219 protein-coding genes, 5 tRNA genes and 2 pseudogenes (2 of these 226 only partly in view) are annotated in these 225,148 nt (G+C 73.3%); 152 read left to right on the top strand and 74 right to left on the bottom strand.

Annotated features, from left to right (window positions below):
* From BLT72_RS18405 to BLT72_RS18375, 7 genes are all read left to right on the top strand, one after another.
* Window positions 1-988, top strand: the 3' portion of a protein-coding gene (locus BLT72_RS18405) for an ABC transporter permease (RefSeq protein ID WP_091414680.1). Its footprint begins 155 nt before the window's first position; only the last 988 of its 1,143 coding nucleotides appear in the window; its start codon lies beyond the left edge, outside the window; it ends in the stop codon at window positions 986-988.
* A gap of 127 nt (window positions 989-1,115) precedes the next feature.
* A complete protein-coding gene (locus BLT72_RS18400) occupies window positions 1,116-2,120 on the top strand; it encodes a D-ribose ABC transporter substrate-binding protein (protein WP_091414678.1) in 1,005 nt (334 codons plus the stop codon).
* Between the two features lie 134 nt (window positions 2,121-2,254).
* A complete protein-coding gene (locus tag BLT72_RS18395) occupies window positions 2,255-3,058 on the top strand; it encodes a DeoR/GlpR family DNA-binding transcription regulator (RefSeq protein WP_091414675.1) in 804 nt (267 codons plus the stop codon).
* Window positions 3,059-3,086: 28 nt separating this feature from the next.
* Window positions 3,087-4,814, top strand: a complete 1,728-nt coding sequence (locus BLT72_RS18390; protein ID WP_091414673.1) for a dihydroxyacetone kinase family protein — start codon at window positions 3,087-3,089, stop codon at window positions 4,812-4,814.
* Between the two features lie 32 nt (window positions 4,815-4,846).
* A complete protein-coding gene (locus tag BLT72_RS18385; protein WP_091414670.1) occupies window positions 4,847-5,320 on the top strand; it encodes a ribose-5-phosphate isomerase in 474 nt (157 codons plus the stop codon).
* Between the two features lie 276 nt (window positions 5,321-5,596).
* The gene (locus BLT72_RS18380) at window positions 5,597-5,842 is read left to right on the top strand and encodes a hypothetical protein (protein ID WP_091414669.1); all 246 of its coding nucleotides are present in this window, start codon (window positions 5,597-5,599) and stop codon (window positions 5,840-5,842) included.
* 3 nt (window positions 5,843-5,845) lie between these two features.
* Window positions 5,846-6,352 (top strand): hypothetical protein, encoded by a 507-nt coding sequence (locus tag BLT72_RS18375; protein ID WP_091414667.1) that lies wholly within the window; start codon window positions 5,846-5,848, stop codon window positions 6,350-6,352.
* A 33-nt stretch (window positions 6,353-6,385) separates the two neighbouring features.
* On the opposite strand, the gene BLT72_RS18370 is transcribed toward BLT72_RS18375, so the two are convergent.
* The 5 genes from BLT72_RS18370 to rhaI form a co-directional block, all read right to left on the bottom strand.
* The gene (locus BLT72_RS18370) at window positions 6,386-6,685 is read right to left on the bottom strand and encodes a putative quinol monooxygenase (RefSeq protein WP_091414664.1); all 300 of its coding nucleotides are present in this window, start codon (window positions 6,683-6,685) and stop codon (window positions 6,386-6,388) included.
* 95 nt (window positions 6,686-6,780) lie between these two features.
* Window positions 6,781-7,839, bottom strand: a complete 1,059-nt coding sequence (locus BLT72_RS18365; protein WP_231930142.1) for a LacI family DNA-binding transcriptional regulator — start codon at window positions 7,837-7,839, stop codon at window positions 6,781-6,783.
* Window positions 7,840-7,843: 4 nt separating this feature from the next.
* On the bottom strand, window positions 7,844-9,421 hold the full coding sequence (locus BLT72_RS18360; RefSeq protein WP_091414662.1) for a rhamnulokinase: 1,578 nt from the start codon (window positions 9,419-9,421) through the stop codon (window positions 7,844-7,846).
* A complete protein-coding gene (locus tag BLT72_RS18355; protein WP_091414660.1) occupies window positions 9,418-11,451 on the bottom strand; it encodes a bifunctional aldolase/short-chain dehydrogenase in 2,034 nt (677 codons plus the stop codon). Before BLT72_RS18355 ends, BLT72_RS18360 begins: the two co-directional genes overlap by 4 nt.
* A gap of 199 nt (window positions 11,452-11,650) precedes the next feature.
* Window positions 11,651-12,814 carry an L-rhamnose isomerase gene (gene rhaI / locus BLT72_RS18350; RefSeq protein ID WP_231930139.1) on the bottom strand — a complete coding sequence of 388 codons (1,164 nt, stop codon included), beginning with the start codon at window positions 12,812-12,814 and terminating at the stop codon, window positions 11,651-11,653.
* Between the two features lie 176 nt (window positions 12,815-12,990).
* Between rhaI and BLT72_RS18345 the strand changes: the two genes are divergently transcribed.
* From BLT72_RS18345 to BLT72_RS18315, 7 genes are all read left to right on the top strand, one after another.
* Complete coding sequence (locus BLT72_RS18345; RefSeq protein WP_091414657.1) at window positions 12,991-15,267, top strand: alpha-L-rhamnosidase; 2,277 nt, start codon at window positions 12,991-12,993, stop codon at window positions 15,265-15,267.
* Between the two features lie 411 nt (window positions 15,268-15,678).
* A complete protein-coding gene (locus BLT72_RS18340; protein ID WP_091414656.1) occupies window positions 15,679-17,022 on the top strand; it encodes an ABC transporter substrate-binding protein in 1,344 nt (447 codons plus the stop codon).
* A 93-nt stretch (window positions 17,023-17,115) separates the two neighbouring features.
* Window positions 17,116-18,051 (top strand): carbohydrate ABC transporter permease, encoded by a 936-nt coding sequence (locus BLT72_RS18335; protein WP_091414654.1) that lies wholly within the window; start codon window positions 17,116-17,118, stop codon window positions 18,049-18,051.
* Complete coding sequence (locus BLT72_RS18330; protein ID WP_091414653.1) at window positions 18,051-18,878, top strand: carbohydrate ABC transporter permease; 828 nt, start codon at window positions 18,051-18,053, stop codon at window positions 18,876-18,878. Before BLT72_RS18335 ends, BLT72_RS18330 begins: the two co-directional genes overlap by 1 nt.
* A gap of 83 nt (window positions 18,879-18,961) precedes the next feature.
* On the top strand, window positions 18,962-19,759 hold the full coding sequence (locus BLT72_RS18325; protein ID WP_091414651.1) for a (Fe-S)-binding protein: 798 nt from the start codon (window positions 18,962-18,964) through the stop codon (window positions 19,757-19,759).
* Window positions 19,760-19,776: 17 nt separating this feature from the next.
* Window positions 19,777-21,258 carry a LutB/LldF family L-lactate oxidation iron-sulfur protein gene (locus BLT72_RS18320; RefSeq protein ID WP_091417841.1) on the top strand — a complete coding sequence of 494 codons (1,482 nt, stop codon included), beginning with the start codon at window positions 19,777-19,779 and terminating at the stop codon, window positions 21,256-21,258.
* Window positions 21,255-21,908, top strand: a complete 654-nt coding sequence (locus tag BLT72_RS18315) for a LutC/YkgG family protein (protein WP_091414649.1) — start codon at window positions 21,255-21,257, stop codon at window positions 21,906-21,908. Before BLT72_RS18320 ends, BLT72_RS18315 begins: the two co-directional genes overlap by 4 nt.
* 231 nt (window positions 21,909-22,139) lie before the next feature.
* Here BLT72_RS18315 and BLT72_RS18310 read toward each other — a convergent pair whose 3' ends face one another.
* The 3 genes from BLT72_RS18310 to BLT72_RS18300 form a co-directional block, all read right to left on the bottom strand.
* Window positions 22,140-24,164: a PhoX family protein gene (locus tag BLT72_RS18310; protein ID WP_091414648.1), complete on the bottom strand. Its 2,025-nt coding sequence runs from the start codon at window positions 24,162-24,164 to the stop codon at window positions 22,140-22,142.
* Window positions 24,165-24,311: 147 nt separating this feature from the next.
* Window positions 24,312-25,250 carry a homocysteine S-methyltransferase family protein gene (locus BLT72_RS18305; RefSeq protein WP_197677086.1) on the bottom strand — a complete coding sequence of 313 codons (939 nt, stop codon included), beginning with the start codon at window positions 25,248-25,250 and terminating at the stop codon, window positions 24,312-24,314.
* 53 nt (window positions 25,251-25,303) lie between these two features.
* Window positions 25,304-26,356: an aldo/keto reductase gene (locus BLT72_RS18300; RefSeq protein ID WP_091414646.1), complete on the bottom strand. Its 1,053-nt coding sequence runs from the start codon at window positions 26,354-26,356 to the stop codon at window positions 25,304-25,306.
* A gap of 102 nt (window positions 26,357-26,458) precedes the next feature.
* On the opposite strand from BLT72_RS18300, the gene BLT72_RS18295 reads away from it, so the two are divergent.
* Window positions 26,459-27,157 (top strand): YoaK family protein, encoded by a 699-nt coding sequence (locus BLT72_RS18295; protein ID WP_091414644.1) that lies wholly within the window; start codon window positions 26,459-26,461, stop codon window positions 27,155-27,157.
* 64 nt (window positions 27,158-27,221) lie between these two features.
* On the opposite strand, the gene BLT72_RS18290 is transcribed toward BLT72_RS18295, so the two are convergent.
* A complete protein-coding gene (locus tag BLT72_RS18290) occupies window positions 27,222-27,938 on the bottom strand; it encodes a hypothetical protein (protein ID WP_091414642.1) in 717 nt (238 codons plus the stop codon).
* A gap of 208 nt (window positions 27,939-28,146) precedes the next feature.
* On the opposite strand from BLT72_RS18290, the gene BLT72_RS18285 reads away from it, so the two are divergent.
* Genes BLT72_RS18285 through BLT72_RS18270 form a run of 4 tightly spaced genes read left to right on the top strand, consistent with a single transcriptional unit; the run spans window position 28,147 to window position 31,668 of the window.
* On the top strand, window positions 28,147-29,124 hold the full coding sequence (locus tag BLT72_RS18285) for a Bug family tripartite tricarboxylate transporter substrate binding protein (protein WP_091414640.1): 978 nt from the start codon (window positions 28,147-28,149) through the stop codon (window positions 29,122-29,124).
* Window positions 29,121-29,675: a tripartite tricarboxylate transporter TctB family protein gene (locus tag BLT72_RS18280; protein WP_091414638.1), complete on the top strand. Its 555-nt coding sequence runs from the start codon at window positions 29,121-29,123 to the stop codon at window positions 29,673-29,675. Before BLT72_RS18285 ends, BLT72_RS18280 begins: the two co-directional genes overlap by 4 nt.
* A gap of 52 nt (window positions 29,676-29,727) precedes the next feature.
* On the top strand, window positions 29,728-31,224 hold the full coding sequence (locus BLT72_RS18275) for a tripartite tricarboxylate transporter permease (RefSeq protein ID WP_091414637.1): 1,497 nt from the start codon (window positions 29,728-29,730) through the stop codon (window positions 31,222-31,224).
* Window positions 31,225-31,275: 51 nt separating this feature from the next.
* The gene (locus BLT72_RS18270) at window positions 31,276-31,668 is read left to right on the top strand and encodes a universal stress protein (RefSeq protein ID WP_091414636.1); all 393 of its coding nucleotides are present in this window, start codon (window positions 31,276-31,278) and stop codon (window positions 31,666-31,668) included.
* A gap of 12 nt (window positions 31,669-31,680) precedes the next feature.
* Here BLT72_RS18270 and BLT72_RS18265 read toward each other — a convergent pair whose 3' ends face one another.
* On the bottom strand, window positions 31,681-32,205 hold the full coding sequence (locus tag BLT72_RS18265; protein WP_091414634.1) for an SRPBCC family protein: 525 nt from the start codon (window positions 32,203-32,205) through the stop codon (window positions 31,681-31,683).
* A 106-nt stretch (window positions 32,206-32,311) separates the two neighbouring features.
* Here BLT72_RS18265 and BLT72_RS22355 point away from each other — a divergent pair.
* Window positions 32,312-32,383, top strand: a tRNA-Gly gene (locus BLT72_RS22355).
* Here the strand turns inward: BLT72_RS22355 and BLT72_RS23605 are convergent.
* The 3 genes and pseudogenes from BLT72_RS23605 to BLT72_RS18250 form a co-directional block, all read right to left on the bottom strand.
* Window positions 32,361-32,534: pseudogene (locus tag BLT72_RS23605) on the bottom strand (ArsR/SmtB family transcription factor); the annotation flags it as partial. The gene BLT72_RS22355 and the pseudogene BLT72_RS23605 sit on opposite strands and share 23 nt — an antisense overlap.
* Window positions 32,535-32,621: 87 nt before the next feature.
* Window positions 32,622-34,226 (bottom strand): phospholipase D family protein, encoded by a 1,605-nt coding sequence (locus tag BLT72_RS18255; protein WP_091414632.1) that lies wholly within the window; start codon window positions 34,224-34,226, stop codon window positions 32,622-32,624.
* A 7-nt stretch (window positions 34,227-34,233) separates the two neighbouring features.
* On the bottom strand, window positions 34,234-35,004 hold the full coding sequence (locus tag BLT72_RS18250) for an SDR family oxidoreductase (RefSeq protein WP_197677085.1): 771 nt from the start codon (window positions 35,002-35,004) through the stop codon (window positions 34,234-34,236).
* 122 nt (window positions 35,005-35,126) lie between these two features.
* On the opposite strand from BLT72_RS18250, the gene BLT72_RS18245 reads away from it, so the two are divergent.
* The 5 genes from BLT72_RS18245 to BLT72_RS18225 are packed head-to-tail and all read left to right on the top strand — an operon-like array spanning window position 35,127 to window position 38,261.
* The gene (locus tag BLT72_RS18245; RefSeq protein ID WP_091414630.1) at window positions 35,127-35,930 is read left to right on the top strand and encodes an SDR family NAD(P)-dependent oxidoreductase; all 804 of its coding nucleotides are present in this window, start codon (window positions 35,127-35,129) and stop codon (window positions 35,928-35,930) included.
* Between the two features lie 25 nt (window positions 35,931-35,955).
* Entirely contained in the window at window positions 35,956-36,504 is a 549-nt protein-coding gene (locus BLT72_RS18240) for a CNNM domain-containing protein (RefSeq protein WP_197677084.1), read from the top strand.
* Window positions 36,505-36,552: 48 nt separating this feature from the next.
* Window positions 36,553-37,065 carry an RNA polymerase sigma factor gene (locus tag BLT72_RS18235; protein WP_091414628.1) on the top strand — a complete coding sequence of 171 codons (513 nt, stop codon included), beginning with the start codon at window positions 36,553-36,555 and terminating at the stop codon, window positions 37,063-37,065.
* Entirely contained in the window at window positions 37,062-37,727 is a 666-nt protein-coding gene (locus BLT72_RS18230; protein WP_091414626.1) for a methylated-DNA--[protein]-cysteine S-methyltransferase, read from the top strand. The genes BLT72_RS18235 and BLT72_RS18230 overlap by 4 nt, the downstream gene beginning before the upstream one ends.
* Window positions 37,728-37,745: 18 nt before the next feature.
* The gene (locus BLT72_RS18225; protein ID WP_091414624.1) at window positions 37,746-38,261 is read left to right on the top strand and encodes a universal stress protein; all 516 of its coding nucleotides are present in this window, start codon (window positions 37,746-37,748) and stop codon (window positions 38,259-38,261) included.
* A gap of 18 nt (window positions 38,262-38,279) precedes the next feature.
* Here the strand turns inward: BLT72_RS18225 and BLT72_RS18220 are convergent, their stop codons facing one another.
* Complete coding sequence (locus BLT72_RS18220; RefSeq protein ID WP_091414622.1) at window positions 38,280-39,683, bottom strand: protealysin inhibitor emfourin; 1,404 nt, start codon at window positions 39,681-39,683, stop codon at window positions 38,280-38,282.
* A gap of 494 nt (window positions 39,684-40,177) precedes the next feature.
* Between BLT72_RS18220 and BLT72_RS22345 the strand changes: the two genes are divergently transcribed.
* On the top strand, window positions 40,178-40,333 hold the full coding sequence (locus BLT72_RS22345) for a hypothetical protein (protein ID WP_157720560.1): 156 nt from the start codon (window positions 40,178-40,180) through the stop codon (window positions 40,331-40,333).
* 247 nt (window positions 40,334-40,580) lie between these two features.
* Here BLT72_RS22345 and BLT72_RS18210 read toward each other — a convergent pair whose 3' ends face one another.
* Window positions 40,581-41,585, bottom strand: coding sequence for a hypothetical protein (locus tag BLT72_RS18210; RefSeq protein WP_091414619.1), 1,005 nt, complete (start codon window positions 41,583-41,585; stop codon window positions 40,581-40,583).
* Window positions 41,586-41,720: 135 nt separating this feature from the next.
* Between BLT72_RS18210 and gndA the strand changes: the two genes are divergently transcribed.
* The 4 genes from gndA to BLT72_RS18190 all read left to right on the top strand — a co-directional run bounded on the left by gndA (window position 41,721) and on the right by BLT72_RS18190 (window position 46,114).
* Window positions 41,721-43,220: an NADP-dependent phosphogluconate dehydrogenase gene (gene gndA / locus BLT72_RS18205; RefSeq protein WP_091414617.1), complete on the top strand. Its 1,500-nt coding sequence runs from the start codon at window positions 41,721-41,723 to the stop codon at window positions 43,218-43,220.
* Window positions 43,221-43,222: 2 nt separating this feature from the next.
* Window positions 43,223-44,428, top strand: a complete 1,206-nt coding sequence (locus tag BLT72_RS18200) for a CDP-glycerol glycerophosphotransferase family protein (RefSeq protein ID WP_157720559.1) — start codon at window positions 43,223-43,225, stop codon at window positions 44,426-44,428.
* An 83-nt stretch (window positions 44,429-44,511) separates the two neighbouring features.
* The gene (locus tag BLT72_RS18195) at window positions 44,512-44,862 is read left to right on the top strand and encodes a YciI family protein (protein WP_091417821.1); all 351 of its coding nucleotides are present in this window, start codon (window positions 44,512-44,514) and stop codon (window positions 44,860-44,862) included.
* Window position 44,863: 1 nt separating this feature from the next.
* Window positions 44,864-46,114, top strand: a complete 1,251-nt coding sequence (locus BLT72_RS18190) for an RNA polymerase sigma factor (protein WP_091414615.1) — start codon at window positions 44,864-44,866, stop codon at window positions 46,112-46,114.
* A 45-nt stretch (window positions 46,115-46,159) separates the two neighbouring features.
* Here BLT72_RS18190 and BLT72_RS18185 read toward each other — a convergent pair whose 3' ends face one another.
* Window positions 46,160-46,417: a PLD nuclease N-terminal domain-containing protein gene (locus tag BLT72_RS18185; protein ID WP_091414613.1), complete on the bottom strand. Its 258-nt coding sequence runs from the start codon at window positions 46,415-46,417 to the stop codon at window positions 46,160-46,162.
* A 134-nt stretch (window positions 46,418-46,551) separates the two neighbouring features.
* Between BLT72_RS18185 and BLT72_RS18180 the strand changes: the two genes are divergently transcribed.
* Window positions 46,552-47,355, top strand: coding sequence for a CDP-alcohol phosphatidyltransferase family protein (locus BLT72_RS18180; RefSeq protein WP_091414611.1), 804 nt, complete (start codon window positions 46,552-46,554; stop codon window positions 47,353-47,355).
* A 41-nt stretch (window positions 47,356-47,396) separates the two neighbouring features.
* Window positions 47,397-48,248 carry a glycosyltransferase family 2 protein gene (locus tag BLT72_RS18175; protein WP_231930135.1) on the top strand — a complete coding sequence of 284 codons (852 nt, stop codon included), beginning with the start codon at window positions 47,397-47,399 and terminating at the stop codon, window positions 48,246-48,248.
* A 51-nt stretch (window positions 48,249-48,299) separates the two neighbouring features.
* On the opposite strand, the gene BLT72_RS18170 is transcribed toward BLT72_RS18175, so the two are convergent.
* Window positions 48,300-48,611: a DUF1905 domain-containing protein gene (locus BLT72_RS18170; RefSeq protein ID WP_091414608.1), complete on the bottom strand. Its 312-nt coding sequence runs from the start codon at window positions 48,609-48,611 to the stop codon at window positions 48,300-48,302.
* A gap of 40 nt (window positions 48,612-48,651) precedes the next feature.
* On the opposite strand from BLT72_RS18170, the gene cds1 reads away from it, so the two are divergent.
* Complete coding sequence (gene cds1, locus BLT72_RS18165; protein ID WP_091417818.1) at window positions 48,652-49,764, top strand: L-cysteine desulfhydrase Cds1; 1,113 nt, start codon at window positions 48,652-48,654, stop codon at window positions 49,762-49,764.
* Window positions 49,765-49,822: 58 nt separating this feature from the next.
* Here the strand turns inward: cds1 and BLT72_RS18160 are convergent, their stop codons facing one another.
* Together BLT72_RS18160 and BLT72_RS18155 are read right to left on the bottom strand one after the other, a co-directional pair.
* Window positions 49,823-50,731 (bottom strand): 1,4-dihydroxy-2-naphthoate polyprenyltransferase, encoded by a 909-nt coding sequence (locus BLT72_RS18160; RefSeq protein WP_091414606.1) that lies wholly within the window; start codon window positions 50,729-50,731, stop codon window positions 49,823-49,825.
* Window positions 50,728-51,915, bottom strand: a complete 1,188-nt coding sequence (locus tag BLT72_RS18155; protein WP_231930133.1) for an AMP-binding protein — start codon at window positions 51,913-51,915, stop codon at window positions 50,728-50,730. The genes BLT72_RS18160 and BLT72_RS18155 overlap by 4 nt, the downstream gene beginning before the upstream one ends.
* Window positions 51,916-51,965: 50 nt before the next feature.
* Between BLT72_RS18155 and BLT72_RS18150 the strand changes: the two genes are divergently transcribed.
* Window positions 51,966-52,940 (top strand): o-succinylbenzoate synthase, encoded by a 975-nt coding sequence (locus tag BLT72_RS18150; protein ID WP_091414604.1) that lies wholly within the window; start codon window positions 51,966-51,968, stop codon window positions 52,938-52,940.
* A complete protein-coding gene (menD, locus tag BLT72_RS18145; RefSeq protein ID WP_091414601.1) occupies window positions 52,933-54,621 on the top strand; it encodes a 2-succinyl-5-enolpyruvyl-6-hydroxy-3-cyclohexene-1-carboxylic-acid synthase in 1,689 nt (562 codons plus the stop codon). The genes BLT72_RS18150 and menD overlap by 8 nt, the downstream gene beginning before the upstream one ends.
* On the opposite strand, the gene BLT72_RS18140 is transcribed toward menD, so the two are convergent.
* The 4 genes from BLT72_RS18140 to sigK form a co-directional block, all read right to left on the bottom strand.
* A complete protein-coding gene (locus BLT72_RS18140) occupies window positions 54,596-56,383 on the bottom strand; it encodes a TM0106 family RecB-like putative nuclease (RefSeq protein WP_091414599.1) in 1,788 nt (595 codons plus the stop codon). The two genes, menD and BLT72_RS18140, sit on opposite strands and share 26 nt — an antisense overlap.
* Complete coding sequence (locus BLT72_RS18135) at window positions 56,380-57,075, bottom strand: demethylmenaquinone methyltransferase (protein ID WP_091417813.1); 696 nt, start codon at window positions 57,073-57,075, stop codon at window positions 56,380-56,382. The genes BLT72_RS18140 and BLT72_RS18135 overlap by 4 nt, the downstream gene beginning before the upstream one ends.
* A gap of 125 nt (window positions 57,076-57,200) precedes the next feature.
* Complete coding sequence (locus BLT72_RS18130; RefSeq protein ID WP_091417810.1) at window positions 57,201-57,992, bottom strand: anti-sigma factor; 792 nt, start codon at window positions 57,990-57,992, stop codon at window positions 57,201-57,203.
* On the bottom strand, window positions 57,989-58,633 hold the full coding sequence (gene sigK / locus BLT72_RS18125; RefSeq protein ID WP_091414597.1) for an ECF RNA polymerase sigma factor SigK: 645 nt from the start codon (window positions 58,631-58,633) through the stop codon (window positions 57,989-57,991). The genes BLT72_RS18130 and sigK overlap by 4 nt, the downstream gene beginning before the upstream one ends.
* A 300-nt stretch (window positions 58,634-58,933) precedes the next feature.
* Here sigK and BLT72_RS18120 point away from each other — a divergent pair, with 300 nt between their 5' ends.
* The 3 genes from BLT72_RS18120 to BLT72_RS18110 all read left to right on the top strand — a co-directional run bounded on the left by BLT72_RS18120 (window position 58,934) and on the right by BLT72_RS18110 (window position 63,458).
* Window positions 58,934-59,578, top strand: coding sequence for an ABC transporter ATP-binding protein (locus BLT72_RS18120; RefSeq protein ID WP_091414595.1), 645 nt, complete (start codon window positions 58,934-58,936; stop codon window positions 59,576-59,578).
* Window positions 59,575-61,224 (top strand): DUF6297 family protein, encoded by a 1,650-nt coding sequence (locus BLT72_RS18115; RefSeq protein ID WP_091414593.1) that lies wholly within the window; start codon window positions 59,575-59,577, stop codon window positions 61,222-61,224. The genes BLT72_RS18120 and BLT72_RS18115 overlap by 4 nt, the downstream gene beginning before the upstream one ends.
* A gap of 284 nt (window positions 61,225-61,508) precedes the next feature.
* A complete protein-coding gene (locus BLT72_RS18110; protein WP_091414592.1) occupies window positions 61,509-63,458 on the top strand; it encodes a glycosyltransferase in 1,950 nt (649 codons plus the stop codon).
* Here BLT72_RS18110 and BLT72_RS18105 read toward each other — a convergent pair.
* Window positions 63,445-65,037: a molybdopterin-dependent oxidoreductase gene (locus tag BLT72_RS18105; protein WP_231930132.1), complete on the bottom strand. Its 1,593-nt coding sequence runs from the start codon at window positions 65,035-65,037 to the stop codon at window positions 63,445-63,447. The two genes, BLT72_RS18110 and BLT72_RS18105, sit on opposite strands and share 14 nt — an antisense overlap.
* 105 nt (window positions 65,038-65,142) lie before the next feature.
* On the opposite strand from BLT72_RS18105, the gene BLT72_RS18100 reads away from it, so the two are divergent.
* A complete protein-coding gene (locus BLT72_RS18100; protein WP_342587377.1) occupies window positions 65,143-66,447 on the top strand; it encodes an isochorismate synthase in 1,305 nt (434 codons plus the stop codon).
* On the top strand, window positions 66,444-67,049 hold the full coding sequence (gene mobA / locus BLT72_RS18095; protein ID WP_157720558.1) for a molybdenum cofactor guanylyltransferase: 606 nt from the start codon (window positions 66,444-66,446) through the stop codon (window positions 67,047-67,049). The genes BLT72_RS18100 and mobA overlap by 4 nt, the downstream gene beginning before the upstream one ends.
* Here the strand turns inward: mobA and BLT72_RS18090 are convergent.
* Entirely contained in the window at window positions 67,042-68,274 is a 1,233-nt protein-coding gene (locus tag BLT72_RS18090) for a geranylgeranyl reductase family protein (protein ID WP_091414588.1), read from the bottom strand. The two genes, mobA and BLT72_RS18090, sit on opposite strands and share 8 nt — an antisense overlap.
* Before the next feature lie 249 nt (window positions 68,275-68,523).
* Here BLT72_RS18090 and BLT72_RS18085 point away from each other — a divergent pair, with 249 nt between their 5' ends.
* The 15 genes from BLT72_RS18085 to BLT72_RS18015 all read left to right on the top strand — a co-directional run bounded on the left by BLT72_RS18085 (window position 68,524) and on the right by BLT72_RS18015 (window position 86,164).
* Window positions 68,524-68,883, top strand: a complete 360-nt coding sequence (locus BLT72_RS18085) for an NADH-quinone oxidoreductase subunit A (protein WP_091414586.1) — start codon at window positions 68,524-68,526, stop codon at window positions 68,881-68,883.
* A gap of 66 nt (window positions 68,884-68,949) precedes the next feature.
* Window positions 68,950-69,504: a NuoB/complex I 20 kDa subunit family protein gene (locus BLT72_RS22825; RefSeq protein ID WP_091414584.1), complete on the top strand. Its 555-nt coding sequence runs from the start codon at window positions 68,950-68,952 to the stop codon at window positions 69,502-69,504.
* A 131-nt stretch (window positions 69,505-69,635) separates the two neighbouring features.
* A complete protein-coding gene (locus BLT72_RS22820) occupies window positions 69,636-70,370 on the top strand; it encodes an NADH-quinone oxidoreductase subunit C (protein ID WP_091417801.1) in 735 nt (244 codons plus the stop codon).
* Between the two features lie 8 nt (window positions 70,371-70,378).
* Entirely contained in the window at window positions 70,379-71,761 is a 1,383-nt protein-coding gene (locus tag BLT72_RS18070) for an NADH-quinone oxidoreductase subunit D (protein WP_091417798.1), read from the top strand.
* A gap of 397 nt (window positions 71,762-72,158) precedes the next feature.
* On the top strand, window positions 72,159-72,983 hold the full coding sequence (gene nuoE / locus BLT72_RS18065; protein ID WP_091414581.1) for an NADH-quinone oxidoreductase subunit NuoE: 825 nt from the start codon (window positions 72,159-72,161) through the stop codon (window positions 72,981-72,983).
* Window positions 72,980-74,329, top strand: a complete 1,350-nt coding sequence (nuoF, locus tag BLT72_RS18060; protein ID WP_091414579.1) for an NADH-quinone oxidoreductase subunit NuoF — start codon at window positions 72,980-72,982, stop codon at window positions 74,327-74,329. Before nuoE ends, nuoF begins: the two co-directional genes overlap by 4 nt.
* Window positions 74,326-76,833 carry an NADH-quinone oxidoreductase subunit G gene (locus tag BLT72_RS18055; RefSeq protein WP_091414577.1) on the top strand — a complete coding sequence of 836 codons (2,508 nt, stop codon included), beginning with the start codon at window positions 74,326-74,328 and terminating at the stop codon, window positions 76,831-76,833. Before nuoF ends, BLT72_RS18055 begins: the two co-directional genes overlap by 4 nt.
* Complete coding sequence (gene nuoH / locus BLT72_RS18050) at window positions 76,830-78,185, top strand: NADH-quinone oxidoreductase subunit NuoH (protein ID WP_091414575.1); 1,356 nt, start codon at window positions 76,830-76,832, stop codon at window positions 78,183-78,185. Before BLT72_RS18055 ends, nuoH begins: the two co-directional genes overlap by 4 nt.
* Window positions 78,185-78,823, top strand: a complete 639-nt coding sequence (nuoI, locus tag BLT72_RS18045; RefSeq protein WP_091414573.1) for an NADH-quinone oxidoreductase subunit NuoI — start codon at window positions 78,185-78,187, stop codon at window positions 78,821-78,823. The genes nuoH and nuoI overlap by 1 nt, the downstream gene beginning before the upstream one ends.
* A 26-nt stretch (window positions 78,824-78,849) precedes the next feature.
* Window positions 78,850-79,695 carry an NADH-quinone oxidoreductase subunit J gene (locus tag BLT72_RS18040; protein ID WP_425349251.1) on the top strand — a complete coding sequence of 282 codons (846 nt, stop codon included), beginning with the start codon at window positions 78,850-78,852 and terminating at the stop codon, window positions 79,693-79,695.
* Window positions 79,692-79,991: an NADH-quinone oxidoreductase subunit NuoK gene (gene nuoK, locus BLT72_RS18035; RefSeq protein ID WP_091414569.1), complete on the top strand. Its 300-nt coding sequence runs from the start codon at window positions 79,692-79,694 to the stop codon at window positions 79,989-79,991. Before BLT72_RS18040 ends, nuoK begins: the two co-directional genes overlap by 4 nt.
* A gap of 9 nt (window positions 79,992-80,000) precedes the next feature.
* On the top strand, window positions 80,001-81,926 hold the full coding sequence (gene nuoL, locus BLT72_RS18030; RefSeq protein WP_091414567.1) for an NADH-quinone oxidoreductase subunit L: 1,926 nt from the start codon (window positions 80,001-80,003) through the stop codon (window positions 81,924-81,926).
* A gap of 13 nt (window positions 81,927-81,939) precedes the next feature.
* Complete coding sequence (locus BLT72_RS18025; RefSeq protein WP_091417796.1) at window positions 81,940-83,499, top strand: NADH-quinone oxidoreductase subunit M; 1,560 nt, start codon at window positions 81,940-81,942, stop codon at window positions 83,497-83,499.
* Window positions 83,499-85,097: an NADH-quinone oxidoreductase subunit NuoN gene (nuoN, locus tag BLT72_RS18020; protein ID WP_091414565.1), complete on the top strand. Its 1,599-nt coding sequence runs from the start codon at window positions 83,499-83,501 to the stop codon at window positions 85,095-85,097. Before BLT72_RS18025 ends, nuoN begins: the two co-directional genes overlap by 1 nt.
* Window positions 85,098-85,183: 86 nt before the next feature.
* On the top strand, window positions 85,184-86,164 hold the full coding sequence (locus BLT72_RS18015; protein ID WP_231930131.1) for a polyprenyl synthetase family protein: 981 nt from the start codon (window positions 85,184-85,186) through the stop codon (window positions 86,162-86,164).
* Between the two features lie 118 nt (window positions 86,165-86,282).
* Here the strand turns inward: BLT72_RS18015 and BLT72_RS18010 are convergent, their stop codons facing one another.
* Complete coding sequence (locus tag BLT72_RS18010) at window positions 86,283-88,247, bottom strand: M13 family metallopeptidase (RefSeq protein ID WP_231930130.1); 1,965 nt, start codon at window positions 88,245-88,247, stop codon at window positions 86,283-86,285.
* Between the two features lie 118 nt (window positions 88,248-88,365).
* On the opposite strand from BLT72_RS18010, the gene BLT72_RS18005 reads away from it, so the two are divergent.
* From BLT72_RS18005 to BLT72_RS22340, 4 genes are read left to right on the top strand one after another with little or no spacing between them, the layout of a single operon-like run.
* A complete protein-coding gene (locus BLT72_RS18005; protein WP_091414561.1) occupies window positions 88,366-89,595 on the top strand; it encodes an FAD-dependent oxidoreductase in 1,230 nt (409 codons plus the stop codon).
* 48 nt (window positions 89,596-89,643) lie between these two features.
* On the top strand, window positions 89,644-90,204 hold the full coding sequence (locus BLT72_RS18000; protein ID WP_197677082.1) for a TetR/AcrR family transcriptional regulator: 561 nt from the start codon (window positions 89,644-89,646) through the stop codon (window positions 90,202-90,204).
* A 27-nt stretch (window positions 90,205-90,231) separates the two neighbouring features.
* Window positions 90,232-90,633, top strand: a complete 402-nt coding sequence (locus BLT72_RS17995) for a hypothetical protein (RefSeq protein WP_091414557.1) — start codon at window positions 90,232-90,234, stop codon at window positions 90,631-90,633.
* Complete coding sequence (locus BLT72_RS22340) at window positions 90,633-90,803, top strand: hypothetical protein (RefSeq protein ID WP_157720557.1); 171 nt, start codon at window positions 90,633-90,635, stop codon at window positions 90,801-90,803. The genes BLT72_RS17995 and BLT72_RS22340 overlap by 1 nt, the downstream gene beginning before the upstream one ends.
* Window positions 90,804-90,843: 40 nt before the next feature.
* On the opposite strand, the gene rarD is transcribed toward BLT72_RS22340, so the two are convergent.
* Window positions 90,844-91,758 carry an EamA family transporter RarD gene (gene rarD / locus BLT72_RS17990; RefSeq protein WP_091414555.1) on the bottom strand — a complete coding sequence of 305 codons (915 nt, stop codon included), beginning with the start codon at window positions 91,756-91,758 and terminating at the stop codon, window positions 90,844-90,846.
* Between the two features lie 83 nt (window positions 91,759-91,841).
* Between rarD and BLT72_RS17985 the strand changes: the two genes are divergently transcribed.
* From BLT72_RS17985 to BLT72_RS17970, 4 genes are all read left to right on the top strand, one after another.
* Window positions 91,842-93,326, top strand: a complete 1,485-nt coding sequence (locus tag BLT72_RS17985) for a purine-cytosine permease family protein (RefSeq protein ID WP_091414553.1) — start codon at window positions 91,842-91,844, stop codon at window positions 93,324-93,326.
* Entirely contained in the window at window positions 93,323-93,868 is a 546-nt protein-coding gene (locus BLT72_RS17980) for a cysteine hydrolase family protein (protein ID WP_091414551.1), read from the top strand. The genes BLT72_RS17985 and BLT72_RS17980 overlap by 4 nt, the downstream gene beginning before the upstream one ends.
* Complete coding sequence (locus BLT72_RS17975; RefSeq protein WP_231930129.1) at window positions 93,865-94,662, top strand: SDR family NAD(P)-dependent oxidoreductase; 798 nt, start codon at window positions 93,865-93,867, stop codon at window positions 94,660-94,662. Before BLT72_RS17980 ends, BLT72_RS17975 begins: the two co-directional genes overlap by 4 nt.
* Window positions 94,663-94,925: 263 nt before the next feature.
* Window positions 94,926-95,906, top strand: coding sequence for an Ldh family oxidoreductase (locus tag BLT72_RS17970; RefSeq protein WP_091414550.1), 981 nt, complete (start codon window positions 94,926-94,928; stop codon window positions 95,904-95,906).
* A gap of 45 nt (window positions 95,907-95,951) precedes the next feature.
* Here the strand turns inward: BLT72_RS17970 and BLT72_RS17965 are convergent, their stop codons facing one another.
* The 3 genes from BLT72_RS17965 to argE are packed head-to-tail and all read right to left on the bottom strand — an operon-like array spanning window position 95,952 to window position 98,745.
* Window positions 95,952-96,230 carry a hypothetical protein gene (locus BLT72_RS17965; RefSeq protein WP_091414548.1) on the bottom strand — a complete coding sequence of 93 codons (279 nt, stop codon included), beginning with the start codon at window positions 96,228-96,230 and terminating at the stop codon, window positions 95,952-95,954.
* A gap of 34 nt (window positions 96,231-96,264) precedes the next feature.
* Window positions 96,265-97,554 (bottom strand): MFS transporter, encoded by a 1,290-nt coding sequence (locus BLT72_RS17960; protein ID WP_091414546.1) that lies wholly within the window; start codon window positions 97,552-97,554, stop codon window positions 96,265-96,267.
* Window positions 97,555-97,563: 9 nt separating this feature from the next.
* On the bottom strand, window positions 97,564-98,745 hold the full coding sequence (gene argE / locus BLT72_RS17955; protein WP_091414543.1) for an acetylornithine deacetylase: 1,182 nt from the start codon (window positions 98,743-98,745) through the stop codon (window positions 97,564-97,566).
* Window positions 98,746-98,850: 105 nt separating this feature from the next.
* Here argE and BLT72_RS17950 point away from each other — a divergent pair, with 105 nt between their 5' ends.
* A complete protein-coding gene (locus BLT72_RS17950; RefSeq protein WP_091414541.1) occupies window positions 98,851-100,488 on the top strand; it encodes an ABC-F family ATP-binding cassette domain-containing protein in 1,638 nt (545 codons plus the stop codon).
* Between the two features lie 47 nt (window positions 100,489-100,535).
* Here the strand turns inward: BLT72_RS17950 and BLT72_RS17945 are convergent, their stop codons facing one another.
* The 3 genes from BLT72_RS17945 to BLT72_RS17935 all read right to left on the bottom strand — a co-directional run bounded on the left by BLT72_RS17945 (window position 100,536) and on the right by BLT72_RS17935 (window position 105,508).
* A complete protein-coding gene (locus BLT72_RS17945) occupies window positions 100,536-102,245 on the bottom strand; it encodes a GGDEF domain-containing protein (RefSeq protein WP_091414539.1) in 1,710 nt (569 codons plus the stop codon).
* 180 nt (window positions 102,246-102,425) lie between these two features.
* A complete protein-coding gene (locus BLT72_RS17940) occupies window positions 102,426-103,553 on the bottom strand; it encodes a 2-oxoacid:ferredoxin oxidoreductase subunit beta (RefSeq protein ID WP_172826111.1) in 1,128 nt (375 codons plus the stop codon).
* Complete coding sequence (locus tag BLT72_RS17935; RefSeq protein ID WP_172826109.1) at window positions 103,550-105,508, bottom strand: 2-oxoacid:acceptor oxidoreductase subunit alpha; 1,959 nt, start codon at window positions 105,506-105,508, stop codon at window positions 103,550-103,552. Before BLT72_RS17935 ends, BLT72_RS17940 begins: the two co-directional genes overlap by 4 nt.
* 243 nt (window positions 105,509-105,751) lie before the next feature.
* On the opposite strand from BLT72_RS17935, the gene BLT72_RS23175 reads away from it, so the two are divergent.
* The 3 genes from BLT72_RS23175 to BLT72_RS17920 are packed head-to-tail and all read left to right on the top strand — an operon-like array spanning window position 105,752 to window position 107,075.
* Window positions 105,752-106,153 carry an NADH-quinone oxidoreductase subunit B family protein gene (locus BLT72_RS23175; protein WP_091414537.1) on the top strand — a complete coding sequence of 134 codons (402 nt, stop codon included), beginning with the start codon at window positions 105,752-105,754 and terminating at the stop codon, window positions 106,151-106,153.
* On the top strand, window positions 106,150-106,740 hold the full coding sequence (locus tag BLT72_RS17925; protein ID WP_157720556.1) for an NADH-quinone oxidoreductase subunit C: 591 nt from the start codon (window positions 106,150-106,152) through the stop codon (window positions 106,738-106,740). Before BLT72_RS23175 ends, BLT72_RS17925 begins: the two co-directional genes overlap by 4 nt.
* Window positions 106,737-107,075 carry a 4Fe-4S binding protein gene (locus tag BLT72_RS17920; RefSeq protein ID WP_342587375.1) on the top strand — a complete coding sequence of 113 codons (339 nt, stop codon included), beginning with the start codon at window positions 106,737-106,739 and terminating at the stop codon, window positions 107,073-107,075. Before BLT72_RS17925 ends, BLT72_RS17920 begins: the two co-directional genes overlap by 4 nt.
* A 60-nt stretch (window positions 107,076-107,135) precedes the next feature.
* Here the strand turns inward: BLT72_RS17920 and BLT72_RS17915 are convergent, their stop codons facing one another.
* The 5 genes from BLT72_RS17915 to BLT72_RS17895 all read right to left on the bottom strand — a co-directional run bounded on the left by BLT72_RS17915 (window position 107,136) and on the right by BLT72_RS17895 (window position 112,088).
* A complete protein-coding gene (locus BLT72_RS17915) occupies window positions 107,136-108,704 on the bottom strand; it encodes a beta-N-acetylhexosaminidase (protein ID WP_091414533.1) in 1,569 nt (522 codons plus the stop codon).
* A 10-nt stretch (window positions 108,705-108,714) separates the two neighbouring features.
* Complete coding sequence (locus BLT72_RS17910) at window positions 108,715-109,143, bottom strand: VOC family protein (RefSeq protein WP_091414532.1); 429 nt, start codon at window positions 109,141-109,143, stop codon at window positions 108,715-108,717.
* The gene (locus BLT72_RS17905; RefSeq protein WP_091414530.1) at window positions 109,140-110,384 is read right to left on the bottom strand and encodes a cytochrome P450; all 1,245 of its coding nucleotides are present in this window, start codon (window positions 110,382-110,384) and stop codon (window positions 109,140-109,142) included. The genes BLT72_RS17910 and BLT72_RS17905 overlap by 4 nt, the downstream gene beginning before the upstream one ends.
* A gap of 12 nt (window positions 110,385-110,396) precedes the next feature.
* Window positions 110,397-111,482, bottom strand: coding sequence for an alpha-hydroxy acid oxidase (locus tag BLT72_RS17900; RefSeq protein WP_197677081.1), 1,086 nt, complete (start codon window positions 111,480-111,482; stop codon window positions 110,397-110,399).
* Between the two features lie 114 nt (window positions 111,483-111,596).
* A complete protein-coding gene (locus BLT72_RS17895) occupies window positions 111,597-112,088 on the bottom strand; it encodes a YajQ family cyclic di-GMP-binding protein (protein WP_231930128.1) in 492 nt (163 codons plus the stop codon).
* Window positions 112,089-112,272: 184 nt separating this feature from the next.
* Here BLT72_RS17895 and BLT72_RS17890 point away from each other — a divergent pair.
* The 9 genes from BLT72_RS17890 to treZ all read left to right on the top strand — a co-directional run bounded on the left by BLT72_RS17890 (window position 112,273) and on the right by treZ (window position 117,402).
* Window positions 112,273-112,354, top strand: a tRNA-Tyr gene (locus BLT72_RS17890).
* A gap of 76 nt (window positions 112,355-112,430) precedes the next feature.
* Window positions 112,431-112,503 (top strand) — tRNA-Thr (locus BLT72_RS17885).
* A gap of 100 nt (window positions 112,504-112,603) precedes the next feature.
* Window positions 112,604-112,679 (top strand) — tRNA-Met (locus BLT72_RS17880).
* A 102-nt stretch (window positions 112,680-112,781) separates the two neighbouring features.
* Complete coding sequence (rpmG, locus tag BLT72_RS17875; RefSeq protein ID WP_091414526.1) at window positions 112,782-112,949, top strand: 50S ribosomal protein L33; 168 nt, start codon at window positions 112,782-112,784, stop codon at window positions 112,947-112,949.
* Window positions 112,950-113,038: 89 nt separating this feature from the next.
* Complete coding sequence (locus tag BLT72_RS17870; RefSeq protein WP_157720555.1) at window positions 113,039-113,722, top strand: sirohydrochlorin chelatase; 684 nt, start codon at window positions 113,039-113,041, stop codon at window positions 113,720-113,722.
* Window positions 113,723-113,731: 9 nt separating this feature from the next.
* Window positions 113,732-114,157, top strand: a complete 426-nt coding sequence (locus tag BLT72_RS17865; protein ID WP_091414522.1) for an FAS1-like dehydratase domain-containing protein — start codon at window positions 113,732-113,734, stop codon at window positions 114,155-114,157.
* Window positions 114,154-114,576 (top strand): MaoC family dehydratase, encoded by a 423-nt coding sequence (locus tag BLT72_RS17860; RefSeq protein ID WP_091414520.1) that lies wholly within the window; start codon window positions 114,154-114,156, stop codon window positions 114,574-114,576. Before BLT72_RS17865 ends, BLT72_RS17860 begins: the two co-directional genes overlap by 4 nt.
* Window positions 114,569-115,618: a UDP-N-acetylmuramate dehydrogenase gene (locus tag BLT72_RS17855; RefSeq protein ID WP_091414518.1), complete on the top strand. Its 1,050-nt coding sequence runs from the start codon at window positions 114,569-114,571 to the stop codon at window positions 115,616-115,618. Before BLT72_RS17860 ends, BLT72_RS17855 begins: the two co-directional genes overlap by 8 nt.
* Entirely contained in the window at window positions 115,615-117,402 is a 1,788-nt protein-coding gene (gene treZ / locus BLT72_RS17850; RefSeq protein ID WP_091414516.1) for a malto-oligosyltrehalose trehalohydrolase, read from the top strand. The genes BLT72_RS17855 and treZ overlap by 4 nt, the downstream gene beginning before the upstream one ends.
* An 88-nt stretch (window positions 117,403-117,490) precedes the next feature.
* On the opposite strand, the gene BLT72_RS17845 is transcribed toward treZ, so the two are convergent.
* Both BLT72_RS17845 and BLT72_RS17840 read right to left on the bottom strand, forming a co-directional pair.
* Window positions 117,491-118,981: a long-chain-fatty-acid--CoA ligase gene (locus BLT72_RS17845; protein WP_091414514.1), complete on the bottom strand. Its 1,491-nt coding sequence runs from the start codon at window positions 118,979-118,981 to the stop codon at window positions 117,491-117,493.
* A 47-nt stretch (window positions 118,982-119,028) separates the two neighbouring features.
* On the bottom strand, window positions 119,029-120,051 hold the full coding sequence (locus BLT72_RS17840) for a LacI family DNA-binding transcriptional regulator (protein ID WP_091414511.1): 1,023 nt from the start codon (window positions 120,049-120,051) through the stop codon (window positions 119,029-119,031).
* Window positions 120,052-120,186: 135 nt separating this feature from the next.
* Here BLT72_RS17840 and xylA point away from each other — a divergent pair, with 135 nt between their 5' ends.
* Together xylA and BLT72_RS17830 are read left to right on the top strand one after the other, a co-directional pair.
* Window positions 120,187-121,377 carry a xylose isomerase gene (gene xylA, locus BLT72_RS17835; protein ID WP_091414509.1) on the top strand — a complete coding sequence of 397 codons (1,191 nt, stop codon included), beginning with the start codon at window positions 120,187-120,189 and terminating at the stop codon, window positions 121,375-121,377.
* A gap of 115 nt (window positions 121,378-121,492) precedes the next feature.
* Window positions 121,493-122,776 carry an aspartate aminotransferase type Ic gene (locus BLT72_RS17830; RefSeq protein WP_091414506.1) on the top strand — a complete coding sequence of 428 codons (1,284 nt, stop codon included), beginning with the start codon at window positions 121,493-121,495 and terminating at the stop codon, window positions 122,774-122,776.
* Here the strand turns inward: BLT72_RS17830 and BLT72_RS17825 are convergent.
* The gene (locus tag BLT72_RS17825; RefSeq protein WP_157720554.1) at window positions 122,773-123,402 is read right to left on the bottom strand and encodes a LysE family transporter; all 630 of its coding nucleotides are present in this window, start codon (window positions 123,400-123,402) and stop codon (window positions 122,773-122,775) included. The two genes, BLT72_RS17830 and BLT72_RS17825, sit on opposite strands and share 4 nt — an antisense overlap.
* Window positions 123,403-123,644: 242 nt before the next feature.
* Between BLT72_RS17825 and BLT72_RS17820 the strand changes: the two genes are divergently transcribed.
* The 6 genes from BLT72_RS17820 to BLT72_RS17795 all read left to right on the top strand — a co-directional run bounded on the left by BLT72_RS17820 (window position 123,645) and on the right by BLT72_RS17795 (window position 128,376).
* A tRNA-Trp gene (locus BLT72_RS17820) sits at window positions 123,645-123,717 on the top strand.
* 76 nt (window positions 123,718-123,793) lie between these two features.
* Window positions 123,794-124,381 carry a preprotein translocase subunit SecE gene (secE, locus tag BLT72_RS17815; RefSeq protein WP_091414503.1) on the top strand — a complete coding sequence of 196 codons (588 nt, stop codon included), beginning with the start codon at window positions 123,794-123,796 and terminating at the stop codon, window positions 124,379-124,381.
* Window positions 124,381-125,343 carry a transcription termination/antitermination protein NusG gene (nusG, locus tag BLT72_RS17810; RefSeq protein WP_172826107.1) on the top strand — a complete coding sequence of 321 codons (963 nt, stop codon included), beginning with the start codon at window positions 124,381-124,383 and terminating at the stop codon, window positions 125,341-125,343. Before secE ends, nusG begins: the two co-directional genes overlap by 1 nt.
* Before the next feature lie 109 nt (window positions 125,344-125,452).
* A complete protein-coding gene (gene rplK, locus BLT72_RS17805; RefSeq protein ID WP_091414500.1) occupies window positions 125,453-125,884 on the top strand; it encodes a 50S ribosomal protein L11 in 432 nt (143 codons plus the stop codon).
* 260 nt (window positions 125,885-126,144) lie between these two features.
* Window positions 126,145-126,846: a 50S ribosomal protein L1 gene (gene rplA / locus BLT72_RS17800; protein WP_091414498.1), complete on the top strand. Its 702-nt coding sequence runs from the start codon at window positions 126,145-126,147 to the stop codon at window positions 126,844-126,846.
* Window positions 126,847-126,942: 96 nt separating this feature from the next.
* The gene (locus BLT72_RS17795) at window positions 126,943-128,376 is read left to right on the top strand and encodes an MFS transporter (RefSeq protein ID WP_091417775.1); all 1,434 of its coding nucleotides are present in this window, start codon (window positions 126,943-126,945) and stop codon (window positions 128,374-128,376) included.
* 9 nt (window positions 128,377-128,385) lie between these two features.
* On the opposite strand, the gene BLT72_RS17790 is transcribed toward BLT72_RS17795, so the two are convergent.
* Entirely contained in the window at window positions 128,386-129,063 is a 678-nt protein-coding gene (locus BLT72_RS17790; RefSeq protein WP_280949229.1) for a response regulator transcription factor, read from the bottom strand.
* A complete protein-coding gene (locus tag BLT72_RS17785) occupies window positions 129,060-130,295 on the bottom strand; it encodes a sensor histidine kinase (protein WP_091414497.1) in 1,236 nt (411 codons plus the stop codon). Before BLT72_RS17785 ends, BLT72_RS17790 begins: the two co-directional genes overlap by 4 nt.
* A gap of 129 nt (window positions 130,296-130,424) precedes the next feature.
* Between BLT72_RS17785 and BLT72_RS17780 the strand changes: the two genes are divergently transcribed.
* Window positions 130,425-131,324, top strand: a complete 900-nt coding sequence (locus BLT72_RS17780) for an ABC transporter ATP-binding protein (protein ID WP_091414495.1) — start codon at window positions 130,425-130,427, stop codon at window positions 131,322-131,324.
* Window positions 131,321-132,127: a hypothetical protein gene (locus BLT72_RS17775; protein ID WP_091414493.1), complete on the top strand. Its 807-nt coding sequence runs from the start codon at window positions 131,321-131,323 to the stop codon at window positions 132,125-132,127. Before BLT72_RS17780 ends, BLT72_RS17775 begins: the two co-directional genes overlap by 4 nt.
* 9 nt (window positions 132,128-132,136) lie before the next feature.
* Here the strand turns inward: BLT72_RS17775 and BLT72_RS17770 are convergent, their stop codons facing one another.
* Window positions 132,137-132,625, bottom strand: coding sequence for a GNAT family N-acetyltransferase (locus tag BLT72_RS17770; RefSeq protein WP_091414491.1), 489 nt, complete (start codon window positions 132,623-132,625; stop codon window positions 132,137-132,139).
* A 90-nt stretch (window positions 132,626-132,715) separates the two neighbouring features.
* On the opposite strand from BLT72_RS17770, the gene BLT72_RS17765 reads away from it, so the two are divergent.
* Window positions 132,716-134,182, top strand: a complete 1,467-nt coding sequence (locus BLT72_RS17765; protein WP_091414489.1) for a carboxylesterase/lipase family protein — start codon at window positions 132,716-132,718, stop codon at window positions 134,180-134,182.
* A 90-nt stretch (window positions 134,183-134,272) separates the two neighbouring features.
* On the opposite strand, the gene BLT72_RS22815 is transcribed toward BLT72_RS17765, so the two are convergent.
* Window positions 134,273-135,223, bottom strand: a complete 951-nt coding sequence (locus BLT72_RS22815) for a C40 family peptidase (RefSeq protein WP_091414487.1) — start codon at window positions 135,221-135,223, stop codon at window positions 134,273-134,275.
* 508 nt (window positions 135,224-135,731) lie between these two features.
* On the opposite strand from BLT72_RS22815, the gene rplJ reads away from it, so the two are divergent.
* Together rplJ and rplL are read left to right on the top strand one after the other, a co-directional pair.
* Window positions 135,732-136,433 (top strand): 50S ribosomal protein L10, encoded by a 702-nt coding sequence (gene rplJ / locus BLT72_RS17755; RefSeq protein ID WP_091414485.1) that lies wholly within the window; start codon window positions 135,732-135,734, stop codon window positions 136,431-136,433.
* A 15-nt stretch (window positions 136,434-136,448) separates the two neighbouring features.
* Window positions 136,449-136,838 (top strand): 50S ribosomal protein L7/L12, encoded by a 390-nt coding sequence (rplL, locus tag BLT72_RS17750; protein ID WP_091414483.1) that lies wholly within the window; start codon window positions 136,449-136,451, stop codon window positions 136,836-136,838.
* A 157-nt stretch (window positions 136,839-136,995) separates the two neighbouring features.
* On the opposite strand, the gene BLT72_RS17745 is transcribed toward rplL, so the two are convergent.
* Genes BLT72_RS17745 through BLT72_RS17735 form a run of 3 tightly spaced genes read right to left on the bottom strand, consistent with a single transcriptional unit; the run spans window position 136,996 to window position 139,955 of the window.
* A complete protein-coding gene (locus BLT72_RS17745) occupies window positions 136,996-137,751 on the bottom strand; it encodes an SDR family NAD(P)-dependent oxidoreductase (protein ID WP_091414482.1) in 756 nt (251 codons plus the stop codon).
* Window positions 137,748-138,614 (bottom strand): fumarylacetoacetate hydrolase family protein, encoded by an 867-nt coding sequence (locus tag BLT72_RS17740; protein ID WP_091414480.1) that lies wholly within the window; start codon window positions 138,612-138,614, stop codon window positions 137,748-137,750. Before BLT72_RS17740 ends, BLT72_RS17745 begins: the two co-directional genes overlap by 4 nt.
* A gap of 30 nt (window positions 138,615-138,644) precedes the next feature.
* A complete protein-coding gene (locus BLT72_RS17735; RefSeq protein WP_172826105.1) occupies window positions 138,645-139,955 on the bottom strand; it encodes an L-fuconate dehydratase in 1,311 nt (436 codons plus the stop codon).
* Between the two features lie 90 nt (window positions 139,956-140,045).
* On the opposite strand from BLT72_RS17735, the gene BLT72_RS17730 reads away from it, so the two are divergent.
* The 3 genes from BLT72_RS17730 to BLT72_RS17720 are packed head-to-tail and all read left to right on the top strand — an operon-like array spanning window position 140,046 to window position 142,735.
* Window positions 140,046-141,056, top strand: coding sequence for a LacI family DNA-binding transcriptional regulator (locus BLT72_RS17730; protein ID WP_091414478.1), 1,011 nt, complete (start codon window positions 140,046-140,048; stop codon window positions 141,054-141,056).
* Between the two features lie 42 nt (window positions 141,057-141,098).
* Window positions 141,099-141,971 (top strand): amidohydrolase family protein, encoded by an 873-nt coding sequence (locus tag BLT72_RS17725; protein ID WP_091414476.1) that lies wholly within the window; start codon window positions 141,099-141,101, stop codon window positions 141,969-141,971.
* Complete coding sequence (locus BLT72_RS17720; protein ID WP_091417764.1) at window positions 141,968-142,735, top strand: SDR family oxidoreductase; 768 nt, start codon at window positions 141,968-141,970, stop codon at window positions 142,733-142,735. The genes BLT72_RS17725 and BLT72_RS17720 overlap by 4 nt, the downstream gene beginning before the upstream one ends.
* Before the next feature lie 35 nt (window positions 142,736-142,770).
* Here BLT72_RS17720 and BLT72_RS17715 read toward each other — a convergent pair whose 3' ends face one another.
* Window positions 142,771-143,100: an L-rhamnose mutarotase gene (locus tag BLT72_RS17715; RefSeq protein ID WP_091414474.1), complete on the bottom strand. Its 330-nt coding sequence runs from the start codon at window positions 143,098-143,100 to the stop codon at window positions 142,771-142,773.
* A 431-nt stretch (window positions 143,101-143,531) separates the two neighbouring features.
* Between BLT72_RS17715 and rpoB the strand changes: the two genes are divergently transcribed.
* The 3 genes from rpoB to BLT72_RS17700 all read left to right on the top strand — a co-directional run bounded on the left by rpoB (window position 143,532) and on the right by BLT72_RS17700 (window position 152,176).
* Window positions 143,532-147,008 (top strand): DNA-directed RNA polymerase subunit beta, encoded by a 3,477-nt coding sequence (gene rpoB, locus BLT72_RS17710; RefSeq protein WP_157720553.1) that lies wholly within the window; start codon window positions 143,532-143,534, stop codon window positions 147,006-147,008.
* A 105-nt stretch (window positions 147,009-147,113) separates the two neighbouring features.
* A complete protein-coding gene (locus BLT72_RS17705; RefSeq protein ID WP_091414470.1) occupies window positions 147,114-150,968 on the top strand; it encodes a DNA-directed RNA polymerase subunit beta' in 3,855 nt (1,284 codons plus the stop codon).
* A 287-nt stretch (window positions 150,969-151,255) separates the two neighbouring features.
* A complete protein-coding gene (locus BLT72_RS17700) occupies window positions 151,256-152,176 on the top strand; it encodes a hypothetical protein (protein ID WP_091414469.1) in 921 nt (306 codons plus the stop codon).
* Between the two features lie 379 nt (window positions 152,177-152,555).
* Here the strand turns inward: BLT72_RS17700 and BLT72_RS17695 are convergent, their stop codons facing one another.
* The 3 genes from BLT72_RS17695 to BLT72_RS17685 all read right to left on the bottom strand — a co-directional run bounded on the left by BLT72_RS17695 (window position 152,556) and on the right by BLT72_RS17685 (window position 154,908).
* Window positions 152,556-153,356 carry an ABC transporter permease gene (locus BLT72_RS17695; RefSeq protein WP_091414467.1) on the bottom strand — a complete coding sequence of 267 codons (801 nt, stop codon included), beginning with the start codon at window positions 153,354-153,356 and terminating at the stop codon, window positions 152,556-152,558.
* Window positions 153,353-154,303 carry an ATP-binding cassette domain-containing protein gene (locus BLT72_RS17690; protein WP_091414466.1) on the bottom strand — a complete coding sequence of 317 codons (951 nt, stop codon included), beginning with the start codon at window positions 154,301-154,303 and terminating at the stop codon, window positions 153,353-153,355. Before BLT72_RS17690 ends, BLT72_RS17695 begins: the two co-directional genes overlap by 4 nt.
* Before the next feature lie 68 nt (window positions 154,304-154,371).
* On the bottom strand, window positions 154,372-154,908 hold the full coding sequence (locus BLT72_RS17685; protein WP_231930127.1) for an AAA family ATPase: 537 nt from the start codon (window positions 154,906-154,908) through the stop codon (window positions 154,372-154,374).
* 99 nt (window positions 154,909-155,007) lie between these two features.
* On the opposite strand from BLT72_RS17685, the gene BLT72_RS17680 reads away from it, so the two are divergent.
* The 11 genes from BLT72_RS17680 to BLT72_RS17630 all read left to right on the top strand — a co-directional run bounded on the left by BLT72_RS17680 (window position 155,008) and on the right by BLT72_RS17630 (window position 164,826).
* Window positions 155,008-155,406, top strand: a complete 399-nt coding sequence (locus BLT72_RS17680) for a TOBE domain-containing protein (RefSeq protein WP_091414465.1) — start codon at window positions 155,008-155,010, stop codon at window positions 155,404-155,406.
* Window positions 155,403-156,179 (top strand): molybdate ABC transporter substrate-binding protein, encoded by a 777-nt coding sequence (modA, locus tag BLT72_RS22810; protein ID WP_091414464.1) that lies wholly within the window; start codon window positions 155,403-155,405, stop codon window positions 156,177-156,179. The genes BLT72_RS17680 and modA overlap by 4 nt, the downstream gene beginning before the upstream one ends.
* Window positions 156,176-156,994: an ABC transporter permease gene (locus tag BLT72_RS17670; protein WP_091414463.1), complete on the top strand. Its 819-nt coding sequence runs from the start codon at window positions 156,176-156,178 to the stop codon at window positions 156,992-156,994. Before modA ends, BLT72_RS17670 begins: the two co-directional genes overlap by 4 nt.
* A complete protein-coding gene (locus tag BLT72_RS17665; protein ID WP_231930126.1) occupies window positions 156,991-158,088 on the top strand; it encodes an ABC transporter ATP-binding protein in 1,098 nt (365 codons plus the stop codon). Before BLT72_RS17670 ends, BLT72_RS17665 begins: the two co-directional genes overlap by 4 nt.
* 9 nt (window positions 158,089-158,097) lie before the next feature.
* The gene (locus BLT72_RS17660; protein WP_091414461.1) at window positions 158,098-158,520 is read left to right on the top strand and encodes a hypothetical protein; all 423 of its coding nucleotides are present in this window, start codon (window positions 158,098-158,100) and stop codon (window positions 158,518-158,520) included.
* A gap of 64 nt (window positions 158,521-158,584) precedes the next feature.
* On the top strand, window positions 158,585-159,253 hold the full coding sequence (locus tag BLT72_RS17655; RefSeq protein ID WP_091414460.1) for an MOSC domain-containing protein: 669 nt from the start codon (window positions 158,585-158,587) through the stop codon (window positions 159,251-159,253).
* A gap of 310 nt (window positions 159,254-159,563) precedes the next feature.
* Window positions 159,564-159,935, top strand: coding sequence for a 30S ribosomal protein S12 (rpsL, locus tag BLT72_RS17650; RefSeq protein ID WP_091414459.1), 372 nt, complete (start codon window positions 159,564-159,566; stop codon window positions 159,933-159,935).
* Window positions 159,935-160,405, top strand: a complete 471-nt coding sequence (gene rpsG, locus BLT72_RS17645) for a 30S ribosomal protein S7 (RefSeq protein WP_091414458.1) — start codon at window positions 159,935-159,937, stop codon at window positions 160,403-160,405. The genes rpsL and rpsG overlap by 1 nt, the downstream gene beginning before the upstream one ends.
* A 102-nt stretch (window positions 160,406-160,507) precedes the next feature.
* The gene (gene fusA / locus BLT72_RS17640) at window positions 160,508-162,610 is read left to right on the top strand and encodes an elongation factor G (RefSeq protein WP_091414457.1); all 2,103 of its coding nucleotides are present in this window, start codon (window positions 160,508-160,510) and stop codon (window positions 162,608-162,610) included.
* Between the two features lie 196 nt (window positions 162,611-162,806).
* Window positions 162,807-164,000, top strand: coding sequence for an elongation factor Tu (gene tuf / locus BLT72_RS17635; RefSeq protein WP_091414456.1), 1,194 nt, complete (start codon window positions 162,807-162,809; stop codon window positions 163,998-164,000).
* Window positions 164,001-164,115: 115 nt separating this feature from the next.
* Window positions 164,116-164,826, top strand: a complete 711-nt coding sequence (locus tag BLT72_RS17630; protein ID WP_091414455.1) for a GNAT family N-acetyltransferase — start codon at window positions 164,116-164,118, stop codon at window positions 164,824-164,826.
* A 63-nt stretch (window positions 164,827-164,889) separates the two neighbouring features.
* On the opposite strand, the gene treY is transcribed toward BLT72_RS17630, so the two are convergent.
* Together treY and BLT72_RS17620 are read right to left on the bottom strand one after the other, a co-directional pair.
* Entirely contained in the window at window positions 164,890-167,151 is a 2,262-nt protein-coding gene (gene treY, locus BLT72_RS17625; RefSeq protein WP_231930125.1) for a malto-oligosyltrehalose synthase, read from the bottom strand.
* 42 nt (window positions 167,152-167,193) lie between these two features.
* On the bottom strand, window positions 167,194-168,570 hold the full coding sequence (locus tag BLT72_RS17620; RefSeq protein WP_091417751.1) for a gamma-glutamyltransferase: 1,377 nt from the start codon (window positions 168,568-168,570) through the stop codon (window positions 167,194-167,196).
* 516 nt (window positions 168,571-169,086) lie between these two features.
* Here BLT72_RS17620 and rpsJ point away from each other — a divergent pair.
* The 26 genes and pseudogenes from rpsJ (at window position 169,087) to BLT72_RS17490 (ending at window position 185,348) form a co-directional block, all read left to right on the top strand.
* Window positions 169,087-169,395: a 30S ribosomal protein S10 gene (gene rpsJ / locus BLT72_RS17615; RefSeq protein ID WP_091414454.1), complete on the top strand. Its 309-nt coding sequence runs from the start codon at window positions 169,087-169,089 to the stop codon at window positions 169,393-169,395.
* Window positions 169,396-169,408: 13 nt separating this feature from the next.
* Entirely contained in the window at window positions 169,409-170,083 is a 675-nt protein-coding gene (rplC, locus tag BLT72_RS17610; protein ID WP_091414453.1) for a 50S ribosomal protein L3, read from the top strand.
* Window positions 170,080-170,775 (top strand): annotated as a pseudogene (rplD, locus tag BLT72_RS17605) (50S ribosomal protein L4); the annotation flags it as partial. The gene rplC and the pseudogene rplD, both read left to right, overlap by 4 nt.
* A gap of 143 nt (window positions 170,776-170,918) precedes the next feature.
* Window positions 170,919-171,227 (top strand): 50S ribosomal protein L23, encoded by a 309-nt coding sequence (gene rplW, locus BLT72_RS17600; protein ID WP_172826103.1) that lies wholly within the window; start codon window positions 170,919-170,921, stop codon window positions 171,225-171,227.
* Between the two features lie 19 nt (window positions 171,228-171,246).
* Window positions 171,247-172,083 (top strand): 50S ribosomal protein L2, encoded by an 837-nt coding sequence (gene rplB, locus BLT72_RS17595; RefSeq protein WP_091414451.1) that lies wholly within the window; start codon window positions 171,247-171,249, stop codon window positions 172,081-172,083.
* A gap of 20 nt (window positions 172,084-172,103) precedes the next feature.
* Window positions 172,104-172,385: a 30S ribosomal protein S19 gene (gene rpsS, locus BLT72_RS17590; protein WP_091414450.1), complete on the top strand. Its 282-nt coding sequence runs from the start codon at window positions 172,104-172,106 to the stop codon at window positions 172,383-172,385.
* Window positions 172,386-172,417: 32 nt separating this feature from the next.
* Complete coding sequence (gene rplV / locus BLT72_RS17585; RefSeq protein WP_091414449.1) at window positions 172,418-172,807, top strand: 50S ribosomal protein L22; 390 nt, start codon at window positions 172,418-172,420, stop codon at window positions 172,805-172,807.
* A 2-nt stretch (window positions 172,808-172,809) separates the two neighbouring features.
* Complete coding sequence (gene rpsC / locus BLT72_RS17580; protein ID WP_091414448.1) at window positions 172,810-173,643, top strand: 30S ribosomal protein S3; 834 nt, start codon at window positions 172,810-172,812, stop codon at window positions 173,641-173,643.
* A gap of 2 nt (window positions 173,644-173,645) precedes the next feature.
* The gene (rplP, locus tag BLT72_RS17575) at window positions 173,646-174,065 is read left to right on the top strand and encodes a 50S ribosomal protein L16 (protein WP_091414447.1); all 420 of its coding nucleotides are present in this window, start codon (window positions 173,646-173,648) and stop codon (window positions 174,063-174,065) included.
* Window positions 174,065-174,352 carry a 50S ribosomal protein L29 gene (rpmC, locus tag BLT72_RS17570; protein WP_091414446.1) on the top strand — a complete coding sequence of 96 codons (288 nt, stop codon included), beginning with the start codon at window positions 174,065-174,067 and terminating at the stop codon, window positions 174,350-174,352. Before rplP ends, rpmC begins: the two co-directional genes overlap by 1 nt.
* A 1-nt stretch (window position 174,353) precedes the next feature.
* Entirely contained in the window at window positions 174,354-174,644 is a 291-nt protein-coding gene (rpsQ, locus tag BLT72_RS17565) for a 30S ribosomal protein S17 (protein WP_091414445.1), read from the top strand.
* A 124-nt stretch (window positions 174,645-174,768) separates the two neighbouring features.
* Window positions 174,769-175,137: a 50S ribosomal protein L14 gene (gene rplN, locus BLT72_RS17560; RefSeq protein WP_091414444.1), complete on the top strand. Its 369-nt coding sequence runs from the start codon at window positions 174,769-174,771 to the stop codon at window positions 175,135-175,137.
* Window positions 175,138-175,139: 2 nt separating this feature from the next.
* Window positions 175,140-175,556, top strand: coding sequence for a 50S ribosomal protein L24 (gene rplX / locus BLT72_RS17555; RefSeq protein WP_091414443.1), 417 nt, complete (start codon window positions 175,140-175,142; stop codon window positions 175,554-175,556).
* A complete protein-coding gene (gene rplE / locus BLT72_RS17550) occupies window positions 175,556-176,137 on the top strand; it encodes a 50S ribosomal protein L5 (protein ID WP_091414442.1) in 582 nt (193 codons plus the stop codon). The genes rplX and rplE overlap by 1 nt, the downstream gene beginning before the upstream one ends.
* A gap of 15 nt (window positions 176,138-176,152) precedes the next feature.
* Window positions 176,153-176,338, top strand: a complete 186-nt coding sequence (locus BLT72_RS17545) for a type Z 30S ribosomal protein S14 (RefSeq protein ID WP_091414441.1) — start codon at window positions 176,153-176,155, stop codon at window positions 176,336-176,338.
* A 93-nt stretch (window positions 176,339-176,431) separates the two neighbouring features.
* Window positions 176,432-176,839: a 30S ribosomal protein S8 gene (gene rpsH, locus BLT72_RS17540; protein WP_091414440.1), complete on the top strand. Its 408-nt coding sequence runs from the start codon at window positions 176,432-176,434 to the stop codon at window positions 176,837-176,839.
* 26 nt (window positions 176,840-176,865) lie between these two features.
* Window positions 176,866-177,408 (top strand): 50S ribosomal protein L6, encoded by a 543-nt coding sequence (gene rplF, locus BLT72_RS17535; RefSeq protein ID WP_091414439.1) that lies wholly within the window; start codon window positions 176,866-176,868, stop codon window positions 177,406-177,408.
* Window positions 177,408-177,791 carry a 50S ribosomal protein L18 gene (rplR, locus tag BLT72_RS17530; protein ID WP_091417745.1) on the top strand — a complete coding sequence of 128 codons (384 nt, stop codon included), beginning with the start codon at window positions 177,408-177,410 and terminating at the stop codon, window positions 177,789-177,791. The genes rplF and rplR overlap by 1 nt, the downstream gene beginning before the upstream one ends.
* 18 nt (window positions 177,792-177,809) lie before the next feature.
* The gene (rpsE, locus tag BLT72_RS17525; RefSeq protein WP_091414438.1) at window positions 177,810-178,412 is read left to right on the top strand and encodes a 30S ribosomal protein S5; all 603 of its coding nucleotides are present in this window, start codon (window positions 177,810-177,812) and stop codon (window positions 178,410-178,412) included.
* Window positions 178,409-178,591: a 50S ribosomal protein L30 gene (gene rpmD / locus BLT72_RS17520; protein WP_091414437.1), complete on the top strand. Its 183-nt coding sequence runs from the start codon at window positions 178,409-178,411 to the stop codon at window positions 178,589-178,591. Before rpsE ends, rpmD begins: the two co-directional genes overlap by 4 nt.
* 1 nt (window position 178,592) lies before the next feature.
* Entirely contained in the window at window positions 178,593-179,033 is a 441-nt protein-coding gene (gene rplO / locus BLT72_RS17515; protein ID WP_091414436.1) for a 50S ribosomal protein L15, read from the top strand.
* A gap of 176 nt (window positions 179,034-179,209) precedes the next feature.
* Entirely contained in the window at window positions 179,210-180,214 is a 1,005-nt protein-coding gene (locus tag BLT72_RS17510) for an SMP-30/gluconolactonase/LRE family protein (RefSeq protein WP_091414435.1), read from the top strand.
* Window positions 180,215-180,449: 235 nt separating this feature from the next.
* Window positions 180,450-181,757 carry a preprotein translocase subunit SecY gene (gene secY / locus BLT72_RS17505; protein ID WP_091414434.1) on the top strand — a complete coding sequence of 436 codons (1,308 nt, stop codon included), beginning with the start codon at window positions 180,450-180,452 and terminating at the stop codon, window positions 181,755-181,757.
* Window positions 181,757-182,356, top strand: a complete 600-nt coding sequence (locus tag BLT72_RS17500; RefSeq protein WP_091414433.1) for an adenylate kinase — start codon at window positions 181,757-181,759, stop codon at window positions 182,354-182,356. The genes secY and BLT72_RS17500 overlap by 1 nt, the downstream gene beginning before the upstream one ends.
* Before the next feature lie 7 nt (window positions 182,357-182,363).
* Window positions 182,364-183,227 (top strand): type I methionyl aminopeptidase, encoded by an 864-nt coding sequence (map, locus tag BLT72_RS17495; protein WP_091414432.1) that lies wholly within the window; start codon window positions 182,364-182,366, stop codon window positions 183,225-183,227.
* 36 nt (window positions 183,228-183,263) lie between these two features.
* A complete protein-coding gene (locus BLT72_RS17490; RefSeq protein WP_091414431.1) occupies window positions 183,264-185,348 on the top strand; it encodes a prolyl oligopeptidase family serine peptidase in 2,085 nt (694 codons plus the stop codon).
* 98 nt (window positions 185,349-185,446) lie between these two features.
* On the opposite strand, the gene mgrA is transcribed toward BLT72_RS17490, so the two are convergent.
* Both mgrA and BLT72_RS17480 read right to left on the bottom strand, forming a co-directional pair.
* Window positions 185,447-186,481 carry an L-glyceraldehyde 3-phosphate reductase gene (gene mgrA / locus BLT72_RS17485; protein WP_091414430.1) on the bottom strand — a complete coding sequence of 345 codons (1,035 nt, stop codon included), beginning with the start codon at window positions 186,479-186,481 and terminating at the stop codon, window positions 185,447-185,449.
* Between the two features lie 55 nt (window positions 186,482-186,536).
* The gene (locus BLT72_RS17480) at window positions 186,537-186,932 is read right to left on the bottom strand and encodes a VOC family protein (protein ID WP_091414429.1); all 396 of its coding nucleotides are present in this window, start codon (window positions 186,930-186,932) and stop codon (window positions 186,537-186,539) included.
* 91 nt (window positions 186,933-187,023) lie between these two features.
* Here BLT72_RS17480 and BLT72_RS17475 point away from each other — a divergent pair, with 91 nt between their 5' ends.
* The 10 genes from BLT72_RS17475 to rplQ all read left to right on the top strand — a co-directional run bounded on the left by BLT72_RS17475 (window position 187,024) and on the right by rplQ (window position 193,888).
* Window positions 187,024-188,055: a sigma-70 family RNA polymerase sigma factor gene (locus BLT72_RS17475; RefSeq protein WP_231930123.1), complete on the top strand. Its 1,032-nt coding sequence runs from the start codon at window positions 187,024-187,026 to the stop codon at window positions 188,053-188,055.
* A 9-nt stretch (window positions 188,056-188,064) separates the two neighbouring features.
* Window positions 188,065-188,433, top strand: coding sequence for a DUF1707 SHOCT-like domain-containing protein (locus tag BLT72_RS17470; protein WP_091414428.1), 369 nt, complete (start codon window positions 188,065-188,067; stop codon window positions 188,431-188,433).
* Window positions 188,434-188,565: 132 nt separating this feature from the next.
* On the top strand, window positions 188,566-189,456 hold the full coding sequence (locus BLT72_RS17465; RefSeq protein ID WP_425349215.1) for a GTP-binding protein LepA: 891 nt from the start codon (window positions 188,566-188,568) through the stop codon (window positions 189,454-189,456).
* A gap of 159 nt (window positions 189,457-189,615) precedes the next feature.
* Entirely contained in the window at window positions 189,616-189,837 is a 222-nt protein-coding gene (infA, locus tag BLT72_RS17460; protein WP_091414427.1) for a translation initiation factor IF-1, read from the top strand.
* Between the two features lie 273 nt (window positions 189,838-190,110).
* On the top strand, window positions 190,111-190,224 hold the full coding sequence (rpmJ, locus tag BLT72_RS17455; protein WP_020490683.1) for a 50S ribosomal protein L36: 114 nt from the start codon (window positions 190,111-190,113) through the stop codon (window positions 190,222-190,224).
* 261 nt (window positions 190,225-190,485) lie between these two features.
* Entirely contained in the window at window positions 190,486-190,860 is a 375-nt protein-coding gene (gene rpsM / locus BLT72_RS17450; protein WP_091414426.1) for a 30S ribosomal protein S13, read from the top strand.
* 47 nt (window positions 190,861-190,907) lie between these two features.
* The gene (rpsK, locus tag BLT72_RS17445; RefSeq protein WP_091414425.1) at window positions 190,908-191,312 is read left to right on the top strand and encodes a 30S ribosomal protein S11; all 405 of its coding nucleotides are present in this window, start codon (window positions 190,908-190,910) and stop codon (window positions 191,310-191,312) included.
* Between the two features lie 28 nt (window positions 191,313-191,340).
* On the top strand, window positions 191,341-191,946 hold the full coding sequence (rpsD, locus tag BLT72_RS17440; protein ID WP_091414424.1) for a 30S ribosomal protein S4: 606 nt from the start codon (window positions 191,341-191,343) through the stop codon (window positions 191,944-191,946).
* Window positions 191,947-192,110: 164 nt separating this feature from the next.
* The gene (locus tag BLT72_RS17435; protein ID WP_091414423.1) at window positions 192,111-193,133 is read left to right on the top strand and encodes a DNA-directed RNA polymerase subunit alpha; all 1,023 of its coding nucleotides are present in this window, start codon (window positions 192,111-192,113) and stop codon (window positions 193,131-193,133) included.
* Between the two features lie 107 nt (window positions 193,134-193,240).
* On the top strand, window positions 193,241-193,888 hold the full coding sequence (gene rplQ / locus BLT72_RS17430; RefSeq protein ID WP_091414422.1) for a 50S ribosomal protein L17: 648 nt from the start codon (window positions 193,241-193,243) through the stop codon (window positions 193,886-193,888).
* Between the two features lie 73 nt (window positions 193,889-193,961).
* On the opposite strand, the gene BLT72_RS17425 is transcribed toward rplQ, so the two are convergent.
* Window positions 193,962-194,927, bottom strand: a complete 966-nt coding sequence (locus BLT72_RS17425) for a glycosyltransferase (protein WP_091414421.1) — start codon at window positions 194,925-194,927, stop codon at window positions 193,962-193,964.
* Between the two features lie 128 nt (window positions 194,928-195,055).
* Here BLT72_RS17425 and BLT72_RS17420 point away from each other — a divergent pair, with 128 nt between their 5' ends.
* Together BLT72_RS17420 and BLT72_RS17415 are read left to right on the top strand one after the other, a co-directional pair.
* Window positions 195,056-195,796, top strand: a complete 741-nt coding sequence (locus BLT72_RS17420) for an SDR family NAD(P)-dependent oxidoreductase (protein ID WP_157720552.1) — start codon at window positions 195,056-195,058, stop codon at window positions 195,794-195,796.
* A 117-nt stretch (window positions 195,797-195,913) separates the two neighbouring features.
* A complete protein-coding gene (locus BLT72_RS17415) occupies window positions 195,914-197,200 on the top strand; it encodes a glycosyltransferase 87 family protein (protein WP_091414420.1) in 1,287 nt (428 codons plus the stop codon).
* Between the two features lie 82 nt (window positions 197,201-197,282).
* Here BLT72_RS17415 and BLT72_RS17410 read toward each other — a convergent pair whose 3' ends face one another.
* From BLT72_RS17410 to BLT72_RS17390, 5 genes are read right to left on the bottom strand one after another with little or no spacing between them, the layout of a single operon-like run.
* Window positions 197,283-198,125, bottom strand: a complete 843-nt coding sequence (locus tag BLT72_RS17410; protein WP_091414419.1) for an ABC transporter ATP-binding protein — start codon at window positions 198,123-198,125, stop codon at window positions 197,283-197,285.
* On the bottom strand, window positions 198,122-199,288 hold the full coding sequence (locus tag BLT72_RS17405) for an ABC transporter ATP-binding protein (protein WP_091414418.1): 1,167 nt from the start codon (window positions 199,286-199,288) through the stop codon (window positions 198,122-198,124). Before BLT72_RS17405 ends, BLT72_RS17410 begins: the two co-directional genes overlap by 4 nt.
* On the bottom strand, window positions 199,285-200,247 hold the full coding sequence (locus BLT72_RS17400) for an ABC transporter permease (protein WP_091414417.1): 963 nt from the start codon (window positions 200,245-200,247) through the stop codon (window positions 199,285-199,287). Before BLT72_RS17400 ends, BLT72_RS17405 begins: the two co-directional genes overlap by 4 nt.
* Complete coding sequence (locus tag BLT72_RS17395) at window positions 200,247-201,257, bottom strand: ABC transporter permease (protein ID WP_091414416.1); 1,011 nt, start codon at window positions 201,255-201,257, stop codon at window positions 200,247-200,249. Before BLT72_RS17395 ends, BLT72_RS17400 begins: the two co-directional genes overlap by 1 nt.
* 33 nt (window positions 201,258-201,290) lie before the next feature.
* The gene (locus tag BLT72_RS17390; RefSeq protein WP_091414415.1) at window positions 201,291-203,117 is read right to left on the bottom strand and encodes an ABC transporter substrate-binding protein; all 1,827 of its coding nucleotides are present in this window, start codon (window positions 203,115-203,117) and stop codon (window positions 201,291-201,293) included.
* A gap of 561 nt (window positions 203,118-203,678) precedes the next feature.
* Here BLT72_RS17390 and BLT72_RS17385 point away from each other — a divergent pair.
* Window positions 203,679-205,217: an ATP-dependent DNA ligase gene (locus tag BLT72_RS17385; RefSeq protein ID WP_091414414.1), complete on the top strand. Its 1,539-nt coding sequence runs from the start codon at window positions 203,679-203,681 to the stop codon at window positions 205,215-205,217.
* A gap of 5 nt (window positions 205,218-205,222) precedes the next feature.
* Here BLT72_RS17385 and BLT72_RS17380 read toward each other — a convergent pair whose 3' ends face one another.
* A complete protein-coding gene (locus BLT72_RS17380) occupies window positions 205,223-206,593 on the bottom strand; it encodes an NAD(P)/FAD-dependent oxidoreductase (RefSeq protein WP_157720551.1) in 1,371 nt (456 codons plus the stop codon).
* A gap of 67 nt (window positions 206,594-206,660) precedes the next feature.
* Here BLT72_RS17380 and BLT72_RS17375 point away from each other — a divergent pair, with 67 nt between their 5' ends.
* Window positions 206,661-207,398, top strand: coding sequence for a type 1 glutamine amidotransferase family protein (locus BLT72_RS17375; RefSeq protein ID WP_157720550.1), 738 nt, complete (start codon window positions 206,661-206,663; stop codon window positions 207,396-207,398).
* Between the two features lie 81 nt (window positions 207,399-207,479).
* Here BLT72_RS17375 and BLT72_RS17370 read toward each other — a convergent pair whose 3' ends face one another.
* The gene (locus BLT72_RS17370; RefSeq protein ID WP_091414411.1) at window positions 207,480-208,106 is read right to left on the bottom strand and encodes a superoxide dismutase; all 627 of its coding nucleotides are present in this window, start codon (window positions 208,104-208,106) and stop codon (window positions 207,480-207,482) included.
* Window positions 208,107-208,268: 162 nt separating this feature from the next.
* Window positions 208,269-211,277, bottom strand: coding sequence for a glycosyl hydrolase (locus BLT72_RS17365; protein ID WP_197677078.1), 3,009 nt, complete (start codon window positions 211,275-211,277; stop codon window positions 208,269-208,271).
* Between the two features lie 182 nt (window positions 211,278-211,459).
* On the opposite strand from BLT72_RS17365, the gene BLT72_RS17360 reads away from it, so the two are divergent.
* The gene (locus BLT72_RS17360; RefSeq protein ID WP_091414410.1) at window positions 211,460-212,230 is read left to right on the top strand and encodes an ABC transporter ATP-binding protein; all 771 of its coding nucleotides are present in this window, start codon (window positions 211,460-211,462) and stop codon (window positions 212,228-212,230) included.
* Entirely contained in the window at window positions 212,200-213,786 is a 1,587-nt protein-coding gene (locus BLT72_RS17355; protein ID WP_091414409.1) for a hypothetical protein, read from the top strand. Before BLT72_RS17360 ends, BLT72_RS17355 begins: the two co-directional genes overlap by 31 nt.
* Here the strand turns inward: BLT72_RS17355 and BLT72_RS17350 are convergent.
* The 9 genes from BLT72_RS17350 to BLT72_RS17310 all read right to left on the bottom strand — a co-directional run bounded on the left by BLT72_RS17350 (window position 213,783) and on the right by BLT72_RS17310 (window position 222,055).
* The gene (locus BLT72_RS17350; RefSeq protein WP_091414408.1) at window positions 213,783-214,811 is read right to left on the bottom strand and encodes a DMT family transporter; all 1,029 of its coding nucleotides are present in this window, start codon (window positions 214,809-214,811) and stop codon (window positions 213,783-213,785) included. The two genes, BLT72_RS17355 and BLT72_RS17350, sit on opposite strands and share 4 nt — an antisense overlap.
* A 177-nt stretch (window positions 214,812-214,988) precedes the next feature.
* Window positions 214,989-215,597 (bottom strand): class I SAM-dependent methyltransferase, encoded by a 609-nt coding sequence (locus BLT72_RS17345; protein ID WP_091414407.1) that lies wholly within the window; start codon window positions 215,595-215,597, stop codon window positions 214,989-214,991.
* Entirely contained in the window at window positions 215,594-216,448 is an 855-nt protein-coding gene (truA, locus tag BLT72_RS17340) for a tRNA pseudouridine(38-40) synthase TruA (RefSeq protein ID WP_091414406.1), read from the bottom strand. Before truA ends, BLT72_RS17345 begins: the two co-directional genes overlap by 4 nt.
* Window positions 216,445-217,281, bottom strand: coding sequence for a tRNA (guanosine(46)-N7)-methyltransferase TrmB (gene trmB / locus BLT72_RS17335; RefSeq protein WP_091414405.1), 837 nt, complete (start codon window positions 217,279-217,281; stop codon window positions 216,445-216,447). Before trmB ends, truA begins: the two co-directional genes overlap by 4 nt.
* On the bottom strand, window positions 217,278-217,475 hold the full coding sequence (locus BLT72_RS17330; protein ID WP_091414404.1) for a hypothetical protein: 198 nt from the start codon (window positions 217,473-217,475) through the stop codon (window positions 217,278-217,280). Before BLT72_RS17330 ends, trmB begins: the two co-directional genes overlap by 4 nt.
* Before the next feature lie 10 nt (window positions 217,476-217,485).
* Window positions 217,486-219,018, bottom strand: a complete 1,533-nt coding sequence (locus tag BLT72_RS17325) for a M28 family peptidase (RefSeq protein ID WP_197677077.1) — start codon at window positions 219,016-219,018, stop codon at window positions 217,486-217,488.
* 107 nt (window positions 219,019-219,125) lie between these two features.
* The gene (locus BLT72_RS17320) at window positions 219,126-219,995 is read right to left on the bottom strand and encodes an ABC transporter permease (RefSeq protein ID WP_091414403.1); all 870 of its coding nucleotides are present in this window, start codon (window positions 219,993-219,995) and stop codon (window positions 219,126-219,128) included.
* Window positions 219,982-220,944, bottom strand: a complete 963-nt coding sequence (locus BLT72_RS17315; protein ID WP_231930121.1) for an ABC transporter ATP-binding protein — start codon at window positions 220,942-220,944, stop codon at window positions 219,982-219,984. The genes BLT72_RS17320 and BLT72_RS17315 overlap by 14 nt, the downstream gene beginning before the upstream one ends.
* A gap of 10 nt (window positions 220,945-220,954) precedes the next feature.
* Window positions 220,955-222,055 carry a LolA family protein gene (locus BLT72_RS17310; protein WP_091414401.1) on the bottom strand — a complete coding sequence of 367 codons (1,101 nt, stop codon included), beginning with the start codon at window positions 222,053-222,055 and terminating at the stop codon, window positions 220,955-220,957.
* A gap of 99 nt (window positions 222,056-222,154) precedes the next feature.
* Here BLT72_RS17310 and BLT72_RS17305 point away from each other — a divergent pair, with 99 nt between their 5' ends.
* From BLT72_RS17305 to BLT72_RS17290, 4 genes are all read left to right on the top strand, one after another.
* Window positions 222,155-222,811, top strand: a complete 657-nt coding sequence (locus BLT72_RS17305) for a response regulator transcription factor (protein ID WP_091414400.1) — start codon at window positions 222,155-222,157, stop codon at window positions 222,809-222,811.
* Complete coding sequence (locus tag BLT72_RS17300; RefSeq protein WP_091414399.1) at window positions 222,808-224,193, top strand: sensor histidine kinase; 1,386 nt, start codon at window positions 222,808-222,810, stop codon at window positions 224,191-224,193. The genes BLT72_RS17305 and BLT72_RS17300 overlap by 4 nt, the downstream gene beginning before the upstream one ends.
* Window positions 224,194-224,358: 165 nt before the next feature.
* Complete coding sequence (locus tag BLT72_RS17295) at window positions 224,359-224,886, top strand: peptidase (RefSeq protein ID WP_091414398.1); 528 nt, start codon at window positions 224,359-224,361, stop codon at window positions 224,884-224,886.
* Window positions 224,887-224,971: 85 nt separating this feature from the next.
* Window positions 224,972-225,148, top strand: the beginning of a protein-coding gene (locus tag BLT72_RS17290) for an ABC-F family ATP-binding cassette domain-containing protein (protein ID WP_091414397.1). It continues 1,524 nt past the right edge of the window; 177 of the gene's 1,701 nt are visible here — the first part of the coding sequence; its start codon is at window positions 224,972-224,974; the stop codon falls past the right edge of the window.

The following is a 225,148-nucleotide window of genomic DNA, read 5'->3' as shown; positions in this document are numbered from 1 at the left end:
CGACAACTACCTGACCACGGGCAACCTGACCACGATCACCAAGCAGGTCGCGTTCAACGCCATCGTCGCGCTGGGCATGCTGATGGTGATCCTCAACGGCGGCATCGACCTGTCGGTCGGCTCCACCGTGGGGCTCACCGCCGCCGTGGCCGGCAACCTGTTCCGGGGGCTCGACCTCCCGCTGACCCAGGCGATCATGTTCCCGCAGGTGTGGGTGATCGTCGTCCTCTCGGTCGCGGTCGGCATGCTCGTGGGCTGGGTGAACGGGTTGCTGATCGCCAAGCTCAACCTGGCCCCGTTCATCGTGACCCTCGGCATGCTCTACGTGGCCCGCGGCCTCACCCAGGTGCTGCTCAACGGCCAGAACATCACCAACGAGCTCAGCGGCCAGCCCTACCTGGGCAACACCGGATTCTTCGAGGTGTTCGCCAGCCGGCCGCTGGGCCTGCCGATCTCGGCCTGGGTGATGATCATCCTGGCCGTCGTCTTCTCGCTGCTGCTGACCCGCACCCCGTTCGGCCGCTGGCTCTACGCCACCGGCAGCAACGAGCGCGCCGCCCAGCTCTCCGGGGTGCCGGTCAAGCGGGTGCAGACGCGGATCTACGTCATCTCCGGCTTCTGCGCCGGCGTGGTGGGGATCCTGCAGATGGCCAACATCAGCTCCTCCACCGCCGACCTCGGCCAGTTCTACGAGCTGAACGCGATCGCCGCGGTGGTCATCGGCGGCGCGGCCCTCTCCGGCGGCCGCGGCACAGTGCGCGGCACGATCATCGGGGCCTTCGTCATCGGCTTCCTGGCCAACGGCCTGGTCATCGTCGGCGTCTCGCCCTTCTGGCAGCAGGTCATCACCGGCGCCGTGATCATCCTGGCGGTGGCCGTCGACCAGATCCAGCAGATCATCCAGCGACGACGGAGCGCCCGCCGCGCCGTCGTCAACGCCAAGGCGGCCAACCGGGGCAGCACGCCCCCAGCGGCCAGTCCCGCCTGAGCCGGTCACCGGCCCAGCACCCGTCCGACCCGCCGGCGCACGCCGTCCGCACCACCCGTCCGGGGAGATCCCCGGCCGGTCCCAGGGCCCGTCCACACCGCCGTGCCCCACCCTGAAAGGAACACCCATGCGACCTCGCCTGGTCCTCCGCACCGCGCTCGCCAGCGCGGTCCTGCTCAGCCTCGCCGCCTGCGGGGGCGGTGGCGGTGACGCCGCCGAGCCCGCCGCCTCCGGCGCCTCCTCCTCCGCGGCCGGTGCCGCCGGCGGCACCATCGCGATCATCACCGTCGACCCCTCGAACCCGTACTGGAAGGCCGAGACCGACACGGCCGTGGCCGAGGCCGAGAAGCTGGGCTACCAGACCACCACCAACGCGCACGAGAACGACCCGGAGACCCAGAACAGCCTGATCGAGACCGCGATCAACGACAAGGTCAAGGGCGTCGTCCTCGACCCGGCCGGGGCCGACGAGAGCGTCGCGGCCGTGCAGAAGCTCGTCGACGCGCAGATCCCGGTCGTGCTCGTCAACGCCGAGATCAGCAAGACCGGCCTGGCCAAGGCGCAGATCGTCTCCAACAACGCCCAGGGTGCCGTCGCCGGCGCCGAGGCGTGGGCCGAGGCGATGGACTACAAGGGCACCTACGTCGAGCTGCTCGGCAAGCCGAGCGACAACAACGCCCAGGTCCGCTCCGACGGCTACAAGTCGGTCATCTCCCAGTCCCCCGACCTCAAGAAGGTCGGCGAGGAGATCGCCAACTGGGACCGCCAGGAGGGCCAGGAGAAGATGGAGTCGCTGCTGTCCAAGAACCCGGACATCGACGGCGTCATCGCGGGCAACGACGAGATGGCCCTCGGCGCGATCAACGCGCTCAAGGAGGCCAAGAAGCTCGACCAGGTGAAGGTGCTCGGCTTCGACGGCAACCAGGACGCCGCCGACGCGGTGGCCAAGGGCGAGATGGTGGCCACGGTCCTGCAGCCCATCGTCGAGGGCACCACGAAGGCCGTCGAGCAGCTCAACGGCGTGCTCACCAACGGCCAGACCGGCGTGCCGGACGAGAAGCAGGCCATCGACTGCGTCCTGATCACCAAGGACAACGCCGACAAGCTCGACAACTTCGTCCTCAGCGAGTGATCTCCTGAGACGCGGGCGGCGGACCTGGGTCCGCCGCCCGCGTCGCAGCACCGGACCCGGGGTACCTCCCGGTCCGGGCCCGGCGGCCCCGCACGGACGAGGACCGCGACACCTTCGAGGAGGAACGGTGGACGATGACGGCAGCTGAGACGGGCTCCCCGCGCGAGCGGAAGACCGAGACCCGCAAGCGGCTGATCACCGAGGCGGTGCTGGACTCCGGCTCGGCCACCGCGCAGGACCTGGCCACCCGCTTCGGGGTCAGCATCGTCACCATCCACCGGGACCTCGACGAGCTGGAGCGCCGGGGCGTGGTCCGGAAGTTCCACGGCGGCGTCACCGCGCAGCCGTCCGGCATCTTCGAGTCGCAGATGTCCTACCGGCTGGCCACCATGACGTCGGAGAAGCGGGCGATCGCGGAGACGGCCCTGCAGCACGTCCACCCCGGGATGTCGATCCTGCTGGACGACAGCACGACCACCCTCAAGATGGTCGACGGGCTGCCCGACCGGGCGCCGCTGCACGTGGCCACCACCTTCGTCGCCGGGCTGCGCCAGCTCAGCGAGCTGACCCACGACCACAACCTCACGGTCATCGGCATCGGCGGGCGCTACGACGTCGCCCACGACTCGTTCGTCGGGGTGCAGACCAACGAGCAGGTGCGCGGCCTGCACGTCGACGCCGTGTTCATGTCCACCTCGGCGGTCTCGGCCACCGACATGTTCCACCAGGAGGAGCAGATCGTCGCCCTCAAGCGCGAGATGCTCAACTCCGCCAGCAAGAAGTACCTGCTCGTCGACCACACCAAGCTGGGCCGCCTGGCGCTGCTCAAGATCGCCTCGCTGACCGAGCTGGACCTGATCATCACCGACGCCGGCGCGGACCCGGAGGTCCTCGCGGCCTGGGCCGCGGCCGGGATCGACTACGCCGTCGCCTCGTGAGCGTCGGACCGAACTGCCGGGAGGCGCCATGACCCACGTGCACAACGACCCCGCCGACTTCAAGGACCAGATCCTCCGCGGCTTCGCGGCCGCGTACCCCGCGCACGTGGAACGGGTCGAGGGCGCGTCCGGCTTCGTCCGGGCCGGCGGGCCGGGGGAGGGCAAGGTCAGCCTGCTGGTCGGCGGCGGCTCGGGGCACTACCCGTCCTACAACGGCGTGGTGGGCACCGGCTTCGCCGACGCCGCCGTGCTGGGCGACCTCTTCGCGTCGCCGTCGGCCGAGCAGGTCTACCGGGTGGGGCGTGCGGCCGACGGCGGGGCCGGCGTGGTGCTGTCCTTCGGCAACTACGCGGGCGACCGGCTGAACTTCGCCGTCGCCGCGGACCGGCTGCGGGCCGACGGCATCGACACCCGGATCGTCTACGTCACCGACGACATCGCCTCCGGCCCGGCCGACCAGCGCGACCAGCGTCGTGGCATCGCCGGCACTTTCACCGTCTACAAGATCGGCGGCGCCGCCGCCGAGGCCGGCCTCGACCTCGACGGGGTCGAGCGGGTGATGCGGGCGGCCAACGCCGTCACCTCGTCGTTCGGCGTGGCCTTCGACGGCTGCACCATGCCGGGTGCCGACGCCCCGCTCTTCCACGTCGAGCCCGGCCAGATGGACTTCGGGCTCGGGATCCACGGTGAGCCGGGGATCAGCTCGGCGCCGTGGATGCCGGCGAGCGAGCTGGCCGCGCAGCTGGTCGAGAAGGTGCTGGCCGAGCGCCCCGACGGCGTGAGCGGCCGGGCCGCCGTCCTGCTCAACGGTCTCGGCGCCACCAAGTACGAGGAGCTGTTCGTGCTCTTCGGCGACGTGGCCGCCCTGCTCGCCGACGCGGGGGTCGAGCTGGTGGCCCCGGAGGTCGGCGAGCTGGTCACCAGCCTGGACATGGCGGGCTGCTCGCTGTCGGTGACCTGGCTCGACGCCGAGCTCGAGGGCTACTGGACCGCCCCGGCCGACACCCCCGCCTTCAAGCGCGGCAACGCCGTCCGGACCCAGCGCAGCACCCCCCGCCGGCGGGCGGTGCCGGAGAGCGAGGCCGACGCCGCCGAGGAGGCCAGCGAGGCCTCCGTCGCCGCGGCCGCCGTGGCCCGGCGGGCCGTCGCCGCCCTGCAGGCCGTCGTGGAGGAGCACAAGGAGCAGCTGGGCCAGCTGGACGCGGTGGCCGGCGACGGCGACCACGGCATCGGCATGTCCCGCGGGGCGACCGCCGCCGCCGAGGCGGCCGAGCAGAGCCGGGGCGGGGTGCAGACGGTGCTCAGCGCGGCCGGCGCGGCCTTCGGCGACCGGGCCGGCGGCACCAGCGGCATCCTCTGGGGCGTCCTGCTGGACGGGATCGGCCAGGGCCTCGGCAACACCGAGGAGGTCACGACCGCCCGCGCCGTCGAGGCCGTCCGCGCGGCGGTGCAGAAGCTGCAGACGTTCAGCAAGGCCGAGCTGGGCGACAAGACCATGCTCGACGCGCTGTTCCCGTTCGTCGACGCCCTCGAGGCGGAGGTGCAGGGCGGTGCTGCGCTGGGGCCGGCCTGGCGGCGTGCCGCCGAGGTGGCCGTCCGGGCCGCCGACGAGACCGCCGCCCTGACCCCGCGGATCGGCCGGGCCCGCCCGCTGGCCGAGCGCAGCGTCGGCACGCCCGACCCGGGCGCGGTCTCCCTGGGGATGATCGTGAGCGCCGTCGGCGTTGTGCTGGATGAAGCCCCCTCCGCGAGCTGACCCTCGTCCCCCCACCACAGAGAGATCCCCACATGAGTGACAAGATCCGCCTGCTCGTCGGCAGCGACAGCGCCGGCTTCGACTACAAGGACGCCATCTACGCCGACATGCAGGCCGACGACCGGGTCGAGGTCGTCGACCTCGGGGTCTACGCCGGTGACCTCGACGGGGGCTCCTACCCCTCCGTGGCCATCGCGGCCGGCGAGAAGATCCGGGCCGGCGAGGCCGACCGCGCCATCCTGTTCTGCGGCACGGGCATCGGGGTGGCCATCGCCGCCAACAAGGTGCCGGGCATCCGCGCCACCGTCGCGCACGACTCCTTCAGCGTCGAGCGCTCGATCCTGTCCAACGACTGCCAGGTGCTGACGCTGGGGCAGCGGGTCATCGGCCTGCAGCTCGCCCGTCGGCTGGCCAAGGAGTGGCTCGGCTACGTCTTCGACCCGAGCACCCCCTCCGGCCCCAAGGTCGACGAGATCGTCGAGTACGAGGACTCCCTCACCGGCTGAGCTGTGTCTCCCGTCCTCGCTCCGCTCGGACGCGGACCGCGCTCCTGGCCTCCGGGGTTCGTCCGTCGCCGGGCAGGACGAAGAGCGTGCCCTGCCCGGCTCCTCCTCACCACGGAGGTGCGCGGTCCGGTGGTGGTGGGCGGCACCTTGACGTCGGTCGGGCCCGAACGGATGCTCCGGAGCCTCCCGTCGGACGGACGTTGCATCCACGACGCGCTCCGGATCTGTAACGCGGGCGTCTGCACCTGGCAGGCGCACCGACGACAGGAGTCTCCGATGACCTCGCAGCCGACCGAAGGCCACGCCCAGCCGACCGAGGGCACGGGTGGTGCCGAGCCGCAGTCCTGGACCCAGCTGGGCAAGGAGATGTGGTCCTACCTGACCGGCCGCGGCGCGGCCATCAACTACAAGCTCATCGACATGACCGTCGAGGTGCCGCGGGACACCGGCGCCGACGCGCCCCGGGCCACCTGGAAGCTCGACGGCACCCTGCAGATCACCACCAGCGACGACGCGTCCTGAGCGGTGCCGACGACGTCCACGCCCCGGGGCGGCCGGCTCCGGGTCCGGGCTGACCTGACCTTCTCCGTCGACGTGCCCGACCGCTCGGCCCGCCCGACCCGGTGCACGGGTCGGGTGGAGGCCGACGGCGGTCACGACGTCACGGTCAGCTTCACGCCGATGCCGTCCCTGGGCGGGACGTCGACCCGGCCGCTGGTGCGGCCGCTGGCCGAGCGGCTCGACGAGCTGGGCCTCACCCTGCTGGTGCAGGGCCCCGACGGACCGCTGGTCCGCCTCGGGGCCGGTGTCCACGCGCCCTGGTGGCAGTGGCCCGCGACCCGCAGCAGCCGGATCGAGCTGCTGTCCCGACGGGCGCTGGCCCGGTCGCTGCGCGGCCCGCGGGTGTTCGAGGTGGCGCTGCCGCCGTCGGCGGTGCTGCCCACGGTGACCGACCGCCAGCGGTCCCGGCGTCGCCGCGTCGCGGTCGCCCTGCGCCAGGCCGGCCGTGGGGTGGCCCGTCGTCGGCGCTGAGCGGCGCCCTGCCCCCGGACCGGCGCCGGTCGGCTAGGTGCCGCTGCCGGTCGGGGTCAGGAACTCCACCCGCGCGTCGACCAGCAGCGCGTCCTTGGCCTGCAGGAAGTGCGCCGTGTGCGGCTGCCGCTCGTGCTCGGCGTGGGCGTCGCGGTCGCGGTAGGACTCGTAGAACAGCCGCGAGAGCGGGGCGTCGTGGACGGTGTGGACGGCGTAGGTGAGGGTGCCGGGCTCGTGCGCGGCGATCTGCGGCAGCAGGTCGGCGACCAGGGCGTCGAAGCGGGCGGCGGCGTCATCGTCGGTCAGGTTGAAGCGGACGACCAGGGCGAACACGGGTGCTCCTCGGGTGGATGGCGCTGGGACGGCGTTCGCGGGGGCGACGGCAGGATCTTCTCAGGTGGGCGCCGCGACGGGGGCACCGGGGAGGCTCAGCCGCGCCGGCCCTGACCGCCTCCCGCGGTGGAGCGCCGGACCACCAGCGTCGGGGTGAACCGGACGCTCTGGTGCTCGTGCGGCCGGTCGTCGTCCAGGGCCTCGATCTCCTCGAAGAGCAGCTCCGCGGCCCGCCGGCCGAGGTCGACGCGCGGCTGCCGTACCGAGGAGAGCGGGACCGCCGCCGCCGCAGCGAAGCTGATGTCGTCGTAGCCGATCAGCGCCATGTCCTCGGGCACCCGCAGGCCATGGGTGACGAAGCCCTGCAGCAGCCCGATCGCCAGCAGGTCGTTGGCCGCGAAGACGGCCGTCGGGCGCTCCCGGTCGGGCATCGCCGCCAGCTCGTCGGCCGCGAGGACGCCGGCGGTGGTGTCGAGGCTGCTGGTGGAGAGGGCCAGCAGGTCGACGACGTCGCCGTGCTCGGCCCGGGCCAGGTCGGCGCCCAGGCGCCGGTCGCGGATCTGCTGGAGCCGCCCGGGCCCGCCGACGAGCGCGATGCTGCGGTGCCCGAGGCGGATCAGGTGGTCCACGGCCAGCCGCCCGCCCTCGACGTCGTCGACCGACACCGAGCAGAAGCCGGACTCCTCGGGCGCCCGGTCCACGACCACGACGGGGATGCCGCGCCGCCGGAGGTCGTCGACCCGCTGGTTGACCCCCCAGATCGGCGCGCACAGCACGCCGCGGACGCGCTGCTGCTCGAAGAGCCGCAGCTGGTCGTCCTCGCGCTGCGGCTGGGAGGCGCTGTTGCCGACCTGGACGGAGTAGCCGCGCTGCAGCACGTGGTCCTCGACCCCGAGCAGGACGTCGGTGAAGAAGGGGTTGGCGATGTCCATGACGACCAGCCCGACGGAGCTGCTGCGGCCCGCGCGCAGCTGCCGGGCCGAGGCGTTCGGCACCCAGCCCAGCTTGGCGATGGCCGTCTCGACGCGCTCCCGGGTGGGCGGGCTGACCAGCTCGGGGGAGTTGACGACGTTGGAGACCGTGCCCAGCGAGACCTTCGCCAGGGCGGCCACGTCCTTCATGCTGATCGAGGCCTTGCGCGCCACGCTGGACACCCTCCTACCCTCCGCGGTGCACGGGGGCGGGCCGCCCGCCGGGACTGCTGGTCACCGAAGAGGACAATCTAGCGGCCCGGCCGGTGGTCGTCGGGGTGTAGGTCGCCAGGGTGAGCCCGCGGCGGAGGGTGCGACGGAGCGACTCCAGGTCGGCGGGCAGCAGACCGGCCGCCCGGGCCTGCACGGCGAGGTTGCCGAGCGCGGTGGCCTCGACCGGCCCGGAGAGCACGAGGCGACCGGACAGGTCGGCCGTCAGCTGGCAGAGCAGCGCGTTGCGGCTGCCGCCCCCGACGACGTGCACGACGTCGACGGTCTGCCCGGCGAGCGCCTCGGCCTCGGCGGTGGTCCGGGCGTAGGCGACGGCGAGGGAGTCGAGGATGCTGCGGGCGACCGCGGCTGGCGCCCCGGGCAGCTCCTGGCCGGAGGCCGCGACGGCCCGCCGGATCCGCGCCGGCATGTCCCCGGGCGCGATCAGGTCGGGGGCGTCGACGTCGAAGGTCGGGCCCCCGGGTGGCAGCGCGGCCGCCTCGGCGAGCAGGGCGTCCTGGTCGACGGGCTCACCCGCTCCGGCCCAGCTGCGCAGGCTCTCCTGCAGCAGCCACAGGCCGCCCTCGTTGCGCAGGTAGCGGGTGCGGCCGTCCACCCCGCCCTCGTTGGTGAAGTTGGCGGCCCGGCTCGCGGGGGTCAGCACGGGGGCGTCCAGCTCCAGGCCGACCAGCGACCAGGTGCCCGAGGAGACGTAGGCGAACGAACGGCCCTCGGCCGGCACCCCGACGACGGCCGAGGCGGTGTCGTGGGAGCCGACGGCGACGACGGTGGTGCCGGGGGCGAGGCCGGTCCGGGCCGCGACCTCGGGCAGCAGCGGACCGAGGGTCTCACCCGGCTGGACCAGCGGCGGGAACAGCTCCAGCGGCAGCCCGAGCGCCTCGAGCAGCTCCCGGGACCAGGTGCGCGTGCCGGCGTCGAGGAGGCCGGTGGTGGAGGCGTTGGTCGCCTCGGTCCGCCGCTCCCCGGTGAGCCAGTACGCCAGCAGGTCGGGCAGCAGCAGGGCCTGCGCCACGCGCGGCCAGAGCGGCCCCTGCCGCTCGGCGGAGAGCTGGTAGAGGGTGTTGAAGGGCAGGAACTGCAGGCCCGTGACCGCGTAGAGCCGGGCCGGGTCGACCCGGCGGTGCACGAGGTCGACGACGGCGTCGGTCCGGTCGTCGCGGTAGGCCACCGGCTGGGCCAGCAGGTGGCCGTCGGCGTCGAGCAGGCCGTAGTCGACGGCCCAGGTGTCGATGCCGACGCTGCGCACCCCGGGGTGGCGGGCGGCCAGCGCGGCCAGGCCGGTCAGCACCTCGGCGAACAGCCCGCTCAGGTCCCAGCGGAGGTGGCCGTCGACCTCGGTCGCCCCGTTGGGGAAGCGGTGCACGACCTCCAGCCGCAGCCCGTCGTCGTCCAGCACTCCCGCGACCACCCGGCCGCTGGACGCACCGATGTCGATCGCGCCGAAGACGGCCGGCCGGTGGGCTGAGCCTGTCGACGGCCCTTCGACGGGCTCAGGGCGCGGGGCGACGGGCTCAGGGGGCGGGACGACGGTCACCGCAGGAAGGCGGCGGCGACGCCGGCGTCGACGGGGACGTGCAGGCCGGTGGTGTGGCTGAGGTCGGCCGAGCAGAGCACGAAGACCGCGTTGGCCACGTGCTCGGGCAGCACCTCGCGCTTCAGCAGGGTGCGCTGGGCGTAGTAGGCGCCCAGCTCGGACTCGGGCACGCCGTAGACGGCCGCCCGCTTCGCGCCCCAGCCGCCGGCGAAGATGCCGGAGCCGCGGACGACACCGTCGGGGTTGATGCCGTTGACCTTGACGCCGTGCTCGCCCAGCTCGGCGGCCAGCAGGCGGACCTGGTGGGCCTGGTCGGCCTTGGTGGCGGAGTAGGCGATGTTGTTGGGTCCGGCGAAGACGGAGTTCTTCGAGGAGATGTAGACGACGTCCCCGCCCAGCTGCTGGGCGATCAGCACCTTGGCCGCGGCCCGGGAGACGAGGAACGACCCCTTGGCCATCACCGCGTGCTGCAGGTCCCAGTCGGCGACGGTGGTGTCGAGCAGGGACTTCGACAGCGACAGCCCGGCGTTGTTGACCACGAGGTCCAGTCCACCGAAGGCCAGCACGCAGGCGTCGACGGCGGCCTGCACGGCGGCCTCGTCGGTGACGTCGGCGGCGAGCCCGACGGCCACGTCGGTCGATCCCAGCTCGGCGGCCGCGGCCCGGGCCTTGTCGGCGTCCAGGTCGGCGATGACGACGCACGCGCCCTCGGCCGCGAGCCGGGTGGCGATGGCCTTGCCGATGCCGGAGGCGGCCCCGGTCACCAGGGCGATGCGGGTGGCCAGCGGCTTCGGCGCGGGCATCCGCTGCAGCTTCGCCTCCTCCAGTGCCCAGTACTCGATCCGGAACTTCTCCGCCTCGTCGATCGGCGCGTAGGTGGAGAGGCCCTCGGCTCCGCGCATGACGTTGATGGCGTTGACGTAGAACTCCCCGGCGACGCGGGCGGTCTGCTTGTCCTTGCCGTAGGAGAACATCCCCACGCCGGGCACCAGGACCACCAGCGGGTCGGCGCCGCGGATCGCGGGGGAGTCGGGCGTCGCGTGCCGGTCGTAGTAGGCCTGGTAGTCCTCCCGGTAGGCGGCGTGCAGCTCCTGGAGCCGGGCCGCGGCCTCCTCCAGGGGTGCGTCCGCCGGCAGGTCCAGCACGAGCGGCTTGACCTTGGTGCGGAGGAAGTGGTCGGGGCAGGACGTGCCCAGCGCCGCGAGGCGGGGGTGCTCGCTGCTGGCGAGGAAGTCCAGCACGACGTCGCTGTCGGTGAAGTGCCCGACGACGGCCCGGTCGTGCGAGGCCAGGGACCGCAGCGTCGGGGCCAGCGCGGCGGCGCGCGCCCGGCGCTCGTCCGGGGGCAGCGCGCCGTAGCCCGGCAGGGGCGGCCCGAAGGGCTCCGGCCGGCTGTGCTCGGCGATCCAGGCGGCGGCCGTGTCGATGATGTGCAGGCTGCGCTGCTCGGACTCCGCCGACGTGTCGCCCCAGGCGGTGATGCCGTGCCCGCCCAGGATGCAGCCGATCGCGTCGGGGTGGGCGGCCTTGATCGCCGCGATGTCGAGCCCGAGCTGGAAGCCCGGCCGCCGCCACGGCACCCAGACGACGGTGTCGCCGAAGATGTCCCGGGTGAGCGCCTCGCCGTCGGCCGCGGTGGCCAGGGCGATCCCGGCGTCGGGGTGCAGGTGGTCGACGTGCGCCGCGTCGACCAGGCCGTGCATGGCGGTGTCGATGCTCGGCGCCGCGCCACCCTTGCCGTGCAGGCAGTAGTCGAACGCCGCGACCATGGCGTCCTCCTGCTCGAGCCCGGGGTAGACCTCGGTGAGCGCCCGCACCCGGTCCAGCCGGAGGACGGCGAGGCCCGACCCCGTCAGGGTGCCGAGGTCACCGCCGGAGCCCTTGACCCACAGCAGCTCGACCTCCTGCCCCGTCACGGGATCGGTCGCGGTGCCCTTCGCCGAGGTGTTGCCGCCTGCGTAGTTGGTGTTCTTCGGGTCAGCGCCCAGGCGGTTGGAGCGGGCGATCAGGTCGGCCACGGTGTCGGTCATGGTCCTCCTCAGGTCGGGGGGTGAGTAGCGCGAGAGGGTGCGCCTCCGTGCTGAGGAGGAGCGAGCAGTCACGTCCTCCCGTCGGCGAGCGACGACGGAGGGGGAGGCTCAGAGCACCATCAGCGCCGGAACGGAACGGAGCGGAGGCAGGAGGGCCGCGCGGCACGCGTCGGAGCGGAGCGGAGGTCGATCCACGGCATCACGCGCCCCAGCCCGACTGGGCGCCGCCCACGCGCTCGGCGGCGAGCCGCTGCTGGTGGCCGGACTCGGCGTAGCTGCGCATGGGGTCGGCGGGGAGCCCCCGGCTCTCCCGCCAGGCGGCGAGGTCGGGCCGGACGTCGGTGTAGAAGGCGTCCATCAGGATCCCGTTGGCGCCCAGGACGTCCCCGGCCTCCTGGGCCGTGGCCAGCGCCGCGCGGTCGACGAGCAGGGCGCGCGCCGTCATCTCCTGGACGTTGAGCACCGAGCGGATCTGGCCGGGGATCTTGTCCTCGACGTTGTGGCACTGGTCGAGCATGAAGGCCACCGGGGAGTCCGGGCCGAAGCCGCCGCCGCGGACCACCTCGTGGAGGATCCGGAACAGCTGGAACGGGTCGGCGGCGCCGACGATCAGGTCGTCGTCGGCGTAGAACCGGGAGTTGAAGTCGAACGAGCCGAGCTTCCCGAGCCGCAGCAGCTGGGCGACGATGAACTCGATGTTCGTGCCGGGCGCGTGGTGGCCGGTGTCGAGGCAGACCATCGCCCGCTCGCCCAGAGCGCTCACGTGGGCGTAGGAGGTGCCCCAGTCCGGGACGTCGGTGTGGTAGAACGCCGGCTCGAAGAACTTGTACTCCAGCACCAGCCGCTGCCCGTCGCCGAGGCGGTCGTAGATGGTCTGCAGGCTCTCGGCCAGCCGGTCCTGGCGGCCCCGGAGGTCGCCCTGGCCCGGGTAGTTGGTGCCGTCCGCCAGCCAGATCTTGAGGTCCTGCGAACCCGTCTGGTGCATGATCTCGATGCACTCGAAGTGGTGCTCCACGGCCTTGCGCCGGACGGCCTCGTCGGTGTGGGTCAGGCTGCCGAACTTGTACAGGTCGTCCTGGAAGGTGTTGGAGTTGACGGTCCCCAGCCGGAGCCCGTGGTCGCCCGCGAAGCGTCCGAGGGCGGCGTAGTCGTCGACCTGGTCCCAGGGGATGTGCAGCGCCACCGTCGGCGCGAGCCCCGTCAGCTCGTGCACCTTGGCGGCGTCGGCGATCTTCTCCTGCACGGTGCGGGGGGTGCCGGGGGTGCCGAACACCCGGAAGCGGGTCCCGGAGTTGCCGAAGGCCCAGGACGGGAGCTCGATGGCCTGGCCGGCCAGCTGGTCGGCGATGTCGGCGAATGCCACGGTCGACTCCTCAATGAGACGTTTCAAGTCGGGCAGCATGCTAGCCCTGCTGCCTCCGGTCCGCAACGGCAGGTGTCCCAGTCGTCGGCGTTGACAAGCCCGCGCCGCAGATGATTGCCTCCTCTAGATCGTTTCATTACGGCCGTCCGCGGCCGACCCCGACCCACAGGAGTGTCATGACCGACTGGTCCGCCGCCCTCATCGTGCCCGATCAGGACTTCGCCGGGGCGCCCCTGCTCCGCCGGGAGTTCGCGCTGGAGGCCGGCCACGGCGACGTCGCCTCGGCCACCCTGCACGCGAGCGCCCACGGTGTCTTCGAGGCCTTCCTCAACGGGCAGCCGGTCGCCGACGAGGTGCTCAGCCCCGGCTGGAGCGCCTACGAGTGGCGGCTCCGGTACCGCAGCTACGACGTGACCGCGCTGCTGCGCCCGACGTCGGTGCTCGGCTTCGCGCTGGGCAACGGCTGGTGGGGCGGCCGCCTCGGCTGGAACGGCGGCCGGGGCTACTACGGCTCCGACCTCGGCGTCGTCGCGCAGCTCGAGATCACCTTCGCCGACGGCCACGTCCAGCGCGTCCTGAGCGACGGCTCCTGGACGGCCGGCCCCTCGGCCGTGCTCGCCAACGACCTGTACGACGGCCAGACGATCGACGGCCGGCGGGTGTCGGACGCCTGGTTGGCGCCCGGCTTCACCGGGGAGGGCTGGACGGGCGTCCACGCCGGCGAGCTCGACCTCGGCACCCTCACGCCCTACATCGGCCCGCCCGTGCGCCGGCAGGCCGAGCTCGCCCCGGTGAGCACCTGGACCGCGCCTTCCGGCCGCACGCTGGTGGACTTCGGCCAGAACCTCGTCGGCTGGGTGCGGGTCCGGGTCAGCGGCCCGGCCGGCACTGAGGTCACCCTCCGCCACGCCGAGGTGCTCGAGCACGACGAGCTGGGCGTCCGGCCGCTGCGCAGCGCGCAGGCCACCGACCGGTTCGTGCTCAGCGGCGGGGACGACGTCTTCGAGCCCACCTTCACGTTCCACGGGTTCCGCTACGCCGAGGTCGACGGCTGGCCCGGCGAGCCGGCCGAGGGCGACCTCACCGCCGTCGTCGTCTCCTCCGACCTCGAGCGGATCGGGCAGTTCGCCTGCTCCGACGACCTGCTCAACCAGCTGCACAGCAACGCGGTCTGGGGCACGGTCGGCAACTTCCTCGACGTCCCCACCGACTGCCCGCAGCGCGACGAGCGGCTCGGCTGGACCGGTGACATCGCCGCCTTCACCCCGTCGGCCGCGTTCCTCTTCGACGTCGAGCCCTTCCTGCGGGACTGGCTGCGCGACCTCGCCGCCGAGCAGCAGGCGGCCGACGGCATGGTGGCCTTCGTCATCCCCGACGTCCTCAAGTACGTGACGAAGGACGACGCCCAGGCCACGTCCTTCCCCGCCCCCGACTCGACGGCCGTCTGGAGCGACGCCGCGGTCTGGGTCCCGTGGGCGCTCTGGCAGGCCTACGGCGACCGCCAGGTGCTGGTCGACCAGTTCGACTCCATGGCCGCGCACGTGCGGCGGGTCGAGACGCTGACGTCGCCGACCGGGCTGTGGGACACCGGCTTCCAGTTCGGCGACTGGCTGGACCCGACCGCGCCGCCGGAGAACCCGATCCTGGCCAAGGCCGACCACGGGGTGGTCGCCACCGCCTGCCTCTTCCGGAGCGCCACGATCGTGGCCGAGACGGCGGCGCTGCTCGGCCGCGCCGAGGACCAGGCCCACTTCACGGAGGTCGCCGCCCGCACCCGCGCCGCCTTCGCCGAGCACTACGTCGGGGCCGACGGCCACATCACCAGCGACGCCGTGACCGTCTACGCCCTGGCCATCGTGTTCGGCCTGGTCGAGGGCGAGCAGCGCCGGCTGGCCGGCGAGCGGCTGGTCGAGCTGGTCGACGAGGGCGGGTACCGCATCCTGACCGGTTTCGCCGGCACGCCCTTCGTCACCGACGCGCTGACCACGACCGGTCACCTCGACGACGCCTACCGGCTGCTGCTGCAGCAGGAGTGCCCGTCCTGGCTCTACCCCGTCACGATGGGCGCGACGACCATCTGGGAGCGCTGGGACTCGATGCTCCCCGACGGCAGCATCAACCCCGGCCAGATGACGAGCTTCAACCACTACGCGCTCGGGGCGGTCGTCGACTGGATGCACCGCACCCTCGGCGGGCTGGCCCCCCTGGAGCCCGGGTACGCGAAGGTGCTCGTCGCCCCGCAGCCCGGCGGTGGCATCACCTGGGCGAGGACCGCGCTGCAGACCCGGCACGGCCGCGTCGCGGTCTCCTGGTCGACCGAGGGGCCCGACGGGTTCTCCCTCGACGTCGAGCTGCCCGAGGGTGTCAGCGGCCTGGTGCGGCTCCCGGACGGCACGGAGCGCGAGATCGGGGCCGGGGAGCACCACCTGGCGGGGGAGCCCGCCACCGCCTGACGACCGGGACGAACCCGTGGCCGGGGCGGTCACGGGTTCATCTCGATCGTTTCATTCTGCTGCGCCGGGCCTGGAGTCCGGGCGGTGAGGACGGGTGCCGCGGCGCCGGCGACGCGCCCCTCCTGCCCTCGAAGCACCTGCCGGCCCACGGACGACGGGAACCGGTAAGCGCTATCCGAACCGGGGCCGTCAACCCCGGTCTGACCAGCGCAATCGTCGGCCCTGGTCCGGGCCGAGGCCGGTCGGGCCGGGTTCGGGAGCCGGTCGCCGATCTGGATCGCCCGTGCCGTCGGAACTGGTTGACGGGGACCGGTCGATCCGCTAGCGTCACCGCTTGAAACGATCCAGGCGACGATGCCGATCGGCCTCATGGCCCCGTCTGCTCCTCGCTGTCACACACACGGAGGTTCCATGAGGTTCAGCATGTCCGCCCGGCGCGGTCTCGCGCTCGTGGCCCTGGCCACGGCCAGCGCCCTCACCGCCACCGGCTGCAGTGCCGGCAGCCTGGGCAGCAGCACCGACGACGGGGGCGGGGACGGAGCCGTCACCATCAGCTACCTGCTCGGCGGCAACGACGACGCGACGGTGGCGAGCGCGGCGAAGCTCGTCGAGGCGTTCCAGGCGGCCAACCCGAACATCAAGGTCGAGACGGAGTCCCGGCCCGGTGGTTCCGACGGCGACAACCTCATCAAGACCAAGCTCTCCACCCAGGACATGTCGGACGTCTTCGCCTACAACAACGGCTCACTGCTGGCGGCCCTCAAGCCGACCACCAACCTCGTCCCGATGACCGACGAGCCGTGGGCCGGCACGCTGGACAAGGTCTTCGTCGACGCGACGACGGTGGACGGCCAGCTCTTCGGCGCCCCGAACGGCACCGCCTTCGGCGGCGGGATGCTCTACAACACCAAGGTCTACGAGAAGCTGGGGCTGGAGATCCCGAAGACCTGGGACGAGTTCATGGCCAACAACGACAAGGTCAAGGCGGCCGGGATCACGCCGGTCGAGGCGACCTACGGCGACACCTGGACCTCGCAGCTGCCGGTGCTCGCCGACTACGCCAACGTCGAGGCGGCGAACCCGGACTTCGCCGAGCAGTACACCGCCGGCCAGGCCAAGTACGCGACGACTCCCGCGGCGCTCGCCGGGTTCCAGCACATCGAGGAGCTGAGCAAGGGTGGGTACTTCAACAAGAACTTCGCCTCGGCCAAGTTCAACGACGGCCTGAAGGACATCGCGAGCGGCAAGGCGGCGCACTACCCGCAGATCGGGTCGGTGGCCGCCGGCCTCGACGCCCTGTCCGACGGCAAGACCAACGACGTGGGCATGTTCGCCTGGCCCGGCGACGACGCCTCCAAGAACACGCTCACCGTCTGGTCGCCCGGGGGCTTCTACATCCCCAAGACGACCGAGGGCGACAAGCTGGACGCGGCCAAGAAGTTCGTGGCGTTCACCCAGACCCAGCCCGGCTGCGACGCGGTGAGCAGTGCCGCGCTGCCGACCGGTCCCTACCTCAACACGACCTGCACGCTGCCGGACGACGTGATCACGGTGGCCAAGGACACCAGCGCCTACTTCGAGGCCGGCGACGTCAGTCCCGCGCTGGAGTTCAAGTCCCCGATCAAGGGCCCGAACCTCGAGCAGATCTGCATCCAGGTGGGCACCGGGCAGGAGAGCGGCACGAAGGGCGCCTCGCTCTACGACGCCGACGTGAAGAAGCAGGCCCTGCAGCTGGGCCTCCCCGGCTGGGAGTGACCCCCCGGCCGGACCAGCCACCGTCCTGACCGCCCGGTCCTGCCGTCGGCCCCCGCGGGGACCGGCGGCAGGACGCCACCCGAAAGGCCACGCATGGCCAGCACGCTCAGCACCTCGGACGCGACCCGGCTGGCGCCGGCCCGTCCGGGCGCCCAGCCCAGTCCCACGCGCCGGGGGCGGACGGGTCCCTACCCCTACTGGTTCTACCTCCCCGGCGCGGTGATCTACGGGCTGTTCTTCGTGATCCCCACCTTCGCCTCGTTCTACTACTCGTTCACCCGGTGGGACCTGTTCACCTCCACCTGGATCGGGCTGGACAACTACCGCACCTTCTTCCAGGAGCAGGCGCTCCTCATCGGGATGCGCAACACCCTCATCTACGCGTTCATGACCTCCGGGCTGAAGGTCGTCATCGGCATGGCCCTGGCGGTCCTGCTGACCTCGCAGATCATCGCCCGGGGGTACCTGCGCTCGGTGATCTTCTTCCCCGTCCTCGTCAGCACCATCGGCGTGGGGATCGCCTTCACGGTCCTGATGAACCCCGAGCAGGGCCTCATCAACCAGGGGCTGGCGTCGCTGGGGATCGCCGGTCCGGGCTGGCTGACCAACCCCGACCTGGCCATCTACTCGGTCGGTCTGGTCGACATCTGGAAGGGCGTGGGCCTCGCCACGGTCATCTTCATCGCGGGGCTGGTCTCCATCCCGCAGGAGTACTACGAGGCGGCCCGGGTGGACGGGGCGAGCCGGTGGCAGTCCTTCCGCCAGATCACCCTGCCGCTCGCCAAGCCGGCCACGGCCAGCGTGATCACGCTGTCGCTGATCGGTGGGCTGCGCTCCTTCGACCTCATCTGGTCCATGACGCGGGGCGGACCCGGCTTCGCCTCCGACGTCATCGCCTCGGTGATCTACAAGCAGTACCAGGCCGGGTTCTTCGGGCTGTCGACCGCGGGCAACGTCGTGCTGTTCCTGCTGGTGACCCTGATCGTCGTGCCCCTCACCTACTGGCTCAACAAGAACGAGGTCGGCTGATGAAGAACGTGCGGGGGAAGCTGATCGGGTCGGCGTCGATCGTCGTCACGTTCGTGGTGTTCATCATCCCGTTCCTGTTCGTGATCTCCATCGCCAGCAAGAGCGTGCGGGAGGCCGCGGACCTGGAGTTCTCCGTGCCGACCCGCTTCGTGCTCCTCGACAACCTCGTCCAGGTCGTCCAGGCGCGGGACTTCATCATGGTGATCGCCTTCATCAACTCGGTGATCCTGACGGTGGTCAGCGTGGCCGTCCTGGTCATCCTCGGCGCGATGATCGCCTACGTGCTGCAGCGGCGCACCGGCAAGCTGAACGTCGCCGTCAGCTTCCTGGTGCTGGCCGGGCTGATCGTGCCCCCGGCCGTGGTGCCGACGATCTGGGTGCTCCAGAGCGTCGGGCTGTTCAAGACCATGCCGGGGCTGATCCTGGTCGAGATCGCCTTCGGGCTGCCCTTCAGCATCCTGCTCTTCCGCGCCTTCATCGCCGGCATCCCGCGCGAGCTGGACGAGGCGGCGCGGGTGGACGGCGCCAACCCGATCCGCACCTTCTTCCAGGTGATCTTCCCGGTGCTGAAGTCCGTGATCATGACGGTGATCATCCTGCAGTCGGTGGCCATCTACAACGACTTCCAGAACCCGCTCTACTTCCTGCCGGGCACCCAGAACGCCACGGTGCAGCTGACCCTGTTCAACTTCCAGAGCCAGTTCAACACCCAGTACAACCTGCTCTTCGCCGGCATCCTGCTGGTGGCGATCCCACCGCTGATCATGTTCATCTTCTTCAACCGCAAGATCGTCGAGGGGATGGCGGCCGGCTCGGTCAAGGGCTGAGCCCGGTCCGCGGCACCGGGCAGCCCCGGTGCCGCGGCTAGGCTCGCACCCGTCCGCACCACGAGAGGTTGACCGCAGACCGCATGAGGATCGCGCTGTTCATCACCTGCCTGGCCGACGCCCTGTTCCCCGACGTCGGGCGGGCGACCGTCACCGTGCTGGAGCGGCTCGGCCACACCGTCGAGTTCCCGCGGGACCAGACCTGCTGCGGCCAGATGCACGTCAACACCGGCTACCAGGAGCAGGCCCTGCCCCTGGTGCAGCGCTTCGCCGACACCTTCGCGCCGTACGACGCCGTCGTCGCGCCGTCGGGCTCCTGCGTCGGCTCGGTCCGGCACCAGCACGCCGTCGTGGCCGACCGCTTCGGCACCCCGGTGCTGCGGCAGCAGGTGGCGGCGGTGGCGGCGAAGACCCACGAGCTGTCGGAGCTGCTGGTCGACGTGCTCGGCGTCACCGACGTGGGCGCCTACTTCCCGCACCGGGTCACCTACCACCCGACCTGCCACTCGCTGCGGATGCTGCGGGTGGGGGACAAGCCGCTGCAGCTGCTGCGCGCCGTGCAGGCCCTCGACCTGGTGGAGCTGCCCGCCGCCGACCAGTGCTGCGGGTTCGGCGGCACCTTCGCGATCAAGAACGTCGACACCTCCAGCGCCATGCTGGCCGACAAGATGCGGCACGTCACCGGCACGGGGGCCGAGATCTGCACCGCGGGCGACAGCTCGTGCCTGATGCACATCGGGGGAGGGCTGTCCCGGCTGCGGACCGGGGTCAAGACGGTCCACCTCGCCCAGATCCTCGCCGCGACCCGGGACGAGCCGATGGTGCTGGCCGCGGGCGGCCAGGACGCGGGCGTGCACGCCGGACCGGAGGCCGTCGCGTGAGCGCGGTCGACCTCGGTATGCCCGGCCGGCCGGCGACCTCACCGCGCGGTGTCGGCCACCTCCGCGGCGACGCGAGCTTCCCCGACGCCGCACGCCACTCGCTCACCGACACCCAGTTGCGCCGCAACCTCGGCAAGGCGACCGCCACGATCCGCGCCAAACGGGCGGCCGTGGTCGCCGAGCTGCCGGACTGGGAGGAGCTGCGGGAGGCGGGCCGGCAGCTCAAGGTGCACACCATGGCGCAGCTGCCCGCGTACCTGGTCCAGCTGGAGGAGGCCGTCACCGCCCGCGGCGGCGTCGTGCACTGGGCGCGCGACGCCGAGGAGGCCAACCGGATCGTCGTCGACCTGGTGCGGGCCACCGGGGCCGACGAGGTCGTCAAGGTCAAGTCGATGGCCACGCAGGAGATCGCCCTCAACGAGGCGCTCGAGGAGGCCGGCATCGCCGCCTTCGAGACCGACCTCGCCGAGCTGATCGTGCAGCTGGGCCACGACAAGCCGTCGCACATCCTGGTGCCCGCCATCCACCGCAACCGGGCGGAGATCCGGGAGATCTTCCTGCGCGAGATGGCCGACGTCGACCCGGAGCTGAGCGACGAGCCCGCCGCGCTGGCCGCGGCCGCGCGGCAGCACCTGCGCCGCAAGTTCCTGTCCGCGAGGGTGGCGGTCAGCGGCGCCAACTTCGCGATCGCCGAGACGGGGACGCTCGCCGTCGTCGAGTCCGAGGGCAACGGCCGGATGTGCCTGACGCTGCCGGACACCCTGATCACCGTCATGGGCATCGAGAAGCTCGTCCCCCGCGAGCAGGACCTCGAGGTGTTCCTGCAGCTGCTGCCGCGCTCCTCCACGGGGGAGCGGATGAACCCCTACACCTCCCTGTGGACCGGCGTCACCCCGGGCGACGGGCCGCAGGCGTTCCACCTCGTGCTGCTCGACAACGGCCGGACGGCGGTGCTCTCCGACGCCCAGGGCCGGGACGCGCTCAACTGCATCCGCTGCAGCGCCTGCCTCAACGTCTGCCCCGTCTACGAGCGGGCCGGCGGGCACGCCTACGGCTCGGTCTACCCCGGCCCGATCGGCGCGATCCTCTCGCCGCAGCTGACGGGCGTCGAGGACAACGCCTCGCTGCCGTACGCGTCGTCGCTGTGCGGGGCGTGCTACGACGTCTGCCCGGTCAAGATCGACATCCCGAGCATCCTGGTGCACCTGCGCGCGGAGCACACCGAGACCTACGCCGCCGAGCACCGGCTGCCGAGCGCCGAGGCGAGCGCGATGAAGGCCGCCGCCTGGGTGATGAGCAACCCCACCCGCTGGACGCTCGCGCTGCGCAGCGGCCGGCTGGGCCGGCTCCTGGGCCGACGGCGCGGGGTGATCGGGGAGGTGCCGCTGCCCGTCGCGGCGCAGTGGACCGCGACCCGGGACCTCAGCCGGCCGCCGGAGCAGACCTTCCGCGACTGGTGGGCCGCCGAGCACACGTCGTCGGCGGAGGGCCCGCGGTGAGCGCCCGCGAGGAGGTGCTCGCCCGCATCCGGGCGGCGCACGCGGCCGCCCCGCCGCCCGACCTGCCCTACGCCGCGCTCAGCCGGGACTACCGGACGAGCTCGGCCCTGGACGTCGAGGCGCTCGTCGAGCGGCTGGTGGACCGGTTGCTCGACTACAAGGCGCTGGTGCGGCGCTGCTCGGTCGCCGACCTCCCGGCCGCGCTGGCCACGGCGCTGCGGGAGCGGGGGGTCCGGCGGCTGGTGGCGCCGGCGGGGCTGGACCCGTCCTGGCTCGCCGCGGTGGACACGGGTGTCGACGTGCGCACCGACGACCCGGACGTCGGCGCGGCGCTCCCGGTGGCCGAGCTGGACGTGCTGGACGGCGTCGTCTCCGGCTGCGCCCTGGCGGTGGCCGAGACGGGCACGCTGGTCCTCGACGGCAGTGCCGGGCAGGGGCGGCGGGTGATCAGCCTGATCCCCGACTACCACCTCTGCGTGGTGCTGCCCGGCCAGGTGGTGGCCGACGTGCCGCAGGCCGTGCTCGCCCTCGACCTCACCCGGCCCACCACGATGATCAGCGGCCCGAGTGCGACCAGTGACATCGAGCTGAACCGGGTGGAGGGCGTGCACGGTCCGCGCACGTTGGAGGTGCTCGTCGTCGAGCGGTGAGTGCCCTGGCTCAGGCCAGGCGCATGATCACCAGCACGAGGATGATCACGACGAGCACACCGACGATGGTTCCGATGATTCCTCTGTTCATGCCCGGAACGTAGCACCGGTGGTGCTCGCCGGAGGGGCGGGGCGCGCACCCTGAGTCGATCTTGAGGATGCGGCCGGCTCCGGTCCTGCGCCGAGCGGCGGCTGCGGCCCCGCGGGTGAGCGGGACCGCAGCACGCGGGGTCAGTCCTGGGTGACCTGGATGACCGACGGACGCGGACCGCGCCAGGCGCCCCGGCGGGCCCGGGAGCCCTCGGCGACGTAGTCCGGGAAGAAGGAGACCTGCTCCTCCCAGCTGCCGTCCTCGCCCGGGTGCTGGACGGCGACGAACACCGACCCGTCCCGGTCGTGGATGACGGGCCCGCAGGTCTCCGCCCCGGTGGGCACGGCCAGGAACTGCACGACGTGCCCGCGCTCGTCGCCCACCAGCGGCACCCGGAACAGGCCGTCGTTCTTGCCGATCGAGCTGGGCTGGCCGTCGGTGGAGATCCACAGGTTGCCGCCCGAGTCGAAGGCGACGTTGTCCGGGCAGGAGATCGGAGCCACCGGGCCCTCGTAGCCGCCGAAGTAGGTGCCGGCCTGGTCGGTGTCGCCGCAGACCAGGAACAGGTCCCAGGCGAAGGAGGTGGCGCCCGGGTCGCCGTGCCGCTCGGTGATCTCGATGACGTGCCCGTTCTTGTTGGCGGGCCGCGGGTTGGCGGCGTCGGTGGCCGGGTTGGTCCCGGTCCCGCGGCGGTCGTTGTTGGTGCAGGCGACGTAGACCTTGCCCGTCCGCGGGTTCGGCTGCACGTCCTCGCAGCGGTCCATCGGGGTCGGCTTGACGACGTCGGCGGCGAGCCGGGTGTAGACCAGCACCTCCTCGACGGTGAAGCCCGGGACCATCGACCTCCCGTCCAGGGTCAGCGGGATCCACGCGCCCTGACCCAGGTTGTCGTTCGTCGGCTTCTGGCTGCCGCTGAACCGGGCCACGTAGAGGTCGCCCTCGGTGAGCAGCTCGAGGTTGTGGCGCCGCGCCGCCTTGCTGGTGCCGGGCCGGTACTTGCGGCGGCTGACGAACTTGTAGAGGTAGTCGAAGCGCTCGTCGTCGCCCATGTAGGCGGCGACGGTGCCGTCGCGGCCGATGTGCACGTTCGCGCCCTCGTGCTTGAAGCGGCCCATCGCCGTGTGCTTGCGCGGCGTCGACGTCGGGTCGGTCGGGTCGACCTCCACGACGTAGCCGAACCGGTGAGGCTCGTTGACGTGGTCGCCCTGCCGTGCGTCGAAGCGCGGGTCGACCGCCTCCCAGCCGTAGACGCTCGCGGCGTCGGTCAGCCCGTAGCGCTTCGACCCCCTGGCGGCGGGGTCGGCCCGGAAGTAGCCGTTGAAGTTCTCCTCCCCGGACAGGACCGTGCCCCACGGGGTGGTGCCCCCGGCGCAGTTGCCGAAGGTGCCCTTGACCCGGGTGCCGGTGGGGTCGGCGGCGGTGCGGACCAGCGCGCTGCCGGCGGCGGGGCCGGTCAGCCGGAACAGGGTGTTCGCGGTGATCCGGCGGTTGTGCTCGCCGCCGCGGACGTAGCGCCACGGTCGGCCCTTGCCGCCCCGGCGCAGGTCCACGACGCTCATGCCGTGCGCCGCCATCAGGGTGCGCAGCACCTCGGCCTCGGCCGCGTCGTCCTCGGTCGGCGGGAACATGATGGCGCGGTTGGTGTACTCGTGGTTGCAGACCAGGAGCGCCTCGCGGCCGCGGCGGTCGGTGACCATGACGTCGAGGTAGTCGTTGTTGTAGCCGAACTGCTCCTCCTGCGCCTCCGCGTCCGGGTGCTCCGGGTCGAAGGCCGGCGAGGTGTGGAACAGCGGGTCGCCCCACCGCAGGATCGTGTTCCAGCGGTAGCCGTCGGGGACGGTGACCGCGTCGACGGTGTCGGCCACCGAGGCGATCGGGTCGAAGGCCAGCGGGGTGCGCGGGGCCCGGCGGGCCGCGGCCGTGGCGCCCGTCGGGGCGGCGGCGGCCCGCTGCGGCGTGAGGGCCGGCACCGTCGCGGACAGCGCCAGGGCGCTGGCCCCGGCCAGCAGGGTGCGGCGGTCCAGCTGGCCGCTGGCGACCTCGCGGAAGCTCGGCGCGTCGGAGGTGTTGGGAGCTGGGTGGGCGCACGCGCTGTCGCACTTGAGGTGGCAGGTCACGGCACTGCGGTTGGCGTGGGTCTGGCCGAGCATGGGCAGGGTCTGCATGGATCTCCGTCGGGTCGCCGGCGACACCGTCGCCGAGGGGCAGGACGCCAGGCAGCCTGACCGCAGCAGGTGACGGTTCGCTAACTTCCGACGACGGGTGGGTGAAGCGCCGGGCCCGTCCGGCCGTCCGTCCCGCCGTCCGCCCGCTCAGCGGGGTGGGTCCACACCCCAGATGCGGGCGACGTGGCGGACGTCGGTCCCGCAGCAGCCCCCGAGCACGGTCAGCCAGGGCAGCCGCGCCCGGAGGGCGCTGTGGCCGTCGGCGAAGACGTCGAGGTCGCCCTCGTCCAGCTGCTCGGCCGCGTCCAGCTCGGCGTGGCTGGCGGTGGAGGCGTTGCACCGCAGCCCGCGGATCCGCGACTGCCAGCCGCCGGGCTCGTCGAGGGCACGGAGCACGTGCCGGGGGTGGGCGCAGTTGAGCAGGAAGAAGTCCGGTCCGCCGTCCGCGTCGACCTGCTCGACGGCATCGGCCAGCAGTGTGCCGTCGGGCAGCCGGCCGTCGGTCTCCAGGGTGAACGACACCGCGACCGGCAGGCCGGCGGCCCGGGCCGCCCGGACGACGCCGACCGCCTCGCCGGCCGTGGTCAGGGTGTACGCGGTGGCCAGGTCGGCGCCGGCCTCGGCGAACGCGTCCAGCTGGGGGCGGTGGTAGGCCGCCGCCTCGCCCGCGTCGACGCCGCCGTCGGCGCGGTAGCCGTCACCGCGAGGTCCGACCACGCCGCTGACGGTGACGGCGGGGACCCGGCCGGCGTAGCTGCCGCCGAGGTCGGAGAGGAAGGCCACCGCCGCCCGGTTGGTCCGGGCGAGGCCGGCCGCGTCGCGGCCGAGCCGGGCGCCCCAGTCCGGGTTGGCCCGCCACGTCGGCGTCTCGAGCAGCAGGCCGACCCCGGCCCGGACCGCGACCTCGGCGTAGCCGCGGTAGTAGAAGCGCAGCAGCTCGCGCCCGCGCTCGTCGTCGAGCAGCGGGAAGGCGGCGAACTCCGGCAGGTCGACCCCGGCGTGGAAGATCAGGTCGGTCTCCAGCCCGCCGTCGGTCACGGTGGGGTGCGTGGCGGGCCGCAGGCCGGGGGTCGCGGTGGTGCTCACGCTCCCGTCCTAGCAGTGGCCGGGCGGCCCGGCAAGGACGGGAGCGCCGTTCCTCAGCCCAGGTGCCGCTGCAGCAGCGTCAGGTCGGCCGGGCTGAGCCGGTCGCCCGAGGTGTTCGCCTGGTGCCAGTAGGGGTACATCAGCGGTTGCGCGCTGACGGCGTCCAGCCGGTCCATCTCCTCGGAGGTGAGGGCCAGCTCGGCCGCGGCGAGGTTGTCGCTCAGCTGCGCCTCGGTCCGGGCGCCGACGATCACCGAGGTGATGGCCGGCTTGGCGATCGTGTAGGCCAGGGCCACCTGGGCCGCGGAGACGCCGTGCGCCTCGCCGATGGCGACGAGCTCCTCGATGGTGGCGTAGAGCTTGTCCTCGTCGTGCACGGGCGGCTCGCTCCACTCCCCGAGATGCCGGCTGCCCTCGGGCGCGTCCACGCCGCGGCGGTACTTGCCGGACAGCAGGCCGCCGGCGATGGGGCTCCAGACGAGGATGCCGAGGCCCTGGTCGACGGCCAGCGGCACCAGCTCGTTCTCGATGTCGCGCGCCTGCAGCGAGTAGTAGACCTGCTGGCTGACGAACGGCTGGTACCCGTGCCGGTCCGCGGTCCACAGCGCCTTGGTCAGCTGCCAGGCCGCGTAGTTGGAGCACCCGACGTAGCGCACCTTGCCGGACTGGACCAGGGTGTCGAGGGCGTGCAGCGTCTCCTCGAGCGGGGTGTGGCCGTCCCACTCGTGGACCTGGTAGAGGTCGATGTAGTCCGTGCCGAGCCGGCGCAGGCTGGCCTCCGCGCCGCGGATGATGTGGTGCCGGGAGAGGCCGGCGTCGTTCGGCCCCTCGCCCATCGGCATCCGCACCTTGGTGGCCACGAGCACCTCGTCGCGGGCGGACCCCAGGGCGGCGCCGAGGATCTCCTCGGACGTGCCGCTGGAGTACACGTCGGCGGTGTCGAAGAGGTTGACGCCGGCGTCGCGGGCGAGGCCGATCTGGCGCCGGGCGCCCTCGACGTCGATCTGGCCGACGGCAGCGGCCCAGCCGCTGCCCCCGAAGCCCATGGTGCCGAGGGTGATGGTCGAGACACGGAGGCCGGAGCGGCCGAGCTGGCGGTAGTCCATGGCCGGAGTCTAGGAACGCCGGCGGTGAGAGGTCGGACCTGGGTCCGCCGGCCGCCCGTAGGGTGAGCGCGACCTGCCCCCGTCCCGAGGAGAGCCCGCGGCATGCCCGACCGACCCTGGCCCGAGCGCGCGTACGAGGGGGCCCTGCTGGTGCTGACCGCGGCGACCGGCGCGATCGACGGCGTCAGCTACCTGGCCCTGGACCGCGTCTTCACCGGCAACATGACCGGCAACGTCTTGTTCATCGGGTTCGGGCTCGTCGGGGTGGCCGACATCCCGGTGCTCAACAACCTGGTCGCGCTGCTCGCGTTCATGCTGGGCGCCGTCCTCGGCGGGCGGCTGGCGGGCCCGGCGGGTGCGCGGGCCCGGCTGCGTCGGCGGACGCTGCTGATGCTGCTGGCCAACACGGTCCTGGTGCTGGCCCTGGGGGCCGCCTGGGTCGCGCTCGGCCGGATCGGCACGCCCGTGATGGTGGCGATCACCGGGCTGCTGGCCCTGCTGCTCGGTGCCCAGGCGGCCGGGGTCAAGCAGATCGGCATCCGCGACCTGTCGACGGTGGTGGTGACGATGACGATGGTCAACCTCTCGACCGACAGCCGGGCCGCCGGGGGCCGCGGCGAGGCGTGGCTGCGCCGGCTGGGCGCGATCGTGACGATGGGGCTGGGCGCGCTGGCCGCCGCCGCGGTCACCCGGTACCTCGGCGGGGCCTACGCCCTGCTGCTGGCCGGGGTGGTGATGCTCGTCGCCGTCCTGCTGCTGGGCCGGGCCCGTCGGCTGGACGCGCTGGGCGTGGCTGGTTGAAGCAGCTGTCAGCGCCGGTGGTCGCCGGGACGACCACCGGCGCTGACAACCCGGTCCGGGGCGACTACTGCGCGGAGGCGAAGGAGCTGACGCAGGCGCCCTGGTTGGCGAACACCGGCTTCGTGCTGGTGGTCCAGCCGCCGTTCTTGCACTGGTCCTTGCTGGTCAGCACGACGGCCTCGGCGAAGGTGTGACGGGTGCCGGCGAAGTCGATGGCGTTCAGCACGCCGTCACCCTTGACGCCCGAGCCCAGCGAGAAGCCGAAGGCCTGCACGGTCGCGTTCGGGAAGGCGGCACGCCACTGGTCGAGGGTGCCGTGGTCCGGGCTGCCGGAACCACCGGTGTGGGACGGTGCGGCGTCCTTGACGAACGGCTTCGCCGCGTTGTTCAGCCACCAGTCGTTCCCGTAGATCCTCTCGCCGACCAGGATGCCGTCCGAGGTGCCGTCGCCGTCGACGTCGACGACGAGCTGCGCGCCGGGGACGCCCCCACTGCTGGTGTCGGTGAAGTCGAGCGACGGCTCCCCGGCGGCCGCCAACGGCGTGCTCGTGGCCACGTACTCGGCCACCTTGTCGGTGCTGGTGCGTCCCTCGGTCCAGATCCGCAGGCCGCTGCCGACGACCTCGTAGTGGCCGGTGGCCCGGGTGTCGGACAGGGTCTTCACGAAGTCGTCGGGGACGGTGATGGTGCCGGCTCCCGCCGCGGAGGCGGGGAGGACGGCGGAGGCGGCCAGCACCAGGCCGGCGGCGGCCGCGGTCAGGGCAGCAAGGGTCGTGCGCACAGGTGAGCTCCTCGAAAGCGCTTCCCCGGACGTCACCGGCGCCGGGTGCGCGGGTGGTGGGGAGCGCGCCGAGCGTAGGAGGGCCGGCGCCCTCGCCGGAGCGAAACGGACCGGGAGGGCGCACATTTGTGCGAGGCCCGGGTCCTCCACCCGGCCAGCGCGGCGGTGTAGCGTCCGAGACGACACCGAGGTCGGGGGGCGGGACGAGATGACGCTGACGCGCAGGACCGTGCTGGCCGGCGCGCTGGGGTTGCCCGCGCTGGCGCTCACGGGGTGCGCCGGGACGGTCGCCCGGCCCGGGGACCTCTCGCGGCTGCGCATCATGGCCCCGGCCAGTCCCGGCGGCGGCTGGGACACCACGGCCCGGCTGCTGCAGCGGGTGATCCGCTCGACGGGCCTGGCCCGCAACGTGCAGGTGTTCAACGTCGAGGGGGCCGGCGGCACGATCGGCCTGGGCCAGCTCAGCCGCGAGTCCGACGACGCGCTGCTGATGATGATGGGCCTGGTGATGGTGGGCGCCGTCGAGACCAACAAGTCGGCGGTCAAGCTGACCGACGTCACCCCCATCGCACGGCTGGTCGGCGAGGCCGAGATCATCGTGGTCCCCGGTGACTCCCCCTATGACACCCTCGAGGACTTCGTCGCCGCCTGGAAGGACGACACCCGCGGTCTCCCGGTGGCCGGGGGGTCGGCGGGCGGCACCGACCAGATCCTGGCCGGCCTGCTGGCCGGCGAGGGCGGCGTCGACCCGAAGCTGATCAACTACATCGCCTACTCCGGGGGCGGGGAGTCGCTGGCGGCGCTGCTCGGCGGCAAGGTGGCAGCCGGCATCTCGGGAGTGGGGGAGTACGCGCCCCAGGTGGTGTCGGGCGACCTCAAGGGTCTGGCGGTCTCGAGCGAGAAGCGCTCCGGCCAGGTTCCCGACGTCCCGACGATCGCCGAGGCCGGCTACGACGTCGTCCTCTCCAACTGGCGCGGGCTGATGTCCCACCCGGGCCTCACCGCCGAGGCCCGCACCGCCCTGACCGATCTGGTCACCCGGGCGCACGACACCCCCGAGTGGAGGGACGTGCTGGCCAAGAACGAGTTCGACGACGTCTTCCTCGCCGGGGAGCCGTTCGCCACCTTCCTGTCCGAGGAGGAGCTCCGCGTGCAAGCGATCCTGTCCGACATCGGGCTGACGTGAGCGCCCCGCCGACCAGCGAGCGGAGAACCCCCGCCGCCGCGGCGCTGCCCGCCGAGCGCCGGCCCCGCCGGGGTGAGCTCGTGCTCAGCGTGCTGCTGGTGGCCCTCGGGGCCTACCTCGTGCTGGACGCCCGCGGGATCGCCGTGCCGGGCTCCTCGAACACCGTCGGGCCGCGCTTCTTCCCCTACCTGGTGGGCGGCGCGACCGCCCTGGTCGGCGCCCTCCTGGCCATCCGGATCCTGCGCGGCGACCGCGGCCCCGAGGAGGACGGGGAGGATATCGACCCCGACGCCCCGACGTCGTGGCGGGCCGTGGCCATCATCGCGGTCGCCTTCCTCGCCCACGCGCTGCTGATCAACGTGGTCGGCTGGCCGCTCGCGGTGACGTCGATGTTCGGCGTGGTCGCCTGGGCGCTCGGGGCCCGGGGCGTCGTCCGGCCGCTCATCGCCGGCGGGATCACCTCGGTGATCATCTGGCTGCTGTTCGTCAAGGCGCTCGGCGTGGTGCTGCCGGGCGGGATCCTGCTCGAGCTCGCCACGGAGTGGATGTGATGCCCGGCGCCGGGGTCCTCAGGGGTCGCCCCCCTGAGGTCGGAGCGGCCTGATGGACGCGTTCGTGGCGCTGCTCGACGGCTTCGGTGAGGCCCTGACGCCGATCAACCTGCTCTTCGCGCTGCTCGGTGTGCTGCTGGGCACCGCGGTCGGGGTCCTGCCCGGGATCGGGCCGGCCATGACGGTCGCGCTGCTGCTGCCCATCACCTACGTGCTGGAGCCGACGGCGGCCTTCATCATGTTCGCCGGCATCTACTACGGCGGCATGTACGGCGGCTCCACGACGTCGATCCTGCTCAACACCCCCGGTGAGTCCAGCTCGATCATGACCGCGCTCGAGGGCAACAAGATGGCCAAGGCCGGACGGGGCGCGGCGGCCCTCGGCACGGCGGCGATCGGCTCCTTCGTCGCCGGCACCATCGCCACGCTGCTGCTGGCCCTGGTGGCCCCGACCGTCGTGCAGCTGGCGATCTCCATCGGGCCGGCGGACTACTTCGCGCTGGCCCTGCTGGCCTTCCTGGCCGTGGCCACGGTGCTCGGCTCCTCGCCGTTGCGCGGCCTCGCGTCGTTGTGCGTCGGGTTGTTCCTCGGCCTGGTCGGCACCGACCTGCTCACCGGGCAGCAGCGGTTCACGTTCGGACTCCCGCAGCTCGCGGACGGCATCGACGTCGTCATCGTCGCCGTGGCCCTGTTCGCCGTGGGGGAGGCCCTGCACGTCGCCTCGCGGCTGCGGCACGGACCGGTCGAGGTGATGAGCTCGAAGGGCTCCTTCCTGACCCGGCAGGACTTCCGCCGGTCGTGGAAGCCGTGGCTGCGGGGGACGGCGCTGGGCTTCCCGTTCGGGGCGCTCCCCGCCGGCGGCGCCGAGATCCCGACCTTCCTCTCCTACGCCACCGAGCGCCGGCTGACGAAGCACCCGGAGGAGTTCGGCCGCGGCGCCATCGAGGGCGTCGCCGGGCCGGAGGCGGCGAACAACGCGGCGGCCGCCGGCGTGCTGGTGCCGCTGCTGACGCTGGGCCTGCCCACCTCGGCCACCGCCGCCATCCTGCTCGCCGCCTTCCAGGGGTACGGGATCCAACCCGGACCCACGCTGCTGACCACGGAGTCGACGCTGGTCTGGACCCTGATCGCCTCGCTGTTCATCGGCAACGTCATGCTGCTGGTGCTCAACCTGCCGCTGGTCGGCATCTGGGTGAAGCTGCTGAAGATCCCGCGCCCCTACCTGTACGCCGGCATCCTGCTCTTCGCCTCGCTCGGCTCCTACGCGGTCAACGCGCAGCCGCTGGACCTGGTCATCCTGCTGGTCCTCGGCCTGCTGGGCTTCGCCATGCGGCGCTTCGGCTGGCCGGTGGCGCCCGCGGTGATCGGGCTCATCCTCGGGCCGATCGCCGAGACCAACCTGCGGCGGGCGCTGGCCATCAGCGACGGCGACCTCTCGACGCTGGTGGACTCCTGGTTCAGCCGGGTCGTGCTGCTGGTGGCCCTGCTCGCCGTCGTGCTGCCACCGCTGCTCAAGCTGACCCGACGGCGGAAGGAGGCCCTGGTGTGAGGGGCCGGACCCGCGAGGACGGGCTGTGACCGGACACGAGGAGGTGCTGGGGTGAGTGCAGTCGTGGTGGGCTACGTGCCCAACCCGGAGGGTCGGGCGGCGTTGGCCAAGGGGATCGAGGAGGCGCGCTTCCGCGGTGTCCGGCTGGTGGTGGTGAACACCACCCGGGGCGACGCGCTGGTGGACGAGCGCTACCTGCAGGACAGCGCCGTCGCGGCCCTGCAGGCCGAGCTGGACGCGCTGGACGTGGAGGCCGAGCTGCGGCAGACGAGCGACGGCCAGGACGTCGCCGAGGACCTCGACCGGATCGCGGGCGAGGTCGACGCCGAGCTGGTGGTGATCGGGCTGCGCCGCCGCACCCCCGTCGGCAAGCTCATCCTGGGCAGCGCCGCCAGTCGCATCCTGCTGACCGTCCACCACCCCGTGATGGCGGTCAAGGCCTGAGCGTCCGGCCGGTCAGGGCTCCGGGACGGGGTAGCTCCCGGCCAGCCGGGGGTGGTAGGCGGTGAAGTCCGACGGCACCGGACCGCCCGCGACCACGGCGTCGAGGCGGTCGAGGTAGTAGTGCCAGCCCGGCCCGATGTCGCCGGCGTCGTAGGGCTCGGCGAGCCGGTGGGTGAAGAGCAGCCGGGTGCGGCCGCCCTCCTCGCTCAGCAGCACCGTGAGCGGCCAGGGCCCGTCCGGCGTGCCCGCCGTGACCTCCAGCCGCGAGGGCGGTTCGCAGCGGTCGATGGTGACGGGCTCGGCCGCGGCGCCCTCCTCGTCGGTCATGGTCAGCAGCACGTGGCCCTCGGTCGGGTCGCCGCTCCAGCGGCCGATCCAGCGCGCCGTCCGCTCCGGGTCGGTGAGGGCCGACCAGACGTCGGCGGCCGGGACGTCGTAGTGCCGCTCGAAGCGCAGCAGGACCTCGCCGTCCTCGCGGACGACCGCACCCAGGCGGCCCAAGGGGTGGTCGAGGGGCGTGGTGGTGGTCTCGTTCATGGCGTGCTCCTGTCCCGGCGTCCGCGCCGGATCTCGGTGTCGAGGGCGTCGAGGCGGTGTGCCCAGTGCGCCCGGTACGGCTCGAGCCACGCGTCGACCTGCTGCAGCGGCGCCGGCTCCAGGGCGTAGAGCCGGCGGTTGCCGACCGCCCGGACGCGGGCGAATCCCGTGTCCCGCAGCACGCGCAGGTGCTGCGAGACGGCCGGCTGGGAGATGCCGAACTCGGCGGTCACCTGGTGGCCCAGGACCCCGGCCGGCTGCTCGCCGTCCCGCAGCAGCTCGACCAGGCGTCGACGGACGGGGTCGCCGAGGACGTCGAGTGCGTGCACGTCCACCAGTGCAGCAGGAGGAGTTGTATAAGTCAACGCTTATGCAGGGCGGCGTTCAGCGGCGTCGGCCCCGGCACCGGTCACGGGTCAGAACTGGCCGCTCCGGCGCAGCGCGCGGGGTCGTCCGTCCGGGTCGAGCACCGTGCGGTACAGCGGCCAGGCCCAGGTCCGGGCGAGCCGGCTGATCCGGGGCCGGGCCAGCGGGACCAGCCGACCGGGCGGGCGGGTGCCGTGCTCCCCGCCGTCGTGCCAGGCCTGCAGCCGGGCGGCGGCGGCGGCGAAGGCGTCTGCCATCCCGTCGGCGCCGCGGCAGTCCGCCATCACGGCGTCGAGGCTGTCCGCCGTGACGTCCCGGTCCAGGTGCTCGGCGGCCAGGGTGAGGCGGAGCCGGCGGGCGTAGGCCGAGTGGTCGCCGCCCTCGGTGTCGACGACGACGGCGGACAGCTCCGAGTCGTGGGTCCAGGAGCGGCGGTTGAAGTTGTCCGAGCCGATGGTCGCCCAGCAGTCGTCCATCACGCAGACCTTGGCGTGCACGTAGACCGGCGTCCCCGCGTGGTTCTCCAGACCGTACAGCGAGACGCGGTCCCCGCCGGCCTCGGTCATCAGCCGCACGGCGGTCTCCCGTCCCAGGTCCTGGGGGACCCGGGACAGCGGCGAGGACTGGTCGGGTCGCTGCGGCAGCACCGCGATGACGCGCAGCCGGGGGCTCCGGCGGAGGGCGTCGGCGAAGGCCTGGGCCACCTCCCGGGACCACAGGTACTGGTCCTCGACGTAGACCAGCTCGTCGGTGCGGGCCAGCGCCTTGCCGTAGCCCCGGGCCACGCTGCGCTCGCCGCCGCGGGCGAAGGGGTGGTCGCGCCCGTGCCGCAGGTTCGGGTAGGTGCGCAGCAGCTGCAGCGCGTGGCTGCCGCCGGGCACCGCAGGGGGCGGCGGCGCCTGCGGGGGCAGCGGGTCCGGGCTCACGTCGTCGCCGGCCAGCCGGTCCCGCAGCCGGCGGAGCGGCTGCCGGGTGAGCGGGGTGGGGTCCTCCCAGCGCTCCCGGAACACCGTCTCGACGTCGTGGACCCCGGGACCGCTGATCGCCGCCTGGGCGTCGTGCCAGGCCGGGGTGGGCCCGTAGACCGCGGCCATCGGCTGCGGCTGGGGGTCGCCGCCGTGGTCGGCGGTGTCGCGGCGGGAGTGGCACAGGTCGATGCCGCCGACGTAGGCGACGTCGTCGGCGGGCCGGTCGGCGTGCCGGATGACCACCAGCTTCTGGTGGTGGGACCCGCCGGTGCGCACCCGCATGTCCAGCAGCACCTCAGCGCCGTTGGCCTGCAGCCGCTCGCCGAGGCTGCGGTTCTCCCGGCCGGAGAACGAGAGCGCGTCCCAGTGCGAGCGCCAGACCAGCCCCCGGACGTCGACGCCGCGCCGGTCCGCCGCCGACAGCAGCGTCTCGACCTCGCTGCCGTCCTCCCCGGTCAGCCGCTCGTCGGGGTCGCCGCGCCAGTCGGTGAAGTAGATGAGGTCGCCCGGCCCGGTGGCGGCGATCTTCGCGGCCAGCTCGGCGAAGTAGGGGGCGCCGTGCACCAGCGGCCGGACGAGGTTGCCGGTCGACCAGGCGGTGCCGCCCGGGTGCCCGTCGTCCAGGGTGGTGCGCGGGTTGCCGCGCTCCTCCGCGCTGAGCAGCCAGTCCGCGGGTTCGAGCCCCACTACGCCGTCACCTCGGCGCCGGGTCGCGCTTGGTCGGGGTGACCACGAGCTCGTTGACGCAGACGTGCGGCGGGCTGTCCAGCACGAACTGGACGGTGCGGGCGACGTCGTCCGGGCTGAGCATCGCCACCCGGTCGCCCGCGCCCGGCACCACCGGCCGCAGGCTCAGGAAGTCGCTGTCGATGTCGCCCGGGCAGACCGCGCAGGCCCGGACCCCGTGGCGGTTCTCCTGGGCGTTGAGGTGGGCGGCCAGCGACCCGACGGCGGTCTTGCTGGCGCTGTAGGCCACGCCGGCGTCGGGGGAGAACTGCCAGCCCGAGACGGAGGACACGAAGACGACGACACCGCCCCCGGCCGCCCGCAGGGCCGGCAGGGCGAGGTCGACGACCAGGGCGGCGGCGGTCAGGTTGGTGTCGACGATGGCGCGGAAGTCCGCCATCGTCTGGTCCCGCCAGTAGCGCCGCGGGTGGTTGAGGCCGGCCGACAGCACCAGGTCGGTGGGGTCGCCCCAGGTCTGCTGCAGGGTGGCCCAGGCCTCCTGCAGCTGGTCGTCCCGCCCGGTGTCGGCCGGCAGCTCCAGGACCTCGCCGCCGGCGTCCCGGACCAGAGACGCCGTCCCGGCCAGGGCGTCCGGCCGGCGTCCGGTCAGCACCACCCGGGCCCCGGCCCGGGCGGCCGACACGGCGACGGCGCGGCCGACGCCGCTCCCCGCGCCGGTCACCCAGACGGTGCGCACGGTGGCGTCGCGGCCGCCGGACGGGGTGGGGTCTGTGCTCACAGGAGTCTCCTCGACGCTGCCGACGCCGACCCTCCGGCGCGGGACTAGGGTTTGGCCCACCTTCTCGCACCGCTCCGTCGACACCGCCCCCGGCCCCGGCCGGCCCCGCCCCAGGAGGCCTCGTGCTCATCGACCTGCAGGACCGCGTCGTGCTCGTCACCGGGGCGGGCCGGGGGATCGGCCGCGCCATCGCCGAGACCTTCGCCCGCGACGGGGCCCGGGTGGTGGCGCTGGACCTCGGGCTCGCCGAGGTCGAGGAGGTGGCCGCGTCCCTGGTCGCCGAGGGGGCGACGGTGGTGCCCGCGACCGCCGACGTCCGCGACGGTGCGGCGGTGCAGCGGGTCGTCGACGACGCCGTCGCCCGCTTCGGCCGGCTCGACGTGCTGGTGAACAACGCCGGCATCAACGTCGAGGGCCGGCTCGAGGACCTCGACGCCGCCGCCTGGGACCGTTGCTTCGAGGTCAACGTCCGCGGCACCTTCACCACCTGCCGCGCGGTGGCGCCGGTGATGAAGCGGCAGCGTTCCGGCCGCATCCTCAACGCGGCCTCGTTCGCGGCCATCGTGCCCAGCGTCGGCTCCTCGGCCTACGCCGCCTCGAAGGCCGCCGTCGTCCAGTTCACCCGCACCATCGCCGGCGAGCTCGGCCCGTGGGGGATCACCGCGAACTCCTACGCCCCCGGGATGATCCCGACGGCGATGAACGGCTTCGCCGACCTGCCGCCGGCGCAGCAGTCGGCGAAGCTGGACACCCTGAGCCTGCGCCGCTGGGGCGAGGCGCAGGACGTGGCGAACCTGCTGTGCTTCCTGGCCAGCGACCTGGCGGGCTACATCACCGGCACCCTCGTCGACGTCAGCGGCGGCAAGCTGGCCACCCAGGTGCCGAGCGCCGCGTACGCCGGGCTGGACGACGCCTCGCTAGGCTGACCCCTCACCCCTGGAGAGGTCGCCCATGCTGCTCGACTGGCTCCTGGTCGTCGTCGGCCTGGTCCTGACCCTCGGCAGGGGGCTCTTCGTCGCCTCGGAGTTCGCCCTGGTGAACCTCGACCGCAGCGAGCTGGAGGCCCCTGAGCGCGACGGCGAGCCCGGGCTGACCACCACCACCACCACCACCAACGCCCTGCGGATCACCTCCCCGCACCGGTCGGGCGCCCGGCTGGGCATCACGGTGACCACGCTGCTGACCGGCCTCACCTTCGAGCCGGCCGTGAGCCGGCTGCTCAAGGACCCGCTGACGGCGCTCGGGGTGCCCGCGGGGGCCGTGCCCGTGATCGGGACCGTGACCGGCCTGGTGCTGGCCACCCTGTTCTCCCTGGTGGTCGGCGAGCTGGTGCCCAAGGACGTCGCCCTGGCCCTGCCGCTGCGGACCGCCCGGCTGGTGCTGCCGTTCCAGACCATGTCCACCGCCGTCTTCCGGCCGCTGATCCTGCTGTTCAACGGCACCGCCAACGCGCTGGTGGAGCTCGTCGGGGAGGTGCGGGACGCGACCAGCAGGCACTGAGTCGGCCGCCGACCTCACATCCGGGCGTCGGCCGGCGTCTACCCGGTGATGAGCACCCCACCGTTCGACGACGTCGTCACCCGCCACGGGGCCACCGTGCTGCGGGTGTGCCGCGCCGTGCTGACCGCCCACGACGCGGACGACGCGTGGTCGGAGACCTTCCTGGCCGCCCTGCGCGCCTACCCCGACCTGCCGGCCGGGGCCAACGTCGAGGCCTGGCTGGTGCGGATCGCGCAGCGCAAGGCGATCGACGCGCTCCGCGCCGCCCGGCGGCGACCCGTCACGGTGGAGGAGGTCCCGGCCGGGACGTCGGACCTCGGCGTCTGGCAGCCGCCCGACGACGAGCTGTGGGACCGGCTGCGGGCGCTGCCGCCCAAGCAGCGGCAGGCCGTGGCCTACCACCACGTCGCCGGCCTGCCCTACGGCGAGGTCGCCGCCCTGCTCGGCGGGACGGCCGCCGCCGCGCGCCGGGCCGCCGCCGACGGGGTCGCCGCGCTGCGGCAATCGACCCCGGGGCGCTCATCACCCCCCGACCGCACCGAGCACGAGGAGCGACCATGAGCACCCCCACCCCCACCTCCACCCCGGGGGCCACCGACCCGACGAGCACCGCCGGCGTCGACGCCCCCACCCCCGCCGAGCTGGAGAGGCTCCGCGACCGGCTGGTCGTCGCCGCCGCGTCCGCCGACCTGCTGGACGTCGGCTACACCACGACCGACTCGCCCTACGGGCCGCTGCTGCTGGCGGCCACCCGGCAGGGGCTGGTCCGGCTCGCCTTCGCCCGGGAGGACCACGACGCGGTCCTCGCCCGGCTCGCCGCGCGGGTCAGCCCCCGGGTGCTCCGGGCCCCGGGGCGGCTGGACGGTGTCCGGCGCCAGCTCGACGAGTACTTCGCCGGCACCCGACGGGAGTTCGCCGTCGACGTGGACCTGCAGCTGAGCAGCGGCTACCGCCGCACGGTGCTGGACCACCTGCGCGGCCTGCCCTACGGCCGGACCGAGTCCTACACCGAGGTGGCCCGGGCGACGGCGAGCCCGCGCGCCGTCCGCGCGGTCGGCTCCGCCTGCGCGACCAACCCGGTCCCCGTCGTCGTGCCCTGCCACCGGGTGCTCCGCTCCGACGGCTCGCTCGGCGGCTACGTCGGCGGGCTGGAGGTCAAGACGAGCCTGCTCGCGCTCGAGGCGGGTGCCGGCGTCGAGGGCTATCGTCAGCACCACCGGTAGCCCGCGCGAGGAGGACCCATGGTCGTCACCCCTGGTCAGCACCGCATCCTGGTCGGCGTCAACCACGGCCAGGCCGACGTCGTCCTGGAGCAGGCCGTCCGCCTCGGCCGGGCGCTGTCGGCCGAGCTGGTGTGCGCGCACGTCGACGTCGGGCGCTACGTCGTCGAGGAACGTCCGGACGGCACCGTGGTCTCCCGCCCGCTGGACCCCGACCTCCCGGAGCTGTCCGACAGCGACTTCGACCCGGCGCTCGCCGACCACGTCCGCGGCCTGGTGGGGGACCTGCCCGTCACCTTCCGGGAGCTCGCCGGCGACCGCGCCTACGCCCTGGCCCGGCTCGCCGACATCTGCGGCGTCGAGATGATCGTCGTCGGCAGCCGCCGCCGCGGTGTGCGCTCAGGGCTGAAGGAGTTCTTCGGGGGCTCCGTCGCCGCCCAGCTGGCCCACCGGCAGCACCGGCCGGTGGTGGTGGTGCCGGTGCAGCCGGTCAGCGCCGGGACACCGCTGCCGTGGGAGGACCCGGGGCTGGTCTGAGCCACCCGCGGGGACCGCTCAGCCCAGGTCGAGCCGGCCGGACCCGCCCAGCACGATCCGGACGACCTGGTCCAGCTCCGGCGTCAGGTCCTGCTCGGGCACGGTGAGGTGCCAGTCGCCGACGGCGACCGTGTAGACGAACCGGTCGGGCGCGGGGGCGCTGCCGGCCAGCAGCGAGAGGTCGGTGGCGAGCAGCAGCTGACGGACTTCCGGACCCTGCGGGTCGCCGTCGAGGTCCAGCTCGCCGGCCCGGACGCCGCCGGCGAAGCCGCCGCTGCGCCGGACCGCGACCGTGCGGGCGTCACCCACCGGCACGCCGGGGGCGGGCGGGGCGGGCTCGGCCGGGACGGCGTCGACCGGCGGGGCGGTGGGGCCGTCCGCCGCCGGCGCCAGCACCCCGACCTCGACCCAGGCCGCCCGCACCCGGGCCTCGACGGTGGCGTCGTCGGCGAAGAGCCGGCCCGCCGACGCCAGGGTGGCCTCGGCGAAGCCGGTGAAGTCCACGTCGGCACCGATCGCGCCGCCGGTCAGCGTGTCGTACCAGACGCGACCCGCCTGCTCCCAGCTGGGGCCGCCCAGGGCCACCGCCGCCAGGGCGAACGCCCGGTTGGGGATGCCGGAGTTGAGGTGCACCCCGCCGTTGTCCTCCTCGGTGTCGACGTAGTCGGCCATCGAGCCGACCTGCGGGTCGCGGCCCAGCTGCGGGTCGTCGTAGGCGGTGCCCGGCTCGAGCATGGACCGCAGCGCCCGGGCGGCGACGCCCGGCCGGAACAGCCCCTCGCCGATCAGCCAGTCGGCGTTCCCGGCGTCCTGCCCCAGCACCCGCTGCTTGGTCAGGGCCGCGAAGACGTCGCTGACGCTCTCGTTGAGCGCCCCGGACTGGCCCTGGTAGGTCAGCCCGGCGCTGAACTGGGTGACGCCGTGGGTGAACTCGTGGGCCATCACGTCCATCGGCTTGGTGAACCGGTCGAACACCTCGCCGTCCCCGTCGCCGAAGACCAGCTGGCTCCCGTCCCAGAAGGCGTTGTCGTAGCGCTGGCCGTAGTGGACGGTGACGGACAGCGTCGTGCCCTCGCCGTCCACGGAGCGGCGGTCGAAGACCTCCGCGAACAGGTCCCAGACCTGACCGGAGGACTCGAAGGCCTCGTCCACCGCGGCGTCACCGCTGGCCGGGTCGTCGTCGGAGCGGACGGGGGTGCCCGGCAGGGTCTCGGTGCCGCCGGCGCTGTGCACGACGCGGCGCTCGGTGCTGGCGTCCACGCGCACCCTCGGTGCCCGGGGGAGCGGGGTCGGCCGGGTGCGCTGCTCGCGCAGCCGCTGGTCCAGCGCCAGCGTGGAGCGGCCGAACGCCCCCGCCGCCGTGTCGGCCGCGGTGCTGGCCAGGTGGTCCAGCAGGTACGGGGGGATGAAGTAGCAGGTCATGGGCTCTCCCGGGTCTCGTCGTGGCGCCGATGCTGGCACGGACCACTGACACCGGCACCAGACCTGCGTGGCGGCCCGCATTTTGGCCACCGGCTACAAGTAATTGGGGGAACCACGGCCGACACCCTTGACGGCGGTGCTCATTAGGGAAAGTCTGATCGGCGGAAAGGAGCGCCGACGAGAGGCGCCCCGGTTCTTCCACCGGTCGAGATGGCCGGCACACGGTGACGGCTCCTCCACGCAGGAGCGAGCGATTCCACGACCACGGGGGCCTGTGGACCGGGTGCGGTGATCGGAGATCTCACGCGTAGGTGCCACCCGGAGCACCTAACGCGATTTTGTCGTGTCCGCTTGATGACATGTCTCCTAGTTGCCACCGCCAGGTGTCGACGCGCATTGTCCTGCGTGCATATCTTTCTTCTCGAAACGTCAGGGTTCCCGCCATCAAAACCCCTCCCCCCCGATGGCGGGACAAACCGGAAGGAATTCCCCCCATGCGCACCTCCCGTACCGCTCGCAAGGTCGTCGCCGGCATCAGCGCGGCCGTCGTCTCGCTGCTCCTGGTCGGTGGCACCGCTGCCACCATCACCACCGACGACGCCGGTCGTGGCGTCAAGACGGTCTCGACCCTCGACGGTCGCGGCGTCTGAGCTGACTCCACCCGTGCTGGGCGCGCTCGGCTCACGGCCGGCGCGCCGGGCAGGGGTCGGGCAGGTCAGGACCAACCTCGGAATCCTTCGGGAGGCCGGAACCCCTGACAGTCCCGGAGACGGCTAGCAGCACAGGCTCACGCGACGACCGGTCAGCCGGCCCACTGCTCCCCGCAGCGGAACCGGCCGCCACGCCCGTCCAGCAGCGCCCGCGCCACCCCGGAGGGAGCGCGGGCGCTGCTGCGTGCTACGGGCGCGAGGAGGCCGCGGCGCCCATCATGCCGTACGTCTGCGTGCGGATGTACTCGGCCCGGACCATCGCCGCACCGAGCTGGAGACGGGTGGTGACGCCGAGCTCGTCCATCAGCTCGGAGATCCAGCGCCGCACCGAGCGCACGTTGATGCCCAGGTTGCTCGCGATGGCCTGGTCGGTCGAGCCGGTCATCAGCAGCGACATCAGCATCTGGCGCCGCGGGTCGTTCTCGGTGTAGGTCGAGGCGACGATCGGGACCGCGGTGTCCCAGACCGCCTCGAACAGCCACTGCAGCGCCTCCACCAGCAGCGGGTGCCGCACGATGGACATCCGCAGCTCGTGGCCGGGGAGGTAGGACCGCATCGACGGGATCAGCGCGACCGAGGCGTCGACGATGACCAGCTTCATCGGCACCGGGGCCGTGCGGGACTCCTCGCCCTTGGCGGCGAAGAGGGTCAGCTCCTTGAGCCGGTCGGCGTCGAACCCCGGGTGGTAGACGCAGCGCAGCCGGGTGCCCCGGTCCAGCGCCTTCCACTCCTCGGCCGCCTCCTCGAGGATCTCCTCGTCCGCCTCGCGCTCGTCGGCGTAGGGCGGCTTGTCGAACATGCAGATCTCTTTCTGCGCCTTGGAGCACAGGTCCTTGTTGCTGGCCGAGATCGCCTCGCGGCCCACCACGATCCGGATGTCGTCGCTCTGGTTCTGGGTGGCCGCCAGCAGGTGGCTGTGCAGCGACTCCGCGGCCAGGCTCGCCATCTCGAGCTCCGACAGCCGCTGGGCCTTGAGCGCGTTGGCCACGTCGGGAAGGGGGAGCGAGCGCCAGGTGCCGCGGGACAGCTCCGTGGCCAGGCCCAGCTTGCGCAGCTCGTCGAGGCGCCGGTCGAGCTCGTCGGCGGGGACCGAGCTCAGCTCGGACAGCTCGGCGCTCGTGGCGTTCCCGATCGGCGCGAGGACGAGGTAGATGGCCTCGGCCTCGGCGCTGATGCCCAGCGGCTGGAGCATGGGGGCTTCCTCCGGCTTCCCGTGGTGAGACTGCGACTGTGGCCACTGCTGCCGCGGGGGCCGGTGTGGATACGCTGAGGCGCGCGCGGCCCGGACCGCGCTCCGATCGTCTCACAGCCACGGAGGAGTCCCTGCATGCCTGAGCTCGCCCAGATCGGTGTGACCGGCCTCGCGGTCATGGGTCGCAACCTGGCCCGGAACTTCGCGCGGCACGGCCACCGGGTGGCGATCCACAACCGCACCTACGCCAAGACCGAGTCGCTGCTGGCCGAGGCGGGCTCCGAGGGCACCTTCGTGCCGTCGAGGTCGATGGCCGACTTCGTCGCGTCGCTCGAGCGGCCGCGCCGCGTGATCATCATGGTCAAGGCCGGCCCCGCCACCGACGCGGTGATCGAGGAGCTCATCCCGCTGCTGGAGACCGACGACATCGTCATCGACGCCGGCAACGCGCACTTCCCGGACACCATCCGCCGCGAGGCGCAGCTCAAGGAGCACGGCCTGCACTTCGTCGGCAGCGGCGTGTCCGGCGGCGAGGAGGGCGCGCTCAAGGGCCCGTCGATCATGCCGGGCGGGTCGCGCAAGTCGTACGAGTCGCTCGGCCCGCTGCTGGAGGACATCGCGGCCAAGGTGGACGGCGAGCCCTGCTGCACCTACGTCGGACCCGACGGTGCCGGCCACTTCGTGAAGATGGTGCACAACGGCATCGAGTACGCCGACATGCAGCTCATCGCCGAGGCCTACGACCTCATCAAGCAGGGGACCGGAGCGAGCGCCGCCGAGATCGCGGAGATCTTCCGCACCTGGAACGAGGGCGACCTCGAGAGCTTCCTCATCGAGATCACCGCCGACGTGCTGGCCCACACCGACGCCGAGAGCGGCCAGGCCTTCGTCGACCTCATCCTCGACCAGGCCGAGCAGAAGGGCACCGGCCGCTGGACGGTGCAGAACGCGCTCGACCTGGGCGTGCCGATCACCGGGATCGCCGAGGCCACCTTCGCCCGCGCGCTGTCGGGGTCGCTCCCGCAGCGCGAGGCGGCCCGCGGCAAGCTCGCCGCCCACACGCAGGCCTGGGACGTCCAGGACCGGGACGCGTTCGTCGAGGACGTCCGCCAGGCGCTCTACGCGTCCAAGGTCGTCGCCTACTCCCAGGGCTTCGACCAGATCGCGGCGGCCAGCGCGGAGTACGGGTGGGACATCGACCGCGGCGCCATGGCCCGCATCTGGCGGGGTGGCTGCATCATCCGCGCGCGGTTCCTCAACCGCATCACCGAGGCCTACGAGCGCGAGGCGGACCTGCCGCTGCTGCTGGCCGACGACTACTTCGCCGACGCGGTGGGCAGCAGTCTCGCCGCGTGGCGCCGGGTGGTCGCCGGGGCGGCGCAGAACGGCATCCCGACCCCGGCCTTCTCCTCCTCGCTGGCCTACTACGACGGCGTCCGCGCCGAGCGGCTGCCCGCGGCGCTGATCCAGGCCCAGCGCGACTTCTTCGGCGCCCACACCTACCGGCGCGTCGACAAGCCGGGCTCCTTCCACACCGAGTGGAGCGCCGACCGCAGCGAGACCGCCCTCGACGACGACGAGGCGCAGACCCTGCCCCCGGAGCCGGCGGAGAAGTCGGACCCGACGCCGGCCTGAGGATGCGTGCGCCCGCCCTCCCGACGCCCGCCCTGACCCGGCCCCTGCGCCGGGTGGCGCGGCTGGCGCACGCCGCCGCGACGCGGGCCGCGAACGAGGTCAACGCTCCCCGCTTCGCGCGGCAGGCGGCGCGCCGGGCGATGCTGCCCAACGGGGCGGTGGTGGTCTTCTTCGCCACCGGCCCGGAGAACCTGTACCAGTTCGAGCAGTGGCGCCTGCCCCTGGAGGAGCTGGCGGAGCAGCGGCCGGTCCTGGTGGTCGTGGACCGGGCCGACACCGGCGAGGCCGTGCACCGGCGCAGCCGGCTGCCGGTGACCCTGGCCCGGGGCAGCGCGGCGCTGGAGACCCTCGTCGCCGAGCGCGACGTGCGGGTGGTGCTGTACCTCAACCAGGTGGAGCCCAACTTCCGGATGCTGCGCTTCGCGGCGCCCGTGCACGTCCAGCTGGGGCACGGGGAGAGCGACAAGGCCTCGAGCGTGTCGAACCAGCACAAGGCCTACGACCTGACCTTCGTCGGCGGACCGGCCGGCAGCGCGCGGCTCGGGGCGGCGCTCCGCGGCTTCGACCCGGCCGAGCGGACGGTCCAGGTCGGGCGCCCGCAGCTGGACCACGCCTACCCGGGCGCGCCCGACTGGCCGGCGGACGGCCGGCGGCGGGTGCTCTACGCGCCCACCTGGGAGGGCGACCGGCCGAGCATCGCCTACGGCTCGCTGGCCTCGCACGGGGTGCCGCTCGTCGAGGCGCTGCTCGCGGGGGGCGCCCGGGTGGTCTACCGGCCGCACCCGCGCACCGGGGCCGCGTCGGCGGCGCACGCGACCGCCGACCGGCGGGTCCGCGAGCTGCTGGGCCGGGCCGGCGAGGACCACCTCGTCGACACGGGCCCGTACGGCTGGCAGTGGACGTTCGCCGACGCGTGCGTCACCGACGTGTCGGCCATCGCCTACGACTGGCTCGCCACGGGCAAGCCGCTCGTCGTCACCGAGCCCGTCCGCACGGCGTCCCGCCCGCCGTCCGCGCTGCTGGACCGGCTGCCGCTGCTGGCGGCCGTCGACGCCGGCGCGGTGCTGGGGCGGCTGGCCGAGCAGGACCCCGCCTTGCTCGCCGCGCTCACCCGGCACTACTTCGGCGAGACCGCGGGCCGGGCGAGCACGGCGCGCTTCCTCGCCGCCGTCGAGGCCTGCTACGCCCTGCCCGGCGCCGAGGTGTAGCGCGACCCCTGTCGATCCTGGCCGTCGCCGTTCGTCTCCTCAGCGCACGGACCACCACGACGAAGGAGAACACCGTGAAGTACATGCTGCTGGTCATCGGCTTCCACCCCGACGAGCCGGAGGGGCAGGGGCCGCCGGTGACGGGCGAGGGTCCGAGCGTCGAGGAGTTCCTGGCCTACGAGCGGGCCCTGCTCGACGCCGGGGTGCGGGTGAGCGGGAGCGCGCTCGCGGGGGTCGACGTCGCGACGACCGTCCAGGTCGACGGCGGCGGCCGTCGGCTGCTCACCAACGGCCCCTACCCCGAGACGCGCGAGTTCCTCGGCGGCTTCGACATCGTCGACGTCCCCGACCTCGACGCGGCCCTGGACTGGGCGGCACGCTGCCCCGGCGCCCGGTACGGGCGGGTCGAGGTCCGCCCGCTCGCCGAGTTCTGAGGTGACGGCGGCGGAGGAGGCCTCCGTTGCGGTCGAGGCCGTCTTCCGGGAGGACCGCGGGCGGTTGCTGGCCGTCCTCGCCGCCCGTCTCGGGGACCTCGACCTCGCCGAGGAGGTCGCGTCCGAGGCCGTCGAGGTCGCGCTGCGCCGCTGGCCCGTCGACGGCGTGCCCACCCAGCCGCTGGCCTGGCTGGTCACGACGGCGCGCCGGCGGGCCGTCGACCGGATCCGCCGGGACCACCGGCACGCCGAGCGGGTGGCGGAGCTGCGGCTGGAGACGGGGCGGGCCGGCCCACCGGCCGGGGCCGTGCCCGGCGGCCCCTTCGGGGACGAGCAGCTGCAGCTCTTCTTCACCTGCTGCCACCCGGCGCTGCCGCTGGAGGCGCAGACGGCCCTGACCCTCCGGTTCCTCGGCGGGCTGACCACGGCCGAGGTGGCCGACGCCTTCCTGGTGCCGACGACGACGATGCAGCAGCGGATCGTCCGGGCCAAGCGCAAGGTGCGGGACGCGCGGATCCCGTTCCGGGTCCCGGACGTGGACGAGCTGCCGGACCGGCTGCCCGGGGTGCTCGCCGTGCTCTACCTGGTCTTCACCGAGGGCTACGGGGCCAGCCGCGGACCCGCGCTGCTCCGGCCCGACCTCACCGGCGAGGCGCTGCGGCTGGCGCGCCTGCTGCACCGGCTGCTGCCCCAGGAGCGTGAGGTGACCGGTCTGCTGGCGCTGCTGCTGCTGGTCGACAGCCGGCGGGCCACCCGCACCGACGCCGCGGGGGTCCCGGTCCCGCTGGAGGAGCAGGACCGCTCCCGCTGGGACGCGGGGGAGGTGGAGGAGGGCCGCGGCCTGGTCGTGGCGGCCCTGACCGGCGGGGCGCGGGGCCCCTACGCGGTGCAGGCGGCCATCGCCGCGCTGCACGCCGAGGCCCCGTCGGTGGAGAGCACCGACTGGCCCCAGGTGGTGGCGCTCTACGACGTGCTGCTGGCTCTGGACCCGTCGCCGGTCGTCGCCCTGAACCGGGCGGTCGCGGTGGCCTTCCGCGACGGGCCCGGTGCAGGGCTGCCGCTGGTGGAGGCGCTGGCTGAGGGAGGGGCCCTGTCGGGGTACCCACCGCTGCCCGCGGCGCGGGCCGACCTGCTGCGACGGCTGGGCCGGACGGCCGAGGCGTCGGTGGCGTACGGGGAGGCGCTGGAGCTCACCACCAGCGGACCGGAACGGGCCTACCTGGGGCGACGGCTGGCTGAGCTCAGCGGGTGAGCCGGGCGGCGCCCCGGCGGGACGGATCCGACCGGGGGGTGGACCTCAGAGGCCGCGGAGGAAGTCGATGTCGTCGTCCGGGGCGGCCGGCCGGGGACGGGGGCGACCCTTGCCCAGGCTCTCGGCGTTGGGCCGGCCCAGCAGGAGCCAGGCGACCGCGCCGACGAGCGGCACGCAGATGATGGCCACGGCCCAGAGCCAGCGGGGCATCCGGCGGACGGCGAGCGGGGGCGCCTGCGCCACCTCGACCACGCAGAAGATCATCAGCAGGGCCACGATGATGATCGGCAGGTACCGCCCCATGGGTCGAGTATGCGTCGCCGCGCTGGGCGGTACAACCGTGCGGGCGCGGGCAGCCGGGTGGGTGCCGTCGCCGAGGATAGGGTGGACGCCATGCCTGTCGCCCCAACCCTGGATGAACTCTGGGCGGCGGCCGGATGACCGACCCGACGACCGCGGCGCCGCGACCGGCTGACCCGACGATCGCGCAGCTGCGCGAGGTGACCCAGCCCCCCAGTGTCCGCACCCGGGCCGGGGCCGAGCACTGGGTCGCGCACGCCTACCTGCGGGACATCTCGCCGTACCTCACCCGGGTGCTGCTGCGGGCGGGGTTCACCGCCAACGGGGTCACCTGGCTGATGATCCTCTGCGCCGCGCTGGCCGCGGTCGCGACCGGCTGGCCGAGCCTGGCGGGGGCGGTGCTGGTCGTCGTCCTCGTCCAGCTGCAGATGCTGCTCGACTGCAGCGACGGCGAGGTCGCCCGCTGGCGGGCGACCTCCTCACCGCTCGGGGTCTACCTCGACCGGGTGGGGCACTACGTCGCCGAGTGCGGGATCGCGGTCGCCCTCGGCGTCCGCGCCACCGGCGGCCTCCAGACCAGCGGGCCCTGGATCAGCGCCGGGCTGCTGCTCGGGCTGCTCGTCGCCCTGAACAAGGTGGAGAACGACCTCGTCCACGTGGCCCGGCACTACGCCGGGCTCACCCAGGTGCGGGACGCCGAGGAGGTGCGCGTGCCCACCGGCGGCCTGCTCCGCCGCGCCCGCCGGGTCGCCCGGTTCGTGCCGTTCCACCGCGTCTTCCACTCCGTGGAGCTGTCGTTGCTGGTGCTCGCCGCGGCCCTCGTCGACCTGGTGACCGACGGCGCCGCCACCCGCGTCCTGCTCGCCGGGCTCGTCGCCGCCGCGCTGGTCACCGTGGTCGGCCACCTCGCCGCCGTCCTCGCCTCGGCCCGGCTGCGGTGACCGCGCCGTCGCCCGCAGGGGCTGCGCAGGAGCGATCCCGGTTGGGAGCCGTCGTCCTCACCATGGGCAACCGGCCGGACGACCTCGACCGGGCCCTGACCTCGCTGCTCGGCCAGACCGGCGTCGAGCTCGACGTGGTGGTCGTCGGAAACGGCTGGCAGCCGACCGGCCTGCCCCCGGGCGTGCGCGGGCACCGGCTGCCCGAGAACCTCGGCATCCCCGCCGGCCGCAACGCCGGCGTGCCGCTGGTCGAGGGCGACCTGCTGTTCTTCCTCGACGACGACGCCCGGCTCCCGCACGACCGGGTGCTGGCCACCATGGCGCAGGAGTTCGCGGAGGACCCCGAGCTGGGGCTGATCCAGCCCCGCGTCGTCGACCCCGACGGCCGGCCCGCCCCCCGGCGCTGGACGCCCCGGCTCCGGGTGGGTGACCCCGGTCGGAGCAGTCCGGCGATGTCGGTGTGGGAGGGCGCGGTCGCCATCCGCCGCGAGGCCTTCGACTACGCCAACGGCTGGCCGGAGCGGTTCTGGTACGCCCACGAGGGCATCGAGCTGGCCTGGCGCGTCTGGGACGCCGGCTTCCACGTCCGCTACGACGGCGAGATCGAGGTCCACCACCCCGCCATCCAGCCCACCCGGCACGCCGAGTTCTACCGCTACCAGGCCCGCAACCGGGTGTGGCTGGCGCGGCGCAACCTGCCGCTGCCGGTCGGCGTGCTCTACGTCTTGTCGTGGGTGCTGGTCGGCGGCTCCCGGCTGCGCTCCCGCGTCGCCGTCACCGAGACCCTGCGGGGCTACTGGCTGGGGCTCACCCAGCCGGGCGGGCGCCGGCGGCCGATGAGCTGGGGCACCGTCGGCCGGATGCTGCGGGCCGGCCACCCACCGGTGATCTGAGCGGGATCGGCCTGTCGTCGGGTGCCGTGGACCGGCTCAGCAGGCCGGCTGTCACGCGTCGGGCTCCAGGACGCGCAGGTGCACCGTGGCGACGCCGCCCAGCTCCCAGTCCTGGGCCCGCCGGACGGCGCGCTTGACCGGCAGCACGTAGACGCCACGTCCGGCGTCCGGGAACACCGACGTGCGCCAGGTGGTCAACCCCACCTGCACCTCCACCCGGACCGCGCCGAAGCCGCGGGGCGTCCCGCCGGCCAGCGCGTCCGCGATCTCCTCCGAGGCCTCCGCCGGCACGCTGACGAAGGTCCAGCCCGCGTCGGTGCGCGCCTCCCAGCGCCACAGCTCGGCGTCGAACACGAACTCCACGCCGTCAGCGTGCCACCGCAGGCTCGGTAGCGTGGCGGGCATGAGCGGCGGAGCACCCCGGGGCCGGGACCGGACCTGGTCGACCTGGGCGATCGACCAGGTGGAGGCCGACGCCAACCGCAGCGCCGACACCCACCTGCACGTCTTCCCGCTGCCGCCGGCCTGGGGCGTCGACCTGTACCTCAAGGACGAGTCGGTGCACCCCACGGGCAGCCTCAAGCACCGGCTGGCTCGTTCGCTGGTGCTGTACGGGCTCTGCAACGGCTGGATCACCGAGGGCACCACGCTGGTCGAGGCGTCGTCGGGTTCCACGGCGGTCAGCGAGGCCTACTTCGCCCGGCTGATCGGGCTGGACTTCGTCGCCGTCATGCCGGCCTCCACCGTGCGGGAGAAGTGCACGCTCATCGAGTCCTACGGCGGCCGCTGCCACCTCGTCGACGACCCGGGCCAGATCTACGCCGAGGCCGAGCTGGTGGCGGAGTCGTGCGGCGGCTACTTCCTCGACCAGTTCACCTACGCGGAGCGGGCGACCGACTGGCGGGGCAACAACAACATCGCCGAGTCGATGTTCGCCCAGCTGGGCCGCGAGCCGCACCCCGTCCCGACCTGGGTGGTGGTCGGGGCCGGGACCGGCGGCACCAGCGCGACCATCGGCCGCTACCTGCGGCTGAAGAAGCTGGACACCGGTCTCTGCGTCGTCGACCCGGAGGGGTCGGCCTTCCACGCCTCCTGGACCACCGGTGATCCGGGCGTCACCGCCGTCGGCTCGAGGATCGAGGGCATCGGCCGGCCGCGGGTGGAGCCCAGCTTCGTGCCGCAGGTGGTCGACCGGATGCTGGCGGTCCCCGACGCGGCCTCCGTGGCCGCCATGCGGTGGACGACGGGGAAGCTCGACCGCTGGGTCGGCGGCTCGACGGGCACGAACATGTGGGGCGCCCTGCAGCTGGTCGCCGAGATGCGCGCGGCCGGCCAGCGGGGCAGCGTCGTCACCCTGCTCTGCGACGACGGCCGGCGCTACGCCCGCAGCTACTACGACGACGACTGGGTGGCCGCCCACGGCTGGGACCTCCGCCCGCACCGGGAGGTCCTCGACGAGCTGCTCCGCACCGGGGTCTGGACGGGCGGCCAGGACCCCGCTGCGTGGACGCCGTGAGCCCGAGGTGTCAGAGCTGGGTCGACCCAGGGCTCAGCTGAGCTCGGACGACGCGGCCCTAGAGCAGCCCGGCGCCGACGAGGGCCAGCCCGGCGGCGAAGGCGACGGCGGCTACCAGCTCCGCCAGCCCGGTGGCCTTGAGGACGGGGACCAGGTCGCGGCCCGCCGCGCCCTCGAGCACCCGGCGGGACGCGGGCAGGGCGACCAGCAGGCCCGCCAGGCCGGCGAGCGCCCAGCTGCTGGTGAGCAGGGCCACCACGACGACGACCAGTGCGGCGCCCCGGACGAGGCTGACGTAGAAGATCCGCGTCCCGCGGTCGCCGAACCGGGTGGCGAGGGTCCGCTTGCCGACCGCGCGGTCGCCGTCGAGGTCGCGCAGGTTGTTGGCGACGAGCAGCGCGCAGGCGAGCGCGCCCACCCACACCCCGGTCAGCAGGGCGGCGAGGGAGACGCGGCCGGTCTGCACGTAGTAGGTGCCGCAGACGGCGACCAGGCCGAAGAAGACGAAGACGAAGACCTCACCGAGCCCGCGGTACCCGTAGGGCCGCTCGCCTCCGGTGTAGTACCAGGCGGCGGCGACGCAGGCGACGCCCACGGCCAGCAGCCACCACTGGCCCGTCAGCACGACCAGGACCAGCCCGGCCACGCCGGCCAGCCCGAAGCACGCGAACGCCGCCCGCTTCACCGCGGCCGGGGCGGCCACCCCGGAGCCGACGAGCCGGAGCGGGCCGACCCGGACGGCGTCGGTGCCGCGGATGCCGTCGGAGTAGTCGTTGGCGTAGTTGACGCCCACCTGCAGGGCGAGGGCCACGACCAGGGCCAGCAGGGCGCGGAGGGGGGCGGCGCCGTCGTCGAACGCGGCCAGCCCGCTCGCGGCGACCACGGGCGCGGCCGCGGCCGGCAGGGTCCGGGGACGCGCCCCCTCCAGCCACTGGCCGGCGGTCGGTCGGGCGGTCTCGGTGGTCACGCGTCTCCTGTCGTCGGGGCGCCGGCGTGCCCGGACCCGCTCAGCCCGGCGACGAGCCGGAGCCGGTCGATCTTCCCACTGCTGGTGCGGGGCAGCCGGCCCCGTCCGAGGACCCGACGGGGGGTGGCGTAGGCCGGCAGGTCGTCGCGGAGGTGGGCCCGGACCGCCGCGGTGTCGGCGTCGGACCAGTCCGCCCGCTCGACGACGGCGACGACGGCGGTGCCCCAGTCGGGGTCGGGGACGCCGACCACCACGACGTCGGAGCCGGCCAGACCGGGCCAGCCGCGCAGCCGCCGCTCGACCTCCGCGAGGTCCACGTTCAGGCCGCCGCTGACCACCACGTCGTCCACCCGGCCGAGGACCACCAGCCGGCCGTCCAGCCAGCGGGCCCGGTCGGCGGTCCGCAGCCGCCCGTCGACGACGGCCTCGGCGGTCAGCTCGGGCCGGCCGCGGTAGCCGGCGAACAGCACCGGCCCGCCCAGGCTGACCCGGCCGTCCTCGGCGAGCGCGACGTCGACCCCCGCCAGCGGGACCCCGTCGTAGACGCAGCCGCCGCAGGTCTCGCTCATCCCGTAGGTGGTGACCACCCGGACCCCGGCCGCCCCGGCCGCCGCCGCCAGGGCCGGCGGCAGCGGGCCGCCACCCACCAGCACCGCGTCGAACCCGGCCAGCGCGCCGGCCACGGCGGGCTGCGGCAGGGCCCGGGCCAGCTGGGTCGGCACCACCGAGAGGTAGCGGCGGCCCTCCATCCGGGCGACGACGGCGGGCAGGTCGGCCAGGTCGCCTGCGGCGGGGTGGGCCCGGGTCCCGCCCAGCTGGGCGCGGGCGAGGACCATGAGGCCGGCCACGTAGTGCGGGGGCAGGGCCAGCGCCCAGTCGCCCGGACCGCCCAGCCGCTCCTCCGTGGCGCGCGCCGACGCCACCACGGCCGCGGCGGACAGCAGCACGCCCTTGGGCCGGCCGGTGGAGCCGGAGGTCGAGACGACGACGGCCACGCCCTCCTCCAGCGGCTGGTCGGCCGCGAGCATCTCCCGGGCCTGCTGCTGCTCGAGCGGGGCGGGCGGCAGCGGGGCGACGGGGCGCCCGCCGGCGAGGGCGTCGGCCAGCGCCGTCGGCAGGTCGGGGGCCTCGACCAGCCGGAGCCGCGAGCCCCCGGACCCCGGACCGCGGACCTCCTGCTGCACGCCCGCCAGGCTAGGCGCTGCGCTCCCCGGGCGTGCGCGAGACTGGTCCGGTGCCCCAGCCCACCACCTACGCGCTGCCGCTGCGCGTGCGCTTCCGCGGCATCCTCGAGCGGCAGGGGATGGTCTGGCGCGGCCCGGCGGGCTGGGCCGAGTGGAGCCCCTTCCTCGACTACGAGGGTGCCGAGCTGGTGCCCTGGCTGGCGGCCGCCGACGAGGCGGCCGAGCAGGGCTGGCCGGCCCCGCTGCGCGACCGGGTGCCCGTCAACAGCACGATCCCGGCCGTCGGGCCCGAGTCGGCGCACCGGCTGGCCGTCGAGGCCGGGTGCCGGACGGCCAAGGTGAAGGTCGCCGAGCCGGGCCAGACCGTGGCGGACGACCTGGACCGGGTGGAGGCCGTCCGGGACGCGCTGGGACCGGACGGGCGCGTCCGCGTCGACGCCAACGGCGGCTGGTCGGTCGACGACGCCGAGCGGAACCTCCGCGCGCTCGCCCGGTTCGGGCTGGAGTACGCCGAGCAGCCCTGCGCCGGGGTGGAGGAGCTGGCCGACCTGCGCCGCCGCCTCGCCCGCTCGGGCGTCGACGTGCTGGTCGCCGCCGACGAGTCGATCCGCCGCGCCACGGACCCGTACCGGGTGCGGGCGATGGAGGCCGCCGACGTGGCCGTGCTCAAGGTGCAGCCGCTCGGGGGGGTCCGGGCGTGCCTGGAGGTGGCGGAGCGGATCGGGCTGCCGGTCGTGGTCTCCAGCGCGCTGGAGACCTCCGTCGGCATCCGGGCCGGCCTCGCGCTCGCCGCGGCGCTGCCGGAGCTGCCCTTCGCCTGCGGTCTCAACACCGTGCGGCTGCTGGCCGACGACCTGGTCGCCGACCCGCTGGTCGCGGAGGACGGGATGCTGCCGGTCGCCGCCCTCGACCTCGCGCCGGCGACCCTCGAGCGGCACCGCGCGCCCGCGGAGGTCGACGCCGCCTGGCAGGCCCGGCTCGCGCAGACGCGGGCGCTCGTCGCGGCCGGAGCCGGCCGTGGCTGAGGCCACCCGGCTGGCCCGGGTCCTGGTCGAGGGTCTGCTGACCGCCGGGGTGCGCGACGTCGTGCTCGCCCCCGGCTCGCGCAGCGCCCCGCTGGCCTACGAGCTGTTCGAGGCCGACCGGATCGGCCTGCTCACCCTGCACGTCCGCATCGACGAGCGCAGCGCCGGCTTCCTGGCCGTCGGCCTGGCCAAGGGCTCCGGCCTGCCCGTCGGCGTCGTCACCACCTCGGGCACGGCGGTGGCCAACCTGCACCCCGCCGTCCTCGAGGCCTTCCACGCGCACCTGCCGCTGGTGCTCCTGACGGCCGACCGGCCGCCGTCGATGACCCACACCGGCGCCAACCAGACCACCGACCAGACGCACCTGTTCGGCCGGCACGTCCGCGCGTTCGGCGCGGTCTCGGACGCCCCGGTGGGTCCCGACGGCGGGGACGTGGCCGGCTGGCGCTTCGAGCTGGTCCGGCTGCTCACCGCGGCGACCGGACTGCGCACCCGGCTGCCCGGCCCGGTGCACCTCGACGTCGCGTTCACCGAGCCGCTGGTCCCCGGGCCGGTCGCGGCGCTGCCCACCGGACCGGCGGTGGGCGTCAGCGCCGCCCGGGGCGCCCAGCCGCTGGTGCTGCCCGCCGGACCGCAGACGGTGCTGGTGGCGGGTGACCTGCCGCCCGCCGCTGGACGGGCGGTGGCCGAGCTGGCCGCCGCCGCGCGCGTGCCGCTGCTCGCCGAGCCGTCCAGCAACGCCCGCCGCGGGCCCGCGGCGCTGGGCACCTACCGGCTGCTGCTCGGCTCGTCGCTCGCCGAGGACGTCGAGCGGGTCGTCGTGCTCGGCCGGCCGACCCTGTCGCGGCCCGTCAGCCGGCTGCTGGCCCGCACCGACGTCGAGCTCGTCGTCGTCTCCGCGCACGCCGACTGGCCCGACCCCGGCCGGACCGCCTCCGCCGTCGTCGACGCCGTCGAGTTCGGGCGCCCTTCGACAGGCTCAGGGAGCGGGGGGACGGGCCCGGGGGGCGGGGCGGCGGGCGACTGGCTGCGCGCGTGGCAGGAGGCCGACGTCCGGGCCCGGGCGGCGCTGGAGGAGCTGCTGGCGGCCCAGACGACGCTGACCGGGCCCGCCCTGGCCGCCGCGCTCTGGTCCGCGCTGGGCGGGGCCGACGCGCTGGTGGTCGGCTCGTCCAACCCGGTCCGCGACCTCGACCTGGCCCCGGTCGTCGACGACCCGGCCGCGGTCTACGCGAACCGGGGGCTGGCGGGCATCGACGGCACGGTGTCCACCGCCGTCGGGGTCGCCCTGACCCGCGACCGGCCGACGCACGCCCTGATGGGCGACCTGACCCTGCTGCACGACGCCGGCGGCCTGGTCATCGGACCGTCCGAGCCCCGGCCCGACCTGCGGGTGGTCGTGGCCAACGACGACGGCGGCAGCATCTTCGCCACCCTGGAGCAGGGCCGGCCCGAGCACCAGGCGGCCTTCGAGCGGATCTTCGGGACGCCGCACGGCTCCTCCTTCGAGGCGCTGGCCGCCGTCTCGGGCGCCCGCTACCAGCGGGTCCAGGACGCGGCCGCGCTGGTGGCGGTGCTCGACGAGCCGCCGGTGGGACTGGAGCTGGTGGAGGCCGTCGTCGACCGGACGCAGCGACGGACGCTCAGCACGGCGGTCACCGCGATCGCAGCCACGCTCTGAGCGCGGCGGTCGCCCGGACGTCGTCCTCGTTGTACTCCAGCACCCGGACGCGGGCCTGCTCGCGGACGCGGTCGTCGGGTCCGCTCACGGCGTCGGCGAACCACGCCTGGGAGTTGAGCCCGCCCGGGTCCTCGTCGCGCCAGCGGAAGCCGGCGTGCTGGGCGATGGGTTTCAGGCCGAGACCGCCGGCCCCGAAGAAGTGGGCCTTCACCACGTCGTAGAGGTCGACCAGCTCGTCGGCGTAGCCGGCCGCCCAGGCCAGCGCCGCGTGCCCGGGCTCGCGGGCCGCGAGCGCCTTGATGGCGGAGGGCTCGTAGGCGCTGTAGTGGTAGACGCGGACGCCGCGCGAGCCCTCGACCAGGCCGCGGAGCCAGTGGAAGGCCTCGTCGGCCAGGGTGGCCTCGGCCTCGTCGTCGAGCGCGGTGAACCGGCTGAACGCGACGTAGCGCGGGGGCTCCGGGCTCGTCGTGTCGTGCAGCAGGAAGCCCCACAGGTAGATCCGGCCGTCGGCGGCGCTCTCGATGTCCAGGTCGACCTCCAGCGCCGCGGCGGGCACCAGGATGGGTCCGCTGGTCTCGCGGTCGAAGGAGACGCCGGCGTGGAGCATCCGGGCGCGGCGGGAGGCGACCCGCAGGCGGTTCTCGGTGCCGGTGCGGTGGCTGACCTCGGGCAGGTAGCCGGGCAGCAGGGCGTCCAGGTCGGCGGTGGCCAGCTGCGGGACGGTGCGGACGCCGCGGCGGCGCAGGGCCAGCACCTCGCGGACGTCCAGCGCACCCTTGTCGACGCGCAGGCTGATCTCGTCGTCGGGCAGCTCGGCACGGCAGTGCGGCCACCAGCGGCAGGTCTGGCACTCCCGCTGCACGACCGGCCGGACCAGCGGTTCGGGGTCGGTGGCGGGGTCGCCGGTGCGCCGGGCCGCGGTGCGGGCGACGTCGACCCGCAGGCCCAGCTCGTGGTCGTAGCGCTCCAGCAGGCTGCGCAGCCGCCAGCCCTGCTCGGCGCTGCGGGAGAAGGTGCGGACGACCGGCGCCGCGAGGTCGACCCAGGCGAGCACGGGGCCGTCGCGGAGGGTGTCGGTGCCGAGCACCGCCCCCAGCGCCCCGGTCCCGGCGTAGCCCGCCGCCTCCAGCATCCGGTGGTAGTGCGCCAGCTGCAGGAAGTCGCCCTCGCGGCTGCCGAGCCGGGGACCGACCCCGTCCCAGGGCTGGAGGTCCAGCGGCCGCGGTGACGCCAGCGGCGACCAGCGCACGGCCGGTCCCAGCGGCTCGGCGTCCTCCGCCGGGGACCCCGCGCTGTCCTCGGCCGGTGGCCGCCGCTTGGCGGGCAGCAGCACCTTGTGCGCCTTGACGACGCCGGGGTGGTAGGTCGGGCGGCCGTCCGGGGCGTCGGCGCCGCGGATCAGCAGGTCCGGCCGGCCCAGCCGGTGGCCGGCGGCGTCGACCGGCAGCGGGCCGCCGACGACCACCTGGGCGCCCACCTCCAGGGCCTGCCGGCAGGCCTGCGCCGCGGCGTCGAGGTCGAGCAGCCGGAGGTCGACCACCAGGCCGGGCACGGCCTCGATGAGCGCCTCGAGCTGCTGGGCCTCGAAGGTCCGCGCGGCCTGCACCCGGGCGGGCAGCTCGGCCGGCCCGTCGGGCGGGGCGGGGACCGTGGCGTCGAAGGCGTTGTGGGTCTTGACCGGGCAGCTGCGGGCCGCCGACGCGCCGAGCAGCAGGGTGCGGGTCCGCGGGCCGGGCGCGGCCTCGGACCGCACCTCGATCATGCCCGGGCCCGGTGCAGGGCGACGACGCCGCCGCTCAGGTCGCGCCACTCCACCTGCTGCCAGCCCGCCTGCTGCAGGAGCGCGGCGAGCGCCGCCTGGTCGGGCCAGGCCTGGATGGACTCGGCCAGGTAGCGGTAGGCGGCCGGGTTGGAGGACAGCGCCGTGGCGATCCGGGGGAGCGCGGCCACCAGGTAGTCGGAGTAGACGGCGCGGAAGGGGCCCCAGGTGGGGGTGGAGAACTCGCAGACCACGAGGGTGCCGCCGGTCCGGGTGACGCGGCGCAGCTCGCGCAGCGCGCCGAGGGTGTCCTCGACGTTGCGCAGCCCGAACGAGATGGTGACCGCGTCGAAGGCGCCGTCGGCGTAGGGCAGGGCGAGGGCGTCGCCGGCCACGAAGCCGAGCGCCGGGCGTCGACGCTTGCCGACCTGCAGCATCCCCAGGGAGAGGTCGGTGGGCACGACGGTGGCGCCGGCGTGGTCGAACGGCTCGCTGGAGGTGCCGGTCCCGGCCGCGAGGTCGAGGACCTTGTCGCCTGGCTGGGGCCCCACCGCCTCGACCACCCGCCGACGCCAGGCCCGGTCCTGGCCGAGCGACAGCACGTCGTTCAGCAGGTCGTACCGGGCCGCGACCCGGTCGAACATCGCCGCGACGTCGGCCCGGCGCTTCTCGAGCGTCGCTCGTGCGTTCTCCACCACGTCGCAGAGCCTCCCACGCGGGCCTGACAGTTCCGCCGCCGCGACCGCCCCCGGACGCCCGCCGGGCCGGCCCCCGAGGGGGACCGGGCCGGCGTGACGTGCAGGGCCAGGGCCCTGCGGGGTCAGAGGTTCGTGCCGCCCCGGATGTCGGTCGGCTGCGCGGAGCCCCCGGCCGGCTCGACGCTGATGGCCAGGGCACCCGACTCCGCGACCGGCCCCCGCAGCCAGGACTTGGCCGTGGCCCCGCCGCTGACCAGGTTGTCCGCCCGGATGACGCCCGGCTCGGTCAGCGAACCGGACAGCGTCCACAGCTGGTAGGTCTTGTCCGCCGGCAGGGCGGGCAGGTCGCCGCTGGAGAACAGCGCCCGGTTGAGGCTCTTCGACGCCACGAACGTGGCCTGACCGCCACCGGCGACCGGGATCGAGTAGCCCTTCACGTCCGGCGCGTTGAGCAGCTCGGTCTCCAGGTTCGACGCCGCCACCGGCGTCTCGCGCTGGGTCAGCGAGACCACCCAGCCGCCCAGTCCCAGCGCGACCACCAGCGCCGCCGCGACGGCGAGGGACAGCACCCGGGTGATCCGGCGCTGCCGGCGCAGGGCCAGCTCGTCGACGGGTGCGGCCGCGACCACCGGCGCGGTCTCGTCGACCGCGTCGACCGTCGTGGTCTGGTCCTCGGCGGGGACGTCGGGTGGCAGCACCCGGACCCCGCTGATCGCCGCCAGCACCGACCCCTTGAGGGCGGGCGGTGGCGGGGTCGCCGCCAGCAGCGACAGCTCGGCCGCCGTCTCGCAGAACTCGACGACCTCCCGGCTGCAGGTGGGGCAGACCGCCAGGTGCGCCTCGAACTCCTCCAGCTCCGAGGCGTCCAGCGCGTTCAGCACGTAGGAGCCGGTGGCTCCGTGGATCTCGCTCATGCCTCTACCCCCAGGGCGTCACGGAGGCCGATGAGGCCGTCACGTATTCGTGTCTTCACAGTTCCCAGCGGCAGCTTCAACAACGAGGCCACCTGGCTCTGGGTGTAGCCACCGAAGTAGGCCAGGGTGAGCGCCTCCCGCTGGATCGCGGTCAGGCTCGCCATCCCCTTGCGGACGCGCTCGACGTCCAGCTTCTGCTCGACGCCCTCCCACACGTGGTCGACCTCGCGGTCGGCTCCGGCGACGGCGTAGCGCTCGTCGCGGGCCACCTCGCTGGTCACCGAGCGGACCCGGTCGACCGCGCGCCGGTGGGCCATCGTGGTCATCCAGCCCAGCACGCTGCCCTTCTCGGGAGCGTAGCGCGCGGACTGGCGCCACACCTCGACGAAGACCTCCTGGGTCACCTCGGCCGCGTGGTCGGCGGAGCGGAGGACCCGCAGCACGGTCCCGTAGATGCGGGCCGACGTCAGGTCGTAGAGCTCGGCGAAGGCGTCCTCGTGACCGCGGGCCGAGCGGGCCATCAGCTCGACCAGGTGCGCGGCGTCGGCCTCGCGCCCGGTCGGGCCGGTCGACGGCCGGGACGGGTCGGGACCCGATCCGGTCGGTACGACGGAGATGTTCATCGCGAGCGGTTCCTCCATCGAGGGACGAGGGGTCCTCGTGCGCACTGTCTCACGCGACGGCCCACCGGTCCCGCACCTCGCTGGCGCGTCCAGGTCGGTGCCGTCGAGGGTGGTGTCGCCGTGAGGCCGGTGTTGCGGGTCGGGTGGCGGTGGGCACGAGGAGGTCCCTCCCGGAGCTGCGGACGGCCCCGGCGGGTCCGTCTCTCGTCCCAGGGTTCGGCGCGGGAGGCCGAGCGGATTGGTCGGCGGCCGCCGCGGCGCCGGCGGCGCCGGTCTCGCTGGTCGGGAGGCTGGGCGGGGAGAGGCAGAATCGTCCTCATGGCCAAACGCAGCGCTGTCCTCAAGGTCTCCGGTCTCCGCCGGGCCTTCGGGCCGGTGACGATCATCGACTCCTTCTCCCTCGAGGTGCGCGCGGGTGAGGCCATCGCGCTGACCGGCCGCAACGGCGCCGGCAAGTCGACCCTGCTGCGGTGCCTCGTCGGCGCCGACCGGCCCGACGACGGCACCGTGGAGGTGATGGGGAACCCGATGTCGGAGACGTCCCCGCAGATCCGCCGCGACGTCGCCACCGTCATCGACGACCTGGACTTCTTCCCCGACCTCAGCGTCGTGGAGCACCTGGACCTGCTCGCCCGGGCGCACGGCATGACCGACCCCGACGCCCTCGTCGACGAGGTGCTGGAGGAGGTGCAGCTGGTGCCCCAGTCGGGACAGCTGCCGGGCACCCTGTCCTCCGGACAGCGCCGCCGGCTCGCGCTGGCCACCGCCTTCGTCCGGCCCCGGAAGCTGCTGGTCCTCGACGAGCCCGAGCAGCGCCTCGACACCGAGGGGGTCGGCTGGCTGGCCGCGAAGCTCAAGGCCGAGCGCCAGCAGGGTCTGGCCATCGTCTTCGCCAGCCACGAGCCGGCGCTGGTCGAGACCGTCGCGACCCGGGTGGTCGAGCTCGGGGCCCCGCGCGGATGAGCACCCTCGACACCACCGAGGCCCTGCCACCGGGCGGGGCCCCCGAGCCGGCGCTGACGCCGGCCTCCCCGCGCGCCCTCAAGCGGCTGATCCGCGACTGGCGGCGCGGTCGGGCCACCAAGAAGCTGGGCGAGGTGTTCCACGACGCCTACATCGCCCTGATCGGCGCGCTGATGATCGGCGCGATGCTGGTCAACGTCGTCATCAAGGCGCAGCGCACGGTCGCCCAGTGCGACTCCGCCTCCTGCCTCTCGGCGCGGACCGTGCTGCCCTGGGCGGGCTTCGCCGCGGCCGTGGCCGTGGCCCTGGCCGTGAGCCGGCTCTTCGGCCCGGTGCTGGCGTCGGCGGCCGAGGGCTTCTGGCTGCTCGACGCCCCGATCTCGCGCACGCAGCTGCTGCGTGCCCGGCTGCTGGGTGCGGTCGCCGCCGCCTTCGGCCTCGGTGCGGCGCTCGGGGCGCTCGTCGCCGCGCTGACCGGGTCGCCCGCACCCGAGGTGGTGGCCTGGGCCGCCGCCACCGGGCTCTCCGCCGCGGCCGCCGTCGCCTTCGCGGCCGCCCAGCAGGGCGTCGAGCGGACCCGGCTGACGCACCTGGTCGGCTACCTGTTCGGACTGGTCGGGGTGGTCGCGCTGCTGCTCGTCGTCGCCGTCGCCGCCGGCTGGGTGCAGCTGGGCGTCAGCGACGACGTGGGGGCCGAGCTGGCCCTGGTGCTCGGCGGTTTCGCGGTGCTGGTCCTGGCGACCAGCTACCTGCTGGCCCAGGTCCGGCTGAAGCAGATCCGGCGCACCCGGCTGCTCAGCGGCGGGGCGCTGGTCAGCGGGATCTCGGGCGCCTTCTTCGCCCTCGACATCGGCCTGGCCCGCGACATCGTCGTGGAGCGGCGGGCCGTCGAGAAGGGCCACGTGAAGCCCCAGCGCGGGCAGGGCGTCGGCGTCCAGGCCCTGACCTGGCGGGAGTGGCAGCGGCTGCGCCGCTTCCCCCAGCCGCTGGTGGTGCTGGCGGCCACCGTCGTCGTGCCCTACGCCGCGGACGCGCTGGGGATGAGCGTGCTGACCCCGGTCCTCGCCGCCCTGGCGCTCTTCGGGGCACTGATCCCCACCCTCGGCGGGCTGCGGGTGCTGACCCGCACGGGCGGCCTCGCCCGCTGCCTGCCCTTCTCGCTGGCGCAGATCAAGATCGCCTCGATCACGGTGCCGGCGGTGCTCGCCGCGGTCTGGGCCGTCCTGACCACCGCGGCCCACCTCGGCTTCGGCGACGGCGCGGTGGACCGCAGCATCCCCGAGGCGTCCCTGATGTCGCTCGCCACGGCCGCGGCGGGGCTCCTCGCCGCCGTGCGCTGGACGCAGGCCAAGGGCGTCGACTTCAGCGCACCGATGGTCTCGACCCAGGCCGGGGCGTTCCCGGCCGGGCTGATGACCAACATCTTCCGCGGCTTCGACGTGGCCATCCTGGTCACCGCGCCCATGCTGCTCGGGTTCTCCCCGGTCTGGTCGTTGGTGATCGCCGGCATCGCCGCCGCGGTGCTGCTCAACTCGATGGACGCGGAGTCGGTGCGGGCCCGGCAGGCCGAGCAGCGCAAGGAGCTGGAGAAGCAGCGCAAGCTCCGCGACGCGGCGCTGACGCAGAGCAAGCAGCGCAAGCGCTGACCGGGCGACCCGGGGTCGGACGACTGGCCAGGGGCGTCGACGAGCGGGCCGACGACCCGCACCTGCACCTGCTCGACGGGCTCGCGCTCCACCGGGAGGCGGACGCGGCCGAGCTGCCGCGGCCCGACCAGCTGCACCCGGACGCCCCGACCCACCGCCGCATCGGCGAGCGGTTCGCGGCCCTGGCCTCCGGGCCGGGCGGTGCGTTCGCGCGGCGCGGCTGACCCCGGGGGGCGGCGGCGCGCCCCCACCGCCCGTGCCACCCGCCGCCCTAGGGTGACCGGATGCCGGACGTCGAGCTGCCCGCCGGACGCCACGTCTTCGCCATGAACGAGATCCGCAGCGGCTCGGGCGGGCTGATCCGGGCCGTGCTGCTGCGCAACCGGCTGTTCGCCGAGCGGGCCGGCGTGCAGCCCACCCTGCTGGTGCTGCGGCCCTACCCCGACTACGCCGAACGCAGGGCGGCGCTGGTCGAGGAGGGCCTGCTGCCCGCCTCCACCCCGGTGCTCTCGGTGTTCGACCACCTCCGGGTCGCCCCGCCCGGGGTGGCCCCCGACGACGCCCCGGGCCTCGCCCCGCTGCCGGGCACCAGAGCCATCGAGGAGAGCTACGCCGACGGGTCGCCCTTCCGGACCGTGCACCGCCACCGCGGTACCGGCGACGACGCCGCCTGGGACTACCGGCGCCCCGACGGCACCGTCCACCTGCGGGTGGTGGCCGGGCCGATCGGGGCCACCACCGACGGCGGCCCCCGGGCCCGGCTGGTCGCCCCCGACGGCCGGGTGGTGCGCACCTTCCGCTCGATGCCGGCGTTCCACCGGCACCACCTCGACCAGCTGTTCCCGGCGCCCGGACCGGTCTTCGTCTACCTCGACAGCCGGGTGACGGTCCCGCTGGTGCTGCCGGCGCCCGCCCCGCGCTTCCACACCGTCTACGTGCTGCACAACCAGCACACGACGCGGACGCGCCGCTGGGACTCCCCGATGTCGGCCAGCTACCGGGCGGCGCTCGACCGGCTGCCGGAGCTCGGCGCGCTGGTCACCCTCACCGACCGGCAGCGCGACGACGTCCGCCTGCGCTTCGGCGAGGTGAGCCACGTCTTCGCCGTGCCCAACCCGGTGCTCCCCGTGGCCGTCCCGGAGCCGCGGCCCGCGCGCGACCCCCGACGGCTGGTCGTGGTGTCCCGGATGGCACCCCAGAAGAACCTCGGCGACGCGCTGCGCGCCTTCCGGCTCGTCCTCGACGCCCGTCCCGGCAGCCGGCTGGACGTCTACGGCGACGGCCCCGAGCGGCCGGTGCTGGAGGCCCTGCTGGTCGAGCTCGACCTGACCGCCGCCGTGACCCTGCACGGCTTCCGGCCGCTGGCCGAGGCGGACCTGTGGAGGGCCTCCGGCTTCCTGCTGACCAGCCGGTTCGAGGGCTACCCGCTCGCCACCCTGGAGAGCCTCGCCCACGGCTGCCCGGTGGTCGCCTACGACATCCGCTACGGCCCGCGGGAGCAGATCAGCGACGGCGTCGACGGCTACGTCGTCCGCAGCGGCGACGTCGCGGCGCTGGCCGAGCGGGCGGTCCGGCTGCTGGACGACCCCGCGCTGGTGGCCCGGATGAGCGACGCCGCGCTGCAGAAGGCCGCCGACCACGGGCCGGACCGCTTCCTGCGGGACTGGCAGCGGGCGCTCGAGGGGGTCGTCGCGCTGGCCCCCCGGCGGACGCGGCTGGAGGAGGTGCGGCTCGACGTCACCACCTTGACCCTTCCGGTTCCGTCGGGTCGGCGGCGGGTGTCGCTCGCGCGCTCGGGAGGCCGGCTGCGGGTGGTGCTCGGCGACCACCCCGTCCGGTTCGCGGGCCGGCTCGCCGTCCGCGGCCGGGGCGAGGGCGGGTCCGCCGACCTCGGGGACGCCGTCGTGACGCTGACCGCGCTCGGCGACGTCGGCGGCACCCACCGCCGGTTGCCGCTGCAGGTGACGCGCGAGCGCGACGGGTTCACCGTCGAGCTGCGCAGCACCACGCGGCAGCTGTTCCGGGGCCTCGGCCGGCGCGCCACCCGGGTCCGGCTGCGGCTGGACCTCGTCTGGGAGAACTCCAGCTGGCAGGTGCTGCTCGGGGACGGGGCCCGCTGGTCCCGTCCGACCCTCCGGTCACCCGCCACGCTCGCCGTGCGGCGGCTGCAGCGGGCGCGCCGCCGGCTGCGGCGGCTGCTGCGGTCCCGAGGACCTGGGCCTACTCCGCGGTGAACTGGATCTGGTGCCAGCCACGGGCGCCGTCGGGGAAGACCTTCGTCCGCTCCTCGGGCTGGGTCTCGCCGTCCAGGTCGGTCGCCCGGACCTGGGCGCTGTGCAGGCCGGCCGGGCCGTCGTAGCGGAACGACCACTGCCGCCACAGGTCGATCCCGCCGTCGTCGGCGAGCGTGGTCTCCTGCCAGTCGCCGTCGTCGATGCGGATCTCGACCTTGGCGATGCCGCGGTGCTGGGCCCAGGCGACGCCGGCGATCACCGGCTTGTCCTTCGCCAGCGTGGCGAGGCTCTTCGGGACGTCGATCCGGCTCTGGGTGAGGACGGGGGCGTCGGTGGCCCAGTCGCGCTCGGTCCAGTAGGCGGTGCGCTTCGCGTAGGTGGTGAACTCGATCCGCTCCAGCCACTTGGTGGCCGAGACGAACCCGAACAGCCCCGGCACCAGCATCCGCGCGGGGTAGCCGCGCTCGTCGGCCAGCGGCTGGCCGTTGAGGCCGACCACGACCATCGCGTCCCGGCCGTCGCTGACCGCCTGGAAGGGCGTCGAGCAGGTGTAGCCGGAGTCGGCGGAGTAGGAGTACACCTGGTCGACGCCGGCCTGGACGCCGACGCGCTCGATGATCGCCGAGAACGGCACCCCCAGCCAGCGGCCGGTGCTGACGTAGGACCCGCCGACCTCGTTGGAGACGCAGGTCAGCGTGATGTCGCGCTCGATCATCGGCAGGGCGAGCAGGTCGTCGTAGCTCAGGGTCACCGGCCGGTCGACCATGCCGTCCACGGTCAGCGACCAGGACGACGCGTCGATGCGCGGGGTGACCAGACTGATGTCGACCCGGTAGAAGGCGTCGGCCGGGGTGGTGAACGGCGTCATCCCGGGCAGCTGGACCCCGGCCGGGAGGGGGGCGGCGGCCGAGGCCGGCGCCGGCAGCCCGAGGGCCCGCCGGGCGGCGGACCCGGCGTCGCGGACCTTGCCGACGACGAAGCCCCCACCGCCGGCGAGGGCGGCGACGGCGGCCGTGCCCCCGAGGGCGAGGAGGAAGCCGCGGCGCGAGCGGCCGACGGCGGCGTCGGTCGCCGAGGCCGGGGAGCCGGCGGCCGGGCCCGCACCGGGGAGGGTGCGGGTGCGGAGCAGCTGGAGCGCGAGCACCCCGACGACGCCGGCCACCACGGAGGGGACGACGTCGGTCAGCGGGCCCCGGGTGAGCGCCGCGGCGGCCCCGGCGACGCCGAGCAGGCCGATGGCCACCGCGGCGGTCCGCGGCCGTCGCCAGGCCACGAGCCCGACGACGGCCGCGAATACCAGCAGCACCACGCCGACGCTGCCGACCAGGATCGGCTTGTCCGCCGTCCCGAAGGTGCGGACGGCGAACTCCTTGGCCGGCGTCGGCGCGGCGTCGATCAGCGCCGACCCGACGGCCAGCACCGGGGAGGTGACGGGGTCGGTGAGGGCGGCCACCAGGTGACCGACCCCCACGGCGGCGCCGGCGGCGAGCACGCCGCTCAGGGCGCGCAGCGCGGGCCGGGGCTGGGCCGGAGGGCCTTCCGGGGCCGCGGCGGGGGGACGCTCGAGGGTGGTGGTCACGGGAGAGGTTCGTCGCGGGGGACCCCGGGGATTGGCCCGCGTGACCTTGGCCACCCCGGCTGCCGTGGAGGGGGTCGCCGGTGGGAGCCGCACTACGCTGGCGACGTGATCGAGACGGACGCTGAGCGGTACGGGCGCTCCGCGGGTCCGACGCCGCCCCCGCTGCACGTCAGCACCGTCGAGATCGCGGACCCCGGACCCCTGGAGGCCCTGCTGCCCCGGGACGGGGCGCTGGCGTGGGTGCGCCGCGGCGACGGGATGGTGGCCTGGGGCGAGGTCGACCGGTACAAGCCGACCAGCATCAGCGACGCCGAGGAGTGGTGGTCCGGGCTGAGCCGCGACGTCGTCGTCTCCGCCGAGCTCGCCGACGCCCCCGTCGGGGCCGGGCTCGTCGCCTTCGGCAGCTTCGTCTTCGACCCCGACTCCGCCGGCCGCTCCGCGCTCGTGGTGCCGCGGACGGTCGTCGGTCGTCGGGACGGCCGCGCCTGGCTGACCCGGATCAGCGCCGGCCCCGAGACGGCACCCGGGCCGGTCCCGACGCCCACCGAGCCGCCCCGCGCGCCCACCGGGCTGCGCTGGAGCGAGGGCGCGCTGTCCCCGCCGGCCTGGCAGCACGCCGTCGGCCAGGCCGTCCGACGGATCGGCACGGGGGCGCTCGACAAGGTGGTGCTGGCGCGCGACGTCGTGGCCACCGCCGACGACGAGATCGACCCCCGCTGGCTGGTCGCCCGGCTCGCGGACCGCTACGCCAGCTGCTGGACCTACCTCGTCGACGGCCTGGTCGGCGCCACGCCGGAGATGCTCGTCCGTCGTGAGGGCGGCCTGGTCACCTCCCGGGTGCTCGCCGGCACGATCCGCCGCTCCGCCGCCGGGGGCGCCGACCTCCAGCTGGGGGCGGCGCTGGCCCGGTCCAGCAAGGACCTCGAGGAGCACGAGTACGCCGTCGCCTCGGTGGCCCGGGCGCTCGCGCCGTTCTGCTCCGGGATCCACGTCCCGGACGCCCCGTACGTGCTGGAGCTGCCGAACGTGCTGCACCTCGCCACCGACGTCACCGCCGTCGCCCGGCCGGGAGCCAGCGCCCTGGGCCTCGCCGCGGCGCTGCACCCCAGCGCGGCGGTCTGCGGTACGCCGACGGACGTGGCCCGCGCCCTGATCCCGGCGCTGGAGCACCTCGACCGCGAGCGCTACGCCGGACCGGTCGGCTGGGTCGACGGCCGCGGGGACGGGGAGTGGGCGATCGCGCTGCGCTGCGGGCAGGTCGAAGAGACCGACCCGCGCCGGATCCGGCTCTTCGCCGGCTGCGGCATCGTCGCCGGCTCCGACCCCGAGGCCGAGCTCGCGGAGTCGGTGGCCAAGCTGCTGCCGATGCGCGAGGCGCTCGGCGGCGCGGTGGGACCGCCACCCCCGTGAGCCCCCGGTCCGGCCGGACCGCCGCCGTGGTGCTGGCCGGCGGGACCTCGCGCCGGTTCGGCACCGACAAGCTGGCCCACCTCGTCGACGGCCGGCCCCTGCTCGACCACACGCTGGCCGGCCTGCCGGACGACGTCGACGTGCTGCTGGTGGGGCCGCCGCGGCCCACCGCCCGCGCGGTGACGGCGCTGCGCGAGGACCCGCCCGGCGGCGGGCCGACGGCGGCGCTGGTGGCGGGGCTGCGGCGGGCGCTGGCGGACGGAGCCGACCTGGTCCTGGTGCTGCCGGGGGACGCCCCCGGGGCCGGGGCGGGGGCCCTCGTGCTGCGCGACGCCCTGCTGAGCACGGGCCACGCGGCGGTGCTGGGCGTCGACACGGGCGGCCGCGAGCAGCCCCTGCAGCTGGCCCTGCGGCCCGCCGCGGCGCAGCGGCTCGTGGAGCTGGCCGGCCCGGACGCCGGGGCGGGGGAGTCGGCACGCCGGCTCGTCCACCGGCTGGACCCGCCGCCCGTCCCGTGCGCGCTCCCGCCGGCGGCGACCTTCGACGTGGACGACCACGACCAGCTCGACGCCTGGCTGAGCGAGGGCCCTCGGCTCAGCTGAAGGGCGCGCGGGCGTCGGCGATCCGGCTGAGCCGGCCCGCGGTCCGCCACAGCCGGGCGGTGAGGTCGCGGTCCTCGTCGGTGACGAGGTTGCCCATCACCCGCAGCGCGAGGGTCATCAGCAGGGTCGAGCGCATCCCGATCGGACCGAGCAGGCCCAGCAGGCCGGGCACCGTGATCAGCCCGGCCAGCCGCCGCGCGATGCTGAAGGTCGACCCGTAGTGGGCGGTCAGCAGCGCCGGCCAGGCCCGGCTGAGGTCTCCGTCGCCGGGCAGCAGGTCCGCCAGCAGCCGGCCGGTCTCCAGGCCGTAGTCGATGCCCTCCCCGTTCAGCGGGTTGACGCAGGCCGCGGCGTCCCCGACCAGCGCCCAGTTGGCACCGGCCACGCCGCTCACCGCGCCGCCCATGGGCAGCAGCGCGGAGGTCGGGGTGCGCAGCGCGTCCCCCAGCGCGAAGGCGTCGCGGCGCTGGTCGGCGTAGAGGCGCATCAGCGGCCGCAGGGCCACGTCGGCCGGCCGCCGGGCGGTGGCCAGGGTGCCGACGCCGAGGTTCACCTCGCCGCCCCCGAGCGGGAAGATCCAGCCGTACCCGGACAGCAGCTCGCCCTGCTCGCCGCGCAGCTCGAGGTGGGAGGAGATCCAGTCGTCGTCGCGCTCGGTGTCGACGTAGCAGCGCCCGGCCACCCCGTAGACGGTGTCCCGGTGCCAGGTCCGGCCCAGCAGCCGGCCCAGCGGTGAGCGGACGCCGTCGGCGACCACCAGCCGCCGGCAGGCGACCGTCCGCGGCCCGTCCGCCGTGGCGAAGACCACCGCGCGGACCCGGTCGCCGTCGCGCACGACGTCCACCGCCCGCGCCCCGGCCAGCGCCGTGGCGCCGGCGTCGAGGGCGGCCGTCCGGATCCGGTCGTCGAGGTCGGACCGGGGCACGGCCGAGCCGTGGTCCGGCAGCGAGCCGCCCGGCCACGGCAGCTCGAGGACCTGGCCGAAGCCGTGAGCCCGCAGCCCGCGGTTGGTGGCCCGCGCGCGGCTCCAGTCGCCCAGCTCCAGCCGGTCCAGCTCCGCCACGGCGCGCGGGGTGAGCCCGTCGCCGCAGGTCTTGTCGCGGGGGAAGGTCGCGGCGTCGGCCAGCACCACCTCGGCGCCCGTCCGGGCCGCCCACGCCGCCGCCGAGGACCCCGCCGGCCCGGCACCCACCACCAGCACGTCGGCCTGCTCTGCGACCGTCATCCGCCCCCGCTCGTCCGTCTCGGCCGCCTGCCGACCGCAGCCATCCTGCCACCGGGCACCACCGCTCAATTCCGCGCACGGATCCTTGCGTAATTCCTGCCGCGAACCGCCGGGCACGGCGTCGCATCCGGGTGCCGGAACTGTCGCCGGAGCGTCGTACAGTGAGCGAGCACGGACCTCGTGAAGACATTCACGAGCCCCTCGAGAACTCCTGACGAGCACGTCGACGACGACGGTGGAAGGGCGGACATGAACCCCTATCTGGGCATCGTGATCCTGCTGGCCCTCGCGGCCGGTTTCGTCGCGCTGACGATCGTCACGAGCCTGCTGGTCGGGCCCGGGCGCTACAACCGGGCCAAGTACGACTCCTACGAGTGCGGCATCGAGCCCACCCCGCAGCCGGTGGGCGGCGGCCGCTTCCCGGTGAAGTACTACATCACCGCGATGCTCTTCATCGTCTTCGACATCGAGATCGTCTTCCTCTACCCGTGGGCCGCCTCGTTCGACCTGATGGGCACGTTCGCGCTGGTCGAGATGGTGCTGTTCATCGTCACGGTGTTCGTCGCCTACATCTACGTCCTGCGACGGGGCGGCCTGGAATGGGACTGACCCCCGGGCCCGCCACCCGCACCACCCGCCGCACCGCCACCGCCACTGCACGAGGGAAGAACTGAGATGGGTGTCGAGGAGAAGCTGCCCAGCGGGGTCCTGCTGACCACGGTCGAGGGCCTGTTCGGCTACATGCGCAGCGCCGCGTTCTGGCCGGCGACCTTCGGGCTGGCCTGCTGCGCCATCGAGATGATGACCTACGGCGCGCCCCGCTACGACTCCGGCCGCTGGGGCCAGGAGGTCTTCCGGGCGTCGCCGCGGCAGGCCGACCTGATGATCGTGGCCGGCCGGGTCAGCCAGAAGATGGCCCCGGTGCTGCGCCAGATCTACGACCAGATGCCCAACCCGAAGTGGGTGCTGGCGATGGGCGTCTGCGCCAGCACGGGCGGCATGTTCAACAACTACGCGATCGTGCAGGGCGTCGACCACGTCGTCCCCGTCGACATGTACCTGCCGGGCTGCCCGCCGCGGCCGGAGATGCTGATCGACGCCATGTTCAAGCTCAAGGACAAGGTCGCCCACACCCCGATCGGCACCCACGCGGCCGAGGTCGCGGCCGCCGCCGAGCAGGCGCAGCTCGAGACGCCGTCGACGCGGGAGCTGAAGGGGCTGCTGCGGTGAGCGGCGACAACCGCGGCGACCGGACGGCCGGCGGCGAGCCGATCAGCGCCGAGTCCGACGCCAAGGCCCGCGTCAAGGGCGCGGTGGCCGAGGGCGAGTCGGCACCCGACGCCGGCACCCGCGCCGGCTCGCTGACCGGACCCGCGCCCGACGTCGCCAGCGACGACACCGAGGCCGGCGAGGACCGCTCCGAGCTCGCCACGTCGAGCCAGCCGGCCGCCGAGGTGCTGGAGACCCGGCGCGGGATGTTCGGCGTCCGCGGCACGGGCGACACCTCCGGCTACGGCGGCCTGAGCCGGACGATCGAGTTCCCCTCCGCCGTCCAGCCGCCGTTCGGCGGCTGGTGGGACAGCGTCCACGACCGGGTGGGCGCGCTGATGCCCAACCTGTCCGACGTCATCACCAAGGTCGTCGTCCACCAGGGCGAGATCACCTTCCACGTCGCCCGGCAGCACCTGCCCGCCCTGGTGCGGCACCTGCGGGACGACGCCCAGCTGCGCTTCGAGTTCTGCAGCAGCGTCTCGGGCGTGCACTACCCGGCCGACGCCGGAGCCGAGCTGCACGTCGTCTACCACCTGCAGTCGATGACCCACAACCGGCGGATCCGGCTCGAGGTCTCGCTGCCCGACGCCGACCCGCACGTCCCGTCGGTCGTGGCGACCTACCCGACGGCGGACTGGCACGAGCGCGAGACCTGGGACATGTTCGGCGTGGTCTTCGACGGCCACCCCGCGCTGACCCGCATCCTGATGCCCGACGACTGGCCGGGCCACCCGCAGCGCAAGGACTACCCGCTCGGCGGGATTCCCGTGGAGTACAAGGGGGCCGCGGTGCCGCCCCCCGACCAGCGGAGGAGCTACACCTGATGAGCAGCATGGCCGACACCCACCACCACGACGCCACCACGGCCGCCGACGGCGACCAGCCCGAGGACGCCTACGGCGCGGCGGCCGACGCCGCCGAGGGGCACGTCTACACCGTCACCGGTCAGGACTGGGACTCGATCGCCGCCGAGCAGGCCGAGCGCGGCGACGAGCGGATCGTCGTCAACATGGGCCCCCAGCACCCCTCGACCCACGGCGTGCTGCGGCTCATCCTCGAGATGGAGGGCGAGTCGGTGACCGAGGCCCGCTGCGGCATCGGCTACCTGCACACCGGCATCGAGAAGAACCTCGAGTTCCGCAGCTGGACCCAGGGCACCACCTTCGTCACCCGGATGGACTACCTGGCCCCGCTGCACAACGAGACCACCTACTGCCTCGGCGTCGAGCGGCTGCTCGGCATCGAGGCGGAGATCCCCGAGAAGGCCAGCGTCATCCGGGTGATGATGATGGAGCTCAACCGGATCTCGTCCCACCTGGTCTGCATCGCCACCGGCGGCATGGAGATCGGCGCGCTGACCGTCATGACGATCGGCTTCCGCGAGCGGGAGAAGGTGCTCGACGCCTTCGAGCTGATCACCGGGCTCCGGATGAACCACGCCTACATCCGTCCCGGCGGCGTCGCGCAGGACCTGCCCGACAACGCGCTCGAGCACGTCCGCGACCTGGTCACCTGGATGCGCAAGCACCTGCCCGAGTACGCCGCCTTCTGCAACGAGAACCCGATCTTCAAGGGCCGGCTCTCCGGCGTGGGCCACCTCGACCTGGCCGGCTGCCTGGCCCTCGGGATCACCGGGCCGCCGCTGCGGGCCACCGGCTACGACTGGGACCTGCGGAAGAAGCAGCCGTACTGCGGCTACGAGACCTACGACTTCGAGGTCCAGACCTGGGACACGATGGACGCCTACGGGCGCTTCCGGATCCGGCTCAACGAGATGTGGGAGAGCCTGAAGATCGTCGAGCAGTGCGTCGCCCGGCTGGAGAAGATGACCGGAGCCCCGGTGATGGTCGCCGACAAGAAGATCGCCTGGCCGTCCCAGCTCTCCGTCGGCTCCGACGGCATGGGCAACTCCAACGAGCACATCAAGCACATCATGGGCGAGTCGATGGAGTCCCTGATCCACCACTTCAAGCTCGTGACCGAGGGCTTCTCCGTGCCGCCCGGCCAGGCCTACGTGCCGGTCGAGAGCCCGCGTGGCGAGCTCGGCGCGCACGTCGTCTCCGACGGCGGGACCCGTCCGTTCCGGACCCACTACCGGGACCCGAGCTTCACGAACCTCCAGGCCATGCCCGCGATGTGCGAGGGGTCGATGGTGTCCGACGTGGTGGTCGCGGTCGCGAGCCTCGACCCGGTGATGGGCGGGGTGGACCGGTGACGTCCTCGTTCCCTGAGCTCGTCGAAGGGCTCCGGCTCGTCGGGGGTGACCGGACCGAGCGGCGCCTGGCCCGCCCTCGGCGCTGCGCTCCGCGAGCGCTCCGCTCCGCGCCAAACGCCCGACCCACCCGGCCAGGCGCCGCTCGGTCCGGTCACGCCCGACCGTTCGGGTCGGGTGCCGCTGGGTCGGGTCACGTCCGACCGTTCGGGCCGGGTCCTGCCGGGTCGGGTCACGTCCGACCGTTCGGGCCGGGTGCCGCTCCGTCCGGTCACGAGCGGTCGGGGTCGGTGCGCACCTTCTCCACCCCGCCCGGCGCCGGGTCGAGGGTCGCGGGTGCGACCAGCACGTCGGTCACCATCGCCCCCTGGGGCGCACGTTCACGGTGGAGGGGGAGGGCATGAGCAACCTCATCGAGCCGCAGGGGCCGGGGGCGCGGGCCGGGGTGCCGGCGGGGACCAACGCCCGCGAGGAGCTCGCCGGGCACGGGCACTTCGTCACGCACTTCGACGAACCCAGCCTGGACTTCGACGGGCCGGCCAGCCTGATCGACGACGGCGTGCTGGAGGAGCTGCGGCTGATCGCCGGGCGGTACCCGCAGTCGCGGTCCGCGCTGCTGCCGATGCTGCACCTGGTGCAGAGCGTCGAGGGCCGGGTGACGCCGGCCGGGATCGAGGCCTGCGCCGCGATCCTCGGGATCAGCACCGCCGACGTCAGCGGGGTCGCGACCTTCTACACGATGTACAAGCGCCGCCCCGTCGGGAAGTACCACGTCGGGGTCTGCACCACCGCGCTCTGCGCGATCATGGGCGGTGACGAGGTCTACGCCCGGCTGCAGGACCACCTCGGCGTCGGCAACGACGAGACCACCGAGGACGGCCAGATCACGCTGGAGCACCTCGAGTGCAACGCGGCCTGCGACTACGCCCCGGTGATGATGGTCAACTGGGAGTTCTTCGACGACACCACGCCCGAGCGGGCCGTCGAGGTCGTCGACGCCCTGCGGGCCGGCGTCCCGGTGCAGGCCACCCGCGGCGCCCAGGTGGTCACCTGGAAGGAGACCGAGCGCGTGCTCGCCGGCTTCCCGGACGGGCGCGCCGACGAGGGTCCCACCTCCGGGCCGGCGTCCCGGCTCGGCCTGCAGATCGCGCGGGAGCGCGGCTGGCACGCCCCGACCACCCCGCCTCCCGAGCAGCACGACGACGAGCCGACGGAGAAGTCATGACCGACCTGCTGACCCCTGTGCTGACCGCGAACTGGGGTGACGAGCGCGCCTGGAAGCTGGTGAACTACGAGCGGACGGGCGGCTACCAGGGCCTGCGCGCCGCGCTCGCCCTGGACCCGGCCGACGTCGTCGCCCAGGTCAAGGACGCCGGCCTGCGCGGCCGCGGCGGCGCGGGCTTCCCGACGGGCATGAAGTGGGGCTTCATCCCGCAGGACAACCCGAAGCCGAAGTACCTGGTGGTGAACGCCGACGAGTCCGAACCGGGCACCTGCAAGGACATCCCGCTGATGATGGCCTCGCCGCACACGCTCGTCGAGGGCGTGATCATCTCCTCCTACGCCATCCGGTCCCACACGGCGTTCATCTACGTCCGGGGCGAGGTCGTGCACGTCGTCCGGCGGCTGCAGCAGGCGGTCCGGGAGGCCTACTCGGCCGGCTACGCGGGCAAGAACATCCTGGGCACCGGCTACGACCTCGAGATCATCGTGCACGCGGGCGCCGGCGCCTACATCTGCGGTGAGGAGACCGCGCTGCTCGACTCCCTCGAGGGCCGCCGCGGCCAGCCGCGGCTCCGGCCCCCGTTCCCCGCCGTGGCCGGGCTCTACGCCAGCCCGACCGTGATCAACAACGTCGAGTCGATCGCCTCGGTGCCCTCGATCCTCGCCCGCGGCGCGGAGTGGTTCTCCTCCATGGGCACGGAGAAGTCCAAGGGCATGACCATCTACTCCCTCTCCGGTCACGTCACCCGGCCCGGCCAGTTCGAGGCCCCGTTGGGCATCACCCTGCGCCAGCTGCTCGACCTCGCCGGGGGCATCCGGGCGGGCCACGAGCTGAAGTTCTGGACGCCGGGCGGCTCCTCCACGCCGATCCTCACCCCCGAGCACCTCGACGTGCCGCTGGACTACGAGGGCGTCGCCAGCGTGAAGTCGATGCTGGGCACCAAGGCGCTGCAGTGCTTCGACGAGACCACCTCGGTGGTCCGCACGGTGCTGCGCTGGACCGAGTTCTACAAGCACGAGTCCTGCGGCAAGTGCACGCCCTGCCGCGAGGGCACCTGGTGGCTGGTCCAGATCCTCAAGCGGATGGAGGCCGGCCACGGCGAGGAGGGCGACATCGAGAAGCTGCTCGACCTCTGCGAGAACATCCTCGGGCGCTCGTTCTGCGCCCTCGGCGACGGGGCCACCTCGCCGATCAGCTCGGCCATCCAGTACTTCCGCGACGAGTTCGAGGCCGCCATGCACACCCCCGCCTGGGAGCTCTTCCCCTACGAGCGGAGCACCATCTTCGTCCGCGAGCCGGCCCTGGCCGGGGCTCCGCGACGCGCAGCCGAGGAGGGCCAGGCATGACCGTCACCCGTCCGTCGACCGGCGCAGCGGTCGGGGGCGAGCTCGCCCAGCGCGAGGACCTCGTCACCCTGACCATCGACGACGTCGAGGTCTCGGTGCCCAAGGGCACCCTGGTCATCCGGGCGGCCGAGCTCATCGGCGTCGACATCCCGCGGTTCTGCGACCACCCGCTGCTCGACCCGGTCGGCGCCTGCCGCCAGTGCCTGGTCGAGGTGCCCGACGCCGGCAACGGCCGGGGCATCCCCAAGCCGCAGGCCTCCTGCACCCTCGAGGTCGCCGCCGGCATGGTGGTCAAGACCCAGGTGACCTCGCCCGTCGCCGACAAGGCCCAGCACGGGAACATGGAGTTCCTGCTGGTCAACCACCCGCTCGACTGCCCGATCTGCGACAAGGGCGGGGAGTGCCCGCTGCAGAACCAGGCGATGTCCCACGGGTACGCGGAGAGCCGGTTCCACGAGGTCAAGCGGACCTACCCGAAGCCCGTCAACATCTCGGCGAACATCCTGCTGGACCGGGAGCGGTGCGTCCTCTGCGCCCGCTGCACCCGGTTCTCCGAGCAGATCGCGGGGGACCCGTTCATCGCGCTGGTCGAGCGGGGTGCGCTGCAGCAGGTGGGCATCTACGAGCGCGAGCCGTTCCAGTCCTACTTCTCCGGCAACACGATCCAGATCTGCCCCGTCGGGGCGCTGACCAACGCGGCCTACCGCTTCCGGTCCCGGCCGTTCGACCTGACCTCGACGCCGTCGGTCGCCGAGCACGACGCCTGCGGCTCGGCCATCCGGGTCGACCACCGGCGCGGCGTCGTCGTCCGGCGGCTGGCCGGTGACGACCCCGAGGTGAACGAGGAGTGGATCACCGACAGGGACCGCTTCGCCTTCGCCTCCGGACGGGGCGAGGACCGGCTGCTCCGGCCGCTGGTCCGCGACCACGAGGCGGGCACGCTGCGCGCCGCGTCGTGGCCCGAGGCGATCGACGTCGCCGTCGAGGGACTGCGCCGCGCCCGCCGGACCGAGCCCGGCCTGCGCGAGGACGGCTCCCCGGCGCCCGCCGGGGTCGGCGTGCTGACCGGCGGCCGGCTGACGCGGGAGGACGCCTACGGCTACGCCAAGTTCGCCCGCGCCGTGCTCGGCACCAACGACATCGACTTCCGCGCCCGGCCGCACTCGGAGGAGGAGGCGCGCTTCCTGGCCGCCGCCGTCGCCGGCACCGGGCGGGGCGTCACGTTCGCCGACGTCGAGGCGGCGTCCTCGGTGCTGCTGGTCTGCCTCGAGCCCGAGGAGGAGGCCGGCACGCTGTTCCTCCGGCTGCGCAAGGCCTTCCGGAAGACGAGCCTGACCTCCTGGACGGTCGCACCGCTGCTCAGCCGTGGCGCGACCAAGCTGGGGGCGACCCTCGTGCCGGCGGCGCCGGGCCGCGAGGCCGCCGTGCTGGACGCCCTCGACCTCCCGCTGGACGCCGGTTCCGTCGTCCTCGTGGGCGAGCGGGCGGCCGCGTCCCACGGCACGCTCAGCGCCTGCCTGCGGCTCGCTGCGCGCACCGGGGCCCGGCTGGCCTGGGTACCCCGCCGGGCGGGGGACCGCGGCGCGGTCGACGCCGGCTGCCTGCCCAACCTGCTGCCGGGTGGGCGTCCGGTGCTGGACGCCTCCGCCCGCGTCGACACCCAGGCCGCCTGGGGCGTCGGCCCGCTCCCCGCCGAGCCCGGCCGCGACGCCGGCCAGATGCTGTCGGCGGCCCTGGAGGGTCGGCTCGGCGCCCTGGTGGTGGCCGGCGTCGAGCTGGACGACCTGCCCGACCCGCACCTCGCCCGCCGGGCGCTGGAGGAGGTGGGCTTCCTCGTCAGCCTCGAGACCCGCGTCTCCGCGGTCACCGAACGGGCCGACGTCGTCTTCCCGGTCTCGCTGGTCAGCGAGCGGAGCGGCACCTTCGTCACCTGGGAGGGCCGCGAGCGGCCCTTCGGCGCGGTGCTCACCCAGCCGAACGCCATGTCCGACCTGCGGGTGCTCGCCGCGCTCGCCGAGGGACTGGGGACCGACCTCGGCTTCCGCACCGCCGAGGGCGCCCGCGCCGACCTCGCCGACCTGGGCGCCTGGGAAGGCGCCCGGGCCTCGCGACCCGACCTCGGACCCGCCCGGCCCGCCCGCCCCGACGTCACCACCCTGGTGCTGGCCACCTGGCGGCTCGCCCTCGACGACAGCCGGGCGGTGGACGGCGAGCCGTTCCTGCTCGCCACGGCACGGCCCCCGGTGGCCCGGATGAACGCGGCGACCGCCGTGGCCGCGGGCCTCACCACCGCGGTGACCGTCCGCGGCCCGCGCGGCGCGCTGACCTTCCCGCTCGAGGTCGACGCCGCCATGGTCGAGGGCGTGGTCTGGCTGCCCGCCCGGGCGCCGGGCCTCGGGCTGGCCCAGCACCTCGGCGCCGGGTCCGGTGCCCTGGTCGACGTGTCCGTCCCGGTGCCCACCTCGGTGTCCGGCGACCCGAACCCGCAGGGGAGCGACGCATGACCCCGACACCGCTGGACCTCGTCCCGCTGGACCTCGGCCCGTTCCTGGCCGACCGCTGGTGGCTGGTGGCGGTCAAGGCGCTGCTGGCCCTGGTGCTGCTGCTCGTCCTGACGCTCTTCACCATCTGGTACGAGCGCCGGCTGGTGGCCTTCATGCAGCACCGCAAGGGGCCGAACATGAACGGCCCCTTCGGGTTGCTGCAGTCCCTCGCCGACGGCATGAAGCTCATGTTCAAGGAGGACTTCACGCCGAAGGCGGCCGACAGGGTCGTCTTCATGCTGGCGCCCTTCGTGACCGCGGTCCCCGCCATCACGGCCTTCGCGGTCATCCCGGTCGCCGGCGAGGTGCGGATCCCCTTCACCGACATCACCACGCCGCTGCAGGTCACCGACCTCCCCGTCTCGGTGCTCTTCATCGTCGCCGTCGCCTCGATCGGCGTCTACGGGATCGTGCTGGCCGGCTGGTCGTCAGGCTCCACCTACGCGCTGCTCGGGGCCCTGCGCTCCAGCGCCCAGGTGATCAGCTACGAGGTCGCGATGGGCCTGGCGCTCGTCGCGGTGTTCCTCTACGCGGGCTCGCTGTCCACCTCGGAGATCGTGGCCAAGCAGGCCGAACCGGCCGTCACCATCCTCGGCCAGGACCTGCCGGTCTGGTTCGCCGTGCAGCTGATCCCGTCGTTCCTCATCTACCTGGTCGCCATGGTGGGGGAGACCAACCGGGCGCCCTTCGACCTCCCCGAGGCCGAGGGCGAGCTGGTCGGCGGCTTCCACACCGAGTACTCCTCGATGCGCTTCGCCATGTTCTTCATGGCGGAGTACATGAACATGATCACGGTGTCCGCCCTGGCCACCACGCTGTTCCTCGGCGGCTGGCACGCGCCGCTGCCCTTCAACCTGATCCCGGGCCTCGACGCCGGCTGGTGGGGCCTGCTCTGGTTCCTGCTCAAGGTCGTGCTGGTGCTGTCGGTCTTCGTCTGGCTGCGCGGCACCCTGCCCCGGCTCCGCTACGACCAGTTCATGCGGTTCGGCTGGAAGTGGCTGATCCCGATCTCGCTGGCCTGGATCCTGCTGGTCGCGACCTTCCGGGTGGCCCGCAGCGAGGCCTGGTTCGACACGCCGGTCTTCTGGGTGGTCGCCGTCGTCGTCTTCGTGGCCCTGCTCGCGGCGTCGTTCTTCGGGGGCGACAAGGACGAGCCGGCCCCACCTGCCCAGCCGGCCGGCGAGTTCGACGCCTTCGCCGGCGGCTACCCGGTGCCGCCGATGGGCGGGCAGGAGCTGCCCGAGCTCGCCCAGGTGCTTCCGGGTGACACCGAACGACCGCCCGCACCCGCACCCGAGAGGGGAGAGGCCTGATGGGCCTGTTCGACCCGGTCGCCGGCTTCGGCGTCACCTTCCGCACCATGTTCCGCAAGACGTTCACCGAGGACTACCCGACGAAGCCGAAGGTGACGGCCCCGCGCTTCCACGGCCGGCACCAGCTCAACCGCTGGCCGGACGGCCTGGAGAAGTGCGTCGGCTGCGAGCTCTGCGCCTGGGCCTGCCCCGCCGACGCGATCTACGTCGAGGGCGCCCAGAACACCGACGACGAGCGGTTCTCCCCCGGTGAGCGCTACGGCCGCGTCTACCAGATCAACTACCTGCGCTGCATCCTCTGCGGCCTGTGCATCGAGGCGTGCCCCACCCGGGCGCTCACGATGACCAACGAGTTCGAGCTCGCCGACGACAGCCGCGCGGCGCTGATCTACGAGAAGGCGGACCTGCTGGCGCCGCTGCTGCCCGGCATGGACGCGCCGCCCCACGATCGTCGACTGGGCGACGACGAGCAGGCATACTTCCTCGGGCTGCCCGGCTCCGGCCGGCCCGACGACCGGGCCGGCGACATCAGCGGCGCCGTCCCGCAGCCCATGAACCAGGGCTACCTGAACAAGAAGCGCACGGCCGAGACGGCCTCCGGCACGGAGGCCGCCGTGGCGTCCGGCGAGGGGAGGTGAGCGGCGTGACCCCCGAGCTGGTCCCGATGGTGCTGGTCCCGATGGTCACGGGAGCCGAGGTGGCCTTCTGGCTGCTGGCCCCGGTGATGGTGCTCGCGGCGCTGGGGATGATCCTGTCCCGCAAGCCGGTGCACTCGGCGCTGTGCCTGGCGACGGTGATGATCTCGCTGGCCGTCCAGTACGCCGCCCAGAACGCCCCGTTCCTGTTCGCGGTGCAGATCATCGTCTACACCGGCGCGATCCTCATGCTCTTCCTGTTCGTGCTGATGCTGGTGGGCGTCGACGCCGCCGACTCCCTGGTGGAGACGATCAAGGGCCAGCGTCCGCTGGCGATCCTGGCCGGCCTCGCGTTCGGTGTGCTGCTGGTGCTGGCCGTCGGGAACGCCGTGGTCGACCCGCCCGCCGGTCTGGGCGCGGCCAACGCCGAGAACGGCGGGAACGTCCAGGGCATCGCCGCGCTGCTGTTCAACCGGTACGTCTTCATCTTCGAGGCGACCTCGGCGCTGCTGATCACCGCCGCCGTCGGCGCGATGGTGCTGGCGCACCGCGAGCGCCTCACCAAGAAGCTGACCCAGGGCGACCTCGCGGCCGACCGGCTCCGCCGCTACGCCGAGCACGGTGAGCACCCGGGCCCGCTGCCCACCCCCGGCGTCTTCGCCCGGCACAACGCCGTGGACACCCCCGCCCTGCTGCCCGACGGCAGCGTCAGCGAGCTCAGCGTGTCGGCCACCCTCCGGGCCCGCGGCGAGATCCTCGACGGGCAGGACCTCGTCCAGCCCATCGACACCACCCTGCGCGCGCTCACCGCGGACGGGGACGACGACCGGCCTCCTCACCGGTCGCAACCACTGCCCGGGGAGGGCTCCCGGTGAACCCGGACCACTACATCGTGCTGTCGGCGATCCTGTTCACCATCGGCACGGTCGGCTTCATGACGCGCCGCAACGCCATCGTGGCGTTCATGTGCGTCGAGCTGATGCTCAACGCGTCCAACCTCGCGCTGGTCACCTTCTCCCGGGTGCACGGCACCCTGGACGGCCAGATCGCCGCGTTCTTCGTCATGGTGGTGGCCGCGGCCGAGGTCGTGGTCGGGCTGGCCATCATCATCACGATCTTCCGCACCCGCCGCTCGGCCTCGGTCGACGACGCGAACCTGTTGAAGTTCTAGGGGACGTCGATGCTCGCACTGGAAGTCGTCACCCCCGTCGCCGCCACGGGTCTGTTCTCGTGGGCCTGGCTGATGATCGCCGTCCCGGCCGCCAGCGCCGCCCTCCTGCTGCTCGTCGGCCGGGCGGGGGACCGGTGGGGCCACCTGCTGGGCACGCTGGCCCCGTTCGCGTCCTTCGTGGTCGGGCTGCTGCTGTTCGTCCAGCTCCTCGGCCGCGACGAGGCGGCGCGCTCGGTGGGCGTGCCGCTCTACGAGTGGTTCGGCAGCGGCCGCTGGAGCATCGGCGTCGGCCTGCTGGTCGACCAGCTCTCGATCGTGTTCGTCCTCCTCATCACCGGGGTCGGCGGGCTGATCCACGTCTACTCCATCGGCTACATGGCCCACGACGAGCGCCGTCGCCGCTTCTTCGGCTACCTCAACCTCTTCGTCGCCGCCATGCTGCTGCTGGTGCTGGCCGACAACTACCTCGTGCTGTTCGTCGGCTGGGAGGGCGTGGGCCTGGCGTCCTACCTGCTGATCGGCTTCTGGCAGCACAAGCCGAGCGCTGCCACGGCGGCGAAGAAGGCCTTCGTGGTCAACCGCGTCGGTGACCTCGGCATGAGCCTGGCGATCATGTTCATGCTCTACCTCTTCGGCTCCTCGGCGTTCGCCGACGTGAACGCCGGGGCCGCGGCGATGCCGTCGCTGGTCGCCACCGTCCTCGGTCTGCTGCTGCTCCTCGGGGCCTGCGGCAAGTCGGCGCAGGTGCCGCTGCAGTCCTGGCTGCTGGACGCCATGGAGGGCCCCACCCCGGTGTCGGCCCTGATCCACGCGGCGACGATGGTCACCGCCGGCGTCTACCTGGTCACCCGCAGCCACGCCGTCTTCGCCGAGTCCGAGGCCGCCAGCACGGCGGTGGTCGTGGTCGGCACCGTGACGCTGCTCTTCGGCGCCTGGATCGGCTGCGCCAAGGACGACATCAAGAAGGTGCTGGCCGGCTCCACGATGAGCCAGATCGGCTACATGATGCTGGCCGCGGGCATCGGCCCGGCGGGCTACGCGTTCGCGATCTTCCACCTGCTGACCCACGGGTTCTTCAAGGCGAACATGTTCCTCGGCGCCGGTTCGGTCATGCACGGGATGGCTGACGACGTGAACATGCGCCACTACGGCGGCCTGGCCAAGCCGATGCGGATCACCTTCGTGACGTTCGCCGCCGGCTACCTGGCGATCATCGGCTTCCCGTTCTTCGCCGGCTACTACTCCAAGGACCACATCATCGAGGCGGCCTTCGAGCACAACGCGGTGATCGGGGCGCTGGCCCTGCTCGGCGCCGGCGTCACCGCGTTCTACATGACCCGGCTGATGCTGATGACCTTCGTCGGCGCGAAGCGCTGGGAGCGCGGTGTGCACCCGCACGAGTCGCCGCTGGTGATGACGGTGCCGCTGGTCGTCCTCGGTGCCGCGTCGGTCGTCGGCGGCCTGCTGCTGAACGGCTGGATCGAGGGCTGGCTCCACCCGGCGACCGGCGGTGCCCCCGAGGGGGCGCACGCGCCGACCGGGCTGTTCCACGTGTCGCTCGTCGGGGTCGTGACGCTGCTGGTCGTCGCCGCCGGGGTCGTGGTCAGCGTCGTCCTGTTCGGACCGCGTCGCGCCATCCCGCGCGAGGCGCCGCAGAGCCGGTCCCCGCTGACCGTCGCCGGCCGGCGCGACCTCTACGGCGACGCGGTCAACGAGGCCGTCTTCATGCGACCCGGCCAGAAGATGACCGCCGGGCTGGGCCGCTTCGACGCCAACGCCGTCGACGGCGTCGTCCGGGGGACCGGGATCGCCCTCGCGGACTTCTCCAGCCGGCTGCGCCGGGTGCAGAACGGCTTCGTCCGCTCCTACGCCTTGACCATGATGGCCGGCGCGGCCGTCGTCGGTGCCGTCCTCGTGCTCGGCCGGCTGGGCTGAGGAAGAGATGACCATGAACCTGCCCTGGCTCACGCTCCTCGCCGTCCTGCCCGCCCTCGGCGGGGTGGTGGTGCTGCTGGTCGGCTCCCGCGCCGCCAAGCAGATCGCGCTCGCCGCGTCCCTGCTCACCCTCGTGCTGGCCCTCGTCGTCGCCGCCGGCTACGCACCCGGCGGCGGGATGCAGCTCACCGAGCAGGTGGCCTGGATCAAGCCGCTGGGCGCCTTCTACGCGCTGGGCCTCGACGGCATCGGACTGACGCTGGTGCTGCTGGTGGTCATCGTGACCCCGGTGGTGGTGCTGGCCAGCTGGCGCGACTTCGACGACCCGGTCCGCACGTTCCCGGGCATCGCGGCCCCGCTGGCGCCCAAGTACGACAGCCGGATCTTCTTCGCCCTCGTGCTGGCCGTGGAGAGCTGCGCGCTGTACCTCTTCCTGGCCACGGACGTGTTCCTGTTCTACGTCTTCTTCGAGGTCATCCTCATCCCGATGTACTTCCTGATCGGCGGCTTCGGGCCGACGGCGAAGCGCTCGGCGGCGGCGGCGAAGTTCCTGATCTTCGGCCTGCTCGGCGGCTTCGTGATGCTGGCCTCGGTGATCGGCCTGTACGTGCTGTCCGCCGCCGACGGCTCGCCCAGCTACCTGCTGAGCGACCTGACGCAGCTCGACGTGGGCACCGCCACCGGCCGGTGGCTCTTCCTGGGCTTCATGTTCGCCTTCGCCATCAAGGCCCCGCTGGTCCCGCTGCACACCTGGCTGCCGGACGCCGCCGAGGAGTCCAGCCCGGGCGGCGCGACCATGATGGTCGGCGTCATGGACAAGATCGGCACCTTCGGGATGATCCGCTTCTGCCTGGGCCTGTTCCCCGAGGCCAGCCAGTGGGCGACCCCGGTCGTCCTGGTCCTGGCCACGATCTCGATCCTCTACGGCGCCGTGCTGGCCATCGGCAGCCGCGACCTGATGCGCTTCATCGCCTACACCTCGATCAGCCACTTCGGCTTCATCGTGCTGGGCATCTTCGCGCTCACCACGCAGAGCCTGGCCGGCTCCACCCTGTACATGCTGAACCACGGGCTGTCGACGGCGGCGCTGTTCATCGCGGCCGGCTACCTGGTCCGCCGCGGCGGCTCCCGCGACATCCAGGCCTACGGCGGGGTGCAGAAGGTGGCGCCGGTGCTGGCCGGGCTGATGCTGTTCGCCGGCCTCTCGACCCTGTCGCTGCCGGGGCTCTCCAGCTTCGTCTCGGAGTTCATGGTGCTGGCCGGCACCTTCACCCGCTACCCGGGTGTGGCGATCGTCTGCACGCTCGCGATCGTGCTGGCCGCGCTCTACATCCTGATCATGTACCAGCGCACCATGACCGGGCCGCTGAACCCGCGGCTGCAGACCGAGCCCGTCCGCGACCTGAGCGGCCGCGAGCGGCTGGCCATGGCGCCGCTGGTGCTGCTGATCATCGCGCTCGGGGTCTTCCCGCGGCCGATGCTGGACGCGATCAACCCGGCGGTCGAGGCGACCATGAGCCTCGTCGGCGTGAGTGACCCGCAGCCGCGGGTGAGCGCAGAGGGAGGCCGCTGATGACGACGACCGCCGGGGTGCTGCAGGCCATCCCCGCACCCGACCTCGAGTACGGGCTGCTGATGCCCTTCCTCCTGGTCTTCGCCGGCGCCTGCCTCGGCATCCTCGTCGAGGCCCTGGTGCCCCGCCCGCTGCGCCGCTCGGTCCAGCTCGCGCTGACGGTGCTGACCCTCGGCGCCGCGTTCGCCGTCAACGCGCTGAACTGGGCCGCTGACCGGGTGGCGGTCGCCGCGGTCGGTTCGCTGGCCGTCGACGGGCCCACCGCGTTCATGTGGGCCCTGCTGCTGGTCCTCGGCCTGGTGTCCATCCTCACCTTCGGCGAACGGGCCGTCGGCAGCGCGTTCGCGGCCCAGGCCGCGACGGTGCCCGGCACCGACGCCGAGCGGGAGGCGATCGAGCGACGGGTCGAGCACACCGAGGTGTTCCCGCTGGCCCTGTTCGCGCTGGCCGGGATGATGATGTTCCCCGCCTCCAACGACCTGCTCGCCATGTTCGTCGCGCTCGAGGTGCTGTCCCTCCCGCTGTACCTGCTGTGCGGGCTGGCCCGGCGCCGGCGGCTGCTGTCGCAGGAGGCGGCCCTCAAGTACTTCCTGCTGGGGGCCCTGTCCTCGGCGATCTTCCTCTACGGCGTCGCCCTGCTCTACGGCTACGCCGGCTCCTTCGAGCTGGCGGCGATCGACGCCGCCCTGACCGCCGACACCGGCAGCGTGGGCCTGCTGCTCGCCGGCATGGGACTGCTGGCGATCGGGCTGCTGTTCAAGTTCGGTGCGGTGCCGTTCCACTCCTGGACCCCCGACGTCTACGCGGGCGCACCGACGCCGGTCACCGGCTTCATGGCCGCGTGCACCAAGATCGCCGCCATCGGCGCCCTGCTGCGCGTGTTCTACGTCGGACTCGGCGCCGACCGCTGGGACTGGCAGCCGTTGATGTCCATCGTCGCGGTCGCGACGATGGCCCTCGGGTCGCTCCTGGCCATCACCCAGACCGACGTCAAGCGGATGCTGGCCTACTCCTCGATCGCGCACGCCGGCTTCATCATGACCGCGTTCGTCGGTGCCTCGCAGGCGGCCAACGGTGCCCCGGCCGGCTCGCTGACCAGCGTCTCGTCCATCCTGTTCTACCTCGTGGCCTACGGCGCGGCGACGATCGGCGCCTTCGCCGTCGTCACCATGGTCCGCGACACCAGCGGGGAGGCGACCCTGCTGTCCAGCTGGGCCGGCCTCGGCCGCCGGTCGCCGCTGACGGCCCTCGTCTTCGCCGTCTTCCTGCTGAGCTTCGCCGGCATCCCGCTGACCAGCGGCTTCATCGGCAAGTGGGCGGTCTTCGCCGCCGCCTGGACCGGGGGAGCGCGCTGGCTGGTCGTCGTCGCCGTGGTCATCAGCGTCGTCGCCGCGTTCTTCTACATCCGGGTGATCGTGCTGATGTTCTTCACCGACCCCGAGCCGGAGCGCTCCGACGGGTCCGACGTCGTGGTGGCCCGGCCCCAGGCGGTGACCCTGCTCGCGGTCGGCGTCGCCGTCGTCGCCACGGTCGCCCTGGGCGTGTTCCCGGGCCCGGTCCTGGACCTCGCGCAGCAGGCCGGGGAGTTCATCCGGTGAGTCCAGGGTCACCCCGGTGACGGTCCGGTCCGTTGTCGCGTCCGGATAGGCTGGCCGGGCCAGTGGGGCGCCGCCGAAGGAGCGAAGTGCTAGCAGAGGGAACGCGGGACGACGTCTTCGAGCTGGGCCTGCGCGGCCAGCTGGACGCCATCGAGGCGGCCCTGCTGCAAGCGGCCGAGGCCGACACCCCGATGATCACCGAGGCGGCGCAGCACATCATCGCCGCCGGTGGGAAGCGTTTCCGGCCGCTGCTCGTGGCCCTGACGGCCCAGCTGGGCCCGGCAGCGGTCGACGAGGACGTCGTCAAGGCGGCCGTCGTCGTCGAGCTCACCCACGTCGCCAGCCTGTACCACGACGACGTCATGGACGAGGCCCGGATGCGGCGCGGCTCGGCCAGCGCCAACTCCCGCTGGGGCAACACGGTGGCCATCCTGGTCGGCGACTTCCTGTTCGCCCGCGCCTCCGACCTGGTGTCCGAGCTCGGCTCCGAGTACGTGTCCATCCAGGCCCGGACCTTCGCCCGGCTGGTGCAGGGCCAGATCGCCGAGACCGTCGGCCCGCCGCCGGGCCGCGACCCGCTGGACCACTACCTGCGGGTGCTGGCCGACAAGACCGGCGCGCTGATCGCCACCTCGGCCCTGTTCGGGGCCAAGCTGTCCGGCTGCTCACCGGCCCTGCAGCAGCGGGTGGCGGAGTTCGGCGAGCAGATCGGCCTCGTCTTCCAGCTCAGCGACGACATCATCGACATCACCTCCGACGTCACCGGCAAGACCCCGGGCACGGACCTGCGCGAGGGGATCGCGACGCTGCCGACCCTGCTGGCCCGCCGCTCCACCGACCCGGCCGACGCGCGCCTGCTCGAGCTCCTCGACTCCGACCTCGGCGACGACGCCGCGCTCGGCGAGGCGCTGGCCCTGCTCCGCGTCCACCCGGCCGTCGACCAGGCCCGCGCCGAGGTCGAGCGGCGGGCCGCGGTCGCCCGGGCCCTGCTCGACGACCTGCCGCCCGGGCCCGCCCGGCTCGCGCTGGTCGAGCTCTGCGACTCGGTCGTCAGCCGCGCCGTCTGACTCGTGCCGGTCGAGGACGGTCCGTCGACCGCGACCAGCAGCGGTCGGTCCACGGGAGGCGGGGGCAGCAGCTCGGCGAGGTGGACGACGCCCACCTCGCGCTGCCGCCCCTCGGTGCTCACCAGATCTTCACGCGCTGCTCGGGGGGCATCCACAGGCCGTCCTGCTCGGTGACGCCGAACGCCGTGTGGAAGGCGTCGACGTTCTTCACGATCTGGTTGCAGCGGAACTCGTTCGGCGAGTGCGGGTCGGTGGCCAGCCGCTGCTGCACCGTCTCGGGGCGGGCCTTGGACTGCCAGATGGCGCCCCAGCTGAGGAACAGCCGCTGCTCGGGCGTGTAGTCGTCGACCGGCTCGGCGGCGGAGCCCTCGCTGGCGATCCGGTGGGCCAGGTGGGCGATGCTCAGCCCGCCGAGGTCGCCGATGTTCTCCCCGATGGTCAGCCGGCCGTTGACGTGCTGGCCGGCGCCGCCCTCGGGCGCCAGCGCGTCGTACTGCTCGACGAGCGCCGCGGTCCGGGTCTCGAACGCCTCCCGGTCCTTGGTCGTCCACCAGTCCCGCAGCGCGCCGTCACCGTCGCAGGTCGAGCCCTGGTCGTCGAAGCCGTGGCCGATCTCGTGGCCGATGACCGCACCGATCCCGCCGTAGTTGACGGCGTCGTCGGCCGTCTCGTTGAAGAACGGCGGCTGCAGGATGGCGGCCGGGAAGACGATCTCGTTCTTCAGCGGGTGGTAGTAGGCGTTGACCGTCTGCGGCGTCATCAGCCACTCCTCGCGGTCCATCGGCGCCCCGATCTTGGCGACCGAGCGCTCGACCTCGAAGGCGTTCGCGCGCAGGACGTTCCCCAGCAGGTCGCCGGCCTCGATCTGCAGCGCGGAGTAGTCGCGCCACTTCGTCGGGTACCCGATGTGGGGCCGGAACTTGGCGAGCTTCTCGAGCGCCTCCTGCTTGGTCTCCTCGGTCATCCACTCCAGCTCGGTGATCGAGCGGCGGTAGGCCTCGATGAGGTTGGCGACCAGGGTGTCCATCCGCGCCTTGGCGGTGGGGGAGAAGTGCCGTTCCACGTAGACCTTGCCGACCGCCTCGCCGAGCGCGCCCTCGACGAGGGCGACGCCGCGCTTCCAGCGCTCCTTGATCTGGGGCGTGCCCGAGAGCACGGTGCCGTAGAAGCGGAACCGCTCGTCGACGAAGGCGCTCGACAGGTAGGGCGACAGCGAGGAGATGAGCTTCCAGCGGGCCCAGGCACGCCAGGCGGGCAGCCGCTCGTCGGTGAGCAGGGCGGCGACCCCGGGGAAGAAGGACGGCTGCGCGACGACGAGCTCCTGCGTCGCCGACTCGGGGACGCCCGCACCGTCGAGGAACGCCCGCACGTGCAGCCCGGGCGCGTCGGCCAGGAAGGTCTCGAACGGTGTCAGGTTGTACATCAGCCGCAGGTCGCGGGTCTTGACCTTGTCCCAGTGCACCGCCGCGATGTCGGTCTCCAGCGCCATCACGTCCGCGGCCAGCGCCTCGCTGTCGGCCGTGCCGGCCAGGGCCAGCGAGGCGGCGACGTGCGCCTGGTAGGCGGTCCGGATCTCGGCGTAGGTGTCCGCGCGGTAGTACTCCTCGTCGGGCAGGCCGAGACCGGACTGCTCGACGAACATGACGTAGCGGGTCGGGTCGCCCGGGTCGGACTCGGCCTCCAGGCCGATCAGGCCGGCGACGCCGCGGCGGGCGAACCGGCCGACCAGACGGACGAGCTCCTCGGGCGTGCTCACCGCGTCGACCTCGGCCAGCGGCCCGGTCAGCGGCTCGGCGCCGGCGGCCTCGATCGTCTCGGTGTCCATGAAGCTGGCGAAGAGGTCGGCGATCTTGGCCTCGTCGCTGCCCGGGGCGCCGCCGTCCGAGCTGGTGATGATGTCGCGGACGGCGGCCTCGGCGCGGTCCCGCAGGTCGATGAAGGACCCGATCAGCGGCTTGTCGTCGGGGATCTCGGTGCGGGCGGCCCAGCCGCCGTTGACGTGGCGGAACAGGTCGTCCTGGACGCGGACGGACCGGTCGAAGTCGTCGAACTGGAAGGCAGGGGCAGCAGTGGTCTCGCTCACCCGCCCGAGCCTACGTCGCGTCCGCGTCCGCGGCTCGAGGTGGCCGGACCGCCTCTGGACACGGCGCCCGCCCGGGTGCATGCTGGAATTCACCAAGCGATGAAATCGGGGGTCGACGATGAGGACGAGGTGCGTGGTGGCCGGCGGTGGACCGGCCGGGATGGTGCTGGGCCTGCTGCTGGCGCGGGGCGGCGTCGACGTGGTGGTGCTGGAGAAGCACGCCGACTTCCTCCGGGACTTCCGCGGCGACACCGTGCACGCCTCGACGCTGCGGCTGCTGGACGAGCTGGGGCTGGGGGAGCGGTTCGCCGCGCTGCCGCAGAGCCGGCTGCAGAACTTCGAGCTGCCGCAGCCGGACGGGACCCTGCTCACCCTCGGCGACTTCCGACGGCTCCGGCCGCCGTACGACCACGTCGCCATGGTCCCGCAGTGGGACTTCCTCGACCTGCTGGCCGACGCCGGTCGCCAGGAGCCTCGGTTCACCCTGCTGATGAGCACCGCGGCCACGGACCTGCTGCGCGAGGGCCGCCGGGTGGTCGGGGTGCGGACCCGGACCGCTGACGGCGTCGAGGACGAGGTGCGCGCCGACCTCGTCGTCGCCTGCGACGGCCGTGGCTCCGTGCTCCGCCGGGCGGCCGGGCTCCGGCCGCGCGAGTACCCGGTCCCCTTCGACACCTGGTGGTTCCGGCTGCCCCGGACCGAGGCCGAGCAGCGCGAGCAGGCGTCGCTGGTGCCGACCCTCGTGGGGCGGGAGATCCTGCTGAGCTTCCCCCGCACCGACTACTTCCAGGTCGCCTACTTCAACCGCAAGGGCCTGGACGCCCAGCTGCGGGCCGAGGGCGTGGAGCGGTTCCGGGCGCGCGTGGCCCGGCTGCGGCCCGGGTTCGCCGACCGGCTCGACGCCCTCACCTCCACCGACGACCTGCACCATCTCGACGTCCGGCTGGACCGGCTGCGGCGCTGGCACCGCCCGGGCCTGCTGCTGCTGGGCGACGCCGCGCACGCCATGTCGCCGGCCGGCGGCGTCGGGATCAACCTCGCCGTCCAGGACGCCGTCGCCGCGGCGACGCTGCTGGCGGGACCGCTGCGGGAGCGGCGGCTGCTCGAGTCGCACCTGGCGGCGGTGCAGCGCCGGCGCTGGTGGCCGACGGCGGCGATCCAGCTCGCCCAGCGCGGTCTGCACCGGCTGGTCTTCGAGCCCGCCCTGGCCGGCCGGACGCCGCTGGCGTTCCGGGTGGTCTCGGCGGTCGCCCGACGGGTGCCGGCGGTGACGGTGGTGCCCGCCCGGCTGATCGCCTTCGGTCCCCGGCCCGAGCACGCCCCGGCCTTCGCCCGCCGGGCCGCCTGAGTGCCGCCGGCCGGACGCCGCCCGGGCCCCAGCCGGACCCGGGAGGCGGTGCTGGACGCCGCCCGGGCCGAGTTCGCCGCCCGGGGCTACGACGCCGTGACGCTGCGCCGGGTCGCCGCGAGGGCGGGCGTCGACCCGGCCATGGTCACCCACCACTTCGGGTCGAAGAGCGGCCTCTTCCGGGCGGTCCTCGACGTCCGGCTGGACCCGGCGGCCGAGCTCGCCGCGGTCCTGACCGGGCCGCTGGACACGGTGGCGGAGCGGCTGCTGACCCGGCTGCTGGTGCTCTGGGACTCCCCGGCCGGGGCCGCGACCATCGCCGCCGTCCGGACGGCCCTGCAGGACGAGGACGGCACCGCGCTGCTGCGCGACCTCGCCCTCAGCCAGGTGCTGCGACCGCTGGCCGCGGCGCTGACGGGGCCGGAGGAGGAGCGGCGCTGGCGGGTCGACCTGGTGGCCAGCCAGGTCGTCGGCCTGCTGATGACGCGCTACGTGCTGGGGCTGGAGCCGCTGGCCTCGGCGCGCCACCCGGCCCTCGTGGGCGCCCTCGGCCCGACCCTGCAGCGCTACCTCACCGGCCCGCTGCCCGCCGCTAGCGTGGAGCCATGACGAGCGGACGGGCGGCGGGGCGTCGCGATGCTTGAGTGGGCCACCTTCGGGGCGGCGGCGGTGGCGGCCCTGGGCACCTTCCTCGGCCCGCTCGTCGCCTACCGCAGCGTGACCGGGACGGCCGCCGCCACCCGGCTGCAGTCCGACGTCGACCGCTACATCTCCTTCGCCCTGGAACCCGACGCCGTCACCTGCCGGCTGGGCATCGCCCAGCTGCAGTACCTGCTGAACGCCGGCGACCTGTCGCAGTCGCAGCTGAACGCGGTGTCGGAGGCGATCACCGCGGGCCTGCGCCGGCTGCAGGAGGAGATGGAGGCCGACCCCGACGCCGTCGTCGCCCTCGAGGTCGGGGCGGGCGACCTCGTCCCGGGCGGGCTTGACGGGACGGGCGATACTGGAGGAGCAGACCGAGGAGAAGGAGCACCCTGATGGCCAAGGTCGTGAAGGTGACCAGTGCCGACGTGCAGCGCGCTCGACTGCTCGTGCGCGTCAACGACTCGCTCCAGCGGCCGACGCCCGCCGGGATCCGCAAGATCGCCGAGGCCCAGCCGACGGTGCGGCCGACCGGTGCTCCCGGTCCCGCGCTCGCCCAGCCCTGACCGCCCAGACCTGACCACCGAGCCGGTCCGCCGAGCCCGGTCAGACCGGCTCGGCCACCAGCCGCTCGCGGCGGTTCGCGTTCGCCCGGTGCAGGCCGTGGCCGCTCATCAGCATCAGCGCCAGCCAGACCAGCCCGAAGCCGACCCAGCGTCCCGTCGACATCTGCTCGCCGAAGTAGCTGACGCCCAGCAGGAACTGCAGCGTGGGCGCGAGGTACTGCAGCAGCCCCAGCGTGCTCAACGGCAGCCGCGTCGCCGAGGCGGCGAAGAACAGCAGCGGCACCACCGTGACCACACCGGTGGCGACCAGCAGCAGGCTGTGGCTCCAGCCGAGCGTGATGAACGTGCTGCCCCCGCGGGCCTGCAGGTGGACCAGGTAGCCGAGCGCCACCGGCACCAGCAGGGCCGACTCCACGGTCAGGGTCTCGACCGCACCGCCGTTCACCTGCTTCTTCATCACCCCGTAGGTGGCGAAGCTCGCGGCCAGCACCAGCGAGATCCAGGGCAGCCGGCCGTACTCCACCGTCAGCACGACGACCGCCACCGCGGCCAGCCCGACGCTCACCCACTGCAGCGCGGCCATCCGCTCGCCGAGCACGACGACACCGACGAGGATCGAGAGGATCGGGTTGATGTAGTAGCCCAGCGAGGTCTCGAGCACGTGCCCGTGGTTGACGGCCCAGATGTAGAGGCCCCAGTTGACCGAGACGACGGCGGCCGCCAGCCCCAGCATGAGCAGCGTCCGCCGGTTCGCCAGCCGCCCGAACCAGCCCCGCGGCAGCAGCACCAGCGCCAGCAGACCCGAGATGACCAGGGACCAGACGACCCGGTGCGCCAGCAGCTCCAGCGACCCCGCACGGGCGACGAGCGGCCAGAACAGCGGCACCGCGCCCCAGAGCCCGTAGGCCCCCAGCCCGTAGAGGACGCCTCGACGCTGACGGTCCTGCTCGCTCACCGGTGACCCTCTCCCTCGCGCTGTGGCGGTCGCCCCCGGAAGATTAGCCGAACGAACCACCAACGCCTCTCTAGGATCGAGGCATGACCAGCACCTCCACGGGCACGGGCCCGGGCGGCTCCCACGCCAGCACTCCGACGCCGGGGGTCACCCGCGGCGGCATCGAGGTCAACGGCCTCGACACGATCGACGAGAGCGAGCGGAAGGGCGCCGCCCGCGACCTGTTCTGGCCCTGGTTCGGGGCCAACGTCTCCGTGTTCGGCATCAGCTACGGCGCCTTCCTGCTCGGCTTCGGCGTCTCGTTCGCCCAGGCCACCGTCGTCGCCGTCGTCGGCATCGTCGTCTCGTTCCTGCTCTGCGGCTTCGTGGCCCTGGCGGGCAAGCGCGGCTCCGCGCCCACCATGGTGCTCAGCCGGGCGGCCTTCGGCGTCCGCGGGAACCGGCTGCCGTCGCTGCTCTCCTGGGTGCTGACGGTGGGCTGGGAGACCGTCCTCACCTCGCTCGCGGTGCTGAGCACCGCGACCGTCCTCGACCGGCTGGCTGCGGGCGGCGGCACGGGCACCAAGGTCGTCGCCCTCGTCGTGGTGGCCGCGCTCGTGGTGGCCGCCGGCGTCGCCGGGTTCACCGCGATCATGCGGCTGCAGCGCTGGATCACGATCATCACCGGCGTGCTCACCGTCGCCTACGTGCTGCTGGTGCTCGACGACATCGACCTCGGGGCGGTCGCCGCCCTGCCGTCGGGGTCCGCGGCCGCCGTGGTCGGCGCCCTGGTCTTCATGATGACGGGCTTCGGCCTGGGCTGGGTGAACGCGGCCGCCGACTACTCCCGCTACCTCCCGCGCACCACCTCCGGGACCGGCGTCACGCTCTGGACCACGCTCGGCGGCTCGGTGGCCCCGGTGCTGCTGGTGTTCTTCGGCGTGCTGCTGGCGGGCTCGTCGACCGAGCTCAGCGAGGGCATCGCCGCCGACCCGATCGGCGCCCTCACCACCCTGCTGCCCACCTGGTTCCTCGTCCCGTTCGCCCTCGTCGCGGTGCTCGGCCTGGTCGGCGGCGCGGTGCTGGACATCTACTCCTCCGGCCTGGCCCTGCTGAGCGCCGGGGTCCGCATCCCGCGGCCCGTCGCGGCCGGCGTCGACGGCGTCCTGATGGTCCTGGGCGCGGTCTACGTCGTCTTCTTCAGCGACAGCTTCCTCATCACCTTCCAGGGCTTCCTCATCACGCTCGGTGTCCCCGTCGCGGCCTGGTGCGGGATCATGCTGGCCGACGTCGCGCTCCGCCACCGCGACTACGACGAGCCGGCGCTCTACGACGGCGGGGGCCGCTACGGCGACGTCCGGGTCGTCCCGATCGTGCTCATGGTGGTGGCCACGCTGCTCGGCTGGGGCCTGGTCACCAACACCTACGCCGGCTGGCTCGGCTGGCAGGGCTACCTGCTGGGTCCGATCGGGGGCCGCGAGGGCGGCTGGGCGTTCGCCAACCTGGGCGTCCTGCTGGCGCTGCTGGTCGGCTTCGTCGGGACCCTGCTGCTGACCCGTGGCCAGGTGCGGGCGCAGGAGGCGCGGTGACCCTCGACGACGCCTGGCTCGTGGGGGTGGACCTGCAGCACGTCTTCGGTGACCCGGCCAGCCCCTGGGCGTCGGCCCAGTACCCCCGGGCGGTCGCCGCGACCCAGCGGCTGCTGCCGGCCTTCGCCGGCCGGACCGTGCTGACCCGCTTCGTCGCCCCGGCCGAGCCGCGCGGCGCCTGGGTGCCCTACTACGCCGACTGGCCGTTCGCCCTCGTCCCCGACGACGACCCGCTCTACGCGCTGGCCCCGGAGCTCGCCGACCTCGACGTGCCCGTGGTGAGCGCTCCGACGTTCGGCAAGTGGGGCCCGGCGCTCGCCGCCGCGGTCCACGGCGCCGGCACGCTCGTCCTGACCGGGGTCTCCACCGACTGCTGCGTGCTCTCGACGGCGCTGGCCGCCGCCGACGCCGGGGTGGCCGTCCGGGTGGTGACCGACGGGTGCGCCGGCGCCACCGACGCCGACCACCACCGCGCGCTGGAGACGATGGGCCTCTACGCGCCGCTGATCACCCTGACGACGGTGGCGGAGGTGCTCGGGTGAGCGGGCGCGGCGTGCTGGTCACCGGCTCCTCACGGGGCGTCGGCGCGGCGACCGCGCAGGCGTTCGCCGCCCGCGGCGACCGCGTCGTCGTCCACTACCGGGCGGCGGAGGACCGGGCCCGGGAGCTCCTCGACTCCCTGCCCGGCGAGGGCCACGCGCTGGTCCGCGCCGACCTCGCCGACCCGGCCCAGGTGCAGCGGCTCGCGGCGGAGGCGTTCGACGCCGTCGGGCGGGTGGACGTCCTGGTCAACAACGCAGCGCTGTTCCTCGACCCGGCGGACGGCGGCAGCCGGCGCGGCGACCACCGGATCACCGACGTCGACTACGACGCCTGGGTGCGGGCGTGGCAGGTCACGCTGGCCACCAACCTGCTCGGCGCCGCGAACCTGACCTGGTGCGTCGCCCGGCACATGATCGACGTCGCGCCGGCCGCCGGCGCCCCGCGCGGCCGGATCGTCAACGTCGGCTCCCGGGGCGCCTACCGGGGCGAGCCCGACGTCCCCGCCTACGGCGCCAGCAAGGCCGGCCTGCACGCCTTCGGCCAGTCGATGGCCATCGCCCTGGCGCCGGAGGGCATCGCCGTCGTCAGCCTGGCGCCCGGGTTCATCGCCACCGACATGGCCTCCGGCCTGCTCGACGCGCCCGAGGGCGACGCCATCCGCGCGCAGAGCCCCTTCGGCCGGGTCGCGACGCCGGAGGAGGTCGCCGGCGCCGTGCTGGCGCTCGCCGAGCCCGGAGCCGAGTGGGTGTCCGGCGCCGTCGTCGACTTCAACGGGGCGAGCTACCTGCGCTGAGGGCGCGGACGGCTCACGACGGGACGGCCGAGGACGATGACGGGGCAGCAGTGGGTGGACCGCGAGGGGCGGGCGACGCCTCCTCCGTCGACCGGCACCGGTCGGGGTGACGCGCCTCCCCGCACCCCGAACCCCACCCCAAGGCGCCTGCTGGTCCCCGCGGCGCGGGCAGACGCCGCGGCGACGAGGGAGCGCCGTGGCGTGGCCGAGGCACGCCTGCCAGACTCCTCCGGACCGCCCACCCGACCACCCCGAGGAGCCCCGTGAACATCCCGCCGGAGGCGTTCGTCCGGGTCGAGGCTGCGGCGATGGAGCGCTTCGCCGCCGAGCTCGGGGTGGCGGCGGGCATGCCGGCGCAGCGGGCGACGCTGCTCGCCGAGCTGCTGACCGCGAACGACCTGCGCGGTGTGCTCAGCCACGGGACCCAGCAGCTGGCCACCTACGTCCGGCTGGTCCGGGACGGCTCGCTCAACCCGGCACCGGAGCCGGCCGTCGTCCGCGAGACCGCGAACAGCCTGCTCGTCGACGGCGACGGCGGACTCGGCTACTTCGCCGCCGCGGAGGGCACCCGACGGCTGCTCGACAAGGTCGCCGACAGCGACGTCGCCGTCCTGGTCACCCGGCAGCACGGGCACTTCGGGGCGGCCGGGCTGTACGCCCGCATGACGCTCGGCCACGACGTCCTCTGCTTCGTCACGTCCGGCCACCAGCTCGACCTGCGCCCCGGCGACCCGGTCCACAGCGCCGCCGGCGGCTCGCCGATGGCCTTCACCGCGCCGACGGGCGAGGAGGACCCGCTGGTCCTGGACTTCGGGGCGATGCACGACCTCTACGCCGACTCACCGCACCGGGACGAGATCGCGAGGCTCGCGCCGGGGCTCGTGCACCGGGCGATCGGGCTGGGCGCGGTCTGCCAGGCCTGGGGCGGGCTGCTGGCCGGCGTCCCCCTCGACCCGGTTCGCGCCGAGCGCCGCTGGCCCGGGGCCAACCAGGGGTCGATGGTGGTCCTGCTCAAGATCGCGCTGTTCGCCGAGCCGGAGCACTTCAGGGCCGAGATGGACGCCTACGTCCGCGCCGTGTGGACGCTCCGCCCCGTCACCGCCGGCCAGGGCACCTACCTGCCGGGCGGCATCGAGGCCGAGCGCGAGCGGGCCGCCCGCGCTGCCGGCATCCCGGTCGGGGAGGAGCACCGCGCCCTGCTCGGGGCGGCCGCGGCCGAGCTGGGGGTCGCGGCCCCCTGGTGAGCTGCGGGCCCCGGTGCTGCGGTGAGGCCCGGGCGGACGACCGGCTCAGCGTCCCTGACGTCCCCGGCCGCCCGGCTCCTCGGGGCCGGTGTCGGCCTGCACGGCGTCGTCGAGGTCGGCCTCGCTGATCGTCACGCCGGAGATCGGGTTGCCGTCCGCCGTGCCGTCGAGCACGGGCTCGGGCAGGTCACCGGCCCCGGGGGCCTCGCGGGGCACGGCCCCGCCGTCGCTGGCCCGGGCGACCGGGCTGGCGTGGGAGGCGGAGGCGGCGCGCGACTCCCGGTTGTTGCGGACGTCGACGTCTTCGAGCGGCTCATCAGGCATGCGCCGAACCCTACGCGCCGCCTCCGCGCGGGGCTCAGCGGTGCACGTAGCCCCGGCTCCGGATGACCAGCAGGCCGGTGATCGACACGACGGCCACGGCCATGAAGTAGTAGCTGGGGGACAGCAGGCTGCCGCTGGCGTCGATCAGCCACGTCAGGATGATGGGCGCGAAGCCGCCGAACAGCGTCACGCCCAGGTTGTAGGAGATCGAGAGCCCGGTGGTGCGGATCGCCGTCGGGTACATGAAGGACAGCAGCGCCGGCAGGGGGCCGAAGTAGAACGCCATCTGGATGCCCAGCACCACCTGCACGAGCGTCAGGACCAGCACCGACGGGTTCGCCACCAGGAGGAGGAAGAGCGGCAGCGCGAGGACCAGCGAGACGAGCGCCGCCGGCAGCATGATCCGCAGCGGCCCGACGCGGTCGGCCAGCCGGCCCACGAACGGCACGCCCACGAAGCTGACGAGGCCGCTGATGATGCCGCCGAGGAAGCCGGCGTAGCGGGGGAGCTCGAGGTTGCTGACGGCGAAGGTGGGCATGTAGAGGATCAGGTACACCGAGATCGAGGCCAACCCGACGGCGGCGGCGGCGCTGAGCACGCGGCCGGTGTGGTCGACGAGGGTGCGCACCACCGGGGACTTCACCTTCTCCGCCGCGGCGAACTCCGGGGTCTCGTCCATCTTGAGCCGGATGTACAAGCCCACCGGGCCCACCAGCAGGCCGAAGAAGAAGGGGATCCGCCAGCCCCAGGCGTCGAGCTGGGCGGTCGTGAGCAAGTAGTTGAGCCCGAACCCGAAGAGCGAGGCCAGCAGCATGGCCAGCCCCTGGGTCGCCACCTGCCAGGAGGCGTAGAAGGCCTTGCGGTGCGGGGCGTTCTCCACCAGGAAGGTGGTCGCCGTGCCGAACTCGCCACCGGCCGAGAAGCCCTGCAGCAACCGGGACAGCAGGATGACCAGGCCCGCCGCCGCGCCGATGGTGGCGGCGGTCGGGGCGAAGGCCATGATCGCCGTGCCGACGGTCATGATCGCGATGGTCACCGTCAGCGCCGCCTTGCGGCCCGAGCGGTCGGCGTAGGAGCCGAGCACCAGCGCGCCGAGCGGCCGGATCAGGTACGACGTGGCGAAGGCGCCGAAGGTGAAGAGCAGCCCGGTCGCGCCGCCCGCCTCCGGGAAGAACAGCCGGCTGATCACCACCGCGAACGAGGCGTACACGATGATGTCGAACCACTCCAGGGCGTTGCCCATGGACGAGGCGACGACGGCGCGGCGGGCGGTGCTCCGCTGCTCCGGCGTCAGCGTGGTCGCGGTGGCGGTGGTCTGGCTCATGGGTGCTCCTCAGCCGTCGGTGCGGGTCAGTCGGGCGAGCAGCGCGTCGACGAACTGCTCGCACGCCACCACCTGGTCGAGCTCGATGTACTCGTCGGCGGCGTGCGCCTGCGCGATGTCGCCCGGACCGCAGACGACGGCGTCGATGCCGGCCTGCGCGAACTGGCCGGCCTCGGTGCCGTAGGTGACCTTGTCGGTCGAGGCCGTGCCACCGAGCTCGACGGCCAGCTGCGCGGCCGGGCCGTCGGGGCTCGCGTCGAGGCTGGGCACCTGGGCCATCACCCGGACCTCCACGGAGGCGGACGGGTGCTCCGCCCGCATCTCGGCCTCCAGCCGGCGGGCCACGGCGGTGATCTCCGCGATGACCGCCTCCGGGTCGTCCTCGGCCACGGTCCGGAACTCGTAGCGGACGGTGCACAGCTCGGGGACGGTGTTGGTCGCGATGCCGCCGCTGACGACGTTGACGCCCGCCGTGGTGAAGGGGACGACGTAGGCCTCGTCGTACGGGCCCTCCGTGCGGCGCTGGTCGGCCAGGTCGCGGACGGCGGTGACCAGGCGGGCCGCGTACTCGATCGCGTTGACGCCCTGCGGGGTGAGGGAGGAGTGCGCGGAGCGGCCGTGGAAGGCCAGCTCGACGAGGTTGCTGGACTTGTGGCCCGCGATCACCCGCATGCTGGACGGCTCGCCGACGACGCAGACCCGCGGCGGCTCCGGCCGGGCGCCGAGCGCCGCCGCGATCTGGGCGCCGCCGAGGCAGCCGACCTCCTCGTCGTAGGAGAAGGCCAGGTGCACCGGCTCCGCGAGCGCCGCGGCCGCCAGCTCCGGCAGCTTGTGCATGATCACCGCGATGAACGACTTCATGTCGGCGGTGCCGCGGCCGTAGAGCCGCCCGTCGCGCACCTCGGGCACGAACGGGTCGCTGCTCCAGGTCTGGCCGTCCACGGGGACGACGTCGGTGTGCCCCGACAGCACGACCCCGCCGCCGGTGCTGCCGTCCGCCGCGGGCAGGGTGAGCACCAGGTTGGCCTTCGTGCCCGTGGCGTCCGGGATCCGCTCCGGGGCCAGGCCCAGCCGGGCCATCTCCTCCTCCAGCACCTCGACCAGCTCGAGGTTGGAGTTGCGGCTGGTGGTGTCGATCGCGACCAGCCGCTCGATCCAGGGCAGGGAGGCGGGCAGGGAGTTCTCCGGCATCCGCTCAGTCTCGCGCACCCCGCGGGCGCCGCCGGGCCGGGCCCACCGGGTGGGTTCCGGCGGAGAGGGTGCGGCCGCCGTGGCCGCCCTCCCTACGATGGGCCGGTGAGCGCATCTCTGGTGGCGAAGGGCCTGGCGGGTGGCTACGCGCACCAGACGCTGTTCGAGGAGCTCGACCTCAGCGTCGGGCCCGGGGACGTCGTCGGCGTCGTGGGGGCGAACGGGGCGGGCAAGTCGACCCTGCTCCGGATCCTCTCCGGGGCCCTGGAGCCGCTGGCCGGGACGGTGAGCACCGCGCCGGGCGACGCCTTCGTCGGCTGGTTGCCGCAGGAGCACGAGCGGGTGCCCGGCGAGACGGTCGCCGGCTACCTCGCCCGCCGGACCGGGGCCGCCGAGGCGACCGCGGCCATGGAGGCGACCGCCGCCGCGCTCGGCTCGGACGTCCCGGGCGCCGACGACGCGTACGCGCTCGCGCTGGACCGCTGGCTGGCCAGCGGCGCTCCCGACCTCGACGACCGCTTCCCGGCGGTGCTCGCCGACCTCGGCCTGGACGCCGGACCCGACGCCCTGATGACCAGCCTGTCGGGCGGCCAGGCCGCCCGCGCCGGCCTGGCCGCGCTGCTGCTCAGCCGCTTCGACCTCGTGCTGCTGGACGAGCCGACCAACGACCTGGACCTGGCCGGGCTGGAGACGCTCGAGTCGTTCGTCCGCGGGCTGCGCAGCGGGGTGGTGCTGGTCAGCCACGACCGGGAGTTCCTGTCCCGCGTGGTCACCCGCGTCGTCGAGCTGGACCTCGCGCAGCACCAGGTGGCGGTGCACGACGGCGGCTACGACGCCTACCTGCACGAGCGCGAGGTCGCCCGCCGGCACGCCCGCGAGGCCTACGAGGAGTTCGCCGACAAGAAGTCCGACCTGGTGTCGCGGATGCGCACGCAGCGCGAGTGGAGCTCCCAGGGCGTCCGCAACGCGATCAGGAAGAACCCGGACAACGACAAGATCCGCCGCAAGGCCAGCGTGGAGTCCTCGGAGAAGCAGGGCCAGAAGGTCCGCCAGATGGAGTCGCGGATCGCCCGGCTGGAGGAGGTCGAGGAGCCCCGCAAGGAGTGGGCGCTGCGGTTCACCGTCGGCGCCGCCCCGCGGTCGAGCTCCGTGGTCGCCGTCCTGGACGGCGCCGTGCTGCGCCGCGGGGACTTCACCTTCGGGCCGGTGTCGCTGCAGGTGGACGCGCGCGACCGGATCGGCATCACCGGACCCAACGGGGCGGGCAAGACGACGCTGCTGGAGCTGCTGCTCGGCCGGCTGCGGCCCGACGAGGGGCGGGCGGCGCTCGGGGCCTCGGTCGCCGTCGGCGAGATCGACCAGGCCCGCACCGGGCTGGCGGAGGACCTGCCGCTCGGCACCGCGTTCGAGGCCGTGGTGCCGTCGATGGACGCGGGCGCGATCCGCACCCTGCTGGCCAAGTTCGGCCTCAAGGCCGACCAGGTCACCCGGCTCGTCGGCCGGCTGTCGCCGGGGGAGCGGACGCGGGCCGCGCTGGCCCTGCTGCAGGCGCGCGGGGTGAACCTGCTCGTGCTCGACGAGCCCACCAACCACCTCGACCTGCCGGCCATCGAGCAGCTGGAGCAGGCCCTCGCCTCCTACGACGGGGCCCTGCTGCTGGTCAGCCACGACCGCCGGCTGCTCGGCAACGTCAGCCTCGACCAGAGCTGGTCGGTCGAGGCCGGCCGGGTCACCGTCGGCTGAGCTGGACGCCGCTCGAGCGCGGGCAGGTCCTCGAGCGGGGCGAGCCGCTACGACGACGTGCCGCGTGACGGCGCGACGACGAGGGCCGGCTCGCGGCCGTCGGAGGCCAGCTCGCGGGCGTCGTCGGGCACGGTCCTCTCGACCGGACGCGTGGCCACCTCCACCCGGTTGCGACCGGACCGCTTGGCGACGTAGAGGGCGGAGTCGGCCGACCGCTCCAGCCGGTCGGCGCTGGTCGCGTGCTGGGGGTAGGCCGCCACCCCGATGCTGGCCGTGACCTTCAGGTCGACGCCCGGCATGGTGACCTGCGCCACCGCCGCACGGATCTTCTCGGCCGCCACGACCCCGCCCTCCAGGTCGGTGTCGGGCAGCGCGATCATGAACTCCTCGCCGCCGTTCCGTCCGGCGAAGTCGCCCTCGCGGAGGGTGGACCGCAGAGCGGCGCCCACGTTGGCCAGCGCCTGGTCCCCGACGGGGTGGCCGAAGCGCTCGTTGATCGCGCGGAAGTGGTCCAGGTCCAGCATCAGCAGGGTGAGGGGCGTGGAGCTGCGGGTGGCGGCGGCCAGCAGGCGCTTGAGCGCGTCCCCGACCATCCGCTTGTTCGGCAGCCCGGTGAGCGAGTCCGTCGCGGCCCTCTGCTCCGCCAGCGCCAGGTTGCGGAGGTTGGCCAGGACCGGGGCGGCCTGGCCGACGGAGTCGCGGACCCGTTCGCGGGTCGCCGCGTCGAAGGCGGCCACCTGCCCGACGAGCACCGCCCCGATGACCTCGCCACCCACGGTGAGAGGGGTGCAGAGAGAGCGGGCAGCACCTCCACCGCAGACGGCGCAGGCGAGCAGGCCCTGGTGGTCCTCCTCGTGAGCCGCTCCGGAGCGGACGGCGAGGCAGGATCGCGGCTCAGCGTGCTCCAGGCCGGCCCGCAGGGCCGAGTCCGGGGCGAGGGGCGTGACGGCCTGCAGGCGGTCGGCACTGTTGTTGCGGTTGAGGACGGTGACCTCGGACCCCCGGACCATCCGCTGGAGGTGGCGGCGCAGCAGGCCGTGCGCCTCCTCCTCGCTCTCCGCGAGCTGGAGCGCGCCGCTGAACTGCGCCTGCTTGTGGGCCGGCTCGGCCGCGCGCCGGAAGCGCCAGCGCGCGAACCACCCGAAGCCGCCGATGGCCAGCAGCGCCGCGGCCACGGCGCCCGCGATCACCGACTCGGCCCGCCTCTGCCGCCGGCCGGCGACGGCCTCGTCCACCGCCGCGTCCTCCTGCTCGCCCGCCGCCAGCTCCTCGATCTGGGCGTCGAAGGGTGCGAAGGCGTCGGCGAGCTCGTCCGCCACGGCGCTGTCGACCGGTTGACCGGCCGGTCGTCGGCTGGAGTTGATGAGGCTCCGCACTCCCGCCCACCGCTGCCCGAGGAGCGTGAGCTCGGCCCGGGCCGTCGGGTGGTCGGCCCCGTGGACCCGTTCGAGCTCGACCAGGGCGCTCTCCGTGGCAGGCATCAGCTCGTTGTAGATCGTCCCGGCGAGCTGCACACGCCGCCCGCGATCCGGGCTGAGGGCGAGGGCCTGCAGGCCCAGCTGCAGGTTCTTGGAGCTGTGGCCCAGCTGGGTGGTGACCTCCAGGGTGGCGAGCTCGTCATCGGCCAGGTGCTGGGCGGTCGCGGCCGTGCCCCGGACGCTGGAGACGCCGACCGCGCCGACTCCGAGCGCGACCACGGCGAAGAGGAGGCATCCCCACCACAGGAGGGCGCCGATCGGGAGGGAAGTGCTGCGCACGGTGTCCTCGAGAGGTTGGGGGATCGACGATCTGGTGGCATCCCCCGACACCCGGCGCACCGCGGACTCGCACGAGGGCCGAACCCGGCGCTGCCTGCGCGCCGACCTGGCCCCTGCGGGTCAAAATACACCGCTCTCAGCCCGGTGCGCGCGCACCGGGCAGGCTGAGGCAGGACCGCCTCAGCTGACCACCCAGGTGTCCCCACCGTTGATGAGCGACTGGAGGGCGTCGTCGTCGCTGCCGCCGCCGGTGGCCGCCAGGGCCACCTGCTCCCGCGCGAGGTCGTCGTAGGCCGGTGCGGCCACGTCACGGAAGATGCCGATCGGCGCGCGGTGCAGCACCCCGGCATCGGTGAGCCGGGAGAGCCCGAACGCGTAGGACGGGTCCTGGAGGTGCGCGTCGTGCACGACCAGCGCCTCGGCGCCGACCTGCTGGCTCCCGGGAGCCGGGGCTTCGCCCGGCGGGGCCACCTCGACGACGCGGAACTCCCCGGTGGCGGGGTCGCGGACGACGCCCAGCCGGTCGTCGGTGCCGAAGCGGATCGGCTCGCCGTGCACCAGCGGGATGATCGCGTCGGCCGACGTGCTCGGGTCCTTCAGCGCGTCGAAGGCGTTGTCGTTGAAGATCGGGCAGTTCTGGTAGATCTCCACCAGTGAGGTGCCGCGGTGCGCCGCCGCCGCCCGCAGCACCGAGGTGAGGTGCTTCCGGTCGGAGTCGATCGTCCGGGCGACGAAGGTCGCCTCGGCCCCCAGGGCGAGCGACACCGGGTTGAACGGGTTGTCCAGCGACCCCAGCGGCGTCGACTTGGTGACCTTGCCGATCTCGGAGGTGGGGGAGTACTGGCCCTTGGTCAGGCCGTAGATCCGGTTGTTGAACAGCAGGATCGTCACGTTGACGTTGCGGCGGAGGATGTGGATCAGGTGGTTCCCGCCGATGGACAGCGCGTCGCCGTCCCCGGTGATCACGAACACCGCGGCGTCCTCGCGGGCGGTGGCCACGCCGGTGGCGATCGCCGTCGCCCGGCCGTGGATCGAGTGCATGCCGTAGGAGTCGACGTAGTACGGGAACCGCGACGAGCAGCCGATGCCCGACACGATGACCGTGTTCTCCTTCTTGATGCCCAGCTCGGGCATGAAGCCCTGGAACGCGGCGAGCACGGCGTAGTCGCCGCAGCCCGGGCACCAGCGCACCTCCTGGTCGGAGGTGAAGTCCTTGCGGGTGAGCGGCTCCAGCGACAGCGGCACGCCGGCGAGGCCCGATCGGGGGCTGCTGCCGGGGGCGGTCGAGGGGCGGTCGAGCGTGGTCACGCGGGGACTCCTTCAGTGCTGAGGGTGGGGGTCGCGAGCTCGTCGGCCGGGTCGGGGGAGGGGCCGAGGTCCGGGTGCCCGCCGGGCAGGGCGTCGATCTCGGACTCGAGGTCGCGGGCCAGCTCGCTGAGCGAGATCGGCAGTCCGCGGACGCGGGAGTAGCTGTGCACGTCCACCAGGTACCTGGCGCGCAGCATCATGGCGAGCTGGCCGAGGTTCATCTCGGGCACGATCACGCGGTCGTAGCGGCGCAGCACCTCACCGAGGTTGCCCGGGAACGGGTTGAGGTGGCGCAGGTGGGTCTGCGCGACCTGACGGCCGCCGTTGCGGACCCGGCGGACGGCCGCGGTCACCGGCCCGTAGGTCGAGCCCCAGCCCAGCACGAGGACGCGCGCGGTGCGGCCCTCGGCGTCGGCCGGGTCGTCGACCACGAGGTCGGGGATGTCACGGACGATGCCGTCGATCTTGGCCTGGCGGGTGCGGACCATCTCGTCGTGGTTGGCGGGGTCGTAGGAGACGGCGCCGGTGTCCTTCGCCTTCTCGATGCCGCCGATCCGGTGCTGCAGGCCGTCGGTGCCCGGCTTGGCCCACGGCCGGGCCAGCGTCTCGGGGTCGCGCAGGTAGGGCAGGAACGCCGGCTCGCCCTTGACGTCGGTGCTGTTGGCCTCGGTGGCGAAACCCGGGTCGATCGGCGGGATGGCGGCCAGGTCGGGCACGTGCCACGGCTCGGCCCCGTTGGCGATGTAGCCGTCGGACAGCAGCATCACCGGGGTGCGGTACTTCACCGCGATCCGCACGGCCTCCACCGCGGTGTCGAAGCAGTCGGAGGGCGACTGCGCCGCGAGCACGGGCACCGGCGCCTCGCCGTTGCGGCCGTACATCACCTGCAGCAGGTCCGACTGCTCGGTCTTGGTGGGCATCCCGGTGCTGGGACCGGCGCGCTGCACGTCGACGACGACGAGCGGCAGCTCGGTCATCACGGCGAGGCCGATCGTCTCGGCCTTGAGGGCGATGCCCGGGCCGGAGCTGGTGGTGACGCCGAGGTGCCCGGCGAAGCTGGCCCCCAGGGCCGCGCCGACGCCCGCGATCTCGTCCTCGGCCTGGAAGGTCGTGACGCCGAAGCGCTTGTGCTTGCTCAGCTCGTGCAGCACGTCCGACGCCGGCGTGATCGGGTAGGCGCCGAGGAACAGCGGCAGGTCCGCCTTGCGGGCCGCCGTCACCAGGCCCAGCGCGAGCGCGGTGTTGCCGTTGATCTGGCGGTAGCGGCCGGCCGGCATCGGGGCCGGGGCGACCTCGTAGCGGACGGCGAACACCTCGGTCGTCTCGCCGAAGGCGTAGCCGGTCTTGAAGGCGGTGACGTTGGCGTCGCGGATGTCCGGCTTGGTGGCGAACTTGCGGGTCAGGAACGCCAGGGTGCCCTCGGTGGGGCGGTGGTACAGCCAGGACAGCAGCCCCAGCGCGAACATGTTCTTGGCCCGCGAGGCGTCCTTGCGGCTCAGCCCGAACGGCTTGACGGCGGCGACGGTCATGCCCGTCAGGTCCAGGGCGTGCACCTGGTAGTCCGCGAGGCTGTCGTCCTCGAGCGGGTTCTCCGCGTAGCCGACCTTGGCGAGGTTGCGCTTGGTGAAGTCGGCGGTGTCGGCGATGATCACGGCGCCGCGCGGGAGGTCGGCCATGTTGGCCTTGAGCGCCGCGGGGTTCATGGCCACGAGCACGTCCGGCCGGTCGCCCGGCGTCATGATGTCGTAGTTCGCGAAGTGCAGCTGGAAGCTGGAGACGCCGGGCAGCGTGCCCTGGGGCGCCCGGATCTCGGCCGGGAAGTTCGGCAGCGTCGAGATGTCGTTGCCGAAGACGGCGGAGTCAGCGGTGAACCGGTCGCCGGTCAGCTGCATCCCGTCCCCGGAGTCCCCGGCGAACCGGATGACGACGCGGTCGAGGGTGTGGACCTGCTTCACAGCTACGTGCCCTTCTGTGTCGGACGGAGTCTTGACGTGTGGTGCCCCGCAGGACGCGGGGCACGGCCGAGGGCCAGAGGTGGTTCGGAGCAGAGGCCGCCCACGGATGCTCGGTACCGACGGCCGTCGCGGCCACCAGCCCAGCGATCCATGATAAGGCAGCCCTAACCCGCGCACCCGACCATCCATCGGCTGGGAACTCCTGCCGCAGACGCAACAGCGGATCGGGTTAGCGTGTTCCCCATGCGGTGGCTGGACTGGTACGGCGACGCGACGCTGCACGTGCTGGAGATCGGCCTCGCGTGCTGCAGCCTCGAGCTCGAGGCGGCCAGCCTCTCGGCCGCCGCCCTGCCGACGGTCCTGCCCGCCGGCGCCCGGGTCGTCGTGGTCGTCTCCGGCACCGTCACCGACCGGCTGGCGCCCGCGGTCGCCGCCCTGGTCGACGCGTGCGCCACCCTGACCGGCACCCCGCCGACCGTCGTCGCCCTCGGGGTCTGCGCGTCCTCGGGCGGCCCGTACTGGGACTCCTACGCCGTCACCAAGGGGGTCGACGCCCTGGTGCCGGTGGACGTCTACGTCCCCGGCTGCCCGCCGCCGCCCGAGGCGCTGCAGTCGGTGCTCGACGACCTCCGGCTCGCGGCGTGAGCGTCGTCGCGGTGCCGCCGGAGGCGTGGTCGGTGTCCGTCGCCGAGGCGCTGGCCGCGGGCTTCACCTTCTTCGAGTGGCTGGGCGTGGTGGACGAGGTCGGCCGCGCGGACGTGCTCCGCGTCGTCGTCGTGCTGCGGGCCCTCGACCGGCCGGCGGAGACACGGCGGCTCAGCACCGAGGTGCCCCGCGACGGCGGCGCGCTGGACACCCTCCGCGACCTCGTCGCCGGGGCGGCCTGGCACGAGCGGGAGGCCGCCGAGATGTTCGGGCTCACGTTCACCGGCGGCGACCCGCGCCGGCTGCTGCTGGGGGCGGAGTTCGCGGGGGCGCCGCTGCGCAAGGACGCGGTGCTCGGCGCGCGGACCGCGCTGGCCTGGCCCGGCGCCAAGGAGCCGGGGGAGAGCGCCGCGTCCCCGAGCCGACGCCGGATGGTCCCACCCGGTGTGCCCGACCCGGCCGTCTGGGGCGACCGCGACCCCGAGGCGGGACCGGCGAACCCGGACGAGGTGGCCGGGTCGGCCGTCGGCGGGCGGGTGCGCCGCCGGACCGGAGGCGCTCGGCGCGGGACGGGAACGGACGGGTGAGCGACCACGGCTCCATCCGGCTGGTCGAGCCGGCCTGCACCTCCTGCATGGTCTGCGCGCGGGAGTGCCCCGCCTGGTGCATCACCATCGACTCCCACACCGAGCCCGTCCCCGACCTGCCGGCCGGCGCCCGCGAGCGGACCCGCAACGTCCTGGACCGCTTCGAGATCGACTGGAGCCTGTGCATGTACTGCGGCATCTGCGTCGACGAGTGCCCCTTCGACGCCCTGGCCTGGGAGCCCCAGCACACCGCCGCCGCCTCCAGCGCCCTGCTCCTGCGGCACGGGATCGACGAGCTGACCGGCTCGGGGAGCGGTGGGTCGAGCGAGTGCTGAGGAGTGGCGTCCTGGCGGCCGTCAGAGCTGCAGGTCCTCAGCACTCACCGGGCTGCGCCGCTAGGCCCGGACGCCCTGGCGGTGCGCGTCGGGACGACGCAGCCGGCCGGTGCCGCCCTGCTGCCAGGGCCGCGGTCCGGTGAGGGGCCGGTAGTCCACCCCGAGGGCGTCGAGCCGCTCGAGGTGGGCGGTCAGCCGGGGCTCGAACTCGTCCCAGGACCGGCCCTCCGGCGTCGACCAGGCGACCTCCGCGTGCGCGCACGCCCGGGGGAAGAGCATGTAGTCGACGCGCCGCGTGGTCGGCATGTACTCGGTCCACAGCTGGCACTGGGTGCCCAGCACCAGCGGGTGCGACTCCACCGGGATGCCGTCCAGCGGGTCGAAGCCGTAGACGTTCTCGACCGTGCTCAGGCCGCCGATGGCGTACTGCTCGTCGTCGGAGTCGCTGGGGTAGAAGTCGAAGTACAGGTGGGTCATCGGCGCCATCACCGTCGGCAGCCCGGCGGCCGTCGCGGCCCGGCCGTAGGAGGAGTCCCGCCAGGCCATGACGACGGAGTCGGCGACGGGTCCGTCGTCGGCGATCTCGTCCCAGCCCACGAGGATCCGCCCCCGCTCGGCCAGCCAGGCGCCCAGCTCGGTGGTGAACCAGCGCTGCAGCTGGTCGGGGCCGCTCAGCCCGCGGGACGCGGCGAGCCGCGCGGCGTCCTCGCTGGCCAGCCACTCGGTCCGCGGGCACTCGTCGCCGCCGACGTGGACGTAGCGGCTGGGGAAGACGTCCAGCAGCTCCTCGAACAGGTCGTAGACCACCTTCATGGTGGCGTCGTCGAGGTTGAGCACCTCGTCGAAGATGCCGAAGGTGGTCGCGGTCGCGTAGCCCGTCTCCGGGTGGTTGCCCAGCTCGGGGTAGGCGGCCAGCACGCCGCACACGTGACCGGGGAACTCCAGCTCGGGGACGACGGTGACGCCCCGCTGCCCGGCGTACGCGACGAGCGCGCGCAGCTGGTCCTGGGTGTAGAAGCCGCCGTGCGGGGTGCCGTCGCCCTCCGCGTCGGCCGGCCGGCGGGTCTCCCGGCGCCAGCTGGCCACCTCCTGCAGCCGCGGGTAGCGCTTCGACTCGAAGCGCCAGCCCTGGTCCTCGGTCAGGTGCAGGTGCAGCACGTTGTACTTGTGCAGCGCGATCAGGTCGACCATCCGGAAGACGTCGGCCAGCGGCATGAAGTGCCGGGCGACGTCGAGGTGCACGCCGCGCCAGGCGTAGACCGGGGCGTCGTCGACCTCGACCCCCTCGACCACCAGCGCCGCGCCGCTCGGCGCCGGCCGCAGCACGGCCGCGGGCAGCAGCTGGCGGAGCGTCTGCACCGCCCAGTTCACCCCGGCGTCGTCCCCGGCGGTGATGGTGATGCCGTCGGCGTCCACCACGAGGCGGTAGGCCTCGACGGGGAGCTCCTCGTCCGCCCGCAGCCGCAGGGCCCCGCCCTCGGCCCGGGGCAGCTCCAGCCCGGTCCCGGGGGACAGCAGCCGACGGGCGATCCCGGCCCAGCCGGGCGGGCCGTCGACGGCGAGGTCGGGCGTCAGCGTGAACGAGACGTCGGGACGGCGGGAGACCGAGCGCGGTCGGGGCAGCAGCACGGACGTCAGCCTAGGACGGAAAGGGCTTGCCGTCGCTCACCAGGTGCGCGTACGGGTCCGTGGCCTCCGTGACGCCGCGCAGCACGCAGAACTCGTTGCCCTCCGGGTCGGCCAGGGTGACCCAGCCGCCGCCGTCGGGCCGGCGCAGGTCGGCCACCAGGGTGGCGCCGAGACCGAGCAGCCGCTCGACCTCCTGCTCGCGGGTGCCGTCGGTCGGCCGCAGGTCCAGGTGCAGGCGGTTCTTGACCGACTTGCCCTCCGGCACCTCGATGAACAGCAGCCGTGTCCGGCCGTCGGGGGAGAAGACCATGCACTCCTCGTGACCCGGCTCGTTGGGGTCGCGCGGGTCCTCGGTGAAGCCGAGCACGTCACCCCACCAGCGCGACTGGGCGCAGGCGTCCCGGCTGTCGACGCTGGTGTGGCTGATCCGGGACGTCATGCCGCCCGCCGCACCATCAGCCGGTCCAGGTCGTAACCCTGGGAGACGGGGTTCCAGGCCACCCGGGGCGGGCCCTCGGCGACGACGTCGTGGGCGAACAGCGCGCTGAGGAAGATCTCGCTCTCCATGATGGCGATCGGGGCGCCGGGGCAGCGGTGGTGGCCGTCGCCGAAGCTCATCAGCGCGGGCGGCACCGCCCGCGGCAGCGGCCGGGCCGGGCAGAGGCTCAGCGGCTCCTCGCCGACGGTGGCCCCGTCGGCGTTCGCGGCGCGCAGGTCGAGGTCGACGAGGGCCCCGGCCGGCAGGGTCTGCTCGACGCCCTCGACCGCCACCACCAGCGGCTCCCGCAGCCGGCGGTAGAGGTGCCCGACGACGGGCTCCAGCCGCAGCGTCTCCTGCAGCAGCGCCTGCCGCGCCTCGCGGTCGCCGGCCCGGTAGCGGGCCAGCAGCGCCGGGTCGTCGAACAGGTGCCAGGCGGCGACGCAGATGAACTCGCGGGTCGTCACCATGCCGGCCGCGCCGTAGGTGAGGCACTCGGTGAGCACGTCCAGGTCGCGGAAGCCGTCGGACAGCAGCTGGCTGATGACGTCCTCCTGCGGCTTGCGCCGCCGGGCCCGGATCGCGGGCTTCACGTCCTGCCAGTAGAAGCGGGCCGTGGCGGTCCCGGCGCGGACGGCGCGCAGCCGCCCCGCCAGCCCGCTCCCGGCGGCCAGGGGGTCGCCGTCGAAGAGGCTGCTGAGCCGGCGGCTCATGCCGCGCCGGGACGAGGCGGTGAGCCCGACGACCCGCGCGACCACCTCCACGGCCATCCCCATCGACAGCCGGCTGAGGTCGACGGCGCGCTCGGCCCGGATCCCGTCCACCAGCTCCGCGGCCAGCGTCTCCATCATCGGCCGGTAGCCCTCGGTCACCTTGGGTGCGAAGAAGCGGGCGGCCGCCTTGCGCTGGTCGCGGTGCTGCGCGCCCTCGAGGAACAGGATCGGCGGCCGCATCGCGCTCCGGGTCCGGCCCGCGCGCACCTTCCGCGGCGTCTGGCTGCCCGCCAGCACCCCCTCGGCGCCGAACCCGGCCTGGGTGGTGGCCTCCGGCTCCCGCAGCACCTGCCGGGCGACGTCGAAGGAGCGGACGACGAAGCGTTCCGGGCCGTCGCCGCGGACGTGCTCCAGCGGCGGCCCGCCGGCCGAGGCCTCCGGGTCGAGCTTGCGGACGGGGCAGCTGGCGTGCGGCGCGGGGGAGCTCACCGGCCCAGCCTCTCAGGCGACCAGATCGCGCGTCAGCCGGTCGAGCGACGGCGCGCCGAGCTGGGTCATCACCTGGCGGAGCTCCCCGGTCAGCCCGTCCAGCACGGTCTGCACGCCGGTCTCGCCGTCCGCGGCGAGCGCCCACAGGGCGGGCCGGCCGACGAAGACCGCCCGGGCCCCCAGGGCCAGCGCCGCCGCGACGTGCTCGGCGGACCGGAGGCCGCTGTCGGCGTAGACCTCGCCGGCGTCCCCGACGGCGGCGACCACCTCCGGCAGCGCCCGGGCCGCGGTCACCGACGGACCCAGACGGCGGCCGCCGTGGGTGGACACGATGACGCCGGCTGCCCCCGCGTCGACGCAGGCCGCGGCGTCGTCACCGCGGAGCACGCCCTTGACCAGCACGGGCAACCCGCTCATCTCCCGCAGCCAGCCGATGGTGGCGAGGCTGATCCCGGCGTCCATGTCGACGGCGCCGGGGCCCGCCGCGGCCAGCTCGGCGGCGGTGAGGTTGGTGAGCCGGGACTTGGCCGGGCCCTCCGGCCACTGCCGCGGGTTCACCGTCGCCGGCAGCAGCGCCACCATGTCGACGGTCAGCAGCAGCGCCCGGGCGCCGTGCTCGACGGCGCGGCGGACCAGCAGCTCGGTCAGCCCGTGGTCGCGCATCACGTAGACCTGGAACCACCACGGCGCCCCGGCGGCCGCGATGGTGGAGAAGGGGACGGCGACGTTGGTCGAGACGCCGAGCAGGCTGCCGGCGGCGGCGGCCGCGCGGGCCATCACCGCCTCGCCCTCGGGGTGGGCCCCCAGCTGCTGGGCCATCGGGGCGACGAGCACCGGCGTCTCCACCGGGGTGCCGAGGACCGTCGTCCGGGTGTCGATGGTCCGGAGGTCCTGCAGGGCGCGGGGCCGGAACCGCACCGCCGACCAGTCGGCGGTGCCCTCGGCCGAGCCGCCGCCCGAGCCGGCGGCCGCGCCGATGTAGGCGCTGATGTGCGGCGGCAGCAGCCCGCGCGCCCGCTCCTCGTAGTCGATGCTGACGACCGGGTCGGGCCGGTGGTCGTGCATCGGCCCGGGCGGGGTGAGGGGGGCGCTGCTCATACCGGCTCCTTCGCTGGCGGGCGACCGGCACGGGGGCCGGGGCCCGCTCATCCTAGGACGGCGGGCCCCGCCCGGAGCGCCCGCGCCCGGCCGTGCGGCGCGCGGCCCTGACGGCTAGCGGTAGTTCGTGAACTGCACCGCGAAGTCGTAGTCCTGGGCCTTGACCAGGGCCTGGACGGCCTGCAGGTCGTCACGGCTCTTGCTGCTCACCCGCAGCTCGTCCCCCTGGATCTGCGCCTTGACGCCCTTGGGGCCCTCGTCGCGGATGAGCTTGGTGACCTTCTTGGCGTTCTCCTGGCTGATGCCCTCGGTGGTGGTCGCGGTGATCTTGTAGAGCTTGCCGGAGGAGCGGGGCTCACCGGCGTCCAGGGACTTGAGGCTGATGCCGCGCTTGACCAGCTTGGACTGGAAGACGTCGAGGACGGCCTTGGCCCGCTCCTCGGAGACGGCCTCGATCTCGATCGTCTCGCCCGACCAGCGGATCGAGGCGTCGGTGTTCTTGAAGTCGAAGCGCTGGTGCACCTCCTTCGCCGCCTGGTTGAGCGCGTTGTCGACCTCCTGGCGGTCGACCTTGCTGACGACGTCCATCGAGCTCTCCGATGCCACGGCCGGTCCTCCTCAGGTGCGTGCGACGGGGAGGCGGCTCGTGCTGCCGCGCGGGTGGGCCCGCCGCTCGTCCTCATCATGGCCGACGACGCCCGCCGGCCGCACGAGCCCGGTGACCAGTTCGCCCACCGGGACCGGAGTTGCTATTGTTCCTTCCCGCCGACCGATCCTGGATCGCCGGCACGGCAGGTTGCCCGAGTGGCCAAAGGGAGCAGACTGTAAATCTGCCGGCATCGCCTACGTTGGTTCGAACCCAACACCTGCCACGCGAGGATTGGCGCCCACCTGGGGTGGGTGTGTATCTTCGGTTGTCGGTCCAGCCCCTCGGGGCCGGCCCGGTGCGCCCCTATAGCTCAGTCGGTAGAGCATCTCCATGGTAAGGAGAAGGTCTGCGGTTCGAATCCGCATGGGGGCTCGGAGACTCCTCCGGTGAGGCCGCTCCACGGCCTCGCGCCCGGCAGGAATACGTGCCCGGTCCGGGCCGTTGACCTGCCGGCGACCTGGGGTGGACCCAGAGCGGGATAGCTCAGGTGGTAGAGCAAGCGGCTCATAATCGCTGTGTCGCGGGTTCGAGTCCCGCTCCCGCTACCAGGTGGCCCACCACGAGGGACCAGCACGACCCGTCCTGCGGGACGACCCGCTCGAGCATCACCCAGTAGGTTCGAGCAACCGAGAAGAACGAAGGATCACGAGATGGCGAAGTCCTCCGACGTCCGGCCGAAGATCACGATGGCCTGCACGGTGTGCAAGGAGCGGAACTACATCACCAAGAAGAACCGGCGGAACGACCCCGACCGGATGGAGCTGAAGAAGTTCTGCCCGCGCTGCCACACCCACACCGCGCACCGCGAGACCCGCTGAGCGCCACGCGCATGCCGGGTCACCGACCCACGACCGAGCCGTCCGCTGACGCGGGCGGCTCGTCCGTTTCCGGGGCCGGACCCGCCCTGGTGGGGCTGGCGCACGGCAGCCGGCACGCCGAGGGCACCCGCGCCGTCGAGCAGCTGATGGGCCTGGTCTCCGCGAACGGCGGCGTCGACGCCCGGCCGGCCTTCCTCGACCTCGCCGCCCCCGACCTGACGACCACCGCCGCCGCGCTGGTGGCCACCGGCCACCGCAGCGCCGTCGTCGTCCCCCTGCTGTTCACCGTCGCCTTCCACGCCACCGTCGACGTCCCCGAGGCGGTGGCGGCGGCGTCCGCGGCCACCGGTCTCGAGCTGGTCCTCGCCGACGTCCTCGGCACCGGCGAGGACACCCTGGAGCTGGTCCGGGCGAGCCTGGCGCAGGCAGCCGTGCCCGGGGACCACGACGTCCTCCTCTACGCCGTCGGGTCCTCCACCGCCGCGGCCAACGAGGCCGTGCACGACCTCGCCGAGCGCCTCGCCCGGCACCGGGGTGGCCGGGCCCGCGCGGCCTTCGCCACCACCGACCCCCGCCCGGCCGCGGTGCTGCCCGAGCTCGGGGACCGGGTGGCCCTGGTGCCCCTGTTCCTCGCGCCGGGCCTGCTGCTCGCCCCGTTGGCCACGCTGGCCCGCGAGCGCGGCTGGGTCCTGCTGCCGCCGCTGGGCGACCTGGCCGCGCCCCTGGTCTTGCGGCGCCACGCGCAGGCGCGGCAGCGCGCGGGACTCCGTTAGCGTGGTGCCATGGCCATCGCGCAGGAGCACGTCGGGCGGACCTACCCGCCGACCGAGCCGTACGAGGTGACCGTGGCCAAGGTCGCCGAGTTCGCCGCGGCCCTGGGCGACGACGACCCCCGCTACGCCGGGGCCACCGCCGTCGCCCCGCCGACCTTCGTCGCCGTCATCGCGGCCACCGCCTGGCAGGCCCTGTTCGACGACCCGGAGCTCGACCTGGCCCTGCGCCGGATCGTGCACGGGGACCAGCGCTTCGACCTGCACCGGGCCCTGCGCGTCGGCGACCGGGTGACCGGGACCCTGACCATCGACAAGGTCCGCGTCCGCGACTCCGCCGACATCATCGGCGCGTCGGTCGCCGTCCGGACCCTCGACGACGAGCCGGTCGCCACCGCCGTCGCCACCTTCTTCCACAGCCGCGAGCCCGGCGCATGAGCGCTCTGCCGGCCGGCGTCGCCGTCGGCGACGTCCTGCCGCCGCTGACGGTCCGGCTGAGCCGCACCGACCTGGTCCGCTACGCCGGCGCCTCGGGCGACTTCAACCCGATCCACCACTCCGAGCACTTCGCGGCGGCCGTCGGGCTGCCCGGCGTCGTCGCGCACGGCCTGCTGACGATGGGCACCGCGCTCCGCGTCGTCACCGCCTGGGTGGGCGACCCCGGCCGCGTCCGGTCCTACGCCGCCCGCTTCACCAAGCCCGTCGTCGTGCCCGACGACGGGGTCGGGGCCGAGGTGGTCGTCACCGGCACGGTCGTCGCGCTCGAGGGCACCCTGGCCACCGTCGGCCTCGAGGTCGTCAGCGCCGGTCAGAAGGTGCTGGGCGCCGCCCGCGTCCAGGTCGAGCTCGGTGGCTGAGGCGTCGGTCGAGGCGGTCTCCACCTCGCTGGCGGCGCACACCACGCTGCGGGTCGGGGGGCCCGCGCGCCGGGTGCTCGTGCGGGCCGACGAGGCCGCCCTGGTGCAGACGGTCCGCGAGCTCGACGCCGCCGGCGAACCGGTGCTGGTGCTCGGGGGCGGCTCCAACGTCCTGGTCGGCGACGAGGGCTTCGACGGCACCGTCGTCAAGGTCGCGACCCGGGGCGTGGCCGAGGACGTCGCCGCCTGCTCGGGTGCGGTGCTCACCGTCGCCGCCGGCGAGCCGTGGGAGGACCTGGTCCGCCACACCCTCGAGCACGAGTACGCCGGTCTGGAGACCCTCGCCGGCATCCCCGGCTCGGTCGGCGGCACGCCGATCCAGAACGTCGGCGCCTACGGCACCGAGGTCGGTCAGCTGATCACCACCGTGCGGACGCTGGACCGCAGCACCGGCGCGATCCGCACGTTCTTCGCCGTCGAGTGCCAGTTCGGCTACCGGTCCTCGCGGTTCAAGAGCGAGCCCGGTCGCCACCTCGTCCTGGCCGTGACGTTCCAGCTGAAGCTCGGCTCGCTGTCGGCGCCCGTCCGCTACCCGGAGCTGGCGCGCGCGCTCGGCATCGCGGTGGGGGAGCGCGCGCCGGCCCGCGACGTCGCGGAGGCGGTGCTCGCGCTGCGCCGCGGCAAGGGGATGGTGCTCGACGACGCCGACCCCGACACCTGGAGCGCCGGCTCCTTCTTCACCAACCCGGTCCTCGCGCCCGCGCAGGCCGACGCCCTGCCCGCCGACGCCCCGCGCTTCCCCCAGCCCGACGGCCGGGTCAAGACCAGCGCCGCCTGGCTGATCGAGCGCGCCGGCTACGGCCGGGGTTTCGGGGAGGGGCCCGCGCGGGTATCGGACAAGCACTCGCTCGCCCTGACCAACCGCGGGTCGGCGAGGGCGAGCGACCTCCTCCGCCTCGCCCGGCAGATCCGCGCCGGGGTGGAGAGCACGTACGGCATCACCTTGGTGCCTGAACCAGTCCTTGTGGGGTGTGAACTGTGACAACCTTCGACTTCGCCGTCTGGGCTCCGTTGCCGGAGTCCGTCGAGCTGCGGATCCGCCCGGTCGGGTCCGAGGGCCCGGGCGAGCAGAGCCGGATCCCGATGGAGCGCGACGAGGAGGGCTGGTGGCGCCCCGCGGCGCCGCTGCCCCAGGACGGGCAGGGGGAGTTCGACTACGGCTACGTGCTCGGCGACTCCGGCACCGTCCTCGCCGACCCCCGCTCGCAGCGGCAGCCCGAGGGGGTGCACGGCTGGTCGCGCACCTACGACGCGACGGCCTTCGGCTGGACCGACGACAAGTGGACCGGTCGCCAGCTGGCCGGCGGCGTCATCTACGAGATGCACGTCGGCACCTTCACCCCCGAGGGCACCCTCGACGCCGCGATCGGCAAGCTCGACCACCTCGTGGCCCTGGGCGTCGACTTCGTCGAGGTCATGCCGGTCAACGACTTCAACGGCGTGCACAACTGGGGCTACGACGGCGTGCTCTGGTACACCGTGCACGAGGCCTACGGCGGCCCCGAGGGCTACCAGCGCTTCGTCGACGCCTGCCACGAGCGCGGACTGGGCGTCCTCCAGGACGTCGTCTACAACCACATGGGCCCCAGCGGGAACTACCTGCCGGAGTTCGGGCCCTACCTGAACGCCGCCGGCGCCAACACCTGGGGCGAGTCGCCCAACCTGGACGGACCGGAGTCCGACGAGGTCCGCCGCTACATCATCGACAACGTCTTGATGTGGCTGCGCGACTTCCACGTCGACGGCCTCCGGCTCGACGCGGTGCACGCCCTGGCCGACCACCGGGCCATGCACATCCTCGAGGAGATGGCCGTCGAGGTCGACGCGCTGAGCGCCTTCGTCGGCCGGCCGCTGCCGCTGATCGCCGAGTCGGACCTCAACGACCCGCGGCTCATCACCGCGCGCGAGGGCGGCGGGTACGGCCTGACGGCCCAGTGGAGCGACGACTTCCACCACGCCCTCTACGTCAGCCTGACCGGGGACACCAGCGGCTACTACGCCGACTTCGACTCCCTGGCCGCCCTCGGCAAGGTGTTCGAGGCCGGCTACTTCCACGACGGCACCCGGTCGAGCTTCCGGCACCGCTCGCACGGGCAGCCGATCGACACGTTCCGCACGCCGACCTGGCGGCTGGTGGTCTGCTGGGACAACCACGACCAGATCGGCAACCGGGCGACCGGCCAGCGGCTGTCAGCCACCCTCAGCACCGAGCAGCTGGGCATCGCCGCGGTGCTGACCCTGCTCAGCCCGTTCACGCCGATGATCTTCATGGGCGACGAGTGGGGCGCCTCGACGCCGTGGCAGTTCTTCACCTCCCACCCCGAGCACGAGCTCGGCGAGGCCGTGGCCAAGGGCCGCCTCGAGGAGTTCGCGGACATGGAGTGGGACACCTCCGACGTCCCGAACCCCCAGGACCCGGAGACGTTCACCCGCTCCAAGCTCGACTGGGCCGAGACGACGACGGGTGACCACGCCCGGCTGCTGGAGCTCACCACCGAGCTGCTGCGGATCCGGCGGAGCCACCCGGACCTCACCGACCCCCGCTTCGACCACGGCCGGGCGACGTCGGACGACGACGGCGGCTGGCTCAAGCTGGAGCGCGGGGCCGTGGTGGTCGTGGCCAACTTCAGCGCCACCCCGAGCGAGGTCGAGGCGGGCGGCGGTGCGCTCGAGACCCTGGTCACCGTCGGCGACGTGAGCACCGAGGGCGACCTCGTCCGGCTCGCCGGCCACTCGGCCGTCGTCCTCCTCCGCCAGGAGGGTTGAGCCGGCCCGAGCCGACCACCGCTGCCTGAGCCTGTCGAAGGCCCTTCGACGGGCTGAGGGTGCGGGGAGCGGAGCGAGGCCAGGAGGTTCAGAACTTGATCTCGCGCTTGAGGATCTTGCCCGTCGGGCCCTTGGGGAGCGTGCCGAGCCGGACCACGCGCGGGTACTTGTAGGCCGCGATCTGGTCGGCGACGAAGTCGCGGAGCTCCTCCGGCGTGGCGCTCGCGCCGTCCTTCAGCGTCACCAGGGCCGCGACCTCCTCCCCGTGGGTGGCGTCCGGGATGCCGAAGACCGCGGCCTCGGCCACCGCGGGGTGGGTGTAGAGGACCTCCTCGACCTCCCGCGGGTACACGTTGAAGCCGTTGCGGATGATCAGGTCCTTCTTGCGGTCGACGATGAAGTAGAAGCCGTCGGCGTCCCGCGTCGCCAGGTCGCCGGAGTGGAACCACCCGCCGCGCAGCGCCTCGGCGGTCTCCTCCGGCCGCTGCCAGTAGCCCTTCATGATGTTCTCGCCCCGGATGACGATCTCGCCGATCTCGCCCTCGCCGACCTCGTTCCCGTCCTCGTCGTGCAGCGCGAACTCGACGCCGCGGATCGGGGTGCCGACCGAGCCCGGCTTCGTCGGGCGGTCCGGGTGGTTGAACGAGGCGACCGGGGAGGTCTCGGAGAGGCCGTAGCCCTCGATGACGCTGAAGCCGAAGGCCCGCTCGACACCGTGCAGCACCTCCACCGGCAGGGAAGCCCCACCGGAGGCGCCGACCTTGACGCTGCTCACGTCGAAGCGACCGGGGTCCTTGACCGCGAGCAGACCCATGTACATGGTCGGCACGCCGAGGAAGATCGTCACCCGGTCGCGCTGGATCACCTCCAGCGCCTGCTCGCCGTCGAACTTGGGCAGCAGGGTCAGGCAGGCGCCGCCGGCCATCGCCGCATTCAGGCCGCAGGTCTGCCCGAAGGAGTGGAACAGCGGCAGCCCGCCGAACAGCACGTCGCCCGGCCCGTTCGGCATCAGCGTCTCGCGGGTGGTCGTGGCGTTGCTGCCGAGGTTGGCGTGGCTGAGCTCGGCACCCTTGGGCTGGCCGGTGGTGCCGGAGGTGTAGAGGATGACCGCGGTGTCGCCGGCGTGGACGACGGCGACCGCGTCGGTCGGCTCGGTGGCGGACAGGCCCTGCTCGAACTCCTGCGGCACCGTCACCAGCACCTCGGTGCCGGTGCTGGCCGCGGCCTTCGACGCCTCCTCGGCGAACAGCGGGAACACCACGGCGACACGGGCCCCGGCGTCGTCCCAGGTGTAGGCGATCTCGCCGGCCTTGAGCAGCGGGTTCATCGGCACCACGACCGCGCCCAGCCGCAGGATGGCGTAGTAGGCGATCGGGAAGTAGGCGACGTTCGGCATGATCAGCGCCACCCGGTCACCCGCGCGGACCCCGCGCTCGGCCAGCTGGGTGGCGAACCGCGAGGCGGCCCCGTCGAGGGCGGCGTAGCTGAGGATGGTCTCGCCCTGCTTGATCGCGGGCAGGTGCGGGTCGGAGAGCGCCCGGTCGGCGACCCAAACGGCGATGTTGGAGTTCCCGGTCATGGCCCGAGCGTAGACGGGCGCGTCACCCAAGGGTCCGGATCGCCCGATCAGGGCCGGGCGGCGACCTCGGGTGGCGGCGGGGCGGTGGAGTGCCGGACCACCAGCCGGGTGTCGAGCACCACGCGCGACGCGGGCGTGCCGCCCCCGAGCAGCTCGAGCAGCATCCGGAGCGCCTGCTCGCCCATCGCCTGCATGGGCTGCTCGACCGTGGTCAGGGCCGGCGAGGCCATCACCGCCTCCGGGACGTTGTCGAAGCCGACGACCGAGAGCTGCGCAGGGACGGCGACGCCCAGCTCGCGCGCCGCGGCCAGCACGCCGAGCGCGGCCATGTCGTTGCCCGCGAAGACGGCGGTCGGCGGGTCGTCGAGCCGCAGCAGCGCCCGGGCCAGGGTGTGCGCGCGCTCCTGCGTGGCGTCCCCCTCCACCACCAGCGCAGGGTCCGGCGTCACCCCCGCGGCCTCCAGCGAGGACCGGAAGCCCTCCTGCCGCAGCCGGGTCGACTCCAGGCCCGGCCAGCCGGAGATGAAGGCGATCCGCCGGTGGCCGAGGCCCAGCAGGTGGTCGACGGCGAGCCGGGCGCCGCGCGTGTTGTCCGCGCTCACGGTGGGGACGGAGGCGGCCCCGGCGTGCGGGTCGACGGCCACGACGGGCAGCGCGTTGTCGGCGTCGACCGTCGTGGGGGTGACCAGCACGGCGGCGTCGATCAGGGTGCCGCCCAGCCGGGACAGGTAGCGCCGCTCCCAGCCCACCCGGTCGCCCGAGCGGCCACCGGCGGAGTAGATGACGAGCTCGTAGCCGGTGCCGCGGACCGCGGTCGCGATGCCCTTGAGCAGCTCCGTGCTGAACGGCTCCAGGTCGGCGACCAGCACGCCCAGCACGCCGGTGCGGTGGCTCCGCAGGCTGCTCGCCACGATGCTCGACTGGTAGCCCAGCTCGTCGATGACCCGCTGCACGCGCTCGTGCGTGGCCGCGCTCACCCCGTAGCGGGCGTTCAGCACCTTGGAGACGGTCGCGACCGAGACACCCGCCTGGGCGGCCACGTCGCGGATGGTCGCTCGGCTGCTCGGCACGGGCCCAGCCTAGCGTGTAGAACGTTATCGATAACGATTGACAGCGGCCGTGCCGGACGGCAGGATCGAGACGAGCACCCGGCGGGACCGCGCCTGCGCGCCCGCCCCACCACCTCCGAACGTGAAGGATCGACGATGACCCCCACCCCCACCCGCGACGACAAGTTCTCCTTCGGCCTGTGGACCATCGGCTGGGTCGGCCAGGACCAGTTCGGTGGCGCCAGCCGTGAGCCCCTCGACGTCGTCGAGGCGGTGGAGAAGCTGAGCGAGCTGGGCGCCTACGGGCTGACCTTCCACGACAACGACCTGTTCCCGCTGGAGGCGACCGCCGCCGAGCGCACCGGCCAGATCGACCGGCTCAAGGGCGTGCTGGCCAGCACCGGCGTCGTCGTCCCGATGGTCACCACCAACCTGTTCAGCCACCCGGTCTTCAAGGACGGCGGCTTCACCTCGAACGACCGCTCCGTCCGCCGCTACGCGCTGCGCAAGGTGCTCGAGAACATCGACCTCGCCGCCGAGCTGGGCGCCGAGACCTTCGTCATGTGGGGCGGCCGGGAGGGCAGCGAGTTCGACGCCGCCAAGGACGTCCAGGCCGCGCTGGCCCGCTACCGGGAGGCCGTCAACCTGCTCGCCGAGTACGTCACCGACCGGGGCTACGGGCTCCGCTTCGCCATCGAGCCGAAGCCGAACGAGCCGCGCGGGGACATCCTGCTGCCGACCCTCGGCCACGCGCTCGCCTTCATCGAGACCCTGGACCGGTCCGAGCTGTTCGGCATCAACCCCGAGGTCGGCCACGAGCAGATGGCCGGGCTGAACTTCACCCACGGTGTCGCCCAGGCCCTCGACGCCGGCAAGCTGTTCCACATCGACCTGAACGGCCAGCGCTCCATCAAGTTCGACCAGGACCTGGTGTTCGGCCACGGCGACCTGCAGAACGCGTTCTCCCTGGTGGACCTGCTCGAGCACGGCGGCCCGAACGGCGGCCCGGCCTACGACGGCCCCCGGCACTTCGACTACAAGCCCTCGCGCACGGAGGACTACGACGGCGTGTGGGAGTCGGCGCGGGCCAACATGGCGATGTACCTGCTGCTCAAGGAGCGCGCCCAGTCCTTCCGGGCCGACCCGGAGGTGCAGGAGGCGCTGGCCGCGGCCAAGGTCGCCGAGCTGGGCCAGCCGACGCTGAACCCGGGGGAGGGCTACGACGCCCTGCGGGCCGACCGGTCCGCCTACGAGGACTTCGACCCGGCGCCCTACTACAACGGCCGTGGCTTCGGCTTCGTCCGGCTGCAGCAGCTGATGCTCGAGCACCTGATGGGCGCCCGCTGACCCGACGCTGACCGGTCGTCCACCCCGCGGCGCGAGCACCGCGCGCCGCGGGGTGGCCCGGCTCGTGCCACTAGAGTGGCCGGCGGCCCGAAACCCCTGCAGGAGTGGTGCACCCATGTCGTTGTCCGAGCTCAGCCGCGACGAGCTCGTCGCGCTGCACGCCGAGCAGTCCGCCGCCTACGACGCCCTGGTGGCGCAGGGGCTGGCCCTGGACCTGACGCGGGGCAAGCCGTCGTCGGCGCAGCTGGACCTGTCGAACGCCCTGCTCTCCCTGCCCGGCGAGGACGACCGCACCGACGCGGCCGGCGTCGACGTCCGCAACTACGGCGGCCTGCAGGGCCTCCCCGAGCTCCGGGAGATCTTCGCCCCGCTGCTCAACGTGCCGGTGGCCCAGCTGGTCGCCGGGGACAACGCCAGCCTCGCCGTCATGCACGACTCGATCGTCTTCTCCCTCCTCAAGGGCACCGTCGGCTCGCCGCGGCCCTGGGCGCAGGAGGAGACGGTGAAGTTCCTCTGCCCCGTCCCCGGCTACGACCGCCACTTCGCGCTCTGCGAGCAGTTCGGCATCGAGATGGTGCCCGTGCCGCTCGGCGAGCACGGACCCGACCTGGACGCCGTCCGCGCCCTCGTCGCCGACGACCCGGCGGTCAAGGGGATCTGGGTCGTGCCGACCTACGCCAACCCGACCGGCGCCGTCTACAGCGAGGACGTCACCCGCGCGCTGCTGGCCATGCCCACGGCCGCACCGGACTTCCGCATCTTCTGGGACAACGCCTACGCGGTCCACCACCTCACCGACGTGGAGACGCCGGCGCTCGACGTGCTCGGCCTGGCCGCGGAGGCCGGGAACCCCGACCGGGTCTTCCTCTTCGCCTCCACCTCGAAGATCACCTTCGCGGGGGCCGGCGTCTCGTTCTTCGCCTCGTCCGCGGCCAACGTCGCCTGGTACCTCGGGCACCTCGGCAAGCGGACCATCGGCCCCGACAAGGTGAACCACCTGCGGCACGCGCGCTTCCTGCGGGACGCCGACGGGGTCCGGGCGCTGATGCGGGCGCACCGCGCGATCATCGCGCCCAAGTTCGCCCTGGTCGACCAGATCCTGTCCGACCGCCTCGGCGGGCACGGCGCGGCGACGTGGACCGACCCCGACGGCGGCTACTTCATCAGCCTCGACGTCGCCGACGGCACCGCCACCCGGGTGGTGGCCCTGGCCAAGGACGCCGGCATCGCGATGACCGGCGCCGGCGCTGCCTTCCCGTACGGCCGCGACCCGCGGGACCGCAACATCCGGATCGCCCCCACGATGCCCAGCCCGGACGCGGTGGCCCAGGCCATCGAGGGCCTCGCCGTCTGCGTCCTGCTCGCGGCCCTCGAGCAGCAGCTCGGCGGGCAGGCCTAGCCGCTGACCCGCAGCCCGACGGCCAGGCCGAGCAGCAGCAGCGCCGAGGCCAGCCCGACGGCCAGCTGACCGGTGCGCCCGGTCAGCAGCCGCCCGAGCAGCGCCCCGCCGCCGACGAGCACCAGCTGCCAGGCGGCGGAGGCGGCACCGGCGGCCACCGCGAAGGCGGCCGCCGCGGCGCCGCGGGCGGTGGTCGGTCCCGCGCCGCCGACCACGACGGCCACGAAGGTGAGCAGCGTCGCCGGGTTCACCGCGGTCATCGCCACCGTGGTCGCGAACGCGCGCAGCGCCGACGGTGGGGTGCGCCGCCCGACCGGCACGGGGGAGCGGAACCGCCGCACGGCCTGGACCGCTGCGTGCACCCCGACCGCCACGAGCACGGCCGTGGCCACGAGCTCCAGGACCGGGGCGACCCGGGCGACGGCCCGGCCGAGGACCAGCCCCCCGGTCGCCGCGGCCAGGGCGTAGCCGAGGTCGACGACGGCGACGCCGAGGGCCGCGGCGACCGCGGTCCGGCGCGGGCTCCGTGCCGCCAGGCCGACGAGGTGGCAGCCCACCGGCCCCAGCGGCAGGGCCACCGCCAGCCCGACGAGGGCACCGGCGGCCAGCGCGTCGACGACGCTCACCAGCGCGGACCCGGGCTCATCCGGGCAGGATCGCCGCCGTGGGGACGAGACGGCAACCGGGTTCTCGGGTGCGGACCCCGGGGCCGGTTTCGGGTAACCTCGGACCCGCAGGACGGGTGCGGAGCCCCTCCGGTCCGGTTCGACTCGGGCTCGGGACCTCTGTACACTCGACCTCTTGGTGACGAACACCAGCGTCTTCGTGCGCCCTCAGGGCGGACGGGGTCGCCGGCGGGAAGCACCGAAGGGCAATAGCTCAACTGGCAGAGCATCGGTCTCCAAAACCGAAGGTTGGGGGTTCAAGTCCCTCTTGCCCTGCGAAGGCCAGGTCCGGGGCCGGCGCGGTCCGAGGTCGGACCAGCAGGCCAGCGTCAACGCGAGGGAAGGTCACACCGTGGCAGACAAGGACGAGGAGGGGACGGCCGGCGAGCCGACCTCCGATGACCTCTCCGCGCCTCTCACGGGCTCGTCCGGGTCGCACGCCCTGCGGGCCGACGCCGCGGACGGCGACGCCGACCGCGAGGTCGAGGAGGGCCGCGAGCCCACCGGCGCCGAGCTCGCCGCGTCGGGGTACGACACCGCCGGCCGGTCCGACGTCGCCGACCTCGACCACTCCGGGTCCGGCAGCGCCCACGACGAGAAGGTCGACGACGACGACGTGGACGCCCACGTCGACCAGCTGGAGCCCGTCGCGGCCGGCGCCGTCGGCCGCGACGTCGTCCCGGCGCGCGACCGCCGCCCCGCCCCGCGGTCCAAGGGCGTCGCGACGCCGTCGCGCAACCGGCCCGAGAAGGTGCGCCGCACCGGCCCCCGCGGGTTCGTCAAGGAGTCCGTGGGCGAGCTGCGCAAGGTCGTCTACCCGACCGGCCAGCAGCTGCTCAACTACTTCGTCGTCGTGCTGGTCTTCGTCCTGTTCGTGATCGCCTACGTCAGCCTGCTGGACCTCGGCCTGGGCTGGGCGATCTTCCGGGTCTTCGCCTGATGACCCACACCCCCACTAGTGACGGAGATATCCACGTGTCAGACACCTTCTCAGCCGACGAGCCGCAGAAGAACGCGGAGCCGCTGGAAGGCGCTGCCGAGAGCACCCCGGTGAGCGACGCGCTCCCGCGCACCTCCGACGACGACACCGCGGTCCAGCAGACCGACTTCGACATCAACTTCGGCGAGGGCGAGTACCACCGCAGCGCCGACGACGACCTCGGCATCGACCTGGACTTCGGCGCCGGTTCCACCGGGGGCGCCGTGGCCGGCGAGGGTGACGGCATCGACCTCAACTTCGGCGAGCCGGAGCCCGAGGAGGAGGACGACGAGGACGACGAGGAGGAGTCCGAGGCCGGCACGAACGCCCTCGAGGCCTTCCGCAGCGAGCTCCGCGCCAAGCTGGGCGACTGGTACGTCGTGCACACCTACTCCGGGATGGAGAACCGGGTGCTGCAGAACCTGGAGAACCGGGTGTCCTCGCTCAACATGGAGGACTTCATCTACGAGATCATCGTGCCGACCGAAGAGGTCACCGAGATCCGCAACGGTCAGCGCAAGCAGATCCGGCGCACCGTGCTCCCCGGCTACGTCCTGGTCCGGATGGACCTGACCGACGAGTCCTGGTCGACCGTGCGGCACACGCCGTCGGTGACCGGCTTCGTCGGCCACTCGAACTCGCCTGTGCCGCTGAGCCTGGAGGAGGTCGAGAAGATGCTGGCCCCGGCCGTCGTCGCGGCCGCCAACGCCGCCAGCGAGACCCCGAGCCGCCGCAAGAAGAAGGTCGAGGTGGCCGACTTCGCGGTGGGCGACTCCGTCATGGTGGTGGACGGCCCCTTCGCCGGGGTCCACGCGACCATCACCGAGATCAACGTGAACAACCAGCGGCTGAAGGCCCTGGTCGAGATCCTGGGTCGCGAGACCCCGGTCGACCTGACCTTCCCTCAGATCCAGAAGGTCTGAGGCCGGCCGGGCCGCACGGCCCGACCACCACCCACGCCGGGTCGCACGACCCGGCACCACGACCGCGGCGGGCGCTCGCCTGCCGCACACCCAGAAGGACCCACACGCAATGCCTCCCAAGAAGAAGGTCGCGGCCCTCGTCAAGGTCGCTCTGAACGCGGGCGCCGCCACCCCGGCGCCGCCGGTCGGTACCGCCCTCGGTCCGCACGGCGTCAACATCATGGAGTTCTGCAAGGCCTACAACGCCGCGACCGAGTCGCAGCGCGGGAACGTCATCCCCGTCGAGATCACCATCTACGAGGACCGCACGTTCACCTTCATCACGAAGACCCCGCCGGCCGCTGAGCTGATCAAGAAGGCCGCGGGTGTCACCAAGGGCTCCGGCGTCCCGCAGACCACCAAGGTCGGCAAGATCACCCGGGCCCAGGTGCGCGAGATCGCCGAGACCAAGCTCCCGGACCTCAACGCCAACGACGTCGACGCCGCGATGAAGATCGTCGAGGGCACCGCGCGGAGCATGGGCGTCACGGTCTCGGGTTAGTCGGACCTCGCTCCGCTCGGTCGCTCGCATCGCTGCAACCTCCGTCGACGTCGCACTCAGGGAACGAAAAGCGTGTTCCGCTGGTTGCACCCCTCGACGGAGGCGCGATCCTCGGCGCCGGTCACCACGCTCCCTGAGCTCGTCGAAGGGCGCACCTGCACCACCGCACCACTGCTCCTCGAACCTCTCGGGGGGCGGGCACGACTGATCTGTGGGAGAGCCGAGCGCGGCTCGTCACCACTCCTGGAAGGAACCAGAAGATGAAGCGCAGCAAGGGTTACACCAGCGTCGCCGAGAAGATCGACGCCGAGAAGTTCTACGCGCCGGGCGAGGCGATGGAGTTCGCCAAGGCGAACACCAAGGCGAAGTTCGACGAGACCGTCGACGTGTCCATGCGGCTGGGGGTCGACCCCCGCAAGGCCGACCAGATGGTCCGCGGCACGGTCAACCTGCCCAACGGCACCGGCAAGACGGCGCGCGTCCTCGTGTTCGCCACTGGCGACCGGGCGGCGGCCGCCGAGGCGGCCGGGGCCGACGAGGTCGGTTCCGACGAGCTGATCGAGAAGGTGGCCGGCGGCTACCTCGACTTCGACGCCGTCGTCGCCACCCCGGACCTGATGGGCAAGGTCGGCCGCCTCGGCCGTGTGCTCGGCCCGCGTGGTCTGATGCCGAACCCCAAGACCGGCACGGTGACCGTCGACGTGGCCAAGGCCGTGACCGACATCAAGGGGGGCAAGATCGAGTTCCGGGTCGACCGGCACGCGAACCTGCACTTCATCATCGGCAAGGCGTCCTTCACCCGGGAGCAGCTGGAGCAGAACTACTTCGCCGCCCTCGACGAGATCCTGCGGCTCAAGCCCAGCGCCTCCAAGGGTCGGTACCTGCGGAAGATCACGCTCTCCACCACGATGGGCCCCGGCGTCCCGCTGGACCCGAACCGCACCAAGCCCGAGGCGGAGTGACCCCACTCCTCACCTCTCGGTGACCAGCTCGACGGACGGGCCGCGCACGGTGTGCGCGGCCCGTCCGCACGCCCGGAGCCGGTCCGGGGGGACGGCGTGACCGTCGCCCCGACCGGACTCGTCCGGGCCGGCACCCGGCAGGGTCGCTGGGTGCTGCTGGCCACCATCGCCGGTTCCGGCCTGGCCCAGCTGGACGGCACCGTCGTCAACGTGGCGCTGGCCGCCATCGGCCGGGACCTCGACGCCGGCTTCACCGCCCTGCAGTGGGTGGTCAACGCCTACACCCTCACGCTGGCGGCACTGATCCTGCTGGGCGGCGTGCTGGGCGACCTCTACGGCCGCCGCCGGGTCTTCCTGGTCGGGGTGGTCTGGTTCGCCGTCGCGTCCGCCCTCTGCGCCCTCGCGCCCGGCGAGGAGGTGCTCATCGCCGCCCGCGCCCTGCAGGGGGTCGGCGGCGCCCTGCTGACCCCGGGCAGCCTCGCCATCATCTCCGCCAGCTTCGTGCCGCAGGACCGCGCCCGCGCCGTCGGCGCCTGGTCCGGCCTCGGGGGCATCGCCGGCGCGGTCGGTCCGTTCCTCGGCGGCTGGCTGGTCGGCCTCGACTGGCGCTGGGTGTTCCTGGTGAACCTCCCGGTCGCCGCGCTGATCGTCGTGGTGACGCTGCGGCACGTCCCGGAGAGCCGTGACGAGGAGGTCGTGGCCGGGACCGGCCACGTCGACCTGCCCGGCACCGTGCTGGTGGTCCTCGCCCTCGGCGGGCTCACCTACGCGCTGACCGAGGCCGGCCGCAGCGGTTGGCACCCGGTGCTGGTCGGCGCCGGACTGCTGGGTCTGGTGGCGGGCGCGGCCTTCGTCGTCGTCGAGCGGCGGGCCGCCCAGCCCCTGGTCCGGCTCGACATGTTCACCGACCGCGTCTTCGCGGCGACCAACCTGGTGACGGTGTTCGTCTACGCCGCCCTGGCGGTCTACTTCTTCCTCATCGTGCTCCAGCTGCAGGTGGTCAGCGGCTGGGGTCCGCTCGCCGCCGGCACCGCCGTCCTCCCCGTCACCGCCTGCATGCTGCTGCTCTCCGCCCGGGCCGGGGCGGCCGCGCAGCGGCACGGACCGCGGACGCTGATGACCCTGGGCTGCCTGCTGGCCGGGGCGGGCTTCGTCGCCGCCCTGCGGATCGGCCCGGGCGCGGACTTCTTGACCGACGTGCTGCCCTCGGTCCTGCTGCTCGGCCTCGGCCTGTCCTGTGCCGTCGCCCCGCTCACCGCCGCCGTGCTCGCCGCCGTGCTCGCCGCCGCGCCCGACCACCTCGCGGGGGCCGCCTCCGGCATCAACAACGCCACCGCCCGCTCTGCCGGGCTGCTCGCCATCGCCGTCGTGCCCGCTGTGGCCGGGCTGGGTGGGGCCGGGGTGGACGACGCCGCCGCACTCGGCCGGGGCTTCGTCGTGGCCATGCTGATCGGCGCGGGGTTGCTCGCCGTGGGCGCGGTGGTGTCCTGGGCCGGCCTGGGCCGGGCCGGCCGGCATCTGCTGGCCTGAGCCGTCCCGTCAGCCGAGCCCGGCGTCGTGGACCTGGATCGCCACCTGGACCCGGTTCTCGACGCCCAGCTTGGCCATCACCCGTGACACGTGGGCCTTCACCGTGGCGACGCTCATGTACAGCGCGGCCCCGATCTCGGCGTTGGTGCGTCCGGCGCCGACGGCCAGGGCCACCTCCCGCTCCCGCTCGGTGAGGCCCGCCAGCCGGGAGCGGGCCGCGGCAGCCCGGTCGGGCTGCTGGCCGCCGGCGACCGCGGCGATCAGCTGGGCGGTGACGCTGGGGGAGAGCATCGGCTCCCCGGTGGCCACCCGCCGGACGGCGTCGACGATCCGGTCGGGCGGGGTGTCCTTCAGCAGGAAGCCGCTGGCCCCGATCCGCAGGGCGGTCAGCACGCTGTCGTCGGTGTCGAAGGTGGTCAGCACCAGCACCGCCGGCGGCGACCCCGACCGCAGCAGCACCTCGGTGGCGGCCAGGCCGTCCTGGCGCGGCATCCGGATGTCCATCAGCACCACGTCCGCGGCCAGCGCCCCCGCGAGCTCCACGGCCTCGACCCCGTCGCGGGCCTCGCCGACGACCTCGAGGTCGGGATGGCCGCCGAGGATCATCCGCAGTCCCGCCCGGACCAGGGCGTCGTCGTCGGCCAGCAGCACGCGCACCACGCCGTCCGGCCCGGTCCCCTCGCTCACGCGGGCCACGGCAACCAGGCGCGGACCTCGTAGCGACCGGCGGCCGGCCCGTGCACCAGCCCGCCTCCGGCCAGCCCGACGCGCTCGGCCAGGCCGACCAGGCCCAGCCCCGCCCCGGGGACCGGGGAGGCCGCCCCCAGCCCGGCCGGACCCCACGCCCGGTCGCCGGCCGGGACCGGGGAGCGCAGCAGCGGGTTGCTGACCTCGACCTCCAGCCGGGCGCCCGGGGTGCCGTCGAGCCGCAGGACCACCGGGCAGCCCGGAGCGTGCTTGCGGGCGTTGGTGAGGGCCTCCTGGACCACCCGGAAGGCGGTCCGGCCGACGGCGTCGGGCAGCGCTGCCGGATCGGCCAGCCGGCCGGCGACCTGGACGGGCGTGCCGGCCTCACGGGTCTCGCGGACCAGCGCCGGCAGGTCGGCGAGCGTCGGCTGCGGCTGCGGCGGCGAGGGCCCGGGGCCGACCGCCGCGGGCCCCGGCGTCCGGTCCCGCAGGACGCCCAGCACGTCGCGCAGCTCGCTCAGGGCCAGGTGTGCGTTCTCCTGCACCACGCGGGCCGAGGAGCGCAGCTCCTCGGCGCCCAGGTCGGTGCGGTAGGTCATCGCCCCGGCGTGCAGGGCGACGAGGGAGATCCGGTGCGCCAGCACGTCGTGCATCTCCCGGGCGATCCGGGCGCGCTCGCCCATCCGGGCCTGCTCCACCCGGGCCGCCTGCTCCCGCTCGGCCGTCTCCGCCCGGTCGCGGTAGGACTGCACGAGGTCGCGCCGCGCCCCGATGTAGAGACCGGCCACGAGGGCGACGGCGGTGAACAGGGCGAGGAAGACCAGCGTCGTCCACCACGGCAGCTCGTCGCCCGGCAGCCCGGACCCGGGCGCGACCAGCTCGTAGAGGGACCCGGTCCCGAGTCCGGCCACCGACACCGGGACGATCGCCTTCCAGCGTCGGGTCGTGACGAGGGAGACGTAGGCGAGGGCCCCGGCGACCCCCGCCGTCGACGAGAACGCCGTCGTCAGCGTGGTCAGCCACGCGACGGTGGCCGGCCACCGTCGCCGCCAGTGCACCGCGACGACGCTGGCGCTGCCGAGCAGCAGGTCCAGCCCGGCGAACCAGACGACCGGCTGGTCGTTGGTACCGAACTGGCCGACCCAGAGCAGCAGGCCGCCCAGCGCCGCCACCGTGAGCCGCCAGCCCTCCTGGAACCGGGTCAGCGGCGGCGGGGCGGGGCGGTCGGGCACCCGCTCAGGCTAGGGCGACCGGCGTCGGCCCACCACCGACCTCGGGCTCGACCTGCGCCGACCAAGGTCGGGGGTGGGACGGCCGCGCGACCGATGCGGGCGACCGGATGGCCTGGGAAGGCTGGGCCCATGATCACCATCGACAGGCTCAGCCGGCGGTACGGGTCGTTCACCGCCGTCGACGACATCAGCTTCGAGGTCCGCCCGGGCAGCGTGACGGGCTTCCTCGGACCCAACGGCGCGGGCAAGTCCACCGCCATGCGCATGATGGTGGGGCTCACCCCGCCGAGCAGCGGTGCGGCCACCGTCCTCGGCCGGCCCTACCGCTCGCTGCCCAACCCCGGCCGCGAGGTCGGCGTCCTGCTGGACGCCGGCGCGCAGCACGGCGGCCGCACGGGTCGCGAGGTGCTCACCCTGGCCGCCGTCCTGATGGGCGTCGGCCGCGCCCGGGTCGACGCGATGCTGGCCCTGGTCGGCCTGTCGCCCACCGAGGCGCGGCGCCGGGTCAAGCACTACTCGCTGGGGATGCGGCAGCGGCTCGGGATCGCCCACGCCCTGCTCGGGGACCCGCAGGTGCTCATCCTGGACGAGCCGGCCAACGGGCTCGACCCGGCGGGCATCCACTGGATGCGGGGCCTGCTCCGGGACTTCGCCGCCCGCGGTGGCACGGTGCTGCTGTCCTCGCACTTGCTGCACGAGGTCGAGGTCGTCGCCGACGAGCTGGTGCTGATCGGCCGCGGCCGCATCGTGGCGCAGGGCGCCAAGACGGAGCTGCTGGCCAGCACGAGCACCGTCGTCGGGTCCGACGACCTCGACGTGCTGGCGGACGCCCTGGAGGCGGCCGGCATCACGGTCACCCGGACGGGCGGCCGGACGCTGGTCGCCGCCGCGCCGCTCGACCGCGTCGGCCGGCTCGCCGCCGCGGAGCGGCTGGCCCTCACCGAGCTGCGGGCCAGCGAGGGCGGGGGGCTCGAGCAGATGTTCCTCGAGCTCACCGCCGACGACGCACGCGAGGCGGTGGGGGCATGACCGCCACCACGTCCACGACGTCGACCACCGGCGTCCCGGCCGCGCAGGACCGCCGGTCGACGCCCACCGGGGTGCCCTTCGGCCGCCTCCTCGTCGTCGAGACGCGGAAGCTGGTCGACACCCGCGCGGGCCGCGGGCTGTTGCTCGTCATCGCGCTGGTGACCGCGGCCACGGTGGCCCTGGTGCTGCTCACGTCCGACGCCGACACCCTCACCTGGAGCTCGCTCGCGCTCGCGTCGGCCCTGCCGCAGGCCTTCCTGCTGCCCGTGCTCGGCATCCTCACCGCCACCGCCGAGTGGATCCACCGCACCGGCCTGGTGACGTTCACGCTGGAGCCCCGCCGGCTCCGGGTCGGGGTGGCCAAGCTGGTGGCGGCGAGCCTGGTCGGCCTGGCGGCGGTCGGGGTGGCCCTCGTGGTCGGTGCGCTGGCGAACGTGGTCGGCATCATCTGGCTCGACGGCGACGGGTCGTGGTCCCTCGACGCGGGCGAGGTCGGCGGCGCGGTGCTGCTCCAGCTGGTCGGGGTGGCGCAGGGGGTCGGCTTCGGCGCCGCGATCGGCGCCAGCGCGCCGGCGATCGTCGCCTTCCTGGTCCTGCCGACCCTGTGGACGGTGCTCGGCGCGATGGTCGGGTGGCTGGAGACGCCGGCTCGCTGGCTCGACCTGGCCGTCACCAGCACGCCGCTGCTCGAGGGCAGCATGGCTGGCGTCGACTGGGCGCGGCTGGCGACCTCGGTCGCGCTCTGGGTGCTGCTGCCGCTCGCCGTGGGCACCCACCGGCTGCTGCACCGCGAGGTGAGCTGACCCCGACGGCTAGCCCTGCGCGCCCGCGACGGCGTGCAGGGCGTCGCCGGTCAGCCGGAACACCGTCCAGCCGTCCATCGGCCGGGCGCCCAGCCGTCGGTAGAACCCGATCGAGGGGGCGTTCCAGTCCAGCACGGACCACTCGACGCGGGCGTGCCCGCGCTCGACCGCGATCTCCGCCAGCGCCTGCAGCAGGGCCCGGCCCAGCCCGGACCCGCGGTGCCCGGGCTCCACGTAGAGGTCCTCGAGGTAGAGGCCGTGCACGCCCTCCCAGGTGGAGAAGTTCAGGAACCAGAGCGCGAAGCCGACGACGGTGCCGGTGCCGTCCTCGGCCACCAGCGCGTGGACGGCCGAAGCGGGCGCGAAGAGGGCGGCGCGGAGCTGCTCCGGGGTCGCCCGGACCTGGTCGGCCGCCCGCTCGTAGGTCGCCAGGTCCACGACCAGCTGGTGGATCCGGTCGACGTCGTCGGGCCGGGCGGGGCGGAGGGCGGGGTGCACCGGCCCAGCCAAGCACAGCGCCGCCGTCTCCCGCCGGGGCGGCGCGGTGGCAGGATCGGGCGACGGAACGGGCGACGGAGGGGACGACGGATGACGGTCGAGCACGACGCGGTGGTGAGGGTGACCGGCGGACGGCTGCGGGGGGTCGAGCGGGACGGGGTCACGGCCTGGTCGGGCGTGCCGTACGCCGCCCCTCCGGTCGGCCCCCGCCGGTTCCGCGCCGCCGCTCCCGTCGTGCCCTGGGACGGGGTCCGGCCGGCCACCCGGCCCGCCGGGGCGTCGCTGCAGGGCGGTCCGACCCGAGGGCTGGGTGGGCCCGTGGGGGAGGACTGCCTCTACCTGAACGTGCACGCCCCGACCGCGGCCCGCACCGACGGCCGGCCCCGCCCCGTGCTGGTCTGGCTGCACGGCGGCGCCTTCCGCAGCGGCAGCGGCGCGCTCTACCCGGGCGGGCCCCTCGCCGGGCAGGGGGACGTGGTCGTCGTCAGCGTGAACTACCGGCTGGGCGTCCTCGGCTTCGTCGACCTGGCGTCGGCGGTCGACGCCGAGGTGCCCAGCCTGCTGGGCCTGCGCGACCAGCTGGCGGCGCTGCGGTGGGTCCAGGAGAACATCGCCGCGTTCGGGGGGGACCCGGACCAGGTCGCGGTGGCGGGGGAGTCGGCCGGGTCGATCTCGGTGGCCCTGCTGCTCACCGCGCCGTCGGCGGTCGGCCTGTTCCGCGGCGCCGTCCTGCAGAGCGGCTCCTACAGCCTCATCCACGGCGACGAGGCCCGCGAGGAGGTCGCCCGGGCCTACGCGCGCAACCTCGGGCTCGGCCGGCGCGACGGCGACCGGCTGTGGCAGCTGACCCCGCAGGAGCTGCTCAGGGCCCAGGAGGCCGTCGACGCGCAGTTCCCCGGCACCCTGCCGGCCGCCCCCTGGTTCGACGGCGACCTGGTGCCGGCGTCGCTGGAGGAGGCGCAGAGGTCGGTGCGGCCCGAGGTGGCCCTGCTGGCCGGCCACAACCGGGACGAGGTCACGCTGTTCCAGGCGCAGCGGAGCGACATCATGCCCACGACCCGGCCCACGCTGGTCGCGCGGCTGCAGGCCGCGCTGGGCTGGACGGAGGCCCAGCGGCTGCTCGCGCACTACCCGGACACGGCCGCCGGCACGCGGGCGCTGGGCACCGACCTCAACTTCGCCTTCCCGACGCGGCACTTCGCCGAGCGGCACGCCGCGGCGGGCGGCCGGACCTGGTGCTACCGCTTCGACGCCGCGGTGCCCCTGCTGGGCGCGACGCACGCCGCCGAGCTGCCGTACCTGTGGGACTGGCGCGGGTACCCGGCGGTGGTGCTGCGCGGCCGCCGCACCCCTCAGCGCCAGGCCCTGGCCGGACGGATGCGGCGCCGCTGGCTCGCGTTCGCCCGCGACCTCGACCCGGGTCCCGACTGGCCCGCGTTCACGCTCGACGAGCGGCGCACCCTGGTGCTGGACCCGGCGGGGGACCACCTCGTGGACGACCCCGATGCCGAGCGCCGCCGGGCCTGGGCCGGGCGGGACGTCATGCCGCGTCCCTGACCGCGCCGGCGACGCGACGGTCCCGGACGCACGACGTCCGCAGACCCCCGGCGGGCCGGGGGCTGCGGACGTGGTGGACGAGCGGGTGGCTCAGCTGTAGCGACGGGCGCCCTGGTAGGGCATGTACTTCATCTTGATCTTCGCGACCGGTTGGCCGGGGCGCGAGGCGTGGATGACGTTGCCGCTGCCCGCGTAGATGCCGACGTGGCTGATCCCGGAGTAGAAGAAGACGAGGTCACCCGGCTTCAGGTCCGACTTGGCGACCTTCTTGCCCGCGCGGTACTGGGCCTGCGACGTGCGGGGGATCTTGACCCCGGCCGCCTTCCAGGCGCCGCCCGTCAGCCCGGAGCAGTCCCAGCTGTTCGGGCCCGTGGCACCGTAGCGGTAGGAGTCGCCGATCTGCCTCTTGGCGAAGGCGAGGGCCTTCGCGCCCTTGCTGGAGGAGCTGGCCCTGGAGGCGGTCTTCTTCGCGACGGCCTTCTTCGGCGCGGGGACCGCGGCGACCCGACCGTGCTGCAGGGCGGACCACACGGCGGTGGTGGCCCGGCCGGTCTGCTTCTGACCGCGCTTCTTCTGAGCCGACTTGACGGCCGCGACCGTATTGGCCCCGAAGTAGGAGGTCAGCGTGACCTTGGTGTAGCCGAGTGCGCGCAGCGAGCGCTGCAGCCGGAGGACGTCGGCACCCTTGTCGCCGCGCTCGAGCGCGGGACGGGAGCCCTGGGAGAGCAGGGCGCTCCAGGGGCGGGGGCCCGCGACCTTGAGCGGGCTGAGGCCGACCGAACGGCGGAACCGAGCGAGCTTGGCGGCGTCGTGCACCGAGAAGCTGCCGTTGACGGTGGCGCTGTAGCCGGCCTTGCGCAGGAGGCACTCCATCGCCTTCGCCTGCGAGCCCTTGCTGCCCTTGCTGATCACCTGGTACCTGCTGAACGAGGCGCTGCAGGTCGAGGCGGCGCTGGCGGGGAGCTCGGCGGTCGCGGTGACGGAGACGGCCAGGGCCAGTCCGGTCGCCAGCGACGCTGCTCTCATCAGGATCTTGCCCATGGGGTGGGTCTCCCTCGAGTCGACGGGCCGGCCCTCGGTGGGTTCGACAACGGTGTCGACGCGGACTGGCGGGCACACGTTATCCAAACGAGATCAATTCGCCAAAACTCTGAGGGATCCTCAGGGCGCGGCGGGTTGACGGGCCCGGTTCTCAGGGTTGGTGGCGGCTCTCTCAGGGAGGCAGCGACGACCGGTCACGATTTGGTCTCCTCCCGCGGGCGGGGGTACTGTGGCGGACGCCGAAGACCGCTGGTCGGCCGAACCCCTCGGGGTGAGGTCCGAAGACGTCGTGCTCGTCACGGATGGCCCGCGCAGGTTGATCAAGGATCGTCGCTGAGCTGTCAGCCCCGATGCCGCCCCGCGTGGGTGGACCGGGTCCGTCACGTCAGCACCGCCCCCTGGACGCCTGCGCGTCGGGGGCTTTTCTCGTCCCCGGTCCGTGCCCGCACGTCAGGGCCAGCCCTTCGGAAGCGCTACACCCGTAGCACGTGACGAAGTGGAGGAGACTATGGCGAGGCCGGACAAGGCAGCTGCGGTCGCCGAGCTGAAGGACAAGTTCTCCAGCTCCTCGGCGGTCGTCCTGACCGAGTACCGCGGTCTCACCGTGAAGGCGCTGAAGGACCTGCGCCGCTCACTCGGTGAGAACGCCACCTACGCCGTGTCGAAGAACACCCTGACCACGATCGCCGCCCGCGAGGCGGGTGTCGAGGGTCTCGACGAGCACCTCGTCGGACCCACGGCGATCACCTTCGTGGACGGCGACCCCGTCGTCGTCGCGAAGGGTCTGCGTGACTTCGCACGGACCAACCCGCTTCTGGTCATCAAGGGCGGGGTTCTGGACGGCAAGTTCCTGAACTCCGACGAGGTGCGCACGCTGGCCGACCTGGAGTCCCGTGAGGTCCTCCTCGCCAAGGTCGCCGGCGGCATGCAGGGAGTCCTGCAGCAGGCCGTCTCGCTCGTCGCCGCTCCGCTGTCCCAGGTCGCGCGGCTCGCCGCGGCCCTGGAGCAGGCGGCGCAGGAGGACCCCTCGATCATCGGCGGCGCCGGCACCCCGGCGGCGGTCGACCAGGAGCCCAGCACGGACGACACCACCGACGCGGCCCCGGCCGCCGAGGCAGACATCGCGGCAGCACCCGCTGCGGACACCGAGACGGCCACCGCCGTCCCGGACACCAACCCCGTCGCGGCTGACGCTGCGGAAGAAAACTAAGGAAGGACGCCCATCATGGCGAAGCTCAGCACCGCAGAGCTCCTTGACGCCTTCAAGGAGCTGACCCTGATCGAGCTCTCCGAGTTCGTCAAGGAGTTCGAGACCACCTTCAACGTCACCGCTGCTGCCCCCGTGGCCGCGGCTGCCCCGGCCGGTGCCGGTGGCGGTGCCGCTGTCGAGGAGGAGGAGGCCTCGGACGAGGTCGACGTCATCCTCGAGGCGGCCGGCGACAAGAAGATCCAGGTCATCAAGGAGGTGCGCACCCTCACCAGCCTGGGCCTCAAGGAGGCCAAGGACCTGGTCGAGGCCGCCCCCAAGGCCGTCCTGGAGAAGGTCACCAAGGAGCAGGCCGAGAAGGCCAAGGAGGCCCTCGAGGGCGCCGGCGCCAAGGTCACCGTCAAGTGACCTCCCGGGTCGCCTAGGCGACCCACCCCGCACGACGCGCGAAGCCCCGACCTCCTCGAGGTCGGGGCTTCGTCGTCTCTCCAGGCCCTTCGACAGGCTCAGGGCACGGATCCGCGCCCTGAGCCTGTCGACCCCGCACCCTGAGCCTGTCGAAGGGCTAGCTGCGCGGGCGGAGCCGCAGCTCCTGCATGCCGCCGTCGACGGCGAGCGAGGTGCCCGTCGTGGAGCGCGAGCGGGGGCTGGCCAGGTAGGCGACGGCGTCGGCCACCTCCGCGGCGGAGACGAGCCGGCCGTGGGGCTGCCGGGCCTCCAGCGCCGTCCGCTCGGCCACCGGGTCGTCGGCCGCGTCGAGCAGCCGCTGCACCCAGGGGGTGTCAGCGGTCCCCGGGCTCACGCAGTTCACCCGGATCCCCTCGCGGACGTGGTCCGCCGCCATCGCCCGGGTCAGCGCCAGCACCGCACCCTTGGACGCGCTGTAGAGCGCCCGCTGCGGCAGGCCCGCCGTCGCGGCGATCGAGGAGGTGTTGACCACCGCCGGTGCCGACGACGCCCGCAGGTGGGGCAGCGCCGCCCGCGTCACCCGCACCATGCCGAGCACGTTGACGTCGAGCACCCGGTGCCACTCCTCGTCGCTGTTGTCCGCGACGGTGCCGGCGGCGCCGATGCCGGCGTTGTTGACCACCACGTCCAGGCCGCCGAGCTCCTCGACGACCCGCGCGACGGCGGCCCGGACGGACGCGTCGTCCGCCACGTCGCAGACGACCCCGAGCTGACCCTCCGCCGCGGCGTCCGCGTCGAGGTCGAGCACCGCCACCCGGGCGCCGTCGGCCTGCAGGCGGGCCGCGACCGCGGCGCCGATGCCGGACGCCCCGCCGGTGACCAGGGCGACCAGGCCGTCGAGCTCGCCGCTCACCGCCCGTCCTCCAGCGGCGCCCAGCCGGTGAACGCGTGCCGCTGGCGGCCCAGCCCCTCGATCTCGACCTCCACGACGTCACCCTCCCGGAGGTAGGGGAAGCGGCCCGAGAGCGCGACGCCCTCGGGGGTGCCGGTCAGCACCAGGTCGCCCGGCTCCAGGACCAGGTACTGGCTCAGCTGGTAGACGATCTCCTCGACGCCGAAGATCAGGTCCGCGGTGCTCGAGTCCTGCCGCGGCTCGCCGTTCACCCAGCTCCGCAGCCGCAGGCCGGTGTGGTCGACCTCGTCCGGGGTGACCAGCCACGGCCCCGTCGGGGTGAAGCCGCGGCAGGACTTGCCCTTGCTCCACTGCCCGCCCGAGACCTCCAGCTGGAAGGCACGCTCGGAGAGGTCGTCGCAGATCGTGAAGCCGGCGACGTGGTCCAGGCTCTGCGCGGGGGAGTCGAGGTAGGCGGTCCGGCGGCCGATGACCAGCGCCAGCTCCACCTCCCAGTCGGTCTTCTCGCTGCCCCGGGGGATCTGCACCGGGTCGTCGGGACCGCCGACCGTGTTCGGGGTCTTGAGGAACAGCACCGGCCGCTCGGGGGGGCTGGCCCCCGACTCGGCCGCGTGGGCGGCGTAGTTCATGCCGATGCAGATGACGGCGCTCGGCCGGGCGACGGGCGCGCCCACCCGCACCCCGGCGCTGGGGAACAGGGGCAGCTCGTCCGCGGCGACGGCGTCCCGCACCCGGTCGAGGCCGCCGCTGGCGAAGAACTCCCCGGTCAGGTCGTAGACGACGCTGCTGAGGTCGTAGGTGCCGTGGTCGGTGATGACGACGGGGGTCTCGTGGCCGACGGGGCCCAGTCGAGCCAGCTTCATCGGGGCTCCTTCTCCTTCGGTGGGGGTGGGTCAGGCCACGCTAGGGCGTCCGGCCCAGTAGCTCCCGGCCGGATAGGCGTAGACGTCGAGCGAGGCGGGGTGCATCTGCGCGCTGTAGCCGGGTTGCGTGGGCAGCACGTAGGCCGCGTCCTTCACCACGCACGGGTCGACGAAGTGCTCGTGCAGGTGGTCGACGTACTCCGCGACCCGGCCCTCGGTGCTGCCGGAGACGACGAGGAAGTCGATGATCGACAGGTGCTGGACCAGCTCGCAGAGGCCGACGCCGCCGGCGTGCGGGCAGACCGGGACGCCGAACTTCGCGGCCATCAGCATCACGGGCAGGATCTCGTTGAGGCTGCCCAGCCGGCAGGAGTCCAGCTGGCAGAAGTCGATCGCCTCCGCCTGGAACAGCTGCTTGAACAGCACCCGGTTCATCCCGTGCTCGCCGGTCGCGACGCCGACCGGGGCGACGGCCCGGCGGATGGTGGCGTGGCCGAGGACGTCGTCGGGGCTGGTCGGCTCCTCGATCCAGAGCGGGTCGAAGTGGCTCAGCGCGCGGGTCCACGTGATGGCCGTGCCGACGTCCCACACCTGGTTGGCGTCGATCATCAGGTGGCGGTCCGGGCCGATCACCTCGCGGGCGATGGCGCAGCGCCGCAGGTCGTCCTCGAGCGACGCCCCGATCTTGAGCTTGAGGTAGCGGTAGCCCTCGTCGACGGCCTCCTGGCAGAGTCGGCGGAGCTTCTCGTCGGAGTAGCCCAGCCAGCCGGCCGAGGTCGTGTAACAGGGGTAGCCCGACGCGTCGAGCACCGCGAGCCGGTCGTCCAGCGTGGGCCGCAGAGCGGTCAGCATCGCGACGGCCTCGTGCCGGGGCAGCACGTCGGACAGGTAGCTGAGGTCCATCGTGTCGACGAGGGCCTCGGGCTCCAGGTCCGCGACGAAGCGCCACAGCGGCTGCTGCGCCCGGCGCGCGGCCAGGTCCCAGACGGCGTTCATCACCGCGGCCAGCGCCAGGTGCACGACGCCCTTCTCCGGTCCCAGCCAGCGCAGCTGCGAGTCCGACTGCAGCCGGCGGTAGGTCCCGCCGAGGTCGCCGACGAGCTGGTCGACGTCGAGCCCGACCAGCGGCTCACCCCGCTGCCGGGCCGCGATCGCCACCAGGTCGTTGCCCCGGCCGATCGTGAAGGTCAGCCCGTAGCCCTCCACCCCGTCGGCGTCGGTGCGCAGCACGACGTAGGCGGCGGAGTAGTCGCCGTCCTTGTTCATCGCGTCGGACCCGTCCGCGGTCAACGACGTCGGGAACCGGACGTCCACGACGTCGACGGCGGTGATGAGCGGCACGCGGGACTCCTGGCAGGTCGGTCGGGCGACCCGACCCTAGTCCCTGCACAAACGATTGCGCAACGGTGCTCGGACGCCTAGGATCGCCGCGTGGCGACCCTGGGCGACGTCGCCCGGCGGGCCGGCGTGTCGATCTCCGCGGTCTCCCGGGTGCTCAGCGACGCGCCCGGCGCGCGGGTGAGCGTCGCGACCCGGGCCCGGATCAAGCAGGCCGCCGCCGACCTCGCCTACCGGCCCAACTTCGCCGGCCGCGCGCTCAAGTTCGCCCGCACCGACGTCATCGCCCTCGTGGTGCCCGACCTCACCAACGCCTTCGCCACGGACCTGATGCTCGGTGTCGAGGACGAGGCGGCCGCCCGCGACCACATGGTGCTGCTCGGCCGCAGCGAGGACCTCGAGCCCGACGGTGAGATGGTGAGCCGGCTGGTGGGGGAGGGCCGGGTGGACGGGGTGCTCGTCCAGGTCGCCGACCACCGCCTGCCCGCCGAGCTGGCGCCCCTGGTGCAGGCGGGCCACCCGCTGGTCTTCCTCAACTCCTTCCAGCCGGGCCACCTCGGGGGGGCCGTGCTGGACGACGAGGCCGGCGCCCGGCTGGCCACCGAGCACCTGATCGCCCTGGGGCACCGCCGGATCGCCCACGTCGGCGGGCTGCCGCAGTCGTTCACGGCCCGCCGCCGGCTGGCCGGCTTCGAGGCGGCGATGGCGGCTGCCGGGCTGCCCGTGCCCGGGACGGCCGTCAGCCGGCTGGGCTACGTCCCGGCCGACGGCCGCGCGGCGCTCCGCCGGCTGATGGCGGCCGACCCGCCGCCGACGGCCCTGGTGGTGGCCAACGTCAACGCCGCCCTCGGAGTGCTGGCCGAGGCCCGCACCCTGGGGATCGCCGTGCCGGCCGACCTCGCGGTGGTCTCCGTCCACGACGCCTGGACCGCCGAGAACACCTGGCCCCCGCTCACGACCGTCAAGATGCCCACCTACGAGCTGGGCCGGGCCGCGGTCCGGGCCCTGCACGAGCGGCTGGGCGGGGGCCCGGGGCGGGACGAGGTCGTGGCGGACCCGCCGCCGCGGCTGGTGCTCCGCGAGTCCACCGCCGCGCCACGCTGACCGCCACCTGACCACCGACCCCGCACCCGCCCCAGGAGAGCTGTGATCATCGACGCCCACCAGCACGTCTGGGACCTCGACCGGGCGACCTACCCCTGGCTCGGGCCGCAGCACGGGCCGATCTTCCGCAGCATCGCCGAGGACGAGGTGCTGCCCGAGCTGCGCGCCTGCGGGGTCGACGCCGTGGTGCTGGTGCAGGCGGCGGACAACGCCGAGGACACCGCGCTCATGCTCGCGACGGCCGCCGCGCACCCGGAGGTCGTGGCCGTCGTCGCGTTCCTGCCGCTGGAGAACCCGGACGCGACGGCGGCCCTGCTGCCCGGTCTGGCCGCCGACCCGCTGGTCGTCGGGATCCGCACCCTCATCCACGACCGGCCCGACCCCGACTTCCTGGTGCGGCCGGAGGTGCGCGAGAGCCTGGGCCTGCTCGCCGCCGCAGGCCTGGCCTTCGACGTGGTGGCGGTGCTGCCCCGGCACCTGGAGCACGTGCCCGTCCTGGCCGCCGAGCACCCCGGGCTGCGCCTGGTCGTCGACCACCTCGCGGCCCCGCCGATCGGCTCGGTCGACCTCGAGCCCTGGCGGACCCTGCTGGCGCGGGCGGCGGAACCGCCCAACGTGCACGCGAAGGTGTCCGGGCTCTACCCCGCCGCCGACCCGACGGCGTGGTCGACGGAGGCCCTGCGCCCGGTGGTCGCGCACGCCGTCGACGTGTTCGGGCCCGACCGGCTGATGTACGGCGGGGACTGGCCGGTCTCGGTGCTGGCCGGCGGCTACACCGCGGTGTGGGAGGGCCTGCACCCGCTCGTCACCGAGCTGGGTGTCGAGGCGGCGGCCGCCGTGCTCGGCGGCACCGCCGTCCGGGTCTACGGGATCGACCCGGGCCGGCTCGCCGCGCTCGGCGGGTGCCGGTCGTGACGGCGGCGGACCGCAGCCCCTTCGACCTGACCGGCCGGACCGCCGTGGTGACCGGCGCCTCCCGGGGGATCGGGGCGGCGGTCGCGGCGGGTCTGCTGCGGGCCGGGGCGGACGTGGTCGGCCTGCAGCGCGGGGAGGTCCCGGACGAGCTGCAGCGGCTGGCGCAGGCCTGCGGTCGCTGGCTGCACCGGGTGCCGGTCGACCTCGCCGACGCGGCCTCGGTCGACGCCGCGGTGGCGGCCGCGCTCGACCTCGGGCCGGTCGACATCCTCGTCAACAACGCCGGCACCCAGGTGCGGCACGCGGCCACGGACTTCCCGCTGGCCGACTTCGACGCCGTGCTGGCGGTCAACACCCGTGCGGTGTTCCAGCTCTGCCAGGCGTTCGGCCGGCCCATGCTGGAGCGGGGCTGGGGCCGGGTGGTCAACGTCGCCTCGCTGCTCAGCTTCCAGGGCGGTATCCGGGTGCCGGCCTACGCCGCGTCCAAGGGTGCCGTCGCGCAGCTCACCAAGGCGCTGTGCAACGAGTGGGCGGGCCGGGGGGTGGCGGTCAACGCGGTCGCGCCCGGCTACGTCGACACCGACCTGAACGAGGCCCTGCTGGCCGACGGCGAGCGGAACGCCGCGATCTCCGCGCGGATCCCCGCCGGCCGCTGGGGGCGGGGGGAGGACCTGGCGGGCGCCGTCGTCTTCCTCAGCTCCGACGCGGCGGCCTACGTGCACGGCGTGGTGCTGCCCGTCGACGGCGGCTGGCTGGCCCGCTGACGCGGGGCCGTCCCGGGTCGACCCGGCGGCGGGGGTCAGTCGACGTGGAAGACCTCGGGGACGACGGCCCACCACGCGCCGTCGGCGCGGCCCTCCAGCGGTCGCTGCATCGGCATGGTCAGCGCCCACCACTCCTGGGTGACCGGGTCGGCCGCCATGGCCGCCTGGTCGGCCTCGTAGTCCTCGCCGATGTACTCGAAGTAGGCGAACAGCAGCAGCTCGGGCTCGCGCAGGAAGATGGAGTAGTTCCGGATGCCGCAGGCGTGGATCGTGCGCAGCACGTCCGGCCAGACGGAGGCGTGCAGCTCCTTGTAGCGGGTCACGGCCTCCGGTGCGAGACCGACGACCTGGGCGACGCGCTGCATGGCTCTCCTGTCCTCGGGCGACGGGCCGAGTCTAGGGCGGCGGCCCTCCCGGCGGGGGTCGCGGGGCGGCGCGGGGGAGCGGCGTCGACCCGAGGGACCCGTCCGTCGGAGGTGCTTGCGAGGGCCGGTCCGGCGGGTATGCTTCCGGCAAGCGTTCGGCGAGACCGTCGCGGTTCGAGTGCCCTGCACTCCCGCGCCCCCGGTCCGATTTGACCGCCCTGGTCCGCCCTGCCCGCGGACTTGTCAAACCGGGGACTGCTCCCTAGACTAGAACCTTGCCCTCCGCATTCGTCGACCCGTTTCGCTTGACGCGGGCCGTTTCGCGTGCGCGGAGGCCGGTCTGGTCCGTCCCCCCGGGCGCCCGGACCTGACACGTGAACTCATCCAACTTCATAGCTCCACCCGCCCGAGAGTCTCGGAAGGACCCACTGTTGGCCGCCTCGCGCACCGCCTCGAACACCAAAGTCGTCTCATCCACCGGCCGCATCTCGTTCGCGAAGATCGCCGAGCCGATGGAGGTTCCCGATCTCCTCGACCTGCAGGTCGACTCCTTCGACTGGCTCGTCGGCAACGACGCCTGGCGCACGCGGGTCGACTCCGCGCTCGCTGAGGGCCGGACCGACGTCAACACCAAGTCCGGTCTGGAGGAGATCTTCGAGGAGATCTCCCCGATCGAGGACTTCTCCGGCACGATGTCGCTGTCGTTCCGCGACCACCGCTTCGAGCCGCCGAAGAACAGCGTCGAGGAGTGCAAGGACCGCGACGTCACCTACGCGGCGCCGCTGTTCGTCACCGCCGAGTTCATGAACAACGAGACCGGCGAGATCAAGAGCCAGACCGTCTTCATGGGCGACTTCCCGCTGATGACGGACAAGGGCACCTTCGTCATCAACGGCACCGAGCGCGTCGTCGTCTCCCAGCTGGTCCGCAGCCCCGGCGTCTACTTCGAGCAGACCACCGACAAGACCTCGGACAAGGACATCTTCACCTGCAAGATGATCCCGAGCCGCGGTGCGTGGCTGGAGTTCGAGATCGACAAGCGCGACATGGTCGGGGTCCGCCTCGACCGCAAGCGCAAGCAGAACGTCACCGTGCTGCTCAAGGCGCTCGGCTGGACCGACGCGCAGATCCTCGAGGAGTTCGGCCAGTACGAGTCCATGCGGCTCACCCTGGAGAAGGACCACACCTCCACCCAGGACGAGGCGCTGCTCGACATCTACCGCAAGCTGCGCCCCGGCGAGCCGCCGACCCGTGAGGCCGCGCAGGCGCTGCTGGAGAACTACTACTTCAACCCGAAGCGCTACGACCTCGCCAAGGTCGGCCGGTACAAGATCAACAAGAAGCTGGGCCTCGACGAGCCCTTCGACAAGCAGGTCCTCACCACCGACGACATCGTGGCGGCCATCCGCTTCATCGTCGCGCTGCACGACGGCAAGGAGGTGCTCGACGCCCCGCGTGGCGAGCTGCTGGTCGAGGAGGACGACATCGACCACTTCGGCAACCGTCGCCTGCGCACCGTGGGCGAGCTGATCCAGAACCAGCTGCGCACCGGCCTCGGCCGGATGGAGCGCGTGGTGCGCGACCGGATGACGACCCAGGACGTCGAGGCCATCACGCCGCAGACCCTGATCAACATCCGGCCCGTCGTGGCGGCGCTCAAGGAGTTCTTCGGCACCTCCCAGCTGAGCCAGTTCATGGACCAGACGAACCCGATCGCGGGCCTGACGCACAAGCGGCGCCTCTCGGCCCTCGGCCCGGGGGGTCTGTCCCGTGACCGCGCCGGCATGGAGGTCCGTGACGTCCACCCGTCGCACTACGGCCGGATGTGCCCGATCGAGACCCCCGAGGGCCCGAACATCGGCCTGATCGGCTCGCTCGCCTCGTTCGCCCGGGTCAACGCATTCGGCTTCGTCGAGACGCCGTACCGCAAGGTCGAGAACGGCCAGGTGACCGACCAGATCGACTACCTGACCGCCGACGTCGAGGACCGCTACACCATCGCCCAGGCGAACGCGAAGCTGACCGACGACCTGCACTTCGCCGAGGAGCGCGTGCTGGCCCGTCGACGCAAGGCCGACCCGGACACCGTCCCGGCGAACGACATCCAGTACATGGACGTCAGCCCCCGCCAGATGGTCTCCGTCGCCACCGCGATGATCCCGTTCCTCGAGCACGACGACGCGTCGCGTGCCCTGATGGGCGCGAACATGCAGCGCCAGGCCGTCCCGCTGATCCGTTCCGAGGCCCCGTTCGTGGGCACCGGCATGGAGTACCGCGGCGCGGTCGACGCCGGTGACGTCACGACGGCGGCCCAGGGCGGCGTGGTCACCGCGGTGAGCGCCGACCTGATCGAGATCGCCTACGACGACGGCAGCTACCGCAGCTACCGGCTCAGCAAGTTCAAGCGTTCCAACCAGGGCACCGCCATCAACCAGCGCCCCCTGGTCCGCGACGGGCAGCGGGTCGAGGCCGGCACGCCGCTGGCCGACGGTCCCTGCACCGACGGTGGCGAGATGGCGCTCGGGCGCAACCTGCTCGTCTCCTTCATGCCGTGGGAGGGCCACAACTACGAGGACGCCATCATCCTCAGCCAGCGCGTCGTCCAGGACGACCTGCTGACCTCGATCCACATCGAGGAGCACGAGGTCGACGCCCGCGACACCAAGCTGGGCGCCGAGGAGATCACCCGGGACATCCCGAACGTCTCCGAGGAGATGCTGGCCGACCTCGACGAGCGCGGGATCATCCGCATCGGCGCCGAGGTCTCCACCGGCGACGTGCTGGTCGGCAAGGTCACGCCCAAGGGCGAGACCGAGCTCACCCCCGAGGAGCGGCTGCTGCGCGCGATCTTCGGTGAGAAGGCGCGCGAGGTGCGCGACACCTCGCTCAAGGTGCCCCACGGCGAGTCCGGGACGGTCATCGGCGTCCGCGTCTTCGACCGCGAGTCCGACGACGAGCTGCCCCCCGGCGTGAACCAGCTGGTCCGGGTCTACGTCGCCCAGAAGCGCAAGATCCAGGACGGCGACAAGCTCGCCGGCCGGCACGGCAACAAGGGCGTCATCTCCAAGATCCTGCCGGTCGAGGACATGCCGTTCATGGAGGACGGGACGCCGGTCGACATCGTGCTCAACCCGCTCGGCGTGCCGAGCCGGATGAACGTCGGCCAGGTCCTCGAGACCCACCTGGGCTGGGTCGCCAGCCAGGGCTGGGACGTCTCGGGCGTGCAGGAGGCCTGGGCCGAGCGCCTGCGCGACGTCGGGCTCGAGCACGTCGACGGCAACACCAACCTCGCCACCCCGGTCTTCGACGGGGCGACCGAGGAGGAGATCACGGGTCTGCTGGGCAACACCCTGCCGACGCGTGACGGTGTCCGGCTGGTCAACGCCGACGGCAAGGCCAACCTGTTCGACGGCCGGTCCGGTGAGCCGTTCCCGATGCCGGTGGGGGTGGGCTACATCTACATGCTGAAGCTCCACCACCTGGTCGACGACAAGATCCACGCACGTTCCACGGGTCCGTACTCGATGATCACGCAGCAGCCGCTGGGCGGTAAGGCCCAGTTCGGCGGCCAGCGGTTCGGCGAGATGGAGGTGTGGGCCCTCGAGGCCTACGGTGCCGCCTGGGCCCTGCAGGAGCTGCTGACGATCAAGTCCGACGACGTCCCCGGCCGCGTGAAGGTGTACGAGGCCATCGTCAAGGGCGAGAACATCCCGGAGCCGGGCATCCCCGAGTCCTTCAAGGTGCTCGTCAAGGAGATGAAGTCGCTCTGCCTGAACGTCGAGGTGCTGTCCTCCGACGGCACCGAGGTGGAGCTGCGGGACTCCGAGGACGACTACCGCGGCGGCGAGGACTTCGGCATCGACCTGTCCCGCCGTCCGGGTGAGTCGCTCGGCGTCGAAGAAGTCTGATCCCCACCGCTGCCTGAGCCTGTCGGAGGTTCTTCGACAGGCTCGGGCCGCGGGGATCGGTCCACAGCATCTGAGATCGCGTACTAAAGAGAAGAGACAGACAACGTGCTCGACGTGAACTTCTTCGACCAGATCCGCATCGGCCTGGCCACGGCCGACGAGATCCGTGGTTGGTCCCACGGTGAGGTGAAGAAGCCGGAGACGATCAACTACCGCACGCTCAAGCCTGAGCGCGACGGCCTGTTCTGCGAGAAGATCTTCGGCCCCACCCGGGACTGGGAGTGCTACTGCGGCAAGTACAAGCGCGTGCGCTTCAAGGGCATCATCTGCGAGCGCTGTGGCGTCGAGGTCACGCGCTCCAAGGTCCGCCGCGAGCGGATGGGCCACATCGAGCTCGCCGCCCCAGTGACCCACATCTGGTACTTCAAGGGCGTCCCGTCGCGGCTGGGCTACCTGCTCGACATCGCGCCGAAGGACCTCGAGAAGGTCATCTACTTCGCGGCCTACATGATCACGTCCGTCGACGACGAGGCGCGTCACCGCGACCTGTCCTCGCTCGAGGGCAAGATCGACGTGGAGCGCAAGCAGCTCGAGGGTCGGCGCGACGCCGACATCGAGAACCGGATGAAGAAGCTCGAGGAGGACACCGCCGGCCTCGAGGCCGAGGGTGCCAAGGCCGACGCCAAGCGCAAGGTGCGCGAGGGGGCCGAGCGCGAGGTCAAGCAGCTGCGTGACCGCTCCCAGCGCGAGCTGGACCGCCTCGACGCCGTCTGGAACCGGTTCAAGAACCTCAAGGTCCAAGACCTCGAGGGCGACGAGATCCTCTACCGCGAGATGAAGAACCGCTTCGGCAAGTACTTCGCCGGCTCCATGGGCGCGGACGCCATCCAGAAGCGGCTGCAGACCTTCGACCTGAACGCCGAGTCGGAGTCCCTGCGCGAGACCATCCAGACCGGCAAGGGGCAGCGCAAGACCCGCGCCCTGAAGCGGCTCAAGGTCGTCTCGGCCTTCCTCTCGACGCAGAACTCCCCGGCCGGCATGGTGCTGGACTGCGTCCCGGTCATCCCGCCGGACCTGCGTCCGATGGTGCAGCTGGACGGTGGCCGCTTCGCGACCTCCGACCTCAATGACCTGTACCGCCGCGTCATCAACCGGAACAACCGCCTCAAGCGGCTCCTCGACCTCGGCGCGCCCGAGATCATCGTCAACAACGAGAAGCGGATGCTCCAGGAGGCCGTGGACTCGCTGTTCGACAACGGTCGTCGTGGCCGTCCGGTCACCGGCCCGGGCAACCGGCCGCTGAAGTCCATCTCGGACATGCTGAAGGGCAAGCAGGGCCGGTTCCGGCAGAACCTGCTGGGCAAGCGCGTCGACTACTCGGGCCGTTCGGTCATCGTCGTCGGCCCGCAGCTCAAGCTGCACCAGTGCGGCCTGCCCAAGGCGATGGCGCTGGAGCTGTTCAAGCCGTTCGTCATGAAGCGGCTCGACGACCTCAACCACGCGCAGAACATCAAGTCCGCCAAGCGCATGGTCGAGCGTCAGCGCCCGGTGGTGTGGGACGTGCTCGAGGAGGTCATCTCCGAGCACCCCGTGCTGCTGAACCGGGCGCCCACCCTGCACCGGCTGGGCATCCAGGCGTTCGAGCCGCAGCTCATCGAGGGCAAGGCCATCCAGATCCACCCGCTCGTCTGCACCGCCTTCAACGCGGACTTCGACGGTGACCAGATGGCCGTGCACCTCCCGCTGAGCGCGGAGGCGCAGGCCGAGGCCCGCATCCTCATGCTGTCGACCAACAACATCCTCAAGCCCGCCGACGGCCGTCCCGTGACCATGCCCACCCAGGACATGATCATCGGCCACTACTTCTTGACCATGCAGGTCGACGGAGCAGCGGGCGAGGGGCGTGCGTTCGGCTCGGTGGCCGAGGCCCTGATGGCCTTCGACCGCAAGCAGCTGTCGGTGCAGGCGAAGATCAAGCTGCGGCTCACCGACATCGTCCCGCCCGCCGGCCACGCGCTGGCGGCCAACGGCTCGATCATCCTGGAGACGACGCTGGGTCGCGCCCTCTTCAACGAGGCGCTGCCGGCCGACTACGCCTACTGCGACTACGAGGTGGGCAAGAAGCAGCTCGGGCAGATCGTCAACGACCTGGCCGAGCGCTACCCCAAGGTCGACGTGGCCTTCTGCCTGGACGCCCTGAAGGACCTGGGCTTCCACTGGGCCACCCGCTCGGGGGTGACCGTGTCCATCGGCGACGTCACCACCCCGGCCAACAAGGCCGAGCTGCTGGCGGGCTACGAGGACCGGGCGTCCAAGATCGACAAGCAGTACGAGCGCGGTCTGATCACCGAGGACGAGCGTCGCCAGGAGCTCATCGAGATCTGGACCGACGCGACGTCCAAGCTCGGCGCGGCCATGGAGGCCAACTTCTCCAAGACCAACCCGATCTACATGATGGTCCACTCGGGGGCCCGCGGGAACATGGTGCAGATGCGCCAGATCGCCGCCATGCGTGGCCTCGTGGTGAACCCGAAGGGCGAGATCATCGCCCGGCCCATCAAGTCGAACTTCCGTGAGGGCCTGTCGGTCCTGGAGTACTTCATCTCCACCCACGGTGGTCGCAAGGGCCAGGCCGACACCGCGCTGCGGACGGCCGACTCGGGTTACCTGACGCGTCGACTCGTCGACGTCAGCCAGGACGTCATCATCCGCGAGGAGGACTGCGGCACCGAGCGTGGTCTGACCAAGACCATCGCCCTCGGCGACGACGGCGCCCTCGGCCTCGACGAGCACGTCGAGACCGCGGTCTACGCCCGGACGCTCGCCACCGACGTCCGCGGCGCGGACGGCGAGGTGCTGCTGCCGGCCGGGACCGACCTGGGCGACGTCAACATCGGGCTGCTGGTCGCGAACGGTGTCCGCACCGTCAAGGTCCGCAGCGTCCTCACCTGCGAGGCCGTCACCGGCACCTGCGCCATGTGCTACGGCCGCTCGCTGGCCAGCGGCAAGCTGGTCGACGTCGGCGAGGCCGTGGGCATCGTGGCCGCGCAGTCGATCGGTGAGCCCGGTACCCAGCTGACGATGCGCACCTTCCACACCGGTGGTGTGGCCGGTGACGACATCACGCAGGGTCTGCCCCGCGTGGTCGAGCTCTTCGAGGCCCGTCAGCCCAAGGGCAAGTCGCCGATCTCCGAGGCCGCCGGCCGCGTGCAGATCGAGGACAGCGACCGGCTCCGCAAGATCACCATCACCCCCGACGACGGTTTGGAGGCCGCCGAGTTCTCGGTGTCCCGCCGTGCCCGTCTGCTGGTGGAGGACGGCAGCCACGTCGAGGTCGGCCAGCAGCTCACCGCTGGTACCCCCGACCCGCACGACGTGCTCCGGGTGCTCGGTGTCCGTCGGGTGCAGGAGCACCTGGTCGACGAGGTGCAGTCGGTGTACCGCACGCAGGGTGCGCCGATCCACGACAAGCACATCGAGATCATCATCCGGCAGATGCTGCGCCGGGTGACGGTGATCGAGTCCGGGGACGCCGAGCTGCTGGCCGGTGACCTGGTCGACCGGCTCACCTACGAGGCCCAGAACCGCAAGGTCGTGGCCGAGGGCGGGACGCCGGCGTCGGGCCGTGCGGTGCTGATGGGCATCACCAAGGCCTCGCTGGCCACTGAGTCGTGGCTGTCGGCGGCGTCCTTCCAGGAGACGACGAAGGTCCTGACCGACGCGGCCATCAACGGCAAGTCGGACAGCCTCATCGGCCTCAAGGAGAACGTCATCCTCGGCAAGCTGATCCCGGCGGGTACCGGTCTCGACCGCTACCGCAACATCAAGGTGGAGGCGACCGAGGAGGCGAAGGCGCAGGCCTACTCGATGGTCGGCTACGACTCGTTCGACTACGACTTCGGTCAGGGTTCGGGCGCGGCCGTGCCGCTCGAGGAGTTCGACCTCGGCGACTACCGCTGAGCTAGCCAGCAAGACCGTCGGAGGGCGGGCCGGGGACACCCGGCCCGCCCTTCGGCGTCCCCGGGCACCCGCCCCTCGGACCCTCGGGTCTCCCTCGGGCCCCCACTTCACACCCCTGCGGGGCACTTCACACCCCGTGCACGGGGTGTGAAGCCCACCGCAGGGGTGTGAAGTCGGCGGACGCAGGGTGGCTGCGGCGTCTCCCGGGTCGTCAGGCCGGTCAGACGTTGTCCACAGATCGGGTCGGCACCCGGTCCGCGCGCCCGATTCTGCGGTGGGGTGGGCAGATGTCGAAGATCCGCCTCACCCGCGACCTGCTGCAGGACGGCTACGCACCCGACGAGCTGCGCCGCATGCAGCGCGACGGCCGGCTGGTCCACGTCCGCCGGGGAGCCTGGGCCGCCGCGGACGGCTCGCCGGCCGAGGTCACGGCGGAAGTCCGGCACCGGCTGCAGCTGGAGGCGGTCGCCGCCCAGGTGCAGCCGGGCGCGGTCGTCAGCCACGGCTCGGCCGCGGTGCTGCACGGGCTGCCGGTCTGGCCGGCGTCGATCGAGCGGGTGCACCTCACCCGCAACCGCAGCACCGGCGCGAAGCGTCGACGCGACGTCGAGGTGCACGGGGCGACGCTGCCGACGGCCCACGTCGCCGAGCTGGACGGACTGGCGGTCACCACCCTGCCCCGCACCGTGGCCGACCTGGCCCGGCTGCTGCCGTTCGACCAGGCCGTCGCCGCCGGCGACCGGGCCGCCGCGCAGGACCTCGACTTCGGTCACCTCGAGGACGTGCTGAGCACGATGGAGCAGTGGCCGGGAGTGCGACAGGCGCGCCGGGTGGCCGACTTCCTCGACGGCCGGGCGGAGACGGCGGGCGAGTCGGTCAGCCGCGTCCGGATCGGCGAGCTCGGCCTGCCCTCGCCGATCCCGCAGTACGAGGTCTACGACGCCGAGGGGACGATGATCGCCCGCGTCGACTTCGCCTGGCCCGACCGGCGCACGATCGGGGAGTTCGACGGCCGGGTCAAGTACGGCGCCCTGCTCCGACCGGGTCAGCGACCCGAGGACGTCGTCTTCGCGGAGAAGCTGCGCGAGGACGCCCTCCGCGACGCCGGCTGGCAGGTCGTCCGGTGGATCTGGGCCGACCTCGCCCGCCCGCTGCTGATCCAGCAGCGCCTGCTGCGCGCCTTCGCCCGCGCCGGTCGCCCGCTCTAGCCCGGCCGCCGGCCAGCGCGGCACCCGGGGCGGTCCCGCTGCCGCCCGACCTGGCGCCCCGGGAGCCATCCCGCCGCCATCGCCGCGCCCGCTCGCGCCGCCCGGACGCTGCCGTCTTGTCAGGTCCCCCACTTCACACCCCTGCGGTGGTCGAGGCACCCTCTGCACGGGGTGTGAAGTCCACCGGAGGGGTGTGAAGTGGGGGACAGGCCTCGACCGCGGCGGAGAGAGCGGCGTCGAGGGTCGGGGGTCGGGGGCCGAGGGGCCGAGGGGTCGAGGGGTCGAGGGGTCGGGGGCAGAGGGATCTGGGGTCGAGGGTCGAGGTCGAGGTCGAGGGGCAGCGGGAGGTGTGGCCCGAACGGAGGAGGGAGGGCTGCCGTCACCGGCTGGCGGCGCGCCGGAACTGCCAGGTGGTGAGGGGGACGAACACGACCAGGACCAGCGCCGACCAGATCAGGGTGTAGACGACCGGGTGCTGCAGCGGCCACACCGTGGCGGGGGCGGTCAGGGCGTCGTTGCCAAAGAGCTCCCGCGCGGCCGCGGTGATGGCCGAGACCGGGTTCCATTGCGCGAACACCTCGAGCGGTCCGGGCAGCGACTCCAGGGGCACGAAGGTGTTGGCGATGAAGGTGATCGGGAAGATCACGATGAACGAGGCCTGGTTGACCACCTCGACGCTGGGCACCAGCAGGCCGACGAAGGCCATCACCCAGGAGATGGCGTAGGCGAAGACCAGCAGCACGAGGTAGCCGGCGAGGGCGTCGAGGAACGAGCTGCGGATCCGCCAGCCCACCAGCAGGCCGGTCAGCGACATCACCACCAGCACGATGACGTTGTTGACCACGTCCGAGAGCGTCCGCCCGGTCAGCACCGCCGTCCGTGACATCGGCAGCGAGCGGAACCGGTCGATGATGCCCTTCTGCACGTCGTCGGCCAGCCCCGCGCCCGTCGTCGTCGCCCCGAAGATCACGGTCTGGGCGAAGATCCCGGCGATGAGGAACTCGCGGTACTGCTGCGGGTCGCCGCCGGAGATCGCCCCGCCGAAGACGTAGGCGAAGAGCAGCACGAACATGATCGGCGACAGGGTGGTGAAGACCAGCAGCTCCGGCACCCGCTTGATCTTGATGAGGTTGCGCTGGGCGACGACGAGGCCGTCGCCCAACGAGCTGAGCACGCTCACTTCTCCTCCTCGGCGGTGTGGCCGGTCAGGGACAGGAACACGTCGTCGAGCGTGGGCCGGCGCAGCCCCACGTCGTCGAGGGTGACGCCGGCGCAGTCCAGGCGGCGCAGGGCCTCCACGAGCACGCCGGCCCCGCCCGAGACCGGGGCGGTGATGCCGCGGCTGTGGGCGTCGGCGGTCACCGGCCCGGTGCCGAGCCCGTCGAGGCACCGCACGGCCGTCTCCAGCTGGTCGGGCGAGGAGACGGTGAGCTCCAGCCGTTCACCCCCCACCTGCGCCTTGAGCTGGTCGGCGGTGCCCTGGGCGATGACCAGGCCGCGGTCGATGACGACGATCTCGTCGGCCAGCCGGTCGGCCTCCTCGAGGTACTGGGTGGTGAGCAGCAGCGTCGTGCCCCCCGCCACCAGGGCGGCGATCATCTCCCACACCTCGATGCGGCCCTGCGGGTCCAGCCCGGTGGTCGGCTCGTCGAGGAACAGCACCTCGGGCTCGGCCACGAGCGCGGCGGCGAGGTCGAGCCGGCGCCGCATGCCGCCCGAGTAGGCCTTGGCCGGCTTGCCGCCCGCCTCCTCGAGCCCGAACTGCTTGAGCAGCTCGTGGGCGCGGGCCCGGCTCCGGGCCCGGCCGAGGTGGTACAGCCGGCCGACCATGACGAGGTTCTCCATCCCCGTCAGGTACTCGTCGACCGCCGAGTACTGGCCGGACAGCCCGATCCGCTTCCGGACGCCGCCGGGATCCTTCAGCACGTCCACGCTCGCGACGCGGGCCGACCCGCCGTCGGGCTGCAGCAGCGTGGTCAGGCAGCGGACGGTGGTCGTCTTCCCCGCCCCGTTCGGCCCCAGCAGGCCCAGCACGGTGCCGCGGGGCACCGCCAGGTCCACCCCGCCGAGGGCGGTGAAGCTCTTGTAGCGCTTGACGAGGCCGTGCGCCTCGATCGCCAGGTCCATGCGCGGACAGTAGCCGAGCCCACTGACAGGTCGGGTTCGGTCGCCGGCGGCCCCGCCCGGACGCCCGCTCAGACCGCGGCGCGGTCCAGGTGGGCCAGGATGTCGTCGACCGTCTCGTCCGGCGTCTGCGCGGAGGAGTCGAGCCAGTAGCCGATCTGCGCGGTCTCGCGCCGGAGCACCTCGTCCAGGGCTCCGGGGGAGAAGTGGACGTAGCCGGACTTGGCGCGCTGCTCCTCCCGCCACTCCAGGGCCGAGACGCTGGGGGAGAGCACCACCAGGTACCGCGCGGGGGTGGTGACGCGCCGCACGAAGTGCTCCAGCTCGGTGCCGATGATGACGTCCTGCACGACGGCGTCGAAGCCGGCCGCGGCGTAGCGGTCCGCCGTGCCGGCCGCCAGCTCGTAGCGCAGCTGGAGCTGGGCGGTGGCCTCCGGGTCCGGCTGCGGGGTCATGTCCGCGCGCCCGTTGACGACCATCTTGCGGAACACGTCGCCGCGGATGTGCACCGACCGCGGGAGCCGGCGGGCCAGCAGCTCGGCCACCGTGGACTTGCCCGCCGCCATCGCGCCGGTGATGACGATCACCCTGCCGTGTGCCGCGCTCACGGACCTCAGTCTGCCGCGCCCGCCCGCCGCACGCGCAGATGTACGCAGACGCGGAACATTCCGCGCCCGAAGGCCGCAGGAGCGGCCTAGGATGATCCTGTGCCCCGCTACCGCATCGCCCAGGCCGCGGCCCTGCTCGGCGTCTCCGACGACACGGTCCGCCGCTGGGTGGAGTCGGGCCGGCTGCCGAGCGCCGGGGGTCCGGGCCCTGCCCGCGTCGACGGCCGCGACCTGGCCGCGCTGGCCCAGCAGGTGGCGTCGGCGCCGGAGCTGGGCAGCCCGGTCGCCGAGAGCGCCCGCAACCGCTTCACCGGCCTGGTCACCCGGGTGGTCAAGGACACGGTGATGGCGCAGGTGGACCTGCAGTGCGGGCCGTTCCGGGTGGTCTCGCTGATGTCGGCCGAGGCCGCGACCGAGCTCGGCCTGGAGCCCGGGGTGCTGGCGGTGGCGTCGGTGAAGTCGACGCACGTCGTCGTCGAGGTCCCGGAGCACCGGTGAGCAGCCCCCGGGCCGCCGCGGCCGCCCTGGCCGCCGCCGTCGCGGTGTCCCTCACCGCCTGCTCGGCCGACGCACCGGCAGCGGCACCCGCCGCCGGGCCGAGCGGCACGGTGACCGTCCTCGCGGCCGCCTCGCTGACGGAGGCCTTCACCGCCCTCGGCCGGGAGTTCGAGGCGGCGCACCCGGGCACGACGGTGGCCTTCTCCTTCGGGTCCAGCGCCACCCTCGCCGCGCAGGCCGTGCAGGGCGCCCCGGCTGACGTCTTCGCCGCCGCCAGCACCGCCACCATGACGACGGTGACGACGGCGGGTGCCGCCGCCGACCCGGTCGACGTCGCCACCAACACCCTCGAGATCGCCGTTCCGCCGGGCAACCCCGGACGGGTGAGCGGGCTGGCCGACTTCGCCGACCGCGACCTCCGGATCGCCCTCTGCGCCGCCCAGGTGCCCTGCGGGGCAGCCGCCGAGCAGGTGCTCCGGGCGGCCGGGGTGACGGCGGCCCCCGACACGCTCGAGTCCGACGTCAAGGCCGTCCTGCAGAAGGTGACCGCCGACGAGGTCGACGCCGGCCTCGTCTACACCACCGACGTGGTGGCGGCCGGTGCAGGCGTCGAGGGCCTCCCCGTCCCCGAGGCCGCCCAGGCGCCCAACCGCTACCCCGTGGCGGTGCTGCGGGCGAGCCGCAACCCGACCACCGCCCGGGCGTTCGTCGACCTGGTGCGCTCCGACGCGGGCCGGCGGGTGCTGCGGGACGCCGGCTTCGGCCCGCCGTGAGCCGGGCCGTGCCGGCCGCCGGCGCGGTCGACGTCCGGGGCCCGGTCCCCTGGGTGCTCGGGCTGCCGGCCGCCCTGGCCCTGCTGTTCCTCCTCGGGCCCCTGCTCGGGCTGGTGCTGCGCGCCCCGTGGAGCCAGGCCGGCGCCCTGCTGACCAGCGGCGGCGCCCTGCAGGCCCTCCGGCTCTCCCTGGTCACCGCCAGCGCCTCGACGGTGGTGGCCCTGCTCCTGGGCGTGCCGCTGGCCTGGCTGCTCGCCCGTCCGGGTCTGCGCGGCGCCCCGCTGCTCCGGGCCCTCGTGACCGTCCCGCTGGTGCTCCCGCCCGTCGTCGGCGGCGTCGCCCTGTTCACCGTGCTCGGCCGCTCCGGCCTCGTCGGCCGGCCGCTGCACGCGCTGACCGGCTTCGCCTTCCCGTTCACCCCGTACGCGGTCGTGCTGGCGCAGGTCTTCGTGGCCCTGCCCTACCTGGTGCTCGCGGTGGAGGGCGCGCTGCGCGGAGCCGACCGGCGCTACGAGGAGGCCGCCGCGACCCTCGGAGCCCGTCCGGTCACCGTCTTCCGCCGGGTCACGCTCCCGCTGGTCGGGCCGGGCATCGCCGCGGGCGCCGTGCTGGCCTGGGCCCGGGCGCTGGGCGAGTTCGGGGCCACCATCACCTTCGCCGGCAGCTTCCCGGGCACCACCCGCACCATGCCCCTCGAGGTCTACCTGGCCCTGGAGACCGACTCGGGGGCCGCCCTGCTGCTCTCGGTGCTGCTGCTCGCGGTGTCGGTGGTCGTGCTGGCCCTGCTCCGGGACCGCTGGACCGCCCGGTGGTGACCGGCCTGCAGGCCCGGCTGGTGGTCGTCCGCCCGGGCTTCGACCTCCGTCTCGACCTCGACGTCGGGCCCGGCGAGGTCGTGGCCCTCGTCGGGCCCAACGGCGCGGGCAAGTCGACCGCGCTGAGGGCCCTCGCCGGCCTGCTCGGCCTGCACCGCGGCCGGGTGGAGCTGGACGGCCGGCTGCTCGCGGACGCCGGCCGGCGGTGGCACCGGCCCGCCCACGAGCGCGGGGTGGGCGTCGTCTTCCAGGACTACCTGCTGTTCCCGCACCTGTCGGTGCTCGACAACGTGGCCTTCGGGCTGACCGCGCGGGGCCGGCCCCGGCCCGAGGCCCGGGCGGTCGCGGCCGGCTGGCTGGCCCGGGTCGGGCTGGGCGAGCTGGCGCCCGCGCGCCCCCGCACCCTGTCCGGCGGCCAGGCGCAACGGGTGGCGCTGGCGCGGGCGCTGGCCACCGAGCCGGGCCTGCTGCTGCTCGACGAGCCGCTGGCAGCCCTGGACGCCCGGACCCGGCTGCTCGTCCGCGGGGAGCTGCGACGGCACCTGCAGGCCTTCGGCGGGGCCACCGTGGTCGTCACCCACGACCCCGTCGACGCTGCCGTGCTGGCCGACCGGCTGGTCGTGGTGGAGGCCGGGCGGGTCGTGCAGACCGGCACCCCGGCCGAGGTCGCCGCCCGGCCGCGGACCGACTACGTCGCCCGGCTGGTCGGGCTGAACCTGCTGGCGGGGGAGGGCGTCGGCGCCGTCGTCCGGCTCCCCGGCGGGGGCGTGGTGCACGGGGCCGAGGCCGTCCGCGGGCCGGTCCGGGCGTCGTTCCGCCCGGCGGCGGTCTCCCTGTTCACCCGCCGCCCCGAGGGGTCGCCCCGCAACGTGTGGGCAGGCCGGGTGGCCGGGCTGGAGCCGCACGGCTCGGGCGTCCGGGTCGAGGTCGCGGACGCCCCGGACCCGGGGAGCAGCATCCTCGCGGAGGTCACGGCCGCGGCGGTCGCGGAGCTGGACCTCCGGCCCGGCTCGCCTGTCTGGGCGACGGTCAAGGCGCCCGACGTGGCCGTCTACCCCGACGCGACCGAGCCCCGGCGAGCGCCCGCGCCGTAGCGTGGCGCCGTGGACCTGGCCGCCGACTTCCTCCCGCTGCTGGGCACCTGGACCGGGCTGGAACGCCTCGGGGCCGACGCCGACGCCCCGACGGCCCGCGCCTCGCTGGTGCTGCGGCTGGACGTCGACGGGACGGCCGTGGTGCAGGACTACCGGCAGGTCCGCGCCGACGGCGCCGAGCTGACCGTGCACGGTGTCTTCCGGGTCACCGCGCCGGGCCAGGTGGGCTGGTGGCGCTTCGACTCCGCCGGCGGCCCGCCCGCGCTGGCCACCGGTGGTGTCCGCGCGGGGGTCCTCGAGCTGACCGACGCCGACCAGCGGCACCGCTTCCGGCGCGAGGGTGACGAGCTGGGCCAGCAGGTCGAGCGCCGGGACGGGGACGGCTGGCGGCCGGTGCTCAACGGCCGCTACCGCCGGCTCACCGGTCACTGAGCGCGCGCCGGCCGACGGCCCGAAACCGGGTGGCGGCGTGGCCGCCGTCGCCTAGGCTGCTCCGGTGGGTCACATCCTCTCCGTCAACGTCGGCCGTGCCGAGCCGAACCCGTACAAGTCGGCCCGCTCGACGGGGATCGGCAAGCGGCCGGTGACCGGTCCGGTCGAGCTGCGGGCGCCCGGCGCCAAGCGCGGCGGCCTGGGCAGCGGGCTGGTCGGCGACTTCATCGGCGACACCCGGCACCACGGTGGCGACCTGCAGGCGGTCTACGCCTTCCAGCGCGAGGACCTGGACGCCTGGGAGGCCCGGCTCGGCCGGGCCCTGCCCGACGGCTCGTTCGGGGAGAACCTCACCACCACCGGGATGGACGTCAACGAGGCCCGCGTCGGCGAGGTGTGGCAGATCGGCGACACCGCACAGCTGCGCGTGACCTCACCCCGCATCCCCTGCGCCACGTTCCGCGGCTGGATGGGGGAGCGGGCCTGGGCCAAGACCTTCGTCGAGGCCGGCCGCCCGGGCACCTACCTGAGCGTCGTGGTGCCCGGCACCGTCGCGGCCGGCGACCGGGTGGAGGTCGTGCACCGGCCCGACCACGACGTCACCGCCGCTCTGGTGTTCCGGGCCACCACCACCGAGCGGGACCTGCTGCCGTCGCTGCTCGCCGCGGGCGACGACCTCGAGCCCGAGATCGCCGAGGCGGCCCGCGAACGCCGGCTCGTCGTCCTCGACTGAGCGGCTCGCGCCGGAGCCGGAACAACCCGGCCCGCGCCCTGGTTGTCCTGGGGGCACCGGGCGTGGCTCCACGCCGGTGGCGGCCGTGCCGGGCAGGGTCGGGTGTTTTGACCGCTCGGAGGACGCCGGGTAGCCTAGATCCTTGTGTCGGGCTTGCCCGATCTCTCGTGCGTGCCCCGAGTGTCTTGCGACGTGGCCGAGCGCGCACGGCGGGCCCCAGCGTCGCTGGGAACCCGCTCCCCGTAGTTCCAGCCATGGCAGTGAGTCAGTGCCGCGCCCCGCGCAGCCCAAGAGAAAGAGATAGGACGCAGTGCCCACAATTCAGCAGTTGGTCCGCAAGGGCCGGGCGGACAAGGTGAGCAAGAACAAGACGCCGGCGCTCAAGGGTTCGCCCCAGCGTCGCGGTGTGTGCACCCGCGTGTACACCACCACCCCCAAGAAGCCGAACTCCGCTCTGCGCAAGGTGGCGCGTGTCCGTCTCTCCTCGGGGGTCGAGGTCACGGCCTACATCCCCGGCGTCGGCCACAACCTGCAGGAGCACTCGATGGTGCTCGTCCGCGGCGGTCGCGTGAAGGACCTGCCCGGCGTCCGCTACAAGATCATCCGCGGCTCGCTCGACACGCAGGGCGTGAAGAACCGCAAGCAGGCTCGCAGCCGCTACGGCGCGAAGAAGGAGAAGTAATGCCACGCAAGGGCCCCGCCCCGAAGCGTCCGCTGCCGGTCGACCCGGTCTACGGCTCCCCGCTGGTCACCCAGCTGGTGAGCAAGATCCTGGTCGACGGCAAGAAGACCATCGCCCAGGGCATCGTCTACACCGCGCTCGACGGCACCCGCACCAAGACCGGCACCGACCCGGTGCAGACCCTGAAGCGCGCGCTGGACAACGTCCGCCCCGCGCTGGAGGTCAAGAGCCGTCGTGTCGGTGGCGCCACCTACCAGGTCCCGATCGAGGTCAAGCCGAACCGCGCGACCACCCTCGCGATGCGCTGGCTGGTCAGCTTCGCCCGTGCCCGTCGCGAGAAGACGATGTCCGAGCGCCTCATGAACGAGATCCTCGACGCCTCCAACGGCCTCGGTGCCGCCGTGAAGCGTCGCGAGGACACGCACAAGATGGCCGAGGCCAACAAGGCCTTCGCCCACTACCGCTGGTAACCCACCCAGCACTTCTTCCCGGCTCATCCGCCGGCGGGACCACCGTCCCGTCCTGTGCGGACAGGTCGGATCACCCCCAGATGAGAGGTTGAAGACGCCGCGATGGCTGTCGACATCGAAACCGACCTGTCCAAGGTCCGCAACATCGGCATCATGGCTCACATCGATGCTGGCAAGACCACCACGACCGAGCGCATTCTCTTCTACACCGGTATCAACTACAAGATCGGTGAGGTGCACGACGGCGCGGCCACGATGGACTGGATGGAGCAGGAGCAGGAGCGCGGCATCACCATCACGTCCGCCGCGACGACCTGCCACTGGCACGACACCCAGATCAACATCATCGACACGCCCGGCCACGTGGACTTCACCGTCGAGGTGGAGCGTTCGCTCCGCGTCCTCGACGGCGCCGTCGCCGTGTTCGACGGCGTGGCCGGGGTCGAGCCGCAGAGCCAGACCGTGTGGCGTCAGGCCGACCGCTACAAGGTGCCGCGCATCTGCTTCATCAACAAGCTGGACCGGACCGGTGCGAGCTTCGACTTCTGCGTCTCGACGATCAAGAGCCGCCTGATGGCCGTCCCGGCCATCCTGCAGCTGCCGATCGGATCCGAGGGCGGCTTCCTCGGCGTCGTCGACGTCGTGCGCATGCGGGCCCTCACCTGGCGCGGCGAGACCACGATCGGCGAGGACTACGCCGTCGAGGAGATCCCGGCCGACATGCTGGAGCAGGCGCAGCAGGCGCACGCCGACCTCGTCGAGCTCGTCGCGGAGTACGACGACACGTTGATGGAGGCCTACCTGGCCGAGGACGAGGCGTCCATGACGCCCGAGCTGATCGACGCGGCGATCCGCCGTGCCGTGCTCTCCTCCCAGATCACCGCCGTCCTCTGCGGCAGCGCCTTCAAGAACAAGGGCGTCCAGCCCCTGCTCGACGCGGTCATCGCCTACCTGCCGTCCCCGCTGGACGTGCCGGCCATCGACGGGTTCAAGCCCGGCGACGAGTCGACCGTCATCGAGCGGCACCCGGACTCGAGCGACCCGTTCTCCGCGCTGGCCTTCAAGATCGCGGCCGACCCGCACCTGGGTCGCCTCACCTACATCCGCCTCTACTCGGGCAAGCTCGAGGCCGGCTCCACGGTGCTGAACAGCACCAAGGGCCGCAAGGAGCGGATCGGGAAGATCTACCAGATGCACGCCAACAAGCGTGAGGAGATCGCCAGCGTCGGCGCCGGCCAGATCGTCGCCGTGATGGGTCTGAAGGACACCACCACGGGCGAGACGCTGTCCGACCCGGCGAACCCCGTCGTGCTGGAGTCCATGGACTTCCCCGCGCCGGTCATCGAGCAGGCCATCGAGCCGAAGACGAAGTCCGACCAGGAGAAGCTGGGTGTCGCCATCCAGCGCCTCGCCGAGGAGGACCCCACCTTCCGGGTCCACACCGACGAGGAGACCGGTCAGACGATCATCGCCGGGATGGGCGAGCTGCACCTTGAGGTGCTGATCGACCGGATGAAGCGCGAGTTCCGCGTCGAGGCCAACATCGGCAAGCCGCAGGTGGCCTACCGGGAGACGCTGCGTCGTCCGGTGACCAAGATCGAGTACACCCACAAGAAGCAGTCGGGCGGCTCGGGCCAGTACGCCCGGGTGATCATCGACCTCGAGCCCCTGGAGCCCGGCTCCGGCTACGAGTTCGTGAACGCCGTGACCGGTGGCCGGATCCCCAAGGAGTACATCCCCGCGGTGGACCACGGCATCCAGGACGCCATGCAGTTCGGCGTGCTCGCCGGCTACGCGGTGGAGGACATCAAGGTGACGCTGCAGGACGGCGCCTACCACGACGTCGACTCCTCCGAGCTCGCGTTCAAGATCGCCGGCTCCATGGTCTTCAAGGAGGCCGCCCGTCGTGCCGACCCGGCCCTGCTGGAGCCGGTGATGGCGGTCGAGGTGACCACCCCGGAGGACTACATGGGCACCGTCATCGGTGACCTGAACTCCCGCCGCGGGCAGATCCAGGCCATGAACGACCTGCACGGCAACAAGGTCGTCGAGGCCCTGGTGCCGCTGTCGGAGATGTTCGGCTACGTCGGCGACCTGCGGTCGAAGACGTCCGGCCAGGCGTCGTACTCGATGGAGTTCCACGCCTACGCCGAGACGCCGAAGTCGGTCTCCGACGAGATCATCCAGAAGGCCCGCGGCGAGTGATCGCCTCGTGGTCCCGGGGGGTCTGAGGGGTCGTCCCCCTCGGCACCCCACGCGGGTGGGCCCGGTCATCACGTCCTCGTTTTGACTGAGCCTGCCCCCGGGCCCAGAATTGACCGGCACGTCCCGGTCAGCACAGACCAGCTATCACCAGTAATCGCCCCGCGATCGCGTGGCGAGGAATCCAGAAGGAGCCCCAGTGGCCAAGGCCAAGTTCGAGCGGACTAAGCCGCACGTCAACATCGGCACCATCGGGCACATCGACCACGGCAAGACCACGCTGACCGCGGCGATCACCAAGGTGTTGCACGACAAGTACCCGACCCTCAACCAGGCGTCGGCGTTCGACCAGATCGACAAGGCGCCCGAAGAGCGTCAGCGCGGCATCACCATCTCCATCGCGCACGTCGAGTACCAGACGGAGTCGCGGCACTACGCGCACGTCGACTGCCCCGGTCACGCCGACTACATCAAGAACATGATCACCGGCGCCGCTCAGATGGACGGTGCCATCCTCGTGGTCGCCGCCACTGACGGCCCGATGCCGCAGACCCGCGAGCACGTCCTGCTGGCCCGCCAGGTCGGCGTGCCTGCGATCGTCGTCGCGCTGAACAAGTGCGACATGGTCGACGACGAGGAGATCCTGGAGCTCGTCGAGCTCGAGGTCCGCGAGCTCCTCAGCGAGTACGAGTACGACGGCGACGAGACCCCCGTCGTCCGCGTGGCCGCTTTCCCGGCGCTGAACGGCGACGAGAAGTGGGGCGACTCGATCATGGAGCTCATGGCCGCCGTCGACACCGCGATCCCGCAGCCGGTCCGCGAGATCGACAAGCCGTTCCTGATGCCCGTCGAGGACGTCTTCACGATCACCGGTCGTGGCACCGTCATCACCGGCCGCATCGAGCGCGGTGTGGTCAAGGTCAACGAGACCGTCGACATCATCGGCATCCGCACCACCAAGCAGACCACCACGGTCACCGGCGTGGAGATGTTCCGCAAGCTCCTCGACGAGGGCCAGGCGGGCGAGAACGTCGGCCTCCTGCTCCGCGGCACCAAGCGCGAGGACGTCGAGCGCGGCATGGTCGTGATCAAGCCGGGCACGACCACCCCGCACACCGACTTCGAGGCGCGCGTCTACATCCTCTCGAAGGAGGAGGGCGGCCGTCACACGCCGTTCTTCAACAACTACCGCCCGCAGTTCTACTTCCGGACGACGGACGTGACCGGTGTGGTGAACCTCCCCGAGGGCACCGACATGGTGATGCCGGGTGACAACACGGACATGTCCGTGCAGCTCATCCAGCCCATCGCCATGGAGGAGGAGCTGAAGTTCGCCATCCGTGAGGGTGGTCGCACCGTCGGCGCCGGCCGGGTCACCAAGATCCTCAAGTGACCTCAGCAGCACGCTGATCAGCTGATCAGACGCAGGCCCCGGACTCTCGAGTCCGGGGCCTGCGTCGTCCCCGGGGTTGCGTCGTGACGCGCGTCGGCCCGCTTACCATCGCCGGGTGGAACCGAACACCCAGGCCATCGTCCGGCTCGCCTGGTCCCGCCTGCTCGGCCTGCCGGACGACACCCTCGACCCGGCCGCCAACCCGGTGCGCACCGTCCGGTCGGTCTCCGAGGGGCAGGCGATGGTCGTCCGGCTGTGGGACACCTGGGTGGTGCTGGGGCCCGCCTGGTTCCTGGAGCGGACCGCCGACGTCGACCCGGCGGTGCTGGTGGACCCGACGACGCTGCTGCGGTCCTGCGACGGCCAGCCGGCCCGCCTCATCGGGCACGCCGTGCTCGGCTTCACCGACCGCTACGCGGAGCCGTCCGCGCCCGGACGCGTCGCCCTCGAGGACGTACCCGTCGACGACGCGCCGGCGGCGGCCGCGACCCTGGAGCGGGCCTGCCCCCCCGACGACGTCGCCGAGGTCGGCCTCGCCGAGCTGGCGCGGGTGTTCGTCACCCTCGACGACCGCGACCAGCCGACGTCGGGAGCCGGCTACGACGAGTGGCAGGGCCTGCTGGCGCACCTGGGGGTGCTGACACCGCCGGAGCTCCGCCGGACCGGCTGGGGGACCGTCGCCGCGGCGCTGGCCCTCAACGACGCCCTGGACGTCGGCCTGGTGCCCCAGTGGCGGGCCCGCACCGACAACGCGGCGTCCCGCCGCCTGGCGCGCAGGCTGGGCTTCGCCGAGGCGGGTGAGCAGAGCACGGTGACGCTGGGCTGAGCCCCCGCCGCTGAGGCGGCGAAGGGCTCGGCCGCGGCGACGGGCTCGGGCGGCGGCGCGACCTCAGGCCGGCAGCAGCAGGGCGACGGGGTAGCGGTCGAGCACGTCGGCCAGCTGCACCGCACCCTCGTGCTCGCGGCCGGTGAGCGCGTCGACGAACCGGCCGGGCAGCTCCAGGGCCGTGTCCAGCCAGCCGCCGGCGGCGGCGAGGCTGACGGGCAGCCGGGTGGCCAGCGTGACGGCACCACCCCGGTCGAAGGCCACCAGGTGGCCGGCGGCCGGACCGGAGGCGCGCAGCGGGGTGTAGGTGGTGAACAGCTCCGGGTGGTCGCGCCGGGCATGCAGCGCCTGGGTGGTGACCCACAGCTTGGCCGCGCCGCTCTCGTCGACGCCCGGGTGGCTCTGCCGCACCTCCGCCAGCAGCGCCCGGCGGCGGTCGAAGTCCACCGGCCGCCGGTTGTCCGGGTCGACGAGCGAGTCGTCCCACAGCTCCGTGCCCTGGTAGACGTCCGGGACGCCCGGCATGGTCAGCTGCACCAGCTTCTGACCCAGGGCGTTGGTCCAGCCGTGCGGGGTGACGGCGGCGACCAGGTCGTCCCAGGCGGTGCGCAGCTGCGGCTCGTCGTAGGCGGCGTCCACGGCGGCGTGCACGGCCGACTCGTAGGCCTCGTCGACCGCGGTGTAGGTGGTGGGGTCGCTGGCCTCCCGCATCGCCTTCTCGGCGTAGGCGTGCATCCGCTCGCGCTCGATCGGACCGGCGCCCACCAGGGTCTGGGCCAGGAAGTAGCCGAAGGCGCGGTTGGGGATGGACGCCGCCGCGGCGAAGTGCTCGGCGAACTCGCCCCAGGCCTGCGGGATCTCGGCCAGCGCCGCCAGCCGGGCCCGGACGTCCTCGCCGCGCTTGGTGTCGTGGGTGGACAGCCCGGTCATCGAGCGGGGCTGCCGGTCCTGCCGGGCCACCTGGGCGGCGTGGAAGGCCTCGAGGTCGATCCCCAGCTCGTCGGGGTCGGCCCCCACCTCGTTGAGCGCGATGAAGCGGGCGTAGCGGTAGAACGCCGTGTCCTCGGTGCCCTTGGCCATGGTGGCACCGCTCAGCTGCTGCAGACGGCGGGCCAGCTCGTCCCCCGCGTCGTGCAGCCGGGGGCTGAGCGTGTCCAGCGCGTCGCGCAGCTCGGGTCGACGGCGGACGGCCAGGGCCAGCGCGTGGTCGAGGTCGTCCGCGCCGTCGGGGAGGTAGGAGCGGTAGACGGCGAAGGCCACCGCCACCTCCGCGATCGCCGCGGGGGCGTCCTCGACCTCGGGCACCAGGGCCGCCATCCTGCGGATCTCCGCGACCAGCAGCTCGGAGACGACCATCCGCTTGCCGGCCTCGACGTGCTCGGCGATGCTGCGCCGGTCCCCGGTCAGCCGCTGGTACAGCGCGGTCAGCTCGTGCTCGTGGCCGGGGTCGACGAAAAGCCCGTTGACCTCCCGCATCGCGTCGTAGCCGGTGGTGCCCTCGACGGGCCAGTCGGTCGGCAGCTGCTCGCCGGGCTCGAGGATCTTCTCCACGGTGATCCACTGCTGGGGGGCCAGGGCGCGCAGCCGGCGCAGGTACTCGCCCGGGTCGACCAGCCCGTCGGGGTGGTCGATGCGCAGGCCGGTGACGCCGCGCTCGACCCACGCGCGGACCTGGACGTGGGTGGCGTCGAAGACCGCCTCGTCCTCCTGGCGGACCCCGGCCAGCGTGGTGACGGCGAAGAACCGGCGGTACCCGAGGTCGGTGTTGCCCCGGGACCAGTGCACCAGCTCGTAGTGCTGCCGGGCGTGCACCGTGTCGGCGTCCTCACCCTCGGCCGCGGTGCCGGGGGCCAGCGGGAAGCGGTGGTCGTAGTAGCGCAGCTCGCCGTCCTCGACGCTCAGCACCGCGTCGTCGCCGAGGACCGGCAGCAGCAGCCGGGGCCGGCTCCAGTCGATGTCGAACCAGGACGCGTACGCCGACTCCCGGCCGTGCTGGAGGACGTCCCACCACGCCGGGTTCTCGGCGGGCACCTCGACCCCGAGGTGGTTGGGCACGATGTCGACGACGACCCCCAGCCCGGCCTCGGCGGCGGCGGCGAACAGGGCCTGCAGGCCCGCCTCGCCGCCGCGGTCGGGGTCGATCTCGGTCACGTCGACGGTGTCGTAGCCGTGGGCAGAACCGGTGGTCGACCGCAGCAGCGGCGACAGGTAGACGGCGCCGACGCCGAGATCGGCGAGGTGGTCGACGAGAGCGGTCGCGTCGGCGAGGGTGAAGTCGCGCTGGACCTGGAGGCGGTAGGTGGAGGCGGGAACCGTGGGGATCACACGGGAAACCCTAGAGGGCGGCCCGCGGCCCGGACGACCGCCTCAGAGCAGGGCGACCGAGCCGTCGCGGCGGGGGTCGGCGCCGCCGCCCAGGGCGCTGAGGGCCGAGACGCCGCCGAAGTAGGGATCGCGCGACGCCGCGACCGCGACCGGGGCCCGCGCGCCCAGCGCCGCCAGCACCTCGGGGCTGAAGCCCGGCTCGGCCCGCACGAGGTCGGGCAGCGCGTTCAGCCGTGGGGCGTCGATCGCCTCCTGCGGCGGGGCGCCGCGCAGCATCCGGACCAGCACCTGCAGCAGCGCGGGGCGGATCCGGCTGCCGCCCGCGGCGCCGGCGACGGCGACCGGCCGGTGCTGGGCATCCAGGGCCACCAGCGGGGACATCATCGAGCCCATCCGCACGCCCGGGTCCAGCTGCTCCCGGATCAGCTCGCCCTCGCCGAGCATCGAGTTGAGGTGCACCCCGTAGCCGGGGACCCAGACCCCCGAGCCCAGCCCCAGGCTCGTGGTCAGGGCGCAGGCGCCGCCGTCCGCGTCCACGGCGACGACGTTGGTGGTCTCGGCCCGCCGGTCGGGCCCCCGCAGGGCGTCCACCAGGCCGAGCGCCGAGGACGGGTCGGTCGTCGGGTCACCGGGGACCGTGCGGTCGGCCCGGGCCAGGGTGCCCAGCAGGTCGTCGAGGTCGTCGCCGCGTGCGTGGACCGTGAAGTCGTGGAAACCCACCTGCCGGGGCCGGGACTCCACGACGCGGTAGGCGGCCAGGTCGGCGGCGCTGAGCGCCCCGCCGTCGGCGACCGCGGCGACCAGGGCCTCGGCGTAGGCCCCCTGGTAGAAGGCCGCCGGGTCCTCGGCCAGCAACCGGTAGGCGTGGTGGTGGTCGGGGTGGTGCAGCCGGTCGCCCGCCTGCAGCAGGGTGCCGTCGGCCCGGCGGTAGACCTCGAGGCCGTCGCCGACGCACATGGCGGGCGCGATCACCGGCAGCAGCACGGCATGGGTCCGCGGGAACGGGGTGCCGTGGGAGGCGTCGAGCCCCGGAGCCACGACGTCGGCCCAGGGCAGCCGGCCCCAGCGCCGCCAGAGGTGGTGCGCCCCGGCCGGCACCCCGGGCACGGCGACGGTCGCGGGGCCGATCTCGTACGGCATGGGCTGCCCGACGAAGGTGACCTCGATGGCGGTCCCGGCGCCCGGGGACGTGCCGTCCAGCCCGGGCACCGCCACGAAGAAGTCGACGCAGGTGACCTCGCCCGCCGGGTCCACCACGGTGGCGAAGCCGCCACCGCTCAGGCCGGTGAAGATGGTCTCGGCCGCGCAGCTGACCAGCATCATGGCCACGGCGGCGTCGACGGCGTTGCCCCCGGCCCGCAGGGTCGCCACCCCGGCCTCCGCCGTCGAGGGGTGGCCCGCGGCCACCCCGGCCCTCATCAGCACCGCCCCAGCGTAGGGGCGGGGCGCCCCCCGGGCGGTCCACCGCCAGGGCGTGGTCGACGGCCCGCGGGCGTCCGGCCGGGCCGATCCGTCGCGGCGGCCGCGCCGGGGGGTCGAGGGCCTAGACTGGGTCCCGGCCCGGAGGACGTCGTCACGGGCCGTGCTCCGACCGGGGCGGGCCCGCTGGGCCCGTGAGCGGAGTGGAGGCGGCCGGGATTTGATCTCCCGCCTGCTGTCTGACAAGATTGCCAGGTTGCTTTGGCAGGTCTGCCGGGGTGCGCCACGCCTGAGGACGTCTTCGGACGGCCACGGCGGGGAGCGCTGCACCGGAGGCCTCCGACCTCCTGGTCCTCCGGACCGGGTGAGGTGGTCCTCGCGGACCGCCCAGGTCACCCCCCACCGCAGGGAACTGCGGGGAGTCGTGCGCCGGAAGGTGGTCGACACACCCGAGCGCGGGGGTCGGAGCAAGTGCAGGATTTCAATGCCGGATGTACTGAGACGTTAGGACGAACTGTGGCGGGACAAAAGATCCGCATCAGGCTCAAGGCCTATGACCACGAGGTCATCGACTCCTCCGCGCGCAAGATCGTGGACACGGTCACGCGCACGGGTGCGCAGGTCGCCGGGCCGGTGCCGCTCCCGACGGAGAAGAACGTGTTCTGCGTGATCCGTTCTCCTCACAAGTACAAGGACAGCCGGGAGCACTTCGAGATGCGGACGCACAAGCGTCTGATCGACATCATCGACCCGACCCCCAAGACCGTTGACTCTCTGATGCGACTGGACCTGCCCGCAGGCGTCGACATCGAGATCAAGCTCTGAGGACGAAAGAACCATGAGCACTCCTTCTGTTACCTCCGACCGCAAGGTCAAGGGCCTGCTGGGCACCAAGCTCGGCATGACCCAGCTCTGGGACGCCAACAACCGCGTCGTCCCCGTCACGGTCGTCCAGGCCGGCCCGTGCGTCGTCACCCAGGTCCGCACCCCGGACGTGAACGGCTACGGAGCCGTGCAGCTCGGCTTCGGCGCGATCAAGGCCAAGCAGGTCACCAAGCCCTCCGCCGGGCACTTCGAGAAGGCCGGCGTCACCCCGCGCAAGCACCTGGTGGAGATCCGCACGACGGACGCCCCCGAGTTCACGCTCGGCCAGGAGCTGACGGCTGAGGTCTTCGCGGCCGACGAGGTCGTCGACGTGACCGGCGTCAGCAAGGGCAAGGGCACCGCCGGCGTCATGAAGCGGCACGGCTTCCACGGTCTGCGCGCCTCGCACGGTGTGCACCGCAAGCACCGCTCGCCCGGCTCCATCGGTGGCTGCGCCACCCCTGGCCGGGTGTTCAAGGGCATGAAGATGGCCGGCCGGATGGGTGTCGAGCGCGTCACCGTGCAGAACCTCACCGTGCACGCGGTCGACGCCGAGCGCGGCCTGATCCTCATCAAGGGGGCGATCCCGGGCGCCAAGGGCGGCCTGGTCGTCCTGCGCAGCGCGGCCAAGAAGGGAGACCCCGCATGAGCGAGACCCGTACCGTCGACGTCCTGGACGCCAGCGGCGCGAAGGCCGGCACCACCGACCTGCCCGCCGAGCTGTTCGACGTCACCGCCAACGTGCCGCTGATCCACCAGGTCGTGGTGGCCCAGCTGGCGGCCGCCCGCCAGGGCACGCACTCCACCAAGACCCGCGCCGAGGTCCGGGGCGGTGGCAAGAAGCCCTACCGCCAGAAGGGCACCGGCCGCGCCCGCCAGGGGTCGACCCGCGCACCGCAGTTCGTCGGCGGTGGCGTCGTGCACGGCCCGCAGCCGCACGGCTACGCCCAGCGGACGCCCAAGAAGATGATCGCCGCCGCCCTGCGCGGTGCGCTGTCGGACCGGGCCCGCGACGGCCGCGTCCACGTCGTCAGCGACCTGGTGCTGGGCGACACGCCCTCCACGAAGATCGCCCTGGCGGCGCTGGCCACCGTGGCGTCCAGCCCGAAGGTCCTCGTCGTCCTGCACCGGGACGACGACCTGGCCTGGCTGAGCCTGCGCAACGCCGCCGACGTGCACGCCATCGCCGTCGACCAGCTCAACGCCTACGACGTGCTCGTCAACGACGAGGTCGTCTTCACCACGGCGGCGCTCGACAGCTACGTGGCGGGTCCGGCCAAGGGCCGCTCCGCCAAGGCCGTCGCCTCCGCCTCCGAGGTCGAGAGCCTCGAGCCGTCCGACGCCGAGCTCGCCGCACCGGCGGAGCCGGTCGTCGTGACTGCCGCGCCGGTCGCCGAGCCGGTCGAGATCGTCGAGCCGGTCGAGGCCGTCGAGGACGTCGAGCCGGCCGAGGGCACGGAGCCCCGCGCTGAAGGAGACCTGAAGTGACGAACGTCAAGATCCGCGACCACCGCGACATCCTGCTCGCCCCCGTGGTGAGCGAGAAGAGCTACGGGCTGCTGGACGAGAACAAGTACACGTTCCTCGTCGCGCCCGACGCGAACAAGACCGAGATCAAGATCGCCGTCGAGGCGGTCTTCAAGGTCAAGGTCACCGGTGTGAACACGCTGAACCGGACCGGCAAGAAGCGCCGCACGCGCGCCGGCACGGGGAAGCGTCCCGACACCAAGCGGGCCATCGTCTCCGTCGCCGACGGCGAGCGGATCGACATCTTCTCCGCACCCGCAGGCTGAGGACAGGTAAGGAACAGACATGGGTATCCGTAAGTACAAGCCGACGACGCCGGGCCGGCGTGGCTCGTCCGTGGCCGACTTCGTCGAGCTCACCCGCTCGACCCCGGAGAAGTCGCTCCTCGTCCCCAGCCCGAAGACCGGTGGCCGCAACAACACCGGCCGGATCACCACCCGGCACATCGGTGGCGGTCACAAGCAGGCCTACCGCCTCGTGGACTTCAAGCGCTACGACAAGGACGGCGTGCCGGCCAAGGTCGCGCACATCGAGTACGACCCGAACCGCACGGCGCGCATCGCGCTGCTGCACTTCGCGGACGGCGAGAAGCGCTACATCATCGCTCCCCAGGGCCTCGCCCAGGGGGCTGCGGTGGAGGCCGGCGAGGGCGCCGACATCAAGCCGGGCAACAACCTCCCGCTCCGCAACATCCCCGTCGGCACCACGATCCACGCCGTCGAGCTGCGGCCGGGCGGTGGCGCCAAGCTGGCCCGCTCCGCCGGGTCGAGCATCCAGCTGGTCGCCCGCGAGGGCAAGAACGCCACGCTGCGCATGCCGTCGGGCGAGATGCGCCTGGTCGACGTCCGCTGCCGGGCCACCATCGGCGAGGTCGGCAACGCCGAGCAGTCGAACATCAACTGGGGCAAGGCCGGTCGCAACCGCTGGAAGGGCAAGCGCCCGACCGTCCGCGGTGTGGCCATGAACCCGATCGACCACCCGCACGGTGGTGGTGAGGGCAAGACCTCCGGTGGCCGCCACCCGGTCTCGCCGTGGGGGCAGGCCGAGGGCCGCACCCGCGACAAGAACAAGGCCAGCAGCCGCATGATCGTCCGCCGCCGCAAGTCCGGCAAGAAGCGCTGAGCAGGAGCTAGGGAAAACAGATGCCACGCAGCCTGAAGAAGGGTCCGTTCGTCGACGACCACCTCGCCAAGAAGGTGGAGGTGCAGAACGGCCGCGGGACCAAGAACGTCATCAAGACCTGGTCGCGCCGCTCGATGATCGTGCCGGACATGATCGGTCACACCATCGCGGTGCACGACGGTCGCAAGCACGTGCCGGTCTTCGTGACCGACTCCATGGTGGGCCACAAGCTCGGGGAGTTCGCTCCCACGCGGACGTTCCGTGGCCACGTCAAGGACGACCGGAAGTCTCGCCGCCGCTGACGCGGTGCGAACGCAGAGAAGGAATTCATCACATGACGAAGGACACACGGCCGAGCCGCCGCCAGGCGCTGCTCGGTGACCGTCCCGGTTCGTACGCCGTGGCGCGGCAGGTGCGGGTCTCCCCGACCAAGGCCCGCCGGGTCGTCGACCTGGTGCGCGGCATGAGCGTCGAGGACGCCCTGGTGACCCTCAAGTTCGCGCCGCAGGCGGCGAGCGACCCGGTCTACAAGGTCGTCGCGAGCGCGGCGGCCAACGCCGCGAACACCGACAACCTGCGCAGCGAGGACCTCGTGGTCTCGCAGGCGTTCGTCGACGAGGGCGTGACCATGCGCCGGATCCGGCCGCGGGCCAAGGGCAGCGCGAGCCGCATCCTCAAGCGCTCCAGCCACATCACCGTCGTCGTCGAGCCGAAGGAGGCCTGAGCATGGGCCAGAAGATCAACCCGTACGGCTTCCGCCTCGGGATCACGACCGACCACAAGAGCCGTTGGTACTCCGACAAGCTGTACTCGGCCTACGTCGGCGAGGACGTCAAGATCCGCAAGCTCCTGATCAAGGGTCTCGAGCGCGCCGGCATCTCCAGCGTCGAGATCGAGCGGACCCGTGACCGGGTGCGCGTCGACATCTACACCGCCCGCCCGGGCATCGTCATCGGCCGCAACGGTGCCGAGGCCGAGCGCGTGCGCAGCGAGCTGGAGAAGCTGACCGGCAAGCAGGTGCAGCTGAACATCCTCGAGGTCAAGAACCCCGAGACCGATGCCCAGCTGGTGGCGCAGGGTGTGGCCGAGCAGCTCGCCTCCCGCGTGCAGTTCCGCCGCGCGATGCGCAAGGCCCAGCAGAGCGCCATGCGCTCCGGTGCGGCCAAGGGGATCCGGATCCAGTGCTCGGGTCGTCTCGGCGGCGCCGAGATGAGCCGGTCGGAGTTCTACCGCGAGGGCCGGGTGCCGTTGCACACGCTCCGCGCGGACATCGACTACGGCTTCTACGAGGCCAAGACGACCTTCGGCCGGATCGGCGTGAAGGTCTGGATCTACAAGGGCGACGTGTCCGGCTCCCGCGCCGAGCGTGCCGCGCAGAAGGCGGCCCGCAACGCCGCCGGTGGCCGTGCCCGGCCGCAGCGCGCCGGTCGTCCCAGCCGTGGGGCCGAGGGTCGCCCGGAGCGTGGCGGTCGTCGTCGCGCCGAGGGTGCGGAGACTCCCGCTCCCGTCGAGGCCGGCGTGTCCGCCGCCCCCGCAGAGACGCCCGGACAGGAGGCCTGACCATGCTGATCCCTCGCAGGGTGAAGTTCCGCAAGCAGCACCACCCCACCCGTCGTGGCGCCGCCAAGGGCGGCACCAAGCTGGCCTTCGGCGAGTTCGGCATCCAGGCCATGGAGCCCTCGTACCTGACCAACCGTCAGATCGAGTCCGCTCGTATCGCGATGACGCGTCACATCAAGCGTGGCGGCAAGGTGTGGATCAACGTCTACCCCGACCGCCCGCTGACCAAGAAGCCCGCCGAGACCCGCATGGGTTCCGGCAAGGGCTCGCCCGAGTGGTGGATCGCGAACATCAAGCCCGGACGCGTGCTCTTCGAGCTGTCCGGGGTCGACGAGACGGTGGCCCGCGAGGCCATGCGTCTGGCGATCCACAAGCTGCCGATGAAGGCGCGCTTCATCAAGCGCGAAGCAGGTGAGATCTGATGGCGAAGACCGCAACCGCCGCCGAGCTGCGTGGCCTCGGCCGTGCCGACCTCGACGCCCGCGTCCGCGAGCTGAAGGAGGAGCTGTTCGGGCTCCGCTTCCAGTCCGCGACCGGTCAGCTGGAGTCGCACAGCCGGCTCCGGGAGGTCCGCAAGGACATCGCCCGGATCTACACGGTGCTGCAGGAGCGCGAGCTCGGCATCGTGGACGACCCCGACCTGGCCTCCCAGGAGACCGGCTCGGACGACGGAGCAGCCGCGCCCGCGGTGGAGAGAGTGAAGGCCTGACATGAGTGAGCAGCTGAACGAGAGCGTGACGGCCCCGGCCGAGCGCAGCGCGCGCAAGGTCCGCGAGGGCCTCGTGGTCAGCGACAAGATGGACAAGACCGTCGTCGTGGCGGTCGAGGACCGCGTCAAGCACCGCCTCTACGGCAAGGTGCTGCGGCAGACCTCGCGCCTCAAGGCGCACGACGAGGGCAACGCCGCCGGCGTCGGTGACCGGGTGCGGATCATGGAGACCCGGCCGCTCAGCGCCACCAAGCGCTGGCGTCTGATCGAGATCCTCGAGAAGGCCAAGTAGGACAGGCCGACCGGCCGCCCCGGAACACCTGACGGTGTCCCGGGGTCGCGGCCGGTCGGAGGCAAACCACACGTTCCACGAGGCCCGGACACCGGGAACCAGTGAGACAACCAGGAGATAACAGATGATCCAGCAGGAGTCGCGGCTCAAGGTCGCCGACAACACGGGTGCCAAGGAGATCTTGTGCATCCGCGTTCTCGGCGGGTCCGGTCGTCGTTACGCCGGCATCGGCGACGTCATCGTCGCCACCGTCAAGGACGCCATCCCCGGTGGCAACGTCAAGAAGGGCGAGGTCGTGAAGGCCGTCATCGTCCGGACCGTGAAGGAGCGCCGTCGCGCTGATGGCTCGTACATCAAGTTCGACGAGAACGCCGCGGTGATCTTGAAGGCTGACGGCGAGCCGCGCGGTACCCGCATCTTCGGCCCGGTCGGCCGTGAACTGCGCGAGAAGCGCTTCATGCGCATCATCTCGCTCGCCCCGGAGGTGATCTGACCATGAGCTCGAAGAAGCCCACCGCCCTCAAGAGCGGCACGAACAAGCTGCACGTCATCAAGGGTGACCGCGTGAAGGTCATCGCCGGCAAGGACAAGGGGACCGTCGGCGAGATCATCGCCGTGTTCCCCGAGCGCCAGAAGGTGACCGTCGCGGGCGTCAACATCGCCAAGCGGCACCTGAAGGACACCTCGGCCCAGCCGCAGGGCGGCGCGGGCACGAAGGGCGGGATCGTCTCCTCCGAGGCCCCCATCCACGTGTCGAACGTCCAGCTGGTCGTCAAGAACGAGGGCGGCGACGAGGTCGTCACCCGCGTCGGGTACGACCGCGTCGAGGTGACCAAGCGTCGCCCCGACGGCTCCGAGTACAAGTCGTTCCGCAGCGTCCGCATCGCGCGGGCGACCGGACAGGAGATCTGATGAGCACCGAGACGACCGAGACGGCGGCACCGAAGGTGCTCCCGCGCCTGAAGCAGCGCTACCGCGACGAGATCGTGCCCGCGCTGCACCAGGAGTTCCAGTTCGCCAACGTCATGCAGATCCCCGGCCTGGTCAAGATCGTGGTCAACATGGGTGTCGGCGAGGCGGCGCGCGACTCGAAGCTGATCGACGGGGCCGTCAAGGACCTCGCGACGATCACCGGCCAGAAGCCGCAGGTCACCAAGTCCCGCAAGTCCATCGCCCAGTTCAAGCTGCGCGAGGGGATGCCGATCGGCGCCCACGTCACCCTGCGTGGTGACCGCATGTGGGAGTTCGCCGACCGTCTGCTGTCGCTGGCCCTGCCCCGCATCCGCGACTTCCGCGGCCTGTCGCCCAAGCAGTTCGACGGCCACGGCAACTACACCTTCGGTCTCAACGAGCAGGTCATGTTCCACGAGATCGACCAGGACCGGATCGACCGGGTCCGGGGCATGGACATCACGTTCGTGACCTCGGCGACGACGGACGACCAGGGCCGCGCTCTGCTGCGCCACCTCGGCTTCCCGTTCCGGCAGAACTAAGAGAGGGACCAGAAGATGGCCAAGACAGCGCTCCGGGTCAAGCAGGCCCGCAAGCCGAAGTTCGCGGTGCAGGGTTACACCCGGTGCCAGAAGTGCGGGCGGCCGCGTTCGGTCTTCCGCAAGTTCGGCCTGTGCCGCATCTGCCTGCGCAGCATGGCGCACGCGGGCGAGCTGCCCGGCATCACGAAGTCCTCGTGGTGACCCCAGCTCTCCGCTGACCCGCACGCACTCCAAGACCAGAAACGCTGAAGGTCCCTCCGGGGAAACCACGGTGAGAAAGAAGTCCAACCAGCCATGACCATGACAGACCCCATCGCGGACATGCTGACCCGTCTCCGGAACGCCAACCAGGCGTACCACGACCAGACGGTCATGCCGCACAGCAAGATCAAGGTCGGGATCGCCGAGATCCTCGCCAGCGAGGGCTACATCGCCAGCTTCGCGGTGAACGAGCCCAAGGAGGGCGAGGTCGGCAAGACCCTCGCGATCACGCTCAAGTACGGCCAGAACCGCGAGCGCTCGATCGCCGGCGTCCGCCGCATCTCCAAGCCCGGCCTCCGGGTCTACGCGAAGTCGACCGGGCTGCCCAAGGTCCTCGGCGGCCTCGGCATCGCGATCATCTCGACCTCCCAGGGGCTGCTGACCGACCGTCAGGCCCACCGCACCGGCGTGGGTGGCGAAGTCGTCGCCTACGTCTGGTGATCGACGAGATCTAGAGAGGAAACAACATGTCACGCATTGGCAGGCTTCCTGTCCCGGTCCCGTCCGGCGTCGAGGTCACCCTCGACGGCCAGCAGGTTTCGGTCAAGGGCCCCAAGGGCACGCTGCAGCACCGCGTCAAGGAGCCGATCACCGTCGCGCGCGCGGAGAACGGCCAGCTGGAGATCAGCCGGCCGGACGACGAGCGTGAGAGCAAGTCGCTCCACGGGCTGACCCGCACCCTGGTGGCCAACATGGTCACCGGCGTCACGGCGGGTTACGAGAAGAAGCTCGAGATCGTCGGCGTCGGCTACCGCGTCGTGGCCAAGGGCCCGACGCAGCTCGACTTCGCGCTCGGCTACAGCCACCCGGTGGCGATCACCGCGCCCGAGGGCATCACCTTCAACGTCGAGGCGCCGACCCGTTTCTCGGTCATCGGCATCGACAAGCAGCAGGTGGGCGAGGTCGCGGCCAACATCCGCAAGCTGCGCAAGCCGGAGCCCTACAAGGGCAAGGGCATTCGCTACGCGGGCGAGCACGTCCGTCGCAAGGTCGGAAAGGCTGGTAAGTGATGGCTGTCTCGCTGTCTTCGCACAAGGGCACCGCAACCAAGACCCGGTCGCGGCTCCGCCGTCAGATCCGGGCCCGCAAGAAGATCTTCGGTGCGCCCGAGCGCCCGCGGCTCGTGGTCACCCGGTCGGCCCGCCACATCATGGCCCAGGTCATCGACGACACCGCCGGACGCACCCTCGCGTCGGCCTCCACCATGGAGGCGGACCTGCGCTCGGGTACCGGCGACAAGTCGGCCAAGGCCAAGCAGGTCGGCCTCCTGGTCGCCGAGCGGGCCAAGGCCGCCGGTGTCGAGCAGGTCGTCTTCGACCGCGCCGGCAACAAGTACCACGGTCGCATCGCCGCACTGGCTGACAGTGCGCGCGAGGCCGGCCTCGGATTCTGACGAGAGATAGGTAGACGGATGAGTGGAACGCAGCGCCGCAGTGGTGGCGGCGCAGGCGGAGACCGCCGCGGCCGTGACGATCGTCGTGGCCAGGCGGCTGAGAAGAGCAACTACATCGAGCGCGTCGTGGCGATCAACCGCGTCGCGAAGGTCGTGAAGGGCGGTCGGCGCTTCAGCTTCACGGCGCTGGTCGTCGTCGGCGACGGCGACGGCACCGTCGGCGTGGGCTACGGCAAGGCCAAGGAGGTGCCCGCGGCGATCGCCAAGGGCGTCGAGGAGGCGAAGAAGCACTTCTTCACCGTCCCTCGCATCCAGGGCACCATCTCCCACCCCGTCCAGGGTGAGAAGGCGGCCGGTGTGGTCATGCTGCGCCCCGCCTCCCCGGGTACCGGCGTCATCGCCGGTGGCTCGGCGCGGGCGGTGCTGGAGTGCGCCGGCGTGCACGACGTGCTCGCCAAGTCGCTGGGCTCCACCAACGCGATCAACGTGGTGCACGCCACCGTCGCCGCGCTGCAGGGCCTGGAGATGCCGGAGCAGGTCGCGAAGCGTCGCGGCATGTCCGTCGAGCACGTGACGCCGGCCGCCCTGCTGCGGGCCCACCGGGCGGGAGCCCAGTCATGAGCCGCATCAAGGTCAGCCAGGTGAAGTCCGGCATCGGCGGCAAGCAGTACCAGCGGGACACGCTCCGCTCTCTCGGCCTCAAGCGCATCGGCGACGTCGCCGTCAAGGAGGACCGCCCCGAGATCCGAGGGATGCTGAACACGGTGTCCCACCTGATCACCGTCGAGGAGGTCGACTGACATGGCACTCAAGGTCCATCACCTGAGGCCGGCGCCCGGCGCCAAGACCGCGAAGACCCGAGTGGGTCGCGGTGAGGGCTCCAAGGGCAAGACCGCCGGTCGCGGCACCAAGGGCTCCGGTGCCCGCAACAACATCCCCGAGAACTTCGAGGGTGGCCAGATGCCGATGCACATGCGGGTCCCGAAGCTCCGCGGCTTCAAGAACCCGTTCCGCGTCGAGTTCCAGGTCGTGAACCTGGACCGGCTGAGCGCGCTCTTCCCCGAGGGGGGCACCATCGGCGTCGACGAGCTGGTCGCGGCCGGCGCGGTCCGCGCCGGTCACCCGGTCAAGGTCCTCGGCACGGGCGAGATCACCGTGGCGGTGCAGGTCACCGCCGACGCGTTCTCGGGTTCGGCCAAGGACAAGATCGCCGCAGCGGGTGGCAGCACCACCCAGCGCTGACTGGTCAACGCACCACACGAAGGGCCGTCCCGACCGGGGCGGCCCTTCGTGCGTCCCCGACCGCATCCGGACGGGCTCCCGCGGGTGAACCATCGACCCCGGGGCTTCGTACCCCCGGATAGCACCCGCGTGCGGCGGCCGCCCGGTCGCCGCCCCGAACCCAGGGGGAACCACCGATGACGTTGCGCCCACGACACCGCCTGCTCGCCGCCGCCAAGATCGCCGGGGTGGCGCTGACCAGCGCGGCCCTGACCGTCACCCTCGCTGGACCCGTCGCGGCCCACCCCCGGCACCACGGCGACCACGCCGACCGGCCCGAGCGGATCGCGCTGCCGGACGGGTTCCAGCCGGAGGGGATCGCCGTCGACCAGGGCTCGCGGGCCTACCTCGGCTCCCGGACGAACGGCGACATCCTGTCGGTCGACCTCCGCACCGGCAAGCGCCACCTGGTCAGCCGGGGACTCGGGGTGGGCAACCCCTCGGTGGGCCTCAAGGTCGACGACGGACTGATCTACGTCGCCGGCGGCGGCACGGGCACCGGCCGGGTGATCAGCGCCCGCTCGGGCAAGATCCTCGCCAACCACACGTTCACCGCCGTCAGCGAGACGAGCCCGAGCTTCGTCAACGACGTCGTGCTGACCAAGCACCGGGCCTGGTTCACCGACTCGGCCAAGCCCCAGCTCTACAGCGTCACCCGCAGCAGGAACCCGAAGAAGGCGCGGGTCGCCACCCTGCCGCTGACGGGGGAGTGGGTGCAGGCACCCGCGGGCACGAACAGTGCCAACGGCATCGCCCAGAGCCCGGACAAGCGGTCCCTGCTGGTGGTCGACTCCGCCACCGGGACCCTGTTCCGGGTCGACCCGCGGACCGGGGTCGCGAAGAAGGTGGACCTGGGCGGTGCCCAGCTGACCAACGGTGACGGCCTGCTGGTCCGCGGTCGCACCCTCTACGCGGTCCAGAACCGGCTCAACCAGGTCGCGGTCGTGCACCTCGACCGCAGCGGGAGCCGCGGTCGGCTGGTGGACACGCTGACGAGTGCGGACCTGCGGGCACCGGCGACCTTCGACATCCCGACCACGGCCGCGTACTACAAGGGCAGCCTCTACCTGCCCAACGCCCGCTTCGGGGTCGCGAACGCCGCCACCACGGCGGAGTACTGGATCAGCCGGCTGCGCGTCTAGCCGCTCGCGCCGCCCAGCCGACAGCCGCCTGTCGACCCGCCCGGGTCGGCAGGCGGCTGTCGTCGTCCCGAGCCGGTGCCGAGCCCCGGCCCCTGCGGGCGGGGTGGCCAGGACCGCCGAGGATGCGTGGTTCACCGTGATCCCTTGATAAAGTCATCCGGTCCTGCACGGTCGGGGTCGGACCGCGAGGTGCTCGACCACGACAGGGCCGTCGACCAAGAGAGGGAGGGCGGGAGTGCTCACCGCATTCGCCAACGCATTCCGGACCCCGGACCTGAGGAAGAAGATCTTCTTCACGCTGGCGATCCTCGCCGTGTTCCGGCTGGGGTCGATCATCCCGACCCCGAACGTCAACGTCGGCCAGGTCGACTTCTGCCTCCGGCAGGCCCAGAGCGGTGAGCAGCAGGGCCTGTACTCGCTGATCAACCTGTTCTCGGGCGGGGCACTGCTCCAGCTGGCGATCTTCGCGCTGGGGATCATGCCCTACATCACGGCGAGCATCATCCTGCAGCTGCTGACCGTCGTCATCCCGCGGCTGGAGGCCCTCAAGAAGGAGGGCCAGGCCGGCCAGACCAAGATCACCCAGTACACCCGGTACCTCACCCTGGTGCTGGCCGTGCTGAACTCCACCGCGTTCGTCACCGTCGCCGTCAACGACCGGCTCTTCACCGGCTGCCCGGGCCTCGTGTACGACAAGGGCATCTTCCCGGTCATCACGATGATCCTCACCATGACCGCCGGCACCAGCGTCATCATGTGGATGGGTGAGCTGATCACCGAGCGCGGCGTCGGCAACGGCATGTCGGTGATGATCTTCACCCAGATCGCCGCCACCTTCCCGAGCGCCCTCTGGGGCCTCAAGGTCGCCCGCCCCGGCTCCCAGGGCTGGGTCATCTTCCTGCTGGTGATCGCCCTCGGCCTGGTGGTCATGGCCGGGGTCATCTTCGTCGAGCAGTCCCAGCGCCGCATCCCCGTGCAGTACGCGAAGCGGATGGTCGGCAGCCGGATGCTCGGCGGGTCCACGACCTACATCCCGATCAAGGTCAACCAGGCGGGCGTCATCCCCGTCATCTTCGCCTCGTCGCTGCTGTACCTGCCCGCGCTGTACGCCCAGTTCCGGCCGGAGGCCCGCTTCTCCTCCTGGATCTCGGCGAACTTCGTCCGTGGCGACCACCCGATCTACATGGTCACGTTCTTCCTGCTCATCGTGTTCTTCGCCTACTTCTACGTCGCGATCACGTTCAACCCGAACGAGGTCGCCGACAACATGAAGAAGTACGGTGGCTTCATCCCCGGCATCCGCGCGGGCAAGCCGACCGAGGACTACCTCGCCTTCGTGCTGTCCCGGCTGACGTTCCCCGGGTCGCTCTACCTGGGTCTGATCGCCCTGCTGCCGTCGGTGGCGTTCATCTTCCTGGACGCCAACCAGAACTTCCCCTTCGGCGGCACCTCGATCCTCATCATCGTCGGCGTCGGACTGGACACGGTGAAGCAGATCGAGAGCCAGCTGCAGCAACGCAACTACGAAGGGTTCCTCCGCTGATGCGCCTCCTCATCATGGGTCCGCCGGGGGCGGGCAAGGGCACCCAGGCGGCGCAGGTCTCGCAGCGCTACGGGATCCCGGCCGTCTCGACCGGCGACATCTTCCGGGCCATGAAGACCGCCGACACGCCGCTGGCCCAGCAGGTCCGCGACATCATGGACTCCGGTGGCTACATCAGCGACGACATCACCAACGACATCGTCGCCCAGCGGCTGGCCGAGGTGGACTGCGTCGGCGGCTTCCTGCTGGACGGCTACCCGCGGACGCCCGCCCAGGTCGAGACCCTCGACGCCTTCCTGGCCGGCCGGGGGGAGGCGCTCGACGCCGTCATCGTCCTGGTCGCCGACCAGGACGAGGTGGTGCAGCGGCTGCTGAAGCGCGCCGCCACCGACGGCCGGGCCGACGACCGTGAGGAGACCATCCGGGTCCGCCAGCAGGTCTACGCCGACCAGACGGCCCCGCTGCTCGAGATCTTCCGCAATCGCGACCTGCTGGTCGAGGTGGACGGGCTCGGACCCGTGACCGAGGTGTCGCAGCGCCTGTTCGACGCGCTGGACGCGAAGACCGGCGGCGCGCCGGCGGTCAGCGTCGACGGGTAGCCCCGCCGTGTTCGGCACCCCGCGCGGGGTGGAGATCAAGACGCGCGAGCAGCTGCTGCTGATGCGGCGGGCCGGCCTCGTCGTGGCCGCGGCGCTGGCGGCCACCCGCGCGGCCGTCCGACCGGGCGTGAGCACCCGTGAGCTCGACGCCGTCGCCGCCGAGGTCATCCGGTCCGCCGGGGCGACCCCGTCCTTCCTCGACTACGGCGCGCACGAGGGCATCGGCGGCTTCCAGGGCGTCACGTGCCTGTCCGTGAACGAGGAGGTCGTGCACGGCGTGCCCGGGCACCGCGTGCTGGTCGAGGGCGACCTGCTCTCCATCGACTGCGGCGCCGTGGTCGAGGGATGGCACGGCGACTCGGCGGTCACCGTGGCGGTCGGCGAGGTGGCCCCGGAGCTCCGGGCCCTCAGCGGCACCACCCGGAGCGCCCTCTGGCACGGCATCGCCGCCGCCCGCCTCGGCGGTCACGTGGGGGACATCTCGGCCGCGGTCGAGGCGCACGTCCGCGCCTCCGACGCCGGCTACGGCATCGTCGAGGAGTACGTCGGGCACGGCATCGGCTCGGCCATGCACCAGCCGCCCGACGTGCCCAACGTGGTGGCCCGCGGCGTGCTGCCCGGCCGGGGGCGGGGCCCGAAGATCGTCGAGGGGCTCGCGCTGGCGGTCGAGCCCATGCTCACCCTGGGCTCGCCGGACAACCACGTCCTCGCCGACGACTGGACCGTGGTCACCGACGACGGCCGCCCGGCCGCCCACTGGGAGCACACCATGACGGTGACCGAGCACGGCCTCTGGGTGCTCACCGCCGAGGACGGCGGCGCCGAGATGCTGGGCGCCCTCGGCGTCCCGTTCGGGCCACTGGCCGACTGAGCGCCGGCGGCCCCGGCGCGGGTAGCGTGGGCCGACGTGGACCACCCGCAGACCCGACGTGACGACACCCGCGAGCAGCTGCACGGCAGGACCGTGGACGACCCCTACCGCTGGCTCGAGGACCCCGACGCCGCAGAGACGGCCGACTGGGTGCGGCGGCAGAACGACCTCAGTGCCGGCTACCTGGCCGCCCTGCCCGAGCGGGCGTGGTTCGGCGCGACCATGTCCGCCGTGCTGGCCCGGCCGCGGGCGGGCACCCCGCTGCACCGCGGCGGCCGCTACCTGGTCAACCGCAACGACGGCCGGCAGAACCAGGACGTCTGGTACGTCGCCGACTCCCTGCCCGAGCTGCTGGCCGGTGGCCGCGTGCTGGTGGACCCCAACACCTTCTCCGCCGACGGCACCAGCTCGCTGGCCGCGCTGGCCCTGCGGGCCGACGGCGCCCAGCTGGCCTACGCGGTCAGCGAGGGCGGCAGCGACTGGCACACCTTCCACCTGCTGGACGTCGACAGCGGTGCCGAGGTCGACGACGTCGGGGTGCAGACCAAGTTCTCCGAGCCCGTCTGGCTGCCCGACGGCCGCTCCTTCGTCTACACCGCCTTCGACCACGAGGGTCACGCCGAGGGCACGCAGACCTCGGCGCTGGCGGGCGGGAAGCTGCGGCTGCACCGGGTCGGCCGGCCGGCGGACGAGGACGAGCTGGTCCTGGCGTTCCCCGACGAGCGGCTGATGATCTGGTCCGAGACCACCGACGACGACCACTGGCTCGTGGTCAGCATCGTCGCCGGCACCGAGAACCAGAACCGGCTGTGGGCCTACCCCGTCAGCACCGAGGACGGGGCCAGCCGGCTCGGGGCGCCGGTCAAGGTGGTGGACGAGCCGGTCGCGGAGTTCACCCTGGTCCGCTCGTCGGGCTCGACCCTGTACCTGCAGACCGACGACGACGCCGAGCGGGGCCGGGTGGTGGCCGTCGACCTCGACGCCCGCGAGCCGGTCTGGCGCGAGGTGCTGGCCGAGACCGAGCACACGCTCATCCAGGTGACCGGGGCCGGTGACGGCTTCGTCACCGTCCACCTGGTCGACGCCCAGCCGCGGGTCAGCCGCTACGACCTCGACGGCCGGCTGCTCGGCACCCTCGACCTGCCCGGCGGGGCGGTGGTCGGGCTCGAGGGCCACGCCGGCGACGACGAGGTGTTCGTCGGCCTGTCGTCGGTGGTCAGCCCGACGGCGGCGTACGTCGTCGCCTTCGGTTCGGGGGCCGTCACCCCGCTGCCCGGGCTGGTGCAGGGCTCGCCGTCCGGCTTCGTGGCCCCGGAGGTGCGGGTGGAGCGGGCCGTCGCCACCAGCGCCGACGGCACCCGGGTGCCCTACTTCCTGGTCCGCGCCGCGGGCGCGGAGCCGGCCGGGCCACGACCCACCCTGCTGTGGGGCTACGGCGGCTTCAAGATCCCCGTCCTCGCGGACTACCGGCCGGGCTGGGCGGGCTGGCTGGCGGCCGGCGGGGTGCTCGCCATCGCGAACCTGCGCGGCGGCGGTGAGTACGGCACCGAGTGGTACGAGGCCGGCCGGCTGGGCCGCAAGCAGAACGTGTTCGACGACTTCGTGGCCGTGGCCGAGCACCTGCAGGCCACCGGCGTCACCACCCGGGACCAGCTGGCGCTGCACGGCCGGAGCAACGGCGGCCTCCTGGTCGGGGCGGTGATGACCCAGCGTCCCGATCTGGCCGCGGTCGCGCTGCCCGGCGTCGGGGTCCTGGACATGCTGCGGTTCCACCTGTTCACGGTGGGCGCGGCCTGGATCTCCGACTACGGCGACCCGCGCGACCCGGAGCAGTTCGCCGACGCGCTCGCCTACTCCCCGCTGCACGCCGTGCGGCCGGGGACGCGCTACCCGGCCACCCTGGTGGTCACGGGCGACCACGACGACCGGGTGGTGCCGCTGCACAGCCACAAGTTCGTCGCGGCCCTGCAGCACGCGCAGGCGGGGGACGCCCCGGTGCTGACGCGGGTGGAGGTGGCCACGGGCCACGGTGCGGGCAAGCCGACGGCCCTGCAGGCCGCCGAGTGGGCCGACCTGCTCGCCTTCGCCGCCCACCACACCGGGCTGGTGCCGCCCAGCTGAGCACCGCCCGGCTGAGCGCCGTCGCCCCTGAGCGGTGCCGAGGCCTGAGCCCGTCGAAGGAGTCCTCCGACGGGCTCAGGGACCGGGAACGGCGTCGGTCAGCCGGCGGTGGCGTCCCGGGCGCCGGCCCACAGGTCGACGCCGGACTCGACCGCGTGCTCGTCGATCGCCGCGACCTCGTCGTCGGAGAACGCGAGGTTCTTGACCGCGGCGACGTTGTCCTCGAGCTGGGCGACGCTGCTCGCGCCGATCAGCGTCGAGGTGACGCGGGCGTCGCGGAGCACCCAGGCGAGCGCGAGCTGGGCCAGGGTCTGGCCGCGGCCGGCGGCGATCTCGTTCAGCGCGCGGACCCGGGCGAGGTTCGCGTCGCTGATCTGGTCCGTGCTGAGCGACTTGCCCTGCGCCGCCCGCGAGTCGGCCGGGACGCCGTCGAGGTAGCGGTTGGTCAGCAGGCCCTGGGCCAGCGCGGTGAACGCGATGCAGCCCACGCCCTCCTCCTCGAGCACCTGCAGCAGGCCGCCCTCGATCCAGCGGTTGAACATCGAGTAGGACGGCTGGTGGATGACCATCGGGGTGCCGAGGTCGCGGAGGATGGCCGCCGCGGCGGCCGTGTGCTCGGGGGAGTAGGACGAGACGCCGACGTAGAGCGCCTTGCCCGCCCGGACGGCCGCGTCGAGGGCGCCCATCGTCTCCTCGAGCGGCGTCTCGGGGTCGGGACGGTGGTGGTAGAAGATGTCGACGTAGTCGAGGCCGAGCCGCTGCAGGGACTGGTCGAGGCTGGCGGTCAGGTACTTGCGCGAGCCGTGGTCGCCGTAGGGGCCGGGCCACATGTCCCAGCCGGCCTTGGACGAGATCACCAGCTCGTCGCGGTACGGGCGGAAGTCCTGGGCCAGGATCGTCCCGGCGTTGACCTCGGCGGCGCCGTACGGCGGGCCGTAGTTGTTGGCGAGGTCGAAGTGGCTCACGCCGAGGTCGAAGGCCCGGCGCATCACGGCCCGCTGGGTCTCGAGCGGCTTGTCGTCCCCGAAGTTGTGCCAGAACCCGAGGGAGACGGCGGGGAGCTTGAGGCCGCTGCGGCCGCAGCGGCGGTAGGGCTGGACGTCGTAGCGAGCGTCATCGGCGACATAGGTCATGCGCCCACGCTAGCGGCCGGCTCCCCGCTCCCCGAACCGGTTCAGCGCCGCGGGATCAGGCCAGCTGCGCCATGTGCAGGACCTCCCACACGTGGCCGTCGGGGTCGGCGAAGCTGTGCCCGTACATCGGCCCGTCCACCATCTTGTCCAGCCACGGCTTGCCGCCGTGGTGGAGCGCCCGCTCGACGAGACTGTCGACCTCCGCCGGGCTCTCCGCCGAGAGGCAGTTGATCGAGGTGGTGGCTCTCGCCGGGTCGCCGACGGGACCGGCCACGAAGTCGGCGAAGCGGTCCCGCTGCAGCGCCATCACCACGATCGTGTCGGAGATGACGACGCAGGCGGTCGAGCCGTCGGAGAACTCGGGGTTCAGGGTGAACCCGAGGCCGGTGTAGAAGGCCTTGCTGACCTCCACGTCGGCCACCGGGAGGTTGACGAAGATCATGCGGTTCATGGCGGGGGTCCTCTCCGGGGCAGCGGGATGCTGTGCAGGGAAGACCGCCGCAGGGGCTGCGGATCATCGGGGACGGCGGTACTTTCTCCTGGTGAGCCTCGCCACCGACGACGACGTCTTCCTCAGCCTGGTCGAGCCCCTGCGCGGGGAGCTCACCGCCCACTGCTACCGGATGCTCGGGTCGGTGCACGACGCCGAGGACCTCGTGCAGGAGACCTACATCCGGGCCTGGCGCGCCTTCCACGGGTTCGAGAACCGGTCCTCGCTGCGCACCTGGATGTACCGGATCGCCACGAACGTCTGCCTGACCGCGCTGGAGTCCCGCCAGCGCCGCCCGTTGCCCACCGGGCTGGGTCAGCCCGCGTCGGACCCGGCCGGGCAGCTGGCCAGCCGGCCCGAGACCCCGTGGCTGGAGCCGCTGCCCGACACCGTGGTGTGGGGCCACGGTGACGACGACCCCGCCGCCGCCGTCCTCAGCCGTGACAGCGTCCGGCTCGCCTTCGTCGCCGCCCTCCAGCACCTCACCCCGCCCCAGCGGGCCGTGGTCATCCTGCGCGACGTCCTCGCCTGGCACGCCAGCGAGGTCGCGGAGCTGCTCGACCTGTCCGTGGCCGCGGTCAACAGCAGCCTGCAGCGCGCCCGCGCGCAGCTGGCCAAGCTCGACCCCGAGGCCGCGCTGCCACCGGTCGAGGAGGAGCACGCCCAGCAGATGCTGGCGGCCTACGTCGACGCCTTCGAGCGCTACGACGTGAGCCGGATCGTGGAGCTGCTCACCGAGGACGCCGTCTGGGAGATGCCGCCGTTCGACGGCTGGTACCACGGCGCCGGCGCGATCGGCACCCTGATCAGCACCCACTGCCCGGCCGAGAAGCCGGGGGACCAGGTCCTGGTGCCCGTGATGGCCAACGGCCGTCCGGCCCTCGCGCTGTACATGCTCGAGGCCGACGGCCGGCACCACGCCTTCCACGTCCAGGTGCCGACGCTGACCGAGCGCGGCTTCTCCCACGTCGTCGCGTTCTTCGAGCTGTCCCTGTTCGACCGTTTCGGCCTGCCCCGGGTCCTGCCGGAGGACCCGGAGGAGCGGCGGGCGCTCCGCGCGGGGACGGCGCTGGCCGCCGGGTAGCGTGGCGGGGTGAGCAGCGACCTGCCGATCTCCTCGCCCTACCGCAGCACCCCGGCGCTGCCGGTGGACGACGGCGAGCGCGACCGGCTCAGCACCCGGCTGAACGCGGCCTTCGAGGCCGGGACGCTGGCCCCGCAGGACTACCAGGCCCGGCTGGACCGGCTGTTCGCGGCGCAGACGCTCGGGGAGCTGGTCCCCGTGGTGCAGGGGCTGCCGCCGCTGGCCACCTACACCGACCCCGCCGCCGTCGCGAGCGCGGGCGGCCGACCCGGTGAGCTCGCCCCGGCGCGCAGCGGCAACGGGCTCACCGTCGTCGCCGTCGCGGGCATCGCCGGCGCCGTGCTGCTGGTCGTGCTCCTGCTGCTCGTGCTGCTCTGAGGGCCGCCGGCGGGCGGCGCGGGCGCTGGGGGCCCCACCCCTTCGTCACCGCCGGGGTGAAGGTTTGCCCCCGCGGCCTGTGGGTAGCGACACAGCCCCTTGCGGAGGAGGAGACGGCAGCGCGTCCGTAGGATGACCGGCGTGCCACGGCAACCCGTCACCCAGCGCAAGATCGCCGAGCACGTCCAGCGGCTCGGTGAGCTCTACCCGCCGATCCCCCTCGACTCGGTCGACCGGACGATCCTCGACCCCCGCCGGGTGGCTGCGCGCTTCGGGCACGTCATCGACTACCTGGCCCGCGTCGAGCTGGAGGTGGACCGCAACGTCCTCGAGCTGCTGGTCCTGCTGCCCGACGTCGACGACACCAACAAGACCTTCTACTCCGACGTCTGGCAGCCGCAGGAGATCCAGCACGGCCTGATCCTCGACCGGCTGCAGACCGACCTCGGCCGCCCACCGGCGCAGCCCCAGCTCGACGTGTCCTTCCGGATCAAGGTCCTCGGCGCGCTGGCCCACCTCAAGCCGGTCCAAGACATCGCGAAGCTGCTCTACTTCCTCACCGGGGCGAGCACCGAGCGGCAGGCGGTGCTGGCTTACAACCAGCTCAGCAGCGGGCTCGCGGAGATGGGGGAGCAGGCCATCGCCGAGACGATCATCCGTCCCATCAAGCAGCAGGAGCCGGGTCACTTCGCGTTCTACCAGATGTCGGCGACGGCGATGGTGCAGGACAAGGTGCTCAGGCCGTGGCAGCTGTTCCTGGCCCGCGTGCTGCGGGAGCGCAGCTACAACCTCGTCGGCACGAACGCCCGTCCCGCCTACAAGGCCGACATGGGGCAGGTCGCCACCGACCTCGGGATTGCCGCTGACCTCGCCGGCTACGCCCGCGAGATCGGCCGCGTCGAGCACCGGCTGCTGTGGGCCGACCGGCAGGGGATGGACTTCCCGCCCTACATCCTCGCGGCGCTGCGGGAGAGCGTCGAGCTCTACCGGGAGCGGCTGGACCGCGGGCTGCCGGCCCGCTGAGCGCGGGCCGGTCCTCACCGGGAGCCGGTGCGGCCCAGCCCGGTGCGCTGAGCGGTTTGAGCCCCGCCCGGGCGGCGCGTAGACTACAACGTCGGTCACCCGTCGCCAGGCGCGCCTGGTGGGTCGACCCCCACCCCGTACCGCAACAGATTGGGATCCATGGCCAAGAAAGAGGGCGCACTCGAGCTCGAGGGAACGATCGTCGAGGCCCTGCCGAACGCGATGTTCCGGGTCGAGCTGACCAACGGGCACAAGGTGCTGGCGACGATCAGCGGCAAGATGCGGCAGCACTACATCCGCATCCTCCCCGCCGACCGCGTCGTCGTCGAGCTCTCGGCCTACGACCTCACCCGCGGGCGGATCGTCTACCGCCACAAGTGAGGCGCGCCCGCGGCGCTCCCGCCGCGGACGCCCTCGTCGTCGTACCCTCCGGGCTGACTTGAGTCCGGACTGCGGCGCGCGTACAGTAACCCCTTGGCCGCCTGTCGGTGGTGCCTGCAGGCGTGTCCGGTGACGGACGCCGTGCGGGCCCGACGCGCAGGGTGTGGTGCCGGGTTCTCCCGGAGCCGCCTGGCCGTTGTCCACACCACCCCCCTCCGGGCTCGGCCGCTCTCGCGAGCGGGTGCGCGCGGAGCAGAACCAGGAGTGAGCTCCATGAAGGTCCAGCCGAGCGTCAAGCGGATCTGCGACAAGTGCAAGGTCATCCGCCGGCACGGTCGCGTGATGGTCATCTGCGACAACCCGCGCCACAAGCAGCGGCAGGGCTGAGCTTCCCGCTCCGCTCGAACCGGTGACCGGCCCCGGCCGGTCACCAGCACCACCAGCACCACCCAGAACGTGTGATCGCACCTCCACCGGCTCGCCGGTGGAGCCACCCCCGGTCGGAGGCCGGGGCCCTGGTCGGACGAGCAGATCTCGCCCGCAAGGCAACCAGGGACGCATCACGCCAGACACCTCCGCGATGCTCCGGCTCTGGGCCGGGGTCCCCGACGGGACCAGCATCGACCACCCGAAAGGCAGTACCGCCTGATGGCACGTCTCATCGGTGTCGACCTCCCGCGCGACAAGCGCCTCGAGATCGCCCTCACCTACATCTTCGGCGTCGGTCGCACCCGCGCCCTGGAGACCCTGGAAGCCACCCAGATCAGCGGTGACCTCCGGGTCCACCAGCTGAACGACGAGCACCTGGTCCAGCTCCGTGACTGGATCGAGGCGAACTACCAGACCGAGGGTGACCTCCGTCGCGAGGTGGCCGCCGACATCCGTCGCAAGGTCGAGATCGGCTCCTACCAGGGCCGGCGTCACCGCGCAGGCCTGCCGGTCCGCGGTCAGCGCACCCGCACCAACGCCCGTGGTCGCAAGGGCGCCCGCAAGCCCGTCGCCGGCAAGAAGAAGGCCAAGTAAGCCCCCCGGGCCTACTTGGGCGAGACTCCAGGAGAATCTGAGAACACATGGCTACTGCAGGCCGCAACACCCGCTCCACCAAGGTGCGGAAGAAGGAAAAGAAGAACGTCGTCTCGGGCCACGCCCACATCAAGAGCACGTTCAACAACACGGTCATCTCCATCACCGACCCGACCGGCGCGGTCATCGCGTGGGCCTCGGCCGGGACCGTGGGCTTCAAGGGCTCGCGCAAGTCGACCCCGTACGCCGCCCAGATGGCTGCCGAGGCCGCGGGCCGCCGCGCCATGGAGCACGGCATGAAGCGCGTCGACGTGTTCGTCAAGGGTCCGGGCTCGGGCCGGGAGACCGCGATCCGCTCGCTCGGGGCCGTCGGCCTCGAGGTCGGCGCGATCGCCGACGTCACCCCCGTGCCCCACAACGGCTGCCGCCCTCCCAAGCGCCGCCGCGTCTGACCCGAGAAACGAACAGGACGAAGAGAACATGGCTCGCTACACCGGTCCCATGACCAAGAAGTCCCGTCGACTGGGTGTTGACCTGGTCGGTGGGGACAAGGCTTTCGAGCGCCGCCCGTACCCGCCCGGCGTGCACGGCAAGGGGCGCACGAAGGAGTCGGAGTACCTCCTCCAGCTCCGTGAGAAGCAGAAGGCCCGCTTCTCCTACGGCGTGCTCGAGAAGCAGTTCCGCCGCTACTACGAGGAGGCGAACCGGCTCCAGGGCAAGACGGGTGACAACCTGCTGCAGATCCTGGAGTCCCGCCTCGACAACGTGATCTACCGCTCCGGGTTCGCCCGGACCCGGCGGCAGGCGCGCCAGTTCGTCGTGCACGGCCACTTCCTGGTCAACGGCCACAAGGTGGACATCCCGTCCTACCGCGTCTCCGCGCACGACATCATCGACCTGGCGCCGAAGCTGCGCGAGACCACCCCGCACGTGGTGGCCCGCGAGACCCACGGTGAGCGCGACGTCCCGGCCTGGCTGCAGGCCGTCCCGGAGCGGGGGCGCGTCTTCGTGCACCAGCTCCCGACCCGCGCCCAGATCGTGATCGACGTCCAGGAGCAGCTGATCGTCGAGCTCTACTCCAAGTAGGGCCTCACGCCCTTCGACGGGCTCAGGGAGCGGTCCCCGTCCTGCCGAGGGGGAGCGGTCCCGCCCCCTGAGCCCGTCGAAGGGCAGCACCACCCCCGGCGCCCGATGCGCCGGGGCACCGCGCCTTCAAATAGCGGGAAGCGCGGAGGAAGAAGGAACCACTCATGCTCATCGCCCAGCGTCCGACCCTGGCCGAAGAGGTCGTCTCCGAGCACCGCTCGCGGTTCGTCATCGAGCCGCTCGAGCCGGGCTTCGGCTACACCCTCGGCAACTCGCTGCGTCGCACCCTGCTGTCGTCCATCCCGGGCGCGGCCGTGACCAGCCTCAAGATCGACGGCAACCTCCACGAGTTCTCGACCATCGAGGGCGTCGTCGAGGACGTCACCGAGATCATCCTGAACCTCAAGGGCCTGGTCGTCTCCTCCGAGGAGGACGAGCCGGTCACCATGTACCTGCGCAAGGCGGGCCCGGGTGCGGTCACCGCGGCCGACATCGCCCCGCCGGCGGGCGTCGAGGTGCACAACCCCGACCTGCACATCGCCACCCTCAACGAGACCGGCAAGATCGAGATGGAGCTGGTCGTCGAGCGCGGCCGCGGCTACGTCTCCTCGGTGCAGAACAAGATGGCCGACGCCGAGATCGGCCGCATCCCGGTCGACTCGATCTACTCCCCGGTCCTCAAGGTCACCTACAAGGTGGAGGCCACCCGCGTCGAGCAGCGGACCGACTTCGACAAGCTGATCCTGGACGTCGAGACCAAGCCGGCCATCCGGCCGCGCGACGCCGTCGCGTCCGCCGGTCGCACGCTCGTCGAGCTGTTCGGCCTGGCCCGTGAGCTCAACGTCGAGGCCGAGGGCATCGAGATCGGCCCCTCGCCGATCGACGAGCAGCTCGCCGCCGACCTGGCCCTGCCGGTCGAGGACCTGAACCTCACCGTCCGGTCCTACAACTGCCTGAAGCGCGAGGGCATCCACACGGTGTCCGAGCTGGTGTCCCGCAGCGAGCAGGACCTGCTCGACATCCGGAACTTCGGCTCCAAGTCCATCGACGAGGTCAAGCTGAAGCTCCACGAGATGGGCCTGTCCCTCAAGGACAGCGCTCCGGGCTTCGACCCGCTGGCCGCCATCGGCCGCTACGACGACCTCGAAGAGGAAGACGCCGACTTCAGCGAGACCGAGCAGTACTGATCCCGCTGGCCGCGGGGGTCGGGGCTCGCTCCGCTCGCGCAGTCTGACCACAACCGAAGAGCCGGAAGCCCGCTAGCGCTTGCGGCTCGAGACCTGGAGAACTGAGCATGCCTGCACCTACCAAGGGCAATCGTCTGGGCGGCAGCCCGTCGCACGAGAAGATCATCCTGTCCAACCTCGCCACCCAGCTGTTCGAGCACGGGCGGATCGTGACCACCGAGGCGAAGGCCAAGCGGCTGCGGCCGCTGGCCGAGAAGCTGATCACGAAGGCGAAGCGGGGTGACATCCACGCTCGTCGTCTCGTCCTGACCACCGTCAAGGACAAGGGTGTGGTGCACACGCTCTTCACCGAGATCGCCCCGACGATGGCCGACCGCGAGGGTGGCTACCTGCGCATCACCAAGGTCGGCCCGCGCAAGGGTGACAACGCGCCGATGGCGATGATCGAGCTCGTGACCGAGTCGGTCGAGGACAGCAAGAAGGCCAACCGGCCGGCGTCCGCGTCGGCCCCGCGGCGCGCCGCTGCCCCGACCGCCACGGCTGCCGGAGCCCCCGCCGGCACCGACGCGCCCGACGACGCGGTGCAGTCCGAGGGCAGCACCGAGGCCACCCCGGCCGAGGAGCTGGTGACGGGCACCGAGGAGCGCGACGCCGCCACCGACACCGAGCAGGCGCCGAGCGACGACGTCGAGGTGGAGGAGGCTGCGGTCGACGCGACCGTGGACGAGACCACCGACAGGCCCACCCAGGCCTGAGCTCGTCCCGAGCAGCCGGACGGCGCCCATCCCCTCCGGGGGTGGGCGCCGTCCTGCGTCCGAGGGGGGCGGCTCAGGGGCCGTGCTGCTCGACCGCGCGTTCGAGCACCGTGTCCCAGGCGCGGCAGAAGCGCTCCAGGCCGTAGCGCTCCAGCGCCGCGGCCCGCGCGACCTGACCGCGCGCCGCAGCCTCGTCGGGGTCGGTCAGCAGGCGTGCGGCCTCGCGGCGCAGCACCTCGACGTCCGTCGAGAGGGCGCCGGCGCCGGCCGGGACGGCGCGGGACGCCTCGGTGGTCTCCAGCACGAGGACGGGCAGGCCCAGGAGCATCGCCTGGATCAGCGAGAGCCCCAGCGAGGTCCAGCGGTTGAGGTGCAGGTAGGCCCGCCGCTGGGCGAGCTCGGCGTAGAGCTCGGTGGGCGTGAGGTTCCCGGCGTAGGCGAGCCGCGGCGACCCGGGCAGGGCGGCCGGCAGCCGCTCGGCGTCGATGCCGAAGGCGTCGACGGGGTGCTCGGCGAACCGGGCGAGCAGGTCGGTGCCGGTGCCGCGCCAGCGGCGCACCGGCTCGTTGACGACGAAGGCCAGGTGCGGGAGCACCCCGGTGTAGAGCGGTCCGGGGTCGGCGATGCCGTGCTCGACGACCGCCGTGCGGGTGCTCCCGCAGTCCCAGAACAAGGCGTTGAAGTGGGTGACGTGCACGATGGTCACGTCGTCGCGGTCGGCCAGCGGGTGCCGGCTGTCGGGGACGTCGACCCGGGGCGTGTTGTGCTCGCAGAACACGGCCGGCACGTCAGCGCCGGGGCGGATGCCGGCGGCCGCCGCCAGGTCCAGCTCCTCCAGCCTCTGCAGGACCACGACGTCCGGCGGGTCGTCCCGCAGCTCCTCGGCGCTGGTCAACCGCACGTCGACGCCGTCGGGGCGGTCGAGCCGGGGCAGCCCACCGCTGCCGTGCTGGTCGGCCGGCAGGTAGAGGTAGGTGTGGCCGCCGCTGGTCAGGGAGTCGCTGTAGCCGCCGTGGACGTTCCAGAGCAGGATGCGCACGCGGTGCCGATCGGTCGGAGGGGCAGGAGAGGCCCAGCCTCTCCTACCCGCCACCTCCGGTCGGTACCGGGTGGGTACCGTACGGTGGCGGCGACCGGGCAGGCCGGTCGGTGGACGAGGAGGTGCACGTGGCAGGACTGGACGGGCGGGTGGCGCTGGTCACCGGCGGGGCGAGCGGCCTGGGACGGGCCACCTGTGTCGCCCTCGCCGCCCAGGGCGTGCACGTGGTGGCGGGCGACATCGACGAGGCGGGGGCCCAGGTGACGGTGGAGGCCGTCACGAGCGCCGGCGGGTCCGCCGAGGCCGTCCGGCTGGACGTCACGGTCGCCGACGACCGCACGGGCGTGGTCGGGTCGCTGTTCGAGCGCCACGGTGCCCGCTTCGACATCCTCGTGAACGTGGCCGGCATCGACCGCCCGGGCTACCTCACCGACGTCGACGAGAGCGCCTACAGCCAGGTGTTCGCCGTCAACTGCCACGGGCCGGTCTTCCTCATGCAGGCGTTCCTCAACGGCTACCTCGGCGTGCGCACGGAGGACACCGAGGCCGAGATCTTCAACGTCATCTCCATCTCCGCGGTCACCGTGGGCAGCGGGGCCGTCGCCTACAACAGCTCGAAGGCCGCCTTCGCCAAGGCGACGGAGATCTTCCAGACCGAGGTCCGCGAGTTCTCCCACCCGTGTCGCATCCAGGGCATCATGCCGGCCGCGATGGACACCCCGATGATGGAGCAGTGGAAGATCCCCGCCGAGCGGATGATGGATCCGTCGGAGGTGGCCGCCGAGATCGTCCACGCGCTGGGCCGCCCGCGCGGGGTGCTGGGCCAGAACCTCATCTTCACCCCCCGGGTCGAGTACTTCCCCCGCTGACCGCGGCACCCACCCGCAGGGCTGGCACAGGGCGGGCACAGGGGCGGGACAGCCGGCCCCGCCACGGTGAGGGGGCCACCCGGACCGGGCGGCGCCCCCGTCGTCCGAGGACCTGCCATGACCCCTGCCCCGACCCCGTCCCGCCGGCTGCTGCCGCCCCTGGTGCTGGCCGTCCTCGTCGCCGTCGCGCTCGTCGTGCGCTGGCGGGTCGTCGACGTCGTCTCCGCCGACTACCGGGCCTTCCTGCTGCCCTGGTGGACGGTGCTGGACGAGGGCGGCTTCGCGGCCCTCGCCGAGCCGTTCTCGAACTACAACACCCCCTACCTCGTCCTGCTGTGGCTGACCACGCTGCTGCCGGTCGGCCCGCTGGTCGCGGTCAAGGCGCTCTCGGTGGCCTTCGACCTGCTGCTGGCGGCGCTGGTGCACCGGATCACCGCGGTGCTGCGGCCGGGTTCCCGGTGGCTGCCCGTGCTGGCCGCCGGGGTGGTGCTGCTGCTGCCGACGGTGGTCCTCAACAGCGCGGCCTGGGGGCAGTGCGACGCCGTCTACACCGCCGGCTGCGCGGCCAGCCTGCTGGCCCTGCTGCGTCGGCGGCCCTGGCTGGCCTCGGCCCTGTTCGGGCTGGCCTTCGCCGTCAAGCTGCAGGCCGTCTTCTTCCTGCCCGTGCTGGTCGTGGTCCTGGTCCTCAACCGGCACCGGCTGACCAGCCTGCTCGCGGCACCGGCCGCGTTCCTCGCGGCCCTGGTGCCGGCCAGGGTCGCGGGCCGGGGGCTGCTGAGCCAGCTCGCCGTCTACCCCGCCCAGGTGACGAACAGCTCGGGAGCCGTCGGCGCCGCGGCGGGTCGCGCCGGGGCCGGCGGCGCCCCGTCCGGGCGCGGGGGCTTCGGCGGAGGCGGTGGCGGTACCGGGGCGTCGAGCTTCACCTACAACGCCCCGACGCCCTACGCCTGGCTGCCCTCGGGGGCGGGGGAGGGGTGGAAGGTCGCCGGGCTCGTGCTGGCCGGTCTGGTGGCCCTCGGCTTCGGGATCTGGCTGCTGCGCCGTCGCCGCCGGCTGGACGGCTCCGAGGTGCTGCTGGTGGCGGCCACCGCCACCCTCGTGGTGCCGCTGCTGCTGCCCGACATGCACGAGCGGTACTTCTCCGTGGCGGAGGTGCTGGCCGTCGTCACGGCGGTGGCGGTCGACCGGCGCTTCGCCGCCGTGGCCGTGCTGCTGCAGGTCGCCTCGACCTCGACCTACCTGTCCTACCTGGCCGACGACCCACTCGTGCCGTTGCGCTTCGGGTCGATGCTGGCGGCCGGCGCGGCCATCACCGCGAGCGTAGTCCTGGTGCAGCGGCTGGGACCGGGCCGCCCACGGGGGTCGAGCCCGGTCCTGGTCCCGCTGGGCGCCGCGGCCGGCTGACCCGCGGGCACGCCGGCCAGGGGAGCGCGAGGCCAGCCGCGGGGCCTGTTCCGCGGCCGACCTCGCAGTCGGGGGATGGGTCCTAGACCCGTTGGGCGTGCGCCCCGGTGGGGGCGTCGGGCGCGCCGCCCTCGATGAGCCCGTCGGGCTCCTCGGCACCCTGGTGCAGCTTCGGCACGTCGGCCAGCAGGCGCTGGGTGTACTCGTGCTGCGGGTTGAAGATGACGTCCTCGGCCCTGCCCTGCTCCACCATCACCCCGTGCTCCATGACGAGCACCCGGTCGGCCACGTAGCAGGCCTGCCCGATGTCGTGGGTGATGAAGAGCACGGTCATGCCCAGCTGGTCCCGCAGGTCGGTGAGCACGTTGAGCACGTTGACCCGCAGCGACGCGTCGAGCATCGAGGTGGCCTCGTCGGCGACCAGCAGCTTCGGCCGCATCATCAGCGCCCGGGCGATCATCACCCGCTGGCGCTGGCCGCCGGAGAGCTCGTGCGGGAAGCGGTCCAGCACGTCCTTCGCGTGCAGCCCGACGTAGCCCAGCGACTCCTCGAGCCGCTCCTGGCCCACCTTGTCGTCGAGCAGCCGGCTGGAGCGCGCCAGCAGGCGGCGCACCGTGAAGAACTGGTTGAAGGCCGAGAACGGGTCCTGGAAGACCGCCTGGACGTCCTTCCAGTAGTCGGTCCGGGCCTTCGCGTTCATCTTGCTCACGTCGTGACCGCGGAAGGTCAGCGAGCCGGTGGTGATCGGCATCAGGCCCAGCACCATCCGCGCCAGCGTCGACTTGCCGGAGCCGCTCTCGCCGACCACGGTGACGACCTCGTTCTCCGCCAGGGCGAAGGAGACGTCCTTGACGGCCTCGACGGCGTTCTTGCCGTGGCCGAAGGTCTTGCCGACCCCTCGGGCGACCAGCACGTCCTCGCTCATGCGGACACCCCTCCGGTCGGGACCTCGCGGGAGGTGTCGGCGCGGCTCTCCGCCATCGCCGCCGGTGCGGCCCCGTCCTCGTCGTCGTGGTGGTCGGACTGCGCCGTGACGCCCGAGCCGACGACCGGGTCGGCGTCCGCCAGCGACTCCGAGGTCACCGCCTTGAGGGGCACCGACTCGCCCGGGTGCTTCTTGGCCCAGAAGCACTTCGAGAACCGCAGCTCGTCGCCGACGTGCGGCGGCTCGTCGTGCGAGCACTCCTCGTAGGCCACCCCGCAGCGCGGGTGGAACCGGCAGCCCGAGGGCGGGTTCAGCAGGTTGGGCGGCGAGCCCGGGATGCCGAAGACCCGCATCTCGCGGTAGCGCGGCTCGGGCACCAGGACGGCGCTGAGCAGGGCCGCCGCGTAGGGGTGCCGGGGACGCTCGGTGATCTCGTCGGCGTCCCCCACCTCGACGATCTTGCCCGCGTACATGATCGCGATCCGGTCCGAGACGGTGCGCAGCACGGGCAGGTCGTGGGTGACGAAGACGACGCCGGACATGATCTTCTGCTCCAGCATCTGCAGCAGCATGTCGATCAGCGCCTTCTGCGAGGACACGTCCAGCGCGGACGTGGGCTCGTCGGCGATCAGCAGCCGCGGGTTGAGCAGCGTGGAGATGATCGTCACCGTGCGCTGCTTCATGCCCCCCGACAGCTGGTGCGGGTAGGAGTCGAGCACCCGGACCGGCAGGTCCAGGGACTTGAGGCGGTCCCGGGCCCGGTCCAGCGCCTCGTCGCGCTTGACGGTGCGGTCGTGGGCGCGCACCACGTCGAACACCAGGTCACGGACCCGCTGGGTGGGGCTGATGGAGTTCATCGCCCCCTGCGGCAGCAGCGAGACGACCGACCCGCGCCAGGTGCGCGGGATCTTGCTCCGCTCGCCCAGCTCCTGCCGTTTGCCGTCGATCTCCAGCGTCCCGCTCTCGACGTAGAGCGGGGGACGGGTCGTCAGGGACAGGATGGCCCCGAGGGTGGACTTGCCGCAGCCGGACTCGCCGGCGACCCCGAGGACCTCGCCCTCGTTGATGTAGACGCTGACGTCGTCGACGGCGAAGACCTGCCGGCCGTCGGGCGTGCGGTAGGCCGCGCGCAGGTTCTCGGCGTTGAGCAGCCGGGTGGTCATCGGGTTCCTCCGGTCGAGGCGGGGACGGGGGACTCGACGATGCCGGCCGCCCCGATCGGGGTGGGGACCTGCGAGCTGGCCGGTGCCGGCAGGCTCTGGCCCCCCTTGGTCTTGCGCTTGGCCAGCTTGCCGCGGCGCAGCCGCGGGTTGAAGACCTCGTCGAGGCTGGACTGCAGCAGCAGCAGCGAGAAGGCGATCAGGGTGAGCATCACCGTGGGGGGCAGGAAGGCCCACCAGGCGCCGGTGCGGATGGAGCCCCAGGCCAGCGCCCAGTAGAGCATCACGCCGAGGCTGGTGGTCCCGGACGGGCCGAGGCCCAGCAGGCTGAGGGCGGCCTCGGCCAGGATCGCGCCCGAGACCTGGAGGACGAAGGCCATCACCACGTAGCTCAGCAGGTAGGGCAGCACGTCGCGGCTGAGGATGGAGAACCAGGACGCCCCCGAGAGCCGGGCGACGTCGATGTGCTCGCGCGAGCGGATGCTGGTGGACTGCGCGCGCACCGCGCGGGCCATCCAGGGCCACGACGTGATGCCGATGATGAAGGCCAGGGCCAGCGAGCTCCGGTCGTTGAGCGCGATGCCGAGCAGGATCACCAGCACGATGGAGGGGATGGCCAGCGCCACGTTGGTCAGGCCGGAGATGACGTCGTCCAGCCAGCCGCCCTGGTAGCCGGCCACCAGGCCGAGGACCAGGCCGATGACGCTGGCGATGAGGCCGGCGACCAGGCCCACCAGCAGCGACGTGCGGGTGCCGTAGACGAGGTTGGCCATCACGCTCTGGCCCTCGTTGTCGGTGCCGAGCAGCATCGGCAGGCCGCCGGCGGGCTTGTCGTAGAGCCCGCCGATGACCGCGTCGGGGTCGGTCCCGACCACGAAGGGGCCGATCAGCCCCACCACCAGGGTGAAGATCACCAGGCTGGCCGCGACCCAGAACCGGGGCGTCAGGTTGATCGCCTTCATCAGCGCTCTCCACTCTGTGCAGCCCGGATCCGGGGGTCGATCAGTCCGTTGACGATGTCGACGGCGAAGTTGGCCAGCAGCACGGCCAACGTGATGATCAGGGTGACCGCCTGGATGACCGGGTAGTCGACCGTGCTGATCGCATTGAACAACAAGGTGCCCACGCCTGGGTAGGAGAAGACGAGCTCCGTCACCAGGGCGCCGCCGACCAGGCCGCTGATCGACAGGGCCAGGCCGGTGATCTGGGGCAGCATCGCGTTGCGGAACACGTAGCCCGTGATCCGGTTGTCGGTGAGCCCCAGACCCCGGCCGTAGTTGACGTAGTCGGCACCCAGCTCGTAGATGGCCATCGAGCGCATGCCGACGGCCTGACCCCCGATGAACACGACCACCAGCGACCAGAACGGCAGCCAGAAGTAGGTGATCGCGTCACCGAAGAACGCGGCGCTGAACTCGGGCGTGAGCCCGAAGGAGTAGGCGCCGCCGATCGGCAGGACGCCCAGCTGGACCCCGCAGATGAACAGCAGCAGGATCGCCAGGCAGTAGTAGGGGACGGAGGTGGCGAACAGCGACGTCACGAAGGCGCCGCGGTCGAACCACCCGCCGCGGAAGGCGGCCATCGCGCCGAGGATGTTCCCGACGACCCAGCCGATGAGGATGGCCGGCACCTGGAGCACGATGCTCCAGGGCAGGGACTGCGCGACCAGGGTGTTGACCGAGGCGGGGTACTGGGCGAACGAGGTCCCGAGGTCACCCTGGGCCAGCTGGCCCAGGTAGATGAAGAACTGCTGCCAGATCGGCTTGTCGAGGCCGAACTCGCGGTTGTAGTTCTCGTAGATGATCCTCAGGTCCTCGCCGCCGACCCCGCCACCTCGGGCCAGGTTGCTGACGATGGAGTCCACCGGGTTCCCCGGGATCAGGCGTGGCAGGAAGAAGTTGAGCAGCAACGCCACCACGAGGGTGCCGAAGAACCACAGCAGTCTTCGTCCGAGGTAACGGGTCAAGCCCATGGTCGGCTAGTCCTCTCGCTCTCTCGTGGTCCTCTAGCTGCCGACCTTCTTGATCTTGAACAGCCAGTCGATGCCGGCTCCCTGCCACATCGGCGGGGCGTACGGGTTGTCCTCGGTCGGGAAACCCGTCCAGTTCGTCTCGTTCACCTCGTAGAACTCCAGCGGGCGGTACATCAGCGGCACGACGGGGATCTGCTCGCGGTAGATCTTGTCGAGCGCGGTGTAGGCCGTCTTCGCCTCGTCGTCGGTCTTCGCCCCGGCCGCCGCGTCGAGCAGGCCCGGCACGTCGGGGTGGGAGAACCGGTTGTAGTTGAAGAAGGCCGACTTGCCCGCCGCAGCCACGCCGCGGTCGTCCATCGCGTCGCGGAAGCGCACCCACGGGCTGGCCGCGGTGACGCCGGTGTAGGAGTACATGCAGAGGTCGAAGTCCTGGTTCTGCATGGCCTTCTGCATGGTCGGGGCCTGCGGGAACTTCGTCTCGATGCCGATGCCGACCGCCTTGGCGGACTTGGCGACGATCTCGCAGGCGGTGTTCCAGTCGGTCCAACCCGTCGGGGTGATCAGCTCCCAGCCGCCCAGCTTGGTGCCGTCCGGCAGGGAGTAGATGCCGTCGGAGCCCTTGGTGCAGTTGAGCTCGCCCTCGAGGATCTCGATGGCCTTCTCCTTGTTGAAGGACCAGCCCTCGGAGTCGACGCCCGCCTGGTCGAAGTACTTCGACTCGTAGCCGACGGGGACGATGAGGCTGGCCTTCGCCGGGTCGGAGTAGCTCGACATGGCCGTGGCCGCGATGTTCGGGTAGTCGATCGCGTAGGCGATCGCCCGCCGCACCTTCGGGTTGTCCAGGCCCTTGCGGTCGAGGTTCATGATCAGCAGCGGCAGGTTGCCGGGGAGGTAGTAGGGCTTGTCCTTGAGCCAGGTCTTGACCGGCTTCTTCTGGTCCTCCCACATCTTCCAGATCTGCGCGGTGAACTGCTGGCTGGCGTCGATCTCGCCGCTGGCCAGCTTGAGGTCACCGTCGTTGTTGCTCTTGAAGATCGGGTGCACGATGGCCAGCGGCGCCGGGGTGCCGAAGACCTCCTTGCCCCAGTAGTCGTCGTTGCGCTTGAGGGCCACCTGGGTCTGGTCGGCCTTGTCCATCAGGTAGGGGCCGCTGCCGATGGGCTGGAGGTTGGTCTCGGCGGTGACCTTGTCCTCGCTGAACTGGCTCCAGATCGCCTTCGGCAGGATGTAGACGTTCGCGATGGCGTCCTTGACCGAGCCCGGGTTGTACGGCTTGGTCTTGATCTTGAACACGACGGTCCGCGGGTCCGAGGCGGTGACCGAGTCGAGGTAGGTCCACACGCTGGAGTTCGGCGTGCTCACCTTGTTCGCCAGTTCGAAGGTGAAGACGACGTCGTCGGCGGTCAGCTCGGTGCCGTCGGAGAACTTGGTGCCGTCCTGCAGCGGCACGGTGAGCGTCGTGTCGTCGGTGTCCTGGATCTCCTTGCCCAGGCCCGGGGCGAACGAGCCGTCGATCAGGTTGAACCGGACCAGCGACTCGTAGATGAGCTGGCTCTGGCGACCCGCCGTGGGCCACTGCGGGGTGGCGCCGACCGGGTTGAAGTTGGTGGGCGGGCCCCACTGGAAGCCGGCGACGAAGAAGGTGTCGCCGGAGGCGCCGGGACGCCCCTTGGCGGTCCCGCCGTCGGTGCTGTTGCCCGTCTGCGCCGTGCCGCAGCCCGTGGCGCCGACGCCGACGAGCGCCCCGCCGACGGCGAGGCCGGACAGGGAGAGGAAGCGGCGGCGGCTGGTGCCCCACGGCTGGGCCGGGGTGCCGCCGCCGAGGGCGGGGCTGGCCGGGTCGATCTGGGGGTGGGTCATCGAGGTCCTTTCGAAGGATTCGCGTCGTTGCTGTGGTCGATGAGTCGAGCGGTCGGAGCGGGTGGAGGGGTGATGAGCAGCCGCGTGGGCAGCGGTCAGCCCGTGGGCAGGCGGGGTGGAGCTGCGGTGGTGGCGACGCTGGCTGCGCCGTCGACCGGGCGGCACCGGGGAGCCCGGTGCCCGCGGTCCGGGACCCGGGGGTCCGCAGACCTCACCACGACGCCGCGGGGGATGGGTCCGGGGCGGTGGGGTCAGACCTGGAGGTGGTTCGTGGCGCCGGTGCGGCACCAGGGCAGGCTGCGCGCCCCCCTGGGCAGGCGGCAGGGCAGAGCCGGCCCCCGGCAGGCAACATCGTCGTCAGTCCTCGCTCTCCGTCGAACGTCTGGGGGTCAACCCATCACTTAACCGGTTCGGTGTCAATGGGCCGGGCGGCCCGGTCCCGCATTCTTCACGCAAGGGTGACCCGCCGAGCAGCCCCGTCTTCCTAGCACACCGGTGCCGGGCGGGGCGCCCTCCCGCCGCGCCGACCGGCCTGTCGGCGGTGCGCGGCATGATGCCTCCATGTTGTTGAGCCGGTTGGCGGAGACCTCGACGGCGCTGGCGGCGACCCGGTCGCGGCTGGCCAAGCGCGACCTCATCGCCGGTCTCCTGCGGGAGACGGCGCCCCGGGACGTCGAGGTGGTCGTGGCCTACCTCAGCGGAGGGCTGCGCCAGCGGCGCACCGGCGTGGGCTGGCGGACGCTGCAGGACGCCCCGCCCCCGGCGGCGGAGCCGACGCTCACGGTGGCCGAGGTCGACGCCACCTTCGCCGCGGTGGCCGAGCTCGCGGGGGCCGGCTCCGCGTCGGCGCGGACGGCCGCGGTCCGGGAGCTGCTGGCGCGGGCCACGGCGGCCGAGCAGCGCCTCGTCGCCGGACTGGTCTCGGGGGAGCTGCGGCAGGGCGCCCTGGAGTCCCAGGTCCAGGAGGGCCTCGCCGCCGCCTTCGGGGTGCCCGTCGCCGCCGTCCGGCGGGCGGCCATGCTGACCTCGTCCACGACCACCGCCGCCGTCCTCCTGGTGGGCGGCGGCCTGCCCGCGCTCGAGGCCGTCGGGCTGCGCGTCGGCACGGCCGTGCAGCCGATGCTCGCGGCCGCCGCCCCCGGGCCGGAGGCCGCCGTCGAGCGCAGCGGGCTGCCCGCCGTCGTGGACGCGAAGCTCGACGGGGTCCGCGTCCAGGTGCACCGGGACGGGGAGGCGGTGACGGTCTTCACCCGCAGCCTCGACGACATCACCGCCCGCCTGCCCGACGTCGTCGCGGTCGCCCGCGCGCTCCCGCACCGGCAGCTGGTCCTGGACGGCGAGGTGCTGGCGCTCCGACCGGACGGCACGCCGGAGGCGTTCCAGGTGGTGGCGTCGCGGACGATGAGCGGGACCGACCCCGACCCCGGGGGCAGCCCGCTCCGGGTGTTCTTCTTCGACCTGCTGCACGTCGACGGCCGCGACCTGCTGGACGAGCCGCTGCACGAGCGGCTCGCCGTGATGGAGCAGGTCGTGCCCGCCGCGCTGCTGGTCCCCCGGCGGACCTGCACCGACGCGGCGGCCGTCGCCGACGCCTTCACCGAGGCGGTGGGGCAGGGCTACGAGGGGGTCGTGGTCAAGAACCTGCAGGCCCCCTACGCCGCCGGCCGGCGGGACGCGGCCTGGGTCAAGGTTAAGCCCCGGCACACGTTCGACCTCGCGGTGGTCGCCGCCGAGTGGGGGCACGGCCGGCGGCAGGGCTGGCTGTCGAACCTCCACCTGGCCGCCCGCGACCCCGGGACCGGGGAGCTGGTCATGCTGGGCAAGACCTTCAAGGGGTTGACCGACGCGCTGCTGGGCTGGCAGACCGAGCAGCTGCTGGCCCGGGAGGTGCGGCGCAGCCCGGGCACCGTGCACGTCGACCCGCCGCTGGTGGCCGAGATCGCCGTCGACGGGCTGCAGGCCTCGACGCGCTACCCGGGCGGCGTCGCCCTGCGGTTCGCACGGGTGCTGCGCTACCGGGACGACAAGACCCCCGACGAGGTGGACACCCTGGCGACGGTCCGGGCCCTCGGCGGTCCCCTGCGGGCGCCGGAGGAGTGAGCGGGTCAGCGCCGGGTCGCCGCCAGCAGGGCGAGGAGCTGCGGCGGCCGGGGTGGCGGTGGGGTGGCGACGCCCCGGGGGCGGCGGGCGGCGGCGACGAACAGGGCCGGGTGGAGCAGCTCGCGCGGTGATCCCATCAGGTGGTAGATCCGGTTGAAGGCCGTGGTGGCGTGGCGGTCACCGGCCATCAGCAGGTGGCCCACCTCGGCGGTCCAGGCGTCGACGACCCGCTGGGGCAGCGGCGCCGGACCCGTCGGGCCGAGGTGGCGCCGGTCCTCGCTGGTGGCCACCGCCCAGGGCAGGTCGGTCACGTCCCGGAGCCGTGACTGCACCCGGCGGGCGGTCCAGCGGCGTCGCGTCCAGGCGTCCGCCAGCAGGCCCGCCTGGATGGCCGCCACGGTGATGCCCTGGCCGTACAGCGGGTTGAAGGCGCACAACGCGTCGCCGACCACGAGCAGCCCGTCCGGCCAGTCCCGGCGGCGCCCGTACCCGTGCCGGCGGTTGCCCGTCTGCCGGTGCACGGTCAGCTCCCCGGCGGGCTCGAGCCCGACCACCAGCTCGGCGAGCACCGGGTCCCGGAGCGTGCCGAAGAAGTCGACGAGGTCGGTGCCGCGGTCCGGCCGGTGGGCGCCGTAGCCGTTCGCCAGCACGACCCACCCGCCGTTCTCCACGGGCAGGCCGAGGCCCCCACGGGGGACGTCGGGAGTCGGCTGGACGACCACGCCGGTCGGCAGCGGACGCCGGTCCGGGGTGCGGTACAGCCGGCTGGCGTAGCCCAGCGCGGCGTCGACCGTCTCCGGCTCCTCGACCGGGTGACCCGCGGCTGCCAGCCAGACCGGCATCCGGGAACCCCGACCGGAGGCGTCCACGACCAGCTCGCCCGGGACCGCGTCCCCGGACCCGAGGAGCACCCGCCAACCGCGGTCGCCGTCGCCCTCCAGACCGCGCACCCGGGATCCGCGCCGCAGCGCCACCCCGGGCAGGGCCGCCACCCGGGCGCGGACGACGTGCTCCAGCAGTGGCCGGGTCAGCGAGAGCACGTCGTAGGAACGGGTCGAGGTGGGCTGCCAGCCCAGCGGCCCGCACCAGGGCAGGGTGCCGCAGTCGACGCGCACGGCCCCGGCCGCGACCAGGTCCTCGGGCAACCCGGGCAGCAGGCCCGAGGCCTCCAGCAGCCCGCGGTGCAGCAGGACGTGCGGCTGACGGCCCTGGGCGACGCCGCGCCGCGGGCCCGCGGTGTCCGGGAGCTCGTCGCGCTCCAGCACGGTGACCTGGCCGCCTCCGCGGGCCGCGGCGGCAGCGGCCAGCAGCCCCGCGAAGCTCGCGCCCACCACCACCGTCGAGCGCGGCGGCCGCCCGGTGCTCTCCAGGATCACGGTCTCCTCCTCGGGCCGGTGGCGGTCGTGCCCTCCGGGGAGGTGCACCAGGCCCTAGTCTGCCGCCGTGAGCACGCATCTGGTGGGTGGCGGCCGCGACCAGGACCTGCACCGGGCCGTCTACGGACGCTTCTGGGACGAGGCGGCGGAGGTCGCCTCCGGCCGGGGCGGGACGGTTCCCGAGGTCGGCGTCGTCGTCGTGCACGAGGCCGACGACGACGGCCGCGACGACCTGGCCTGGTTCGAGGCGGCGCTGGCCGCGTCCGGGTCGGTGCGCTGTCGACCCCTGCCCGTGGCCGAGGGGGACCGGCTGGAGCTCGCGGCGCTCGCCGGGGTGGACGGCCTGCTGGTGGCGGGCGGCCTGACGCCCGCCTACGCCGCGGCGCTGCAGGCGGCGGCACCGGGCGTGCGGGCCCTGGTGGCCGGGGGAGCGCCCTACCTGGGCTTCTCCGCCGGCGCGGCGGTGGCGCCCGGGCGGGCCCTGGTGGGCGGGTACCGGCTGGCCGGCCGGCTGGTGACCGCCGAGGACAACGGCGAGGAGTGCGACGAGCTGACGGTCGTCGACGGGCTGGGCCTGACCGATCTCGCCGTCGACGTGCACGCCGCCTCCTGGGGGACCGTGACGCGGCTGGTGGCGGCCGCGGCAGCGGGGCTGGTGGCGGGCGGCGTGGCGGTCGACGAGGGCACCGTGCTGGTGCTGGGCGCGGACCGGCCGCCGCGGGTGGGCGGCGCGGGTCGGGTCTGGTGGGTCGAGCCCGCGCGGGAGGGGGCCGTCCGGGTCAGGCTGCAGGACGCCGCCGGCTGAGCGTCGCCGGCGCGACGACGGCGCCCACCCGGGAGGGTGGACGCCGTCGGCAGGTCAGCTGCCCGGCGGGCCGGGGCGTGCTCAGAAGGGGGCGATGAGCCCGGCGGTCTGCGCCTTGGCGGCGGCGAAGCGCTGCTGGGCGTCGGCCCAGTTCACGACGTTCCACCACGCCTTGGCGTAGTCGGCCTTGACGTTCTTGTACTGCAGGTAGAAGGCGTGCTCCCACATGTCGAGCAGCAGCACCGGGATCTGGCCGAGCGGCACGTTCCCCTGCTGGTCGAAGAGCTGCACGATGTTGAGGCGCTGACCGAGGATGTCGTAGACCAGCACCGACCAGCCGGAGCCCTGGATCGCGTTGGCGTTGGCCTCGAACTGGCCGCGGAAGGCGTCGAAGCTGCCGAAGAACTCGTCGATCGCGGCACCCAGCTCGCCGTCGGGCTTGTCGCCGCCGTCGGGGGACATGTTCGGCCAGAAGACCGAGTGGTTGACGTGGCCGCCGAGGTGGAAGGCCAGGTCCTTCTCCAGCTTGTTGATGGTGCCGAAGGAGCCGCCCGCGCGCGCCTCGGCCAGCTGCTCCAGCGCGGTGTTCACGCCCTTGACGTAGGTCGCGTGGTGCTTGGAGTGGTGCAGCTCCATGATCTCGGGCGAGATGTGGGGCGCGAGCGCGCTGTAGTCGTACGGCAGGTCCGGCAGGGTGTAGTCGGCCATGGGTGTCCCTTCGAGTGGCGAGTCGTCATGTCGCGGGCCGGTGACATGACCTCTGGGCATCGTACGGCGGAGCCTCCGGACGGGGACAGGCGCGGTCCGCCCCCGGACGGCGCGGGCCGCCCTCCCACCGGGGAGGGCGGCCCGGCCGGAGCCGTGGCGGGCTCAGCGCAGCGGCAGCACCACGCGGGACGCGCTGCCGAGCCCGAGGGTCGTCGGCCCGTTGCCGATGGCGCTCCAGACTTGCACGGTCACCGTGCCGCCGGTCAGGTCGCCGCCGGTGCCGGTGCCGGAGCTGCTGAGCAGCCGGACGCCCTGGGTGTGGTGCTCGTAGCCCGGCACCGGGTCGGTGGCGAAGTACCGGTAGGTCTCCACCCGGTCGGCCGAGCCGTCGCCGGTCCGGTCGTAGGAGATCCGGACCTGGGTGGCGTTCCCGACGCCGGTCCCCGCGTCGACCGCCAGGTCGAAGGCGGTGGTCCCGGTCCAACGACCCGTCACCCCCGTGGCGGTGAAGGTCCGGCCCGCGTGCGGGGTGCCGTCGAAGGTCCCGCGCGCCGCCGCGACGCTCACCGTGCCGGCGCTGCCGGCGGCGCCCAGGGTGCCGTCGGTCCGCAGGTAGCGGGTCGCCCCGCTGCTCGGCGGTGCCGTGGCCGTCGGCGGGCCGGTCGGCGGGGCTGTCGGCGTCACGGTGGGGGACGCGCTCGCGGCGGGCGGCGGCGGGCTGCTCGGCGCGGTCGGCGGCGGGGTCGGGACCCCGCCGGCCTTCCCGCCGCTCCAGCTCTGGGCGCCCGCCGCCACGGTGCGCCCGGCCGGGGCCTTCACCCGGCGGCCGTCGGAGAAGGTCACGGTCAGCGCCTGCGTGGAGACGTTGGCCACGACGTAGGTGCGCTTGCCGGCCTTGCGGAACGCCATCGCCATCGGGTGGTTCGCCGTCACCGCGGTGTCGACGGTGCCGAGCGCGGCGAGGTTGCGGATCCAGTGGAAGGTGTGGGCCCTGCTCTCGCCCTCCTCGGAGGTGAAGCCCGGGTCGGCGCGGTACTTCGCGAGGGCGGCGGCGGGGTCGCCGAGGGCGAGGTACTCCCACAGGATGTCCTGCCAGACGGTCGGCTCGGAGCCGCGGTTGCGCACCACCTCGGCGTAGTTGGCCCGGACGTAGGACGGGGAGTGGCCGAGGTAGAAGTGGCTGCCGGTGATCGGCAGCTGGTTGATGCCCTGGATCTTCTCGGGCTCGGCGGTGAACCAGGTGCTGTAGGCGCCGCCGTCACCCCAGACCATGCCGACGGTCCCGTGGGGGAACGCCTTCGGGAAGTTCGTCCCGCCGACGTCGAACCAGTACTCGCGGATGGCCGCGGCCTGGGTCGTGTAGAGGTGGATGCCGGCGTTGCGGACCTTGGTGTTCCCGGTCGCCTGCCCCCACTGGACCAGGGCGCCCGCGAAGTTCATCCCCTCCGAGGAGGACTCCTGGTTGTTGCCGGAGCCGAAGGCGCCGTGGCCGGAGGCCCAGTCGTGACCGGCGTAGATGTCGAAGTCGCGCAGGTAGGGGAACCGGGCGTCGGAGCGGTCGTAGTTGTTGGCGTCGCGGACCAGCAGGTCGACCATGCCGCCGTACCTCCCGGTCGCGGCCCAGGCCGGGTCGAACTTGGCGAGGGTGGCTGCGGCGGCGACGAAGTAGCCGTAGTGGAAGTGGTGGTCGTTGAGCTCGGCGTCGGAGCCGTAGCTGGCGTCGTAGCCGATCAGCGTGCCCCAGGCCCGGTCGTAGTGGAAGAGGTGGTCCTGCTCACCGGCGGAGGCGGTCAGCCAGTCGGTGAGCGTGCGGCGGAGGGTGCCCAGCGCCTTGTCCCGGACGGTGGTGCTGCCGACCTGGTCCGCGATCTCGGCGATCCGCGCGGCCCGGCCCAGGCCCTTGCCGGCCCAGTAGGTGTCGGACGCACGCTCCCGGGCGGGGTCGGCCGCCTCCTCGGCCAGCAGGGCGGCGAGCGTCGCCCGGTCGGCGCCCCTGCTGGTGGCCACGGCGGGCACCTCGGGCAGCACGCCGCGGAAGGGCTGGGAGGTCAGGAAGCTGGTGGCCCCGACGAGGGTCTTCATCGCCCCGCGGGGGGAGACGTAGGTCTGGCCGATCGGCGTGGCCTCCTTCAGCGCCTTCCACTGGTGCGGGTAGAGCGCGACGACCGTGCCCGCCCCCGACCCCTCGCGGCGCGTGGTGGTGAAGGTGTACCGGGCCCGGGCGGCGGCGGTGCCCGGGTTGTAGCTGTAGGTCAGCTTCGTCCCGGTGACGACGGCGTGCGCGTACCGGCCGTAGGAGGTGGCGAGGGCCTTGCGGGTGGCGTCCGTGCTCGCCGTGGTGGTCGGCAGCACGGCCACGCTGAAGTAGCCCTTGCCGGCCAGCGTCGAGCTGAAGGTCGAGCCGCTCTGGGTCCAGGAGGCCCCCGTCGGCGCATAGGCCACGTAGTCGTGGCCCCGGACGGAGAAGCCGACGGTGGCGCCGCTGCGCGACCAGACGCGGGGTGCGCCGTCGGTGCGGACCTGGGCCCGGCCGCCGGCGACCTGGTAGTAGGACAGCGGCAGGCCGTGGCCGATCGTCGCCCGGAGGGTCCGGGTGCCGTCGGACCAGACCGGGGTGACCGTCCAGTCGGTCCAGCCGTCCACCCTGACCTGCGGCGCGTCGAGCCCGGCCACGCCCACCTGCAGGTCACGGGTGTAGGGGAACTTGTACTCCCCGACGCCGGTGGCCCCGCCCGTGATGACCGGGGTGGTGGTGTAGGAGACGCCCAGCCCGCCCCGGTCGGTGTCGTAGGAGGCGGGGTGCGCCATCAGCGGCTCACCGAAGGAGCAGTCGGAGCGCTTGAAGAGCAGCGAGCTCCACCAGTCGTTGGTGGGCACGGCGCCCTGGGGGGCGTTCGCGGTGACGAAGGCGCGCGGGTTGGTCGACAGGTCGCCGCAGCCCGACGGCAGGGCGGCCCCGGCGGGCAGGGTGGTGGTGTAGGAGCCGGCGCCGACCTTCGTGGTGGCGGCGCTCGCCCGGTCGGGGACGACGGTGCCGCTCATCCCGCCGACGACCAGGGCGGCGACCGCGCAGGCGGCGACACCCTGCCACCGCCGGCCGGCCGGGACGAGGGGTCGGGCACGCGGGGGGCTGCTCGGAGGAGAGGCGGTGGGGGCGGGGGTGTGGGACACGGTTCGGTGCTCCTCTGGGCGGAGTTCGCTGGTGCCCCCGAACGGTGTGAGAGCGCTCTCACACCCGTGTGTCCACGCTAACCACCCCTCGCCCGGGCGTCAACGCCACCCCGGGCCCGGCCGCACCGCCCGGCCGGTGCGCGTGGCGGGCGCCGGCGGGCGACAGGTGTTTGACTGGACGCATGTCACCGGCGTTGGCCCTGCAGGGCCTGACCAAGAGCTTCGGCGCGAAACGGGCGGTCGACGGCCTCGACCTGGAGGTGCGCCGGGGCTGCATGTTCGGCCTCGTCGGCCCGAACGGGGCGGGCAAGACGACGACTCTCTCGATGGCCACGGGGCTGCTCCGGCCCGACGCGGGCACGGCCCGGGTGCTCGACCACGACGTCTGGTCCGACCCGGCGGGCGCCAAGGCGCTGATGGGCGTGCTGCCCGACGGCGTCCGGTTGTTCGACCGGCTGAGCGGGGGTGAGCTGCTGCACTACGTCGGTCTGCTCCGCCGGGTGCCCCCCGCCGACATCGCCAGCCGCTCCGGCGACCTCCTCGAGGCGCTGGGTCTCACGGCCGACCGCGACACCCTCGTCGTCGAGTACTCCGCCGGCATGACGAAGAAGATCGGCCTCGCCTGCGCGCTCATCCACGCCCCGCGGCTGCTGGTGCTCGACGAGCCGTTCGAGGCGGTCGACCCGGTGTCGGGCGAGGGCGTCCGCTCCATCCTGCGGGGCTACACCGCGAGCGGCGGCACCGTCGTGCTGTCCAGCCACGTGATGGAGCTGGTGGAGAGCCTCTGCGACGAGCTCGCCGTGGTCGCCCAGGGGCGGGTGCTGGCCGCGGGCACGGTCGACGACGTCCGGGCGGGCAGCAGCCTGCAGCAGCGGTTCCTCGACCTGGTCGGGTTCCAGGCCAGCGGAGAGGAGTCCCTCGCGTGGTTGCGCTCCTCGTCCGCCTCAAGCTGACCCTGCTCCGCAACGGCCTGCGGCGCAGCGTCTGGCGCACCGTCGGGCTGGTGCTGGGCGGGTTGTACGGGCTCGGCCTCGTGGCCGGCGTGCTGGCGGGGCTGGTGGCCCTGCGCTGGACGTCGCTGGAGATGACCGCCGACGTGACCGTGCTGACCTACGCGCTGCTCAGCGCCGGCTGGCTGCTGCTCTCCCTGCTGGTCTTCGGCGTCGACGAGACCGTCGACCCGGCCAAGTTCGCGCTGCTCCCGGTGCGGGCCCGGGCCATGCTGCCCGGCCTCCTGGTCGCCGGTGCGATCGGCGTGCCGGGTGTCGCCACCGTCGTCGTCGGGCTGGGCCTGCTGCTGGCCTGGACCCGTTCGCTGCCACTCACGCTGGCCGCGCTGGTCGCGGTGCCGCTGGGCGTGCTCACCTGCCTGCTGCTGGCCCGGGCGGCCACCTCGGCGTTCGCCCCCTTCCTCTCCTCGCGCCGCTTCCGCGACCTCGCCTTCGTGCTGCTGGCCCTCGTCGGCGCCACGCTGGCCGTCGGCGGCAACCTGCTGGGCCGGCTCGCCGACGCCGGACCCGAGCGGCTGCGGGGCGCGCTGGCCGGCGCCGCGCAGGTCGCGGGCTGGAGCCCGTTCGGGTGGGCCTGGGCGCTGCCGGCCGACGTCGCCCGCGGGTCCTGGGGTCAGGCGGCCGTGCACCTGGTGCTGGCCCTGGCGCTCGTCGCGCTCTTGTGGAAGGCCTGGGAGCACTTCCTGGCCGCCCGGCTCGTCGAGCCGGTCGAGGGCGGCGGCGAGACGGCCCGCGCCGGCCGCAGCGGCTGGGTCGAGCGGCTCTACCCGGCCACGCCGGCCGGCGGGGTGGCGGCCCGCACCCTGCGCTACTGGCGCCGCGACCCCCGCTACCTGGCCGGCGTCGCCGGCTTCCTCATCGCGCCCGTGATCCTCATCGCCACCTCGCTGCTCAACCCCGACGGCAGCCCGCTGGTCGCGGTGTTCGCGCCGAGCCTGCTCGGTCTGCTGGTCGGCGCGAGCGTCGCCCAGGACCTCTCCTACGACGGCACCGCGCTCTGGGCCCACATCACGACCGGGATCCCGGGCGCCGCCGACCGCTGGGGTCGGGTCCTGTCCAGCCTGACGATCTTCGGGCCGATGCTGGTGGTCCTGCTCGCCGCCGCCGTGCTGCTGACCGGCCGGTGGGACCTGCTGCCCGCCGTGCTGGCGCTGACCGTCGCCTTCCTGCTCGGGGGGCTGGGCGTCGGCGCCTTCGTCGGTGCCCTGTGGCAGTGGCCCGCGCCGCCGCCCGGGGCCAACCCGTTCCAGAAGGGCAGCAGCGGCGGTCTGCCGGCGCTGCTGTCCTTCTCCGTGGCGACGTCCGGGACCGTGCTGGTCGCCCTGCCGACCGCGGCGCTCGTCGTCGGGTCGTTCTTCACGCCGTGGCTGGGCTGGCTGGCCGTGCCGGTCGGGCTGGTCACCGGGGTCGTGGCGCTCCGGGTGGGGGTGGCGCAGGGCGGACGGTTGCTCGAGCGGCGCTGGCCCGAGGTGATGGCGGCGGTCTCGGAGAACCGCTAGCCGACCCGCCGGCTGCGGCGGCGCTGCGCCAGCCCGACGACCGCGGCTCCGGCCAGGCTGACCAGGACGGCCACCCAGGTGGCCGGCCCGGGCCGGCCGCTGCCGGTCAGCAGGGCCAGCAGGGCGGCCGTGAGCACCTGGCCCGCGACCGAGAAGACGCCGACGACCAGCACGCCGTGGATGCGCACGGTGAGCGTCGAGGCCCAGATGAAGCCGATGCCGCAGAGCCCGCCCAGGTAGAGCCAGGGCTCCGACGGCAGCCCGGTCAGGTCGCCGGGTCGGAGCAGGGTCAGGCCCAGGAAGACGACGAGCCCGAGGGTGCCGACCCAGAAGTTGTTCCAGGTGGTGGGCCAGGGACCCACGCGGGCCGCGAGCCGTCCGTTGACGCCCTGCTGGGCGCTGTTGACCGCGCCGGCCAGCAGGGGCAGCGCGGCCAGCCCGAGCAGGGCCGCGGTCACCGGTACGGCGCTGAGCAGACCCGCGCCCGAGACGGCGACGGCGAGCACGGCCAGCAGCGCCCCCGCCAGCCGGGAGCGGCTGAGGGCCGTCACCCCGTTGGGTCCCCAGCCCCGGTGGTCGACGACGAGGGCCATCACGGCCTGCCCGGCGACGAAGCAGAGGATGAAGAAGGTGATGCCGAGGGTCGGCGCCGCCAGCCCCTGGGAGGCGACGAAGAACGCCCCGCCCAGCCCGCCGAGCACCAGCCACAGCGGCAGCCGTCGCCGGTGGACGTCGCGGCCGAGCTGCGCCACCCCGCGTCCCGTGGGCCGGTGCAGGAGGGCGAGCAGGCTCAGCACGAGCAGTCCCGAGCCGAAGCTCACCAGCGCGGCCAGCGCCGACGCCCGCACGCCGGTCCCCAGCCGCAGGGTCAGCGCCCCGTTGACCTGGGACTGCAGGGCGATCAGCGCGCCGCTGCCCAGCATCAGCGGGAGGGTGAGCAGCCAGCGGGGGGCCGGCCGGGCGTCGGGCGCGGGCGGCGGGGCGCCCGTCGCCCCGGGTGCGACCGTCCCGGGTGCTGTCCTCACGGTGGTCTCCTCGGCTGGTGGTGCGGGGTCGACCCACCGGCGCGTCGACGTCTAGCGCCCCTATGTTCTCAGACCGGCACCACCGCCACCCGCCGCACCGAGGGCTGAGCGCGGGCAGCTCCGGCGCCCCCCTCACGACCCCGGTCCAGCACGCGGCCCGAGGTGTCGGGGCAGCCCTCAGCCGGCCGGCCGGACGAGGAGGACCCGGAAGCCCTTGGCGGAGGCGACCCGCTCGGTGGGGTGGCCCTGCTCGACCAGCCAGCGCTGCAGCGTGTCGGCGCCCAGGTTGCGGCCGACCACCAGCCGCGCCTCGCCGTCGGGCGCCAGGCGCGGCAACCACCGGAGCAGCAGGGTGTGCAGGGCCTCCTTGCCGACGCGGATGGGCGGGTTGGACCAGATCTGGTCGTAGCGCCGGTCGTCCTCCACCTGCTCGGGCCGCAGCGCCCGCACCCGGTCGGCCACGCCGAGGGCCAGGGCGTTGTCGCGGCAGAGGGCCAGCGCCCGGTCGTTGACGTCGACGGCGTCCACCTGCGCGCCGGGGGTGTGCACGGCGATCCCGACGGCGATCGGGCCCCAGCCGCAGCCGAGGTCGAGCACCCGGGGACGGCCCGTCGGCGGGGTCGACGCCCGGAGCAGCACGGCCGTGCCGCGGTCGAGGCCGTCGCCGGCGAACACGCCGTTGGCCGTCGTCAGCTCCAGGTCCCGGCCCCAGACGGAGGCCGTCACCGTCCGGCGGCGCTCCGGGCCGGTCGGGGTGGCGTCGAAGTAGTGCGACGGCTCGGTCACGTCCGGGCCTCCCGCGCGGGCTCGGGCCGGCGGACGCTGCGGGCCTCCTGGCCGCGGGCCACCAGCTGCTCGTCGGGCGGGTAGCCGACCTCCTCCAGGGTCAGCCCCTTGGCGGGCATGACCTGGACGTCGGGGGAGCGGGCGGCCGCGGTGGTCACCCGGCGCAGCCAGTCGAGGTCGCGCCGGCCGGACCCGACGTCGACCAGCGCGCCGACCAGCGAGCGGACCATCGAGTGGCAGAAGGCGTCGGCCCGGACCGTCAGCTCCAGGACCCCGGCCAGCGGGCCGTCGGGCACCCGGGTGGCCGACAGCTCCAGCAGGGTGCGGATCGAGGTGGCGCCCTCCCGCCGCCGGCAGAAGGCGCCGAAGTCCCGCAGTCCCAGCAGCACCGGGGCGGCCGCGGCCAGCACGGCGAGGTCCAGCGGGGCCGGCGCGGCGACCACCCAGCCGCGGTGCAGCGGGTCAAGCGGGGCGCCACCGTCGCTGAGCCGGTAGACGTAGCGCCGCCAGACGGCGCCGAAGCGGGCGTCGAACCCCGCGGGGGCGGGTCGGACGGACCGGACGACGACGTCACCCGGCAGCACCCGGTGCAGCCGGCGGACCAGCAGGGCGCCGTCCTCGAGGGCGTCGGCGGGCAGGTCGACGTGGGCCACCTGGCCGCGGGCGTGCACGCCGGTGTCGGTGCGGCCGGCGCAGACGAGCGACGCCGGCGCGGGCAGCCGCAGCACCTGGGTCACCCACGTCTCCAGCTCGCCCTGGACCGTGCGCAGGTCGGGCTGGCGCGCCCAGCCGGAGAAGCCCGTGCCGTCGTAGGCGAGGTCCAGCCGCCAGCGCCGCGTCGGCGCGCTCACCCCGCCCCCGCCCCGGCCCGCCGGTGGACGAGGTCGTGCACCGAGCGGCCCGCGTCCAGCCCGCGCTGCTCGAACCGGGTGACCGGCCGCGCGTCCCAGCGCGGGGCCCAGCCACCCGGGTGCAGGTTCTCCAGCCCCGGCTGCGCGTCCAGCACGGTCCGCATCGCCTCGGCGTAGTCCTCCCAGTCCGTGGCCAGCCGCCAGTGGCCGCCCGGCCGCAGCCGCTCGACGACGAGCGCGGCCAGGGCCGGGCTGACCAGGCGCCGCTTGTGGTGCCTCGCCTTGGGCCACGGGTCGGGGAAGAAGGTCCACAGCTCCTCGAGCCCGCCGGCGGGGACCAGGTGCTGCAGGCCCTCGGCCGCGTTGCCGACGACGATCCGCACGTTGTCCAGACCTGCACGGTGCAGCGCGCTGACCAGCTGGGCGGCCGCCGGCTCGTAGACCTCGAAGGCCAGCACGTCGACGTCGGGCCGGGCCGCCGCCATGGCCACCAGCGAGTCGCCCGGTCCGGGGCCGATCTCCACGACCAGCGGCGCACGGCGGCCGAAGGCGGCCGGCAGGTCCAGCCGTGCGTCCGGGTCGATCGACGTGCTGGTCTCGCGCTGCGGCACCCGGAGCACGAAGCGGTCCGCGTGCGCCTCCCAGGCGCGGCGCTGGTTGGGCCGCATCCGGGCGCTCCGGCGCACGAAGGACACGACCTCCCGGTGCACCCGGGGTCCCCGGTCGGTGCGGGGCGCGTCAGGGCGGGAGGTCTCGCTGCGGGGGGTCTCGGTGCGGGGGGTCTCGGTGCGGGGGGTCTCGGCGCGGGGGCCGTCGGTCGGGGTGCCGGTCACGGCCGTCGCCGCTTCTCGTACAGCCGCAGCAGCGGTCCGAGCACGACCAGCGTCGCCAGGAAGGCCAGCACGCCCGGCGGGACGGCGTCGGTGAGGGCGACGGTCGTGGCGCCGACGACCGCGCAGACCAGCGCCAGGGCCCACAGGCGGCCCTCCTTGGCGAGCTTGGCACGCAGCTCGGGGTCGCTCTCCACAGCGACGAACCTACCGGGGCGCACCGCAGGGCGGCCGCGGTGCGCCGCTCGGTGGGCGGCGACCCCTCACCACCCGGCGGCGGGTGGGCGGTGCGAGCGCCGGGACGACGGACCGGACGGGGCTGGGCTCGGGGACGGGCGCGGGCGGCGTCGAGCCGGCGTAGCGGCCCACGGTCCAGGCCAACGCGTCCAGGTGGCGGCCCAGGGCGGTCAGGTCGACGTTGCCCAGGTCGTCGCAGGCCCGGTGGTAGCAGGGGTCGAAGGGCAGCCCCGGGGTGCCGCCCCAGCGCGCCGCCTGCTGCGGGGTCTGGGTGGCCTCCGCGCCGCTGAACAGCCCGCCGGCCGGGACGCCGATCCGGATGAAGGGCCCGTAGTCGGAGCGGCCGTCGAAGTCCGTCGGCTCGGGCGCCGTGCCGTGCGCCGCGAGGAAGTCGGCGAGGGTGCGCTCGAGGGCCGCGGAGCCGGCCGGCCCGCGCCCGGCCCCCTCGTCGGCGGAGTCGTCGCCGTCGTAGACGAAGTAGCCGGGGTTGGGGGAGGCGATCATGTCGACGTTGAGGTACAGCCCCAGGTCGCGCCGGGCGCCGGCGTCCAGCCCGGCGACGTAGGCCGCCGAGCCGAGCAGGCCGACCTCCTCACCGCCCCACCACGCGAACCGGACCGCCCGGTCGACGGCGGGCTCGGGGCCCAGTGCGTCCGCCAGCTCCAGCAGCGCGGCCGCGCCGCTGCCGTTGTCGTTGATCCCCGGCCCCTCCTCGACGCTGTCGAGGTGCCCGCCGACCACGACCACGTCGTCGGTGCGGCCCGTGCGGGTCTGCGCGACGACGTTGCGGCTGGTCCGGGTCTCGGTCCGGGACCGCAGGTCGAGCGCGACCCGGGCGCCCGCCCGGGCGGCCAGCCGGGCGCCGTCCTCGGTGCTGACCCCGGCCACGGGCAGCGGACCGGTCCCGCGCAGCGTGCCACCGGTCAGCGGACCCGGCTCGTCGTTGACCACCAGCAGCGCCGCCGCGCCGGCGCCGGCCGCCCGGTCGGCCTTCGTGGCGAACGGGCAGCCGCCCCGGCGGACGACGAGCACGGCCCCGCCGGCGGGCAGGCCGTCGAGGTCCCGCGCCTGGCAGCCCGGCTCGTCGCCGTCGGGCACGAGCACCAGCGGACCGGTCACACCGCCGTCCGGGGTCGCGGGGCTGCCCGCCAGCCGGTCGGCCCGCAGCTCGCGTCCGTCCAGGACGACGTGCCGGGCCAGCAGCACCTCGACGGGGTAGCGGAACTCGGGGGTCGCGACGGCGAAGCCGGTGGCCCGCAGGTGGTCGACGACGAGGTCGACGCTCGCGGCGTGCCCGGGGGAGCCGTCCGCCCGGTGGCCGCCGTTGCGGTCGGCCGCTCGCTGCAGGGCCGCGAGGTGCGGCTCGGCGCCGGCCGCGGAGACGCGGTCGACGAGCCGGGTCGGCAGCCCGTCCTCCGCCGGTGCGCCCGGCGGCGGAGGCGCCGGGACGGGCGGGACCGGGCGCGGGGCCGAGCCGGCCAGGGCGAGCGCGACGGCCGCCACGACGACTCCCGCCAGCAGCCGGGTGCGCGGCCGGGCCGGGACCCCGTCGTCCGGGTCCCGGTCGGGCGGTCGCGAGGGCCGCGAGCGCCGGCCGGGGCGGGCTGGCGTCAGCTGGTGACGTCCTTGCCGGAGAACCGGGCCCAGGCCGCCAGCCAGAACACGCCGGCGTAGACGACGGCGGTCAGCAGCCCGCGGGTGATGTCCTCGCCGGCGACCGGGTCGCGCAGCAGGTTCCCGAAGGCGGTCCACCAGTGGGTGAGCAGCCAGGGGTGCAGCCAGGCGAGCTGGGAGATCTGGTCGAGCACGAACATCATCACGTTGACCAGCACGACGGCGACCGTGGCGCCGATCGGCTGCTCGGTGAGCGTGGAGATGAAGAGCCCGATCGCGCCGAGCGCGGACAGCTGCACCGTCAGGTAGAGGCAGGTCAGCAGCAGCCGGCCCAGGCCGTCCGCCATCGACGTCTGGCTGCCGGACAGCAGCGTCATCTCGCCCCCGCCGAACAGCGCGAGCCCCATGACGGTGCCCACCGCGGCCACCACCAGCGTGGCGACGAGGGCGGAGATGACGATGGCGGCGAACTTGACGGCCAGCAGCCGGGTGCGCCCGGCCGGGATGGTCAGCAGGTAGCGCAGCGTGCCGATGTTGGCCTCGCCGGCCACCGAGTCGCCGGCGATGACGCCGACGGCCAGCGGCAGGAAGATCGGGATCTCCAGCGTCAGCGCGGCGAAGGCGACGAAGAGCCCGTTGCCGGTGATCGCGCTGACGAAGTCCGGCCCGCCCCCGCCCCGGGGGGAGGAGACCTTGACGGCGATGGCGAGCACGATCGGCACCACGGCCAGCACGCCGATCCCGGCGAGGTTGCGGCGGCGGCCGAAGATGATGCCCAGCTCGGAGCGCAGGAAGCGCAGCCAGCCCAGCGGCGACGCCGTCGCCCGGTCCGCCCGCGTCGCGGGCAGCGCCTCAGCCGCTGACATCGAAACCCTCCCCGGTGAGCGAGACGAAGACGTCCTCCAGGCTGGGGCTCTGCACGCTGAAGCCCAGCACGGGGACGTCGGCGTGCACCAGCTCGGGGACGATCTTGGCGGCCTCGACCGGGCCGAGCACCGCGCTCACCCGGGTCGGCGTGCTGGTCACCTCGGTCAGCCCCAGCTCGGCCAGCACCCGGGCGGCGTCCGCCGTCCGGTCGGTGTCGACGCGCACGGTCTTGGTGGTGCCGGCCGCGAGGTCGGCCATCGAGCCCTGGGAGACCAGCTCGCCCTCGAACATCACCCCGACGTGGCTGCACATCTGCTCGACCTCGGCCAGCAGGTGGCTGGAGACCAGCACGGTCGCCCCGTCGGCGGCCAGGTCGCCCACCAGGTGCCGCACCTCGCGGGTGCCCTGCGGGTCGAGCCCGTTGGTCGGCTCGTCGAGGATCAGCAGGTCGCGCGGCATGAGCAGGGCGTTCGCGATGGCGAGCCGCTGCCGCATGCCGAGGGAGTAGGCCCGGTAGCGCTTGGTGGCGGCGGCGAGCAGGCCCACCCGGTCGAGGGCGGCGTCGATCCGGTGCGCGGAGGTGCGGGCGTCGCTGTGCCCGTCGGCGGCGTCCAGCCGGGCCAGGTTGGCCCGTCCGGACAGGTAGGGGTGGAAGGCGGGGCCCTCGACGAGGGCGCCGATCCGGCGGAGCGTCTCACCGGCCCGCTCCGGCATCGGCAGCCCGAGCATCTCGATCGAGCCGGCGGTGGGCCGGACCAGGCCCAGCAGCATCCGGATGGTCGTCGTCTTCCCCGACCCGTTGGGACCGAGGAAGCCGTACACCGCGCCCGCGGGGACGGCCAGGTCCACGGCCTTGACGGCGGTCTGGCGGCGGAACTGCTTGGTCAGCCCGCGGGTGAGCACCGGCATGGCGCCGGTGCCCCCCGGGGCGTCGTCTGGCTGACCCACGCGGGTCGGACTACTTCGCCAGGGCGTCGTAGAGCAGCTGCGGCTGCACGGCGCCCACGGCGACCCGGCCGTCGTCGGTGAGCACCGCGGAGAAGGCGGTGCCGGCCAGCAGCTTGCCGCTGCCCCAGGTGCCGGAGACGGTCGGCAGGGTGGCGAGCACCGCACCCAGCTGGCCGTCGGCCGCGGCGGCGTCGGCCGGCAGCTCGGTCACGACGACCGTCGTCCAGCCCTCGCCGACGACCTCGGTCGCGGCCTTGGCGGCCTCGGCGGCCTCACGGTCGGCCGCGCTGGGCGCCTTCCGCTCCGGGGCCTCGAGGGCGCCCTTCTCGGTCACCTCGGTGCCGCTCGGGGGGTTGAACGCGAACTGCCCGTCGTCGGGGGCGCTGAAGTCGACGGCGGTGAAGCCGATCTCGGCGACGGTCTGCGCGTCCTGGCCGAGCACCTGGACCCGCAACGGGGCGGACGTCTCGTCGTCGACGGCGATCCGGACCTGGGTGATCAGCGAGCGCTGGTCGGTGGGCGCGAGCACCAGCTCGCGGGCCGGACGGTTCGCGACCTCGACGGCCGAGTCGGTGCTCACCACGGTGGAGTCCCCGATCGCGTCGAGCGCGGTGCGGGCGGCCTCCTGCGGCGTGGTCGGCACCCCCGGGGCGGCGGTCCGGCGCTCACCCGGGCCGGAGTCCTCGGGGAGGGTGGCGTGGGTGGCCTTCCGGTCCTGGTAGGACCAGGTCCACAGGTCGGAGCCGTTGACGATGACGTCGGTCTCACCCAGGTCGTCGTCCAGCAGCGCGAAGCGGGCCTTGTCGGGGCCGTCGTACCAGACCCGCAGCGTGTGGCTGCCCGTGAGCAGCGAGGTGAGCTGCGAGGCGTCCGCGCCGCCGCCCATCGAGGGCAGCGCGGGCAGACCCAGCTGGGCCTCCTGCACGACGGTGCCGGACAGCCCGGCGACGTCGGAGCCCTGCAGGTCGACGAGCAGCTGCTCGGCGGTCCGGGGGGCCAGCTTCGGGTCGGCGTCGGCGTTGACGGCGACGACGCCGGTGCCGCCCACGGCGAGCGCGAGGGCCACCGGGGCGATCCAGCGCAGGGCCGGACGACGGGTGAGGATCTGCATGGCGCCATTCTGGTCCGGAGGTGCTGAGAGGACGCTGAGCCGGCCGCACGGGAGCGGTGAGGTCCTCCCCGGCGCGGCCGGCGTGCCACGCTGGGACCCGTGCGGGTGCTGCTGGTGGACGACGAGGAGCGGCTGGTCGCGGCCCTGCGCCGGGGGCTGGCCGCCGAGGGTTTCGCCGTGGACAGCGCCGCGACGGGGCCCGAGGGCCTGCGCGCCGCCCGCAGCGGCGACTTCGACGCCGTCGTCCTCGACGTGATGCTGCCCGGCCTGTCGGGCTACGAGGTCGTCCGCCGGCTCCGGGCCGAGGACAACTGGGTGCCGGTGCTCATGCTGTCGGCCAAGGACGGCGAGCACGACCAGGCCGACGCGCTGGACGACGGCGCCGACGACTACCTGACCAAGCCCTTCTCCTTCGTCATCCTGCTGGCCCGGCTCCGTGCGCTGCTGCGCCGCGGCGTGGTGGCGCGGCCGGCCGTGCTGGCCGTCGGCGACCTCACCCTGGACCCCGCCACCCGCGAGGTCGGGGTCGCCGGTACCCCCGTCGAGCTGACGCCGCGGGAGTTCGTGCTGCTGGAGTACCTGATGCGCCAGGGCGACCGGGTGGTGGCGAAGGGCGAGCTGCTCGAGCACGTCTGGGACAGCGCCGCCGAGGTGGCGCCGAACGCGGTCGAGGTCTACGTCGGCTACGTCCGGCGCAAGATCGGCGCCGGACGACTCGTCACCGTCCGCGGGGTCGGCTACCGGCTGGTGGCGTGAGCGACCAGCGGCCGCCGTGGCGTGGCTGGTCCGCCCGGCTGAGCCTGCGGGCCCGGCTGATCATCATCGGGCTCACCGGGGTGGGCCTGGCCCTGCTGGCGGGCGGCTTCGCCTTCTACGGCGCCCTCACCTTCGCCGTCGACCGCACCCTGGACGACGGGGCGCTGGCCGCAGCCGACGAGGTGGCGACCCTCGTCGAGGCGGACCGGCTGCCCAGCCCGGTCCCCGTGTCCGGCGCCCAGGTGGTGCAGGTCGTCGACGCCCAGCAGCGGGTGGTCGCCGGCTCGGCCACCGCCGACCGCCTCACCCCGCTGCTGCGACCCGACGAGCTGGCCCGGGCCCTGGCCGGGGAGGCGGTGCAGGTGCCCGGCGCCCGGGCCGCGCTCGCCGTCCCGCTGCGCGTCCGGGCGGTCCGGGCCGAGGCCGCCGACGGGCCCGTCAGCGTGCTGGTGGCCCTGCCGGTGGGCGACGTGCTGGCCGTCCGGGCGGCGCTCCGCACCGGTCTGCTCGTGCTGTTCCCGCTCGTGCTGGTGGCGCTGGGTGTGGTGGCCTGGCGGGTGGTCGGGTCGACGCTCCGGCCGGTGGAGGAGCTGCGGGCCCAGGCGGAGCAGATCAGCGGTACCGCGCGGGCCGAGCGGCTCCGGGTGCCGGCCGCGAACGACGAGGTGCACGCGCTGGCCGTGACGCTCAACCAGATGCTCGACCGGCTGGCTGCGGGGCGGGCGCGGCAGCGCTCGTTCGTCGCCGACGCCGCCCACGAGCTGCGCAGCCCGCTGACCAGCATCCGCACCCAGCTGGAGGTCGCCGAGCGGCTGGGGGAGGGCGGCCAGCTGCCCGCCGAGCTCCTCGTCGACGTCGACCGGCTGAGCCGGCTGGTGGAGGACCTCCTGCTGCTCGCCCGTGCCGACGCCGACAGCCGCAGCCCGGCACGGACCGTCCGGGTCGAGGCGGACGTCCTGCTGGCGCAGGTGGCGGCGCGCACGCCGGCCCGGGTCCCGGTCACCGTCCGGCCCGGGCCGCCCGTGACCGTGCTGGCCGACCCCGAGGAGCTCCGCAGAGCCGTCCAGAACCTGGTGGACAACGCGGTGCGGCACGCGGGCTCTGCCGTCGAGCTCAGCGCCCGCGCCGAGGCCGGGCAGGCCCGCCTCCTCGTCCGCGACGACGGCCCCGGCCTGCCCCCCGAGGAGCGCGAGCGGGTGTTCGAGCGCTTCACCCGCCGCGACGACGCCCGCAGCCGCGACGTCGGCGGCACCGGGCTGGGGCTGCCGATCGCCCGCGAGCTGGCCGCCCGGGCCGGCGGCACCGTCCGGCTGGAGGACGCCCCGCCGCCGTGGGCGCTCCAAGCGGTCGTCGAGCTGCCGCTGGTCGCCGCCAGCCCGTGATCTGCGTCACAGCCGCCCCATCCGCACCAGCGACCTCAGGGCTGCTGGCACTCGACCCCTCTTGTCTGCCAGCCCCGGACTGCTGACGATGGAGCCAGCCCGCTCGGGCGCTGCGCCGACGCAACCTCCGGGGAGGCGAGCCGCTGCGCTGAGCTGGAGGTCGTCATGGAGGGTCGCCCGTCCTCGATCGAGGTCGCACCGCTGCAGTCGGACGGGGTCCTCTACGGGTTCCTGCTGAGCGGCCGCTGGCCGCAGGACACCGTGGAGTGGGCCAAGTTCCTGGTCCTCGCGGTGCAGATGGCGGCCGTGCCGGGGCTGGTGCCGGTCAGCACCGTCTTCCGGGTCCGCGAGGAGCTGCCCGAGCAGCCGCAGGCGGGGGCCGTCGGGCTCGTCGTCGCCGAGGGGCAGCTGATCGGGGACCACCCGCTGCGGCCGGGGCTGTTCGCCGCCGCCCAGCCACCCGGGCTGCTGGTGCTGCACCCGCCGTCCAGCACCCTGGGCTCGGTGCCGGAGTACGACGTGGCCTCGGGCTGCGTGTTCCTCCCGGGCCTGCCGCACCTCGGCCTGGACCACCGCGCCGCCTGGGTGGAGGCCGACGTCGACGGCACGATCACCCAGCTGGTGAGCCGCAACGGCATCAACCCGCAGAGCAACGCCGACACCGCGGCGCTGGCCATGCTGCTCGCCGCCTGACCCTCGCCGACAACTCAGTTGTCAGACGGGGGCGGGTTCGTAGCACCCTAGGGTCCTGACCACTCGAGGATCGGAGGCGGCCGCCATGGGGCACGTCGACCTGTCGGCCGTCGGCTACCACCTGCCGGACGGCCGCGTGCTGCTGGACGACGTCTCGTTCCGGGTGGCGGAGGGCGCCGTCGTCGCGCTCGTCGGACCAAACGGCTCGGGCAAGACGACGCTGCTGCGGATCATCGCCGGCGACCTGCAGCCGACCAGCGGC

It is taken from the genome of Friedmanniella luteola (genome assembly GCF_900105065.1).
In the GTDB taxonomy this organism is placed as follows: domain Bacteria; phylum Actinomycetota; class Actinomycetes; order Propionibacteriales; family Propionibacteriaceae; genus Microlunatus; species Microlunatus luteolus.
Note: the sequence above shows the minus strand (reverse complement) of the source record. Positions and strands in the feature narration are given on the sequence as shown.

Excerpts from the sequence above, each read along its gene's own strand:
- BLT72_RS18400 (WP_091414678.1), top strand. The coding sequence starts at position 1,116 with ATGCGACCTCGCCTGGTCCTCCGCACCGCGCTCGCCAGCGCGGTCCTG.
- BLT72_RS18395 (WP_091414675.1), top strand. The coding sequence starts at position 2,255 with ATGACGGCAGCTGAGACGGGCTCCCCGCGCGAGCGGAAGACCGAGACC.
- BLT72_RS18390 (WP_091414673.1), top strand. The coding sequence starts at position 3,087 with ATGACCCACGTGCACAACGACCCCGCCGACTTCAAGGACCAGATCCTC.
- BLT72_RS18385 (WP_091414670.1), top strand. The coding sequence starts at position 4,847 with ATGAGTGACAAGATCCGCCTGCTCGTCGGCAGCGACAGCGCCGGCTTC.
- BLT72_RS18380 (WP_091414669.1), top strand. The coding sequence starts at position 5,597 with ATGACCTCGCAGCCGACCGAAGGCCACGCCCAGCCGACCGAGGGCACG.
- BLT72_RS18355 (WP_091414660.1), bottom strand. The coding sequence starts at position 11,451 with ATGACCGACACCGTGGCCGACCTGATCGCCCGCTCCAACCGCCTGGGC.
- BLT72_RS18345 (WP_091414657.1), top strand. The coding sequence starts at position 12,991 with ATGACCGACTGGTCCGCCGCCCTCATCGTGCCCGATCAGGACTTCGCC.
- BLT72_RS18340 (WP_091414656.1), top strand. The coding sequence starts at position 15,679 with ATGAGGTTCAGCATGTCCGCCCGGCGCGGTCTCGCGCTCGTGGCCCTG.
- BLT72_RS18335 (WP_091414654.1), top strand. The coding sequence starts at position 17,116 with ATGGCCAGCACGCTCAGCACCTCGGACGCGACCCGGCTGGCGCCGGCC.
- BLT72_RS18330 (WP_091414653.1), top strand. The coding sequence starts at position 18,051 with ATGAAGAACGTGCGGGGGAAGCTGATCGGGTCGGCGTCGATCGTCGTC.
- BLT72_RS18325 (WP_091414651.1), top strand. The coding sequence starts at position 18,962 with ATGAGGATCGCGCTGTTCATCACCTGCCTGGCCGACGCCCTGTTCCCC.
- BLT72_RS18320 (WP_091417841.1), top strand. The coding sequence starts at position 19,777 with ATGCCCGGCCGGCCGGCGACCTCACCGCGCGGTGTCGGCCACCTCCGC.
- BLT72_RS18310 (WP_091414648.1), bottom strand. The coding sequence starts at position 24,164 with ATGCAGACCCTGCCCATGCTCGGCCAGACCCACGCCAACCGCAGTGCC.
- BLT72_RS18300 (WP_091414646.1), bottom strand. The coding sequence starts at position 26,356 with ATGGACTACCGCCAGCTCGGCCGCTCCGGCCTCCGTGTCTCGACCATC.
- BLT72_RS18295 (WP_091414644.1), top strand. The coding sequence starts at position 26,459 with ATGCCCGACCGACCCTGGCCCGAGCGCGCGTACGAGGGGGCCCTGCTG.
- BLT72_RS18285 (WP_091414640.1), top strand. The coding sequence starts at position 28,147 with ATGACGCTGACGCGCAGGACCGTGCTGGCCGGCGCGCTGGGGTTGCCC.
- BLT72_RS18275 (WP_091414637.1), top strand. The coding sequence starts at position 29,728 with ATGGACGCGTTCGTGGCGCTGCTCGACGGCTTCGGTGAGGCCCTGACG.
- BLT72_RS18265 (WP_091414634.1), bottom strand. The coding sequence starts at position 32,205 with ATGAACGAGACCACCACCACGCCCCTCGACCACCCCTTGGGCCGCCTG.
- BLT72_RS18240 (WP_197677084.1), top strand. The coding sequence starts at position 35,956 with ATGCTGCTCGACTGGCTCCTGGTCGTCGTCGGCCTGGTCCTGACCCTC.
- BLT72_RS18235 (WP_091414628.1), top strand. The coding sequence starts at position 36,553 with ATGAGCACCCCACCGTTCGACGACGTCGTCACCCGCCACGGGGCCACC.
- BLT72_RS18230 (WP_091414626.1), top strand. The coding sequence starts at position 37,062 with ATGAGCACCCCCACCCCCACCTCCACCCCGGGGGCCACCGACCCGACG.
- BLT72_RS18225 (WP_091414624.1), top strand. The coding sequence starts at position 37,746 with ATGGTCGTCACCCCTGGTCAGCACCGCATCCTGGTCGGCGTCAACCAC.
- BLT72_RS18220 (WP_091414622.1), bottom strand. The coding sequence starts at position 39,683 with ATGACCTGCTACTTCATCCCCCCGTACCTGCTGGACCACCTGGCCAGC.
- BLT72_RS22345 (WP_157720560.1), top strand. The coding sequence starts at position 40,178 with ATGCGCACCTCCCGTACCGCTCGCAAGGTCGTCGCCGGCATCAGCGCG.
- BLT72_RS18210 (WP_091414619.1), bottom strand. The coding sequence starts at position 41,585 with ATGCTCCAGCCGCTGGGCATCAGCGCCGAGGCCGAGGCCATCTACCTC.
- gndA (WP_091414617.1), top strand. The coding sequence starts at position 41,721 with ATGCCTGAGCTCGCCCAGATCGGTGTGACCGGCCTCGCGGTCATGGGT.
- BLT72_RS18200 (WP_157720559.1), top strand. The coding sequence starts at position 43,223 with ATGCGTGCGCCCGCCCTCCCGACGCCCGCCCTGACCCGGCCCCTGCGC.
- BLT72_RS18195 (WP_091417821.1), top strand. The coding sequence starts at position 44,512 with ATGCTGCTGGTCATCGGCTTCCACCCCGACGAGCCGGAGGGGCAGGGG.
- BLT72_RS18185 (WP_091414613.1), bottom strand. The coding sequence starts at position 46,417 with ATGGGGCGGTACCTGCCGATCATCATCGTGGCCCTGCTGATGATCTTC.
- BLT72_RS18180 (WP_091414611.1), top strand. The coding sequence starts at position 46,552 with ATGACCGACCCGACGACCGCGGCGCCGCGACCGGCTGACCCGACGATC.
- cds1 (WP_091417818.1), top strand. The coding sequence starts at position 48,652 with ATGAGCGGCGGAGCACCCCGGGGCCGGGACCGGACCTGGTCGACCTGG.
- BLT72_RS18140 (WP_091414599.1), bottom strand. The coding sequence starts at position 56,383 with ATGATCGAGGTGCGGTCCGAGGCCGCGCCCGGCCCGCGGACCCGCACC.
- BLT72_RS18130 (WP_091417810.1), bottom strand. The coding sequence starts at position 57,992 with ATGAGCGAGATCCACGGAGCCACCGGCTCCTACGTGCTGAACGCGCTG.
- sigK (WP_091414597.1), bottom strand. The coding sequence starts at position 58,633 with ATGGAGGAACCGCTCGCGATGAACATCTCCGTCGTACCGACCGGATCG.
- BLT72_RS18120 (WP_091414595.1), top strand. The coding sequence starts at position 58,934 with ATGGCCAAACGCAGCGCTGTCCTCAAGGTCTCCGGTCTCCGCCGGGCC.
- BLT72_RS18115 (WP_091414593.1), top strand. The coding sequence starts at position 59,575 with ATGAGCACCCTCGACACCACCGAGGCCCTGCCACCGGGCGGGGCCCCC.
- BLT72_RS18110 (WP_091414592.1), top strand. The coding sequence starts at position 61,509 with ATGCCGGACGTCGAGCTGCCCGCCGGACGCCACGTCTTCGCCATGAAC.
- BLT72_RS18090 (WP_091414588.1), bottom strand. The coding sequence starts at position 68,274 with ATGACGGTCGCAGAGCAGGCCGACGTGCTGGTGGTGGGTGCCGGGCCG.
- BLT72_RS18085 (WP_091414586.1), top strand. The coding sequence starts at position 68,524 with ATGAACCCCTATCTGGGCATCGTGATCCTGCTGGCCCTCGCGGCCGGT.
- BLT72_RS22825 (WP_091414584.1), top strand. The coding sequence starts at position 68,950 with ATGGGTGTCGAGGAGAAGCTGCCCAGCGGGGTCCTGCTGACCACGGTC.
- BLT72_RS18070 (WP_091417798.1), top strand. The coding sequence starts at position 70,379 with ATGGCCGACACCCACCACCACGACGCCACCACGGCCGCCGACGGCGAC.
- nuoE (WP_091414581.1), top strand. The coding sequence starts at position 72,159 with ATGAGCAACCTCATCGAGCCGCAGGGGCCGGGGGCGCGGGCCGGGGTG.
- nuoF (WP_091414579.1), top strand. The coding sequence starts at position 72,980 with ATGACCGACCTGCTGACCCCTGTGCTGACCGCGAACTGGGGTGACGAG.
- BLT72_RS18055 (WP_091414577.1), top strand. The coding sequence starts at position 74,326 with ATGACCGTCACCCGTCCGTCGACCGGCGCAGCGGTCGGGGGCGAGCTC.
- nuoH (WP_091414575.1), top strand. The coding sequence starts at position 76,830 with ATGACCCCGACACCGCTGGACCTCGTCCCGCTGGACCTCGGCCCGTTC.
- nuoI (WP_091414573.1), top strand. The coding sequence starts at position 78,185 with ATGGGCCTGTTCGACCCGGTCGCCGGCTTCGGCGTCACCTTCCGCACC.
- BLT72_RS18040 (WP_425349251.1), top strand. The coding sequence starts at position 78,850 with ATGGTGCTGGTCCCGATGGTCACGGGAGCCGAGGTGGCCTTCTGGCTG.
- nuoL (WP_091414567.1), top strand. The coding sequence starts at position 80,001 with ATGCTCGCACTGGAAGTCGTCACCCCCGTCGCCGCCACGGGTCTGTTC.
- BLT72_RS18025 (WP_091417796.1), top strand. The coding sequence starts at position 81,940 with ATGAACCTGCCCTGGCTCACGCTCCTCGCCGTCCTGCCCGCCCTCGGC.
- nuoN (WP_091414565.1), top strand. The coding sequence starts at position 83,499 with ATGACGACGACCGCCGGGGTGCTGCAGGCCATCCCCGCACCCGACCTC.
- BLT72_RS18005 (WP_091414561.1), top strand. The coding sequence starts at position 88,366 with ATGAGGACGAGGTGCGTGGTGGCCGGCGGTGGACCGGCCGGGATGGTG.
- BLT72_RS17995 (WP_091414557.1), top strand. The coding sequence starts at position 90,232 with ATGCTTGAGTGGGCCACCTTCGGGGCGGCGGCGGTGGCGGCCCTGGGC.
- BLT72_RS22340 (WP_157720557.1), top strand. The coding sequence starts at position 90,633 with ATGGCCAAGGTCGTGAAGGTGACCAGTGCCGACGTGCAGCGCGCTCGA.
- BLT72_RS17985 (WP_091414553.1), top strand. The coding sequence starts at position 91,842 with ATGACCAGCACCTCCACGGGCACGGGCCCGGGCGGCTCCCACGCCAGC.
- BLT72_RS17965 (WP_091414548.1), bottom strand. The coding sequence starts at position 96,230 with ATGCCTGATGAGCCGCTCGAAGACGTCGACGTCCGCAACAACCGGGAG.
- BLT72_RS17960 (WP_091414546.1), bottom strand. The coding sequence starts at position 97,554 with ATGAGCCAGACCACCGCCACCGCGACCACGCTGACGCCGGAGCAGCGG.
- argE (WP_091414543.1), bottom strand. The coding sequence starts at position 98,745 with ATGCCGGAGAACTCCCTGCCCGCCTCCCTGCCCTGGATCGAGCGGCTG.
- BLT72_RS23175 (WP_091414537.1), top strand. The coding sequence starts at position 105,752 with ATGCGGTGGCTGGACTGGTACGGCGACGCGACGCTGCACGTGCTGGAG.
- BLT72_RS17910 (WP_091414532.1), bottom strand. The coding sequence starts at position 109,143 with ATGACGTCCCGGATCAGCCACACCAGCGTCGACAGCCGGGACGCCTGC.
- BLT72_RS17900 (WP_197677081.1), bottom strand. The coding sequence starts at position 111,482 with ATGAGCAGCGCCCCCCTCACCCCGCCCGGGCCGATGCACGACCACCGG.
- rpmG (WP_091414526.1), top strand. The coding sequence starts at position 112,782 with ATGGCGAAGTCCTCCGACGTCCGGCCGAAGATCACGATGGCCTGCACG.
- BLT72_RS17865 (WP_091414522.1), top strand. The coding sequence starts at position 113,732 with ATGGCCATCGCGCAGGAGCACGTCGGGCGGACCTACCCGCCGACCGAG.
- BLT72_RS17860 (WP_091414520.1), top strand. The coding sequence starts at position 114,154 with ATGAGCGCTCTGCCGGCCGGCGTCGCCGTCGGCGACGTCCTGCCGCCG.
- BLT72_RS17845 (WP_091414514.1), bottom strand. The coding sequence starts at position 118,981 with ATGACCGGGAACTCCAACATCGCCGTTTGGGTCGCCGACCGGGCGCTC.
- xylA (WP_091414509.1), top strand. The coding sequence starts at position 120,187 with ATGACCCCCACCCCCACCCGCGACGACAAGTTCTCCTTCGGCCTGTGG.
- BLT72_RS17830 (WP_091414506.1), top strand. The coding sequence starts at position 121,493 with ATGTCGTTGTCCGAGCTCAGCCGCGACGAGCTCGTCGCGCTGCACGCC.
- nusG (WP_172826107.1), top strand. The coding sequence starts at position 124,381 with ATGACCCACACCCCCACTAGTGACGGAGATATCCACGTGTCAGACACC.
- rplK (WP_091414500.1), top strand. The coding sequence starts at position 125,453 with ATGCCTCCCAAGAAGAAGGTCGCGGCCCTCGTCAAGGTCGCTCTGAAC.
- rplA (WP_091414498.1), top strand. The coding sequence starts at position 126,145 with ATGAAGCGCAGCAAGGGTTACACCAGCGTCGCCGAGAAGATCGACGCC.
- BLT72_RS17780 (WP_091414495.1), top strand. The coding sequence starts at position 130,425 with ATGATCACCATCGACAGGCTCAGCCGGCGGTACGGGTCGTTCACCGCC.
- BLT72_RS17775 (WP_091414493.1), top strand. The coding sequence starts at position 131,321 with ATGACCGCCACCACGTCCACGACGTCGACCACCGGCGTCCCGGCCGCG.
- BLT72_RS17765 (WP_091414489.1), top strand. The coding sequence starts at position 132,716 with ATGACGGTCGAGCACGACGCGGTGGTGAGGGTGACCGGCGGACGGCTG.
- BLT72_RS22815 (WP_091414487.1), bottom strand. The coding sequence starts at position 135,223 with ATGGGCAAGATCCTGATGAGAGCAGCGTCGCTGGCGACCGGACTGGCC.
- rplJ (WP_091414485.1), top strand. The coding sequence starts at position 135,732 with ATGGCGAGGCCGGACAAGGCAGCTGCGGTCGCCGAGCTGAAGGACAAG.
- rplL (WP_091414483.1), top strand. The coding sequence starts at position 136,449 with ATGGCGAAGCTCAGCACCGCAGAGCTCCTTGACGCCTTCAAGGAGCTG.
- BLT72_RS17740 (WP_091414480.1), bottom strand. The coding sequence starts at position 138,614 with ATGAAGCTGGCTCGACTGGGCCCCGTCGGCCACGAGACCCCCGTCGTC.
- BLT72_RS17715 (WP_091414474.1), bottom strand. The coding sequence starts at position 143,100 with ATGCAGCGCGTCGCCCAGGTCGTCGGTCTCGCACCGGAGGCCGTGACC.
- BLT72_RS17700 (WP_091414469.1), top strand. The coding sequence starts at position 151,256 with ATGTCGAAGATCCGCCTCACCCGCGACCTGCTGCAGGACGGCTACGCA.
- BLT72_RS17690 (WP_091414466.1), bottom strand. The coding sequence starts at position 154,303 with ATGGACCTGGCGATCGAGGCGCACGGCCTCGTCAAGCGCTACAAGAGC.
- rpsG (WP_091414458.1), top strand. The coding sequence starts at position 159,935 with ATGCCACGCAAGGGCCCCGCCCCGAAGCGTCCGCTGCCGGTCGACCCG.
- fusA (WP_091414457.1), top strand. The coding sequence starts at position 160,508 with ATGGCTGTCGACATCGAAACCGACCTGTCCAAGGTCCGCAACATCGGC.
- BLT72_RS17620 (WP_091417751.1), bottom strand. The coding sequence starts at position 168,570 with ATGAGGGCCGGGGTGGCCGCGGGCCACCCCTCGACGGCGGAGGCCGGG.
- rplC (WP_091414453.1), top strand. The coding sequence starts at position 169,409 with ATGAGCACTCCTTCTGTTACCTCCGACCGCAAGGTCAAGGGCCTGCTG.
- rplB (WP_091414451.1), top strand. The coding sequence starts at position 171,247 with ATGGGTATCCGTAAGTACAAGCCGACGACGCCGGGCCGGCGTGGCTCG.
- rpsS (WP_091414450.1), top strand. The coding sequence starts at position 172,104 with ATGCCACGCAGCCTGAAGAAGGGTCCGTTCGTCGACGACCACCTCGCC.
- rplV (WP_091414449.1), top strand. The coding sequence starts at position 172,418 with ATGACGAAGGACACACGGCCGAGCCGCCGCCAGGCGCTGCTCGGTGAC.
- rpsC (WP_091414448.1), top strand. The coding sequence starts at position 172,810 with ATGGGCCAGAAGATCAACCCGTACGGCTTCCGCCTCGGGATCACGACC.
- rplP (WP_091414447.1), top strand. The coding sequence starts at position 173,646 with ATGCTGATCCCTCGCAGGGTGAAGTTCCGCAAGCAGCACCACCCCACC.
- rpmC (WP_091414446.1), top strand. The coding sequence starts at position 174,065 with ATGGCGAAGACCGCAACCGCCGCCGAGCTGCGTGGCCTCGGCCGTGCC.
- rpsQ (WP_091414445.1), top strand. The coding sequence starts at position 174,354 with ATGAGTGAGCAGCTGAACGAGAGCGTGACGGCCCCGGCCGAGCGCAGC.
- rplN (WP_091414444.1), top strand. The coding sequence starts at position 174,769 with ATGATCCAGCAGGAGTCGCGGCTCAAGGTCGCCGACAACACGGGTGCC.
- rplX (WP_091414443.1), top strand. The coding sequence starts at position 175,140 with ATGAGCTCGAAGAAGCCCACCGCCCTCAAGAGCGGCACGAACAAGCTG.
- rplE (WP_091414442.1), top strand. The coding sequence starts at position 175,556 with ATGAGCACCGAGACGACCGAGACGGCGGCACCGAAGGTGCTCCCGCGC.
- BLT72_RS17545 (WP_091414441.1), top strand. The coding sequence starts at position 176,153 with ATGGCCAAGACAGCGCTCCGGGTCAAGCAGGCCCGCAAGCCGAAGTTC.
- rpsH (WP_091414440.1), top strand. The coding sequence starts at position 176,432 with ATGACCATGACAGACCCCATCGCGGACATGCTGACCCGTCTCCGGAAC.
- rplF (WP_091414439.1), top strand. The coding sequence starts at position 176,866 with ATGTCACGCATTGGCAGGCTTCCTGTCCCGGTCCCGTCCGGCGTCGAG.
- rplR (WP_091417745.1), top strand. The coding sequence starts at position 177,408 with ATGGCTGTCTCGCTGTCTTCGCACAAGGGCACCGCAACCAAGACCCGG.
- rpsE (WP_091414438.1), top strand. The coding sequence starts at position 177,810 with ATGAGTGGAACGCAGCGCCGCAGTGGTGGCGGCGCAGGCGGAGACCGC.
- rpmD (WP_091414437.1), top strand. The coding sequence starts at position 178,409 with ATGAGCCGCATCAAGGTCAGCCAGGTGAAGTCCGGCATCGGCGGCAAG.
- rplO (WP_091414436.1), top strand. The coding sequence starts at position 178,593 with ATGGCACTCAAGGTCCATCACCTGAGGCCGGCGCCCGGCGCCAAGACC.
- BLT72_RS17510 (WP_091414435.1), top strand. The coding sequence starts at position 179,210 with ATGACGTTGCGCCCACGACACCGCCTGCTCGCCGCCGCCAAGATCGCC.
- BLT72_RS17500 (WP_091414433.1), top strand. The coding sequence starts at position 181,757 with ATGCGCCTCCTCATCATGGGTCCGCCGGGGGCGGGCAAGGGCACCCAG.
- mgrA (WP_091414430.1), bottom strand. The coding sequence starts at position 186,481 with ATGACCTATGTCGCCGATGACGCTCGCTACGACGTCCAGCCCTACCGC.
- BLT72_RS17480 (WP_091414429.1), bottom strand. The coding sequence starts at position 186,932 with ATGAACCGCATGATCTTCGTCAACCTCCCGGTGGCCGACGTGGAGGTC.
- BLT72_RS17465 (WP_425349215.1), top strand. The coding sequence starts at position 188,566 with ATGACCGGCGTGCCACGGCAACCCGTCACCCAGCGCAAGATCGCCGAG.
- infA (WP_091414427.1), top strand. The coding sequence starts at position 189,616 with ATGGCCAAGAAAGAGGGCGCACTCGAGCTCGAGGGAACGATCGTCGAG.
- rpmJ (WP_020490683.1), top strand. The coding sequence starts at position 190,111 with ATGAAGGTCCAGCCGAGCGTCAAGCGGATCTGCGACAAGTGCAAGGTC.
- rpsM (WP_091414426.1), top strand. The coding sequence starts at position 190,486 with ATGGCACGTCTCATCGGTGTCGACCTCCCGCGCGACAAGCGCCTCGAG.
- rpsK (WP_091414425.1), top strand. The coding sequence starts at position 190,908 with ATGGCTACTGCAGGCCGCAACACCCGCTCCACCAAGGTGCGGAAGAAG.
- rpsD (WP_091414424.1), top strand. The coding sequence starts at position 191,341 with ATGGCTCGCTACACCGGTCCCATGACCAAGAAGTCCCGTCGACTGGGT.
- BLT72_RS17435 (WP_091414423.1), top strand. The coding sequence starts at position 192,111 with ATGCTCATCGCCCAGCGTCCGACCCTGGCCGAAGAGGTCGTCTCCGAG.
- rplQ (WP_091414422.1), top strand. The coding sequence starts at position 193,241 with ATGCCTGCACCTACCAAGGGCAATCGTCTGGGCGGCAGCCCGTCGCAC.
- BLT72_RS17415 (WP_091414420.1), top strand. The coding sequence starts at position 195,914 with ATGACCCCTGCCCCGACCCCGTCCCGCCGGCTGCTGCCGCCCCTGGTG.
- BLT72_RS17410 (WP_091414419.1), bottom strand. The coding sequence starts at position 198,125 with ATGAGCGAGGACGTGCTGGTCGCCCGAGGGGTCGGCAAGACCTTCGGC.
- BLT72_RS17405 (WP_091414418.1), bottom strand. The coding sequence starts at position 199,288 with ATGACCACCCGGCTGCTCAACGCCGAGAACCTGCGCGCGGCCTACCGC.
- BLT72_RS17400 (WP_091414417.1), bottom strand. The coding sequence starts at position 200,247 with ATGAAGGCGATCAACCTGACGCCCCGGTTCTGGGTCGCGGCCAGCCTG.
- BLT72_RS17395 (WP_091414416.1), bottom strand. The coding sequence starts at position 201,257 with ATGGGCTTGACCCGTTACCTCGGACGAAGACTGCTGTGGTTCTTCGGC.
- BLT72_RS17390 (WP_091414415.1), bottom strand. The coding sequence starts at position 203,117 with ATGACCCACCCCCAGATCGACCCGGCCAGCCCCGCCCTCGGCGGCGGC.
- BLT72_RS17385 (WP_091414414.1), top strand. The coding sequence starts at position 203,679 with ATGTTGTTGAGCCGGTTGGCGGAGACCTCGACGGCGCTGGCGGCGACC.
- BLT72_RS17370 (WP_091414411.1), bottom strand. The coding sequence starts at position 208,106 with ATGGCCGACTACACCCTGCCGGACCTGCCGTACGACTACAGCGCGCTC.
- BLT72_RS17360 (WP_091414410.1), top strand. The coding sequence starts at position 211,460 with ATGTCACCGGCGTTGGCCCTGCAGGGCCTGACCAAGAGCTTCGGCGCG.
- BLT72_RS17320 (WP_091414403.1), bottom strand. The coding sequence starts at position 219,995 with ATGTCAGCGGCTGAGGCGCTGCCCGCGACGCGGGCGGACCGGGCGACG.
- BLT72_RS17310 (WP_091414401.1), bottom strand. The coding sequence starts at position 222,055 with ATGCAGATCCTCACCCGTCGTCCGGCCCTGCGCTGGATCGCCCCGGTG.
- BLT72_RS17295 (WP_091414398.1), top strand. The coding sequence starts at position 224,359 with ATGGAGGGTCGCCCGTCCTCGATCGAGGTCGCACCGCTGCAGTCGGAC.